The sequence below is a fragment of the Providencia sp. PROV076 genome, assembly GCF_028483405.1.
Lineage (GTDB): Bacteria > Pseudomonadota > Gammaproteobacteria > Enterobacterales > Enterobacteriaceae > Providencia > Providencia huaxiensis.
In genome coordinates this window covers 1-205,184 of sequence record NZ_JAMPRR010000006.1, presented here as the reverse complement: position 1 = coordinate 205,184, position 205,184 = coordinate 1, and the positions used below count along the sequence as shown (strand labels likewise).

Annotated in this window: 172 protein-coding genes, 4 tRNA genes and 3 pseudogenes; 112 read left to right on the top strand and 67 right to left on the bottom strand. The window is 40.2% G+C overall.

Annotation, left to right across the window (positions count from 1 at the left end; genetic code table 11):
• Window positions 1-261, bottom strand: a 261-nt coding sequence (locus tag PSF67_RS06120) for a hypothetical protein (protein WP_272676641.1), incomplete at its 3' end; no start/stop codon positions are given.
• A gap of 1,158 nt (window positions 262-1,419) precedes the next feature.
• Here PSF67_RS06120 and PSF67_RS06115 point away from each other — a divergent pair.
• Window positions 1,420-1,713, top strand: coding sequence for a helix-turn-helix domain-containing protein (locus tag PSF67_RS06115; RefSeq protein WP_102137798.1), 294 nt, complete (start codon window positions 1,420-1,422; stop codon window positions 1,711-1,713).
• Between the two features lie 236 nt (window positions 1,714-1,949).
• Here PSF67_RS06115 and PSF67_RS06110 read toward each other — a convergent pair whose 3' ends face one another.
• The 5 genes from PSF67_RS06110 to PSF67_RS06090 form a co-directional block, all read right to left on the bottom strand.
• Complete coding sequence (locus PSF67_RS06110; protein WP_229597465.1) at window positions 1,950-3,716, bottom strand: potassium/proton antiporter; 1,767 nt, start codon at window positions 3,714-3,716, stop codon at window positions 1,950-1,952.
• 372 nt (window positions 3,717-4,088) lie between these two features.
• The gene (locus tag PSF67_RS06105) at window positions 4,089-4,757 is read right to left on the bottom strand and encodes a methionine ABC transporter permease (RefSeq protein ID WP_125891381.1); all 669 of its coding nucleotides are present in this window, start codon (window positions 4,755-4,757) and stop codon (window positions 4,089-4,091) included.
• Window positions 4,754-5,767: a methionine ABC transporter ATP-binding protein gene (locus PSF67_RS06100; RefSeq protein ID WP_210842747.1), complete on the bottom strand. Its 1,014-nt coding sequence runs from the start codon at window positions 5,765-5,767 to the stop codon at window positions 4,754-4,756. The genes PSF67_RS06105 and PSF67_RS06100 overlap by 4 nt, the downstream gene beginning before the upstream one ends.
• Before the next feature lie 3 nt (window positions 5,768-5,770).
• The gene (locus tag PSF67_RS06095; RefSeq protein WP_272676640.1) at window positions 5,771-7,231 is read right to left on the bottom strand and encodes an FAD/NAD(P)-binding protein; all 1,461 of its coding nucleotides are present in this window, start codon (window positions 7,229-7,231) and stop codon (window positions 5,771-5,773) included.
• Window positions 7,232-7,235: 4 nt separating this feature from the next.
• The gene (locus PSF67_RS06090; RefSeq protein ID WP_272676639.1) at window positions 7,236-8,360 is read right to left on the bottom strand and encodes a CMD domain-containing protein; all 1,125 of its coding nucleotides are present in this window, start codon (window positions 8,358-8,360) and stop codon (window positions 7,236-7,238) included.
• A 213-nt stretch (window positions 8,361-8,573) separates the two neighbouring features.
• Here PSF67_RS06090 and PSF67_RS06085 point away from each other — a divergent pair, with 213 nt between their 5' ends.
• Both PSF67_RS06085 and PSF67_RS06080 read left to right on the top strand, forming a co-directional pair.
• Window positions 8,574-9,416 carry a MetQ/NlpA family ABC transporter substrate-binding protein gene (locus PSF67_RS06085; RefSeq protein ID WP_166264534.1) on the top strand — a complete coding sequence of 281 codons (843 nt, stop codon included), beginning with the start codon at window positions 8,574-8,576 and terminating at the stop codon, window positions 9,414-9,416.
• 226 nt (window positions 9,417-9,642) lie between these two features.
• Window positions 9,643-10,380, top strand: coding sequence for a cyclase family protein (locus tag PSF67_RS06080; protein ID WP_102137585.1), 738 nt, complete (start codon window positions 9,643-9,645; stop codon window positions 10,378-10,380).
• A gap of 52 nt (window positions 10,381-10,432) precedes the next feature.
• On the opposite strand, the gene PSF67_RS06075 is transcribed toward PSF67_RS06080, so the two are convergent.
• Window positions 10,433-11,668, bottom strand: coding sequence for an SLC13 family permease (locus PSF67_RS06075; protein ID WP_166264536.1), 1,236 nt, complete (start codon window positions 11,666-11,668; stop codon window positions 10,433-10,435).
• A 632-nt stretch (window positions 11,669-12,300) separates the two neighbouring features.
• Here PSF67_RS06075 and PSF67_RS06070 point away from each other — a divergent pair.
• The 4 genes from PSF67_RS06070 (at window position 12,301) to PSF67_RS06055 (ending at window position 16,571) form a co-directional block, all read left to right on the top strand.
• Complete coding sequence (locus PSF67_RS06070; protein WP_210842753.1) at window positions 12,301-14,250, top strand: PTS mannitol transporter subunit IICBA; 1,950 nt, start codon at window positions 12,301-12,303, stop codon at window positions 14,248-14,250.
• 11 nt (window positions 14,251-14,261) lie between these two features.
• A complete protein-coding gene (locus PSF67_RS06065) occupies window positions 14,262-15,422 on the top strand; it encodes a mannitol-1-phosphate 5-dehydrogenase (protein WP_206276403.1) in 1,161 nt (386 codons plus the stop codon).
• A gap of 101 nt (window positions 15,423-15,523) precedes the next feature.
• Window positions 15,524-16,054, top strand: coding sequence for an MltR family transcriptional regulator (locus PSF67_RS06060; protein WP_102137589.1), 531 nt, complete (start codon window positions 15,524-15,526; stop codon window positions 16,052-16,054).
• Between the two features lie 97 nt (window positions 16,055-16,151).
• A complete protein-coding gene (locus tag PSF67_RS06055) occupies window positions 16,152-16,571 on the top strand; it encodes a GNAT family N-acetyltransferase (protein WP_195697420.1) in 420 nt (139 codons plus the stop codon).
• Between the two features lie 14 nt (window positions 16,572-16,585).
• Here the strand turns inward: PSF67_RS06055 and PSF67_RS06050 are convergent, their stop codons facing one another.
• Window positions 16,586-17,917, bottom strand: a complete 1,332-nt coding sequence (locus tag PSF67_RS06050; protein ID WP_231068885.1) for a glycoside hydrolase family 55 protein — start codon at window positions 17,915-17,917, stop codon at window positions 16,586-16,588.
• 637 nt (window positions 17,918-18,554) lie between these two features.
• Between PSF67_RS06050 and PSF67_RS22075 the strand changes: the two are divergent.
• Window positions 18,555-18,746: pseudogene (locus PSF67_RS22075) on the top strand (hypothetical protein); the annotation flags it as partial.
• Between the two features lie 108 nt (window positions 18,747-18,854).
• On the opposite strand, the gene PSF67_RS06045 reads toward PSF67_RS22075, so the two are convergent.
• Entirely contained in the window at window positions 18,855-19,118 is a 264-nt protein-coding gene (locus tag PSF67_RS06045; RefSeq protein WP_272676638.1) for a hypothetical protein, read from the bottom strand.
• 62 nt (window positions 19,119-19,180) lie between these two features.
• On the opposite strand from PSF67_RS06045, the gene PSF67_RS06040 reads away from it, so the two are divergent.
• On the top strand, window positions 19,181-19,540 hold the full coding sequence (locus PSF67_RS06040) for a hypothetical protein (RefSeq protein WP_231068887.1): 360 nt from the start codon (window positions 19,181-19,183) through the stop codon (window positions 19,538-19,540).
• A gap of 83 nt (window positions 19,541-19,623) precedes the next feature.
• The gene (locus PSF67_RS06035) at window positions 19,624-19,971 is read left to right on the top strand and encodes a hypothetical protein (protein ID WP_231068888.1); all 348 of its coding nucleotides are present in this window, start codon (window positions 19,624-19,626) and stop codon (window positions 19,969-19,971) included.
• Between the two features lie 155 nt (window positions 19,972-20,126).
• Here the strand turns inward: PSF67_RS06035 and PSF67_RS22070 are convergent, their stop codons facing one another.
• The 3 genes and pseudogenes from PSF67_RS22070 to PSF67_RS06025 all read right to left on the bottom strand — a co-directional run bounded on the left by PSF67_RS22070 (window position 20,127) and on the right by PSF67_RS06025 (window position 20,733).
• Window positions 20,127-20,330, bottom strand: a complete 204-nt coding sequence (locus PSF67_RS22070) for a phage integrase central domain-containing protein (protein ID WP_442959144.1) — start codon at window positions 20,328-20,330, stop codon at window positions 20,127-20,129.
• Between the two features lie 18 nt (window positions 20,331-20,348).
• Window positions 20,349-20,558: pseudogene (locus PSF67_RS22065) on the bottom strand (Arm DNA-binding domain-containing protein); the annotation flags it as partial.
• Between the two features lie 100 nt (window positions 20,559-20,658).
• Window positions 20,659-20,733: transfer RNA gene (locus tag PSF67_RS06025), tRNA-Arg, on the bottom strand.
• Between the two features lie 353 nt (window positions 20,734-21,086).
• Between PSF67_RS06025 and mlaA the strand changes: the two genes are divergently transcribed.
• Window positions 21,087-21,839 carry a phospholipid-binding lipoprotein MlaA gene (gene mlaA, locus PSF67_RS06020; protein ID WP_272676637.1) on the top strand — a complete coding sequence of 251 codons (753 nt, stop codon included), beginning with the start codon at window positions 21,087-21,089 and terminating at the stop codon, window positions 21,837-21,839.
• Window positions 21,840-22,409: 570 nt separating this feature from the next.
• Here the strand turns inward: mlaA and fadL are convergent.
• Window positions 22,410-23,729 (bottom strand): long-chain fatty acid transporter FadL, encoded by a 1,320-nt coding sequence (fadL, locus tag PSF67_RS06015; RefSeq protein ID WP_206276407.1) that lies wholly within the window; start codon window positions 23,727-23,729, stop codon window positions 22,410-22,412.
• 353 nt (window positions 23,730-24,082) lie between these two features.
• Between fadL and PSF67_RS06010 the strand changes: the two genes are divergently transcribed.
• From PSF67_RS06010 to sixA, 4 genes are all read left to right on the top strand, one after another.
• Entirely contained in the window at window positions 24,083-24,379 is a 297-nt protein-coding gene (locus tag PSF67_RS06010) for a YfcZ/YiiS family protein (protein WP_166264544.1), read from the top strand.
• 273 nt (window positions 24,380-24,652) lie between these two features.
• Window positions 24,653-25,972 carry an acetyl-CoA C-acyltransferase FadI gene (gene fadI, locus PSF67_RS06005; RefSeq protein WP_272676636.1) on the top strand — a complete coding sequence of 440 codons (1,320 nt, stop codon included), beginning with the start codon at window positions 24,653-24,655 and terminating at the stop codon, window positions 25,970-25,972.
• Window positions 25,972-28,194, top strand: a complete 2,223-nt coding sequence (fadJ, locus tag PSF67_RS06000) for a fatty acid oxidation complex subunit alpha FadJ (RefSeq protein ID WP_272676635.1) — start codon at window positions 25,972-25,974, stop codon at window positions 28,192-28,194. Before fadI ends, fadJ begins: the two co-directional genes overlap by 1 nt.
• A 360-nt stretch (window positions 28,195-28,554) precedes the next feature.
• Window positions 28,555-29,037, top strand: a complete 483-nt coding sequence (gene sixA, locus PSF67_RS05995; protein ID WP_102137598.1) for a phosphohistidine phosphatase SixA — start codon at window positions 28,555-28,557, stop codon at window positions 29,035-29,037.
• An 18-nt stretch (window positions 29,038-29,055) separates the two neighbouring features.
• Here the strand turns inward: sixA and smrB are convergent, their stop codons facing one another.
• Entirely contained in the window at window positions 29,056-29,598 is a 543-nt protein-coding gene (smrB, locus tag PSF67_RS05990; RefSeq protein ID WP_102137599.1) for an endonuclease SmrB, read from the bottom strand.
• Window positions 29,599-29,838: 240 nt separating this feature from the next.
• Between smrB and hutI the strand changes: the two genes are divergently transcribed.
• The 11 genes from hutI to PSF67_RS05935 all read left to right on the top strand — a co-directional run bounded on the left by hutI (window position 29,839) and on the right by PSF67_RS05935 (window position 41,914).
• Window positions 29,839-31,077 carry an imidazolonepropionase gene (hutI, locus tag PSF67_RS05985; RefSeq protein WP_272676634.1) on the top strand — a complete coding sequence of 413 codons (1,239 nt, stop codon included), beginning with the start codon at window positions 29,839-29,841 and terminating at the stop codon, window positions 31,075-31,077.
• Window positions 31,078-31,347: 270 nt separating this feature from the next.
• On the top strand, window positions 31,348-32,085 hold the full coding sequence (hutC, locus tag PSF67_RS05980; RefSeq protein ID WP_181490110.1) for a histidine utilization repressor: 738 nt from the start codon (window positions 31,348-31,350) through the stop codon (window positions 32,083-32,085).
• A 322-nt stretch (window positions 32,086-32,407) separates the two neighbouring features.
• On the top strand, window positions 32,408-34,087 hold the full coding sequence (hutU, locus tag PSF67_RS05975) for a urocanate hydratase (RefSeq protein WP_102137602.1): 1,680 nt from the start codon (window positions 32,408-32,410) through the stop codon (window positions 34,085-34,087).
• A 12-nt stretch (window positions 34,088-34,099) separates the two neighbouring features.
• Window positions 34,100-35,632 carry a histidine ammonia-lyase gene (hutH, locus tag PSF67_RS05970; protein ID WP_210842770.1) on the top strand — a complete coding sequence of 511 codons (1,533 nt, stop codon included), beginning with the start codon at window positions 34,100-34,102 and terminating at the stop codon, window positions 35,630-35,632.
• An 89-nt stretch (window positions 35,633-35,721) separates the two neighbouring features.
• Window positions 35,722-37,113 carry an amino acid permease gene (locus tag PSF67_RS05965; protein ID WP_166264549.1) on the top strand — a complete coding sequence of 464 codons (1,392 nt, stop codon included), beginning with the start codon at window positions 35,722-35,724 and terminating at the stop codon, window positions 37,111-37,113.
• Window positions 37,114-37,324: 211 nt separating this feature from the next.
• Window positions 37,325-38,257 (top strand): 50S ribosomal protein L3 N(5)-glutamine methyltransferase, encoded by a 933-nt coding sequence (prmB, locus tag PSF67_RS05960; RefSeq protein WP_004257202.1) that lies wholly within the window; start codon window positions 37,325-37,327, stop codon window positions 38,255-38,257.
• Window positions 38,258-38,372: 115 nt separating this feature from the next.
• Window positions 38,373-39,461, top strand: a complete 1,089-nt coding sequence (gene aroC / locus PSF67_RS05955; protein WP_004257206.1) for a chorismate synthase — start codon at window positions 38,373-38,375, stop codon at window positions 39,459-39,461.
• A gap of 175 nt (window positions 39,462-39,636) precedes the next feature.
• On the top strand, window positions 39,637-40,440 hold the full coding sequence (locus PSF67_RS05950) for a TSUP family transporter (protein ID WP_004912371.1): 804 nt from the start codon (window positions 39,637-39,639) through the stop codon (window positions 40,438-40,440).
• Between the two features lie 17 nt (window positions 40,441-40,457).
• Window positions 40,458-41,006 carry an elongation factor P hydroxylase gene (locus tag PSF67_RS05945; protein ID WP_102137606.1) on the top strand — a complete coding sequence of 183 codons (549 nt, stop codon included), beginning with the start codon at window positions 40,458-40,460 and terminating at the stop codon, window positions 41,004-41,006.
• A gap of 28 nt (window positions 41,007-41,034) precedes the next feature.
• Window positions 41,035-41,307 carry a YfcL family protein gene (locus PSF67_RS05940; RefSeq protein ID WP_102137607.1) on the top strand — a complete coding sequence of 91 codons (273 nt, stop codon included), beginning with the start codon at window positions 41,035-41,037 and terminating at the stop codon, window positions 41,305-41,307.
• Window positions 41,308-41,398: 91 nt separating this feature from the next.
• Entirely contained in the window at window positions 41,399-41,914 is a 516-nt protein-coding gene (locus PSF67_RS05935) for a GNAT family N-acetyltransferase (protein ID WP_272676633.1), read from the top strand.
• A gap of 18 nt (window positions 41,915-41,932) precedes the next feature.
• On the opposite strand, the gene mnmC is transcribed toward PSF67_RS05935, so the two are convergent.
• On the bottom strand, window positions 41,933-43,972 hold the full coding sequence (gene mnmC, locus PSF67_RS05930; RefSeq protein ID WP_272676632.1) for a bifunctional tRNA (5-methylaminomethyl-2-thiouridine)(34)-methyltransferase MnmD/FAD-dependent 5-carboxymethylaminomethyl-2-thiouridine(34) oxidoreductase MnmC: 2,040 nt from the start codon (window positions 43,970-43,972) through the stop codon (window positions 41,933-41,935).
• Between the two features lie 201 nt (window positions 43,973-44,173).
• Between mnmC and fabB the strand changes: the two genes are divergently transcribed.
• From fabB to PSF67_RS05915, 3 genes are all read left to right on the top strand, one after another.
• Entirely contained in the window at window positions 44,174-45,388 is a 1,215-nt protein-coding gene (gene fabB / locus PSF67_RS05925) for a beta-ketoacyl-ACP synthase I (protein ID WP_102137610.1), read from the top strand.
• A 157-nt stretch (window positions 45,389-45,545) separates the two neighbouring features.
• Window positions 45,546-45,917: a hypothetical protein gene (locus PSF67_RS05920; protein WP_272676631.1), complete on the top strand. Its 372-nt coding sequence runs from the start codon at window positions 45,546-45,548 to the stop codon at window positions 45,915-45,917.
• A 14-nt stretch (window positions 45,918-45,931) separates the two neighbouring features.
• Entirely contained in the window at window positions 45,932-46,372 is a 441-nt protein-coding gene (locus tag PSF67_RS05915) for a hypothetical protein (RefSeq protein ID WP_272676630.1), read from the top strand.
• A gap of 60 nt (window positions 46,373-46,432) precedes the next feature.
• Here the strand turns inward: PSF67_RS05915 and PSF67_RS05910 are convergent, their stop codons facing one another.
• Genes PSF67_RS05910 through PSF67_RS05900 form a run of 3 tightly spaced genes read right to left on the bottom strand, consistent with a single transcriptional unit; the run spans window position 46,433 to window position 49,370 of the window.
• Complete coding sequence (locus PSF67_RS05910) at window positions 46,433-47,941, bottom strand: tripartite tricarboxylate transporter permease (RefSeq protein ID WP_272676629.1); 1,509 nt, start codon at window positions 47,939-47,941, stop codon at window positions 46,433-46,435.
• A gap of 11 nt (window positions 47,942-47,952) precedes the next feature.
• Entirely contained in the window at window positions 47,953-48,384 is a 432-nt protein-coding gene (locus PSF67_RS05905; protein WP_102137613.1) for a tripartite tricarboxylate transporter TctB family protein, read from the bottom strand.
• Between the two features lie 11 nt (window positions 48,385-48,395).
• Window positions 48,396-49,370, bottom strand: a complete 975-nt coding sequence (locus tag PSF67_RS05900; RefSeq protein ID WP_094962690.1) for a Bug family tripartite tricarboxylate transporter substrate binding protein — start codon at window positions 49,368-49,370, stop codon at window positions 48,396-48,398.
• A 311-nt stretch (window positions 49,371-49,681) separates the two neighbouring features.
• On the opposite strand from PSF67_RS05900, the gene tctD reads away from it, so the two are divergent.
• Both tctD and PSF67_RS05890 read left to right on the top strand, forming a co-directional pair.
• Complete coding sequence (gene tctD / locus PSF67_RS05895) at window positions 49,682-50,350, top strand: transcriptional regulator TctD (RefSeq protein WP_094962689.1); 669 nt, start codon at window positions 49,682-49,684, stop codon at window positions 50,348-50,350.
• Window positions 50,347-51,774 (top strand): sensor histidine kinase, encoded by a 1,428-nt coding sequence (locus PSF67_RS05890; protein WP_272676628.1) that lies wholly within the window; start codon window positions 50,347-50,349, stop codon window positions 51,772-51,774. Before tctD ends, PSF67_RS05890 begins: the two co-directional genes overlap by 4 nt.
• A gap of 70 nt (window positions 51,775-51,844) precedes the next feature.
• Here the strand turns inward: PSF67_RS05890 and PSF67_RS05885 are convergent, their stop codons facing one another.
• The 3 genes from PSF67_RS05885 to PSF67_RS05875 all read right to left on the bottom strand — a co-directional run bounded on the left by PSF67_RS05885 (window position 51,845) and on the right by PSF67_RS05875 (window position 60,081).
• The gene (locus PSF67_RS05885; RefSeq protein WP_272676627.1) at window positions 51,845-53,887 is read right to left on the bottom strand and encodes a hypothetical protein; all 2,043 of its coding nucleotides are present in this window, start codon (window positions 53,885-53,887) and stop codon (window positions 51,845-51,847) included.
• A 253-nt stretch (window positions 53,888-54,140) separates the two neighbouring features.
• Entirely contained in the window at window positions 54,141-58,805 is a 4,665-nt protein-coding gene (locus tag PSF67_RS05880) for a tetratricopeptide repeat protein (RefSeq protein ID WP_272676626.1), read from the bottom strand.
• 355 nt (window positions 58,806-59,160) lie between these two features.
• On the bottom strand, window positions 59,161-60,081 hold the full coding sequence (locus tag PSF67_RS05875; protein WP_102137616.1) for a DMT family transporter: 921 nt from the start codon (window positions 60,079-60,081) through the stop codon (window positions 59,161-59,163).
• Between the two features lie 100 nt (window positions 60,082-60,181).
• Between PSF67_RS05875 and PSF67_RS05870 the strand changes: the two genes are divergently transcribed.
• From PSF67_RS05870 to PSF67_RS05815, 12 genes are all read left to right on the top strand, one after another.
• On the top strand, window positions 60,182-60,991 hold the full coding sequence (locus PSF67_RS05870) for an AraC family transcriptional regulator (RefSeq protein ID WP_195697404.1): 810 nt from the start codon (window positions 60,182-60,184) through the stop codon (window positions 60,989-60,991).
• 93 nt (window positions 60,992-61,084) lie between these two features.
• Window positions 61,085-62,218 (top strand): 4-phosphoerythronate dehydrogenase PdxB, encoded by a 1,134-nt coding sequence (gene pdxB / locus PSF67_RS05865; protein ID WP_102137618.1) that lies wholly within the window; start codon window positions 61,085-61,087, stop codon window positions 62,216-62,218.
• 86 nt (window positions 62,219-62,304) lie between these two features.
• On the top strand, window positions 62,305-63,315 hold the full coding sequence (locus PSF67_RS05860; RefSeq protein WP_102137619.1) for an aspartate-semialdehyde dehydrogenase: 1,011 nt from the start codon (window positions 62,305-62,307) through the stop codon (window positions 63,313-63,315).
• Entirely contained in the window at window positions 63,315-64,130 is an 816-nt protein-coding gene (gene truA, locus PSF67_RS05855; RefSeq protein ID WP_166264557.1) for a tRNA pseudouridine(38-40) synthase TruA, read from the top strand. The genes PSF67_RS05860 and truA overlap by 1 nt, the downstream gene beginning before the upstream one ends.
• Before the next feature lie 65 nt (window positions 64,131-64,195).
• Window positions 64,196-64,882: a DedA family protein gene (locus PSF67_RS05850; RefSeq protein ID WP_272676625.1), complete on the top strand. Its 687-nt coding sequence runs from the start codon at window positions 64,196-64,198 to the stop codon at window positions 64,880-64,882.
• Window positions 64,883-64,999: 117 nt separating this feature from the next.
• Window positions 65,000-65,971 carry an acetyl-CoA carboxylase, carboxyltransferase subunit beta gene (gene accD, locus PSF67_RS05845; RefSeq protein WP_102137621.1) on the top strand — a complete coding sequence of 324 codons (972 nt, stop codon included), beginning with the start codon at window positions 65,000-65,002 and terminating at the stop codon, window positions 65,969-65,971.
• Window positions 65,961-67,250, top strand: coding sequence for a bifunctional tetrahydrofolate synthase/dihydrofolate synthase (gene folC, locus PSF67_RS05840; RefSeq protein WP_272676624.1), 1,290 nt, complete (start codon window positions 65,961-65,963; stop codon window positions 67,248-67,250). The genes accD and folC overlap by 11 nt, the downstream gene beginning before the upstream one ends.
• 5 nt (window positions 67,251-67,255) lie before the next feature.
• The gene (gene dedD, locus PSF67_RS05835) at window positions 67,256-67,897 is read left to right on the top strand and encodes a cell division protein DedD (RefSeq protein ID WP_102137623.1); all 642 of its coding nucleotides are present in this window, start codon (window positions 67,256-67,258) and stop codon (window positions 67,895-67,897) included.
• Window positions 67,898-68,076: 179 nt separating this feature from the next.
• Complete coding sequence (gene cvpA / locus PSF67_RS05830; protein ID WP_004912301.1) at window positions 68,077-68,580, top strand: colicin V production protein; 504 nt, start codon at window positions 68,077-68,079, stop codon at window positions 68,578-68,580.
• 14 nt (window positions 68,581-68,594) lie between these two features.
• Window positions 68,595-70,112: an amidophosphoribosyltransferase gene (gene purF / locus PSF67_RS05825; protein WP_102137624.1), complete on the top strand. Its 1,518-nt coding sequence runs from the start codon at window positions 68,595-68,597 to the stop codon at window positions 70,110-70,112.
• Between the two features lie 262 nt (window positions 70,113-70,374).
• Complete coding sequence (locus tag PSF67_RS05820; RefSeq protein ID WP_272676623.1) at window positions 70,375-71,199, top strand: YwqG family protein; 825 nt, start codon at window positions 70,375-70,377, stop codon at window positions 71,197-71,199.
• 104 nt (window positions 71,200-71,303) lie between these two features.
• The gene (locus PSF67_RS05815) at window positions 71,304-71,876 is read left to right on the top strand and encodes a UbiX family flavin prenyltransferase (protein WP_102137626.1); all 573 of its coding nucleotides are present in this window, start codon (window positions 71,304-71,306) and stop codon (window positions 71,874-71,876) included.
• A 3-nt stretch (window positions 71,877-71,879) separates the two neighbouring features.
• Here PSF67_RS05815 and PSF67_RS05810 read toward each other — a convergent pair whose 3' ends face one another.
• Entirely contained in the window at window positions 71,880-72,791 is a 912-nt protein-coding gene (locus tag PSF67_RS05810) for a TIGR01777 family oxidoreductase (RefSeq protein ID WP_102137627.1), read from the bottom strand.
• 482 nt (window positions 72,792-73,273) lie between these two features.
• Here PSF67_RS05810 and yfcD point away from each other — a divergent pair, with 482 nt between their 5' ends.
• From yfcD to PSF67_RS05790, 4 genes are all read left to right on the top strand, one after another.
• Complete coding sequence (gene yfcD / locus PSF67_RS05805) at window positions 73,274-73,816, top strand: NUDIX hydrolase YfcD (protein ID WP_272676622.1); 543 nt, start codon at window positions 73,274-73,276, stop codon at window positions 73,814-73,816.
• A gap of 244 nt (window positions 73,817-74,060) precedes the next feature.
• Window positions 74,061-75,290: a M24 family metallopeptidase gene (locus tag PSF67_RS05800; protein WP_181490111.1), complete on the top strand. Its 1,230-nt coding sequence runs from the start codon at window positions 74,061-74,063 to the stop codon at window positions 75,288-75,290.
• Window positions 75,291-75,308: 18 nt separating this feature from the next.
• Window positions 75,309-75,506 (top strand): DUF3311 domain-containing protein, encoded by a 198-nt coding sequence (locus tag PSF67_RS05795; protein WP_102137630.1) that lies wholly within the window; start codon window positions 75,309-75,311, stop codon window positions 75,504-75,506.
• Complete coding sequence (locus PSF67_RS05790; RefSeq protein WP_166264561.1) at window positions 75,503-76,945, top strand: sodium:solute symporter family protein; 1,443 nt, start codon at window positions 75,503-75,505, stop codon at window positions 76,943-76,945. The genes PSF67_RS05795 and PSF67_RS05790 overlap by 4 nt, the downstream gene beginning before the upstream one ends.
• A gap of 48 nt (window positions 76,946-76,993) precedes the next feature.
• On the opposite strand, the gene PSF67_RS05785 is transcribed toward PSF67_RS05790, so the two are convergent.
• The 3 genes from PSF67_RS05785 to ackA all read right to left on the bottom strand — a co-directional run bounded on the left by PSF67_RS05785 (window position 76,994) and on the right by ackA (window position 81,424).
• Window positions 76,994-77,644, bottom strand: a complete 651-nt coding sequence (locus PSF67_RS05785) for a DUF3313 domain-containing protein (protein WP_272676621.1) — start codon at window positions 77,642-77,644, stop codon at window positions 76,994-76,996.
• A gap of 360 nt (window positions 77,645-78,004) precedes the next feature.
• The gene (pta, locus tag PSF67_RS05780) at window positions 78,005-80,134 is read right to left on the bottom strand and encodes a phosphate acetyltransferase (protein ID WP_272676642.1); all 2,130 of its coding nucleotides are present in this window, start codon (window positions 80,132-80,134) and stop codon (window positions 78,005-78,007) included.
• A gap of 87 nt (window positions 80,135-80,221) precedes the next feature.
• A complete protein-coding gene (gene ackA, locus PSF67_RS05775; protein WP_102137634.1) occupies window positions 80,222-81,424 on the bottom strand; it encodes an acetate kinase in 1,203 nt (400 codons plus the stop codon).
• A 594-nt stretch (window positions 81,425-82,018) separates the two neighbouring features.
• On the opposite strand from ackA, the gene yfbV reads away from it, so the two are divergent.
• From yfbV to PSF67_RS05750, 5 genes are all read left to right on the top strand, one after another.
• Window positions 82,019-82,474: a terminus macrodomain insulation protein YfbV gene (yfbV, locus tag PSF67_RS05770; RefSeq protein ID WP_102137635.1), complete on the top strand. Its 456-nt coding sequence runs from the start codon at window positions 82,019-82,021 to the stop codon at window positions 82,472-82,474.
• A 139-nt stretch (window positions 82,475-82,613) separates the two neighbouring features.
• Window positions 82,614-83,108, top strand: coding sequence for a YfbU family protein (locus PSF67_RS05765; protein WP_102137636.1), 495 nt, complete (start codon window positions 82,614-82,616; stop codon window positions 83,106-83,108).
• Window positions 83,109-83,500: 392 nt separating this feature from the next.
• The gene (locus PSF67_RS05760) at window positions 83,501-84,175 is read left to right on the top strand and encodes a sugar phosphatase (protein ID WP_166264563.1); all 675 of its coding nucleotides are present in this window, start codon (window positions 83,501-83,503) and stop codon (window positions 84,173-84,175) included.
• 88 nt (window positions 84,176-84,263) lie between these two features.
• Window positions 84,264-86,096, top strand: coding sequence for an SLC13 family permease (locus tag PSF67_RS05755; protein ID WP_102137638.1), 1,833 nt, complete (start codon window positions 84,264-84,266; stop codon window positions 86,094-86,096).
• Between the two features lie 166 nt (window positions 86,097-86,262).
• Window positions 86,263-86,679, top strand: a complete 417-nt coding sequence (locus tag PSF67_RS05750; RefSeq protein ID WP_229597463.1) for a hypothetical protein — start codon at window positions 86,263-86,265, stop codon at window positions 86,677-86,679.
• A gap of 50 nt (window positions 86,680-86,729) precedes the next feature.
• On the opposite strand, the gene yfbR is transcribed toward PSF67_RS05750, so the two are convergent.
• Both yfbR and PSF67_RS05740 read right to left on the bottom strand, forming a co-directional pair.
• A complete protein-coding gene (gene yfbR / locus PSF67_RS05745; RefSeq protein WP_102137639.1) occupies window positions 86,730-87,311 on the bottom strand; it encodes a 5'-deoxynucleotidase in 582 nt (193 codons plus the stop codon).
• 406 nt (window positions 87,312-87,717) lie between these two features.
• Window positions 87,718-88,932: a pyridoxal phosphate-dependent aminotransferase gene (locus PSF67_RS05740; RefSeq protein ID WP_004259802.1), complete on the bottom strand. Its 1,215-nt coding sequence runs from the start codon at window positions 88,930-88,932 to the stop codon at window positions 87,718-87,720.
• Window positions 88,933-89,722: 790 nt separating this feature from the next.
• Here PSF67_RS05740 and PSF67_RS05735 point away from each other — a divergent pair.
• The 14 genes from PSF67_RS05735 (at window position 89,723) to nuoN (ending at window position 106,736) form a co-directional block, all read left to right on the top strand.
• Window positions 89,723-90,646 (top strand): LysR family transcriptional regulator, encoded by a 924-nt coding sequence (locus PSF67_RS05735; protein ID WP_102137640.1) that lies wholly within the window; start codon window positions 89,723-89,725, stop codon window positions 90,644-90,646.
• 1,115 nt (window positions 90,647-91,761) lie between these two features.
• Window positions 91,762-92,205 carry an NADH-quinone oxidoreductase subunit A gene (locus tag PSF67_RS05730; RefSeq protein ID WP_004259806.1) on the top strand — a complete coding sequence of 148 codons (444 nt, stop codon included), beginning with the start codon at window positions 91,762-91,764 and terminating at the stop codon, window positions 92,203-92,205.
• 18 nt (window positions 92,206-92,223) lie between these two features.
• The gene (locus tag PSF67_RS05725) at window positions 92,224-92,898 is read left to right on the top strand and encodes a NuoB/complex I 20 kDa subunit family protein (RefSeq protein ID WP_004912254.1); all 675 of its coding nucleotides are present in this window, start codon (window positions 92,224-92,226) and stop codon (window positions 92,896-92,898) included.
• A gap of 74 nt (window positions 92,899-92,972) precedes the next feature.
• Window positions 92,973-94,775 carry an NADH-quinone oxidoreductase subunit C/D gene (gene nuoC / locus PSF67_RS05720; protein ID WP_407072562.1) on the top strand — a complete coding sequence of 601 codons (1,803 nt, stop codon included), beginning with the start codon at window positions 92,973-92,975 and terminating at the stop codon, window positions 94,773-94,775.
• A gap of 2 nt (window positions 94,776-94,777) precedes the next feature.
• Window positions 94,778-95,326: an NADH-quinone oxidoreductase subunit NuoE gene (gene nuoE / locus PSF67_RS05715; protein WP_036958085.1), complete on the top strand. Its 549-nt coding sequence runs from the start codon at window positions 94,778-94,780 to the stop codon at window positions 95,324-95,326.
• Entirely contained in the window at window positions 95,323-96,681 is a 1,359-nt protein-coding gene (nuoF, locus tag PSF67_RS05710) for an NADH-quinone oxidoreductase subunit NuoF (RefSeq protein ID WP_004259820.1), read from the top strand. The genes nuoE and nuoF overlap by 4 nt, the downstream gene beginning before the upstream one ends.
• 98 nt (window positions 96,682-96,779) lie before the next feature.
• Window positions 96,780-99,503: an NADH-quinone oxidoreductase subunit NuoG gene (nuoG, locus tag PSF67_RS05705; protein WP_272676620.1), complete on the top strand. Its 2,724-nt coding sequence runs from the start codon at window positions 96,780-96,782 to the stop codon at window positions 99,501-99,503.
• On the top strand, window positions 99,503-100,480 hold the full coding sequence (gene nuoH / locus PSF67_RS05700) for an NADH-quinone oxidoreductase subunit NuoH (RefSeq protein ID WP_004912244.1): 978 nt from the start codon (window positions 99,503-99,505) through the stop codon (window positions 100,478-100,480). The genes nuoG and nuoH overlap by 1 nt, the downstream gene beginning before the upstream one ends.
• 14 nt (window positions 100,481-100,494) lie before the next feature.
• Entirely contained in the window at window positions 100,495-101,037 is a 543-nt protein-coding gene (nuoI, locus tag PSF67_RS05695; RefSeq protein ID WP_004259834.1) for an NADH-quinone oxidoreductase subunit NuoI, read from the top strand.
• A gap of 12 nt (window positions 101,038-101,049) precedes the next feature.
• On the top strand, window positions 101,050-101,592 hold the full coding sequence (nuoJ, locus tag PSF67_RS05690; RefSeq protein ID WP_166264568.1) for an NADH-quinone oxidoreductase subunit J: 543 nt from the start codon (window positions 101,050-101,052) through the stop codon (window positions 101,590-101,592).
• Window positions 101,589-101,891 carry an NADH-quinone oxidoreductase subunit NuoK gene (nuoK, locus tag PSF67_RS05685; protein ID WP_004912233.1) on the top strand — a complete coding sequence of 101 codons (303 nt, stop codon included), beginning with the start codon at window positions 101,589-101,591 and terminating at the stop codon, window positions 101,889-101,891. The genes nuoJ and nuoK overlap by 4 nt, the downstream gene beginning before the upstream one ends.
• Window positions 101,888-103,729 carry an NADH-quinone oxidoreductase subunit L gene (gene nuoL, locus PSF67_RS05680; protein WP_004259845.1) on the top strand — a complete coding sequence of 614 codons (1,842 nt, stop codon included), beginning with the start codon at window positions 101,888-101,890 and terminating at the stop codon, window positions 103,727-103,729. Before nuoK ends, nuoL begins: the two co-directional genes overlap by 4 nt.
• 19 nt (window positions 103,730-103,748) lie before the next feature.
• On the top strand, window positions 103,749-105,269 hold the full coding sequence (gene nuoM, locus PSF67_RS05675; RefSeq protein WP_102137643.1) for an NADH-quinone oxidoreductase subunit M: 1,521 nt from the start codon (window positions 103,749-103,751) through the stop codon (window positions 105,267-105,269).
• Window positions 105,270-105,275: 6 nt separating this feature from the next.
• A complete protein-coding gene (gene nuoN / locus PSF67_RS05670) occupies window positions 105,276-106,736 on the top strand; it encodes an NADH-quinone oxidoreductase subunit NuoN (RefSeq protein WP_102137644.1) in 1,461 nt (486 codons plus the stop codon).
• A gap of 57 nt (window positions 106,737-106,793) precedes the next feature.
• Here the strand turns inward: nuoN and PSF67_RS05665 are convergent, their stop codons facing one another.
• Entirely contained in the window at window positions 106,794-107,777 is a 984-nt protein-coding gene (locus PSF67_RS05665) for an alpha-xenorhabdolysin family binary toxin subunit B (RefSeq protein ID WP_272676619.1), read from the bottom strand.
• 11 nt (window positions 107,778-107,788) lie between these two features.
• Window positions 107,789-108,997, bottom strand: coding sequence for an alpha-xenorhabdolysin family binary toxin subunit A (locus tag PSF67_RS05660; RefSeq protein WP_272676618.1), 1,209 nt, complete (start codon window positions 108,995-108,997; stop codon window positions 107,789-107,791).
• A 747-nt stretch (window positions 108,998-109,744) separates the two neighbouring features.
• Between PSF67_RS05660 and PSF67_RS05655 the strand changes: the two genes are divergently transcribed.
• From PSF67_RS05655 to menE, 6 genes are all read left to right on the top strand, one after another.
• The gene (locus PSF67_RS05655; protein WP_272676617.1) at window positions 109,745-111,079 is read left to right on the top strand and encodes an isochorismate synthase; all 1,335 of its coding nucleotides are present in this window, start codon (window positions 109,745-109,747) and stop codon (window positions 111,077-111,079) included.
• A gap of 118 nt (window positions 111,080-111,197) precedes the next feature.
• Window positions 111,198-112,871: a 2-succinyl-5-enolpyruvyl-6-hydroxy-3-cyclohexene-1-carboxylic-acid synthase gene (menD, locus tag PSF67_RS05650; RefSeq protein ID WP_195697394.1), complete on the top strand. Its 1,674-nt coding sequence runs from the start codon at window positions 111,198-111,200 to the stop codon at window positions 112,869-112,871.
• Window positions 112,871-113,635, top strand: coding sequence for a 2-succinyl-6-hydroxy-2,4-cyclohexadiene-1-carboxylate synthase (gene menH / locus PSF67_RS05645; RefSeq protein ID WP_166264574.1), 765 nt, complete (start codon window positions 112,871-112,873; stop codon window positions 113,633-113,635). The genes menD and menH overlap by 1 nt, the downstream gene beginning before the upstream one ends.
• A gap of 12 nt (window positions 113,636-113,647) precedes the next feature.
• Complete coding sequence (gene menB, locus PSF67_RS05640) at window positions 113,648-114,505, top strand: 1,4-dihydroxy-2-naphthoyl-CoA synthase (protein ID WP_004912212.1); 858 nt, start codon at window positions 113,648-113,650, stop codon at window positions 114,503-114,505.
• Window positions 114,505-115,476 carry an o-succinylbenzoate synthase gene (gene menC / locus PSF67_RS05635; protein ID WP_102137650.1) on the top strand — a complete coding sequence of 324 codons (972 nt, stop codon included), beginning with the start codon at window positions 114,505-114,507 and terminating at the stop codon, window positions 115,474-115,476. Before menB ends, menC begins: the two co-directional genes overlap by 1 nt.
• On the top strand, window positions 115,464-116,873 hold the full coding sequence (menE, locus tag PSF67_RS05630) for an o-succinylbenzoate--CoA ligase (protein WP_272676616.1): 1,410 nt from the start codon (window positions 115,464-115,466) through the stop codon (window positions 116,871-116,873). The genes menC and menE overlap by 13 nt, the downstream gene beginning before the upstream one ends.
• 44 nt (window positions 116,874-116,917) lie before the next feature.
• On the opposite strand, the gene PSF67_RS05625 is transcribed toward menE, so the two are convergent.
• Window positions 116,918-118,357 (bottom strand): catalase, encoded by a 1,440-nt coding sequence (locus PSF67_RS05625; RefSeq protein WP_166264580.1) that lies wholly within the window; start codon window positions 118,355-118,357, stop codon window positions 116,918-116,920.
• A gap of 335 nt (window positions 118,358-118,692) precedes the next feature.
• Between PSF67_RS05625 and PSF67_RS05620 the strand changes: the two genes are divergently transcribed.
• The gene (locus PSF67_RS05620; RefSeq protein ID WP_272676615.1) at window positions 118,693-119,235 is read left to right on the top strand and encodes a YfaZ family outer membrane protein; all 543 of its coding nucleotides are present in this window, start codon (window positions 118,693-118,695) and stop codon (window positions 119,233-119,235) included.
• Window positions 119,236-119,338: 103 nt separating this feature from the next.
• On the opposite strand, the gene PSF67_RS05615 is transcribed toward PSF67_RS05620, so the two are convergent.
• Window positions 119,339-120,256, bottom strand: coding sequence for an Rpn family recombination-promoting nuclease/putative transposase (locus PSF67_RS05615; RefSeq protein ID WP_272676614.1), 918 nt, complete (start codon window positions 120,254-120,256; stop codon window positions 119,339-119,341).
• 227 nt (window positions 120,257-120,483) lie between these two features.
• Window positions 120,484-121,692: a tyrosine transporter TyrP gene (gene tyrP / locus PSF67_RS05610; protein ID WP_195697391.1), complete on the bottom strand. Its 1,209-nt coding sequence runs from the start codon at window positions 121,690-121,692 to the stop codon at window positions 120,484-120,486.
• 417 nt (window positions 121,693-122,109) lie between these two features.
• On the opposite strand from tyrP, the gene PSF67_RS05605 reads away from it, so the two are divergent.
• Window positions 122,110-123,450: an anaerobic C4-dicarboxylate transporter gene (locus PSF67_RS05605; RefSeq protein WP_102137656.1), complete on the top strand. Its 1,341-nt coding sequence runs from the start codon at window positions 122,110-122,112 to the stop codon at window positions 123,448-123,450.
• 405 nt (window positions 123,451-123,855) lie between these two features.
• Entirely contained in the window at window positions 123,856-124,377 is a 522-nt protein-coding gene (locus PSF67_RS05600) for a hypothetical protein (RefSeq protein ID WP_166264589.1), read from the top strand.
• A 149-nt stretch (window positions 124,378-124,526) separates the two neighbouring features.
• Here the strand turns inward: PSF67_RS05600 and yfaE are convergent, their stop codons facing one another.
• The 4 genes from yfaE to ubiG form a co-directional block, all read right to left on the bottom strand.
• Window positions 124,527-124,790 carry a class I ribonucleotide reductase maintenance protein YfaE gene (gene yfaE / locus PSF67_RS05595; RefSeq protein WP_102137658.1) on the bottom strand — a complete coding sequence of 88 codons (264 nt, stop codon included), beginning with the start codon at window positions 124,788-124,790 and terminating at the stop codon, window positions 124,527-124,529.
• Window positions 124,791-124,792: 2 nt separating this feature from the next.
• The gene (gene nrdB, locus PSF67_RS05590) at window positions 124,793-125,929 is read right to left on the bottom strand and encodes a class Ia ribonucleoside-diphosphate reductase subunit beta (protein ID WP_102137659.1); all 1,137 of its coding nucleotides are present in this window, start codon (window positions 125,927-125,929) and stop codon (window positions 124,793-124,795) included.
• Between the two features lie 11 nt (window positions 125,930-125,940).
• Window positions 125,941-128,232, bottom strand: a complete 2,292-nt coding sequence (gene nrdA / locus PSF67_RS05585) for a class 1a ribonucleoside-diphosphate reductase subunit alpha (protein ID WP_166264591.1) — start codon at window positions 128,230-128,232, stop codon at window positions 125,941-125,943.
• A 358-nt stretch (window positions 128,233-128,590) separates the two neighbouring features.
• A complete protein-coding gene (gene ubiG, locus PSF67_RS05580; RefSeq protein ID WP_102137661.1) occupies window positions 128,591-129,313 on the bottom strand; it encodes a bifunctional 2-polyprenyl-6-hydroxyphenol methylase/3-demethylubiquinol 3-O-methyltransferase UbiG in 723 nt (240 codons plus the stop codon).
• A 299-nt stretch (window positions 129,314-129,612) separates the two neighbouring features.
• On the opposite strand from ubiG, the gene gyrA reads away from it, so the two are divergent.
• Complete coding sequence (gene gyrA / locus PSF67_RS05575) at window positions 129,613-132,228, top strand: DNA topoisomerase (ATP-hydrolyzing) subunit A (RefSeq protein ID WP_102137662.1); 2,616 nt, start codon at window positions 129,613-129,615, stop codon at window positions 132,226-132,228.
• 157 nt (window positions 132,229-132,385) lie between these two features.
• Window positions 132,386-135,229 carry a two-component system sensor histidine kinase RcsC gene (gene rcsC / locus PSF67_RS05570; protein WP_272676613.1) on the top strand — a complete coding sequence of 948 codons (2,844 nt, stop codon included), beginning with the start codon at window positions 132,386-132,388 and terminating at the stop codon, window positions 135,227-135,229.
• Between the two features lie 78 nt (window positions 135,230-135,307).
• Here rcsC and rcsB read toward each other — a convergent pair whose 3' ends face one another.
• Complete coding sequence (gene rcsB / locus PSF67_RS05565; protein ID WP_004259923.1) at window positions 135,308-135,958, bottom strand: response regulator transcription factor RcsB; 651 nt, start codon at window positions 135,956-135,958, stop codon at window positions 135,308-135,310.
• Between the two features lies 1 nt (window position 135,959).
• The gene (rcsD, locus tag PSF67_RS05560) at window positions 135,960-138,659 is read right to left on the bottom strand and encodes a phosphotransferase RcsD (protein WP_239978451.1); all 2,700 of its coding nucleotides are present in this window, start codon (window positions 138,657-138,659) and stop codon (window positions 135,960-135,962) included.
• A gap of 213 nt (window positions 138,660-138,872) precedes the next feature.
• Between rcsD and PSF67_RS05555 the strand changes: the two genes are divergently transcribed.
• Together PSF67_RS05555 and PSF67_RS05550 are read left to right on the top strand one after the other, a co-directional pair.
• Window positions 138,873-138,960: transfer RNA gene (locus PSF67_RS05555), tRNA-Ser, on the top strand.
• 5 nt (window positions 138,961-138,965) lie between these two features.
• Window positions 138,966-139,041: transfer RNA gene (locus PSF67_RS05550), tRNA-Thr, on the top strand.
• A gap of 160 nt (window positions 139,042-139,201) precedes the next feature.
• Here the strand turns inward: PSF67_RS05550 and PSF67_RS05545 are convergent.
• A pseudogene (locus PSF67_RS05545) lies at window positions 139,202-139,330 on the bottom strand (integrase); the annotation flags it as partial.
• 792 nt (window positions 139,331-140,122) lie between these two features.
• On the opposite strand from PSF67_RS05545, the gene lpxL reads away from it, so the two are divergent.
• Complete coding sequence (gene lpxL / locus PSF67_RS05540) at window positions 140,123-141,046, top strand: LpxL/LpxP family Kdo(2)-lipid IV(A) lauroyl/palmitoleoyl acyltransferase (RefSeq protein WP_166264599.1); 924 nt, start codon at window positions 140,123-140,125, stop codon at window positions 141,044-141,046.
• 542 nt (window positions 141,047-141,588) lie between these two features.
• Here lpxL and gltP read toward each other — a convergent pair.
• From gltP to PSF67_RS05525, 3 genes are all read right to left on the bottom strand, one after another.
• Window positions 141,589-142,896, bottom strand: coding sequence for a glutamate/aspartate:proton symporter GltP (gene gltP / locus PSF67_RS05535; protein ID WP_102137666.1), 1,308 nt, complete (start codon window positions 142,894-142,896; stop codon window positions 141,589-141,591).
• 550 nt (window positions 142,897-143,446) lie between these two features.
• Window positions 143,447-144,109 carry a GntR family transcriptional regulator gene (locus tag PSF67_RS05530; protein ID WP_102137667.1) on the bottom strand — a complete coding sequence of 221 codons (663 nt, stop codon included), beginning with the start codon at window positions 144,107-144,109 and terminating at the stop codon, window positions 143,447-143,449.
• 281 nt (window positions 144,110-144,390) lie between these two features.
• Window positions 144,391-144,522: a hypothetical protein gene (locus PSF67_RS05525; protein WP_256372923.1), complete on the bottom strand. Its 132-nt coding sequence runs from the start codon at window positions 144,520-144,522 to the stop codon at window positions 144,391-144,393.
• Between PSF67_RS05525 and PSF67_RS05520 the strand changes: the two genes are divergently transcribed.
• From PSF67_RS05520 to PSF67_RS05500, 5 genes are read left to right on the top strand one after another with little or no spacing between them, the layout of a single operon-like run.
• Window positions 144,523-145,764, top strand: a complete 1,242-nt coding sequence (locus PSF67_RS05520; protein WP_102137668.1) for an NRAMP family divalent metal transporter — start codon at window positions 144,523-144,525, stop codon at window positions 145,762-145,764.
• Window positions 145,765-145,778: 14 nt separating this feature from the next.
• Window positions 145,779-146,558 carry a LamB/YcsF family protein gene (locus PSF67_RS05515; RefSeq protein WP_272676612.1) on the top strand — a complete coding sequence of 260 codons (780 nt, stop codon included), beginning with the start codon at window positions 145,779-145,781 and terminating at the stop codon, window positions 146,556-146,558.
• Window positions 146,555-147,361 (top strand): putative hydro-lyase, encoded by an 807-nt coding sequence (locus tag PSF67_RS05510; protein WP_102137670.1) that lies wholly within the window; start codon window positions 146,555-146,557, stop codon window positions 147,359-147,361. The genes PSF67_RS05515 and PSF67_RS05510 overlap by 4 nt, the downstream gene beginning before the upstream one ends.
• A 9-nt stretch (window positions 147,362-147,370) precedes the next feature.
• Window positions 147,371-148,975: a 5-oxoprolinase/urea amidolyase family protein gene (locus PSF67_RS05505; RefSeq protein WP_195697385.1), complete on the top strand. Its 1,605-nt coding sequence runs from the start codon at window positions 147,371-147,373 to the stop codon at window positions 148,973-148,975.
• Window positions 148,962-150,701 carry an acetyl/propionyl/methylcrotonyl-CoA carboxylase subunit alpha gene (locus PSF67_RS05500; protein ID WP_210847985.1) on the top strand — a complete coding sequence of 580 codons (1,740 nt, stop codon included), beginning with the start codon at window positions 148,962-148,964 and terminating at the stop codon, window positions 150,699-150,701. Before PSF67_RS05505 ends, PSF67_RS05500 begins: the two co-directional genes overlap by 14 nt.
• Before the next feature lie 40 nt (window positions 150,702-150,741).
• Here the strand turns inward: PSF67_RS05500 and PSF67_RS05495 are convergent, their stop codons facing one another.
• Window positions 150,742-151,011: a hypothetical protein gene (locus PSF67_RS05495; protein ID WP_102137672.1), complete on the bottom strand. Its 270-nt coding sequence runs from the start codon at window positions 151,009-151,011 to the stop codon at window positions 150,742-150,744.
• Window positions 151,012-151,412: 401 nt separating this feature from the next.
• On the opposite strand from PSF67_RS05495, the gene PSF67_RS05490 reads away from it, so the two are divergent.
• Complete coding sequence (locus tag PSF67_RS05490) at window positions 151,413-151,955, top strand: DUF924 family protein (RefSeq protein ID WP_231068723.1); 543 nt, start codon at window positions 151,413-151,415, stop codon at window positions 151,953-151,955.
• Between the two features lie 58 nt (window positions 151,956-152,013).
• On the opposite strand, the gene PSF67_RS05485 is transcribed toward PSF67_RS05490, so the two are convergent.
• The 5 genes from PSF67_RS05485 to PSF67_RS05465 form a co-directional block, all read right to left on the bottom strand.
• Complete coding sequence (locus tag PSF67_RS05485) at window positions 152,014-152,607, bottom strand: TorD/DmsD family molecular chaperone (protein ID WP_102137674.1); 594 nt, start codon at window positions 152,605-152,607, stop codon at window positions 152,014-152,016.
• Window positions 152,608-152,758: 151 nt separating this feature from the next.
• Window positions 152,759-153,535: a dimethyl sulfoxide reductase anchor subunit family protein gene (locus PSF67_RS05480; protein ID WP_102137675.1), complete on the bottom strand. Its 777-nt coding sequence runs from the start codon at window positions 153,533-153,535 to the stop codon at window positions 152,759-152,761.
• A gap of 1 nt (window position 153,536) precedes the next feature.
• A complete protein-coding gene (locus PSF67_RS05475; protein WP_125891252.1) occupies window positions 153,537-154,154 on the bottom strand; it encodes a DMSO/selenate family reductase complex B subunit in 618 nt (205 codons plus the stop codon).
• A gap of 11 nt (window positions 154,155-154,165) precedes the next feature.
• Window positions 154,166-156,595: a DMSO/selenate family reductase complex A subunit gene (locus PSF67_RS05470; RefSeq protein WP_102137677.1), complete on the bottom strand. Its 2,430-nt coding sequence runs from the start codon at window positions 156,593-156,595 to the stop codon at window positions 154,166-154,168.
• Window positions 156,596-156,894: 299 nt separating this feature from the next.
• Entirely contained in the window at window positions 156,895-158,145 is a 1,251-nt protein-coding gene (locus tag PSF67_RS05465; RefSeq protein WP_166264607.1) for a mechanosensitive ion channel family protein, read from the bottom strand.
• Between the two features lie 331 nt (window positions 158,146-158,476).
• Here PSF67_RS05465 and PSF67_RS05460 point away from each other — a divergent pair, with 331 nt between their 5' ends.
• Window positions 158,477-159,001 carry an anti-virulence regulator CigR family protein gene (locus PSF67_RS05460; RefSeq protein WP_210847988.1) on the top strand — a complete coding sequence of 175 codons (525 nt, stop codon included), beginning with the start codon at window positions 158,477-158,479 and terminating at the stop codon, window positions 158,999-159,001.
• 451 nt (window positions 159,002-159,452) lie between these two features.
• On the top strand, window positions 159,453-160,295 hold the full coding sequence (locus tag PSF67_RS05455; protein ID WP_210847989.1) for a D-amino-acid transaminase: 843 nt from the start codon (window positions 159,453-159,455) through the stop codon (window positions 160,293-160,295).
• Between the two features lie 20 nt (window positions 160,296-160,315).
• Here PSF67_RS05455 and PSF67_RS05450 read toward each other — a convergent pair whose 3' ends face one another.
• The 3 genes from PSF67_RS05450 to PSF67_RS05440 all read right to left on the bottom strand — a co-directional run bounded on the left by PSF67_RS05450 (window position 160,316) and on the right by PSF67_RS05440 (window position 163,012).
• Complete coding sequence (locus PSF67_RS05450; protein WP_102137681.1) at window positions 160,316-160,891, bottom strand: cysteine hydrolase family protein; 576 nt, start codon at window positions 160,889-160,891, stop codon at window positions 160,316-160,318.
• A 155-nt stretch (window positions 160,892-161,046) separates the two neighbouring features.
• Window positions 161,047-162,348, bottom strand: coding sequence for a sensor histidine kinase (locus tag PSF67_RS05445; RefSeq protein WP_442959143.1), 1,302 nt, complete (start codon window positions 162,346-162,348; stop codon window positions 161,047-161,049).
• The gene (locus tag PSF67_RS05440) at window positions 162,338-163,012 is read right to left on the bottom strand and encodes a response regulator (protein WP_166264615.1); all 675 of its coding nucleotides are present in this window, start codon (window positions 163,010-163,012) and stop codon (window positions 162,338-162,340) included. Before PSF67_RS05440 ends, PSF67_RS05445 begins: the two co-directional genes overlap by 11 nt.
• A gap of 172 nt (window positions 163,013-163,184) precedes the next feature.
• Here PSF67_RS05440 and PSF67_RS05435 point away from each other — a divergent pair, with 172 nt between their 5' ends.
• A complete protein-coding gene (locus tag PSF67_RS05435; protein WP_102137684.1) occupies window positions 163,185-163,427 on the top strand; it encodes a hypothetical protein in 243 nt (80 codons plus the stop codon).
• A 118-nt stretch (window positions 163,428-163,545) separates the two neighbouring features.
• Here PSF67_RS05435 and PSF67_RS05430 read toward each other — a convergent pair whose 3' ends face one another.
• The gene (locus tag PSF67_RS05430; RefSeq protein ID WP_102137685.1) at window positions 163,546-163,806 is read right to left on the bottom strand and encodes a DinI-like family protein; all 261 of its coding nucleotides are present in this window, start codon (window positions 163,804-163,806) and stop codon (window positions 163,546-163,548) included.
• Window positions 163,807-164,028: 222 nt separating this feature from the next.
• Between PSF67_RS05430 and PSF67_RS05425 the strand changes: the two genes are divergently transcribed.
• On the top strand, window positions 164,029-164,562 hold the full coding sequence (locus PSF67_RS05425) for a GNAT family N-acetyltransferase (RefSeq protein WP_272676611.1): 534 nt from the start codon (window positions 164,029-164,031) through the stop codon (window positions 164,560-164,562).
• 18 nt (window positions 164,563-164,580) lie between these two features.
• Here the strand turns inward: PSF67_RS05425 and PSF67_RS05420 are convergent, their stop codons facing one another.
• Window positions 164,581-164,994 carry a GNAT family N-acetyltransferase gene (locus tag PSF67_RS05420; RefSeq protein WP_231068725.1) on the bottom strand — a complete coding sequence of 138 codons (414 nt, stop codon included), beginning with the start codon at window positions 164,992-164,994 and terminating at the stop codon, window positions 164,581-164,583.
• A gap of 203 nt (window positions 164,995-165,197) precedes the next feature.
• Here PSF67_RS05420 and PSF67_RS05415 point away from each other — a divergent pair, with 203 nt between their 5' ends.
• Window positions 165,198-165,794: a pentapeptide repeat-containing protein gene (locus tag PSF67_RS05415; protein WP_272676610.1), complete on the top strand. Its 597-nt coding sequence runs from the start codon at window positions 165,198-165,200 to the stop codon at window positions 165,792-165,794.
• 830 nt (window positions 165,795-166,624) lie between these two features.
• Window positions 166,625-166,789 (top strand): hypothetical protein, encoded by a 165-nt coding sequence (locus PSF67_RS05410; protein WP_272676609.1) that lies wholly within the window; start codon window positions 166,625-166,627, stop codon window positions 166,787-166,789.
• A 126-nt stretch (window positions 166,790-166,915) separates the two neighbouring features.
• Here PSF67_RS05410 and PSF67_RS05405 read toward each other — a convergent pair.
• The 3 genes from PSF67_RS05405 to PSF67_RS05395 form a co-directional block, all read right to left on the bottom strand.
• Window positions 166,916-166,992, bottom strand: a tRNA-Pro gene (locus tag PSF67_RS05405).
• 74 nt (window positions 166,993-167,066) lie between these two features.
• Entirely contained in the window at window positions 167,067-168,782 is a 1,716-nt protein-coding gene (gene yejM / locus PSF67_RS05400; protein ID WP_239979402.1) for an LPS biosynthesis-modulating metalloenzyme YejM, read from the bottom strand.
• A gap of 21 nt (window positions 168,783-168,803) precedes the next feature.
• The gene (locus PSF67_RS05395) at window positions 168,804-169,031 is read right to left on the bottom strand and encodes a YejL family protein (RefSeq protein WP_047755730.1); all 228 of its coding nucleotides are present in this window, start codon (window positions 169,029-169,031) and stop codon (window positions 168,804-168,806) included.
• A 242-nt stretch (window positions 169,032-169,273) separates the two neighbouring features.
• On the opposite strand from PSF67_RS05395, the gene yejK reads away from it, so the two are divergent.
• Window positions 169,274-170,275, top strand: coding sequence for a nucleoid-associated protein YejK (yejK, locus tag PSF67_RS05390; protein WP_125891240.1), 1,002 nt, complete (start codon window positions 169,274-169,276; stop codon window positions 170,273-170,275).
• Between the two features lie 96 nt (window positions 170,276-170,371).
• Here the strand turns inward: yejK and rplY are convergent, their stop codons facing one another.
• Window positions 170,372-170,653 (bottom strand): 50S ribosomal protein L25, encoded by a 282-nt coding sequence (rplY, locus tag PSF67_RS05385; RefSeq protein WP_004260060.1) that lies wholly within the window; start codon window positions 170,651-170,653, stop codon window positions 170,372-170,374.
• Between the two features lie 166 nt (window positions 170,654-170,819).
• Complete coding sequence (locus PSF67_RS05380; protein ID WP_166264623.1) at window positions 170,820-172,577, bottom strand: DEAD/DEAH box helicase; 1,758 nt, start codon at window positions 172,575-172,577, stop codon at window positions 170,820-170,822.
• 223 nt (window positions 172,578-172,800) lie between these two features.
• Between PSF67_RS05380 and rsuA the strand changes: the two genes are divergently transcribed.
• The 3 genes from rsuA to PSF67_RS05365 all read left to right on the top strand — a co-directional run bounded on the left by rsuA (window position 172,801) and on the right by PSF67_RS05365 (window position 175,681).
• Complete coding sequence (gene rsuA / locus PSF67_RS05375) at window positions 172,801-173,523, top strand: 16S rRNA pseudouridine(516) synthase RsuA (protein WP_140172551.1); 723 nt, start codon at window positions 172,801-172,803, stop codon at window positions 173,521-173,523.
• Between the two features lie 3 nt (window positions 173,524-173,526).
• A complete protein-coding gene (locus PSF67_RS05370) occupies window positions 173,527-174,711 on the top strand; it encodes a Bcr/CflA family multidrug efflux MFS transporter (RefSeq protein ID WP_102137692.1) in 1,185 nt (394 codons plus the stop codon).
• 628 nt (window positions 174,712-175,339) lie between these two features.
• The gene (locus tag PSF67_RS05365) at window positions 175,340-175,681 is read left to right on the top strand and encodes a hypothetical protein (RefSeq protein ID WP_102137693.1); all 342 of its coding nucleotides are present in this window, start codon (window positions 175,340-175,342) and stop codon (window positions 175,679-175,681) included.
• 291 nt (window positions 175,682-175,972) lie between these two features.
• On the opposite strand, the gene mepS is transcribed toward PSF67_RS05365, so the two are convergent.
• Entirely contained in the window at window positions 175,973-176,557 is a 585-nt protein-coding gene (gene mepS / locus PSF67_RS05360; protein WP_102137694.1) for a bifunctional murein DD-endopeptidase/murein LD-carboxypeptidase, read from the bottom strand.
• A 757-nt stretch (window positions 176,558-177,314) separates the two neighbouring features.
• Entirely contained in the window at window positions 177,315-177,914 is a 600-nt protein-coding gene (locus PSF67_RS05355; RefSeq protein ID WP_102137695.1) for a YrbL family protein, read from the bottom strand.
• A 324-nt stretch (window positions 177,915-178,238) separates the two neighbouring features.
• Here PSF67_RS05355 and PSF67_RS05350 point away from each other — a divergent pair, with 324 nt between their 5' ends.
• The gene (locus PSF67_RS05350) at window positions 178,239-178,583 is read left to right on the top strand and encodes a hypothetical protein (protein WP_102137696.1); all 345 of its coding nucleotides are present in this window, start codon (window positions 178,239-178,241) and stop codon (window positions 178,581-178,583) included.
• A 137-nt stretch (window positions 178,584-178,720) separates the two neighbouring features.
• Here the strand turns inward: PSF67_RS05350 and yeiP are convergent, their stop codons facing one another.
• The 3 genes from yeiP to PSF67_RS05335 form a co-directional block, all read right to left on the bottom strand.
• On the bottom strand, window positions 178,721-179,293 hold the full coding sequence (gene yeiP, locus PSF67_RS05345) for an elongation factor P-like protein YeiP (protein WP_102137697.1): 573 nt from the start codon (window positions 179,291-179,293) through the stop codon (window positions 178,721-178,723).
• A gap of 185 nt (window positions 179,294-179,478) precedes the next feature.
• Window positions 179,479-180,723: a tryptophan permease gene (mtr, locus tag PSF67_RS05340; RefSeq protein ID WP_102137698.1), complete on the bottom strand. Its 1,245-nt coding sequence runs from the start codon at window positions 180,721-180,723 to the stop codon at window positions 179,479-179,481.
• Between the two features lie 161 nt (window positions 180,724-180,884).
• Complete coding sequence (locus PSF67_RS05335; RefSeq protein WP_102137699.1) at window positions 180,885-181,322, bottom strand: nucleotide triphosphate diphosphatase NUDT15; 438 nt, start codon at window positions 181,320-181,322, stop codon at window positions 180,885-180,887.
• Window positions 181,323-181,486: 164 nt separating this feature from the next.
• Here PSF67_RS05335 and fruK point away from each other — a divergent pair, with 164 nt between their 5' ends.
• Window positions 181,487-182,422, top strand: coding sequence for a 1-phosphofructokinase (gene fruK / locus PSF67_RS05330; protein ID WP_272676608.1), 936 nt, complete (start codon window positions 181,487-181,489; stop codon window positions 182,420-182,422).
• 68 nt (window positions 182,423-182,490) lie between these two features.
• Here fruK and nfo read toward each other — a convergent pair whose 3' ends face one another.
• Both nfo and PSF67_RS05320 read right to left on the bottom strand, forming a co-directional pair.
• Window positions 182,491-183,336, bottom strand: coding sequence for a deoxyribonuclease IV (nfo, locus tag PSF67_RS05325; protein WP_272676607.1), 846 nt, complete (start codon window positions 183,334-183,336; stop codon window positions 182,491-182,493).
• Between the two features lie 100 nt (window positions 183,337-183,436).
• The gene (locus PSF67_RS05320; RefSeq protein WP_102137701.1) at window positions 183,437-184,516 is read right to left on the bottom strand and encodes a YeiH family protein; all 1,080 of its coding nucleotides are present in this window, start codon (window positions 184,514-184,516) and stop codon (window positions 183,437-183,439) included.
• 193 nt (window positions 184,517-184,709) lie between these two features.
• On the opposite strand from PSF67_RS05320, the gene yieE reads away from it, so the two are divergent.
• The 9 genes from yieE to dld all read left to right on the top strand — a co-directional run bounded on the left by yieE (window position 184,710) and on the right by dld (window position 196,860).
• Window positions 184,710-185,573 (top strand): DNA-binding transcriptional regulator YeiE, encoded by an 864-nt coding sequence (yieE, locus tag PSF67_RS05315; RefSeq protein ID WP_102137702.1) that lies wholly within the window; start codon window positions 184,710-184,712, stop codon window positions 185,571-185,573.
• Between the two features lie 294 nt (window positions 185,574-185,867).
• On the top strand, window positions 185,868-187,358 hold the full coding sequence (locus PSF67_RS05310) for an amino acid permease (protein ID WP_102137703.1): 1,491 nt from the start codon (window positions 185,868-185,870) through the stop codon (window positions 187,356-187,358).
• Window positions 187,359-187,610: 252 nt separating this feature from the next.
• Entirely contained in the window at window positions 187,611-188,747 is a 1,137-nt protein-coding gene (locus PSF67_RS05305; protein WP_168222847.1) for an ABC transporter substrate-binding protein, read from the top strand.
• Window positions 188,748-188,766: 19 nt separating this feature from the next.
• Window positions 188,767-189,861, top strand: a complete 1,095-nt coding sequence (locus PSF67_RS05300; RefSeq protein WP_272531044.1) for a FecCD family ABC transporter permease — start codon at window positions 188,767-188,769, stop codon at window positions 189,859-189,861.
• Window positions 189,855-190,643, top strand: a complete 789-nt coding sequence (locus tag PSF67_RS05295; protein WP_102137706.1) for an ABC transporter ATP-binding protein — start codon at window positions 189,855-189,857, stop codon at window positions 190,641-190,643. The genes PSF67_RS05300 and PSF67_RS05295 overlap by 7 nt, the downstream gene beginning before the upstream one ends.
• Before the next feature lie 268 nt (window positions 190,644-190,911).
• Window positions 190,912-192,894, top strand: a complete 1,983-nt coding sequence (locus PSF67_RS05290) for a ligand-gated channel protein (RefSeq protein WP_272531042.1) — start codon at window positions 190,912-190,914, stop codon at window positions 192,892-192,894.
• A 360-nt stretch (window positions 192,895-193,254) separates the two neighbouring features.
• Window positions 193,255-193,467: a hypothetical protein gene (locus tag PSF67_RS05285; RefSeq protein WP_004253162.1), complete on the top strand. Its 213-nt coding sequence runs from the start codon at window positions 193,255-193,257 to the stop codon at window positions 193,465-193,467.
• Window positions 193,457-194,842, top strand: a complete 1,386-nt coding sequence (locus PSF67_RS05280; RefSeq protein ID WP_102137708.1) for an APC family permease — start codon at window positions 193,457-193,459, stop codon at window positions 194,840-194,842. Before PSF67_RS05285 ends, PSF67_RS05280 begins: the two co-directional genes overlap by 11 nt.
• A gap of 275 nt (window positions 194,843-195,117) precedes the next feature.
• Complete coding sequence (gene dld / locus PSF67_RS05275; RefSeq protein WP_166264633.1) at window positions 195,118-196,860, top strand: D-lactate dehydrogenase; 1,743 nt, start codon at window positions 195,118-195,120, stop codon at window positions 196,858-196,860.
• Between the two features lie 68 nt (window positions 196,861-196,928).
• Here the strand turns inward: dld and sbcB are convergent, their stop codons facing one another.
• Entirely contained in the window at window positions 196,929-198,368 is a 1,440-nt protein-coding gene (sbcB, locus tag PSF67_RS05270; RefSeq protein ID WP_407072563.1) for an exodeoxyribonuclease I, read from the bottom strand.
• Window positions 198,369-198,535: 167 nt separating this feature from the next.
• Here sbcB and PSF67_RS05265 point away from each other — a divergent pair, with 167 nt between their 5' ends.
• On the top strand, window positions 198,536-199,819 hold the full coding sequence (locus PSF67_RS05265; protein ID WP_272676606.1) for an MFS transporter: 1,284 nt from the start codon (window positions 198,536-198,538) through the stop codon (window positions 199,817-199,819).
• Between the two features lie 124 nt (window positions 199,820-199,943).
• A complete protein-coding gene (gene tmaR / locus PSF67_RS05260) occupies window positions 199,944-200,276 on the top strand; it encodes a PTS system regulator TmaR (RefSeq protein WP_004253179.1) in 333 nt (110 codons plus the stop codon).
• Between the two features lie 111 nt (window positions 200,277-200,387).
• Here the strand turns inward: tmaR and PSF67_RS05255 are convergent, their stop codons facing one another.
• On the bottom strand, window positions 200,388-201,077 hold the full coding sequence (locus PSF67_RS05255; RefSeq protein ID WP_166264637.1) for a helix-turn-helix domain-containing protein: 690 nt from the start codon (window positions 201,075-201,077) through the stop codon (window positions 200,388-200,390).
• 208 nt (window positions 201,078-201,285) lie between these two features.
• On the opposite strand from PSF67_RS05255, the gene PSF67_RS05250 reads away from it, so the two are divergent.
• The 3 genes from PSF67_RS05250 to PSF67_RS05240 are packed head-to-tail and all read left to right on the top strand — an operon-like array spanning window position 201,286 to window position 204,985.
• Entirely contained in the window at window positions 201,286-203,616 is a 2,331-nt protein-coding gene (locus tag PSF67_RS05250) for a molybdopterin-containing oxidoreductase family protein (RefSeq protein ID WP_272676605.1), read from the top strand.
• A gap of 2 nt (window positions 203,617-203,618) precedes the next feature.
• Entirely contained in the window at window positions 203,619-204,167 is a 549-nt protein-coding gene (locus PSF67_RS05245) for a 4Fe-4S dicluster domain-containing protein (RefSeq protein WP_272676604.1), read from the top strand.
• 2 nt (window positions 204,168-204,169) lie between these two features.
• Window positions 204,170-204,985, top strand: coding sequence for a dimethyl sulfoxide reductase anchor subunit family protein (locus PSF67_RS05240; RefSeq protein WP_272676603.1), 816 nt, complete (start codon window positions 204,170-204,172; stop codon window positions 204,983-204,985).
• Window positions 204,986-205,184 lie beyond the last annotated feature (199 nt).

Here is a 205,184-nt window from a genome sequence, read left to right as displayed (position 1 = left end):
AAAGTCGTAAATTCGAATACATCCCCAATCAAGTAAATACTCTGTCGCTAAGCCATACCTCGACAAGCTGGTTGCAAGTTCAGGCCGAAGGCTAAATTCGCAGAATTTAAATCCTGCACGACCCACCATCTCAAAGTCGTAAATTCGAATACATCCCCAATCAAGTAAACACTCAGTCGCTAAGACATACCTCGACAAGCTGGTTGCAGGTTCAGGCCGAAGGCTAAATTCGCAGAATTTAAATCCTGCACGACCCACCATCTCAAGTCATTAGAAATCAAACATAACTTTATTACAGATTAAATCTAACGAATATACACATGTTTTGTAAGTTACATTCTCTAAGTAGCATGATAAAGGGGCAAAAATTAATGATCGCGTCACTCGCTTTATATGCAGAATAATTCAGAATGTATCTTATAAAAGTCCTTTAGTACTTACATCTAAGTTTCAATATGGTACTAGCAGGATATATTTGGTGCGTTATAGAATATAATGATTTCACTATGTATAAATGAGAGAATAAAGCTGCGAGGATAAATATCGAGTGTGGGATAGAAAAAGTAAATATAATTTTTTATAAACGAATATTATTATATAGTAAATGTAAGATACTATAATATAGCAATAAATCCTGTAATTTTGTTTGTTTTTGAAGTTTTACGTCAGTTTGCACACAGTAAAAAACAAAAAAACAGTTAAATCAAAAGCGCATTGTCGATGAAAATTATTTTTCATAATTTTGTGATATTCATCTAGTAAAATGAATAATAAGCTTTCTTAACGTTATGGTTTTGTTATGTTTGGTACTTGAATATAATAAATCCATATTTTGCTACTTTAAAAATTTAGTATTTTACTAATTGTAACAGACTGGCTGGTTTTTTAATGTACTGATATTTTGTCAAATTAGAGAGTTTTAGAGATAAAATTGACTGTTTTTACTATTTTTTACATAAAAGTATCATGAATACAGGTTTTATCATTTCAGACCATGTTAAATTGTATCAATAACATTAATATTGTTACAGTGTTAAATAATTCTATTTATTTCCTTTATTTTCAGGTTATACATCGGTCATGCGGGTCTTTTTTAGATGAATATTCCGAGGGAGGAGGGGTGTCTTTTGGATTACTATCAAATGAAATTACACATATTTGGTGTAACTGAGTGATTTTAAAGTGTTATTTTGCTTTTAAATGCATAATGTATAGCATGAAATACTTTGTTACATAGTTGCAATGTCAATTTAGGACTAGTTGAAACTAATTATAAGGGTAGTATATCATTCTTTCCGATATATGCTGAATCGTCTATAGCATTATCACTGTTATACACATAAATATAAAAAATAAAATATGCAGGTAATTATCTGTTAATTTTTATTTCCTTAATAATAAATTGAAGCGAGAATGTTTATGAACACGAAATATCCTGTCGCTTGTGCAGTTGGACAAAAAATAAAAGCCCTTAGAAGAGCTCAAGGCTTTACTGTTTTTCAGTTAGCTAAAGAGATAGATATAAGTGAACAGCAGCTATTTCGTTACGAGCGTGGTGTTAATCGTATTGATATAGACTGTCTTGTTCGAGTGCTAAAAGTTTTAGACGTTAACATGGGTGAGTTTTTTAGTGAAGTCCTACAAGAGGATACTCAAGTAGATGAGGACACAGCTAATAAAGGGTTTGAAAGTTCTGCATACACCCTTATATAGCCGAATAAACCATATTGTCCCAGAATGAAACGTAATTAGCTCTCATTCTTACCTGTTTAAATTAGGAACGTAAATTAAATACATTTGCTGTTTATAGTTTAAATAAGACAATATCTATTATTATCCTAGGTTTCATAAAAGAACAAATAAAAGCCCGAAAGGGCTTTTATTTTTGTATCTTTGAACTAATTATTACTTAACATTAGAGTCATTATCTCTAGCACATTTATGTGTAATTAACCTTCCTGCGCTTTAATAGGTTCTAATATTACGGTTATGATGCGTGTGCCTATCATTTCTCCAATTTTTAATTGCAGTTGTTCTAATTTCATGACGGTATCTTGTAAAGGTTCCGATATAGAAGCATAAATAAATTGGTTAAGGGTTCTTTCATCACCATTATCAATTTGGATACCATAAGATGAGTGGATCTCATTTAACCGAGTCGTTCCTTTTAAACTTAACCCGGTATCGGGTAGTTCAATAGGCGTGTTTTCAGAGATGTTTTTTTCTGAAAATAGATGTTCAAGAAAAATACGATTTTCAGGTTTAAGAACAACAAATAAATGATCATCAGCATGAAGCGTAGTTGACCCCCTTGGCGGTAAAACACTTTTTTCTCGCGTGATCATAGCAATGACAGTTTGGTCAGGTAATGCAAGTTGTGATAATCGACGACCTACTACAGCGCAATCCTCACCTAATGTATATTCCACTAAATCTGCATCTATTTGGTCTACCGCGGTAATATCTAACGTTGCCGCAGGGATCAATGGCGGTGGCTGCATTAAATTTAATTTACGTGCAACATAAGGTAAGGTTGAACCTTGTAATGTTGCTGAAATTAATACCACAAAGAAAACCACGTCAAAAATCAGATGGGCATTAGGTAAACCATAGATAAATGGGAAAATGGCGAGAATAATAGGGACAGAGCCACGTAATCCTACCCAAGAAATTAATGTAATTTCAGGTTTAGGGAAACCAAATAATTTTAGAACCGGTATTACAGCTAATGGCCTTGCGATAAACGTTAAGACAAGGGCAATAATTAAACCCTCAAGCCAGACTTCAATTAGAGAACTTGGGTTGACAAGTAGCCCTAACATAACAAACATGATAATTTGGCTTAGCCATGCTAATCCATCATGAAACAAAAATGTATTGCGTTGAAAAACAAACCGATGGTTACCAATCACCACACCAGTAACAAAAATAGATAAGAAGCCACTACCTTCTAAATTACTCGCGAGTCCAAAAGAAAGCAACCCACAAGCAGCGACAAGCACAGGATATAACCCAGTTGCGATTAGTTTAATCTTATTGATAATTTTGACTGAAACCCAGCCAACACTTAAGCCAACAACTGTACCTATCCCCATTTGACTAAAAAATAACAGAATTAATTCACTACCTGAAGCTTGTGGATTCATTAAGAGTTGTAATAAGCCAACAGTTAAGAATATGGCTGTCGGGTCATTGGTTGCGCTTTCTATTTCTAACGTCGATTGCAGGCGTTCATTTAAATAGATCCCCGCGTTGCGCAGTAAGGAAAAGACGGCGGCAGCATCGGTAGAACCGACGATAGCGCCTAGTAATAGCCCTTCCAGAAGAGGGACGTCGAGGATATAAGCAGCCGCGAGACCAGTCACCCCAGCGGTTACAAGAACGCCTAGCGTTGCTAGTGTAAAAGACGGTTTCCAAACTAGACGAATAGATTTTACTGATGTTTGTAGACCCCCATCAAATAAAATTAAAGCAAGCGCGAGAGAGCCAACGGCATACGAAACATTAACGTTATCAAACGTAATCTTACCTATCCCATCTTCACCCGCTAGCATGCCAACAAATAAAAACATGACAAGCATGGGTAAACCGAGCCTAGCGGACAGTTTGCTAGAGAAAATTCCCAAAAGAATGAGTATAGAAATCAATAAAATGAGCTGTTCAATAGTTGGCATAATCAGTTTAATCTGTAAGTGAATAAAACGCTGACGATGCATCGTAAAGCGCGCGTAGAAAGCAAAAACAACAAAATAGCAAGACGACTAAATATACATTGAGAATAGATTATTTTAGCGAAAAGCGGATAACATCCATTAAAATATATATCTACATGATTATAATATAAATAAATTTAAATAATTTGATTATTTATCGCATTTCTCACTATAAAAAAGCGTTAAAACACGTAAAAAATTGATAGATATGAATAAGTAAGCACTAGAGTGAGTTTTATTGTTAATTTTTTCTATTAACGATAATTATGGTGTTGGGGCTCGCCACAAGTCTTAAGGGGGATAATCGACACTTATAAAGTAAGGTAAAAGAGAGAAGGCCGAATATATTTTCGACCTTTTCCACGAAACTAATGACTAATGGAAGCGCGCTTTTTTCGCTAAATAGTCACCAATAAATTGCATGCCTTGTACGATAATTACTAATGTAACAACGGTGATAGCCATTGCAACATTATCAAAACGCTGGTAGCCGTAGTTTAGTGCTAAGTCACCGACACCTCCACCACCAACGGCTCCTGCCATTGCGGTTGCACCAACTAAAGTAATGCTGGCAGCGGTTAAACTTAGAATTAATGATGATTTCGCTTCAGGTAAAATAAAGTGCCAAACAATTTGCCAATTTGTTGCTCCCATAGAATCAGCCGCTTCAATAATACCTGAATGTACACTGAGTAATGAGTTTTCAACTAAACGTGCAGTATAGGGGGCAATAAAAATCACTAATGGCACAATTGCTGCAGTTGTTCCTATTGAGGTTCCTACCATAAAGCGTGTAAGGGGGATCATCGCAACTAATAAGATGATAAAAGGCAATGAACGAATAATATTAATTATCGGGTTCACAATGCGATAAATACATTTATTTTCCCAAATACCCTCTGGCCTCGTTACAACAAGTACGATACCTAATAGGATCCCAAATATAGAACCTAATACGAGCGCAATGCTGACCATCGTAAAGGTTTCTGACATCGCTAATAAAAACTGTTTCGTCGTTAAAGCGGTTTCGAATAATTGTGTCATAGTGCCCCCTGATTGACTGCAACTCCGCGTTGGCGAAGAAAAGAGACGGCTTCATCAATTTTTTCTTTATCACCAATAAATTGGACAAACATACTGCCCAGCACGACACCACTGATCTCTTTCATATTGGCAAATAAGATATTTATTTTGACAATTTCTTTGAGTATTAACTCATTAACGACAGGTTGTTGTGCGGAAGCCCCTAAAAATTCAAGACGATAAACATCTTGTTGATGTTCTAAGTTATGCAGAACGCGTTCTGGAATTTCTTCGTTTAATACGGTTCCTACAAATTTCTTGGTTGTGTCTTGGCGTGGGTTGGCAAAAATATCAAGTACAGTTCCTTCTTCGACAATTTTGCCAGACCCCATAACAGCAACACGGTTACAAATTTGTTCAATAACTTCCATTTCGTGAGTAACTAATAAGATAGTAATATGTTGCTCTTGGTTGATCTTTTTTAATAATTGCAAAATTGAGCGCGTCGTTTGCGGGTCGAGCGCGGAAGTGGCTTCATCACATAATAAAATTTGTGGGTTGTTGATCAAAGCACGCGCAATACCCACACGCTGCTTTTGCCCACCAGATAACTGCCCAGGGTATTGGTTTTTTTTATCACTAAGCTCGACATATTCAAGAATGCTATCAACTCGCTGATTGATTTCTTGTTTATTGACACCTGAGAGTAATAAGGGCATCGCAATATTTTGAGCAACAGTTTTCGTTTCTAGCAAATTGAAATGCTGAAAAATCATACCGATGCTTTTTTTATGTGAGCGCGTTTCTGCTGGGGTATGCTCAGCAATATTTTGGCCATTGATAATAACGGCACCACTGGTTGGCTTTTCTAATTGATTAACCAAACGGATCAGTGAGCTTTTACCAGCCCCGCTATAACCAATGAACCCAAAGATATCACCTTTATTGATATGCAAATTAATGTCTTGCAATGCAACTAAAGACTGCCCATCTTTTTCATAAACTTTTTGAATGTTTTGAAAGGTAATCATAATCTACTCTACACTATCAGCTAATTGCACACGTTCTGAAGGCGGTACAGCGGGTTGCCACTCATCCCCCAATAATTCAGCTTCTTGGCTAGTTTTAACTTGCTCAAGGTGTTGCTCTTGGTAGCTTAGGTACAATTGAGCTGCAATATGGTCAGCCAATCGTTCTGCCCCAATATTCGTTCCAGGGATTAACCCTATGACCGGGCCCATACTGAGCGATGCACTTAAGTTAAAACAATATAACTGATTGATTTTTAATGTGTCTGACTTGTTTTTAGCTTGAAATTCAAAATGATCACCTAAATAAGGGTGTGAAGCTAACTCTGCATTTTCTTCATGAATGGATGGCGTGTATGCATCCCCCCATGTTTTAACTAGCGGAGATAATTGATGAAAAGCGCTGTGTTTGGCCCAATTAATCCGATAGCCAGTTGCTAAGATTAAATAATTTAATACGAATTTGTCTGTTGTTGTTGTGACATGCAATTTTTTATTTTTCAATTCAATAAATTTAACTTGGGTATTGAAATTGAAATAAGCATTTTTATGGCGAGAAACTCTCAACGTGCTGCCATGAGGAGCTGGCGTTTTGGCTTTGGCAACATAATCAGTGTAATGCCACTTCTGAGCATCTGTAAAATAGGTATACGCATTGGTAAATCCTGCACTTCCAGCAACTTTTCCTCGATTTACTCGGGGCATGTCGCTAGCGCGGATCAAAATCTCAACTGAATTAGCACCATTTTCTAATGCCGTTGCTGAACTATCCATCGCACCGGCACTATAACCAACAACACCAATGTCTAAGCCTTTAAAACGACGATAGTCAGTACCTGCATATGAATGTTCCCAATAGGTCGTTGGGATATCATTCATAAAACTAGGGATATTAGCTTCACTAAAAGACTCCATACCCGTCGATAAAATAACATGTTGCGCTTGATACCTGACGGTACCGTTAGGAGTGTCAAAAATTAATTCACGGTAGTTATCGTTTAATTGCACATCGACTAATTGGTATTGATTAAGTACATAGGGTTCTGTCATGGTTTTATACCATTGCAGATATTCTCCCCACTGCAAACGTGGAATTTTATCGAGTTCATCCCATTTTTGAATGCCAAACTGGGCTTTAAACCAAGCTTGAAAAGTTAAAGAGGGGGATGCAAGCGCAGGGCCAATCACATGTTTTGGGGAACGCAATGTTTCCATTAATGCAGGGCTTTGCCATGGGCCTTCTTTGCCAGCAGGGGCTTGGTCGAAAACAATTGCATTGATACCTCGTAATTTCAGAGCGAATGCGGCTGTAATTCCTGACATACCCGCACCAATGATAGCGACATCAATAATTTGGTTTTCAGGGTTATTTTTTGATAATGACCAAGACGTTATTGGTAAATTTAAATACTGCAAATCTTGTTTTATTTGCGCTTCTAATGCCTCTAAACCCATAATCAGTTCCATTGAATTACTCCTTATCCTCTACTATTTCAAAGGGCTCACCCAGCGATAACATTAAGCGGTTCGCCCATGAAAAGAAGGCCGTTGATTGAACTAAGTCAAGTAATTCAAGTTCAGATAAACCCAAGTTTTGTAACTCTTTAATTTGTGATGGTGTGGCTTGGATGGGGGTTGCAGATAAAGAGGCGACTAAATCTGTGATGGCTAGGAGTCTGTCATCAAAACCTTCAGCAAGTACTGAACCCGTCGCAGTTGCTAGTAATTTATCAACATCAGCACGTCGTTCTTTTGCATACTGACTGGCTTTTCTAGCATGTACAGAAGCGCAGTATATGCAGCCATTAACTTTGCTAGTTACGGCCGCAGCAAATTCACGTTCCCAGCGAGGTAACCCTTCTGAGGTATAAAACACGCCTCGGTCAACTAAAGTTCGTAACTCTAAAATTTTACTTTGATGGGCGAGCAGTAAAAAATATTCAGAGTTTAATTGACCAAATTTTTTCATGACTTGGGCTTCTTCAACGGATAGCGTTTTTGCATCCCTTGCTGAAATCCAAGCTTCCCATCCTAAATTATCTTGTGTAAAAGCCGTTGGTGAAGGTTTTCCTTTGCGGGTTAATGGTTGGTGGTTCCATTTACCAGCCACAACTTTAGGTGAGTTATGTGTAAGATGACTACTATTCGTCAGTAACAGAACCCCTTCGATTAGCCGAGCTTGATAGGTGACATAAGTTATTAATTGAGCAAGTAAAATGATGTCACTTTCTTGCCAACCTTGTTCAGCTAACGCAGCAATTAATTGGTAATGGGTATCTTTAGGTGATTGTGTTAAAACTTGCAGATATTCTTTTGCTGTAGCCAGTGGTTTGCTAAGAGGTTCATCAGGCATTGAGTTTATTAATTGAAAATAAAATTCAGCTAGGCGGGGACTTCCTGTCATTTTTGCAACTTCATAAGCAAAATAATATTTCACATTATTTGTGAGAAGTGTCGATGGTGCAGAAAAAATGGCTTCAAATACGGCTTGAGTATTTTCAGTCGCCTCCGCGCGTTCATGGCGAATTTTAGCTAGGCTGGAATCTGGTGTTAAATTAGTTAAAGAATTAATTACATCATTATAGGAAATAGTCATAAAGCAACTCACTTTTTTTAAATGTTTTTTATCTCCTTCATTACATATCAATCACATTACTAATCGAACGATCTGTTTGTTATATGCTTATAACCAAAAGGAATCAAATGCCACTCTTATATTACTTTAGTATTAAGTTATAACGATATAGTCTAAGTTGTACTCTCTAATTATGATTATACTGCCTAAAATATCTTTACAGGGCTGTTATCTATGTTAAAACAAAAATTAATAAATTTATCTTTAATTACTACTGCTTTAGCGGTGCTGGCTGGGTGTGGCGATAATAGTGAAAAAGATAATCCTAATAAAAAACAAATTACAATAGGTTTTGGTGTTGGCAATTATATTGATCAAGTAGACAAAGGTATCGTACCGATTTTAGAGAAAAAAGGTTATACCGTTAATTTGCGCCAATTTTCACAGAATAGACAAATAAATCCTGCTTTTGAAGAAGGCTCTATTGATGCTTCTGTAAATCAAAGCCGTGCCTATATGGAGGCTTATAACAAAAAAAATAATATTAATATGGTGGCATTAACAGACTCACCGAGTGCGCCTCAAAGTCTGCGGTCAAATAAACATAAAACACTGGATGAAGTGAAAGACGGTATGATTGTTGCGTTATCTAATGACCCCGTTAATGCAGAGCGTGGTGCTAGGATCTTGGAAAAGTTAGGTTGGATTAAAATTAAGCCAGATGTGAGTACATTAAGTTTTAGTGTTAATGATATCTCCCCAAATGAATATAACTTAGATATTCGAGAAACCGATGCGGCACAAGGGTTGCGATTATTAGATGATGTTGATTTTGTTGTTGTGAATGGTAACTATGTGGCAAGTGCCGGCCAACGTATTGCTGATGGTTTAGTTGTAGAAAATTCACCGCTAGAGCATCGCGTTATTGTGACTGTTATGCAAAAAGATTTAGATGCTCAGTGGGCAAAAGATTTGAAAGAAGCTTTTGAGTCTAAAGAGTACGCAGATTATATTCGTTCGCAGCGTATTTATGATGGTTTTATTGAACCTGACAGCTGGAACAAATATCCTAAATAAAATCCTAGTCTATTTTTTATTTTGATTATTACGTTGACCACTAATTTTTATTAATTAGTGGTTTTTTCTATATAAATTAAATATCTTACTGATTTAATATGAAAAAGATTCGTGTTGAATTTGTAGACAACAGAATGTTTTTTCGTTATTTAATAGGTTAGGAAGGGCATTATAAAAATAGTCTGTAGATAAGCTTATTTAGACAATAGAACTGACAGGGGAAAATATGAGCAATGAATTAATTGATGCATTTAATGTAATAAAATCTAAAAAATGGGTTGATTTGACACATAGCTTCGATAAAGACTCACCACATTTTTTTATGTTTGACTCTGCCGAATTTAAAACATTATTTGGCTATCCAGAAGGTTTCTTTGCACAGCAATTTACATTTCCAGGACAATATGGCACCCATATTGATGCTCCTTGTCATTTCGTTGAAGGGAAACGTTATTTACATGAGCTCGAATTAAAAGAACTTGTTCTGCCACTGATTGTTATTGACCAGTCAGAAAGGGCCAAAGAAGATCCTAACTTTGCATTTTCTCTCGATGATATCCTTAATTTTGAAGCGAAAAATGGTCGAATTGAATCAGGGAGTTTTGTTGCATTACGTACGGATTGGAGTAAGCGTTGGCCATCACAAGAGCTTATGGATAATAAAGATGATGAGGGCAATAACCAAATACCGGGTTGGGGAATGGACGCACTCAAATTTTTATTTGAAGAACGCGGTATAAAAGCGATTGGACATGAAACATTTGATACTGATGCTGCAAAAGATTTTCGAAAAAATAATGCATTACTCGGTGAGTATTACGTATTAGAACAAGATACATACCAAGTTGAATTACTCGCTAATTTAGACCAAGTGCCCACACGTGGCGCGGTAATTTTTAATATCGTCGCTAAACCAAATAATGCCAGTGGTTTTCCTGTTCGTTCTTTTGCGATATTGCCATAGGAAATATAATGATAACCAATCTGCCAGTGTGATAGCAGATTGGTTAAAACGACTATAACGCAAGTAAAATCCAAGCAGCGGCTAATAGCATACACAATAGCGCGACAATTCCCCCTGATTTAGAGAACTCACCGAAAGAAATTTTTACGCCATATGCCGCTGATTGCTCAACGACGATAATGCCAGCAAGGCTACCGAAGACCAGTAAGTTACTTGAAAAACCAGAACCCAATACGAGAGCAGCGCCTAACGAATCGGCATTGCCTTCAGGTGTTAAGAAGGGGACGAGTAGCATGACTGAAGGGTTGTTTCCAACGATAGTACTTAGGACACCGGTCACTAAAAATAGGGCTAATGGGTTATTGAGTTCCACACCGTAGTTTCGCAAATCAGTTAATAATTGCTGAGGTAGTCCTGTGGCGGCAAAAGCGGCATTGACAACAAATAGCCCCATGATGAGTAATAAAAGATTACCATCAACGAGTTTAAGCATATCACTCGAGGCAATAGATCGATTTAATAATAAAAATCCAGCAGCCGTTAATGCAATAAGTTCTTTAGGAATATCAGTCACAATAAAGGTAATGATGACTGCGAAAGTAATGACACCCGCTTTTGCTGTCTCCCAGACATCTAATGTTTCTTGGGTTGATTTAGGGGGAGTTGAGAGCGTATTTTCTTTAGTCAAATACCAACGATGACGATATAACCAAACGAGTACTAACCATGTTAATGGTAAGGAAAGCAGGGCTGGTATTGCTGATGCCTGTAATAAGCCAACAAACGAGATATCAAGCCCTTGTGCTGCGATCATATTTTGTGGGCTACCAATTAATGAACCTGCGGCCCCGTTATTCGCTGCGAAACAAAAGCCAAGTAAAAAAGGAATTGGGTTTAAACCGCGAGATAAACTAATTGATACTAATAATGGAGTCATCGCGACAACAACAACATCATTAGTGAGCAATGCGGAAAGAAAGCCACCAACAAGAATTAAAACAGCGAGTAATATAGGGGGCGAAACTTTTAGCATTGCGACTTTATTTGCGGTCCAGCTATAAAAACCAGACACAACAAAAGAAGCAGAAACGACCATAAGCCCGAATAACATCCCAATCGTTCGGTAATCGATAGCATTCCATGCATGGGGAGGGGTAATACTACCAATAGCCATCATAGCTAGGGCACCAATAACTGCAGCGCCAGTTCTATCAACTTTGAATCCAGGTAGCTTACCAAAGCCCATCGCAATATAAACCAAAAGAAAAACAATAACGGTTGACGTCATGATATTCACATTTTAATTAAGAAAATTAGAGGTAATTTATCGGTGAAGACCAGACGAAGCAAGGTTAAATAATGTATTGATAATAATACGTTGTCGTAAATTCAATTTAAGATTATCGCAAAAAGATGATGGTAATAATGAAGTAGAAAATGAAGTTTTCAAATAGCAATAACAGGCATTGACTACGAAAGACGATAATGTGATTTATTGCAGCATGCAAAGAAAAATGAAGAAAGTACGTTTAGTAATTTTATTACAAAATATAAAAAGTGACTTGTACAGTTGGATAATTGACATCAGTCCACAGGATAAAAAAGATAAATAGAAAATAAATTGTGATGCTCATCACTAATCCAAGATAAATAACGAGTTTTAAACTGTGACTAATATCACTAAAAATGGTTTTTTTGTGTAAAAAAAGAGCAATGTAATTTAGTGACATGAATTTTATGTGATCTTCATCAATATAAAGGTGGGGTAAGTCGGGGGGTAATAGTGATCTTGTTCACATAAAGGCCCACGTGGTGCGGATCTGATAAAGCTCATGCTAGAGTGAAAGAGTTGAAAAAATCACAGACGTTATTTGGCGATAACGTTACAACTTTATCATTCTCGTACCACGGGGTTCTATCATGGTAACATCAAATATCAAATTAAAGGTACAGAATTTTGGGCGTTTCCTCAGTAATATGGTTATGCCTAATATCGGTGCTTTCATCGCTTGGGGATTAATTACCGCGTTATTTATCCCAACGGGCTGGTGGCCTAATGAGACATTAGCTCAACTTGTTGGTCCTATGATCACCTATTTACTCCCTCTATTAATCGGTTATACCGGTGGCCGTTTGGTCGGTGGAGAGCGGGGTGGAATAGTTGGTGCAATAACAACAATGGGGGTCATTGTTGGTGCTGACATGCCGATGTTTATGGGGGCAATGATTGCTGGCCCATTAGGCGGATATGCAATAAAACGTTTTGATTTGTGGATCGAAGGCAAAGTTAAAACGGGTTTTGAAATGTTAGTGAATAATTTTTCATCCGGCATTATCGGCATGTTATTAGCTATTTTGGCTTATTTAGCGATAGGTCCTCTTGTTGCAGGGTTATCCAAAATATTAGCGGCTGGTGTGAACGTGATGGTGGAGAATAACTTACTTCCACTCACGTCTATTTTTGTTGAACCTGCAAAAATCTTATTTCTCAATAATGCTATTAATCACGGTATTTTTTCACCGTTAGGTATTCAGCAAGCATCTGAAACAGGTTCCTCCATTTTTTTCTTAATTGAAGCAAACCCTGGACCAGGTTTAGGCGTTTTACTCGCTTATATGTTTTTTGGTAAAGGTAATGCCAAGCAATCTGCACCAGGGGCAGCAATTATTCACTTTTTTGGCGGTATCCATGAAATTTATTTCCCGTATGTTTTAATGAATCCTCGATTAATTCTTGCTGTAATTCTTGGAGGGATGACAGGGGTATTTGTGATGAACCTTTTTCATGCGGGCTTAGTCTCTCCTGCATCACCAGGTTCAATATTTGCAGTTCTACTGATGACCCCTAAATCATCACTTATTGGCGTTATTTTATCAGTCACAAGTGCTACAGCTGTTTCTTTTATCGTTTCAGTGCTTTTATTAAAACGAACACGAATTGGCGATGATGATGAGCTCGAAAGTGCGACGAAAAAAATGCGCAATATGAAAACGCAATCAAAGTCATCAGCAACAAGCTCAACCAATAAAGATACCTCTATCAATTTAGCTCAAGTGCGCAACATTATTGTTGCTTGCGATGCAGGCATGGGGTCAAGTGCAATGGGGGCCGGGGTATTAGCCAAAAAAGTACGAGATGCAGGTTTAATCGATATTACCGTCACTAATATGGCAATTAACGACCTGCCAGATAACGTTGATATTGTTATTACTCATAGAGATCTAACACAAAGGGCACAGTCATTTGCGCCAAATGCAATGCATATTTCTTTAACAAACTTCTTAGATAGCCAAACGTATAATGATCTAGTCACCAATTTAATAGCTAAAAAAAATCCTAAAGCTGCGAATGATGGACGACTGATTAAGCAAACGATTATTGCAGCAAATGATGAATCCTATGAAATAGAAAATCATGATGATGCGATATTTACATTGAGTGCAAAGCATATTCATTTAAACCTATCTGCACAGAATAAAACGCAAGCCATCCAATTTGCGGGGCAAAAATTAGTTGAGGGTGGCTATGTTGAGCCTGACTATATTGAGGCGATGTTAGCTCGCGAAAAACTAACTCCCACATATCTTGGCGAGTCTATTGCGGTACCTCACGGAACGATAGAAGCCAAAGACCGCGTATTAAAAACCGGCATTGTTATTTGCCAATACCCCGAAGGCGTACAATTTGGTGAAGAACCCGATGAAATTGCCCGCCTAGTTATTGGTATTGCCGCACAAAATAATGAGCACATTGAAGTTATCACACGAATTACTTCCGCTTTAGATGAAGATGGGGTTATTGAGCGTTTATGTGAAACCCAAGATGTTCAGGAAGTACTCGAAATTTTAGCGTCTCAAAGTGCAGCATAAGGAGAATAATAATGAAAGTCATTCACTTTGGTGCAGGAAATATAGGCCGTGGGTTTATTGGTAAATTATTAGCAGACGCAAATTCACAAGTGACTTTTACGGATGTTAATCAGCCATTAATTGACCAACTCGCGCATCAGCAATCTTATAATGTTCACGTGGTTGGTCAGGAAAATCGTATTGAGAAAGTCCAACACATTCACGCTGTTAATAGTAATGACCCTAAAACGATAGAGTTTATTGCAACAGCGGATATGCTTACAACTGCTGTCGGGCCACAAGTACTTGAAAAAATAGCGTCAACCATAGCTAAAGGCATAGTTTATAGAAAATCGCAGGGAAATAACCAGCCACTCAATATAATTGCATGTGAAAATATGGTAAGGGGAACTAGCCAATTAAAACAACATGTGTTGGTTCATTTGCCGGAAGAATTACATCAATGGGTTGACCAACATATTGGTTTTGTAGACTCCGCAGTTGACCGGATCGTTCCTCCGATGGATGCAGCGAATGATGACCCACTTGATGTTACTGTCGAATCCTTTAGCGAGTGGATTGTTGACCGAACACAATTTGTTGGTGATATTCCTATTATCGATGGAATGGAATTGACGAACAATCTAATGGCATTTGTTGAACGTAAACTATTTACATTAAATACAGGTCATGCAATGACAGCGTATTTAGGGCAGCGATATGGATACCAGACAATTAGCGAGGCAATTGGAGATTTGAGGATCTATACTGTTGTTAAATCGGCTATGCAAGAAAGTGGACAAGTTTTAATTCAACGTTATGGTTTTGATTCACAAATACATAATCAATACATAGATAAAATACTAAGTCGCTTTGCAAACCCATATTTAAAAGATGATGTTAGTCGAGTTGGGCGACAGCCTATAAGAAAGTTAAGTTCTAATGATCGCTTAATTAAGCCTTTGCTAGGCACATTAGAATATCAGTTACCAAATGAAAATCTGATCATAGGAATTGCTGCCGCATTGCATTTCAGATGTGAAGCCGATCCTCAAGCAAATGAAATGGCAAAGTTAATAGCTGATAAAGGTATATATCAAGCGGTTGTTGAGCTTTGTGGGTTAGAGAAATATCCCGAGGTTGTTGATAGAATTAGTTCCCAATACCAGTTATTGATATTGAGTAACAAGTGATATTACGGATAATAGATTGATTAACTGAGGTTCAGTCACTTTATGGCTATCTACTGTATGATAGTAAGCAGTATAGCTGTAAAGTGATAAAAGAAGCTAATATGGAAAATAAACAAAACATTGAAAATCAGATCCTTGAGCGGTTAAATCAACGGCCAGAAGTATATTTGTTTGTTCAAGAAGTCGTTGTTTTAATTTCACAAGCTATTGATAAATTAATGTTAAAAGTTTTTAGAAAGGATGATTATGCGGTAAAGTATGCCGTTGAACCACTTTTAACTGGAAATGGGCCATTAGGGGAGTTATCAGTTCGTTTGAAACTCCTATTTGCATTAGGGGCTATTTCTCGCGAAACCTATGAAGATATAGAATTATTTCTTGCTTTAAACGAATCGTTATCGGCAGAGGATTTAAATATAAATTTTACGGATGATGAAATTTTAGGCAGTATTAAAATGCTCCATTGTATGGAACCTTTACCAGAAATGATGAGATTCAATCAACCAGAGGATCTTGTCGATAACCAATTAATTGAATTACAAAAACACCGTTTTCAGCAAATGATCAAATCTTCATTGGTATTGTCTGTAACGGCTTTAATTACCCAAATTATAGAAACTGATGTATTTTAAAATAGCATATTCAATCCTCTCCTATTTTACTGTTTTCTTATCAAAGTAAATATGTTTGAAACAACACGTTATTAGCAGAGTATCAGCAGAGCATCGAATGAATATTATTGTTGCACATGAAATCACCACTGAAGATAAAGAAGAACTCCTTGCAGGGTTACGTAGTTTTAATATCCAATATTTGAGTGCAGAACGTTTTGGTGAGCTAGGCGTTTATTTTAAAAATGATTCTGGTGTTATGCTTGGAGGATTACTGGCTTCTGTCAAGGCGAATTGGCTCTGTATCGATTTTTTATGGGTAAGTGAGGACGCCAGAAAAATGGGATTAGGCAGTAAATTGATGAAGGCTGCTGAACGGGAAGCAATTAAACTAGGTTGTATTCATAGCTTAGTTGACACCTTCAGTTTTCAAGCCTTGCCATTTTATGAAAAATTAGGATATGTGAAACAAATGTCATTGCCTGATTTCCCAGAGAAAGGCATGCAACGACATTATTTAACAAAACGTAATATATAAAAGGTTGCTATAAGTTATGGCATGATCGGTTTAGTCGATAAATATTTTTTTGCGTAATCGGGTAGCCGATCTTGTATCTTATCAATTGGAATTTCAGTGATAACACCGCTAGTTGGTACTAATTTACCTGTTTCAACGAAAATATTCTCTGAACAAAAAAATTGATTAGAAGAGAGTGATTTTTCTGGCGAGGTAACTAGTGGTTTGCTCTCAGTACGGTTGATAAAGTGATTAGAGAAAACTAGATAATCTTTAATATTAATGGCTTTATTTTCTGTATCTACAAAATTTTGCCAGTAGCTAATTAAAGCGTCAGATAAATAATTATTAAAAATAAAGGTATCTTGCATGATCAGCCATTGATCATCGACATTATCATAAGGGCGCGCATTAAAAGAAATGTGATTAAGATAGTTACCTGCAAATACCAGTCCTTTAGCATTACGAAATTTTAGTTGGCCGGAGGGTTTATCATCTTTTGGCCAGCCAGAAAAATAATTTTGAATAACTTCAACTTGTTCATATTGTTTAATATAAACGCCATGATCACGTTGTATATCATCTTCACCTGTTTCAGGATTATAGAGAAAGGGTTGGTCACTGCCAGAAATAAAGTTTTTACGAAATATTCCTTTTTTGAGATTACTCGTTGAATACCAACCAGAAACAAATTCACCTTGAGCATCATCAAAAGATATTAATTGTTTATCTCTTAAACTTAAAAGTGTTGTCAGCAGTGTCTGTGTTTTTTTACCAAGCCATGGTGTTGCTAGGTTAATATCATTGACGGAGCCTAAAAAATTTTGCTCAATCAACAAACCAGAACTATTACCATAGGTACTAAGAGCAACTCCCGGATAGTTACGCCCACGCATAAAAACATTGCCACTAATTGTATAGAAACTACTAGAGCATGTAAGTTGTGCGGTGCTATGTTCGGTTATTGTATTAATAAATACATTATAGCTAATACTAATTTCAGATTTTCGTCCATAAAAATGTACTCGGATATTATCAAAGATAATATTCTCAATATTTACATTTGACACTTTAGTTCCGTAAGTGCTATCGCCAAACATAATTGATTTTTTTTGGGGATTTAGACAGCGAAAAATTGTACCTTCAGCTGAGCCCAATAAGGAATTATAAGATGTTAGCAATACATCGCTGGCAAATAGGTAAGTACCAGCAGGGAAATAGATACCTTTATGAGAAGTGTTGCTCTCTTTAAGTAAATTTAATATCGCTTGACTCAAGTCTTTATCTGTATTTGGTAATATACCTGCATCTTGCGCGTTAATATAACCATCTGGAACGTCGTTGATTATGGAACCTTGATTTACCATAATATGTTTCCTATTGAAGGTCTTGGAGAGAATGTAGTTAATGTACAGCATGTCTAATGGTTATAACGCACAAAGCGATATAACTAGTTTTAATATAGATTAGAATGCGATTTTTAGCTAATAAATATGTGAAATGGTCTAAGGTTAAGTTTAATTTTCTGGTGATGGTTGTTGTTATTTATGTGATAATCAAATCCGAATTGTAATTTAGAACATTGCCTTTATTACCTTGCAAGAATATTTATGTTCAGACTAAAGTTTTTATTGTATTTAGATTATCGTGAGTTGATATTCTTATTATGTAAATTTGCTATTCGAGATTTGATTATTGATAAAGAAAAGTGAAACATGAAAATCTGTATTATAGGAGCATCAGAAGTAGGGGGTAATATGGCGGGTATGGCTATGAAGAAATATTCTGGAACTAAGAGGGAAATAGCTGATTACACAACTAAAAAAATAATTTTAGGTGACTATTCCTTTACTGGCTAATTCATGGACGAAATAGAAGTAACTGTAAACGAGCAAACAAGAAATCAATTTTTTGCGACTTATTCCAAAAAAATTTAGATCTCGAAGCCAAGCCACTCAAAGACTTTAAAAAATATAAGTCAGATGAGGGGGGCCCAGTTATTTCGGAAGAGATGTTTCATACGTTAAGCCATATTCAGTTGAAAAAGCTTGTTTGATGCACATTCATTTTAAAATACCGCCAGATAAATTTCCAGATGATAGGGTTCAATATTACAGAACTCACAAAAAAGGAAATCCTGAAAAAGATATCTGCTTGGTGTATGTGTACCACTCCGGTGGGTTTTTTATTGCCTGAGTATAGGGGAGACTTCACCCACAGACCTTATTTCTTTGGGCATGGCCATGAGCTAATAAATGAATCCACTACCAGATGACTTGCTTGTTACAGCTTCAGGTAAATTCTTTAGGCGTTTAGCCGCAACATCCATAGCTTGGTTGAACGTAACATTACGGGCGGGCAAAAAAGAATACCTGAACCAAGGTCAAATGTTCCCGCAATATAACCCGAGTACATACCCGATTTAACAACATCATTAGCGTCTAACAGGGTGTCATTCATTAGACGCTCTCTTGCTTGGCTATATTCATGCACAGAATTCCCATTCCAAAGGTAATTTTGAGCAACAAGTGGCATAGGGATTAGTAGGAAAAGTAAAAGTTTTTTCATTAGATGTCCCAGAGAATAATTAATATTTTAGTGTTTTGGTAGGGCGCAAAATATGGTGATGTATGAAAAAGGGATCAGTGGTTTTGCTTTTAGGCTTAGCTTCATTTGGCTCGCTTGCTAGCACTACAAACATTGGTGCTAATGAGCGACCTGAAATTACAGAAGATGATGTAGTACCAGATATGGCGGCAAGTATTAATCGACAGAAAGCGCTTCTATGTGGTGAGTTAGAAAAACAGAGTAACAGTCGTACTTGCAAACGTTTAGTTGATAACATGGTATCTATGGCGTATTTCCAAGGGCAGATTAGTGTGAAGTGTGTGCAAAAAGCTAATGACCCTGAATTTAAAAATGTGCCTAAAATGGATGAGTTCTGTGATAACGCCAAGAATCTAATAGGTAACTTGAGCTCCAATGAATAACCTGGTTCGGCAGGCTTTTTGTTTGCTTCAATTTGCACTCCCGCTAAGTTAACATGACTGAAATTAATTGATGGGATGGTGAGATGAAAAGAGCCTTAGCGGTTATATTATTTACGTGTTTTCAGTCGCCTTTAATGGCGACGACATATAGCTTGGATGAACTACAGGCGATGTCAGTTAACAATAAAAAGCCAGAAATAGTACGTCCTTATAAGCAGCTTATAAAAGTGAAAGAGTTAGGTGATTTCAACGCTTGCAAAGAGTGGCAAAAAGAACAGTTGACACCATACGCTGCATATCCTCAGAAAATAGGGGCTTCAATGGAGAAGTTATATTCTATTAGGGTGTGGATGGAGGATAGAACACTGACATTCAATTGTATTGATCTAGATAATGTGTCTGGAACTATAAATGAAGCAATGTACAAATAATGTAGCAGGGTAGTGAGGCTAATAGTTTAGTTTTTCAGTTTTTATGCGACTCATACTCTTAAGTAAAAATCTCACATAAAATAAAAAAACTATTTATATTCAAATAATTATAAATTTATTCACTAAATGTACTTCACTTTGAAACTGAAATAATTTTATGATCCAAATTGTGCAGGCGGGTGCGGTGTAGTGAATTTTACGTGGTTGAGAACTTTATTTCGTGTGAAAGGAAAAACATCATTTTCAAAACAACGCAATATTTCGCTCGCATAGCCTTTTGACCATGTAGAGTATTTTGATGAGTGCCATTCCATTGCAACCGCTTTAAACGTATTTCCAGCAGCGTATTTTTGTGTGATCTTTTCCGATTTGCGCGCATCACTTGGGTCTATACCATCTGAAAACTGCCTTTTTGCTTCATCTCTTTTTCTTCTGGCATCGGCTAAAGAAATTTGTCCATACACACCAAATGAAATCATTTTAGACTTAGCTTTACGAATTTGGATATCAGTGAGCAGCATAATGTGTATAGTTTTTTTATCGAACCTAGACCTATACACAGTACTATTCACAGTACTATACACATGAGTACTTAGACCCCACTAGAAGTTACTAGATCTTCTTGGAAGTCAAAATAATTAATTTGTTGTTTTTATTTGAAAAATTGGAAGTATTTAGACGTGGTAATGGTGTCCCCTGCAGGAATCGAACCTGCAACTAGCCCTTAGGAGGGGCTCGTTATATCCATTTAACTAAGGGGACTTTTGGAGTCATAATTATGACAGCGAAGGCATTTTACTGTTCAGGTCTAATTGAATCAAGTTGTTACGGACAAATAATCGAATTTATCTTCCATAAATATTTATTTGACTGTTTTTCATTCGAAAATAGGGTGATTATCATCTTTATGGTTGAGTGGGCGCATTTCTATTTTGTACTAACTGTTCAATTTTCTTATAATAAGAATATTATTAAATGGCGTATAATTAGCCTTTAAGATAATCGAATAACTCAAAAGGATTAACATAATTCTTTTTTTCGCCTTACTATAAGCAAAGCAGTTATTACAGTGGAAAAGTACCGCAGTAGGACGGTACAGGGAATGGAGAAGTGTTATGAAGTTTCGCATGACGGGCGTTTTTCTGGCAGGGGTGTTAATTGCAGGTTGTGCAAGTAGCATTGATCCAGAAACACATGAACGTTCGGACCCATTAGAAGGGTTCAACCGAGCAATGTTTAATTTCAACTATAACGTCCTTGACCCTTATGTCTTGAGGCCAGTTGCTGTTGCTTGGAATGATTATGTCCCGATGCCTGCCCGTAATGGATTAACCAATTTTTTTGTTAACCTTGAAGAACCTGCAAGTATGCTAAATAGCTTTCTGCGTGGGGAAGTGACTCAAGGTTTCAAACATTTTAACCGCTTCTTCCTTAATACTGTCTTCGGCATGGGGGGGCTCATTGATGTGGCGACAATGGCAAACCCTCAATTAGCGAAAGAAGAGCCGAAACGTTTTGGTAATACCTTAGGCTATTACGATGTGGGCTATGGTCCTTATGTGGTGTTACCGGGGTATGGCAGTGCAACACCGAGGGAACAAGGGGGGGACTTAGTTGATGATTTATATCCAATGCTAAGCTATCTCACATTCTGGATGTCCGCGGGTAAATGGGCACTGGAAGGAATTGAAACCCGAGCAAGGCTATTAGATTCAGATGGATTATTGAAGAACTCTTCAGACCCGTACTTAATGATGCGAGAAGCCTATTTCCAACGTAATGACTTTTTATCAAGTGGTGGCGCGTTAAAAGCAACAGAAAACCCAAATGCAGCAGCGATTGAAGGCCAGCTTGATTCGATAGATTAGTAAATTGAATTGTTTTAGAAGGTTTATCACTCTCTTGTATACGAATGATACTAGAGAGTGATAAATAAAAAGCTAATCATTGTCTCGCTTTCCTCGTTGAGAGACGGTGTCAATTAAGGCTATTACCCCTAATACACCAATAAAACCGACAGTAAACAGTGTTCCCATACAGCCTCCTAAGTTTTAGTCATTGTTGCCTCTTTTACATGCCTTCGCGGCCGTAGCCAATAATAGAATATAGCGTGATTAATACAGTTTGATGAAAAGCCATATATATTAGTGGATATCATCAGTATAAAATATGCTATTGGGTTGTGCTTGCAAATAAGAACATTCAGAGAACGAATGATAATCTAATGAAATCTAAAGCGATTTATCTTAAAAATGCGATAGTGTGTATTTTATAAAGAAATGATGAGGTGAACTCATGCTCTTAACATTTAATTTACATATGATGCAGGTGAGGGTCAAGAAAATTTATGTTAAGTTTTGAAAATTAGTGGGATGGGGCAATTGACATTGATAATAGTACCAGGGAGAGAACTCCCTGATACTTAAAAATTCGATTAATTAGAACGTATAGTTGAAGTTTACACCGTATAACCAAGCAGAACCTTCAGATTTGAAATGATATGCTGGAAGGATACTTTCAGGAACATCTTCACTTAATCTTTCTTTAATATTTACTTTTTTACCGTGCATATAAGAAATACCCACATCAACAGATGCATTTTCATTAAATGCATACGTTGTACCTGCACTTAACCAGTAACGGTCTTGGTCAGGGATAGAAATAGAACGGTAATCTGAACGTACAGGCGTTTGGTCGTAGGCAATACCGGTACGGAATGTCCAGTTATCATCATAAAAATAGGTGGTACCGAGTGCTAAACGCCAAGCATCTTTAAAGTGCTCAGGTTTATGGAATAACTGTTCGCCATCACTTTTTCTATAGGCGGTTAGTTCTTTAAATTCACTCCAGCCAGTATAGGCAACGCTATAGTGTAAAGCCCACTTAGGAGCAACTTTATGGTACCCAGAGAACTCCCAAATATCTGGTAAATTAAGGTCTAACTTACCTTTGACTTTTTCACCCCCAGTACCATGTAACTGAGTTATTGATTTAGGTATGTCATTGGAATATTTGCCATCTTCAAACTTAACTTTAACTTTAGAACGATAGCTTAAACTTAAACGGTTATCATCATTGATTTCATACAAAATACCCGCATTCCAACCATAACCCCAGTCATCCCCTGTTAATTTAGCCATGGTAGTGCTGGCAGGGAACGAAGGTAAGCCTAATTTAGGTGCTAGGGCGCCAAGGTCACCTGCATGACGAGTAATTTCTGCATCGGCATATACCGCGTTCACGCCCAAGCCAAAACTGAAATTATTATTTACGCGGTATGCACCACTTAGGTTCAGGTTAACAGTTTTTAGGTCTGTTTTACCACCGATAGGGCCTGCAGCATAATTTTTATTAAAATCAGTGGCTAAACCAAAGTTGGTGGTCATTGAAGTACCAACAGCCCACTTGTCATTAACTGGGAAGATAAAGTGAGCATTGGGTACTACAGCACTTGGCGCAATATCATTTGCTGTTGTATTACTACCAAGTAAAGAGCCTCCTTTACCTTTGATATCAACGCTTGGGTCAATATAAACGGCACCAACAGAAAGAGAAGGGCGATCAAACAACATCATGGCAGCAGGGTTTCGGCTTCCCTCACTTGCGTTGTCGCCCATTGCACCCGCTCCCGAAAACGCGCGTCCCAGTGCGGATGTAGAATATTCATTAAGCAAAAAACCAGCCGCGCCTGCGTTGGATGATACAATTGCCACTGCTATTGCTAAAGCTGATCTAGAAAACAGGTTTTTCTGGCTCATGACCAAAACCCTCTTATGTTTTATTTTGAATAAAGCGACTTCTATCGCAAGAAGCGCAGAATTGTAGGGTCCCTTGCCGTTATGACAAATCAGACCAGTTACTAGAGTATAGGTCTGACCACCTGATATGTTGCAAGCTTGTTTTGCAGTTATTGTGACTTTGTTTTCAAAAATGCGACATATTTAACAAAATGGCAACATTGACTGACGAATTGGGAGCAAAAATTATACGAATACGGGGTAAGATCAAACTTATGTTTAATTATTAGCGATATATTTTGATACACACTAGTTTTTAGCACTTTTTCAGCGTTATGATAGAGACTTAACAGTTTGTTTATTTGGAGAGTAAAATGACTGATGCGATTAACCGTTGTAGCGCGGATGAAACCGCAGCCTGCTGCTGTGTAGATGTGGGAACAGTATTAGATAATAAAGACTGCACTGCCTCGTATCAGCATGTATTCGCTACACAAAATGAAGCGGAAACTATGTTGAAAACACTCACAGAGAAAGCAAAATCTGTTGAGTCAGACCCTTGTGCGATAACCCATTCTATTAAGCCTGTAGAGGGTGGCGTTGAGCTTACGGCAGAGTTTAGTTTTAGCTGTGAAGCAGAAAGTTTGATTTTTCAATTAGGCCTTCGTTAATCAAACGATTGAATTTGCTCTGATTTGCCTTTTATCACTAAAACGATGGCGTGATTAACGCTCAGTGATAAAAGGCTTCCTTATTTCCCTCCTGTTTTCCTCTGCTGCAATTTGTTGGGTTTTTACTCTAAGTTGCGTACCTGCTCGCATTTTTTATCAATACCCATTGATAATTGTGAATTTTATGTTAATAATTGTTACAGGTCAGACCTCTTTGTCCGCTTAGAGAGCTAATTAACTATAATTTTCATTTTTGCTTTAGCAGGAGCGACCATGAATCAACATCTCAACCATGGTGAAAATACAGATAAAACAAATGAAAGGATCGCCATTGTCAGTGGTCTACGCTTACCTTTTGCAAAGCAATCTACGGCATACGCAGGAATTCCAGCAGTCGATCTAGGTAAAGCCGTAGTTGCTGAATTATTAGCCCGTAATGATTTAGATAGAAACCTGATTGAGCAACTGGTATTTGGGCAAGTGGTGCAAATGCCAGAAGCACCGAATATTGCGCGGGAAATTGTTCTTGGTACAGGGATGAGTGTCTCAACAGATGCCTATAGTGTATCAAGAGCCTGTGCGACAAGTTTTCAAGCAATTGTTAACATTGCTCAAAGTATGAGGGTAGGCGATATTTCTATCGGTATTGCTGGCGGGGCAGATTCATCTTCTGTGCTTCCTATTGGCGTATCAAAAAAATTGGCCGAGACGTTATTAGCATTAAGCAAAGCAAAGTCTGTTGGGCAAAAATTATCATTGTTAGCGAAATTACGTTTGAGGGATTTAGCGCCAGTTGCACCCGGTGTTGCGGAATATTCTACAGGGCTGCGTATGGGAGATACCGCGGAGCAAATGGCGAAAAGTTATCAAATTAGCCGAGCCCAGCAAGATGAGCTTGCTCATCGCTCGCATATGTTAGCGACAAAAGCGTGGGAAAATGGCGCTTTAAATGATGAAGTTATGACCGCATATATGCCGCCCTTTAAGCAAGCTTTTTCCCAAGATAACAATGTGCGTACAAACTCAGTACTATCATCCTATGCGAAATTAAAACCCGCCTTTGACCGTAAGCACGGTAGTGTTACCGCTGCGAACAGCACACCGTTGACCGATGGTGCCGCTGCGGTGTTGATGATGACAGAATCTCGAGCGAAATCGCTGGGTTATACACCGTTAGGCTATATTCGAAGTTATGCGTTTTCAGCGATAGACGTATGGGAAGATATGCTTTTGGGGCCTTCTTATGCCACTCCGCTTGCTTTGAAACGAGCGGGGTTATCGCTGCAAGATTTATCCCTGATTGATATGCATGAAGCCTTTGCTGCGCAAACACTCGCTAATTTACAAATGTTTGGTAGCCGTAAATTCGCTCAAGAAAAATTAGGAATAGATAACGCAATTGGCGAAGTGGATATGGATAAATTTAATGTCTTAGGGGGCTCTATCGCTTATGGGCACCCATTTGCAGCCACAGGCGCACGAATGGTGACTCAAACCCTAAATGAATTGCGCAGACGGGGTGGTGGTTTTGGTTTAACAACAGCTTGTGCTGCGGGTGGTTTAGGTGCAGCTATGATCTTAGAGGTGGAATAATGGCTCAAAATTCTGCTATAGAAGTTGCAAGAGAAAAAACACAACAGGCTTTTCGCTTAGAAATTCATGATGAAAACGTCGGGGTCATCTTCATTGATGTACCGAATGAAAAAGTGAATACATTAAAAGCGGAATTTGCGGAGCAATTCCTTGCAGTTTTACAGCAAGCGCAGTCTACCTCTGGTTTGAAAGGCTTAGTTATCACCTCAGGGAAAAAAGACAGTTTTATTGCAGGCGCAGACATTAGCATGATAGCTGGCTGTGAAAATAAAGCTCAAGCCAGTGAGTTGTCAAAAGCAGGTCATGCACTATTTGATAAAATCGATAATTACCCATTGCCTATTATTGCCGCAATACATGGTGCGTGTTTAGGCGGCGGGCTAGAGCTTGCCTTGGCATGTCATGCGAGGGTTTGTTCCAATGATGATAAAACGAAGTTAGGCTTGCCTGAAGTACAATTGGGGTTATTACCTGGCTCTGGAGGATCGCAGCGTTTACCTCGGTTGATTGGTATTCCACATGCATTGGATTTAATGCTGACAGGCCGCCAGCTAAAAGCGAAACAGGCGCTGAAAATAGGGTTAGTTGATGATGTAGTTCCTGAGTCTATTTTACTCGACGTTGCAGTTAAAATGGTGAAAAAAGGGGGCGTTCAGCGTCCTGCTATCCATTGGCAACAGCGCTTATTAAGCAGCAAATTATTACGCAATAAAGTGTTCGATAGCGCCAAACAAAAAGCACTCAGCAAAACCAAAGGCCATTACCCAGCCCCTGAAAAAATTATTCATGTTGTGAAAACAGGAATGAATAAAGGGTTGCAAGCCGGTTATGCAGAAGAAGCGAAAGCCTTCGGTGAGCTTGTGATGACACCAGAGTCTGCTGCATTACGTAATTTATTTTTTGCGGTTACCGCGTTAAAAAATGAAACGGGGGCGCAAGCTGCACCCTTGAAAATTAACCAAGTTGGTGTGCTTGGCGGTGGGTTGATGGGCGGCGGAATTGCTTATGTCACCGCTTTTCAAGGTAAATTACCCGTTCGTATTAAAGATATTTCAGACAAAGGTGTCACCCAAGCCCTGCGTTATAGCTGGGACCTACTGACTCAGCGAGTTATCAAACGGCGGTTACTAGCCCGGGAACGAGCAGCCGTTATGGCTAAGGTATCAGGCACATTAAGTTATCAAGGACTGGAAAACGCTAATGTTATCATTGAAGCGGTATTTGAAGATTTAGCATTAAAACAAAAAATGGTTGCTGAAGTTGAAAAGATGTCGAAACAACAAGCTATTTTTGCTTCTAATACATCATCCTTACCTATTCACCAAATTGCACAGAATGCGACGCATCCTGAAAAAGTCATCGGCTTACACTACTTTAGCCCAGTCGATAAAATGCCGTTGGTTGAAGTAATCCCTCATCAACACACAGACGAAACAACGATTGCAACCGTTGTTGCTCTAGCAAAACGCCAAGGCAAAACAGCAATTGTCGTGGGGGATGATGCCGGTTTCTATGTAAATCGCATTTTAGCCCCATTCTTATGTGAAGCTGCCCAATGCCTTGTTGAAGGTGAATCAATAGAGCATATTGACCGTGCTTTAGTCGAATTTGGCTTCCCTGTCGGACCTTTTAATCTATTAGACGAAGTCGGTATTGATGTAGGAACTAAAATTTTACCGATTTTAGTTGAGCGTTTTGGTGAGCGTTTCAAAGCCCCTGATTTACTTGATAAAGTCATTAAAGATGACCGTAAAGGTAAGAAAAATGGTAAAGGTTTTTATGAATATGGTCACCACATTAATAAGTTGTGGTTTTGGAAAAAAGCCAGTAAGCGCCAAGTCGATAAAACCATTTATTCACTGATTGGTGTAGTTCCCAACGATACATTGACTAAAGCGGATATTGCACAGCGGTGCGTTATGATGATGCTTAACGAGGCTGCCCGTTGCCTTGATGAAAAGATTATTAAAAGTGCACGTGATGGGGATGTCGGGGCGGTATTTGGTATCGGTTTCCCACCTTTCTTTGGTGGCCCATTCAGGTATATGGATAGCCTGGGGATTGCAAAAACCGTGGAAACCCTGAATAACCTCGCTATGAAATATGGTGATAAATTCCAGCCTTGTGAATTGCTATGTAACATGGCAGAAAATAATCGAACCTTTTTTTCTGCAAATGCAGAAGATGGGGTTAATGCAACAAAATCAAGTAACGAACAGTAATAGCATCAACAATCATGGCATAGCAGGGTAGCTTGTTAGCCAATGGTTGTTTGATTCAATAAAACCAGTCAAGGCCTGATACCAAATATATCCTTGGTTATCAGGCTTTTTTAAGCCAAGTTCGTACAGTTAGAATAACTAATTATATTATCTTTAACTGATTGATAATAAATACCAAAATTTAGCTCGCAATATAGCCTGCTAAAGAAACATGCATAAAAATTTACTCAAATCATTTTCTTTGTTGGTCATTTCATGCAGAATCACATTTCACCCCAACTGATGGTTACTTTTACAACAATTATCTTAACAACAAAAGAATAGCCACCTTAATAAGGTAGGTTACTCAGATGGTGGATTATGCAAGTTTACATTATGCGTCACGGTGATGCAGCGATACAAGCGCCTAGCGATGCTGAGCGCCCATTGACTCAAAAGGGAAAAGACGACTCAGTATTAATGGCTCAATGGTTACAGAACCAAGGTATTAAGATTGATTCGGTGTTAGTGAGTCCCTATCTAAGAGCCGAACAAACTAGGCAGGTTGTGAGTCAGCACCTCGATTTACCCGTAAAGGCGGAGGTTTTAGGGCAATTAACGCCAGGAGGGAATGCCGCATTTGTGGCTGACCATATTCGAGATCTTGCTGTGCTAGGCGCTAATGCGATATTAGTTGTATCTCATTTACCGCTGGTGGGGTATTTAGTGTCGGAGCTATGTCCACATAAAGAACCTCCGATGTTCACCACATCAACAGTTGCATGTGTTGATATTGATGTGGCCCATCAGAAAAGTCATTTAGAATGGATGTTGAGTCCATCACAACTATTATTTGCGAAATAATACAGAACGGATGAGCGCTTAACGGCGAGCGCTCTCCGCGGTTTCAATGAGTAGTAATAATGCTGCATTACCCCCCCATTCTTTAGGTGCTTGGTGAAAAGCAATAATATCAGGGTGTTGGGCAAGCCATAGCGGTGTTTGCTGCTTTAAAACATGCTTACCATGGCCGTGCATAATACAGGCACAATAGACATTTTCACGCTTACAGGCCGCAATAAGCGCGCCAATTTCTTGCTTTGCTTCCATTTGTGTTAAGCCATGTAAATCCAAAAACAACTCAGGAACGTAGTCACCCCGACGAAGTTTTTTTAATTCATAAGGGTTAGCGTCGGGCCTTAAATAACGCGTTGGGCCTTCATTTTCAAGTTGCGGTTGAAATTCATCTGAAAAATAAAAAGAGGCGTCAACCTGTTCTTGCATGACTTTTTTATTTGATGGTTGTGTCACCTTGGCACGAACAGGTGCGTGCAGGACTTGGTCCTGATGGATTTTCTTTGCTCCATTAATGGCTTCTTTGAAAAGACGGATCTCTTCATCTTCTAGACCAAATTTTTTCTTCATAATTTTAATAATATATTTTTTGTGATTAATTTTTCTGATTGCTAGTGTAACTCATTTTTAATGAATGGTGATAATCGTAGATTGTTCGCGCTAAGTAACATATTTATAACCTTTTTACAGGTAAGCATTGACAAAAGGGGACTTGCTAGTCTAATTGTATATACATATCTATACTATTTATTAATACAATGATTAAAACTGAATTCAATAACAATGAATTCAATAACAATAGGAAAAACGATGGTATTCAAAACACACTCTCAAGATATCGTTTGGCGTAATGGCCGTATTGCCACTATGGATCCAGAACTATCAGTCCCTTATGGGCTTGTTGAACACCATGATTTAGTTGTCCGTGATAATAAAATAGTTGCAATTGTTCCTACTCAGGAAATTGAATTAAATGACTGCCAGGTTATTGATGTAAAGGGTAAATTAATAACCCCAGGATTAATCGATTGCCATACACATTTAGTTTTTGGTGGTGACCGAGCTTCTGAATGGGAACAGCGAATGAATGGGGTCTCTTATGAAACCATTAGTTCTCAAGGTGGTGGAATTAATTCTACTGTGCGTGAAACCCGTAAGATGAGCGAGAACGAATTATTTGAACGCGCTAAGCCAAGGCTCGAAGCATTAATTCGAGAAGGTGTGACAAGTATAGAAATGAAATCAGGTTATGGGCTTGATTATGAAAATGAAGAAAAACAGTTACAAGTCGCAAAACGGTTATCTGCACAATATCCTATTTCAGTCAGTTCAACCTTGCTTTCCGCTCACACCGTTCCCGTTGAATATAAAGATAAACCTGATGAATACATTGATTTGATTTGCCAAAAAATCATGCCTAGACTATGGGAAAAAGGCTTGTTTGAGGCAGTCGATGTTTTCTGTGAAAGCGTGGGTTTTTCCCTTGCTCAAAGCGAAAAGTTATTTGCAGCGGCTCAAACATTAGGCATTCCTGTGAAAGGGCATATGGAGCAGTTATCAAATCTAGGTGGGAGCGAATTAGTTGCCCGATACAAAGGGTTATCGGTTGACCACATTGAATATTTAGATTTAGAAGGGGTTAAAGCACTTAAAGCGAGCGGAACAGTCGCGGTCTTGCTACCGGGGGCATTTTATTTTCTGAGGGAAACCAAATTACCGCCAATTGAGCTGTTGAGGGAACACAACGTTCCTATGGCGGTTTCAACGGATTTTAACCCGGGCACCAGTCCTTTTGCCTCGTTACGTATTATTATGAATATGGCGGCCGTCTTATTTAAGCTGACACCGGAGGAGATATGGGCAGGTGTGACACGTCACGCTGCGAAGGCGTTAGGCCGTGAAAGTAGCCATGGGCAATTAAAAACAGGCTTTGTTGCTGATTTTGTTGTGTGGAACGCGCAAGAGCCAGTCGAAATGATTTATGAGCAGGGGAGTAACCCATTGTTCATTAGAGTCCATGAAGGCAAAATTACCCATCGAAACGGGTGATATATGTGACTCGCAGTTCTAGCTACGAAAATAATAATAATTAATAGCGGTAAATAATGTTGTTTGCCGCAATTTGCCCTAAATATTTTCTGTTTTTTGTTTGTTTCTATTAAAATTACATCGTTTAATTATGTGAATGCTTAATAATTAAGCATGATGTTTTTATTCGCGACTGTCAGGATAAAAAATGTCCGATAGCACTAAGGTCGTGTTGTATGCTATTCAATGAATAGCATATTAATACTTAAGATTTTAATCATTAAATTGGAAATGACTGTGACAGCCGATAAAAAGGATAAGCAGGGGGTACCGCTCCCGCTATATTTGCAAGTAAAACAATCGATTATTGAAAAAATCCACACTGCAGAGTGGCAGGCAAATGACCGTATTCCATCTGAGGCTGAGTTAGTTACACAGTTTCAATGTAGTCGAATGACGGCAAACCGAGCACTACGTGAATTAACCGCAGAAGGGTTATTGGTTCGCTTGCAAGGTGTGGGAACGTTCGTGGCTGAGCCAAAGGGGCAATCTGCGCTATTTGAAATCCACAGTATTGAAGCGGAAATACTGGCGAGAAACCATAAGTACAGCTGCAGGATAATTAAACTCGAAGAAATACAAGCGTCACCCGCGCTCGCAAATGAGTTAAATATTAGCCCAGATACCGTGATATTTCATTCTATTATTGTACATTTAGAAAATGATGTCCCTGTACAAATTGAAGACAGATATGTCAATGCGTTAGCAGCGCCTGATTATTTACAGCAAAACTTTTTATCGATTACCCCCCATGATTATTTGTCCCAAGTCGCCCCTTTAACACAAGGGGAGCATATTGTTGAGGCCGTAGAAGCTGATGAGCGCTCAGCGAGGTTATTGCAAATTACCACAGGCGCATCTTGTTTGTTAATTACAAGGCGTACTTGGTCCCAGTCTTTCACTGTGACAAGTACCAAACTATTGTTTCCTGGTCACCGCTATAAGCTTAAAGGTAGTTTCACGTCATAAGTTCTTTCACCACGTAAAAATATGGGCGGAATGATATACAACCTATTTTCCGCTTATCGTATCGAGTTATTCTCTTCCATACCTATTTTGTGTGAATTTATTGTAAATCAAATGTGATCTGGTAGGCATATTTAGAATAAAGAAAACACACCAAAATATCAGCCTTGTTTTTTATCTAATTGTTTTATTTGTATAAAAATATTTTCATATCACATTTTTTTAATCTTTATGTTAAAAAATTAATTGATCGTACATGTATATACAACTATATCTATAAGAACAATAAAAGTTAGCTAATGGACAGATAAAAGAGGGTATACAAGTGACAGCACTGAATAATAAATATCGAAATATCGAAATTAGGGCACCGCGGGGGAATACCTTAAGTGCCAAAAGTTGGCTCACTGAAGCTCCATTACGTATGTTAATGAATAACCTTGACCCAGATGTTGCAGAAAACCCTCATGAATTAGTGGTTTATGGTGGTATTGGGCGCGCGGCACGGAATTGGCAATGCTATGACCAAATTGTTGAGTCCCTGAAACAACTCGAGAGCGATGAAACACTGCTGGTTCAGTCAGGTAAGCCTGTCGGTGTTTTTAAAACCCATGCAAATGCCCCACGTGTTTTAATCGCTAACTCAAATCTCGTGCCACATTGGGCCAACTGGGAACATTTCAATGAGTTGGATGCGAAAGGCCTCGCCATGTATGGCCAAATGACGGCAGGTAGCTGGATTTATATCGGCAGCCAAGGCATTGTTCAAGGAACCTATGAAACCTTTGTGGAAGCCGCTCGTCAGCACTTTAACGGTGATTTAACTGGGCGCTGGGTACTTACCGCGGGTTTAGGTGGCATGGGGGGCGCACAACCTCTAGCCGCGACACTGGCAGGTGCTTGCTCATTGAATATTGAGTGCCAACAAAGCCGTATCGATTTCCGTTTAAGAACCCATTATGTGGATGAACAAGCGGTCGATCTTGATGATGCTCTAGCGCGTCTCAAAAAATACACATCGGAAGGCAAAGCCATTTCTATCGCACTGTGTGCTAATGCCGCTGAAGTTCTTCCTGAGCTCGTCAAACGCGGTGTTAAACCGGATATGGTGACCGACCAGACAAGTGCCCATGACCCGCTAAATGGTTATTTGCCAATTGGGATGAGCTGGGAAGAGTACCGTGAACGCAGTGTTCAAGACCCGCAAGCGACTGCATTGGCTGCAAAAAAATCCATGGCGGAACACGTTAAAGCGATGCTGGCGTTCAAACAGCAAGGCATTCCAACGTTTGATTATGGGAACAATATCCGCCAAATGGCGTTGGAAATGGGCGTAGAAAATGCGTTTGATTTCCCTGGTTTTGTGCCTGCTTATATTCGCCCACTATTTTGCCGCGGTGTTGGCCCATTCCGTTGGGTCGCGTTATCAGGGGATCCTGAAGATATCTATAAAACCGATGCGAAAGTGAAAGAACTTCTACCGGATGATAAGCACTTGCATCGCTGGTTGGATATGGCGCGTGAACGTATCAGCTTTCAAGGTTTGCCAGCGCGTATCTGTTGGGTAGGGCTTGGGGACCGCGCTAAATTAGGTTTAGCATTCAATGAGATGGTCAGAAACGGTGAGGTTTCGGCTCCAATTGTTATCGGCCGCGACCACCTAGATTCAGGCTCAGTGGCCAGCCCAAATCGGGAAACAGAATCCATGAAAGATGGCTCTGATGCCGTTTCAGACTGGCCGTTACTCAATGCGTTATTAAATACAGCCAGTGGTGCAACGTGGGTGTCTTTACATCACGGTGGTGGCGTCGGTATGGGCTTCTCTCAGCACTCTGGGGTTGTGATTGTCTGTGATGGAACGGATGAAGCCGCAGAGCGTATTGCTCGAGTGCTACACAATGACCCGGCTACAGGCGTCATGCGCCACGCAGATGCAGGGTATGACATCGCGATTGCTTGTGCGCAAGAAAAAAATCTTAATTTACCAATGATTAAAACACGTTAAGGAGTGCCATTAATGACTAAGTTAACTATTCACCCAGGAAAAATGACACTCGAAGACCTGCGTATTGTTTTCCAACAAGCGGTAACAGTGACATTGGATAAACGCGCTCATGCGGCTATTGAAAAAAGTGTTGCAACGGTCAATAAAATTATTGAAGAAGATAGAACCGCTTACGGTATCAATACGGGGTTTGGTTTACTTGCCAATACCCGCATCGCGACTAAAGATTTGCAATCATTACAACGCTCTATTGTGATGTCTCATGCTGCGGGTGTTGGCGAGCCGTTAGATGATGACCTCGTGCGTTTAATCATGGTGCTCAAAATTAATAGTTTAGCTCGCGGTTTCTCTGGTATCCGTCTCGAAGTCATTAATGCTTTAATTGCATTAGTGAATGCGCAAGTTTATCCATTTATTCCTGCGAAGGGCTCTGTAGGGGCTTCTGGTGACTTAGCACCATTGGCGCATATGAGTTTAATTCTGCTAGGAGAAGGAAAGGCGCGTTATGAAGGCAAGTGGATCTCAGCGAAAAAAGCGTTAGAAAAAGCTGGGTTAGCGCCACTAAAATTGGAAGCTAAAGAGGGGCTAGCGTTATTAAACGGCACGCAAACATCCACGGCCTTTGCATTGAAAGGGTTATTTGAAGCAGAAAAATTGCTGCTATCTGGCATTGTTTGTGGTGCGCTTAGTGTTGAAGCCACATTGGGCTCCCGTAAACCGTTCGATGCACGAGTGCAAGAAGTTCGAGGGCAAAAAGGGCAAATCGATGTAGCGGCGATGTTCCGTGATATTTTATCACCGACGAGTGAATTGGCGAAGTCCCATGAAAACTGCGTGAAAGTGCAAGACCCTTATTCACTACGTTGTCAGCCACAAGTCATGGGGGCTTGTTTAACCCAAATTCGCCAAGCAGCCGAAGTGATATTAATTGAATCCAATGCGGTGTCAGATAACCCGTTAGTCTTTACCGATAATGGCGATATTATTTCGGGCGGTAACTTCCATGCCGAACCTGTTGCGATGGCAGCCGATAATATTGCACTTGCATTAGCAGAAATTGGCGCGTTATCCGAACGTCGCATTGCATTATTGATGGATACCCACATGTCGCAGTTGCCACCTTTCTTAGTGAATAACGGCGGCGTCAATTCAGGCTTTATGATAGCCCAAGTGACCGCGGCTGCATTAGCCAGTGAAAACAAAGCATTAGCACACCCTTCGAGTGTTGATAGCCTACCTACATCCGCTAACCAAGAAGACCACGTATCGATGGCGCCTGCAGCAGGTCGTCGATTATGGGAAATGGCAAAGAATGTCACAGGTATTTTAGCCATTGAATGGCTTTCTGCGTGTCAGGGAATGGATTTCCGTGAAGGTTTGACGTCGAGCGAAACCTTGGAAAAAGCACGTAAAACGTTGCGTGACCAAGTGACTTACTATGATAAAGACCGTTATTTTGCCCCTGATATTGAAGCGGCAATTGATTTAATTAACCAATATAAACTGTCTGCGCTCTTCAAGGCTGGCGCAGTCTTCCCTAACTAACATATCAAGCAAATAAAAGGTGGCCGGCAAAGTATCGGCTACCTGAAGTATTTATCTGCACGACAATAAAATAATACGAAGGATAAATCATGCAAAGCACATCACAACTTGCGCGAGGGCTTTCTGCGCGCCACATTCGATTTATGGCTTTAGGTTCTGCGATTGGTACAGGTTTATTTTATGGTTCAGCGAAAGCAATAGAAACCGCTGGGCCTGCGGTATTACTCGCCTATATTATCGGCGGCGCCGCAGTATTTATGGTTATGAGAGCGCTGGGTGAAATGGCGGTTCATCGGCCACTTGCGGGGTCGTTCTCACAGTATGCCAGCCATTATTTAGGGGCTAGAGCGGGTTTTTTTGCGGGATGGACCTATGTTTTTGAAATGCTCATCGTTTGTTTGGCGGACGTGACGGCATTTGGTGTTTATATGAAACTGTGGTTTCCAGAGGTTGCACAGTGGATTTGGGTGTTAAGCATTATTTTCTTTATTGGCGCGATAAACCTATGTCACGTGAAAACCTTCGGTGAAATGGAGTTTTGGCTGTCAATCATTAAAGTTATTGCGATTATTGCGATGATTGTCGGTGGTGCAGCCATCATGATGTTTGGTTTTGGCCAAGCAGCAGACCATGCGGTTGGGGTATCAAACTTATTTATTCACGATGGGTTTATGCCAAATGGTATTGGTGGGGTGATTGCATCCTTTGCTGTCGTGATGTTTGCTTTCGGGGGAATTGAAGTTATTGGTATTACCGCGAGTGAAGCGAAAAACCCTGAAACGACTATCCCAAGAGCGATTAATGCAGTACCAATTCGCATCTTACTGTTTTATGTCCTAACGTTATTTGTCTTGATGTGCATTTACCCGTGGAACCAAATTGGGCAGCAAGGTAGCCCATTTGTGCAAATTTTCGATAGCTTAGGTATTCAATCTGCGGCGAATATCTTAAATGTTGTAGTGATCACGGCGGCAATTTCGGCGATTAACAGCGATATCTTTGGTGCAGGGCGTATGATGTATGGCATGGCACATGAAGGGCAAGCGCCAAGAGCCTTTACCAAGCTGACAAAAAATGGTGTGCCTTGGATGACGGTATTAGTGATGGTCGCTGTGTTGTTAGTCGGTGTGGTATTGAACTATGTCATCCCTGATGATGTATTTGTGGTAATTGCGTCAATTGCGACATTTGCCACCATTTGGGTATGGTTAATGATTTTGCTGTCACAGTTTGCAATGCGTAAAAAAATGTCGCCAGAAGAAATTAGCCAATTAAAATTCCCTGTGCCTATGTGGCCTGTGGCACCTATTTTAGCCATCGCATTTATGGTATTTGTTTTTGGTGTCTTGGGGTATTTTGAATCAACACGAATTGCACTCTATGTAGGCATTGTTTGGTTAGTATTACTGACTATCGCCTACGCACTTTGGGTAAAAAAACCTGAGAAAGAGGCGGAAATCGTACTGCAAAACGAAAGCTAATATCGTTGCTTCCTTGCTGAACTTGTTATTTTCTTCACGCCCTTTAGCTAAATAAAGGGCGTTTTTACGTCAAAACATGCATTAATAAGCGCGATGAGCAGATCCCCTTGGCAAATTTTATTGCATTAATCTGCTGATTTGTCTTTCACTTCGTGGCAAACTTTAACTATTCATATATTCCCTTTCAAAATACAGGCTGGAGAACCCCTTCTTGGAAAAGATTTTCGTTGATGAAGCCGTTGCAGAACTTCATACCATTCAAGATATTTTACGTTGGACGATGAGCCGCTTTAATGCAGCCAATGTGTACTATGGTCACGGTACAGATAACCCATGGGATGAGGCACTACAATTGGTGTTACCAACACTTTACCTGCCTCTAGACCTGCCCGATGAGCTGTTAACCTCACGCCTAACACCAACAGAACGCCACCGCATTATTGAGCGTGTTTTACGCCGCATTAATGAGCGTATTCCGGTTGCATACCTGACTAATCGTTCATGGTTTTGTGGCCATGAGTTTTATGTTGATGAGCGAGTGCTTATCCCACGCTCGCCAATTGGTGAATTAATCAATAACCATTTTGTTGGTTTAGTGGCGGATGAACCACAAACTATTCTTGATTTATGTACCGGAAGTGGTTGTATTGCGATTGCTTGTGCGTATGAATTCCCTGATGCAGAAGTCGATGCGGTTGATATTTCAAGTGATGTGCTGGCGGTGGCTGAGCAAAATATTGCCAATCATGGTTTAGAACACCGGGTGATACCGATCCGCTCTGACTTATTCCGCGATATGCCAGAGGTTAAATATGACCTGATCGTGACGAACCCACCGTATGTTGATGCGGAAGATATGGATGACTTACCGGAAGAGTTTCGTGTCGAGCCTGAATTAGCGCTAGCCGCTGGAAGTGATGGGTTGAAATTGGTGCGCCGTATTTTAGCCAATGCACCGCGTTTTCTGACAGAAGAAGGCGTGTTAGTGTGCGAAGTGGGCAACAGCATGGTTCATCTGATTGAACAATATCCTGAAATTCCATTTATTTGGTTAGACTTTGAATATGGTGGTGACGGTGTGTTTATGTTAACGCGTGAACAACTTGTTGAGCACCACGCACATTTTGAGCTTTATATCGATTAATCAACAGTTGCGTGATGTTCCAAGATCATGTAATCAATAATAACGACACAACGATATAATAATTAACAACCAAAATTCTTAGTAAAACAAGAATGGCTTAGAATAGGATACTCCGATGGCAGGAAATTCAATTGGGCAACTTTTCCGCGTAACCACATTTGGTGAGTCACACGGGGTTGCATTAGGTTGCATCGTCGATGGGGTTCCCCCTGGCTTAGCACTGACAGAAGCAGATTTACAAAAAGATTTAGACCGTCGTCGTCCGGGGACATCTCGTTATACGACAGCGCGTCGGGAGCCTGACCAAGTCAAAATCTTATCTGGTGTGTTTAATGGTGTGACAACGGGCACGAGTATTGGTTTACTGATTGAAAATACCGACCAACGCTCGCAAGATTATGGCGCGATTAAAGATGTTTTTAGGCCCGGTCATGCAGACTACACTTACGAACAAAAATATGGCCAGCGAGATTACCGTGGTGGTGGTCGCTCATCAGCACGTGAAACAGCTATGCGTGTTGCGGCAGGTGCGATTGCGAAAAAGTATTTACAAGAAAAGCTTGGTGTGCAAATTCATGGTTGTTTAACGCAAATGGGGTCAGTCGCTTGTGAAATTAAAGACTGGTCAATTGTCGAAGAAAACCCGTTTTTCTGTCCTGATCCAAGCAAGTTAGAAGCACTTGACGAATTATTGCGTGGTTTAAAGAAAGAAGGTGATTCGATTGGTGCTAAAATTACCGTCATTGCAGAGCATGTGCCTGCGGGCTTAGGTGAGCCGGTATTTGACCGTTTAGATGCCGACCTCGCTCATGCGTTGATGAGTATTAACGCGGTAAAAGGCGTGGAAATTGGTGATGGTTTCGGTGTTATTGCACTGAAAGGTAGTGAAAACCGTGATGAAATTACCCGTAATGGTTTCACCTCAAACCATGCAGGCGGCATTTTAGGCGGTATTAGCAGCAGCCAGCCTATTATTGCGCATATTGCGTTAAAACCGACATCCAGTATTACCGTTTCAGGTAAAACACTAAACCGTGATGGTGAAGAAGTTGAAATGATCACCAAAGGGCGTCATGACCCTTGTGTAGGCATTCGCGCGGTACCAATTGCGGAAGCGATGATGGCGATTGTTCTAATGGACCACTATTTACGTCATCGTGGCCAATGTGCGGATGTAACGCCAGCAATGGAACCGTTTGAGTAACCGTTTTACTGTGTTTATGTAGTGACAACTGAGCGGCCTATAAGGTCGCTTTGTTGATGATGAAGGTTCGGATGAAGCCTCCTAAAAATACCTCATCTAGGTTGTGATATCACCAAACCTGATTGGCGATATATTCACATCAACATCATGATATTTCTTCTCTTTGGATAGTAAAATGGATTGGCTAACTGCCGTTGCACCTGAAGTTTATGCTTTACTCTTCTTTGTTGCGCTGTTTGCAGGGTTTATTGACTCCATCGCGGGTGGTGGTGGGCTATTAACAATCCCAGCCCTGTTATCTGTGGGAATAACTCCAGTTGAAGCTTTAGCAACCAATAAGTTGCAAGCGGTTGGCGGTTCGTTTTCTTCAACGCTCTATTTTGTCAGGCGAAAAGCCATAGATTTACGAGAACAATTGTTTCCATTCATTATGACAATGATTGGTGCCATGTTAGGTGCGATTGTTATTCAAATGATTGACACTGCGTTCTTAAAACAACTGTTGCCCATTTTGGTGATTTGTGTCGGTTTATACTTTTTATTAACGCCGTCAATTGGTGTGCAAGACCGTCAACAACGTATCAGTATGCCATTTTTCGGGGTGGCAATTGGGATGACACTGGGTTTTTATGATGGTGCATTTGGTCCCGGAACTGGTTCATTTTTGGCATTGGGTTATGTTTTGTTGCTTGGCTATAACCTTGCTAAAGCCACTGCTCATGCGAAGTTACTTAATTTCGCCTCTAATTTTGGCTCTTTAGTGTTTTTTATTATCGGGGGTCATGTTCTTTGGGCATTAGGTTTTGTTATGCTAATTGGCCAAATGGTTGGCGCTCGTTTAGGTGCGCGCTTGGTATTAACCAAAGGACAGAAACTGATCAGGCCGATGATCGTGGTGATTTCGTTGCTGATGAGTATTAAATTACTCCATGATAGCCATGGTGACGTGATTAAAGCTTGGTTCCTCTCATTATTTTAAGATGATTTAAATTATTCATGAGTACACATAATTATCAGGATCTAATCAATATCTTTGATGAATGCTTTGGTGTGACATATAACACTAGACTGGTAAAAGGGGATGATGAACCCATTTATTTACCTGCAGATGAGGAAGTGCCTTATCACCGAATAGTGTTCGCACACGGCTTTTTCACCAGTGGATTACACGAAATCTCACATTGGTGTATCGCAGGGGAAGCAAGGCGCCAGCAAGTTGATTACGGCTATTGGTATTGCCCTGATGGGCGAGATGAAAAAACACAGTGTGAGTTTGAAGTGGTGGAAATCAAACCTCAAGCGCTAGACTGGCTGTTTTGTGTTGCTGTTGGCATTCCATTTAATGTCAGCTGTGACAACTTAGAAGGGGATTTTGAGCCTGATCGCATTGCGTTTATGCGCAAAGTTCATGCCCAAGTGATGCTTTATTTAGAAAATGGTATCCCTGAGCGCCCATTACGCTTTATTAATGCGTTACAATTGTTTTACAATACGCCACCTCTTTGTGCAGAAGCTTTTCCTTACCCGGAAGATATTTTTGCCTAATGAACACACAATATAGTAAGGATTAAGCATGCTTGCGGATTTAGAAACACGCATACTAACGAAAATTGATGATATGGTTGAACACGCGAGTGATGATGAACTCTTCGCTGGCGGCTATTTGCGTGGTCACTTAACCCTTGCTGTGGCTGAGCTGGAAGAAGAAAACGAAACCAGTTCTGAAGCATTATACCAACGTGTTGAAGTCAGTATTCAAAATGCCATCAAAGCTGGTGAATTGACACCACCAGATCAAGTACTGGTATTAGATATGTGGAAAAGCTTATTAAATAACGCAATTTAATTTATTGTGTTATGCATTATCTGTTGAGTTCTGCATGAAAAGCGGGGAAACCCGCTTTTTTGTTAGCTAAATTTTGTTGTGAGTACACATTATGGCGAATGTTCGTTTAGCAACCCCCCTTGATGCTAAATCCCTTCCTACGGTGGAAGCTTCCGCAGGGCAGGCGTTCACGAGTATCGAAAAATATCAATGGCTTGCTGAAGGTGATGGGCAAACAGAGCAAGACCACCTCGGTTTTATTTCTGAGCAATTAGAGTGGGTGTCTGTGAATGATTGTGATGAACCAATTGGTTTTATCAATGCTGAAAATCACCATACTAGCCTGCATATTTGTGAAGTTTCTGTTTGCCAGCAATGGCAAGGACAGGGGCTGGGTAAGAAGCTGATTAAGCAGGTTCTTGATGCCGCTTTGGCACGCAAAATCACGGTAGTGACATTGACCACTTGCCGCGATGTGCCTTGGAATGCACCTTATTACCAACGCTTGGGTTTTAAAATTCTTGAAATTAATGAGCTAACCACCGAGTTACAGGCTATTTTACAGTCTGAGGTCGATGCAGGGTTTGCTGCTGAAGACCGCTGTGCAATGGCTATCTCATTAACTTAGTGTATTAATATTAGTGTATTAATAAGGGAGTTTAATAGGGCGACCTAATAATAATTTCCTTACCCAAAAACGGTTTGGATTGAGTTCTGCAAGGGTTTCATCATCGAGCGGGAGTACTTGCCCAAAAATTTGAGCAGCCAGCAATTCCGCACAAAGTGGTGCAGTTGATAACCCTCTTGACCCCAACGCCCCAAAAATAAATAAATTTGGGTGCACAGGAGCGAGTCCAATAGGCTGTTTGTTGGCGATTTGAGTGGGTAAATCATGATAGAGTGCCAAATGTTTTTCGAAATCAGGCACATTGCCTAATAAAGGAAAATGGTCGCGAATAACACAACGAATACCTTGGCGTGAATGTTGCTGTGAAATATCGATATCCCTAGGCCAAGTTACATCGGGTAGGTTATCAACCAGTTTCTGGCGGTTTCCTTGCTGTTCCTCTTCACTATAATCGAAGTCAAGTCGTTCACGTTGGTAGCTAGCGCCTAAGCAATGTTGTGTACCAGTGGCATCGGCTGGTGTTAAATACCCTTCAAAACACAAAACATTTTTCAGTTGTTGTAGGGTGTGATTGGTTGGAATATGGCTGACTTGCCCACGTACAGGCGAAATGGGTAAATTAACGGTTTGAGCAAATTGGCGCAGCTTGTGCCCATTAGCAATGATGACAGTTGAGTGAACACGTGTTAGCTGTTTGTGTTGTGCAGTTTCAATTAATAACTGCCAATTTTGTTCTGTTTGTTTTAATTCAACGACATTATGTTCAAAACAGAAAGTGACACCCTGCTGTTGCAAGTATTGTTGTAAACTCTCGCACAGTTGGGCAGGGCACAACCATCCTCCAGACGCGTAGTGAATACCATCATGGTTGACATCAACGCCGCAAATATCACTCAGTTGCTGACGATTTTTACCAATCGCAAAATCAGCAGGCCACTCGGTTTCTAACATTCCTGCTATTTTGTGAGCAATTTTGTCGTTATAAGCGAGTTGGCTTACGCCACACCACTGGCCTTCAAATGTGAGCCCTTGTTTTGCTAATTGGTGATAAAAGCGAGAGGCAAAGGGGAAAGCACTGACAAAAAAACGCTCAAGTGGGTCGTTATTACCGGTGAGTAAGGGGTAAATAGCCCCTTGGCGATTGCCGGAAGCGTTCTGTGCAACTTTGGCATCTTGGCAGTATAAGGTGACTTTAGCACCGCGGTTATGAAGGGCGTAGGCCACCGTTAAACTGGCAAGCCCGCCGCCAATGATAGCAACGTCAGTTGGGTTATCTGCTTTTCGTCTTGCAAACCAAGGCGTTGGGATATCAATTTCTTTTTCGGCTAATACGCCAGTTAACATTTCTCGCTTGTTGCCAAAGCCTTTGACTTTTTTAAGGGTGAAGCCAGCTTGCTGTAGGCCTCTTTTAACTGAACCTGCCACAGTAAATGTCGCAAAAGTCCCATTGAGGCGGGCTAACTTTGCCATGTTAGTGTACAGCTGTTCACTCCACATTTCGGGGTTTTTTGAGGGGGCGAAACCATCTAAAAACCATGCGTCTATCTTGTTGTTTAAGTTGTTTTTCAGTAAAGATATTTGCTCATTAACATCGCCAAACCATAAATCTAATATGATATGGCCATTTTCTAATATGATCCTCTGGTTGCCTGGTAGAGCTTGTGGCCAACTTTCACAAAGGGTTTGCGATAAGCCAGCAAGTTCAGGCCAGCAGCGATGTGCAGCGATTAAATCTGTTTTTGTTAAAGGGTATTTTTCGAAGCTGATGAAATGTAATTGCTGTAATGCTGCATTGGGGTTTTCGGCTTTAAACTGATTAAAAGATTGCCACAATGCTAGGAAATTCAAACCCGTACCAAACCCAGTTTCAGCAATGACACAGGTTGCAAAAGGGTGCGTCGCAAAGCGGCCAGGAAAATGATTCCCTTGCAAAAACACATGTCGAGCTTCTTCTAAGCCATCTTGGTTAGAAAAATAGATATCTGCAAACTGTTCAGACATGGGAGTGCCTTCGTCATTCCAACTCAGGCGTGCGGTTTGTACAGCGTTCTTTTTCACGATATGCCTACACTTTTTATATAATCCCTAAATTTTACCGCTGATATCACTGTAAGGCTACCGCAATAAAAAAGTCTTATCCGTGTCATAAAGAAAAAAATACAAATATTTACCCTGATCGGACTTGTTCAGCGTACAAGTGTAAGCTAAAGTGACATCCTGTAATCCCGCAATCATATAATTATAGTCATGAGGTAACGAATGAAGCGTGCAGTCATCACTGGTCTAGGTATTGTTTCCAGCCTTGGTAATAACCAGGAAGAAGTACTGGCTTCTCTGAAGGAAGGTCGTTCCGGGATCACTTTCTCAGAAGAATTCAAAGAGGCAGGGCTACGTAGCCATGTCTGGGGTAATGTCAAAAATTTAGACCCAAAAGACTTAATCGACCGTAAAATTTTCCGTTTTATGAGTGATTGCTCCGCCTATGCTTATTTATCGATGGAACAAGCGATTGCGGATTCAGGTTTAGCTGAAGAACAAGTTTCAAATTTACGCACAGGTATCGTTGTTGGCTCTGGTGGTGGTTCTCCACGTAACCAAGTAGCGGGTTCTGACGGTATGCGTGCTAAAGGTTTACGTGGTGTGGGCCCATATATGGTGACCCGTGCAATGGCATCGGGTATTTCTGCCTGTTTAGCGACTCCATTTAAAATCAAAGGTGTAAACTACTCAATCAGTTCTGCGTGTTCAACATCAGCGCACTGTATCGGCCATGCAGTTGAATTAATTCAATTAGGCAAACAAGATGTGGTTTTCGCGGGTGGCGGTGAAGAGCTGAGCTGGGAAATGACCTGTGAGTTTGATGCGATGGGCGCATTGTCGACTAAATACAATGAAACGCCAGACAAAGCATCAAGAACTTACGATAAAGACCGTGATGGTTTCGTTATCGCAGGTGGTGGTGGTATCGTTGTTGTCGAGGAATTAGAACATGCGTTAGCGCGTGGTGCACATATCTACGCTGAAATTGTCGGCTATGGTGCGACCTCTGACGGTGCAGACATGGTTGCCCCTTCAGGTGAAGGTGCGGTGCGTTGTATGCAAATGGCTATGCAGGGTGTTGATAAAATTGATTATATCAACACACACGGTACGTCAACACCAGTGGGTGACACCAAAGAGTTAGAAGCTATCCAAGAAGTGTTTGGTAGCCATTCTCCTGCAATTTCTGCAACGAAAGCGATGAGTGGCCACTCATTAGGTGCAGCGGGTGTACACGAAGCGATTTACAGCTTACTGATGTTAGAGCACGGCTTTATTGCACCAAGCATTAACGTCGAAAATTTAGACGAGAAAGCTGCTGGCTTGAATATCGTGACTAAACCAACGGAACAAGAGTTGGAAACCGTCATGTCTAACAGCTTTGGTTTCGGTGGAACTAACGCCACATTAGTGATGAGCAAATACAAAGCGTAATTTGTATTAGGCTAACGTATTAAATAAGCGAGAACTTCGGTTCTCGTTTTTTTTCAATAAGTTATTGTTGGAGTATCACTTTATTAAATTATAGAAGTGATTAGCATGAGATACTCAATTCAACTTCTAAGAATAAATTGAATTGAGGCGTGTTAATATGAATATCAAACATTATTTCGTAATACTAAGCAATAGCTCGACGAAGATGATTAAAGAGTATGAGAAAAATAATAGCACTGAAATTAAAGAAAAGCTATTAAAGAAATCTCTTTTAAAGGTGATGAATGTTTATAATACACGTGGTTGGAATATTAAAGAAAAAGATAAAAATAAGATAGATAAGGCAATTAATATATTAGATAATGTAATTCATAGTGAGTTTCTTAAATCTAATTTAAATAAAAATGGTATTGCTAGTTCAGTGGAAATTAAATCTCATCATCTTCTTGACCGCATTTCACTACATTATGACTCTTCATGTCGTCAGTTAGGAAGAAAAGATATAGATTCTATTTTTTTGATGGGGTAGATCGAAATAATTTAATGTCTACTAATGTTAATATTGATTTTTCTAACTCAACATTATCTGGCGCGATAATAAAATATGATGGAAATAAAGCACTAGTTAGAGCTGATTTCTCTAATGCAAATCTGAATGATGTAAAGATTAAATTGCCCATTAAATTAGGTGTTGATTATAATTTCACGGGAGCTAAATTAAATAATACAGACATTGAAATAGGTATCCCTAGTGGAAATTTAAGTGAGGTAAACTTAGTGTCTTTATTTGGTGAGGACGGTAATTATATTGACAGTAGTGCTTTCAAATCAATACTAACAATTAATGATAAAAATATAAAATTAGGGTTGTTGAATGAACTAAAGAAAGCTTATGAGTCAAATCGTAAATATTTTGAAAAGCATAGAAATGTGGAAGCTGAGTTTTTAAAGCAATATAACTATTTTAAACAAATGGTTGATTAAATAAAGCTTTACCCCAAATTCACTGGGGCAAAGTTTTACAGAGATTGTATGAACACTTAATTACGATGAGACAGTGGATTGTTTACGTTTACGAATACGCTTTATAATCGGTGGTAGAATTAGCACTAATACCGCAAGTGTTAATAAGCTTTGAGAAATCGTACTGCTCCAAAGAATATCGAAATTACCATTACTAATGGACAGTGAACGGCGTAAGTTTTGTTCTAACATTTCACCGAGTACAAACCCTAAAATTAATGGTGAAAGTGGGAAGTTCATTTTTCGTAGAATAAACCCAAATACACCTAGCCCCATCATGAGTAACAAATCAAACGTTGTACTATGAACGGCATATACACCTACAGCAGAAATGCAAGCAATAGCAGGGACTAAAAACCATAATGGAACTGTTAGCATTCGTGTGAATAGGCCAATTAATGGAATATTCATGATGAGCAGAACCACGTTAGCAATCAACAGAGCCGCAATTAACCCCCAAACAATATCAGGTTGCTCAGTAAACATCCCTGGGCCTGGGGTGATATTATAGAGCGTTAGCGCCCCCATCATTACTGCTGTGGTTCCTGAACCCGGCACACCAAGGGTTAACATTGGGATAAATGAGCCACATGCAGAGGCATTATTGGCCGCTTCTGGTGCGGCAACACCACGCACATCGCCATTACCAAAGTCGCCTTTTTCACCACTGATTTTTTTTTCAGTCATGTAGGTGATAGCACTGGCGATGGTGGCACCGGCTCCCGGTAGAACGCCAACAAAGAAACCGATAAAAGAGGAGCGTAAAGCAGGACCTGCACACGCTTTAGCTTCTTTGCGATTGAATAGCATTCGGCCTGTTTTGCGGATCAGCCCTTGGCCTGTCGCGGTACCTTCGAGCATCAATAAAATTTCGCTGACAGAGAACAAACCAATAACCACGACGATAAACTGTACGCCATCTGATAAATGTACGCTATCAAACGTAAAACGATATTCCCCAGAGTTGGCATCCACCCCCACAGTGGCAAGTGATAGACCAATTAATGCAGCCAGTAGTGATTTAATTGGGTTTTGGCTCATCATGCTACCTAAGCAGGTAATGGCAAAAACCATTAAGGCGAAATATTCGGCAGGACCAAAGGCGAGTGACCATTGAGCAAGCAAAGGAGCGAATAGAATTATCCCTACAATTGCAATCGTTGAACCAATAAATGAACTGACCGCGGAAATAGAGAGCGCAACGCCACCTTTTCCCTGTTTTGCCATAGGATAACCATCTAGCGTGGTCATGATTGCTGCGGCATCGCCGGGGACATTAAGTAAGATTGATGATATGCGTCCTCCATATTCACAGCCTAAATAAACCGTGGCGAGTAAGATTAATGCAGACTCAGCCGGTAATTTAAGCGCAAAAGCCAACGGCAGTAAAATTGCCACGCCATTGATAGGGCCGAGGCCGGGAAGCATGCCCACGATTGTTCCGATAAAACAGCCAATTAAGGCGATCAAGATATTTTGAGGAACAAGAGCGACCTCAAAACCTTGCGATAGGTACATCCAAGTTTCCATGACTTCGCTCCTTAACTTAGCAGGCTGCCAATAGGCAAGGTGACATCTAGCCATTTATCAAAGGCATAGAACAAAAAGATACCTAAGACCGGGCCCGAAATAATCGCGGCGATAGGTGTCGCACCAAATAGCAGGGCGATACTGATGGTGACTAAACTGGTTGCAATTGGAAACCCTAACCATTCAAAAGCCCATGCATAGATAACAAGTGCAATGACTAATAAAACTAGACGACGTAATACATAGGGTTTTGGCCACTCAACGGCTTCTTGCTTGCCAAATAATAAGGCAAGAGCACAAAGGGCCATTAAGGAGAGTATGACAACCGGAAAAGGGCGGGGGCCCAGTGGTTCATAGGTAAACTCACTTTGGATCCCCCAACCAATATAAATTCCGATAGCACACAGTATTAGCCAAACTATGGCAAATATGCGTTGGCTCATCGTTCGCTCCGTTATTTAGCTAAACCGAAAGCGCGGGCTTGTTCACGATACTGCTCAATTTCTTTTTTGACATAGCTATCGAGTTCTTGCCCGGTTAAGTTGTATTCAAATAAACCACGGAGTTCGCGTTGTTTTTTGAATTCGTCGGTTTGTTGTAGTTTCTGGAAGGCTTCAACCCATTGGTTATAATCGGCATCAGACACTTTTGGGCCCATATAGAAACCGCGAATGATTGGCCAGACAATGTCATACCCTTGTTCTTTTGCTGTAGGGATATCGGATAACCCATCACCAAGGCGTTTGTCTGCATAGACGGCAAGAATACGAATTTTACCTTCATTGATATATGGGGTCATTTCGCTGATATCCCCTGAAAGTACTTGAATATGGTTGCCCAGTAGCGCGGTTAAGGTTTCACCACCGCCCTCAAAAGCCACATAACGCATTTTGCGAGGGTCAATGTCTATCGCTTTTGCGAGTAAAGCGGTTTTCATCCAATCTTGGCTACCAATAGATCCTCCCGCACCAAACACGATGCTGTTAGGGTCTTTCTTGAAGGTATCCATTAAATCTTTAAGGTCTTTATAAGGGGAGTCTGCACGAACCGCAATCATGCCGTAGTCACTGCCAACGCTGGCAAGCCAACGCACGTCATTTTCGTTATAGCGGCCAAATTTACCTTGTGCAAGGTTGAGTAATGAGCCTCCTGAGAACGCGACGATGGTGCCGGGTTCTGCAGGGCGCTGAGCAACAATAGCGTTATAAGCAACCGCGCCAATACCGCCAGGCATATAGGTCACTCGCATCGGTTTTTCAATTTCTTTGGTTTCAAGAAGAGACACTTGTACTAACTTACAAGTTAAATCAAAACCACCTCCAGGTTTGGCGGGGGCAATACATTCTGTACGTTCAGGTAGGGCGTTTGCAGGGTTGATGCCAACTAAAAATATTGCTGTTGCTAAGGCCTTCAGTGTGAATTTTTTCATTCTTTTTTCCTTACTAAGACAATAATTAGAGGTAAAAATTGTTTACTTCTTGTTGTATTCGTATGACATCATTGCCCTATGAAGCTTTCATTTACCTTTCATTAACAAATATTATTATTTTTATGTGATATATATCAGATTGTTTTGTATTTTTGCTTTTTTGTTATGTTAACTTAATGTTAATTTAATCACGTTAATGGTGTTTACTGATAATAGTTGTGATGGATACAGTAAAAATGGTCACATTTGCTTTCCATTCATCCAATGGAATGCCAACGTATACTGATAAATAATTATAATGAGTATGCGGAATGAGAATTTTATTGGTTGAAGACCATGACGAATTGTCATTATGGTTACAAAAAGCGTTATCGTCATCCGGGTTTGCGGTTGATGTTGCCAGTGATGGCGCGATAGCAGACCAACTATTACAAACCGAACACTATGAATTAGTCGTGTTAGATGTATCACTTCCGAGAATGAGTGGGCTTGAGGTATTGGCACAAATGCGCAAGCGTCATCAAGAAACCCCTGTCTTGTTATTAACGGCGAATTCAGACGTAGCCGACCGAGTGCAAGGGCTAAATGCAGGGGCTGATGACTACTTGACAAAACCTTTTGATATTGCGGAATTAGAAGCACGCCTTCGCGCTTTATTACGACGTAGCCAAGGCAAAGTCAATGAGTCACAACAGTTTGGGTTACTGAGTTACCATGAGGATGGCTATTTTCTATTAGGCGAAGAGCCTCTAGGCTTAACACCAAGAGAATATGCGGTGTTAAACACCTTATTTCATCGACGAGGACGTCCTGTTTCTAAAATGCAATTATTTGAACAGGTTTTTTCGTTGTCAGATGAAGCCAATTTACAAAGTATTGAGTTATATGTTCATCGTGTAAGAAAAAAGCTTGCCGGTTCAGACGTTAACATCAATACCTTACGCGGATTGGGATACCGATTAGAGCAGTGTAGTGTATGAAATTAGTCTCTCATCCACGCTCTCTCTTTCATCAGTTGCTGCTCTTTTTCGGTATCCCGCTCATTTTGTTGGGAAGTTTTTCGGTTTATACCCACTATTACAGTGCAAAAAATGCCGCAAACTTAGCCTATGACCGAACCTTATTAGCTTCAGCACGAACCGTCGCGGAACGCTTGCAAGTCGTTGATGGTCATCTCTCTGTGAGCGTGCCTTATGTCGTGCTTGATAGTTTCGAATTAAATAATAATGACCGAATTTTTTATCAAGTGATCTCCCCTGATGGTGAAACCATCTCTGGTTATGATGATTTACCACCAATTCCCCCTTATTGGATGCGTTCACAACACTATACTGCGCTAGTTTATTTTTATGATGCGCAGTATAAGGGGCTTCCTATTCGTATTGCTGCGTTTTATCAACCGATTAACGAAGGTGGGATAACAGGAATGGTTGAAATCCGAGTGGCGGAAACGGTCTATTCACGGCAAGATCTCGCTAACCAATTGTTAATCTCTGCCCTGATGAGCCAAGGTACGGTGGTATTATTAACCTTGGCCCTTGCCTATATCCTACTGAGTAAGCTACTGGCACCGTTGAAAAAATTGTCCCATTTAATGCTAGGCCGTTCTGCTAATGATTTAACCCCATTGCCAGATTTACTGCCGTGGTCTGATTTATCACCACTCATTGATGCATTAAATCGTTATATTTCCCGCCTAAAGCGGATGGTTAGACGACAAGAGCGATTCAGTGCAGATGCTTCTCATCAACTTAAAACGCCACTAACTGTTCTCAAAACTCAAGTTTCCGTAGCGATTAATAGTACGGACGAAACCCAACGGCAACAGAGTTTGCAAGCCATTGAAAAAACGCTCGATAATACGATTATCCTGACGGATAGGCTCTTGCAGCTATCGCGATTAAAAGCTCATGAAAAAGAGGCGATTACACAGTATCGAGCCATAAATTTGGTAGAAATTGTTCATCAAGTTTGTTTTACTCGGCTGCCCCAAGCTGAAAGCCAAAATATTGATTTAGGTTATGAAGGCGCGGAAACAGCATGGATCAAAGGCGAGCCGATTTTATTAGCAGAGATGTGTGCAAATCTAATTGATAATGCCATCAAATATACACCCGAAAATGGGGTGGTCACCGTCCGTGTGGTTAGCAGTGACGACCATCTTCATTGGGTCTTGGAGGTGGAGGACTCGGGGCCTGGGATCCCTGATGCTAAAATTAACCGTTCTATGGAAGCCTTTACGCGTTTAAATAATGCGCTAGGGAAGGAAGGGGCAGGGCTTGGGTTGGCGCTCGTGAAAGATATTGCAAGCTATCATGGTTCTGAGCCTCAATTATTAAAAAGTAAATTACTCAATGGATTGTTGGTCAGAATCGCATTTAAAGCCAGCCAAGCGCCGTTATAAGAGAAACCACCTAGTAAAATAGGTGGTTTAAATAACAGTAAACTGCAACTGGTGATAATAAAAATGCGTGTTAGTCGCGTAATGGGGCAAATATAGGCGTTGATTTACTATGTAATGGTTGGTGGTTTACATTACTCGTTATCGTGTCTTGTGGAAACTCTGCGATGATTGACGATAATAGAGATTCTAGGTCTTTATCATTTCCATCGCTATCAGCGAAGTTGAGATTGATTTTATCTGATCCCTTGTTAATCGTGGTTTCAATTGACATTACTTTTGTTTTTTTGTTAATTAATTCAATAAGTAGTGGTGTGATCTCTGAAGAAATTGATTTCTTATCTTTATTTTCCGAATGGGTATAAATGTATTGAGATATCTCTTTTTCTGTCTGAGCAATTTGTTTCTCTAAAGAATGTATATCATTAATGTATTCTACTATTTCTGCATGCCCTTTTGAGTTATATAGTTTTGTTAACGACCCTAATTGGTCAGTTAAGCCTAATAATGTATACATTTTATCTTGAACCGTTTGGTAATATGTATTTTCATCAATCGTAGACGACGCTGATTTTAAGGGGATCTTTATACGAATGTTAGAAATTAAACTATTTATTTCATTTTTCAATAGCTTCTTTTCCACGGCTAGCATGTAGATATTATCTTTATTTTCACCAAAGTTATTAATGTAAGAACCTACCTTATTTGGCTGAGAAAATTGTTGTAGATGATTATTAAACTCTAAGTTAATAAATTTTTGGAGAGTTTTCGCCCTAAGTAATTCATCAGAAAACTGCGTCGCTAACTCGTCAATGCTATCATGGGTCTTTTTCTCCTGAACTAACATCCTATTTTTAATGATATAACTTGCTAAATCTTCTTTTATATTCAGTATGTTTTTTTCTAACTGAGCCCTGTGGATCAAGTATGTGGATTGGTCGTAATATAGACCCGCCTCTTTTTTTATTTCTATGTTGATACGTAATTCAATCTTATTGAATAATTTTTCTAATTTATTTTCTATATCTTGCTGGTATTCTTTTTGTCTATCAGAGTGATGTGTGAATAGTTTATCAACGGGTAATATATGATTTTCCAGTTTTTTTTGAGCGTCAATTTTAAAATTTTTTAAATTATCAGCGGATTTGGATAACTCAGTTAGTAATTTAAACTCTTTATTTTTTTGAAAATGGCTTTCAAGATAGTTACTGTCGAAACCTTTGTCTTGTTCAATGTAATTATGAACATCATCTAAGTATTCAAAATTTTTGATTTTATCAAAACTATGGTGTAAATATTGAATTTTTGCATATTGAGTATTTAGTTTTGTCGTGTGTTTTATTAATTTATTGATGGTATTATTGCTAGAGGAGTGCATTGCTCCTTCATTATTAAGTTTTTTTAGCAGTTTTTCTATGTTATTTTTACTTTCTTTAGCGTTTGCGTATAAATTATGTATATCTTCTTCTGCATAAAATGTTTTTTGCATAAGTCTAAGCTTAGACTGCATGTTTTCAGTGGTTTTATGCAGATATTTTTGGGATAAATTGTAACTATTATTTAGGTTGGTGTTAATTTGGTTAAGCTCTGAACTTATGGCGTTTAGAATAATAGGATTTTCTTGATGTGAAATTTCATTAGGAAAAATAAAATGACCGTTAATATCATTCAGTAAACTCGATAAATCAGCTCCATATCGGTCAATTAAATTGGATTTATTGAGACTCATAGACTCTGAAGTTTCTGAAATCGTATAATGGCCTTGCTTATTTGTATGTTTACTGTGTAAAAACTGTAGCGTTTCGAAATTTTTCTCTTGGTTTTCGGCTTGTTTGTGAAGTTTATACTCTATGTTTTTTAATTCATTCAATTCATCAGAACCCGTCGTCTTAAATTTATGTTTTAAATTATCAATTTTATTAAGTAAATGACGAATGTTTGTACTATTCTGCTCTGTGTTTTCTCTAACACTTTGATATGTTTTTTCTAGGTAAATGATATTTTGGGGTGGTTTTTTACTAATTGATAAAATTGTTGAATAGTCTATCTCCTTATATATATCTTGTATTTTTATACTTCCCAATGATTTATGGTCTTTATTAAATATTGAAATCATAGTAAACACTCCTTGTTAATAGATTATTTAAATCTGCAGATGTGCAGACGCAAATAAAATATAATCTAACGATAGGAGGAAGACTAATTTTTATTTAGTATGGAAATCTCATTAATATAATCAAAAATCATTAGCTAATAATTTTTTAGTTATATTATAAGTGGGTGTTATAAAAGATATTTTGCGTGGATGTAAAATGATAATTGTAGACGGATGAAGGCGCTAAAGTTAATTAGCGCCTTAGAGTCATGACTTATTGATTTAACATACTAAAGTCCCACTCTTTTAGGGCTTTGATTGAGTCATCATCTAAGTATTTAGCACCAAGTTCAAGGTAATCATGGGCTTTTTGGATATCTTCTTTACTCTTGTTACCGACCCAGCCGTTATAATACATATAAGCAAGCTTGTATTTTGCCATTGCATGGTGGGTGCCTTGTTCTAGGCTTGTAATGTCATAATATTTCGCTGCTCGGACATAATCTTTTGGTATGCCTTGGCCAAAATAGAGCATGTCACCAGCGAGGTGAGCCGTATTACTGTCATTTTGTTGCGCACCTAAATCAAAATAATAAAGTGCTTTAGGGAAGTCTTTTTCAATGCCGCGTTCGTTATCTTTACGATACAGATTGCCTAAAATATTATAAGCACGAGGATAGCCATTTTTCCCTGCTAATTCATAATAATAGATCATCTTTTGCGTATCTTCAGGCACACGTTCACCACGCGCATAGGCGACACCTAAGGAGAAGGCTGACATTTTGTCACCGGCCTCAGCTTCGACGCGCTGTTTTTCAATTTGCTCGGCAAAGCGGCCATATTTCTCATAGGCTTTTTCATCGGCAACTTGTTTCTCAATCGCTTGTTTGTCTTGGGCTGAAAGTGTATCCAGTAGCTCGATGGAACTTGGTTTTTTATCAAGTAGCAATGCATAGTAATAGGCCTGCTTGGCATCACCTTTTTCTACATAAGCCTGATAAATCGAACCAAGTGCATGAGTTGGATGGTAATTTAGCGAAATTTGGTACCATTCGATGGCTTTGTCGATATTTTGATCAACATTACAATCGCCTTTTAAATAGATGGTTCCCATCTCTTCGGAAAGGCTCTCAGGATAATGGATATAATGTTTGTCGGTATTTTTCTGGAAATTGCTTTTCTCAATCCACTCCTTCAAATATCGGCTCGCTTTATCCATGTCGACATTATCGCTGTTACTACAGTATTGGCCAGGATAATAGATTTGATAGAGTTTTTTCGTTGCCGCTAAATCACCCTTATCATAAGCCCGTTGTAAATAGGCTAAGGCTTTAGCGTTATCACTATTTACATAATAGTAATACAAGTTCACCAATGCTACGGTACGATTGTTTTCTTCACTGAGTAGCAATGCTAAATACTTTTGTTCATCTTTGGGGCGATTAAGCTCCCTTTTTGTATTTTTGATCCCATCTCGATATAAATTCACCAATGCATTGAAGGCGTTATTAGAAAGCGCCTCATCGGTTGATTTTATCCCTTCTTGAAGATATTGAATCGCTAAATCATATTCAGGAGAGTTCGTGAGAATTTTGTTATCATATAAATACGTTTCGGCTAATTGAACTTTAGAGAAAAGGTCACCTTTCGCTGTGCCATCAATATAATTTTGGCGTTTTGCTTGGTTATCTTCAGTCACGGAATCAAGAGGTTGATAAGCGGCTAAATTGCCAGCGTCGATACTTTTCTTATACCAACCTTGCGCTGCTAGGCTTCGGCCGCGTGTACTATACCAATCCCCGAGTTTAATATAAGTGGTGGTATCACCTTTTTGGGCAGGAACCACGAGGGTTTCATAGGCTTCAATATAATCATCAACCCGTTTTGGATTAGAATGTTTTCTTAGATAAACAATGGCTTCGTCCCAATCAGGTTCCATTACCCAAGCATTTTTTTCTTCATTCAGTACGCCCATATATCGCATTTCACTATAGAGCGCGATGGCGTAGTCATTGCCTTCATCACTCGCTTGTTTTAGGTATTTAGCCGCTTCTAAAAGGTCTTCTTTGACACCTTGCCCATAGAAATAAGCTCGACCCACTTTGTATTTCGCAGAAGGGCTATCATTGAGCATTTTCATGCCAATATCATAATCATCCATATATTTGATGAATTCATTGCCCCAACTTCCTGCTTTTAGGTAATACTCACGTGCTTTTTGTCGGTTAAGCTCAACAAGCTGGCTGCCTTTTAAATACTGGTGTGCCAGTTTACGGGTATAGTCTTTACTGCCAATGGCGGCTAATTGGTCGTAATAACCTAAGATTTTTGTTTTATTTGCATTGATAAATTGATCTTGTTGGTAATAATCAATAAGCTCTTCAAGCGCACTTTCTTGATTGAATTTTGCACTTTTCTCTAAATATTCAAGCCACTTTTTCTGATCGATTTTCTGCCCATAGTTACCATATTTATAAGCATTGGCGAGCGTGCGTAACGCATCTGGGTCATTCTGTTTCACTTTTTCTTGAATATTGGCAAACGAAGCTTTGGATTTTTCAATTTCTCTTTTACGTGATTTTAAGAAGCTAAAGTCAGGATCAGAAATCTGATTGTAATAGGAGAGGGCGGTGTCATAATTGGCATCTTCCCCGTAGTTACCTTCTTGGTATATTTCCCCTAATTCATATAAGCAGCGGTTGTTTTTGAGTGCAGCACATTTTTTATATTGAGAAATTAAATCTTTTGCGCTAAGCCCAGTAATTTTTTGGAAGCGAGATTTATAATATGCCTTATCATTGTGGTAAGTGACGCCATCAAGGTTCTGTGCGATATATAAATAAGCCGATGAACTACCTAATTCTCCTGCTTTTAAAATATAATCGTACAATGGTTTTATTTCAGCATCACTTAAAGAGTCAACATTCGTTAATTGAGTAAGCTTGTTTATCCCATATAAATAGGTGATATCAGCATCATTATTAATAAGCGGTTCAATTAATTTTTGAGCCTCAACATTGTTATCATATAAGGCAAGTTGCACTAATATTTTTTTTGTGTCAGCTCGGTTTAAGCCTGTTTTTAATAAAATATCTTTAGCGATTTGTAACTGGCTTGGAAGTAATTCGGCTCGTGCTTGGGATGAATGGAGCACATTGACTATCAAGTTAGCTATTTTATTGGTTTCTGTTGGGCGATATTTTAATAATGCAGCAGCATAATAAACCTGGCTATTATAATTTTGCTTGATTGATTTTTCATATAAATCAAAAGCCTGATCACTATTTTTCTCAGCATCTTCCTTTAGTAAATAGTCAGCATACAAATAAGCTAAGGAATAATTTTCGCGTTTAATCACATCCTCTTTGAGGATATCGATAATCGTTTTTTCATCGATAAGTGCTTTAATATCATAGCGATAATATATTTGAACCAATAAGCGCTCAGCGGTTGATGGGTAACCGTTTTCATTAAGGTTGTCGATGAGTAATTTAGCGGCTTTCTGCACATCCTGCTTAGTACCAAAAGCATTAATATAATAACGCGCTAATTGCATCTGAGCATCATAAGTGGGGTCAATGCGATTTGCTTTTTCTAAAGCGGTGAAGGCTTTTTCTGGCGAAAATAATGGGCTACCTTTAACACTATAAACATCACTTGCCGCCACTAACGCTTCCGCGGAGTTCGGGTACTTTTCCATTAAAATAGGGGTATATTTGGCGACAATATCACTCAGTTTTTTGTTTGGAAAATCGTAACTTGAAATTGCTCTCTGGTTGATGATAACAAGTGCGTTTAAATCACCAAGGTCTGCGGCAGCGGTGAGATATTTTTCAGCTAAAGCGTCATTTCGCTTAACATCGCTAAATGTACGGCCAGAATACACGTTATAGGCTTGATACATCGCGGGAGGGTATTGACCATCAGCGGCATCAGTTAAATCCTGAATACGGTCGGTATCAGCTTTGTAATTTAAATATAAGGCTTTAGGTTTTTTTGCGTCTACAAGGGGGCGGATATAAGCCATTGCACGGTTTTTATTTCTCCGAACACCATCGCCAGTCATGTATTTTTGGTACAACACATAGATGGCGTTCTCATCACCACGGCTTGCCCGCTCTTCTAAATTAGAAATGACCTTTTGTTTTTCTTCTTCTGTTTGTGAACCATACAATGATAAAGCTCCAGGTTCTAATTCATCCGCGTCAGAAATGTATTCTAATGCAGAGGAGAAAGAGAGGCGCTCGTACTTTTTAGCGAGTGATGGGTTCGGTGGCACACCGTTACCGCCATCCTTATAAATCGAGGCAAGCAGCATAGCGGGTAAGGGAAAATCGTTGCTGACAAGTGGCGTTAATATATCAACGGCTTTCTTACTGTCATTGTCAAAGTCATGGGCGATATAACCTAAAGCAAATTTGGCCAGTTTTGAGCCTTGGTCAGAAGCTAAAGTGAAATATTGGCGAGAAAGTTCAATATTTTGTGGAACTTCTTCGTATTTATCAGCTAAATAAATACCACCAACCATTTCTTGTGCTTCTTTTACACCGAGATCAGCCGCTTTCGTTAAAGAAGCTAACCCGTTTTCATCTGTAGAAGTGTCTTCTATCATGTGCTTATAGCGGAAAAAACCAAGGTTATATAACGCATTTTTATTGTTAGCTTCTGCTGCCTTAATTAACCAGTTTTGAGCTGCCACATCATCGACATTTGTACCAATACCGTCTTTATACATCATGGCTAATGCAAAAGCGGATTGTGAGTCTTGCTCTGCTGTTTTTTGGAACTGTTCAAATGCAGCTTGAGACTCACCTTGTTGATATAAATCATAGCCTAATTGGGAGGGAGAGGATGGGTTGGTGTTATTGATAAAATAAATGCCAGTGGCTACAGCAATTATTATCAATATGAACAACCCAACTTTAAACGGCTTAGTCATTGTTATTCCTTATTATAGTGGTTACTTGCCACGCTCCATTTAGATTTATCGCGTTATCACGGCTTATTGAGTGGAGTTACTACTCCTAAAGGGGTATTTAATTTTGTTTAAGTCTAATTGTAATTCCAGAAGATTCAATCGGATTTTCCCTTATCTGGAAAATGGTAATCCGATAAATCATATCAATGATGAGCGAATTAAAGGTGAATTGAAGGTATTTTAAATGTCACAAAGTATGAATGGTGAAGAAAATTAAGGAGAAATTGAAGAGGAAATAGAGGGGATTTCAAACATAGCCCCACAGAGTGGGGCATATGAGTGACGACATTGCATTTATTGCTTTTATAATTCTATTCTACTGGCAAGAATCCTCTTGAACCACCTTTTTTTCACGGCGGAATAATTCTGTCAGTGGAGTACGTAGTTGTTGCGCTAACATTACCCCGAGTAAGACCACTCCACCACCGATTAAATGGTAGCTTTTTAATTCTTCACCCAAGGCGAAAATGGCAATAATGGCGGTAAATACAGGGGCAAGGTTCATAAATATGGAGGTTGTATTTGCGCCGAGTTTTATAACCCCTTTGATCCATAAAGCTGGGGCGATGATAGAAGCTGCAATACCTGCAAATACCACTAAACCAATATTTTGGCTATTCAGAGAGACATCTTCAGCTAATAAGAAATTAGGGAGCAGCATGATCACGCCAAAGAAAATTTGAACGTAAAGGGCATCCCAACTCGATAACTGAATTGACCAACGCTTAGTCAGAACACCGTACAGGGCGTATGCCGCAGACGCAACCAACATCATGGCTTCCCCTTGGCCTAAGCCTTGAGAGAACAACGCACTTGGGCTTCCTTGGCTCACTAGCCACACTAATCCACATAATGAGAGGATTGAACCTAGCACAATCCCCACGGTAGGAATAACGCGTAGCACAAAGATACTAATAATGACTGTCAATAATGGGATCAACGAGTTCATAATTCCCATAAAGGTGGCACTCACGCTATGTGCGGCATAATAAGCCAAGCTTTGGTATAACATCATCCCTAAAGCGCCTAAAATGGCGAGTTGCCACCAATGTTTCATGACCATTTTAAAATTTCGAAGCACAGAACGTAATACAAAAGGGGTCATGACAAGAAATGCCAGTGCCCAACGGTAAAATGAGATTGCCGCAGGGTCAATGGCAGTTGATGCCGCTTTGTTAACAATGGCGTTAATTGACCATAATAAAACCGCGATTAGCGGAAAAAGAAGATTTTTCATTAAAACACTCTCCCATATTGAATGGGCGCTAGTATACATCTGTCCGATTTTTTATATATACTGATAACCAGACAATCGATAACGCTTTTCAGACAGGACTATGGAAAACTTAAAATCAGACATTTGGCAAATCAGTGAATGTAATATTGCAGAACCCGAATTGGTGGCTTTTCGGCACGAGCAAACGGCAGCTCTCACTGAGTATAAATCCCATTCGCACCCCTTTGGACAAATGCTGTATGTGGTTTGTGGCATCATGGAAATGGAGGTGGCAGGTCAACATTATTTAGCACCACCAGAATTTTGCATTTGGATCCCAGCTAACATCCCCCATGCTAGCTTTAATAAAGAAAGTGTCAAATTTCGGATCATAGATTTTGCACATGAATACAACCAAGTGCTCGCCCAGCGGCCTTGTGTGATTAAGCTTAGCCCTATATTTCAATCAATTATGACGGATATGTATCAACGCGGTATTGTTCAACCTGAAACCGCGCAAGACTTGCGTTTGGCGCATGTGTTGATTGACCAATTTCCATTGTCTTCCTGCCAAGACACCTATTTGCCTGTTTCAAAAGACAAATTTCTTGCCCCCATTTTATTAGAGTTACAAAGCGACCCAGCCGATAACACGACATTAGCACAATGGGCAAAACGCTATTACACATCGGAACGCACGTTATCAAGACGTTGCCAGCAGGAGCTAGGCATGTCATTTAGTGAATGGCGCCAACGCTTGCGATATCTACATGCGGTTGCAGGGCTAGAAAAAGGGAAGAGTGTACATGAAGTCGCACTGGATGTGGGATATAGCTCCGCATCCGCTTTTATTGCAATGTTCCAGCAAATATCTGGCGTGACACCAGACCGTTTTCGAGTGAAAGAATTTGCCGTAGAAGGCAACCTCTAATAGGCATCTGGCTTAAACCGTGGCAAAATATTATTCCACTTATCTATATAAATAACGACACAAAACAAAAAAGTGATTGATTAGGACAACAGCGTGAAAATTTTAGTCGATGAGAATATGCCCTATGCTCAAACTTTATTTAGTGAGCTTGGTGAGGTAAAAGCGGTACCAGGACGCCCTATACCAGAACAAGAATTAATTGATGCAGATGCACTAATGGTGCGTTCTATCACTAAGGTTAATGAATCACTACTCAATAATACCCCGGTTAAATTTGTTGGAACCGCGACTGCTGGTTTTGATCATATTGATACCGAGTGGTTATCAACGGCAAATATCGGTTTTTCATCAGCGCCGGGTTGTAATGCGATAGCGGTTGTTGAATATGTTATTTCCTCACTATTATTGCTAGCGGAACGCGATAACTTTGATTTGCGTGATAAAACAGTAGGAATTATTGGTGTTGGCAATGTCGGAGGGCGCTTAGCCGCTAGGTTATCGGCTTGGGGCGTCAAAACATTACTCTGTGATCCACCGCGAGCAGCTAAGGGGGACGACGAGCCATTTGTTTCTTTTGAAGATGTCCTCGAGCGCGCTGACGTCATTACTTTCCATACTCCGCTGAATATGTCAGGGGAATATCAAACTTTCCATTTAATGGATGAAGCGCGTTTAGCAAAATTACAGGCTGGCACCATTTTGATTAACGCAAGCCGGGGTGAGGTAGTTGATAATAAAGCACTATTATCTGTACTTAACCGCGGGAAAAAACTCAGTGTTATCTTAGATGTGTGGGAGCCAGAGCCTGATTTAGACACCGCACTTTTAGCATTAGTGGATATCGGCACGCCGCATATTGCAGGTTATACGCTAGAAGGCAAAGCGCGAGGAACCACGCAAGTTTATGAAGCTTACTGTCAGTTTCTCGGCAAATCGTCACAAGTTTGCCTTTCATCCTTACTGCCTAAGCCAGATATCAATCAATTGACTTTCAATGGTAAATTAACGCAAAACCAGCTCAAAAGGTTAGTGCATCTCGTGTATGATGTGCGCCGAGATGACGCAGCGTTAAGAGCGGTTGCAGGGGTAAAAGGCGAATTTGATAAACTGCGCAAAAATTACCAAGAACGCCGTGAATGGTCATCCCTTGAAATTATTTGTGATAATGAACAAACGGCATCGAAACTGAATGCGCTGGGTTTTAAGGCACGTTTAACCCACGCATAATAAATGTAGTTAAAATGAACATCTAATTAAATAGCCCCTAATTATTGGGGGTTGTTTGATTTTTTTTATTTTTTAGAGGAATAGCCATGACTGAAGGTTGGAATATTGCAGTATTAGGCGCAACCGGTGCTGTAGGTGAAGCTATTATTTCACTGTTACAAGAAAGAGAATTCCCAGTCGGCGAATTGTATTTACTTGCCAGCGAGCGTAGTGCAGGGGAGAGCGTACGCTTTAATGGTAAAAGTATTCAAGTTGAAAATGTGGCCGATTTTGATTGGTCACAGGCACAAATAGCTTTTTTTGCCGCCAATGAAGGTGTGAGCCGAGAATATGCCGATTTAGCAGCGCAAGAAGGGTGTATTGTCATCGATACTAGCGGTGTATTTGCCCAAGAACCGGACGTGCCATTGATTGTTCCAAATGTGAATCCGCAAGTGTTAGCTGATTATCGCAACCGTAATATTATTTCATTGGCAGATAGCTCTGTGAGTCAATTATTAACAGCGATTAAACCGCTGGTGGATGCCGCAGGGTTAGGCCGTATTACCTTGACAAACATGCTGTCGGTTTCCAGCTATGGTAAAGCCGCAGTCGACGAACTGGCCGGGCAAAGTGCGCGTTTATTAAATGGTATTCCTGCCGAAGAGGGCCGTTTTAGTAAGCAACTCGCGTTCAATATGTTGCCATTATTGGCTGACATAGAAGGCAGTGTGGTTCACGAACGTCGTTTGGTTGAGCAAGTGCGTAAGGTATTGCAAGATGATGGCTTGCCAGTGGCGGTGAGCTTTATTCAATCCCCTGTTTTTTATGGTAATGCTCAAGTCGTTCATTTAGAAACATTGCGTCCAATGAGTGCAGAAGAAGCTAACGACGAACTTGAACGTTTTGAGGATATTCAGGTCTCAGAAGAGGGTGATTATCCCACACAGGTGACAGAAGCGTCAGGTCATGACCAATTAAGCATTGGTTGTGTACGTAATGACTATGGCATACCTGAAATTTTACAGTTTTGGTCAGTGGCAGATAACGTGCGTTTCGGTGGGGCATTGATGGCAGTAGAAACAGCAGAAAAACTGGCTCAGGAGCTGTTTTACTAATGTCTGAGTCTACACAGTTGTATCGAATCGCCTTAGGTATTGAATACAACGGCAGTCGTTATTTTGGTTGGCAACGTCAGCAAGAAGTTAAAAGTGTTCAAGGCTGCTTAGAAGAAGCTTTATCAAAAATTGCTGCGGAGCCAATTAGCGTGTTTTGCGCAGGGCGTACCGATGCGGGTGTGCATGCCACAGGGCAAGTGGTGCATTTTGAAACTTCGGCCATCCGTAAAGAGGCGGCTTGGACGATGGGGACGAATACCCATTTACCTGCGGATATCGCTGTCCGCTGGTGTAAACCAGTGGCCGAGGAATTTCATGCACGCTTTAGTGCAACAGCACGCCGATATCGCTATGTGATTTTTAATCACCGTTATCGGCCTGCAATTTTGTCGAATGGCGTAACACATTTTCATTACCCGCTCGATGAAAAAAGAATGCATGAAGCGGCACAGGCGCTATTGGGTGAGCGTGATTTTACCTCATTCAGAGCAGTCCAGTGTCAGTCGAAGTCGCCATGGCGTAATGTGATGCATGTGAATGTCAGCCGCCACGGTAATTATGTGGTGGTAGACATCAAAGCCAATGCGTTTGTTCACCATATGGTAAGAAATATTGTCGGAAGTCTGTTGGAGATTGGCTGTGGCAATCAAAATATTGATTGGATGGCACATCTTCTTGAGTTAAAAGATCGCACGAAGGCAGCTGCAACCGCCAAAGCGGAAGGGTTGTATTTAGTGAGTGTCGATTACCCAGAGAAATTTGAGTTACCTCAGAATGTGATGGGGCCTCTTTTTCTGGCAGATGAACTGATGTAAAGCGAATTTTTATCTATCTCATAATTATTGCAAATAGCATGGATGCTATTATTAATGAGGATTATATGGAATTTATCACTTTTATTATCGACTTTATTTTACATATCGATGTACACCTTGCTGAACTGGTCAGAGATTATGGTACATGGGTCTATGGTATCCTGTTTCTGATCCTATTTTGTGAAACAGGGTTAGTGGTCACACCATTTTTACCTGGAGATTCGTTATTATTTGTTGCTGGCGCGATTTCGTCATTAGACAGCAATGACTTGAATGTCCATTTAATGGTCGCTTTAATGATCACCGCGGCAATTATTGGTGATGCAGTGAACTACACAATCGGGCGTATTTTTGGTGAGAAACTATTCAAAAATCCAGATTCGAAGATTTTTCGTCGTGTTTATTTAGATAAAACCCATGCTTTTTATGAAAAACATGGCGGTAAAGCGATTATACTGGCACGCTTTGTGCCGATAGTCAGAACTTTTGCGCCATTCGTTGCAGGAATGGGTAAAATGTCTTATCGTCACTTTGCGTTTTATAATGTGACGGGCGCGTTTATTTGGGTATTATTATTCACCTATGCAGGTTATTTCTTTGGTGAATTACCGTTCGTACAAAAGAATTTGAAATTACTGATAGTCGCGATTATCTTTGTTTCAATTTTGCCGGGTGTGGTTGAAATTATTCGTCATCGCCGGAACGCTGCAAAAGAAAAGCGTGCGGCAGCGCAAAAAATCGATAACCACTAAGCCGTTTAGCAAGGTGGTTTAACAAGTTTTTATCTACAGTGAGATATCATTGTGGTTTAATGGCAAAAAATTACATACTGGTGATAACCAGAGTGAATCAGACAAAAAGGTCCATTAATGAGCTGGATTGAAAAAATTTTAAAGAAAGGTAACTTGACCCAATCACATAAAGCCAATATCCCAGAAGGGGTTTGGACTAAATGCGATAGCTGTGGGCAAGTATTATATGGTGCTGAATTAGAGCGTAATTTATCCGTGTGTCCAAAATGTGACCACCATATGCGAATTCACGCACGTCAGCGTTTAGAAACCTTCCTTGATGAAAACTCAACAACGGAATTAGGTAGCGAACTTGAGCCAAAAGATATCCTTAAGTTCAAAGATTCAAAAAAATATAAAGACCGTATTGCTGCTGCGCAAAAAGAAACAGGTGAAAAAGATGCGATCATCGTGCTAAAAGGCACATTGAAAGGCATGCCTGTTGTGGCTGCAGCGTTTGAATTCGCCTTTATGGGCGGTTCAATGGCCTCTGTTGTCGGTGCGCGTTTTGTGCGTGCGGTTGAACAAGCTCTGGAAGATAACTGCCCATTGGTTTGTTTCTCTTCAAGTGGCGGTGCGCGTATGCAAGAAGCACTGTTATCATTGATGCAGATGGCAAAAACCAGTGCCGCATTAGCAAAAATGCAAGAACGTGGTTTACCTTATATTTCAGTATTGACCGACCCAACCATGGGTGGGGTATCTGCAAGTTTAGCTATGTTAGGTGATATTAACGTGGCTGAGCCGAAAGCATTAATCGGTTTTGCGGGGCCGCGTGTTATCGAACAGACGGTTCGCGAAAAATTACCACAAGGCTTCCAACGCAGTGAATTCTTACTTGAGAAAGGCGCGATTGATATGATAGTTCGCCGCCCTGAGATGCGTGACCGTTTAGCTGAAATATTGGCAATGTTAACCAATAAACCAAGCTTTAATGAGACACCTATCATCGTAGCGGAAACGGTTGAAATCGACATTAACGCCGTTGATGAACTTGATGCCCAAGAGCCAAAAAAGGATTCTGAAAAGCATAAAAAAGATGATGAGTAATCTAATCATTCCTAACGCCAAGTCTCCTTTGGAGGCTTGGCTTTCTTATCTCACCGACCTACATAGCCAAAATATTGATATGGGGTTGGAGCGAGTCGGTCAAGTTGCTAGGAAAATGAACCTAACGCAACCTGCCCCCAAAGTTATCACTGTCACTGGAACCAACGGCAAAGGAACAACCTGTCATATGCTAGAGTCCATTTTTATGGCTTCTGGGCTAAACGTTGGGGTTTACAGTTCACCACATCTTATCCGTTATACCGAGCGCGTTCGTATTCAAGGGCAAGAACTTCCCGAATCTGATTTCTGTGAGGCATTTGCCACAATTGAAGCCCAGCGTGCAGATATTTCGCTAACCTATTTTGAATATGGCACCTTGGCTGCGTTACAGTTATTTAAACAAGCTAAACTCGATATTGTGATTTTAGAAGTCGGTTTAGGCGGGCGGTTAGATGCGACAAATATCGTTGATGCTGACATTGCAGCGATCACCAGTATTGCTTTAGACCATATTGATTGGTTAGGAGCAGACCGTGAGCACATTGGTTATGAAAAAGCCGGCATTTTTCGCAAAGATCACTATGGTGTCGTTGGTGAGCCAGACATGCCAGCTTCAATTGCTCAAGTGGCTGGGCAGTTAGGTACGCCGTTATTTCGTCGTGGTGTGGATTGGCAATACAGTGAGCAAGAAAATAGTTGGTCATGGAAAAGTTCACAGCGTGAATGGCATAATTTGCCGTTACCCAATGTCCCTTTAGCGAATGCCGCGACGGCACTGGGTGTGGTAAGTTGCTTACTGGAAATTGACACTGATATTGCCCAGAAAGTGACTGAATCCGCTATTCATCAAGGTTTGAAATCGGCTCAATTACCGGGTCGATTCCAAATTATCGGTGAAAAACCGTTAATGATATTGGATGTCGCTCATAACCCACATGCAGCTGGGTACTTAGTCAGTAAATTAGCCACCTTACCGGAAACTAAAAACCGTCGCATTCGCGCGGTGGTTGGGATGCTAGGCGATAAAGATATCAAAGGGACGCTTGAGTGCTTATCACAACAAGTCACCGACTGGTACCTTGCGCCATTAACTGAGTTTAGGGGAGCCGATGTGGCCCAACTTAGTCAATATTTACCAGCAGCTAACCAGTTTGGCAGTGTAGAAAAAGCGTGGCAACAAGCTTGCATCGATGCAAACGAGCAAGATGTGATTGTGGTGTGCGGGTCATTTCATACCGTCGCTCACGTCATGATGTTATTGGAAAATCAAGAAGGATAGTGCCGGTGGCTAGTAAATTTCAGAATCGACTTGCTGGCGCCATTGTGCTCGTAGCAGTAGGTGTCATTGTGCTTCCTGCTCTGCTTGATGGCGATAAAAAATACAATGAAAATGAATTTGCGGCCATTCCTATTATCCCTAAACCGGGTGATGAAGAAGATATTGAGGCAATAGCGCCTATTGTGAGTACGACAACCACCGCTTCTTCAGAAGGGGCTTCTGAAGCCATGTTGTCAGAAGCCATTACGCAGCAGCAAAACGAACAGGTTGAAACACGGCCATCGACAACAAGCCCTGCACCGAGCGTAGTTGAACCAGTCAAGCCGGATCCTAAGCCTGAACCTAAAGTTGAACCGAAGCCACAACCGAAGCCTGAACCTAAGCCCGAGCCAAAACCTCAGCCACAGGGCAAAGCATTTGTGGTGCAAGTGATTGCATTGAACAATGCAAGTAAAGTTGAGGAGATTGTCGCTAAACTAAGGTTATCTGGTTACCAGGTGTATACGGTTCCTGCAAAACCGGTGAATAATAAACTCACACGTATTTACGTAGGGCCAGAGGCCTCAAGGCAGCGCTTAGAAGCAGCTTTACCTGAATTGAACAAGATTACGGGAACAAAAGGAATAATTCAAAGCTATAAACCTTAAAATAGAATTTCAATAATCCCTAAAAGGTAAGGGGATTTAGTAACTTACTGCGGCGATTATGATTTTTTCTTTTCGCCGCTATTTTTTTAAAATTGATAGAAAAATGGTTACGCAAACGTTTTCGTTTTCTGTTAGAATGCACTTCGCTGATGTCGTGAGTGCGAATTTTGGAATAAAATATGGTCTGGATAGATTACACAATTATCGCCATTATTGGCTTCTCGGCACTAGTTAGCTTGATCCGTGGGTTTGTACGAGAGGCGCTCTCATTGGTTACATGGGGCTGTGCTTTTTTTGTTGCGAGTACGTTTTATCCTTATTTAGCGGGCTATTTTACTCGCTTTGAGGATGTGCTGGTTAGAAATGGCATTGCTATCGCTGCTCTGTTTATTGCCACATTAATTGTTGGCGCGGTGGTGAACTATGTGATTAGCTCGTTGGTACAAAAAACCGGGTTATCAGGCACAGATCGGGTTCTGGGGATCTGCTTCGGCGCGTTGCGTGGTGTACTGATTGTTTCGGCATTGCTGTTTTTTCTCGATACATTTACACCATTACCTCAAAGTGAGGACTGGCAGCGTTCGGAACTTATTCCGCAGTTCAGTCATATAATCAGGTGGTTTTTTGACTACCTGCAAAATGCGTCAAGTTTCCTACCGGAGAACATTTCTCCGTCTGGCTGATGAGGAAAGACTAAATGTGCGGTATTGTCGGTATCGCCGGTGTTACACCGGTAAACCAATCAATTTATGATGCTCTCACGGTGCTTCAGCATCGTGGGCAAGATGCAGCAGGTATTGCCACAATTGATGGCAAAAATAATATTCGTTTACGTAAAGCGAATGGCCTTGTAAAAGACGTCTTTGAAACCCGACATATGCTCAGACTACAAGGTTGTATGGGGTTGGGTCATGTTCGTTATCCTACAGCAGGCAGTTCGAGTGCATCAGAAGCACAGCCTTTCTATGTAAACTCACCTTTTGGTATTACCCTTGCACATAATGGTAATCTGACAAACGCTCACGAACTAACGCGAAGCTTATTTGAAACTGCTCGCCGCCATGTTAACACCACCTCTGATTCTGAAATACTACTGAACGTATTAGCGCATGAGCTGGATAGGTTTGACCATTTTCCTCTCGAGCCAGACAATGTTTTCAGTGCAGTGGCAGCCATGCATAAGAAAATACGCGGTGCATATGCATGCGTGGCATTAATTATTGGGCATGGCATGTTAGCCTTCCGTGACCCTCATGGTATCCGTCCGTTAGTATTAGGGCGCCGCATTACTGAAAGCGGTGAGCATGAATATATGGTCGCTTCAGAGAGTGTCGCGCTTGATACTTTAGGCTTCGAATTTTTACGCGATGTCGCTCCGGGTGAAGCGGTATATGTGACAGAAAGAGGGCAATTATTTACACGCCAATGCTCTGATAACCCACAATTAACCCCATGTATCTTTGAATATGTCTATTTTGCTCGCCAAGACTCTTTTATTGATAAAGTGTCGGTATATAACGCAAGATTACGTATGGGACAAAAACTGGGCGCCAAAATTGCCCGTGAATGGGAAGATTTAAATATCGATGTGGTGATCCCTATCCCAGAAACATCGTGTGATATTGCGCTAGAAATTGCACATATTCTTGATAAACCCTATCGCCAAGGTTTCGTGAAAAATCGCTATGTAGGCCGTACATTTATCATGCCGGGTCAGCAAGAACGTCGTAAATCCGTGCGTCGTAAACTTAATGCGAACCGTGCGGAGTTTCGTGATAAAAACGTCTTACTCATCGATGACTCAATTGTGCGCGGAACAACATCTGAGCAAATTGTTGAGCTAGCACGCGAAGCTGGAGCAAAAAATGTTTATTTTGCCTCAGCGGCACCCGAAGTGCGTTTCCCGAACGTGTATGGTATTGATATGCCAAATGCAAATGAATTGATTGCACACGGTCGTGAAGTGGATGAAATTCGTAAGCTTATCGGTGCAGATGGCCTGATATTCCAAGATTTAAGTGATTTGGTGGATGCTGTTAAAGAAGAAAACCCGGAAATCACGGAGTTTGAATGCTCGGTATTTGATGGTATTTATGTGACAAAGGATATCGACCAAAGTTATTTAGACTACTTAGAAAACTTACGGAAAGACGATGAGTTAAAGTTGAAGGATCAGAGTGAGGTTGAGGATCTGGAAATTTACAACGAAGGCTAAATTTTCGTCATAGTGTAGGCTACAGCGTTGTTGGCTTCATTCAGCTACCCAAGTCACATACTTTTGTATGCTCCTTGGGATAGCTTCATTCGCCGCCTAGCTGTAACCGAAACTATTTAGAAAATTAGTTATAGTTTTATAACTATAACTATAACTATAACTATGATTTGAAATGAAAGGATAAGTTACAGTTATATCTGATTTTAAATACGTAAAAATCAAGTAGTCTAGAGGGACATTAACTGTCTATTTGGAATGCTATATGGTCGACTTCAATTCCCTTCCTGATGTAATTAAACCTTTCGCAGATAAAATCAAAGCCACTAAAAAGCCGCTTGTTACAATGGCCTTAACCCCAATTGAAAACACTGTGTTATGGGAGAGTCGAGTCGGTGGTATGCCATATTTGCCACTGAATGAAAAATACCCGACGAATAGTGAAGGAACTCCTTTAAAGTTGTTGGCACAAATTAATTTTGCACAAATGCCTAAACTCGAAAATTATCCAGAAAAGGGTATTTTGCAATTTTTTATTGGCGGTGATGATTTATATGGTGCCGATTTCAATGACAGACAAAACCAAGAAGATTTCAGGGTTATCTATTGGGAAGATATTATTGAAGACCAAGAGCAATTAACCCAAGATTTCTCTGAGGTTATTGCGGCACACAGCAATGATTATTATACACCGATAGACTGCCAATGCCGTATTGAATATGCGCTCGCGGAGCAGTACATCAGTATCGATGATTTCCAATTTGGTCAGAAAATTTTAGGGGTCGACAACCTCTACGATTATGAAGACCAATTTGAAGGTGAAGACTTTTACGACGAATGGGTTGAACCTTATAGTGATGCATTCGAGTCAGGCGCTCACTGCATTGGGGGTTATCCATTTTTTACCCAAAGTGACCCAAGGGAATATGAAGAAAAAATTCAACAATATGAATTACTTCTGCAAATCAATAGTGATTATGAAATTGGGATCCTTTGGGGGGATATCGGTGTGGGTAATTTCTTCATTCACCCTGATGATTTGAAAAAACGTGATTTTAGTCGAGTCGTGTATAATTGGGATTGCGGCTGATAGCCAAAAAATTCGTCATAGCTAGAGCTACAGCGTCGTTGATATCTGCCATTCTAGTGAGATTTGTATATAATACGGTGAGTTATCGTGAATAGGGCAGCGAAATGAAAAAACTGATCATTGGGTTAACCGGGGCAAGTGGGGCTATTTATGGTGTCCGCTTGCTTGAAGTGTTGAAACCTGTCAAAGAGGTAGAAACCCATTTGGTGATGAGTGCGGCTGCCCGCCAAACATTAGCATTAGAAACAGATTACAGTGTCAAAGAGGTTCAACAGCTCGCTGACCATAACTATGATAGCCGCGATATCGCAGCTGCGATCTCTTCGGGGTCGTTCCGTACTGCTGGCATGGTGATCATGCCTTGTACCATGAAGACGTTATCAGGTATTGTTCATAGTTATACAGATACGTTGGTCACTAGAGCGGCGGACGTGGTACTGAAAGAAGGTAAAAAATTACTTTTAGGTGTCCGTGAAACGCCATTGCATGTTGGGCATTTGAAATTAATGGTTCAAGCAGCAGAAATGGGAGCCGTGATCATGCCCCCAATGCCTGCGTTTTATCACCAACCTGAAACAATCCAAGATATTATTGACCAAACAGTTAACCGCATTCTTGATCAGTTTGATATCGAACTAGAACAAGACCTATTTCACCGCTGGCAGGGGGCGAAATAATATTTACTGATCAGCATGTGGAATAAGCAAGTCAGTAAGCGCTTCTTTTAATTCGATATGTTCAAATTGAAAGCCAGCCTCTTCTAATCGTTTGGGGATCGCCTGTTGGCCACCCAAGACCAGCGCTGCAGATTCACCCATAATGGTCTTAATCACAAAAGCGGGTGTTCGCACAAATGAAGGGCGATTGAGAACATCACCTAATGTGGCAGAAAATAAGTCATTATGAACTGGATAAGGTGAGGTCATATTAAAGGGGCCAGAGAGCGTTGGGGTATCTAATAGAAAACAAATCGCACGAACCATATCATTGATATGTATCCATGGCATGTATTGTTTCCCGTCACCAATTGGACCTCCCGCACCCATTTTAAAAATGGGGAGAATTTTGGCAAGTAAACCGCCATTCGCTGATAACACTAAGCCGGTGCGTAATAAACAAACACGCGTTTTTTCTGATTGTGCATTAGCGGCTAAAGCTTCCCAATGCTGTGTGAGTTGGTGAGTAAATTCATCGTGGGGCTGTTCGTCTTCTGTGACGACTGATTGGCCTTGGTTACCATAATAACCAACGGCTGAACCCGATAAAAATACGCGAGGTGGTGTTTCGCTGGCCGTAATTAATTCACTAAGCTGTTGAGTTAATTTCCAGCGGCTGTCACACAATAATTTTTTTTGTTCCTCTGTCCAGCGCTTGTCCGCGATGGGTTCGCCAGCAAGGTTAATGACAGCATCAAAGTCATTTAAGTGAGTTTGATCATTGAGCGTCGTCCAGCACTCAACAGCCTTGCAAAAATGGCTATAAACTTTTTGTGGAGAGCGGCTTAATACAGTAACCTGATGCTCTAGAGAGATCAGTTTTTGGATAAGTGGTGTTCCGATTAGCCCGGTGCCGCCTGTTATGAGTATCTTCATCGCCATCCCCGTCATATTTCAAACCGCAGCGTTGTTGCCTACGTTCTGTCACCTTAGTCACATACTTGTGTATGCTCCTAAGGATGCCATCTCTTAGCGCCTAGCTGCAATTTGAACTATTTAGGGGATACCCCCTGTCAATATACTCAAACCGCAGCGTTGTTGCCTACGTTCTGTCACCTTAGTCACAATACACCAACTTTGCGTATTAACTTTTCATTAGTGTCACAAACTACAGCGTTATGATTTAACTATAGCATTTGTGAACACAATTTGTATGATTTGCTTGGGCTACCTTAAAGAAACAGGATTTCATTATCATTGTAATAAAGAAGTGTTTTTTTATGATGGCAACCCATCACAAATTCAGCTAGGATCGTTTCTATAGTTGTGGATCAATGCAGATTAGTATTGTTTGGCACACAATAATAATCAGTCTAATGATATAAGCAGTTTTAGCTTAAAAATAAAAGGTTTACAGGATGGAACAACCAACCGAAGTCGTTGAGTGGGTCGATATTGTTGATGAAGACAATACGGTGATTGCTCAGGCAACACGTAGCCAAATGCGAGCAGAAAACCTACGCCATCGTGCAACTTACATCGTTGTCCATGATGGAATGGGAAAAATACTGGTTCAACGACGCACAGACATTAAAGATTTTCACCCCGGCTTCCTTGATGCAACAGCAGGAGGAGTCGTTACAAAAGGTGAAAACATCCTTGGTTCTGCAAAGCGCGAAGCGGAAGAAGAGCTGGGTATTGCAGGTGTTCCTTTTGCTGAACATGGCCATTTTTATTTTGAAGATGCGCATTGTCGTGTATGGGGCGGGTTGTTTAGTTGTGTAAGCCATGGCCCATTCGCTTTACAAGAGTCTGAAGTGGCTGAGGTCAGTTGGTTGACCCCGAAAGAGATCAGTGCACGCTGTGACGAATTTACGCCAGATTCACTCAAAGCGCTTTCTTTATGGTTAACGCGTAATAATGAGTTAGAAAAAACCATCACTTGTGCTGAAAACTTATAACTACTCAGACTTAAATGATTAAAGGGCTAATTTATTTAGTCCTTTTCTTTATTTTCCCTAAAATCAAATCTCTAGCAAAGTTAATTTCTGGCTAATATATAACTATTAGTTATAAAAAACTTGTATGTTAAACGATGTATTCATTTCCACACTAGATATAATGTGGCAGATCTTAACATTTATCGTTTGCGATATGATGCACTGCGTGATGTAGATATGACGCTTCGAGAGAATAAAAATGATAATGAATAAACAGAATACTTTTTTGAAACAACAACACCTTGAGAACGTAACCCACAAAGCTCGTGAGATTATGGAGCGTGAAGGGATTGAAGCATTAATCGCAACAGTGGGTGATAATTTCTATCACTTAACCGGTTTTGCGAGCTTCTTTATGTATACTTTCAGGCAAACAGGCTCTGCGATCGCGGTTATTTTTCGTGATCCGTCTATTGAATCATTGGTTATTATGAATGAATTTGAAGCGGCAAATTTGTCACTTCAAATGCCTAATGCAAAGATTAAAACATTTCCAATTTGGGTGGATGTAGACGACCCTTACAATCCTGAAAATGGCAAAGTAATGAAGGCAAGGCCAATTAATAGCCCAATAGAAACGATTTTTAATATACTTAAAGAGGCGTTGTCAGATGCAGGCGTTTATGGAAAACCGGTTGCGATTGAATTAAACCAAATTACACATACTGGAAAAGTATGGCTGGATAAGGTTATCCCTGGGCTAAATTTGGTTGACTCTTCACCGTTATTTAATGAATTACGCATGATTAAAAGTGAGTGGGAAATCGCTCACCTCAGAAAGTCTGCACAAATTACAGAAGCTGGTATTGCTGCTGCGAGTAAATTAATTAGAGTTGGCTGTACTTCAGCAGAATTAACCGCAGCTTTTAAAGCGAAAGTGATGGAATTCCCTGAAACGAACTATAGCCGCTTCAATTTAATTTCAGTTGGCAGTGATTTTTCACCCAAAATGATCCCAGATGACCAGCCAGCAAAAGAAGGTGATTTAATTAAATTTGACTGTGGTGTTGATGTAGCAGGCTATGGCGCTGATATTGCACGCACATTTGTGGTTGGTAAACCGAATGAAAAAGTCGCTGCTATTTATCAAACCATCTTAAAAGGTCATCAATATATGTTAAGCCGAGTTGCACCCGGTGTCGCATTGAGTGATGTTTTTAATGAAACAATGGCACTGATCCGTTCCTCGGGATTGCCTTATTATAACCGTGGGCACTTAGGCCATGGGGATGGCGTGTTTGTCGGGTTAGAAGAAGCCCCTTTTGTGAGTGCTGCGACGACAGAAGTCTTTCGAGCTGGGATGGTCATGAGTTTAGAAACGCCATATTACGGGATTGGTGTGGGCGGCATTATGATTGAAGATATGCTACTCATCACTGAAGATGGTGTTGAAATGCTAAGTCATCTGCCCCGTGAATTGGTCTCTTTAGGGTAATGGAATAAGGAATTTTCTATGAAGTGGTATCATTATTTAGTTATTTTCCCAATCCTAGCATTAACCGTGGGCATTTATTTCGTTAACCAAGTAGAGCCTTTTGTGATGGGCTTGCCATTTTTAATGTTTTGGATTGTGGCATGGGTGATTATTACAGCTTTAGTGATGTTACTAATCAATGTATTAGATAATAAAAATACTAAGGAAACATCATGAGTTCCTCATTAATTATCATCACTGCATTTTTCTTTTTTAGTATTTATTTAGCTATCCGCGCTAAAAAAGGAAAAACGATGGATCACGAAGGATGGTCTGTCGGTGGGCGTAGTTACGGCGCACTGCTGGTTTTCTTATTAAGTGCAGGGGAAATATATACCACATTTACCTTCCTCGGTGGGAGCGGCTGGGCTTACGGAAAAGGCCCTGCAATCCTATATACCTTAGCAGTCAATGCGTTTATGGGGATCTTTTTATATTGGGTACACCCAAGAGTATGGCGCTTCGCAAAAGATAATGATGTCAGAACGATTTCTGAGTTATTTACCAAGAAATATCAAAGCCCGGGGTTAGGGTTATTAATTAGCTTAATTTCTATTGCTGCGATGGTGCCTTTATTTGTTTTGCAGCTCAAAGGATTAGGCATTATTGTTTCTCAAGCGTCTTATGGTGCAATTCCAGCTGATATTGCCATTTGGATTGGAATTATCGCAGTGACGTTGTTTGTGATGATTTCAGGTATTCATGGCTCAGCTTGGACATCAGCTCTGAAAGATCTAATGATTTTAATTGTGGTGGTGTTTATCGGTATTTATATCCCACTTCATTATTACGGTAGCTTTGGGGAGATGTTTAAAGCGATAGATACGGCAATGCCAAGCTTTTTAACCTTCTCCGAAACAGGGCTTAATATTCCTTGGTATATTTCGACTATATTCTTATCTGTGGTTGCCTATTTCTGTTGGCCACACTATATGGCCGCAGTGTTTACCGCAAAAGATGAGAAATCTCTGAAACGTAATAGTATTCTGATCCCAGCTTACAGCTTGATTATGCTATTTGCTTTTTTTGTCGGCTATGCGTCTATATTGCAAATTCCGCATCTTGAAGGGGCCGCGGTGGATTTATCGCTGTTTGAGATATCTAAAAGCACCTTCTCACCTATTGTTGTCGGTTTTATTGGCGCTGCGGGTATGCTAACGGCATTAGTTCCAGGATCGATGTTGTTGTTAACCACCTCCAATATGCTAGCAGGCGTTGTGCAAAAAGCGATGGGTGTGAGTGAAGAAAAACGCCAGTCAGGTGTTTATGCACGCTTTATGGTGCCTGTTGTTGCGTTAGTCAGCTTGTATTTTATTTTCCACAGTAACGATACTCTCGTAGCGATTATGTTACTCGGCGTGAATATTGTTGCACAGTTTTTCCCTGCTTTATTGATGAGCTTTAAACAACAAAACCCAATGACACCAGCAGGTGCTATTTGTGGGATTTCTACGGGAGTTTTATTCCTTGCGGTAACCTATATCGAGAAAATTTCGTTAGCACAATTGTTCCCTTGGTTAGGGGAAAGTTTAAGTTTCATGAATATCGGTATTGCGGCATTTATTCTGAATATTATTGTTGCAGTGGTGGTTTCATTATTTACGCGTAAAAGATAGTCTATTAAATTACGGATGGTAATTTTATTTACCATCCGTAATGACATATTATGCGTTTGGAACAACTTCATCCGCGATAATATCAACAGCATCCTTTAAGTCTTCTAAGGTTATCACCTGTTCAGTATTACTTAATTGGTTCCCACTGTTTTTCCTAATGGCTTCATATAAAGGCAACCCAGTTTGTGAGTCAGTGACTTTCCATTCAAAATAAATATTCGTGTCAGCATCTCGGCTTCCTACTGCAAGTTGGGTTCCTGCTATCACTAACATAACAGGTAAAACTTCATAGGGTTTGAGTTCTTCAGCAGTTGCGCTAACAGAGGTAATGACACCTGTAAATTGTAATGTATTAGGCCCTGGTGTTTGGGTTAATTCAAAGTGCTTTTCTAGCTCTTTTTTGACCTGTTGATTCGTGTAATTAAGTAGAACCGTTGCGAATTTTTCATTTATTTTATTGTGTTCATTAAGCGGTTTAAATTTTATAGGGGTAAAAATAAGCTTATTTTTTTGAGTTGTATTTAGTTGGTCTGAATGCCATGCTTTGATTATATTGCCAGACGGTGTTTTAACTTCAGATAAACGGTCATAGTTACTCAAAAAATTTGATTGTTCTGTTGAGGAAGGAAGGTGACTAGAACAAGATGCTAGGAATAAAGTACCGATTATGATTATAAGATTTTTAGTTAGGTGATTCATATTATTACCATTGCTATGATGCGATACAAAAAATTAGTGCGAATGCTATCATCTGTAAATTTGATATAGTTAATAAAAAATGCGACTAATAAACTAGATGATAGTTTTTATGGTAATTAATTTGTTTATTTGTGCTTATTGGTTTCAAATATAAAAAAAGCGCTCAACTGAGCGCTTTCAGACTGCTGACAAACATATTATGTTTGGCTGCAAGTCGAATAGGTTTTGAAAATAAATTAGGAAAATCAATTTCTTGATTTTCGGCTGATAACACAAAGCGGGAAAAACCACGCTTTTATCCCGCTTTGTCAACAACCAAAAAGCGCTCAACTGAGCGCTTTTTTACATCATAGAGATGAATTATGCGTTTTCGTTTTGTACGGCTTGGATTGCAGTTAATGCAACCGTATAAACGATGTCATCAACTAATGCACCACGAGACAAGTCATTGACAGGCTTACGCATACCTTGCAGCATTGGACCAATAGACACTAAGTCAGCAGAACGTTGTACTGCTTTATAAGTGGTATTACCGGTATTCAAGTCAGGGAAGATAAATACGGTCGCTTTACCTGCAACTGGCGAATTAGGAGCTTTAGATTTAGCAACGTCAGCCATCACTGCCGCATCATATTGTAATGGGCCATCGATGATTAAGTCTGGGCGTTTCTCTTTCGCTAAACGTGTTGCTTCACGCACTTTCTCAACGTCACTACCTGCACCTGAATCACCAGTAGAATAAGAGATCATCGCAACGCGTGGGTCAATACCGAACGCTTTTGCGGAATCAGCAGATTGGATAGCGATTTCTGATAATTGCTCTGCAGTTGGATCTGGATTGATAGCGCAGTCACCATAAACAAACACTTGCTCAGGTAATAGCATAAAGAAAACAGAAGAAACTAATGAGCTGCCCGGTGCTGTTTTAATTAATTGTAGCGGTGGACGAATAGTATTTGCCGTCGTATGAACTGCACCAGAAACTAGGCCATCAACTTCGCCTTTTTCCAGCATTAATGTCCCTAATACGACGTTATCTTCTAATTGCTCGCGAGCAACAACCTCAGTCATTCCTTTGCTCTTACGTAATTCAACGAGGCGAGCAACGTACTCTTCACGTACTTTAACTGGGTCGACAATTTCAATGCCAGTGCCGAGCTCAATACCTTGCGCTGCCGCAACGCGACGAATGTCTTCTGGGTTACCTAACAGTACACAAGTTGCGATGCCGCGTTCTGCACAGATAGATGCAGCTTTAACGGTACGTGGCTCGTCGCCTTCAGGAAGAACGATACGTTTGCCAGCTTTACGCGCTAATTCAGTTAACTGATAACGGAAAGCCGGTGGTGAGAGGCGGTTAGGGCGCTCAGAGTCTGCAACCAGTGATTCGATCCAATCGCTACTAATATGACGAGCCACGTAGTTTTGAATTTTTTCAATACGTTCGTGGTCATCTGCAGGGACTTCTAAGCTAAAGCTTTGCAGATTCAGTGATGTTTGCCATGTATTGCTTTTCACCATAAACACCGGCAGGCCTGTTTCGAACGCTTGTTCACACAGTTGGCGAATAGGCGGGTCAATGTTGTAGCCACCCGTTAGTAGAACCGCACCGATTTCAACACCATTCATTGCCGCTAGTGATGCAGAAACTAACACATCAGGGCGATCTGCGGAGGTCACTAATAGTGAGCCAGGGCGGAAGTGCTCAAGCATGTGAGGGATGCTACGTGCGCAGAAAGTCACAGATTTAACGCGACGGGTTTTGATTTCACCTTCGTTAACAACTTCTGCACCTAAGTGCCTTGCCATGTCCATAGCACGAGTGGCAATTAAATCAAAGTTCCATGGAATGGATGCAAGTACAGGTAAATTCAGCGCCGAAAGTTGCTTAGTATCGAGGTTAGCCACTGTCGCTTTAGTTGAATCATCAAAGATTTCAGACAGATCAGGGCGAGTACGGCCTTGCTCATCAACAGGCGCATTCACCTTGTTAATAATAACACCGATAATATTTTTATTACGTTGGCCGCCGAATTCGTTGCGTACTAACTCTAAACGTTCTTGCATTTGCGTAATGGAGCTATTGCCTGGTGCAGTGACAAAAACAATCTCTGCGCCTAATGTTTTGGCAATTTCATAGTTTAATGATTGAGCAAATGAATATTTACGTGTTGGCACTAAACCTTCAATTAAAATCACTTCCGCATTTTTTGTGTGGTCATGATAGCGAGCGACGATTTCTTCCATTAACACATCTTTTTTGGAAGAGGTCAGTAGCGATTCAACGTATTCCATTGTTAAGGGTTCAACAATGGTAGTAATACTTGAATGAGAGCGCAGGACTTCAGTGGTTTGGTCTTTGTTGCCAGAGACGCGTGGCTGTGCGATAGGTTTGAAAACGCTTAATTGAACACCTTTTTGTTCCATTGAGCGAACGACACCTAGGCTAACGCTAGTTAAGCCAACGCTGGTGCCAGTAGGTATTAACATAATTGTACGGGACACGGGAACCTCTTTATTTCGGTTACTCTAATGACAAAACGATACCGCCAGCATGTTGCTGGCGGTAGAAGTTGCTTATGCGGTTAAACGCGCAGTATCTTGGGCGATAACCAACTCTTCATTGGTTGCGATAACCAGAGCAGGGCGGCTGTTATCGGTAGTGATTAAACCTTCTTTACCGAAGCGTGCTGCTAAGTTACGCTCATGGTCATATTCGAAACCAAGGATAGCCAGTTTCTTCAAAGTAATTTCACGAACTTGCGCTGAGTTTTCACCAATACCACCTGTGAAGATGATAGCGTCAAGACGGCCTTCCATCAGTGCACTGTATGCACCAACGTATTTAGCTAAACGATGGCAGAAAACATCCATTGCGCGAGTGGCATCTTCTTTAGTGCCGTAGTTGTCTTCAACGTAGCGGCAGTCGCTAGTTACGCCAGTTAAACCTAATAAACCAGACTCTTTGGTCAGCATTTTGTTGATTTGATCAACGCTCATGCCTAAAGAATCATGTAAATGGAAAATAATTGCAGGGTCGATATCACCACTACGAGTTCCCATTACCAGACCTTCTAATGGCGTTAAGCCCATTGACGTATCTACACATTTACCATTAACAATAGCAGTAACAGAACCACCGTTGCCTAAGTGGCAAGTGATAACGTTTAGATCATCAACAGATTTGTTGAGTTTTTTCGCGGCTTCACGGGAAACATAGTAATGGCTTGTACCGTGCGCACCATAACGGCGGATACTATGCTCTGAATATAATTCGTATGGCAATGCATACAGATAAGCTTCCTGCGGCATGGTCTGATGGAATGCGGTATCAAAGACAGCGACATTCTTGTTGATCAGATGCGGGAAAGATTTTCTTGCTTCTTCAATACCGATAAGGTGAGCAGGGTTATGTAATGGCGCGAATGGAATAGCCGCTTCGATGCCTTCAATCACTTCGTCTGTAATTAATACAGAAGAGGTGAATTTCTCACCACCATGAACAATACGGTGGCCAATGGAGGTGATTTGCTCTGATAGCTCAGGTTTTTCAGCAAGAATAGTGTTAACAATGAAATCCAATGCTTCGCTATGCGCTGCACCAGCACCTAAAGGCGCTTCTTTCTTAGCACCATCCATTTTCCACTTAATACGGGCTTCCGGGAGGTTAAAGCACTCAGCTAATCCAGATAAAAATTCATCGCCATTAGTTGGGTCGATGATGGCGAATTTCAGTGAGGAGCTACCGCAGTTTAGAACCAGTACCAGCTTACTTGACATGGAAATACCTATCGTTAATTGTTGTTGTGAAGCCTTTTAAACAACATGAAAAGACTCAGATTAAAAATATACTGCTAAAGCCTAGCGTATTTATGACCTGAAACATCATGATTGATATCATGTTAAAGGCGAAAAAGTTAAAGATCGTGAGACCTTTATGGGGTTGATAAAACAGGCGCTATTCTTTCCAGCAAAGGGTTATAAAAGTAAACCTTTGCATCTAGTGTTGAAATAACGACCAATAACCCCAATATATAACTGTTGTCTATCTTCCGTTTTGAAGATGGATAAAGCTAAAAAGTAACAAATGCAACAGCAATTCTAAATGCGGTAGATTCTACTAAAATTATTTTATATTTTATACGTTTTTTTTAAAAATAGGGGCTTTGATTGATTAAAATCATAAGTGACGTATAAAGTGGTGTTATAGCACAGGGTTACATTGCTATTAGAATAGCTGATATTTAGTAAAATGACTTAACTTAAGGTAAATGTAATGAAATAATTTCGTTATCTTAAATGTGCTATCATTTTACCATCGTGCAATCTATAAATTATTGCCTCAGTTTTTAAGAAGTCGATAGGAAACGTTTCATGAGTACATTACAAAGTACACCGCCCGGTTTTTTTAAACGCTTTAGATTAGGTAACCACTATCTGAAGACTTTTCCTATGGAGAAAAAACTGTCGCCAATCTTCCCCGAAATTCGCATTAACAAGGCTGTTCGCTTTGGTATTCGTTTTATGCCACCCATTGCAATTTTCACATTAGCATGGCAAATCGCATTAGGTGGGCAACTTGGTCCCGCCATTGCAACGGCACTGTTTGCCTGTAGTTTGCCAATGCAAGGTTTATGGTGGTTAGGAAAACGTGCTGCGACGCCTCTGCCATCGAGCTTGTTGAGCTGGTTTCACGAGATCCGTGATAAATTTACCGAAGCGGGTATTGTCATGGCACCGATTGAACAGCAACCCGATTATATGGCGTTAGCTGATTTACTAAAACGTGCGTTTAAGCAGCTGGATCGTTCCTTTTTGGAAGATATCTAAGAGATGATTTCCATTAAAAGGTAGATTTAACAATAAGTAATGCAAAAAACGTGTTTAGATCAATAAAAGCGATGTTTTCACTGTCTATGATTGATGTTGAATGCGAAGATAAGCCATACTTTTTAGTGGGAGAACCATGATGGAAATGACTAACGCACAACGCTTGATCTTATCTAATCAATATAAAATGATGACCATGCTTGACCCCGATAATGCAGAACGTTATCGCCGCTTACAAACCATTATTGAACGTGGTTTCGGTTTACAAATGCGTGAGTTAGACAGAGACTTTGGCCATTTAAGTGAAGACACCTGCCGTACTGTTATTGATATCATGGAAATGTACCATGCACTGCAAGTCTCTTATAGCAACATGGCTAATAAAGAAGACATTGATGGCCGCCGTGTGCAATTTTTGGGCTTTGATGCAGCAACAGAAGCACGTTATCTGAGCTATGTCCGTTTTATGGTCAATACAGAAGGGCGTTATACCCACTTTGACAGTGGAACGCATGGGTTTAACTCACAAACACCAATGTGGGAAAAATATAATCGTATGTTAGCGATTTGGCATGCGTGTCCAAGGCAGTATCATTTATCAGCAGTAGAGATATCCCAAATCTTCAACGCTTAGTACTCATCATTCTTCGCGCTGTAGTGTTGTTGACTACATTCGGCTACTCGGGTCACATACTTTTGTATGTTCCCCGAGATATCTTCTCTAGTCGCCTAGCTACAGCGTGAATATTTAGAGCAATCTCGTCATACTTCACTTTATCGCATAGAGACAAGGCAAATTATTTAGAGTAAATGGGATTAATAGGTATAAAATTTCAACTTCAAATTAACATTTCTTTCCTGTTTTAACTCTCTAGTGCATTCAAATCTAAGTCTTAGGCTCAATTCTTAATTATTTTTAATATTGAGGTTGCGTATATATGCCTATTTAGCGTTAACTAGTGGGCTAGAATCGATTCAACTTTTTATGTTATGCGAATTGCACAATTAAAGGGTAAAGGGGTAGATGTGAAATTAAAGGCAAAAGGGTTTCTATTTGATTTAGATGGCACATTGGCGGATTCGCTGGCAGTTGTTGAGCGTTGCTGGTGTAAATTTGGTGAGCGAATAGGGAAAAGCCCTGAAGAAATTATTAACTTTATTCATGGAAAGCCAGCATTAACCAGTTTGCGTCACTTTTTACCTGAGGCGAGTGATGAAGAAATTATGGGTTATTTTCGCTGGTTAGAAAAAATGGAAAGTGAAGATACTGAAGGCGTTATTGCTTTACCCGGCGCTATTGCTTTGCTATCGCGTTTAAATGAAATTGGCGCGCCGTGGGCGATTGTCACCTCTGGTACTGTACCAATTGCCCATGGCCGTCAACAAGCGGCAGGGTTACCAGAGCCTAAACATTGGATAACATTTGAAAAAGTGTCCAAAGGTAAGCCAGATCCAGAACCGTTTTTACTTGGGGCACAAGCACTTTCTCTTCCTACAAAATCCTGCATTGCCTTTGAAGATGCGCAGGCAGGCATCCATTCTGCATTAACAGCAGGCTGCCAAGTGGTCGCAGTCCATGCGCCAGAAGGCATGCCGCGTCGTGATGAAATTCAAGTAATTGTGAGTTCACTGGCACAAATTTCCGTTACGGGGCCTGACAATAATGGTGATTATGAACTTTTCGTGTCTAATTTGACTTAATGGTGATTTAATCAAAGAAATTCTCCGTAAAACATGCTTAACTGAATAAAATTCTTAGCAATGTTTTTTTTCGTCGAAAGGGGATATTTTGAACGGAGAATTGCTGTGGGTCTTGACCCTCCTATTAATTGCGATAGTTTTATTTACCACAAATAAGATCCGTATGGATGTGGTAGCGTTACTTGTCATTGTCGCGTTTGTATTGAGCGATACTTTAACGCTAGAACAAGCTACAGCCGGTTTTGCTGACCCTAACGTCTTGCTAATCGCTGCATTATTTGTCATCGGTGATGGCCTTGTTCGCACAGGGATAGCCTATCAAATGGGAGACTGGCTTGTTCGCGTTGCAGGAAGCAGCGAAAGCAAAATGCTGGTTTTCTTAATGCTCACCGTCGCTGGGTTAGGGGCTTTTATGAGCTCCACTGGGGTGGTAGCTATTTTTATCCCCGTCGTTTTAAGTGTCGCATCACGCATGAAAACGTCCCCTAGCCGGTTAATGATGCCATTAGGCTTCGCTGGGCTAATCAGTGGGATGATGACACTGGTGGCCACGCCACCTAATATGGTGGTGAACAGTGAATTGGTACGAGAAGGGATCAAAGGCTTTCAATTTTTCTCTATTACCCCGATTGGTATTTTAATTTTATTCGCGGGTATCGCCTACATGTGGCTGACAAGGCGCTGGCTAGGCAGTAACGAACCTGATAAACAACCAGTTAAATATCAGCGTACTTTCCGTGATTTAATTCGAGATTACAAGCTGACAGGCAGAGCTCGCCGTCTTGCTATCCGCAAAGGTTCCCCGCTTATTGGCCATACCCTTGATGAACTGCATCTTCGCTCTCGTTACGAAGCTAACGTAGTAGGGATTGAGCGTTGGCGTAAATTCCGTCGTGTGATGGTGAGCGCTACGGGGGGAACGGAGTTACGCGAGCGAGATGTCTTATTAATTGATATTTCTGTGAGTGATGACGACTTACGTCAGTTTTGTAGCGAACAACTCCTTGAACCCATGATTTTACGAGGTGATTATTTTTCAGAGCAATCACGAGACGTAGGCATGGCTGAAGTATCGATGAACCCAGATTCCGAACTATTGGGTAAATCGTTAAAGGATATTAAATTTCGTACTCGCTATGGTTTGAACGTTGTTGGTATTCGTCGTGATGGCAAGGCATTGGATGGAAAACTAGTTGATGAACCGCTTAGATTAGGGGATATTTTATTAGTCATTGGTGATTGGAAATTAATCCGGGTTTTATCGACTAAGCCACGGAACTTTATTGTCCTGAATCTAGCTGCTGAAGTCGAAGCGGTTGCCCCTGCCGCCTCTCAAGCTCCTCATGCTTTATTTTGCTTGGCACTAATGGTCGCGATGATGGTGACCAATGAAATTCCTAATTTTATTGCGGCGCTGATTGCCTGTTTATTAATGGGAAAATTTCGCTGTATCGACATGGAAAGTGCGTATAAGTCAATTCACTGGCCGAGTATCATATTAATTGTTGGGATGATGCCTTTTGCGCTCGCATTGCAAGAAACGGGCGGGATAGCACTTGCAGTTGATGCCTTGATGAAGATAGCGGGTGGGTTAGGTCCGCACGTCATGCTGCTGTGTTTATTTATCCTTTGCGCTACGATTGGTTTGTTTATTTCTAACACTGCAACAGCGGTGTTGATGGCGCCAATAGCCATTGCTGCAGCACGTCAAATGGAGGTTTCTCCGCTGCCATTTGCTATGGTTGTTGGTATTGCTGCATCAGCTGCGTTTATGACCCCTGTTTCATCACCTGTTAACACCTTGGTATTAGGGCCAGGGGGTTATAAATTTTCTGACTTTTTGAAAGTGGGTGTGCCATTCACTATTATTGTGATGTTTATTAGTATTTTGGTCGTACCGGTATTATTTCCCTTTAATTAATTCTTGTTATTTATAATCTCAAAATTACCATCAATAACGAATGAAAAGTAAATCGTTATTGATGGTTTCTATTAAAAAAACGTAAGCGTTAATATTTATTCGTTTTTTCATTTGATAAACTAAATGCTAGCTTATTTCTGACAAATTAATGTGAGGAATATCTAATATGAATAAAGAAACTGCTACACCAGAAAGATATTATTTGGGCTTGGCAACATTTGAAAATTTTTGGGGGGAAGATTTAAGTTCTGTTGTCATTGAACACTATATTAATAACCTTAGTAATAGCAGTGCGAAAAAATACCCTAGGTCACAAACGTTGTCTAATATTGCAAATAAAGCTGTTATGAAAGATATTTTTGCATTTAAATATGAGCTCGGTGTTAATGATTCATATGATTATTGGGTTGTTGAAATAACAACTAAAAGTGGCAAAAAATATCGTACAAAATCGAGTTTTTATTGTTCTATTACCTTCGAAGATAAAGGAAAAATGGTATTGGGGGTTAATGGGGACTCCAAGCGGCTGTATGTGCATTTCCCGTCATCGTCTGACTGTTCTACCGCATTTAACGAAATATAATTAATAACTGCTTATGCAGAGTAGGAATATTTATTATTCCTACTAAAAAATTAATTACTGATTTCATCAAGGGAAAGTTTAAAGCCTGGGACAAATTTTTCCATAAAATAGTTCATTTCAGGGCTTTTTCTTTCTTCTAATATTTTCTCTAGGCGTTTTTTTGCAAGTTTAAATTCACTATTACCTGCGGAAAGTTCCTCTAAACATTTCAAATAAGCACATAGTGAATCAGCTTGTTTAACCAATGAATGTTCTTCAGCAGTTTGTAAATCTTCAATAATTAGCTCACGGAAGTCATCTCGCAGTTCTTCTGGTAGCATTTCGAGTAATTTTTGCTGGGCGAACTTCTCTATTTTTTTATATTCATGAGCAATTTGCTGATTATGATATTTAATCGGAGTTGGTAAATCCCCAGTGATAACTTCGCTCGCATCATGGTACATGGCTAACATAGCTATTCGTTCTGCATTAACCTGACCACCGAATCGACGATTCTTGATGATAGCAAGAGCATGGGCAACCATAGCCACTTGCAAGCTATGTTCCGAAACGTTTTCAGTTCGGACATTACGCATTAACGGCCAACGATGGATTAACTTCATTCTAGCAAGGTGGGCGAAAAAGTAGCTCATAAGTCCTCTTTTATGGTGTCTACAAACAACAAAAATTATAACGGAAATAAAGTGACAGTGATATAAATTTATTGTTTTTTAATTGGTTACTACTCAGTGACATTATTTTAATGTTTTTTGTCAAATTAAGAGTGTCTTAATAATACCATCTAATTTAGATTATAAATTAACTGATATTTTAATTGTGTTGAATTATGTAATCAAAAAAATATAATGAATATTCAATCCATAAATAAAGAGGCAGTATGAAATATTTTCCATTTATATTATTGGGCTTTTTCCTTGTGGCAATTTATTTTATTTCCATTCTTTGATTATCAGAATAATACAGTCTATTAGTGATGGCTAGATTTATAATAAAAAAGCCTCCAGAGCTGGAGGCTTTTATTCTATATTTTACCCAATTCTATTGGCGATAACCTTCCAGGAAACGGCCAAATTTATTAATCGCCATTTCAAGGTCGTCAGCATAAGGTAATGTAACAATTCTAAAGTGGTCGGGTTCAGGCCAGTTGAATGCGGTACCCTGAACTAATAGTACTTTTTCTTGTAGTAACAGGTCTAAAATCATTTTCTGGTCGTCATAGATATTAAATCGTTTAATATCTATTTTCGGGAACATGTAAAGAGCGCCTTGCGGTTTGACACATGAAACCCCCGGTATTTGGTTGATCAATTCCCATGCACGATTACGTTGCTCATATAAGCGGCCACCCGGCTGAATGAATTCGCTAATACTTTGATAGCCGCCCAATGCAGTTTGAATAGCATGTTGCATTGGCACGTTGGCACATAGGCGCATAGAGGCTAGCATTTCTAAGCCTTCAATGTAGCTTTTAGCATGTTTTTTCGGGCCGTTTAATACCATCCAACCTTGGCGGAAGCCAGCGACGCGATACGTTTTCGATAAACCATTAAAGGTGATGGTTAATAAATCAGGGGCGAGGGCGGCAATCGAGTGATGCACAGCATCATCATAAAGAATTTTGTCGTAAATTTCATCAGCATAGATAATAAGATTGTGCTGACGAGCCAACTCGACAATTTCCATTAATAGATCTTTGCTGTAGACAGCACCGGTTGGGTTATTTGGGTTGATAACCACAATCCCACGCGTTCTTGGGGTGATCTTTTTGCGAATATCTTCAATATCAGGCATCCAACCTTGCTGCTCATCACACATGTAATGAACGGCTTTCCCACCAGAAAGGGAAACTGCAGCAGTCCATAGTGGGTAATCAGGGGCAGGGACTAACATTTCATCGCCATTATTAAGCAGTGCTTGCATCGCTTGGACGATAAGCTCAGATACACCATTACCAATGTAAACATCTTCTACCGTCATTTCGTGAATACCACGAGCTTGGTAGTGCTGGACGATAGCTTTACGTGCAGAATAGAGCCCTTTGGAATCACAATAACCTTGAGAGCTCGGCAGATTACGTAAGACATCGACTAGGATTTCATCTGGGGCTTCAAAGCCAAACGGGGCCGGGTTACCAATATTGAGTTTGAGGACTTTGTTGCCTTCTTCTTCTAGGCGCTTAGCTTCTTTTAATACGGGCCCACGAATGTCATAGCAAACATTATCGAGCTTACTGGATTTAGTTAGATTATTCATAGTTCTCTCATTACCCTAAGGGTTACATTGGTCGAGCCGGCGTTATTCCTTTACTGTACTCTTCCCTCAGAAGCTTTTGAAGATGCAAGGTTATTTTTGGTGTAAAAGGTTGGTTTACGCGTAAATGTAATGTTTGGTATCTTATTATCTTACTTAGGTTAGCTGTCTATTCCGAAAATATGGTATTAGTTGGATTATAATTTTAACATTCTTTGATGTTTTGGAGTATAAATAGTAAAAAAGCATAAAAATAGTGAAAAAGGAAAAATTGTATCAAAATGTAATATTAAGCATTGAATGGTTAAATCAGACATGTTTTTTTTGCGGTAATGGCCTTTTTTCATAATAATTAGTGTGATTTTGTTAGTAATATTGATTGTTTCGAGGTGTTTTTTTTAACGAAAAGTGCGCCTTAAATTCATAACTCATTGATATTTTTGGCTATAACCAAATAGTGAAATGAGTTTTATAATGTGCTTACATTAAAATAATTGCGATTACATTAAATATGTTACTATTTAGGCGTTTCCAAGAAAGCATGTTTTAGCTTGTTTTTTAAGAAAACATTGCCTTTTTATTAAGATTATTTGATTTTTGGAAGTATGCTATTTGTACACATGCCTTATCGTCAATGAATAATGGACAAGGTGCAAAAAAGTAAAGTAATGAGAAGTTATTACAGATCTATGGATTAGAAATGCACTCGCTTAGTAGTCGCTATAAACTCGCTGATTCTCATGGAGGAGAGCAGAAACACCAGGTAACATAAAATTATATAAGAGAATGAACGATGATAAATTCCAATCGTCCCATCATGAACCTAGATCTTGATTTGCTACGTACTTTCGTCGCTGTCGCAGATCTTAACACGTTCGCAGCTGCAGCTGCAGCCGTTTGTCGAACACAATCTGCTGTGAGCCAGCAAATGCAGCGCCTAGAGCAATTAGTCGGTCGTGAGCTTTTTGCTCGTCATGGGCGAAATAAACTGCTCACTGCGCATGGATTACAATTGCTTGGCTACGCAAGGCAAATACTTCGCGCCAATGATGATGCAACGGCATCGTTAACCTATAATGACGCGGATGGTGAATTGCGTATTGGTGCATCTGATGACACCGTCGATATCTTATTACCTTTCTTGCTTAATCGTATCGCATCTGTCTATCCAAGAATTGCCGTTGAAGTGCGTATTAAACGGGCACAGTTTATTGAGTCAATGCTCGATAACCATGAGATAGACCTTGCTTTAACAACGGCAAGAATTAGCCACCATCCCAAAACGGCTTTAAGAACTGTGCCTGTTTTGTGGCATAGTGCACCGGATTTTCAATTGCGTTCTAATGAGCCCATTCCATTAGTGGTTATGGACGAAACTAACCCATATCGTAAACTTTGTACTAGTGCTCTTGATGATGCAGGTTTGTCATGGCATGTGGCGTATGAAGCGGCTTCTTTACCTGCTGTCCGTGCAGCCGTAAATGCAGAAGTTGGGGTAACAGCAAGGCCAATGGAAATGCAAAATGCAGATTTACGCATTTTGAGTGAAGCTGATGGGTTGCCTCGTTTACCTGATATTCAGTATTGGTTGTATAAGAATGCAGATGAGCAAAAAGATTTTGTTCTGACTGTATTCGATGCGATTGAAAACAAAAAAATCCCTTATGTTGCAACTCCAGCAAGTGAATTGGTGGATATCAACGAAGAAGGTAATTAATTTAATCGATTCAACTGGTTATCTTAAGCATAATATTTAATCGATTTATTGTACTGACGGCAATTCCAATTATCTTGGGATTGCCGTTTTTTTATATCTTTTTTGTCCGTTTATTACTGAATCACTTGTTTGTGATCAATGTGTTATTGGTCATGTACAAATAAAATCAATGTGTTAATCACAGTCTAAATAACATTCGGGCTGTGGTTGTGATGGCATTCATTGGTTGAATGGCTTACGTACGCGTAGGTTAAGCTGTTTGGTGGTAGATGAAAGTGGATCGCTGCTGATGACTGAAACGATTATCTCATACCGTGGAACAAAATTTTCAATATTGGGAAATGGCATCGAGAAATTTGTTCTTGTGGGTGTTTAAATAATCCTCAGTGATATTTTTAATAGGTTATCAAATTCAAGTTTATCAATTTTTTATCAATATCCGCTCATAAAAAAAACAATTAACCACTTAATAAGTATGGTTAAATAGGAAAGACCATGAAATAATTGTGATGTAGCTGGCATAACCTGAATTTCATTGTTTAGTTAACAATTTGTTATGTTGTTAACAATATTTTTTTATTGAATAGATAAAATAGCGCTGGAATGTCAGGTAGTTACTTGAAGTCATGCGTTAAAAAGAGTTACAAAGACTTAAAGTTAAATTGAATGCTATGTAAACAAATTGAGTACTTTTTCAATAAAAGTGTGCGTTAGATCAAATAAAAAGCGCAATTTTTCATCTGTTAAGACAGGTTTTTCCTGAGATAATGGTGTAGTAAAAACGAATAATCAGTTAAACTAGTTTGCGTGTTTACTTGAGTATCATTACACTGACACGTTTTAGCAGATTATGAGTACTTTTTGTTGTTCCGTTGTTTTTGTAGTGTGAAGTTTTTGTAACAAATACGGGTTATTTTACTTAATTTAAGTAAGGTAAATTGTAATGAGAGAGGACAAACCAAACGCAGTCAACAGACTGATTTAAGTTTGGTGATATTTTAGTTTGTGATCAATTTTGGTCTTTCTTCTCGATTAACTGGGCAATTGTGGTGCAATACTGCCGTGATGTAAAAAAGAGCAGTTAACACACCATAAGTAATGAGTAAGCAACGAGTATGTCTACATCAATCCTAGCGTTAGCCCATAACTGGGCGTTTGCGATATTCCTTATCGGCACTATCGGTCTTTGTGCTTTCATGTTGGTCGCGGGTCACTTTTTAGGTAGCCGCGCCAAAGCCAGAACAAAACACGTTCCTTATGAGTCCGGTATCGACTCGGTCGGTAGTGCACGTCTCCGCATGTCCGCTAAGTTTTACTTAGTCGCCATGTTTTTCGTTATCTTCGATGTTGAAGCCATGTTCTTATTTGCATGGTCAGTTGCCATCCGCGAAGCCGGTTGGGTAGGTTTCATCGAAGCCGCGATCTTTATTTTGGTATTGTTGGCGGGACTGTTTTATCTCGTCCGCGTTGGGGCATTGGATTGGACTCCAGTCCGTTCCCGCGGAAAAGTAAAGCATCCTAGTGAAGTTATTAAAATCAGCAATCGTCATCCGCAGTAAAAAGCGAGGCATTATACAATGGATTATACGCTCACCCGCATAGATCCGAACGGTGAGAACGACCGTTACCCACTGCAAACCCAGGAAATCGTAACAGATCCACTGGAGCAGCAAGTTGAAAACAGTGTTTACATGGGGAAACTTTCTCATGCACTTCACGATGTGGTTAACTGGGGGCGCAAAAACTCTCTCTGGCCATATAACTTTGGTCTTTCATGTTGCTATGTAGAAATGGTGACTTCGTTCACGGCTGTTCATGACGTCGCCCGCTTTGGTGCAGAAGTACTGCGTGCTTCACCTCGTCAAGCCGATTTCATGGTAGTTGCAGGTACTTGTTTCACAAAAATGGCACCTGTTATTCAACGTCTGTATGACCAAATGCTTGAACCAAAATGGGTTATTTCCATGGGTTCATGTGCCAACTCTGGTGGCATGTATGACATTTATTCTGTTGTACAAGGCGTCGATAAATTTATTCCTGTGGATGTATATATCCCAGGTTGCCCACCACGCCCAGAAGCCTATATGCAGGCTCTGCTTCTATTGCAAGAATCTATCGGTAAAGAGCGTCGTCCGCTGTCTTGGGTCGTTGGAGACCAAGGGGTTTACCGTGCCAATATGCAATCAGAAAGAGAAAGAAAGCATGGTGAACGTATTGCAGTGACAAACCTGCGTACACCAGACGAAATTTAAGGCTTAAAGCCATACAGCGTAACAGAGCAATGTTGTTGCGAAATAATAAACCTGATCAAGCGTTATGGTGAAGAATGATGACAGATCAGATAGCGCAAGCGAGTAGTAACCAGCCAGGATGGCAGACACAGGATCACTTAAACGACCCTGTGCTTCTGGAACTGCGCAATCAATTTGGGCCGGATGCCTTTTCTGTTCAAGCAACTCGCACTGGCATGCCAGTGGTTTGGGTGCGTCGCGAACAGTTACTGGAAGTGGTCGATTTCCTAAAGAAATTACCAAAACCGTATGTCATGTTATTTGACTTACATGGGGTAGATGAACGTCAACGAATTCACCGTCAAGGTCTGCCAGAAGCAGATTTTAGTGTTTTCTATCATATCATCTCCATCGATCGTAACCGCGATATCATGTTAAAAGTCGCTCTTAATGAGAAAGACTTAAACGTGCCTTCTATTGTTTCACTGTTCCCGAATGCGAATTGGCATGAGCGTGAAGTGTGGGACATGTTCGGTATAACGTTCCAAGGTCACCCGAATCTACGCCGCCTTTTAATGTCACCAAGCTGGGAAGGCCACCCACTGCGTAAGGATTACCCTGCGCGTGCGACCGAGTTCGACCCTTTTGTGCTGACTAAGCAGAAACAAGATCTGGAAATGGAAGCTTTGACTTTCAAACCAGAAGAGTGGGGCATGGCACGCGGAAATGAAAACGAAGATTTCATGTTCCTGAACTTGGGGCCAAACCACCCATCCTCACACGGTGCGTTCCGTATCGTACTGCAATTGGATGGCGAAGAAATTATCGACTGCGTACCTGATATCGGCTACCACCACCGTGGCGCTGAAAAAATGGGTGAACGCCAGTCATGGCACAGTTACATTCCTTACACCGACCGTATCGAGTACCTCGGTGGTTGTGTGAATGAAATGCCATATGTGTTAGCCGTTGAAAAATTGGCAGGCATTGAAGTGCCAGATCGCGTCAAAACGATCCGTGTCATGTTGTCTGAGTTATTCCGTATCAACAGCCACTTACTGTACATCAGTACCTATATCCAAGACGTTGGTGCGATGACCCCAGTCTTCTTTGCGTTTACTGACCGTCAAAAAGTCTACAACGTCATTGAAGCGATTACCGGTTTCCGTATGCACCCTGCATGGTTCCGTATCGGTGGTGTCGCTCACGACTTACCACGTGGCTGGGAAAAACTGCTGCGTGAATTATTAGACTGGCTGCCAAAACGTTTAGAGTCTTATGTCACTTCCGCACTGAAGAACTCCATCTTAAAAGGCCGTTCTATTGGTACCGCAATGTACTCAAAAGAAGAGGCGTTGGCATGGGGTGTGACAGGGGCTGGATTACGTGCAACAGGCGTTGATTTTGACGTGCGTAAATGGCGTCCATATTCAGGCTATGAAAACTTCGAATTTGATATCCCTATCGCGCATAACGGTGACTGTTATGACCGTGTGATGATCAAAGTGGAAGAGATGCGTCAGAGTATCCGTATTCTTGAGCAATGCTATAAGAATATGCCAGAAGGTCCTTTCAAAGCTGACCATCCACTGACAACTCCGCCACCAAAAGAGCGTACGTTGCAGCACATCGAAACCCTGATCAACCACTTCTTACAAGTGTCTTGGGGGCCGGTGATGCCAGCAAATGAGTCATTCCAGATGGTTGAAGCGACGAAGGGGATCAACAGCTACTACTTAACCAGTGATGGCAGCACAATGAGCTACCGCACGCGTATTCGTACGCCGAGCTACGCTCACTTGCAGCAAATTCCTGCGGTTATCAGAGGCAGCTTAGTTTCAGACTTAATCGTCTATCTGGGTAGTATCGATTTTGTAATGTCGGATGTGGATCGCTAACCATGCATAATGAACATAACGAAAATGAGAAGCACAACGAGCTCAATGTCGTGAACGTGTTTGAACCGCAAGTCAATCATGGCTTTGTCTTAACCGAGAAAGAGCGCGAAGAGATTGAAGGTGAGAAACACCATTACGAAGACGCACGTGCTGCCTCAATTGAAGCACTGAAAATTGTGCAAAAAAACCGCGGTTGGGTTGAAGATGGTGCGATCCATGCTATCGCTGACGTCTTAGGTATCCCAGCTAGTGATGTTGAAGGGGTGGCGACATTCTATAGCCAAATCTTCCGCCAACCAGTGGGTCGCCACATTATTCGCTATTGCGACAGTGTTGTTTGCCATATTACAGGTTATCAGGGCTTAGAAGCTGAAATCATTAAACAGCTTAATATTCGCCCGGGCCAAACAACAGCTGATGGCCGTTTTACATTGCTGCCGACCTGTTGCTTAGGTAACTGTGACAAGGGTCCAACGATGATGATCGATGATGACACTCACAGCTACGTGCAGCCTGAAAATATTCAAAAATTACTGGAGCAGTATCCATGACAAATTCTGTTAATCCAGTGATCCGTACTGCTGAAACTCATCCCCTAACATGGCGTTTGCGTGATGACAATCAGCCTGTTTGGTTAGATGAGTATCGCAGTAAAAACGGATACAAAGGTCTTGAGCGTGCGCTCAAAGGCATGGCACCGGATGAAGTTGTGAATCTCGTGAAAGACGCTGGCCTGAAAGGGCGAGGCGGTGCGGGCTTCTCAACGGGTCTGAAATGGAGCCTGATGCCAAAAGACGAAAACATGAAACTGCGTTACTTTTTATGTAATGCGGATGAAATGGAACCGGGCACTTATAAAGACCGTCTATTGATGGAACAACTTCCTCACTTGTTAGTTGAGGGGATGATCACGGGCGCTTATGCACTAAAAGCTTACCGTGGTTATATCTTCTTACGGGGTGAATACGTTGAAGCCGCGCAAAACCTGCGTCGTGCCATCGAAGAAGCTAAAGCGGCAGGTCTATTAGGCAAAAATATCCTCGGTTCAGGTTTCGATTTTGAACTATTTGTCCACACCGGCGCTGGGCGTTATATCTGCGGTGAAGAAACCGCACTGATTAACTCTTTAGAAGGCCGCCGTGCTAACCCGCGTTCTAAGCCACCATTCCCTGCCACATCAGGTGCTTGGGGTAAACCAACTTGCGTTAATAACGTTGAAACCATCTGTAACGTGCCTGCCATTTTAGAGCACGGAGACCAATGGTATATCGATTTAAGCGCAGGTAAGAGTAAAGATGCGGGTACTAAACTGATGGGGTTCTCTGGCCGTGTGAAAAACCCGGGTCTGTGGGAACTGCCATTTGGTACGACGGCACGTGAAGTGCTGGAAGATTACGCAGGTGGTATGCGTGATGGACTAAAATTAAAAGCATGGCAGCCGGGTGGCGCAGGGACAGACTTCCTGACCAACGACCATCTCGACTTACCGATGGATTTCGAAAATATTGCCAAAGCGGGAAGCCGTCTTGGTACTGCATTGGCGATGGCGGTTGATCATGAGATCAACATGGTTTCGTTAGTGCGTAACCTAGAAACCTTCTTTGCCCGTGAATCCTGTGGTTGGTGTACACCGTGCCGCGATGGTTTGCCATGGAGTGTGAAAATTTTACAAGCGCTGGAAAAAGGTGAAGGGCAGCCGGGGGATATTGAAACCCTAGAGCAACTTTGCCGTTTCTTAGGGCCGGGTAAAACTTTCTGCGCTCACGCACCGGGTGCGGTCGAACCGCTACAAAGTGCCATCAAATATTTCCGTGATGAATTCGAAGCGGGTATTTCGCAAAAAGATCTGCGTAACATTGTGCAGATTGCGGGTATCCAGCCCAACCTGCTGAAGCAGCGCTGGTAATTATTTAGCGATTGAGCAACCGCTAAAGAGATTTTTCACGAAGAACGTATTTTTGATTAACGCCTGCTTTATGCGGGCCTTTGGGAAGCATGCTGACTATGGCTACAATATATGTAGACGGCAAAGAATATGACGTAAACGGGTCTGAAAACCTGTTACAAGCCTGTCTTTCTCTCGGGCTAGATATTCCTTATTTTTGCTGGCATCCGGCGCTGGGAAGCGTTGGCGCTTGCCGCCAGTGTGCGGTTAAGCAGTATCAGAACGCAGATGACACTCGCGGTCGCCTAGTAATGTCTTGTATGACACCCGCAACGGAAGGGACTTACATCTCAATTGATGATGAAGAAGCCAAACAATTCCGTGAAAGTGTCGTGGAATGGCTGATGACCAACCACCCTCATGACTGCCCAGTCTGTGAGGAAGGTGGGAACTGTCACCTACAAGATATGACGGTAATGACCGGTCATAATATGCGTAAATATCGTTTTACGAAACGTACTCACATTAACCAAGACCTCGGTCCATTTATTAGTCATGAGATGAACCGTTGTATCGCGTGTTATCGTTGTGTTCGTTACTACAAAGATTACGCAGATGGCACCGATTTAGGGGTTTATGGCGCACATAACTATGTGTATTTCGGTCGTACTGAAGACGGTACGCTGGAAAGCGAGTTCTCCGGTAACTTAGTTGAAGTTTGCCCTACTGGGGTATTCACCGACAAAACTCACTCTGAGCGCTATAACCGTAAATGGGATATGCAATTTGCACCGGGTATCTGCCAGCAGTGCAGTATCGGTTGTAATACTAGCCCCGGTGAGCGTTATGGTGAAATCCGCCGCATCGAAAACCGTTATAACGGCTCGGTAAACCACTATTTCCTGTGTGACCGTGGTCGCTTTGGTTATGGTTACGTCAACCGTAAAGACCGTCCTCGCCAAGCCGTACTCAATAAAAATGGCGTTAAGAACGTGATTTCGGCTATCGAAGCGATGCAAAGCGGTGCGCAAATTATCAATCAATCGAAAAAAGTGATTGGTATCGGCTCGCCGCGTGCTAGCGTTGAAAGCAACTATGCATTGCGCGCTTTAGTCGGTGCAGAAAACTTCTACTCAGGTATCTCTGCGGGTGAGCAAAGTCGCTTAGCGCTGATGCAAAACATTTTGCAAAATGGTGGTATCTATACCCCAACATTGCGTGAAGTGGAAGGCTATGATGCGGTACTGGTACTGGGTGAAGATTTAACTCAGACAGGCGCACGTATGGCGTTATCTGTTCGTCAAGCTGTGAAAGGTAAAGCGCGTGAAATGGCCGCAGCGCAGAAAGTCGCTGACTGGCAAATCGCCGCTATCCAAAACATTGGCCAACACGCGAAATATCCGCTGTTTATTACCAATGTTGATGATACTCGCTTAGACGATGTGGCCGCCTTTAATTACCGTGCTCCAGTCGCTGACCAAGCGCGTTTTGGTTTTGCTATCGCCAATATGATTAATGGCGAAGCCCCTGCGGTGAATGATTTACCGGCAGACTTAAAAGCCAAAGTGGAAACCATTGCTCAGGCCTTAGTGGGTGCGAAAAAACCATTAATTATCAGTGGTAGCCATAGTGCCAGCGAGGCAATGATCCAAGCGGCCGCTAACGTGGCATTTGCACTGAAAGCGAAAGGCGCGAATGTTGGGTTATCTTACTTAGCGTCTCATGCAAATAGTTTCGGTCTGGCAATGATGAACGCACAGCCACTAGACAGCGCTTTAGCTCGCATTGAAGCGAAAGAAGCGGATGTGGCTGTTGTCATCGAAAACGACTTGTACCGTCACAGCAGCGTGGATGCGGTCAATAGCGCACTCGCAAAATTGAGCCACTTGATTGTTGCAGACCATCAGCAAACGGACATCATGGATAAAGCAACATTAGTTCTGCCTGCAGCGAGTTTTGCTGAAGCAGACGGCACGTTGATTAACCAAGAAGGTCGTGCACAACGTTTCTTCCAAGTCTTCGACCCAACGTATTACGACAAAGCTATCGTGATGAACGAAAGCTGGCGCTGGATGCATTCACTGCAAACTGAAGCGCAAGAGCGTGATGCAGATTGGTCTCAACTGGATCACGTTATCGCTGATTGTGTTGCCGCAATGCCACAATTCTCAGGTATGGTTGATGCGGCTCCGAAAGCGTCTTTCCGTATTCGTGGTCAAAAACTGGCGCGTGAACCACATCGTTACAGTGGTCGTACAGCGATGCTAGCAAATCAATCTGTCCATGAGCCTCGTCAACCGCAAGATATTGACTCTCCATTTGCTTTCTCAATGGAAGGGAACAACAGCCCAACCGCGCCGCGCCAGCAAATTCCATTTGCATGGGCACCGGGTTGGAACTCACCGCAAGCCTGGAACAAATTCCAAGCCGAAGTGGGGGGACACCTGTTATTTGGTGACCCGGGTATCCGTTTGTTCAATTCAACAGAAGGTAAATTGGCTTACTTCACTGAAATTCCAGCGGCTTATCAAGCCAGCGAAGCTCAGTGGGTTGTCGCACCTTATTACCACCTGTTCGGTAGTGATGAAATGTCACAGCGTTCAGAAGTGATCCAAGAGCGTATGCCAGAGCCATATATCATGCTGAACACGCAAGATGCTGCGTCACTTGGATTGGTAGCAGGAACAAAAGCTGAATTTAGCCATGCAGGTCAAGCGTTTAACTTGACTGTTCGTCTCAGCAATCACTTATCTACAGGTCAAATTGGCTTACCGTTAGGCATGCCAGGTATCGCACCTTCAATGGCTGGCGTGTCAGTCAATAATCTGCGGAGGGGAGCATGATGGATTGGATTTCTCCTGAAGTGATGGAAGTGTTAATTTCCATCCTTAAATCTGTCGTCATTTTATTGGTTGTTGTGACTTGTGGGGCCTACATGAGTCTGGGAGAGCGCCGTATTCTCGGTCTATTCCAGAACCGTTATGGTCCAAACCGCGTTGGTCCGTTTGGGATGGGCCAGTTAATCGCCGACATGTTCAAAATGCTGTTTAAAGAAGACTGGATCCCACAGTTCGCGGACAAGAAAATCTTTACGCTTGCGCCAGTGATTGCGTTTTGTTCACTGTTCTTAGCATTTGCTATCGTCCCTGTTAGCCCAACATGGCACGTTGCAGACCTGAATATTGGGATTTTATTCTTCCTGATGATGGCGGGTCTCGCGGTCTATGCGGTGTTATTTGCGGGTTGGTCAAGTAATAACAAATACTCATTATTAGGTGCGATGCGTGCGTCAGCACAAACCGTGAGTTACGAAGTGTTCTTAGGCCTTTCTTTAATGGGCGTGGTTGCACAAGCAGGTTCATTCAACCTGATTGATATTGTGAACTCCCAAGAAGGCATGTGGAACATCATTCCTCAGTTCTTTGGTTTTGTGACTTTTGCGATAGCGGGCGTTGCGGTATGTCACCGTCATCCGTTTGACCAACCAGAAGCAGAACAAGAGATTGCGGATGGTTACCACGTTGAATACTCAGGCATGAAGTTCGGTCTGTTCTTCGTCGGTGAGTATATCGGTATCGTAACGGTTTCTGCCCTGATTGTGACGCTGTTCTTTGGTGGCTGGCATGGTCCATTCCTGCCGTCATTCTTGTGGTTTGCTATCAAAACTGGCTTCTTCATGATGATGTTTATCTTGATCCGTGCCTCTTTACCGCGTCCACGTTATGACCAAGTGATGTCTTTCGGTTGGAAAATTTGCCTGCCGTTGACACTGCTTAATCTGCTGGGTACTGCAGCAGTGATTTTATACAACGCTCAGTAAGGGGTGATTGAACCATGACATTGAAAGAGTTATTGGTCGGTTTCGCCACCCAAGTACGTAGTATTTGGATGGTCGGCCTACATGCGTTCGATAAACGCGAAACGCAAATGTATCCAGAAGAGCCGGTTTATCTGCCACCCCGTTACCGTGGGCGTATCGTGCTAACGCGCGACCCTGACGGTGAAGAGCGTTGTGTTGCATGTAACTTGTGTGCGGTTGCTTGCCCAGTGGGGTGTATTTCACTGCAAAAAGCCGAGCACGAAGATGGCCGCTGGTACCCTGAATTTTTCCGCGTTAACTTTTCGCGCTGTATTTTCTGTGGTCTGTGTGAAGAGGCTTGCCCAACGACGGCAATCCAATTAACACCTGATTTTGAAATGGCCGATTGGAGACGTCAGGATCTGGTTTACGAGAAAAATGACCTGTTAATTTCAGGCCCAGGTAAATATCCTGATTATAACTTTTACCGTAAATCGGGTATGGCGATTGCAGGTAAAGACAAAGGTGAAGCGGATAACGAAGCGAAACCTATCAACGTCAAAGACCTGTTGCCATAAGGAGCGATATTCATGGAATTTACATTTTATATCGCCGGTCTAGTTGCCATTTTAGCAACTTTAAGGGTGATAACGAATACAAATCCGGTGCATGCACTGTTGTATCTGGTTGTTTCTCTGCTGGCTCTGTCAATGGTGTTTTTCTCCCTCGGTGCGTATTTTGCTGGGGCATTGGAAATCATCGTGTATGCAGGTGCCATTATGGTCCTGTTCGTGTTCGTCGTGATGATGCTCAACTTGGGGCGTTCTGTTCAAGAACAAGAGCGCGCTTGGTTGACACCGAAAAACTGGATTGGCCCTGCGGCGTTATCCGCAGTTTTATTGGCTATCTTAGTTTACGGCATCACCTCGTTGTCATATCAAAATGGCATTGAGGGCACCATCATTGGGGCGAAAGAAGTGGGTATTAGCTTGTTCGGGCCGTATGTTCTGGCTGTCGAATTGGCGTCATTGCTACTACTAGCGGGTTTAGTCGTCGCATTCCACGTTGGACGTGACCGTAAAGAAAACGGTGCTGATCTTGTGAGCATCGCGAAGGCGGAGGAGCAAAAATGATACCTCTAGAGCATGGTCTGATTTTAGCGGCAATTCTATTTGTGATGGGGCTTAGCTGCCTTGTTATCCGCCGCAACTTGCTTTTCATGTTGATCGGACTGGAAATCATGATTAACTCAACTGCACTGGCATTTGTGGTTGCAGGGAGTTTTTGGGGGCAACCAGACGGCCAGATTATGTATATCTTGGCAATCGCGCTGGCTGCAGCGGAGGCGAGTATTGGATTGGCGTTGTTACTGCAACTCCATCGTCATCGTCAGAACCTGAATATTGATAAAGTCAGTGAGATGCGCGGATGAACCTACTCTATTTAACCATTCTGTTGCCTTTACTGGGGTCGGTACTGTTAGCCTTCTCCCGTGGACGCTGGTCAGAAAACGTTTCGGCCATTATTGGTGCGGGGTCGGTCGGCTTAGCGGCCATCGTCGCATTCTATGCTGGCAATGAATTTTTAGCTCAAGACGCAGGTAGCGTATTCATCCAGCCACTTTGGACTTGGATGTCTGTCGGTACCTTTAATATCCCATTCACCCTAATGTTAGATGGTTTATCTCTGACCATGTTAGGTGTGGTAACGGGTGTGGGCTTCCTTATTCACGTATACGCTTCTTGGTATATGCGTGGCGAGGAAGGTTACTCACGTTTCTTCGCTTACACTAACCTGTTTATCGCGAGCATGGTGGTTTTAGTTCTCGCTGATAACATGATGCTGATGTATCTCGGCTGGGAAGGGGTAGGGCTGTGCAGTTATCTGTTGATTGGTTTCTATTATACCAATCCAGAAAACGGTAAAGCCGCCATGAAAGCGTTCTTTGTCACGCGTATCGGTGACGTGTTCCTCGCCATTGGTATGTTTATCCTGTGGAATGAGCTCGGTACATTGAATTTCAGCGAAATGGCGGTGTTAGCACCTCAGAAATTTGCTGAAGGTTCAAGTGCGATCAATTGGGCAACCTTGATGTTATTAGGTGGCGCAGTCGGTAAATCAGCACAATTACCATTGCAAACGTGGTTGGCAGATGCGATGGCAGGCCCTACACCTGTTTCAGCATTGATCCACGCCGCAACCATGGTAACGGCCGGTGTGTACTTAGTGGCTCGTACCCACGTTCTGTTCTTATTAGCGCCAGAAGTTTTACATTTAGTTGGCGTTGTGGGCGCGGTGACATTGGTACTGGCTGGGTTTGCTGCACTGGTTCAAACGGATATCAAACGTGTACTTGCATACTCCACCATGAGCCAAATCGGTTATATGTTCTTGGCTCTGGGTGTGCAAGCTTGGGATGCTGCGATTTTCCACCTGATGACGCATGCTTTCTTTAAAGCGCTGTTATTCCTGTCAGCAGGTTCGGTCATCTTGGCATGCCACCACGAGCAAAATATCTTCAAAATGGGTGGGTTGCGTAAGCAAATTCCATTTATCTACGCTGTGATGTTGATTGGCGGAAGCGCACTGGCAGCATTGCCACTGTTTACTGCTGGTTTCTACAGTAAAGATGCCATTTTGTGGGGTGCGCAGCTTGATGGACAAACTGTATTGTTGTGGGCCGGTATCCTCGGTGCATTAATGACCGCAATTTATACCTTCCGTATGATTTTCATCGTGTTCCACGGTGAAGCAAAAATCAAAGCGCATAAGGTTAAAGGCATCACTCACACATTACCACTGGGTATTTTGGCTATCCTTGCAACGTTTGTTGGTGCATTAATCCACCAACCACTCGAAGGGGTATTCCCTGCGGAAGCGGCTGGCAGTGAAGACGGTAAAGTCTTACTCGAAGCGATTTCTGGCGGGTTTGCTATCGCTGGTCTATTAATTGCGGTATTCCTCTACCTGTTTAGACGTTCAATAGTCGATGCTATCGCGAAAACTGCAGTGGGTCGTTTCTTCAGCGCATGGTGGTACCAAGCGTGGGGCTTCGATTGGCTGTATGACGTAGTCTTTGTAAAACCGTTTAAAGGTATTGCATGGCTACTGGAAAGCGATCCGATTAACTCTCTGATGAATATCCCTGCACATCTTTCACGTTGGGCAAATAAAGGGCTTGCAGTGAGTGAAAACGGCCAAATCCGTTGGTATGTTGCCTCGTTGGGGCTGGGTGCAGTGCTGATTCTTGCTCTGCTGCTTTTGGTTTAATTAAGGGACACATTGCGCCATGCTATTACCCTGGCTAATACTCATTCCCTTCATCGGAGGCCTGCTAAGCTGGCAGGCTGACCGGTTCAGTCATCGCGCACCGCGTTGGATTGCACTGGCGACGATGGGAATAACATTGATACTTTCCGTGCAATTGTGGTTACAAGGGAACTACTCGCTTGTTAATCCACAAGGTATTCCACAGTGGCAATCTGTTTTCTTTATGCCGTGGATCCCGTCACTGGGAATTGACTTTCATTTAGCAATTGACGGTTTATCACTGCTGATGGTCGTATTAACGGCTATCATGGGGGCTTTTTCGATTCTGAGCTCTTGGAGTGAAAACCAAAAGAACCAAGGTGCGTACCACTTTAACCTGCTGTGGATTATCACAGGGGTGATGGGGATTTTTACCGCGGTTGACCTGTTCTTATTCTTCTTCTTCTGGGAGATGATGCTGATCCCAATGTACTTCCTGATTGCCAATTGGGGACACAAAGGGTCAGAAAACAGACAACATATCAAAGCTGCGACTAAGTTCTTCATTTATACGCAAGCGAGTGGTTTGATCATGCTGGTCTCCATCATTGGATTGGCACTAGCAAACTTCAATACTTCAGGTGTATTAACATTCGACTATAACCAACTGCTGGGAGCAGAGCTCTCTAGCAACGTTGCGTTTATGTTGATGTTAGGCTTCTTTATCGCCTTTGCCGTTAAAATGCCTCTGGTTCCATTCCATGGTTGGATGGCAGATACTCAAGAACAATCGCCAACAGCGGGTTCTGTAGATATCTCCGGTATCATGTTAAAAACCGCAGCATACGGTCTGTTACGCTTTACTTTGCCTCTATTCCCAGAAGCCTCTATCCAGTTCACGCCAGTGGCGATGACGCTGGGTGTGATCAGTATCTTCTATGGTGCATGGTTGGCGTTCAAACAAACGGATATCAAACGTCTGGCGGCGTACAGTAGCTTATCCCACATGGGGTTTGTGACAGTCGCTATTTACGCGGGTTCAACCTTGGCTTACCAAGGTGCGGTGATCCAAATGATCACCAACGGTTTATCTGGTGCGGCACTGATTATCATTAGTGGCCAACTGTATGAACGTACGCAAACTCGTGATATGCGCATGATGGGTGGATTGTGGAAACGCATTAAATGGTTACCAGGAATGTCCCTGTTCTTTGCTGCGGCAACGCTAGGAATGCCAGGTACAGGTAACTTCATTGGTGAGTTTATGATCCTGTTTGGCAGCTTCAGCCAATTCACGTTAGTGACTTGCATTATGGTTTTTGGTGTGGTGTTTGCGTCTATCTACTCACTGTGGATGATGCAACAGACTTACTACGGCACACCAAAATCAGAAAAAGAAATGAAAGGGTTAACGGCGCGTGAGTTTGGTGTGCTGCTGGCTCTGGCTGCTTTACTGGTTATTATTGGCTTCTATCCGCAACCGATTTTAGATACATCAATTGGTTCGATGGAAACATTGCATAACCTGTATTCTGCTTCACTTACAACATTAGGGCTGTAATTCGCCATGACAATAACTCCTCAAGAACTGATCGCAATACTGCCACTGATGATCGTCGGGTTGACGGCGGTGGTTGTGATGCTGTCCATTGCGTGGCGACGCGATCACCTTACCAGTGCCGCGCTGACAGTATCTGGCTTTATTATTGCGTTGCTTTCACTCATTTGGGTAGCCGACGGCTACCTAATGGATGTGACTTCGCTTATCCGTGTTGATGGCTTTGCGCTGTTCTATAGTGCATTAGTCCTGATTGCAGGTATCGGAACGACTATCTTTGCTTATCACTGGTTAGAAGGTTTTGGTGATAATAGAGATGAGTTCCACTTACTCGTTGCTATCGCAGTGGCGGGTGGGGTGCTGTTATCTATGTCAAATCATATGGCGTCAATGTTTATCGGTATTGAGCTGATTTCATTGCCATTGTTTGGCTTAGTTGCCTATACCTTTGAGCGCAGTCGCACATTAGAAGCTGGGATCAAGTACATGCTGTTATCTGCAGCAGCGTCTTCATTCCTGTTATTCGGAATTGCATTACTGTATGCAGAATCGGGTAGCTTAAGCTTTGCTGCGGTTGGTCAAAGCCTTTCTGATAGCCAGATCCACGCACCATTGGTGATGATTGGCTTCGGTATGCTCATTGTAGGCTTTGGTTTTAAACTGTCACTGTTTCCATTCCAACTGTGGACACCAGACGTTTACCAAGGCGCTCCTGCGCCAGTGTCAGCCTTCTTAGCAACGGGCAGTAAAATCGCTATCTTTGCCGTATTAGTGCGTATCTTTCTGGAAGCACCAATCACCAATAGCAATACATTGTCGATTGTCATTTCAGTAATTGCGATAGCCTCTATTCTGTTTGGTAACTTACTGGCTATCACGCAAAAAAGTGCAAAACGCTTGCTGGGTTACTCATCCATCTCGCATATGGGATATTTATTGGTTGCTCTGGTTGCGCTTCGTATCGATCCAGTCGCTTCACAAGTCACTATCGCAATCTACTTAGTGGGTTACTTGTTTGCAAGCCTAGGGGCATTTGGTGTTGTGAGTATCGTTTCAAGCCCTTACCGTGGTGATGACCAAGATGATTTCAGTGCATTCCGTGGTCTGTTCTGGCATAAACCTGTTCTCGCAACGGTAATGACGGTGATGATGCTGTCACTGGCGGGTATTCCAATTACATTAGGATTTATTGGTAAATTCTATGTGATTGCATCCGCGGTGAACGCAGAGTTATGGTGGTTAACAGGTGCTGTCGTTGTCGGTAGTGCAATTGGTTTATATTACTACCTGCGCTTTATGGCTAGCCTATATAGTCGTGATGCGGAACATGCAGAACGTTATACAGGCCCTGAAAAAGCAACGTTAGGAACGGTTGTTGCTGTTATATGCGCCATTGCAGTTATCGTCTTTGGGGTATGGCCACAACCCCTTATTGATATGACATCAACAGCGCTTGCTGTGCTTAATTAGTAGGCAGAAAATTTCCTATTGTTGATAAACCGGTTACTTCAGAGTAGCCGGTTTTTTTTAGTCAGGTAACTGGCGTTGATATTGATACTCCATGTCGTCTAGGAATGACATGAGTACCTGGCTTGCCATATTGATCTCTTGAATATTCAATGTTTTTTCAGACGATTTTTCATTAATGAAATGACACCATTCCGACCAATAATCTTTAATTAAACCTATCTGAGTAATAATTGACAGCTTATGTGAGCCTATGATTGTTATTTGGTCAGCTAATAACATGAGTTGAGCTAGTTTAAATATTGTTTTATCAATGTGATTAACCTCTTCTTTTAATTCTAAAATTTGGTTTCCTAAATCTAATCTGACCTCGACAAGCTGCGCAAACTCTAAACCATCATCAATGACTGATAATAAATTTTTAATAAAGGCAATGGCTGATTTTAATATTTGTTTTTTATTTGTTGGCATATCAATTGAGTCAATTAACTCATCATTTAACAAATGTTTTTTTAAGAAATCAGTGATTTTAGATTTTAAGATGATATCTTCTGCTGCGGTAATAACGGAGTGCTGCTGATTGATTTCATTTATTTTTAGCATTTTGCTATTTTTGGATGTGACTAGGAGCTCTTTTTGCTCTGCGTATTGCTGTAGTTTATGTTGATTGCTTTCTTCCACGTGAATGAGAGACAGAGAGTCTGTGGTATAACTGAATTTAGTAATTATTCTTTCTAGCTCTAATTTAAAATCGATTAAATCCTCAATAAAACTCGTGACTAAAATTCCGTCAGGTGTATTTGTGTTTTCACTATTTAATTCACTTTTTAGAATGTAATTTAATTTTATTTTTAGCTTCGGTATCGAGTTTCTGATTGTTTCATTTATATTGAAACTCTTACTTGCAATTTTTTGTATTTTTCCGTGTATGATAAAGTCATAATGTATTATATTTTTATTGAATGCGGAGATTTCATTTGACATATGCCTTAACTGATAAATATCAATGGAGGGCAATATCGGTAAATCAAGCTTATCTTGCATATGAGTACCTTTTATTGAGGGGGAGTGTTATTTGGTTGAATTTGGTCAAATAACGTTATTAAATGTGTAGAATATTCTTGAATGGTATACCAAGATGTAATAATTCGTTTGAAATAAGTAATGAATTTAATAAGTTTATCAGCATTGTTGATATGTTTAAAAATCTCGATTGATTGGGTTATTTCGGTTAAGAGGACAAGCCACATATAATCTAAATGGTCAACGGCTAGCCGTGCATCTTTAAATAAACCATCGATTTTATGGAGGTTTATTTGAATATCAAAGATAACTTTTTTGATGATTTCTTCTTTGTTAATTTGGTCGTTAATTAATTTTATTTCTGCTAATGTCTCATTCTTTCTTGCTCGGATTTTTTCAGCTATCGAGCCAAAAATACTGCCCGTAATAATGAGACCGATGACACCACCCGCTAAGCCTGTGAAACTTAGTTTCACAAAGTGTGAATACTCTAGGTCGAGTTGCTTTAGCTCCTGTTTTTTCATTTTAAGTGATTCTTGTAAATGGGCATCTGTATTTTCACTATTAGTAGGCTCAAGTTGCTTATATAATCCTTTAATGTTAAACAATAAAGATTCAACGTGTTGATAATTAGATAGATACCCTCCTGTAATATGTACTCTAAAATCTGAAATGATATTCTTAATATTACTTGTCTTAAGCGATTGGTCCTTAATGTCATCTTTAATTAATTGCAATATATTAGTTAGCTCAGTCGCTATTTGTTGGTCAACACTTTGATAAAATATTTCATCTAGCTCACTTTCATCAATATCATTCAAACTGTCTGAGACTCTTTTTAATATAGGCATATGGTTAATATATTCAATAATTTGCCTACCTGTCTGTATAATGTTTCGACTAGCCAGAGATAGGTTGACAGACTGTTCTTTAACATGTTGCTCGACATTATCCCAGGTATTGGCATGGTCACGAATATTGATAATAGTATTAATTAATTCGTCTGTATCTATTGGTAAAGTGGTTGATGATGTAATACCAAACCATTTTAGAATATCATCTTTTTTCCAAGGCAAAGAAAGAGAGAAGTAAACATGGCGATGTATGCTAATTAAATCGTCTAATGTAAAAATACCGACTTCGCGGGTTGAAAGAGCATCTTGATTAGTTAATAAAGCTAAGGTTGTATGGCCTATATGCTCTTTTTCAATAATTCTGTCGTAATTTTCTTTTGTATTCATTTTAAAATCCATGTTGATTAAGTTAAGGATTGAACACTAATTTGTATTAGCACTATTGTATGGTTAAGCTACCTATTTATTGTAAATGAAAATATAAATCTCATATTTGTTAACCTACTAGAAATTGGCTGAAAGTTTTATACTAAAAAATGAAAAGCAGAGCTAAAAAATAGCATTTTGAACAAGCTAATATATGTTGAAAATATTATTTAGCGTTATATGTATTTAGAAATAATCTATAGCGGTACTAAATTAAATAATCCATAACAATATGATGATAATTAAAATTTACGGTAATTTTACTTTTTGAGGCTAAATAAATATGTAATGGAATATGGGTTTGCAGCTTAAATATAATTATGTTTCAAAATGGAATTTTTATTGGATGAAAATGAAGCAATTTCGAGGGAGAGGAAAGAAGAAAGGGGGATAAAATCACATTTTCCATTAATTAAATGAATAGAATGACATCTAATATATATAATAAGCTATACTATCAACAACCTGAAGCCTCTATTCATGTAAGCAGGTTTGTCTTGAGGTAATTTCTCTTGGTTATCGTTATTTGTGTCATAAGCGATAATTATAGTGATGTACTGAAAGTAACCTGTTTATTGCAGATAATCTGCTTTTAGTACTGAACGGGTGATATAGCATTTACTGTTAGTCATCAATGTATTAAAAAATGGTTTTGCGCTATATAATAACGCGTAGTAAATTTGTGTGATGTAGCAGTGGGAATCTAAAGTGAACTATAAAAAAATTGATCAACTGATAACTGAAATTTTGGACCATTTGTCTACATTGACACTAAAAACCAAAGCGTATACTCGTTTTGTCTGGCAGTTAGATGCGCAAACCGCTTTCCCTGGTCTTACATGGCTGTCGGTGCAAGAAAGCTACCCACAATTTTACTGGTATCAACGGACAGGAGCCGAAGAATGCAGTGCTCTTGGGATGGTGAAGTCCTTTGATTCGATAGATACAGCACAAGCTTTTTTATCACAATATCCTGATATGCCAGAGATGCGTCTATGGGGGCTTAATGGTTGGAATGCAGTTGGAGATGGCATCCCTGAAGAGATAAAACGCCAAGCAACTTTTTGTTTTTTGCCTCGCATTGAAATTCATCGGTTACGTTCGACGATTAGCGTTAGTGTCAATATAGAAGGTGAAGAAGATAGGTTAAATGCTATCCATTTTTTACAGCAATTAAAATCCGCTTCTCAAGTGACATTGACTCTGGACGCCGATATTACTGCACAGGAACATATTCCTACGCATGATGAATGGTGCCGTTTATTAAATTGCGCTATTGATGACATGAAGTCAGGAAAAATGGAAAAAGTGGTTATGGCAAGGGAAACAAAACTGACTCTGTCTAAGCCAATTGCGGTTGCTGAGTTTTTAGCACAAAGTCAGCAGGTGAATCACCATTGTTACCATTTTATGATGGCCTTCAGCGCGCATTCAGGTTTTATTTCGTCAACACCCGAACGTTTATACTTACGTCAAGACGAACAACTGAACTCAGAGGCCTTAGCGGGAACCGTCGCTAATGACCCTGATGATGTGGTCGCAGCGGAGTACGCTAAATGGTTGATGGAAGATAAAAAGAACCAACATGAAAACTTAGTGGTTGTTGATGATATTTGCCAACAATTACAAGGCGCAGTGACGGGGGTTGATGTATCGTCAGCAAAAGTGATCCGCTTGAGAAAAATTCAACACCTTTACCGTTCAATTGTTGCGACATTAGTTAGCCCTTCTGATAGCGATTGTTTGCAGCGTCTCCAACCCACAGCAGCGGTCTGCGGTTTGCCACGAAAGGTTGCACGGCAATTTTTAGCAAAAAATGAACCGTTCGCTCGCGGTTGGTATGCCGGAACAGGCGGGTTTATTAGCTTAGATAAAAGTGAATTCGCGGTCTCTCTACGTTGTGCACAGATAGAGGGTGCCCATGTCTCATTATATTCAGGCGCTGGCATTGTCAGTGGTTCAGACCCAGAGCAAGAGTGGATAGAAATTGAGAATAAAGCCGCTGGGCTAAAGTCTTTATTTGGAAATAACGAAAAACCATAAAATAAAAATGGTTATTTTCTTTTTATTTCAATTAGTTCACCAAAAATTGTTCTGAGATCAAGAAATTTATTTCAGCCAGTCTAAACTAATTGATAACTAATAATTTGCTGAGCATATTATGTCGAATTCTGCTTTTAATCTCCGTTGGGCTGAAGTGATTATCGAAGCGCTATCTCGCCACGGAATGAAACATATCTGTATTGCGCCCGGCTCGCGCTCGACACCGTTGACCCTTGCCGCTATTAGCCATGGGAAATTGCATTGTCATACCCATTTTGATGAGCGTGGTTTAGGGCATTTAGCTCTAGGTTTAGCAAAGGCCAGTCGTGAGCCTGTTGGGGTCATAGTGACCTCTGGTACGGCAGTCGCGAACCTTTATCCCTCATTGATTGAAGCGGGTTTAACCGGTGAGAAGGTTATTTTTCTTACAGCAGATAGACCCCCTGAATTAATTGATTGCGGTGCTAATCAAGCTATTCGACAAGCACATATTTTTGCTTCCCATCCAGCTCAATCATTAATGTTGCCAAGACCGACACAAGATATTTCAGCGAAGTGGTTGGTAACCGCGATTGATAATGGCATGAATCAACTACACCATGGCGCATTTCATATTAACTGCCCATTTGCTGAACCATTGTATGGTGATATGGATGGGGAATATGAGTGGCAAAAAACGCTGGGTGAATGGTGGAATTCTAATCATCCTTGGTTAAGTGAACCGCTGACGAATACGGTGGCATTAGTTGCTGATTGGTATTTCTGGCGTCAGAAAAAAGGCGTTGTGATTGCGGGTAGGATGAGTGCAAGTGAAGGAGAGTTCGTCGCTAAATGGGCTCAAGAGCTCGGATGGCCAGTACTCGGTGATGTGCTGTCACAAACCGGACAACCTTTTCCATGTGCAGACTTATGGCTGCAACATCCAGAAACCCAGTCTATTTTAGAAGACGCAGAATTAGTCGTCCAGTTTGGTTCAAGCTTAACGGGAAAGCGGCTTCTACAATGGCAAGCCAACTGTGAGCCACAAGAGTATTGGATTATCGACTCAATACCTCAGCGACTAGACCCAGCCAATCATATGGGTAGAAAGCTAACTTGCTCAATTAAAGGTTGGCTAGATAACCATCCTGCGCAGCCGAGAAGTTTGTGGTGTGAATCGCTGCTGACTTTAGCGCAAAAAACCCAAAATCACGTGCACCAACAGTTACATGACCAGTTTTCAGAAGCCGCGGTGGCACACCAATTACCTGAACTACTGCCTCTTCGAGGCCAACTGTTTGTTGGTAATAGCTTAATTGTCCGCTTGGTGGATGCGTTGGCACAACTTCCATTGGGTTATCCGGTGTATAGCAACCGGGGCGCGAGTGGTATTGATGGTTTGATTTCTACCATGGCGGGAGTTCAGCGGGCAACCGCACGGCCAACATTGGCTATCGTTGGGGATATTTCTGCACTCTACGATTTGAATAGTTTGGCGCTATTGAGAGAACCTTCAGCGCCAACAGTGCTTATCGTTGTGAATAATAATGGTGGGCAGATTTTTTCTATGCTACCCACACCAGACGAAGCAAGACAAAATTATTACTGTATGCCGCAAAATGTCAGTTTCGAGCCAGCGGCGAAAATGTTTGGCTTACAATATTGTGCTCCGACAGACTGGGGAACACTAAAAGAAACCGTACAACAATTTTGGCATCGTCCACAGGGCACCTTGCTGGTGGAATTACAGGTGCCAAGTGATGAAGGTGCGCGTACTTTAAAACAACTATTGAATGAAGTTGTGGAACTGTAATGTTATCTGCACAGATTCATCATTCTGCTTCATCCGCTCCTTGGATAATCTACTTACATGGTTTGTTAGGCAGTGCGGATGATTGGCTACCGGTGATTGAGCAAACATGCGCTTTTCCATCGTTAGCTGTCGATTTACCCGGTCATGGGGGTTCTCATTCAGAACCCTGCCTAGGTTTTTCACATTTTGATCAACAACTCAGCGCACTTTTACAGTATCATCAAATTAATGAATACTACTTGGTTGGTTATTCACTAGGCGCTCGGCTGGCGATGCATTTTGCTTGCTACTATCAACCTAACGGACTATTAGGTTTAGTGATTGAAGGTGGGAATGTGGGGTTAGTCAATGAAAAAGAACGAATTGCTCGAGCTGCTAATGATGCGGCTTGGGCGCAGCGTTTTCGTTCAGAGCCGATTGAAGAAGTGTTAGATGACTGGTATCAACAAACTGTATTTGCTGATTTGTCGGTGACCCAGCGCCAACGTTTAATTCAATTACGTCGACAAAATAACCCGCAAAGTATTGCTGCTATGCTAGAAAATACATCATTAGCAAAGCAACCTTTTTTAGCGGATAAATTGCGCAAATTGACCTGTCCTTATCGCTATTTTTGTGGCGAAAAAGACCAAAAGTTTCGAAGCGTTTCGCAACAATATGCTTTGCCGTTAACGCTGATTGAAAATGCAGGGCATAATGCACATCGGGAAAACCCTATGGGCTTTGCCACTGCACTACACCATTTTTTATCACACTGTGGTTAAAGGAATCTGATAATGATTTATCCAAGCGAAGAAAAATTATACGCACCAATTGAATGGCAAGATTGCTCTACAGGGTTTGAAGATATTCGCTATCATAAGTCTCCTGAAGGGATAGCTAAAATTACGATTAACCGTCCAGAAGTGCGCAATGCTTTTCGTCCACAAACCGTGAAAGAAATGATCCAAGCACTCTCCGACGCACGTTATGATGACCATATTGGAACCATTATCCTAACCGGTGAAGGTGAAAAAGCATTTTGTGCAGGCGGTGACCAAAAAATTCGTGGTGACTACGGCGGGTATCGTGATGAAAGCGGCACGCACCACTTAAACGTATTAGATTTCCAACGCCAAATTCGTACTTGTCCAAAACCTGTTGTCGCGATGGTCGCTGGTTTTTCTATCGGTGGTGGCCATGTGTTACATATGATGTGTGACCTTACGATAGCGGCAGATAACGCAATTTTTGGTCAAACGGGCCCAAAAGTCGGTTCATTTGATGGCGGCTGGGGCGCATCTTATATGGCTCGTATTGTTGGGCAGAAAAAGGCACGTGAAATCTGGTTTTTATGCCGTCAATACAATGCACAAGAAGCATTAGATATGGGCTTGGTTAACACGGTTGTCCCATATGCAGATCTTGAAAAAGAAACGGTGCGCTGGTGCCGTGAAATGCTAGAAAATAGCCCGATGGCACTGCGTTGCTTAAAAGCAGCGTTAAATGCGGACTGTGATGGACAAGCAGGTCTGCAAGAGTTGGCTGGTAATGCCACTATGTTGTTCTATATGACAGACGAAGGGCAAGAAGGCCGTAACGCCTTTAATGAAAAACGTGCGCCTGATTTCTCTAAATATAAGCGTAACCCATAATGCGTAAAGCCAAGATTTATTCGTTCAGCCTGCCGATGGAGGCAGGCGTTATCCTTCGTTATCAGCGGTTAAAAACGCGTGATGGGCTTTTGGTCTGTTTACAAGATGGGGATAACGAAGGTTGGGGAGAAATTTCGCCTCTACCTGAATTCAGCCGTGAAACATTAGAAGAGGCCACTGCCGAAACTATTGTACGACTGAATGAATGGGTGAAAGAAGGCAAAATTTCTAATAGTTTATTACCCTCAGTGGCTTTTGGCTGTAGTTGTGCTATCGCGGAGCTAACCGGGGAGCTTCCTGAACAAGCGGACTACCGCAAAGCGCCTTTATGTAGTGGTGATCCTGACGATTTAATCCTAAGCCTTGATGCAATGGAAGGTGAGAAAGTGGCTAAGGTTAAAGTCGGTTTATATGAAGCTGTTCGTGATGGAATGGTGGTTAACTTGTTGCTCGAGGCCGTTCCAGAACTGAAATTGCGTCTGGATGCAAATCGCAGTTGGACTCGAGCAAAAGCCGACGGTTTTGCAAAATATGTTAACCCTGACTACCGTGACCGAATCGCTTTTTTGGAAGAGCCGTGTAAAACCCGTGAAGAGTCACTGCAATTTGCAGCAGAAACTGGCATTAGCATTGCTTGGGATGAAAGTGTACGTGAAGAAGGCTTTATGGTAGAGGCACAAGAGGGGGTGTCTGCGATTGTGATTAAACCGACCCTGACAGGCAGTTTGTCTTATTGCCGCTATTTGGCGGAAGAGGCCCATCGCTTAGGGTTACAAGCAGTGATCAGCTCATCCATTGAAAGTAGCTTTGGTTTAACACAACTTGCTCGTATAGCACACTGGTTAACCCCAAATACCATTCCTGGTTTAGACACTGTATCGCTTATTCAATCTCAATTGGTACGGCCTTGGCCACAATGTGATATTCCGCTTCAGCAGTTAGATGATTTAACGCTTGTATGGCAGAACTAGATGACTTTAAAGATTGGCCTTGGCAGCATTGGGCCAATCTTCATCCTAACTCAATTGCCTTAGTGACCGACTCCGAACGCCTAACTTGGGAAAGTGTCAGCCAACAAATTACTGACCTCAGTACTTACTTTTCAATGAAAGGTGTAGAGCAGGGGCAGTGTATCGTTCTGCGTGGGAAAAATTCAGTTGAGTTATTACTGAGTCAGCTAGCTCTTATTGCGTGTGGTGCTCGTGTTTTACCGTTAAACCCCCGTCTCCCTGAACGGTTGTTAGCAGAATTATTGCCTCATCTGAATGTTAGTGCGGTCATCGATTTTACTGATGAATCAAATTCATTAGCAAATTATCGTAATTTAGATTATCAACTCTATTATCATTTTATTGGTGATGAAGAGGTTGCTCCGGCTGTTTTTCAAGAGGCTATTCAGCAGCCTGCCACATTGATTTTAACATCGGGGTCGACAGGCTTACCTAAAGCCGCTGTTCACAGTGTCGCTGCGCACTTAAATAGTGCAGCAGGTGTTGTTAATTTGATGAATTACCAGCAAGGAGATTGTTGGTTACTATCGCTGCCGTTATTTCATGTATCTGGGCAAGGTATTGTTTGGCGCTGGCTTCTTAAGGGTGGCTCACTTGCGGTCAAAAATCTTCCTTTGGCTCAAGCATTACATGAAGTTACTCATGCCTCTTTGGTACCGACCCAGTTATGGCGGTTATTAAATGATAAACGGGTGGCGGAGCTTACGCTAAAAGCTGTTTTATTGGGGGGAGCCAGTATTCCTTCAACGTTAACGGATCTTGCTCAACAACACGGTATTGCTTGTTGGAGCGGCTATGGCATGACAGAAATGGCTTCTACAGTTTGTGCTAAACGCGCAGATGGCAAGAAAGGTGTGGGTTTACCCTTAAAAGGTAAGCAAATTCGTATCTTGGATGATGAAATTCAGATCCAATCAAATAGTCAAGCGCTGGGGTATTGGTTTGATGGGAATATCAAACCTTTAAATTGTATTGATGGCTGGTTCAAAACGAATGATAAAGGGGTATTTATTGATGGTGAATATCAAATCATTGGTCGTCTAGACAATTTATTTATCAGTGGTGGGGAATGTGTTCAACCCGAAGATATCGAGTCAGTAATCAATTCATACCCTGATGTAAGCCAAAGTTTTATTATACCCATTGAGGATGTGCAGTTTGGGCAACGTCCTGTCGCGGTTGTTGAAGTAAGTAAGTCAGTGGATTTGAATCAGCTGGCGGATTGGTTAAAAGATAAACTCGCTCCATACCAATATCCTATAGCATTTTATTATTTAGACCCCGAACTGAAAGCGGGGGGAATAAAAGTCTCTAGGCAACAAGTGAAAAAGTGGTTGTTAGCGAAAATAAAAGTATAGGACAAAATAGTGGCGGGGTTACCCCCACCACTTAATGAATTACACTATTTTAGTGCTTTCAACGCTTTTTCAACACCCGCGCCATATTCAGGATGAACTTGTTTAAATAACTCGATTTGGCGCACTTGCGTGGCTTCTGTCGCGTCAATGAGTTCACCTGCAATACGTTTAAACATACGTTGGTGTTCTGCATCATCTAATAACTCATATAATGCACGTGGTTGGCTGAAATAGTCTTGGTCTTCACGGTGATCCCAATGGTCAGCTGCACCTTCAATAGATAATGGCGGTTCGCTAAAGTCAGGCTGTTCTTGGAATAGGCCTGCTTCATTTGGCTCATAGGTTACGTGGTTGCCACTATTACCGTCAACGCGCATTGCACCATCGCGGTGGTAATTATGGAATGGGCAACGTGGGGCATTCACTGGGATTTGATGATGGTTGACACCAAGGCGATAACGATGGGCATCCCCATATGAGAACAGGCGACCTTGTAACATTCTATCCGGTGAGAAACCAATACCCGGAACGACGTTAGCAGGGCTAAAAGCTGCTTGTTCTACATCTGCAAAATAGTTATCTGGATTACGATTAAGTTCAAAATAACCGACATCAATTAATGGATAATCTTTATGTGGCCAAACTTTAGTTAAGTCAAAAGGGTTATAAGGAACTTGAGAGGCTTCTTTCTCTGGCATAATTTGTACTTGCAAATTCCAGCGTGGGAAATCCCCTTTTTCAATTGATTCAAACAGATCGCGCTGTGAACTTTCTCTGTCTTTACCAACTAATTGCTCAGCTTGTTCATCAGACAAATTCTCAATGCCTTGTTGGCAACGGAAATGGAATTTGACCCAGAAACGTTCATTATTACTGTTAATGAAACTGTATGTATGACTACCAAATCCATGCATATGACGATAACTTTGTGGAATACCACGGTCACTCGCATCAATGGTTAATTGGTGTAAAGATTCAGGTAACTGAGAGAAAAAGGCCCATTTATGTTCCATTGTACGCAGGTTAGAGCGAGGGTCACGCTTCACTACGTGGTTTAAATCAGGGAATTTTAATGGGTCGCGGAAATAGAATACAGGGGTGTTGTTACCCACCATATCCCAGTTACCTTCTTCAGTATAAAATTTTAATGCGAAACCACGAATGTCACGCTCTGCGTCGGCAGCACCACGTTCACCTGCAACGGTAGAGAAGCGAGCAAACATTTCTGTTTTTTTGCCCACCTCAGAGAAAATTTTTGCACGAGTATAGCGGCTAATATCATGGGTTACGGTAAACGTACCGAAAGCACCAGAACCTTTTGCATGCATGCGTCTTTCAGGGATCACTTCACGGTCAAAATGGGCAAGCTTTTCTAAAAACCAAACATCCTGTAATAACATTGGGCCACGTTTACCTGCTGTCATCACATTATTATTATTGGCGACCGGGGCGCCTGAGGCGGTAGTAAGGCCTTTCTTTTTCATCACAATGCTCCTTTGTTTGGATTAAATGACTACACAAACCTAACTAATAAGTTAATATTTTGTAAAAAATAAAAAACACTACTACAATAAACTTGTAATTCAGTATAGTTATTATGGAATTGATTATCTAATTAATATAACCAATTACTGTGATTACAAGTAGAAAAATGCGTATTTATCGCACTTTTTTGCACTAAATTTTTTGATACGTGAAATTTTGTAATGAATAAAGTGGGCTTTTATCGAGGCTATAGCGTAAATCTAGGTAAGAATGGCTGAAAATAAGGTGAGATTCGCGTAATATTCATAGGTAATAATATCAAGAGGATAAAATAATGCGCAAATTATTATTATTGGCAGCAGCGATGTCACCATTATTCGTAGGTACTGCACATGCAGTTTCAGTCAGTGCACAAGCAGGTGAACATTTTACTGAGCTGTCTGCGGGGTTAGGTAACCAAAATGCAGGGTTAGCATTTAATGGTTCTTGGGCTCGTAGTGACCATGATGGACAAACGGGAAGTATTGGTGCCACATTTGGCTTACCTGTAGGGCCTTTCTCTGCATTCGTTGGTGGTAAGGGGTTATATTTATCTCCCGATCATAATAGTAGCGGTGCTGCATTAGCTGTTGGTGGTGGGTTAAATTGGCAGGCACTGCCTTCACTGAATATTTACGGTGAAGCTTACGGTGCTCCAGAACAACTGACTTCTGGCAGCAAATCGTATGTCGAAGCTAAAGCTGGTGCGCGCTATACGGTATTCAAGCCTTTATCTATTGATGCAGGATATCGCTTGATTGAAATGAAAGGGACGCATGGTAAGAGTAGCGATAAACTTGCCGATGGCTGGTATGTTGGTGCAGGGCTATCTTTCTAAGTTGTTGTGATATATCTACAGTTCCTAGTCGTTGCATGGCTAGGAGCTGGCTGTGATGCCTTTAGTCCAACAGAAAATAACTCAAAGAGGTATCCACCAGAAACTAACCTTGTTTAGTATTATTTAAAGACATGAGTATTTCGCGGCTTAGTCCAGTGCATTCAACGATAATATCCAAACTAATACCATTCTTAAGAAGGTGGCGTGCCATTGTTATTTGGGCTTCTTGGCGACCTTCCACTCTGCCTTCTTGGCGGCCTTTGTTCTGTAAACGCAGTGCGATATTCATAATAGCTCCCTTATGTTTTTCTGTTTTTTCGCTCAATGCCTGAATGATATGTTCGAAATTAGCAGAATCTAAAGCAATGAACAGATAATTGATAATAGTAATGATGTCATTATCGCTATTATAGTGTTTATTGAGTGCTTGCGCCAAGAGCGGGAGTACCTGTTGAAATTCATCCCGTAAGTGCTTATGTTTCATTGCTAATTCCATTACTGCAATCTTTCGATGATTAACTAATTCATTATCATCTATGATAGTTATATCGACTAAAGGAAATGGTTGAGTGTAAAGATTATTAGCGATATCAGGGAAAGGGAAACAGTCAGTCCAAAGTTGGGTATAAGGATAAGGCGAACGACCGCCATGGTAGAAAAGGATAGGGACGACAAGGGGCAATTTCTTATTTCCTTGTTCCATATGCTGATTCATGGCTAAAAAAGCATAATGCATCAGACGCCATGCCATCAGTCTATCGGGCGTTGATTGGTGTTCAACTAAAAGGTAAAGGTATCCTTTTCCTTGCGTTGTTTCTACTGAATATAGCACATCTGATAATCGCGAGCGGAGTTGCTCATCAATAAATGAGGAATTTGTAAGTGATAACGTATTGAAGTCACACAATGATTTTATTTGTGCAGGCAAATAGATATCAAAAAAATCTCGTGCATTTTCGATATTCGTCATGATGCCTTTAAAAGCCGCATCATGAATGTTGGATACTTGTTTTTTCTTCACCTAATTCACCTCATGAAGACCGCAATATGGCGAAGATACGGTAAAATGATTAGGTTGTCTGTTCGGAATTATTTTCTGACAAGTGTCGAAATAACAGAACGAAGTTTTTTAAATGTAATGAATAATAGATTAAATTTAGATAATTAATTTAGTTTTCAAGGGGGGAAGCCCCCAATCTTGATAAATCAATGCTTGGGGACTGGTCGTATACTTAATATGGCAGATATTTAGCCAACGTTTGGTAAAAAACCGGCAACAATCGAAAATTGGATAGCAATTACAGCGATACCACATACCAACACGAGGGCTAAAATAGGTGTACCGCCTTTAACTTGATACCCACCTTGAGTTTCTAATTTGCGAACACGGAATGTTAGTAGTGCAGGAATAATCAGCGCTAAGACCGAGAGTGCAACAGCGGCATACGTTAATGCTTGTACGAAACTACTGAAAAATAGGGCGGCCAATAATGGCGGAACAAAAGTCAGCAAGCTGGTTTGTACACGACCAATAAAATGATTGCTCCGTTTGAATAAATCAGCGAGGTAATCAAATAAACCCAATGCAACGCCTAAGAAGGATGTGGCTAACGCTAAATCCATAAACAAGCTAACGGCAATATTGACTCGAGGCGTAGCGACAACATCGCGAATGGCTGTGAGTAACCCATTAAGGCCTGATTCCTGAGCTAGGATCCCGATAAAAGTCTGTGATGGAATAGAACCTAATGTTGCGATTTGCCATAGAATATAAGCGACTAAAGGAATTGCACTTCCGGTAATGAAAATCATGCGTAACTTGCGCACATCCCCATTCATATAGTTAACTAAACTAGGCACGCTGCCATGGAAACCAAAAGAAGTAAAAATAACGGGAACGGCAGCAAGGATAAGGGCTTTTTCAATTGGCATAGTGCTTAAATTCACGGCTTCAGCATGCGGCATCATCACAACTAACATGATCACCAAAAAAATTGTTTTGGCCGTGAATAAAATTCGGTTAATAAAATCGACTGAATGCGTACCAATACAGACAATTGCACCACCAATAATGGTAAATGCAATAATGGCAGTATCGGTTGAAATTTTAATTCCCCACCATGAAGATAGGCTATCTGAAATTAATACGCCCGCTCCACCGATATAAGCAGTTGTTAGCGCGTACATTAATAGCAGCATACTCAGTCCGGTTACTATCTGTCCAACAGGCCCAAGATATTTCTTAGCAACAGAACCTAAACCCATATTCGCAGGGTTATGTTGATACACCTCGACTAATAGTAATGAGGTATAACTCATTAACATCCATAATCCAACAAGCAAGCAGACGATGCTTGTGAAACCGACTCCTGCAGCGGCAAGTGGCATTGCCAACATCCCTGCACCTATTGTTGTCCCTGCAACGATTAACACACTGCCAAGCGTACGATTCTTCACAAGTTCCTCTAATTGAATTTGAATAATTAACAAGTGATGCAGATTATGCGATCGCAAGTTCGCTGTCAAATGTAAATTACAGGAGGTGTAATCTTTTATTTACACCGCTAATCATGTAGGTAGGAAATGAAAGACAATAGCAGCGTTAATAAAGTAAAGAAAAAATGATGATTTAAAGTGACTAAAGGTAAATTTATATGGGGTAAGTTGTTAAAAACAGTGTGGTAATTGATTGATTTTTATGAAAGTGGTAGGTAACTGGGTAGTATGTCAGTTACTTAATATAAATTATGTGATGAGGTCAAAATAAAAGCATAAAAAATAAAAGTAAATTGATTTTGAAGTTATCATAAATCAAATTAATGCTTGAAAATCATCCCGATAATATATGTAAACATATATATAAAGGATGGAACTATGGACTTTATGATTCAACTCGCCATTATCCTTGTTTGCTTATTCTATGGGGCAAAAAAAGGGGGAATGGCACTCGGGCTATTAGGTGGTGTTGGCCTAGTTATCTTAGTTTTTGGCTTTGGTTTACCGCCTGGAAAACCGCCTGTTGATGTTATGCTTGTTATCATTGCTGTTGTTGCCGCATCAGCAACGTTGCAAGCGTCAGGCGGTTTGGATGTCATGCTACAAATTGCAGAACGACTACTGCGGAAAAACCCTAAGTACATTTCTATTGTGGCACCTTTTGTGACATGTATCTTAACCATTTTGTGTGGTACAGGGCATGTGGTGTATACAATTTTACCTATCATTTACGATGCAGCGATTAAAAATAATATTCGCCCTGAAAGGCCAATGGCTGCGAGTAGTATTGGCGCACAAATGGGGATTATCGCCAGTCCAGTTTCAGTGGCCGTTGTTTCATTAGTAGCAATGCTAAATGGTGTGACAATCAATGGCCAGTCACTTGAATTCCTTGATTTATTGGCAATTACTATCCCATCGACATTAATTGGTATTTTAGCGATTGGTATTTTTAGTTGGTTTAGAGGTAAAGATCTCGATAAAGACCCTGTATTCCAAGAGTTTATTTCAGTGCCTGAAAACCATGATTACGTCTATGGTGACAGTGTGACACTGTTGAATACCAAATTACCGAAAATTAACTGGGTTGCGATGTGGATTTTTTTAGCCTCTATCGCAGTTGTTGCATTACTTGGTGCATTCTCAGAGCTAAGACCTCTAGTTAATGGTAAGCCGTTATCTATGGTTTTAGTCATTCAGATGTTTATGTTATTAGCTGGTGCGCTAATAATCATTATCTGTAAGACCAACCCAGGGCAAATTTCAAAGAACGAAGTATTCCGTTCAGGGATGATAGCGATTGTCGCAGTGTATGGTATTGCGTGGATGGCAGAAACCATGTTCGGTGCTCACATGGATGAAATTAAAGGAACGTTAGGTTCTTTAGTAAAAGATTTCCCTTGGGCTTATGCCGTCATCTTATTATTAGTCTCTAAGTTTGTTAATTCACAGGCAGCCGCATTGGCCGCTGTCGTCCCCATTGCGTTAGGGATTGGTGTTGACCCTGCTTATATTATCGCTTCCGCACCTGCGTGTTATGGGTATTACATTTTACCAACTTACCCAAGTGACCTTGCGGCAATTCAGTTTGACCGTTCAGGTACTACACGAATTGGTAAGTTTGTTATTAACCACAGCTTCATTCTTCCTGGATTAATCGGGGTGGGTGTATCCTGTGTGTTTGGCTGGATATTTGCAGCGATGTACGGTTATTTATAAGGTTTAACCCTCGGTTTATCACAACGATTGTAAGACAGTTTTATCGGTAGTCTTACAATCGTTCATCATAAGACCTATTACCTTGTAATAGCGTTAGTGGCCACAATGATTGCCATGTTTTATCAATAAATGTCTTATAAAAGCATACTAAATAAGTACGCTAAATTCACAGTGAGTTCAGGGTTCAATATATCGCTTAAATAGCCTATACAATAAGAAAGTTATATTACGATTGGAACTACCATTGTGCTCGCTATTATTTCGTATCTGTTTGATTACTTGAATGATTAATTTTAACCAATACTCATTCATGACTATGAGCTAATCTCAGATTAAGACTAACTATTATTCGTTGTAATTAACTTAAACTATAAAAATAACGTAAGTAAACTTTTTGGGATAAACATGAAAAAATTTGCATATATGTTGCTGTTTACATCTGCTTGGGCATTTGCTAATACTGACGATTCAAGCACAATTAAAAGTAGCGTAAAATCAATAACATCTTCAATAACAAGCTCAAGTAAAGATGCGTTGTCAGGGTTAAAAGAAGGGATTGACGAGGGGAGGACATCTGGAAGTAGTGTTGATGGCGCAATTATAATTTACGATATAGAAAACCTAAATAAATATATTGATGTAAAGGTATTAACATCTGAAAAAGTGGCGGACAACGAGTATTTATTAACACTATCCGTTAAAAATAAGTCTGACTCAGCGGTTCGTTTAACAAACCTTGAAGATAAAAATAACCTTTATATCTTAGATAAAGATGGCTTTACATCCTATTTATCGGGCAAGCAAGAGGATATCAGTGTTCCCAAAAATGCAGCATCCAAGGTTAGGCTTAAATTTTTAGAGGTTGAAGATGAGCCTTCTATTTTAAGGCTTTATGATCTGGATATAAAAATACCAGCAATAAAATAATGTCTATGCATATTGTCGATTTTTCTATTATTAAAGTGACTTAGCCGCATTGTGGGGCTAAGTCAGATGCTTTGAAGTCAGGTTTTATACTTTTTGTTGCAGGGATTTGTTGCAGGGATCTTGAATTCCATCATTCATTAAGTTAATGATTAACCAATTTCAATATCAGAAAGCGGGTGGCAACAACAAGGCAGGATCTCTCCATCTTGCACAAATGCAATCGGCTTTTGCTTGTAGCCCACTTTCCCTTGCAATAATGTCACACGGCATGAACCACAGTAGCCTTCTCGGCATTGGTACTCTACAGGAATACGGCTGTCTTCTAAGGCTTCCAGCAAACACGAATGAACTTCGGTATGGTAGGGGACTTGAACACCCTGCGTTAACCGCAGGGTGATTTTATGGCTTGCCATGCTTATAGTTCAAAGCCGCTCAAATCGTCGGTATCGACTTGAGAGTCAATTTGCCCGACTAAATAAGAACTGACTTCAACCTCTTGAGGTGCAACTTGTACGTTATCAGACACCAACCATGCGTTGATCCATGGAATTGGGTTTGAACGTGCTTCAAATGGCAATTTTAGACCGACTGCTTGCATGCGGATATTCGTAATATATTCAACATATTGGCATAGAATATCTTTATTTAAACCAATCATCGAGCCTTCGCTGAATAGGTAGTCAGCCCACTCTTTTTCTTGCTCTGCTGCTTGAACGAACAAGTCATAACATTCTTGCTCGCACTCTGCTGCGATTTCGGCCATTTCTGGGTCATCTTGCCCTGAGCGTAACAGGTTCAACATGTGTTGCGTACCCGTTAAGTGCAACGCTTCATCACGTGCAATCAGTTTGATGATTTTTGCGTTTCCTTCCATCAGTTCGCGTTCAGCAAACGCAAACGAACAGGCAAAACTAACATAGAAACGAATGGCTTCAAGCGCATTAACGCTCATTAGGCACAGGTACAGTTGCTTCTTCAATTGACGTAGAGAAACAGTGACTTGTTTGCCATTGCAAGTATGTGTGCCTTCACCAAACATATGGTAGTAATTGGTCATTTCGATAAGATCATCGTAAAAGCCCGAAATATCTTTAGCACGTTTTAAAATTTCTTCATTTTCAACAATATCGTCAAAAATAATAGCAGGGTCATTCACGATATTACGAATAATATGTGTATACGAACGTGAGTGTATAGTTTCAGAAAACGCCCACGTTTCAACCCAAGTTTCCAGTTCAGGAATCGAAATCAGTGGCAATAACGCCACGTTAGGGCTGCGGCCCTGAATAGAATCCAGCAGCGTTTGGTATTTCAGATTACTGATAAAAATATGTTTTTCGTGATCTGGCAGCGCATTGTAGTCAATACGGTCGCGCGACACGTCAACTTCTTCAGGGCGCCAGAAAAACGACAATTGTTTTTCAATCAGCTTTTCAAAAATAGGGTACTTTTGCTGATCATAGCGCGCCACGTTAACGGGTTGGCCGAAAAACATCGGCTCCAACATTTGGTCATTCTTTTTCTGTGAAAACGTTGTATATGTATGTGACATAACAATTCCTATTAAATTTTACACGCGCCGCCTTCGCAATCGGAATCCGCTGACTCAACAACTTCTTCCAGATCGCCTTGAACATCTTCCGCCCCATCGCGGGTGTTATGGTAGTAAAGTGTTTTCACACCAAACTTATAGGCGAGCAATAAATCTTTTAGCAATTGGTTCATTGGTACTTTGCCGTTCTCAAAACGAGTCGGGTCATAGTTTGTGTTAGCAGAAATCGACTGGTCGATAAATTTCTGCATGATACCAACGAGTTGTAAATAGCCACTATTTGAAGGCATTTGCCATAGCAGCTCATAAGCGCCTTTCAGACTTTCGTAATCAGGCACTACTTGGCGCAAGATACCATCTTTAGAGGCTTTAATACTGATATAACCACGTGGTGGTTCAATACCATTGGTTGCGTTAGAAATCTGTGATGATGTTTCTGAAGGCATCAATGCAGACAGCGTCGAGTTACGCAGACCGTGTTGTTTAATTTCTTGGCGTAATGCTTCCCAATCATAATGCAACGGCTCATTCGTTAACTTATCGAGCTCTTTTTTATAGGTATCGATAGGTAAAACGCCTTGTGCATAGGTTGTTTCGTTAAACCATGGGCACGCACCTTGCTCTTTCGCTAACTCATTCGAGGCTTTCAATAGATAATATTGAATAGCTTCAAATGTTTTGTGCGTTAAGTTATTCGCGCTACCATCTGAATAACGAACACCGTGCTTCGCGAGATAATAAGCGTAGTTAATCACGCCAATACCGAGTGTACGACGTCCCATTGAGCCTTGTTTAGCTGCAATGATTGGGTAATCTTGGTAATCAAGCAGCGCATCGAGTGCACGAACAGCTAATATTGCCAGCTCTTCTAATTCATCGAGGCTATCAATCGCACCTAAGTTAAACGCTGATAACGTACACAGTGCAATTTCACCGTTTTCGTCATTAATGTTATTTAATGGTTTGGTTGGCAGCGCAATTTCTAAACATAAATTAGACTGACGAACAGGGGCAACCTGTGGGTCAAATGGGCTATGTGTATTACAGTGGTCAACGTTTTGAATATAAATACGGCCTGTAGACGCACGCTCTTGCATCATTAATGAAAATAGCTCAACCGCTTTAACACTTGATTTGCGAATATTTTCATCTTTTTCGTATTTCACATATAAACGTTCAAATTCGTCTTGATCTGCGAAAAAGGCGTCATAAAGACCTGGAACGTCGGATGGGCTGAATAATGTAATGTCTTGGTTTTTAATCAAACGTTCGTACATTAACTTGTTTAGTTGCACACCATAATCCATATGGCGAACACGGTTACCTTCAACCCCACGGTTATTTTTCAGTACCAATAAGCTTTCAACTTCAAGGTGCCAAATCGGGTAGAACAAGGTTGCTGCACCACCACGAACACCACCTTGCGAACAAGACTTAACCGCAGTTTGGAAGTGCTTATAGAACGGAATACAGCCAGTATGGAACGCTTCACCGCCACGAATTGGGCTGCCTAATGCACGAATGCGACCCGCATTTACCCCAATCCCTGCACGTTGTGAGACATATTTCACAATTGCGCTTGAAGTTGCATTGATAGAATCTAAGCTGTCGCCACACTCAATCAGTACACAGGAACTGAATTGACGTGTAGGGGTACGTACCCCCGCCATAATAGGCGTAGGTAATGAAATTTTGAATGTTGAAACTGCGTCATAGAAACGGCGAATATAATCAAGACGCGTCTCTCTTGGGTAGTGTGAAAACAGGCAAGCAGCGACTAAAATGTATAAAAACTGTGCGCTTTCATAGATTTCACCGGTAACGCGGTTTTGAACTAAATATTTCCCTTCAAGCTGTTTTACCGCAGCATAGGAAAAATTCATATCACGCCAATGGTCTATAAAGCTATCCATTTGCTCGAACTCTGCTTCAGAGTAGTCTTCCAGCAAATGCTTGTCATATTTCCCCATTTCAACGAGGTGTTTAACATGCTTATATAATGTAGGCGGCTCAAACTGACCATAGGCTTTCTTGCGTAAGTTAAAAATAGCAAGACGAGCAGCGAGGTATTGGTAATCAGGTGTATCACCCGTAATTAAATCGGCTGCTGCTTTGATCATCGTTTCGTGAATGTCAGAAGTTCTGATCCCATCATAAAACTGAATCTGTGAACGTAACTCCACTTGAGAAACGGATACGTTACTTAGGCCTTCGGCAGCCCAGGTGATTACCTTGTGGATTTTATCGAGATCAATGCGTTCTTTATGTCCATCACGCTTTGTGACTAACAGACTCTGGTTCATGAGCAAGTACACCTTGGTTGAACTACAAATAGTTTAAAATAAACATAAAAAAGCTCATGGTGTAATGCCATGAGACTAGTTGTGTTATGTTTTGTTGTACCACTATATGTAGTAGTTTGTTTAGAATACCATAACAAGATAATGTTAATATGTGATTTTATCAAGTGAACAAATTAGCGAGTTCTTGTGGATAACTGGTTGGATAAGAAAAATGATCATGTCGGTAAGCTGCATGGTAAAAGGCATTAATAAAAAAAACGCTTCCGACATGAGGATTAAAATAAATTTTGTAAAATGCGATCGTTTGCTGCTTTCTTAAACGTACTGCTTGTGATTTATTCTTTTCACGACTAGGTGATTATTCACTGACTGTATGCAACATATAATTTACATCAACATTTGGCCCAAGCCAGAACTTATCCGTTAATGGGTTATAGTGTAACCCTATGATATGTTTATCTTTCAATGGTGTTCCATCAATCCAGCTAATCAATTCAGAAGGGCGAATAAATTTATTCGCATCATGGGTGCCTTTTGGAACCATTTTCATCACATATTCAGCAGCAACCACTGCCATCAACCATGCCTTTTTGTTGCGATTAATGGTAGAAAAAATAACATGCCCGCCAGGTTTCACTAATTTAGCGCAAGCTCTAACGACAGATTGAGGATCAGGAACATGTTCAAGCATCTCCATGCAGGTCACAACATCATAGGCTTGTGGGTGCTTGTCTGCGTGTTGTTCAACGGTTTCTTGTACATATTCAACCGGAATGCCGGACTCAAGAGAATGCAAGCGAGCAACCATTAATGGATCTGCCCCCATATCAAGGCCAGTCACTTCCGCGCCTTCGCGCGCCATACTTTCGGACAAAATGCCACCACCACAGCCAACATCAAGAATTTTTTTACCAAAAACGCCGTCTACACGCTGCATAATATAACCTAAGCGTAATGGGTTGATGCGGTGTAGTGGGGCGAACTCCCCTTCTAAGTCCCACCAACGTGAAGCAATGGACTCAAATTTTTCAATTTCTTGCTTATCGACGTTGAGGTAAGTTGGGGTTTGGGTGTCATTCATACAAAGAAGCTCCTATTTTTAACCTATAACCCGAAGGCCTATTAACGATAGTGATATTTAAACTATGTTAAGTCGGGGGGAAATAGTGGCCCGATAAGAATTGATGGCTAAAATATAAACAATAATGTAATTATTGCCGTGATTAATTGATAAACCGTCAAGTTTCGGACACATAAACTTAATTTTCCGCTATTATACATAGCTTGGAAGACAAATACCCGTCTCTTATTTTTATTAAATTGGCGAATTGTGGTATAGTTCTACTCTTTGAATCCGAAGTTATGAGGGACAGTGGTTCCATGAGCGAGATTGCCAGAGAAATCACACCAGTTAATATCGAAGAAGAGCTTAAAAGTTCGTATTTGGATTATGCAATGTCCGTTATTGTCGGCCGTGCACTTCCAGATGTTCGAGATGGACTGAAGCCAGTACACCGCAGAGTATTGTATGCGATGAATGTATTGGGAAATGATTGGAATAAACCCTATAAAAAATCTGCCCGTATTGTTGGGGACGTCATCGGTAAATACCATCCACATGGTGATATCGCTGTTTACGAGACAATCGTTCGTCTTGCTCAGCCTTTCTCAATGCGTTACATGCTGGTTGATGGTCAGGGAAACTTCGGTTCTGTTGACGGAGACTCCGCAGCGGCAATGCGTTATACGGAAATCCGTATGGCGAAAATTGCCCATGAACTACTTGCTGACCTTGAAAAAGAAACCGTTGATTTCGTTCCTAACTATGACGGAACAGAGCACATTCCTGAAGTTATGCCAACGAAAATCCCAAACCTTTTGGTTAATGGGTCGTCAGGTATTGCTGTTGGGATGGCAACCAATATCCCACCTCACAATTTAGGGGAGGTGATTAATGGTTGTCTTGCCTATATAGAAGACGAAGACATCAGCATTGATGGTTTAATGGAACACATTCCAGGGCCTGATTTCCCAACCGCAGCTATTATTAATGGCCGTCGTGGGATTATTGATGCGTATCGCACAGGGCGTGGCAAGGTCTATATCCGTGCAAGCGCTGAAGTGGAAGTCGATGAGAAAAATGGTCGCGAAACCATTATTGTCAGCGAAATTCCTTATCAAGTGAATAAAGCTCGCTTGATTGAAAAAATTGCTGAGTTAGTTAAAGACAAGCGTGTTGAAGGTATCAGTGCACTGCGTGACGAGTCTGATAAAGACGGTATGCGTATTGTTATTGAAATCAAACGCGATGCGGTGGGTGAAGTTGTACTGAACAACTTATATTCCCTGACCCAATTGCAAGTTTCTTTTGGTATCAATATGGTAGCTCTACACCAAGGGCAGCCGAAAATACTGAATTTAAAAGATATCATTGCTGCTTTTGTGCGTCACCGCCGTGAAGTCGTCACTCGTCGTACGATTTTCGAATTACGCAAAGCGCGTGATCGTGCTCATATCCTTGAAGCACTGGCAATTGCTCTTGCCAATATTGACCCAATTATTGAACTGATCCGTAAAGCACCAACGCCAGCAGAAGCGAAAGCAGGGTTGATTGCACGTTCTTGGGATCTGGGCAATGTCGCTGCAATGTTAGAGCGTGCGGGTGATGATGCCGCTCGTCCTGAGTGGTTAGAGCCCCAGTTTGGTGTTCATGAAGGGCAATATTTCCTGACTGAGCAACAAGCTCAAGCTATTTTGGATTTACGTCTCCAAAAATTAACGGGTCTTGAGCATGAAAAATTACTGGAAGAGTACCGTGAGCTTCTAGTACAAATTGAAGCATTACTGTTTATTTTGCGTAGTCCTGAACGTTTGATGGAAGTGATCCGCGAAGAATTAGAAATTATTCGCGATACTTATAACGACCCTCGTCGTACAGAAATTACTGAAAATACTGCAGATATCAATATTGAAGACTTGATCAACCAAGAAGATGTGGTGGTGACATTATCGCATCAAGGTTATGTGAAATATCAGCCTCTGTCTGATTACGAAGCACAGCGCCGTGGTGGTAAAGGTAAATCTGCAGCACGAACTAAAGACGAAGACTTTATTGACCGCCTTTTGGTGGCCAATACGCATGACACCATTTTGTGCTTCTCAAGCCGTGGCCGCTTGTATTGGATGAAAGTTTACCAATTACCAGAGGCTAGCCGTGGTGCTCGTGGTCGCCCAATCGTTAACTTATTGCCACTTGAACAAGATGAGCGAATTACAGCTATCTTGCCAGTGCGTGAGTACGAAGAGGGTTACAATGTCTTTATGGCAACTGCGAGTGGTACCGTTAAGAAAACACCTTTACAAGAATTCAGCCGTCCAAGAAGCGCAGGTATCATCGCGGTTAATTTGAATGACGGTGATGAGCTGATTGGTGTTGATTTAACTGATGGTTCAAACGAAGTTATGCTGTTTTCAGCTCAAGGTAAAGTTGTGCGCTTCGCTGAAGATGCCGTTCGTCCAATGGGACGTACCGCTACAGGGGTGCGTGGTATTAAATTAATGGATAACGACAAAGTCGTTTCTTTGATTATTCCACGTGGTGAAGGGCATATCTTAACGGTGACAGAAAACGGATACGGTAAACGTACTGAAGAAGCTGAGTACCCAACTAAGTCTCGTGCAACTCAAGGGGTTATCTCCATTAAAGTGAGTGAGCGAAACGGGCATGTAATTGGCGCCATTCAGGTTGATGAAACTGACCAAATCATGATGATCACAGACGCAGGGACATTAGTGCGTACACGGGTGTCTGAAGTGAGCGTCGTTGGCCGTAATACTCAAGGTGTTACCTTGATTAGAACTGCTGAAGATGAAAAAGTTGTTGGTTTGCAGCGCGTTGCTGAAACGGATGATGATGAAAACATTGATGATGAAAATGCAAATGAAAACACTGAAGAAAATGGTGTTGATGATGCAAGTATCGACGATCAAGAGTAATCACGACGTTTAATTTAATGAACGGGCAGCATAATTAGCTGCCCGTTTTAGTTTCTAGCCTAAATGTCTTTGTTTTATTACTTTTCATGTTTGTCGCTTTTTTATCATATAATCGAGTATAATTAGCAGTCATAGTATCGAATGTACAGGAAAGCGCTTGAGATATTTACCCTCGTTTAAAACATCACTTAGACTTTCTCGGGATTTATTTCGTATCCTCGGCTTGATGTTGTGGGGCATGGGCGTTTTTATCACTCTATTTTTCCTTTACTCGCAGTTTAATGAATACAAATCTGATATCCGTCAACAGTTCTATTCCGGGCATGAAAATATACAAGCGTATATTCAACAAACGGGAGCGACGCTGAATTCGATTCAATCGATGACTGAGCTATATAGAGTAAAGTTGCAAGAATCGACAGATGAAAATAATCTTCCAAGTAAGTTTCTGGAATTACCGAACGCATCTAATTACTCTTTCTATAAATTAACATCGAATACAGATTGTGATTATTTTAGGGATAGAGCGGAAAATTATTTGCAGGCTTTTGAGCAATTAAATTATTTTTGGAAAGATAGTATTGCTGCCCCTCAAGCTTTAAATCATGTCTTTTTAGTTGGTTCGAAAAGTTATTGTCTGGTGGATTATCCTATTCGATCTACCATATCGGATATCGAAATACTAAAAAAAGTCAGCTACGAAAGCGTACGGACTTACCAAGGCTTAAGGCTACAAGGCAAAGAGCGTAAATTATTTACCATTATGCATGGCGTACAGCCAGATTATGGGCAGCTTTACTTAATTCAGGCAATCAAGCACGACAATATGCTGCCTGCATTTATTGGGTTAGAGCGTACAATTAATTTGAATCAATTTAACATACGCCGAAATAAAGCTATCGAAATATTGATAATTAACGATTATAACCAACCTGTTTTATATTCTCCTATAGATATCAATCCTAAAGGCTCAGCGCTGCTCAATATTTCTGAGTCTTCATTTTTTGGTTTTAACTCAGATTATTCAAAATTAATTTTCAAAAAACGGTTAGCACCTTCTCAAATTACCGTCATTTTTTCAATTGCGACGTCTGAAATATTAGCGAGTTTAGAAAATGCTATCTTTTACGGTATTGTCCTAAATATTTTTACAGGGGGATTGATTTTCTTTTTAATTTGGTTACTTGAACGGAAAATGCTTGAACCTGCAGAAAACACCGCGATACGGCTCGAGGAACATGAGCAATTCAACCATAAAATTGTAGCATCAGCACCTGTTGGTATCATTATTTTAAGATTGACTGATGGCGGTAATATTCTCAGTAATGAATTGGCCCATGACTATTTTCGGTTATTAAATGATGATGATAAACAGCGAATATTGACAATCATCCGCCAGAAAACGAGCAATTATATCGATGTAGTGACAACCAACGGCACACACTTGCAAATTAGCTTTGTAAACTCACGATATCAAAATGAAGATGTCGCTATTTGTGTATTAATTGACATCAGCATTCGTGTGCAAATGGAAAAATCACTGCAAGATGTAGCCGATGCAGCTGAACAAGCTAACCATGCTAAATCAATGTTTTTGGCGACTGTTAGCCATGAATTAAGAACACCATTATATGGAATTATTGGTAATATAGAGTTACTACAACGTTATGAATTATCAGAGAAAGCAACACGCTTAGTTTCAACTATGGATAATTCATCATCGCTTTTATTACAGATTATTAGTGATATTTTAGACTTTTCAAAAATTGAATCTAAACAATTGAAAATAGAAAGCAAATTGTTTCATTGTCGAGAAGTTTTTGCGTTTGTATTAGCGAACTACTTGCCATTAGTGACTAAGAAAAAAATATCATTATATTCCTATATTGAACCCAGCATCCCAGATCTCATTTTGAATGATCCAGTTCGTTTACAACAAGTGATTTCTAATATTGTAAATAATAGTATTAAGTTTACGGAATCAGGTTTTGTGTTGCTTTATGTTTGGAAAGATGAAAACTATTTAAAGATAGAAATCCGTGATTCAGGGATTGGAATGACCCAGGCAGTGGTTATGCAGTTATTTGATCCATTTTTTCAAGTTTATGGGCAAAATAATTTGGGTCATAAAGGAACAGGCCTAGGTTTAGCTATTTGTGAAAAACTGGTTAACCTCATGGATGGTGATATTGAAGTAACTTCACAGATTGGACTTGGTAGCTCATTTACTATTCGTATTCCTTTATATGGGCAAGAATATACAAAGAAAAATATTCCAGAATATCGTGCACATTATCGCATTGCTATTTCGTGTCGAAATGAATTTTTAATGAATTTTCTTTTGCGTCTGTTAGGTCATGAGCAATTTTCAGTTGTTAGCCATAGCACAATAGATAAAACACAAAGATATGATTTGCTAATAACCGATTATGAGCATGTTGAGGAGATAGCCTACGAACATCATATTCAGCTATCAAGTGGTTATGCAGGCGAGCTTCATGAAGTAAAACAGAATCAATGGATTTATAATACATATCAATTAGATAAATTACCCATGTTAATTGATAAAGCCATCATGAAAACAAGTGAACAATCACAAAAAAATAGTATGGCAAATCAACCATTAGTCGTTGACCATTCGTTAGGTGAATGTCATGTATTGATTGTTGATGATCATCCAATTAACCGAGTATTATTGAGTGAGCAATTAGCGACAATCGGCTTTACTACTGGCACGGCGATAGACGGGCTAGATGCATTGAAATATTTAGATAATCATCATGTTGATATTATTTTAACAGATGTAAATATGCCAAATATGGATGGTTACCAGCTGGCCAAAGAACTGCGACGTTTAGCGTTCAACTTACCGATTATCGCATTAACCGCTAATGCAATGGCAGAAGAAAAGCAACGTTGTATTAATGCAGGGATGAATGATTGTTTATCAAAACCGACAACAATTGCAATTTTACGTGAGACCTTGACTCGCTATTGTTAAGTGTAGCTAAAAAATAGATACAAAAATAAAAACCCATAGTTGGGTTTTTATTGGTGTAGTTTTGTAGTCGAAATGAAATTACTCTGAAGGCGAGTTATCAATGCTGACGGAAGAAAGGTAATTCAGTAGCGCTATATCATTTTCAACGCCTAATTTCAGCATGGCTGATTTTTTCTGGCTACTTATTGTTTTTATACTGCGGTTAAGTTTTTTCGCAATTTCAGTGACCAGAAAACCTTCAGCAAACAAACGTAGCACTTCACTTTCTTTTGGTGATAAACGTTTGTCGCCATAGCCGCTTGCATTGACTTTTTCCAGCAGCTTGCTCACGCTTTCGGGTGTGAATTTTTTACCTTTTTGTAAAGCCGCTAACGCTTTAGGTAAATCAGCAGGTGCACCTTGTTTGAGCACAATCCCTTCAATATCCAGCTCTAAAATTGCGCTAAGAATGGCCGGGTTATTGTTCATTGTGAGAACAATGATTGATAGGTCAGGATAATGCCGTTTGATGTATTTGATTAAAGTAATACCATCACCATATTTATCACCTGGCATTGATAAATCAGTAACTAGCACATCCGCATTTAAACGCGCTAAGTTATTAATCAAAGAAGTTGAGTCCTCAAATTCCCCTACGATATTCACCCATTCAATTTGTTCAAGTGATTTCCTGATGCCGAAAAGAACGATAGGGTGATCATCGGCAACAATGACATTTAGGTTATTCATATTATTGGTTACCTTCTGGCATTAGTTTTTTGACTGAATTATCCAGCATGCTAATGCAATTTTTTATTTCCAATCCGTTTTCATCTGCTATGTAACGCTCCAAATCTTCACAAAGCTTATGAAGATAAGTAAATTCGAGCATAGCAAAAACTCCTTTTAAACGATGTGCAGTGTTTTTCAATTCGGTCAAATCCTCAACACTTTCACTATTATACAGTTTATTAATATCTATCGGTACTGTTGTGATGAACAAATCTCGATATCCACTATTTGCTAGCGCTAATTGATAACTTAAAATTGCATTTTCTATTGATTCATTCGAGGTCTGTGAAAGCACTTGAGTATCAACATGGTGTGAAATCAAATTATCAGAATGGCCATGTTCATCGTCTGCGTTTTCGATCAGTAATGAGATAGCATCAATTAATTCATCAGCAAAATTATAGTTAGCTTCGATGTAATGAGGTTGTAATTGATTGATTCCAGATAGGAAACCATTTACTTTAACAATGTTTTCAAAACATTCCTCATTATTATCAGTTATTAAGAGATCCCAGTTGGTATGAGGGGAGCTCTCACTTAAATCCAAATATTCCGCGCCATAATTTGTTAATGTGCTCCTCACAATCCGTGAAATATCAGCATTATGTATATTTAAACGAATACAAATATCCTCCAATAATGCAGGGTACTCTTTGGCAAGCATCTCTTTGGCTGCTGGAAGCGTAACTTCATAATGAGTACCGATTGCATCACTTGAGCGAATAGAAAAAACACCATTCATTTTTTTTACCAGTAACTTACATAAATAAAACGTTATACCTGAACGTGTAAAGTTAGAGGCGTTCAAAATTTGCCCAGTAAAGGGGCTTTGCAAATTACTCAGTTCTTGGTTACTTACTCCAGTTCCACTGTCTTTAATATTTAATAAGATTGTATTTTTACTGGGGTTATAAGATAGCGTGAATGAAATTTTTCCAAAAGAGGTTGTTGCAATAGAATAATCCCAAATTAGTTGCATTAATTGCTTTAAATAATCAGGATTTGCCACGATAAGCGAATCTGGATTAACGTTATTATGAAAATAAAGCGCTAACCCTTTGTTATTACACTGGGATAGATTTTGCTTCAAAAATTGGCTAACCAGGTTACTGATAGAAACATTCTCAGTTTTTATAGGTTCAGCTTGGGATTCTAGCTGATTTAATAAGCTAATATTTTTAAACCAACGATTGATATAGAAAAGCTGACTTTCAATTTTTAAAATAAACTCACGGTTATTTATATTAGCCGTTTCGGATAATTTAGTTAGTTGCTTATCCACTTTAATAAGTGAAGGTAATATTTCACTGCACATATTCTCAAATACGACTTTACGCATGTGAATATTTTTTTTGTATTCGCGATTGGCTAATTCTTGGCGTTTTTGGGTCAACGCCTCTTTATCTTTGTCCATAATAATAAAGAGGGCAGTGTTAGATTTTGACATGTTATCGACAAGTATAACTTCATATACAATATTCTCGATAGAAACTTGAATCACATCATGGTTTTCAATCGCCATTTCTTTAATGTGAACAAGGTCCATAGAAGGTAATAATTGGTTAGCAATGTCATTGCTCAGGATCTTTTTGTTGGTGTTAAAGTCATAAACTAAAATACCGTATGAAATATGACTGATAATATCGCTAGTCAGTGAGGCATTAAAACTCAGCTCTTGCAACATATTGGTATTTGGTGAAATAAGGCGCTTACGAATAAAGAGCATGATCAGTAAAGCGAATAAGATCATAATAAGCATGCCTGTCATTAGCCATAAGTTATAACTAACCACATTAAAAATAATACTTTTTAATGAAACATGGTAATAAAGCTGATATCCAGTCCCATCAATAGGATGGGAGAAAATGAGGTTGGTTCCAGACCAAGTTGAATGAGATTCATTGCTGCCCGTGCTTGAAGGGCGTGCATTAATTGTAAAAAAATTCCCATTTAAACTTGGTGGAATAAGTGAATTAATAGAAATATCAAAGGATATGACACTAGTTAACTGCCCCGGCGAATTGAACATTAGCCGATAAGTATAGTAAAAAAGGTTATCGGGGGAGTATTTTTGAATATTTGAAATTATTTCCCGTCGGTCTAACAATGTTGATTGAGTCAACATATCAGCACGCTTTTCTTCAGCCGTTAATGTGAGATAACTTTCTTTAAAACGGAGCTCAGGTTTAAGGATTGAATGGGTGGTCACTAAGACTAAGGTATTGTCTAAGCCATTGAGATAATACATGGAGTTATATTCATTACGGGCTCCCCACACAATCTCCATATAATTTGCAAGTTTAGACGCTAAAGCATTATTACTTTGCTTATTATTACCAAATACAATGGCATCAATGGATTGGTTTGCACTACTTAGCCAAAAAATATCATGGCGGATCCCAGTCACTGCGAGGTTATCGGTGGGGGGCACTGAAGATTTGTCATTGGCAATTTTGTAGATATGGCTCGCTTGATAACGATAATCTTCGATTTGATACGCTAACCGACTTGCCATGCTGTTCAAGCTAGTTTGACGGCTTTGAACCAATGCTTGATAGTAATTAAAGAGTGATAAAAAAAGCATCACAATTAGCAACAGAATAAATGCTGCGAAAATACGAAAAAGCGTGTTTGGTTTTAATAATGATTGTTTGTACATACTGTAGCAAGTCGTCCCATCGGCAATAGTATTATTAGGTTAAAAATCATACGCCTAGAGAAAGGATAGACACCGATTTTGCACAGATACTACCATTTTTATTGGAAAATAGAGAACAATTGAGTGAAGATTAGCCAAACGAAGTAAAAAAATCAATTTTTTTACTTTCAGGGGTAGACAAGTTGGTGGGATTCCTCCATAATCGCGCCCCATGGAGAGATGGCCGAGCGGTCGAAGGCAGCGGTCTTGAAAACCGCCGATGGGTAACCATCCTAGAGTTCGAATCTCTATCTCTCCGCCATATTAGCCGGCTTAGCTCAGTTGGTAGAGCAACTGACTTGTAATCAGTAGGTCACCAGTTCGACTCCGGTAGCCGGCACCAAATAAGAACCCGTTACATTTAATAGATGTAGCGGGTTTTTTCTTTGTATTTATGTACATAATGACAATGCCTTAAGCAGTGGTTGTGCCATATTGGTGTCATCGTGTGAAATTAGCTCGTCGACCTTCATGGCATGTTCAGTGAGGCGATTCGCTGCTGCATGAACAAATACAAAGCGCTGGTGTTTTCCTATTTGGAGTTTCAATACCATGCATGTGGTATTATTTAGGGCAACACCTATCGCTTTTTCTCCTTTTGCATTTTCAGGGGCGATCCAGGCTACTTTCCTTCCTTAACTATTGGCTGGCACAATGAACTCAATAGCAAAGAGCAAGCTTGACAAGAAGGTCATTCGAAAAATCAAAGCAGTTAGAACCGCACTTTAATGTATAGCACTGCTATATAAACCAAATACCCTGCAATGCACATTGCAGCTACAGATATCAATGCAATAAGGCTTTTCATATACACCAAAAAATTGTGATTGTGCATCAATAGACATTTTGATTTTGAAATGATTCTTATAGCAAGAAAGCAATATGGGAAATTGAACAGCAACGACAGGCGAATAATGGATAGTAGGTTGATGAGTAGAAAGTAGCTTCACGGCTACTTCTTAATCCCTAACTCAATTTTCCTTTCCATCGTTGATTATGGCGGTCACTTGAATTGACTGCTAATAAACATAGCTACTAAATTGACAAAACTAGCAAAATAATCCGTAAAATGACAAAAATACACATTAATAATGAGATTAATTAAGCCATATATGTGATAATTTTGACCATTCATAACTGTTTAGGTGATTACGTTTTTAGCTTAACTGGCATATAGTTCTGATTAAAGGTAAATAAAGTTACAGAGCTATTCATTCATTGGCTACACTGAAAATTAAATATTACTTAACTGCTTGGAAAAGGTTATCCGACTGTTATCTACTCAAATGGAAGATACATTGTAAGGGTATTCAGATAGTTGTGGGCGAAAGCCCATCTTGTTGTAGTAATCATGTTGAATTTAAAAGACTAAATATTGTCTAAAATAGCGTGCATTCTGCAAAGGCGAAGTATTGGGAGATATAATGTACGCCAAAAACCCATTTTCACTGAAATTGGTCCATCCGAAGTACTTAGTAACATGGGTGGGGGTTTTTATCTTATTTTTATTGGTTCAATTACCTTATAAATGGCAAATGTGGCTTGGTGCTTTTCTAGGCAGTAATTCACGGTATTTTATTAAGAGAAGAGTGTCGATAATTAAGCGAAATTTAGAGTTGTGTTTTCCGAATAAAAACAAAAATGAAATAGATACTCTGGTAAATGACAACCTAAAATCTTTAGGCATCGCATTATTTGAAACGGGGATCGCCTGGTTCTGGAGTGATAAAAAAGTAAAAAAATTATTTCAAGTAAAAGGAATGTCTAATTATTTAGATGCTATTGGGAAAAATAAAGGTGTAATTATCGTTGGAGTCCATTTTATGTCACTTGAGCTAGGTGGTCGGATTATGGGCCTTTGTTTCCCTGTTAATGCGATGTATCGACCTCATAATAATAAAGCGATGGAATATATTCAGACAAAGGGGCGGTGCCGTTCTGGCAAAGGAATGATTGATCGTAAAAATTTAAAATTTATGGTTCAAGAATTGAAAAGTGGCAAGTCCATCTGGTTTGCACCTGACCAAGATTTTGGAAGAAAAGGCACGATATTTGCGCCATTTTTTTCTGTCAAAAATAGCTCTACATCAAAGGGGACATCAATACTTGCTCAATTATCTAAATCACCGACGCTCACAGTAACATTATTGAGAAATAAGAGTGGGGTTAACTATGATTTAGTATTGGGCAAAGAAATACTAGGATATCCAAGCTCTGATGAATTACAGGATGCAACAATGATTAACGCTGTTTTAGAGGCCGAAATAATGAAAGCCCCTGAGCAGTATCTTTGGGCTCATCGACGGTTTAAAACCCGGCCTGAAGGTGAAGTGTCACTTTATCGCTAGTTTTATCTTTAGTGTCAGATGCCATAGAGGGTTGAAAAGTAACTTGTAAGCTTTCTATTGATAACCATTTTTATCTTATAGTGTTTTCTAACTCATAATATAAAACGAGATAAACATATATTTATCTCGTTTTATCAAAGAATTATGTTGTTTTTAGTATAAGGCTTTTCGTTATAACCAGCTGTGTAGCATAAAATATGATAATGAAAATATAAAAATTACCATTAGGTGTTGGAGCACCTTTAAAAACAAAAGAAATCTTCTTATTTGATTCATTGTTTCCTGCTTGGCTAATAAAAACGGCTAATTAAACAGTCTTATATAGTGTAGTAACACTAACTATAAAATACCAAATTCCATTAAAAAAATTAAAAAAATGTGAAATAAATTACACTTAATAAGTAAAATTAACTAAGTTAATGAGTGGTTAATAAATAATAAAATATCTGGTCATTTATTAAGTAAAATACGTAAAAATAGAATAGCCTTCAATAACGATGTTAGTGGAAGGCTATTCTAATATAGAGTTACGTTAGAATAAACTAAAAGCTTTTTTCATATTCACGAGCTTTTTTATCGTCATAGTTATGTTCCCATTTGGCAATAACAAGAGCGGCTAGGGCGTTACCTACAACGTTAAGTGCGGTACGTGCCATATCTAGAATACGGTCTACACCTGCGATGAATGCAAGCCCTTCTAGTGGGATACCTACACTTCCTAGTGTGGCAAGAAGAACAACAAATGAAACGCCAGGGACACCCGCAATACCTTTAGACGTGATCATGAGCGTAAATACTAGGATAAGTTCTTGCCCAATAGAGAGCTCGATACCATAGAGTTGGGCAATAAAAATAGCGGCAATACTTTGGTATAATGTTGAGCCATCTAAGTTAAATGAATAACCTATTGGAATAACAAAGCTTGTTACTGATTTAGGCGCTCCATATTTCTCCATTTTATCCATAATACGAGGAAGTACGGTTTCAGAACTGGCTGTTGAATAAGCGAGTAATAACTCATCTTTCAATATTTTCATTAAAGTAAAAATATTTATTCGGCAATAACGGGCGACTAATCCTAATACTACTACTGCAAAAAATAGAATTGCACAATGGACGAGTATAACAAGTTTCAACAGAGGCACTAAGGATGAGAAACCAAAGTTAGCGACGGTAACAGATATTAATGCGAAAACCCCGATTGGAGCATACATCATAATCATGTTCGTTACACGGAACATGGTTTCAGAGAAAGTCTGTAATACATTGAGTAGAGGCTGTTTTTTCTCAGAAGGTAAAGAAGAAAGCCCCAAACCAAATAACACAGCAAAAAAGATGACTGGCAGCATGTCACCACTTGCCATAGCAGCAAAAATATTACTTGGCACTAAAGTTAGGATCGTATTAATGATCCCTGAAGGGTGGCTTTCAACTTCTTGAGTGGTTTTTTCATATTGTGAAATATCGACTTGTGTTAATTGCGACATGTCGATACCAACACCTGGTTGGAATATATTGGCAAAAGAAATACCGACGATAATGGCAATTGTAGTAATAATTTCAAAATAAAGGATAGTTTTGAAACCAAGAGAACCGAGTTGTTTGGTATTACCAACCCCTGCGATCCCAACAATTAACGTTGATATAACGATAGGAACAACAATCATTTTGATTAACTGAATAAATATTTTACCCGCCGGGGAAAGAATATTTAAAATCAACCAATCTTTGTACTCTGAATTATCATGTAAAAGCGCTCCAGCAATAACACCTAAAATAAGAGCAAGTAATATTTGCCATCCTAGGCCAAATTTAAACGGTTTTTTTTTAGTCACTTGGTTTAATGTCATAATTAAATCTCATTTATATTAATAATTTTTATGTATGTGTTTTTATTATCATAAATTTTATATCGAATATTCGGTAAAACTACAACTAATAACTCGATTAATTTGAGTAATTTCAATGAGTGATCTATATAAATGTGTTTATTTTGTTAATAAATAAGGTAATTATGGTTATTTATGTAAAATAAATGGTGGGAGTGTGAATGAATAAGTGATTTTTAATTGCAAGGTGTTTCTAAAAGTAAATCTGATAAATATTCCAAAATTGTTAATGGTATTGTTTTTGCACTGTTTGTTTTTTGCAAACAAAACTAGATTGAGCGAAAAATAGACTGCAACTCTTTATTTTTATCGAATATACGACTGAATGTGATTTTATATTTAAATTGTTAGATTTAATTAGTTAATTAAAGTTTAACTTAGATATAGCTAGATGAATGGATGATATTGAAATATTAAAGGATTTCTATAAATGGCTTCTCACTCAAATTTATATAATGAAATTAGTTAGAAGTGGGTGAGTTAAATAATGAAAAAGAAAACGTCAAGCAACTCAAACGGCAGATTGTTTCCGTTTAAATGCTGCGAGCAGTGTGCGTTCAGAGAGATCTAAGTAACCACGTAACATATTGGCTGCATCTATATTTTTGCCTGAATCTAATAAATTAAGAATAGAATGGTTTTTATCAATATAGGGGGCATATAAAATTTTAGGGTCATTGAGGTGACCAAAGGCCAGTCGTAACTCAGCAGACACATTACGGTATAATTTAATTAGGCGTTCGCTGTCAGATAGTTCGACAATGGCAGTGTGAAATTTCATATTTGCAGTGCCTACACCCACCCAGTTCTCTGTCTTTTCATGTTCTCTAGCTTCTTGAACTGCATCTTTCATTTTTTGAACTGATGGATGCATGGCATATGCATGAGTTAGTGCATCGCACTCAATAAGTCGGCGAACTTGATAAATATCGATAATGGCAGCCATATCTGGTACTGAGACAAATACGCCCTTATTTGGAGCATAAGTTAATAAACCTTCCTGCGTGAGTACACGAAATACTTCCCGTAATGTATTTCGAGAAATATCGAGTTCTTCACTTAATGCCGCTTCAGATAAGCGTTGACCTGGTGTGATCTCCCCAATTGTTATCTTATGACGTATAACTTCTGCAATAGAAACAGATAAAGTTTGGGCAACAGGTTGTTTTTTCATAATAAAGGATAATTTTAGTCTCAGAGGCAATGAGCCGTTATATTCACATATTCAAATTATAGCAGCAAGTTTCATTTCTCTTTACCACATTCCCCCTGTATTTGCACAAGAATAGTGAAATTAGAATTTATTGCACCAATTTGGTGCGATTTGCTTGGTAAGTGATATGGCTTGTGAGTCAAAATTGTTAAAAAAGTGATCTCGTCTTGATTTTTAAACGAACAATTACGATTTTTATTGATTGTTTATTCATCATTCAATACTAATTGTTCAACAATTTATTAAAAATGAATTAACAATACGGCTAACAAGTAGAACAATGGCACGATAATTGCCTTAGTGACTGTGACATCAACAACTAGATCAACAACCACATCAATAATTAAAACAATAACTATTAGAGGAGTATGCATATGGCAGCTCATGAAAGTGCACCAACTACTGCTGAATATGTGAAAAGTCGTCGTTCATCACTGATAAGCGCAATTTTTCTAATGGCAACTTCAGCCATTGGGCCTGGGTTTATCACACAAACTGCGACTTTTACCGTGACATTAGGGGCTGCTTTTGCCTTCGGAATTTTAGCGTCTATTGTGATTGACTTCATTGTTCAGCAAAACATATGGCGAGTTGTTACCCTGACTAAAATGCACTCATCAGAAATTGCGAATGCCACAATTCCTGGGAGTGGTTATTTATTAGCGGTATTAGTTATTTTCGGCGGACTAATTTTTAATATTGGTAATATTGCAGGCGCAGGGTTAGGGCTCAATGCCTTAGTCGGCTTAGACCCCAAATGGGGGGGCTTGATTAGCGCATTATTAGCAATTTATATATTTTCCTCCCGTAAGGCCAGTACGTTTATTGACCGGTTGATTATTGGATTAGGCGTAGTGATGATCGGCTTAACTTTATTTGTCGCTATCGCATCAAACCCACCTGTTGGGGAAGCATTACGTCAAAGCGTATTACCTGACACAGTTGATTTTGCCATGATAACCACCATTGTTGGGGGCACTGTCGGGGGATATATCTGTTATGCAGGTGCTCACCGTTTATTGGATAAAGGCGCTGTTGGTATTGAAAACATTAAAGTTGTCTCTAGCGCAGCCACAAAAGGTATCCTAGTTGTTGGGCTGATGCGTTATATTTTGTTTTTGGCTATCTTAGGTGTAGTCGCAAGTGGTGTGACTATTGATATTTCTGGTCATGCGGCCAACCCAGCATCTCAAGCATTTCAGGCTGCCGCAGGTAACTTTGGTTTACGTATCTTTGGTTTAATTCTATGGGCTGCGGCACTCACCAGTGTAATTGGTGCGGCTTATACCTCAATGAGCTTCTTAACGGCATTTAAGTCTTCTATCACAGAAAGGCAACGTAATGTCGCAACTATCATATTTATCGCAGTTTCTCTGGTTGTCTATTTATTCATGGGAACAGCCCCTGCGGCATTATTGGTTTTTGCTGGTGGTTTCAATGGGCTAATTTTACCTATTGGTTTAACTTTATTTGTTTATATCGGTTGGAAACGCTCAGATTTAATGTCGGGCTATCATTATCCGCGTTGGCTATTATGGTCTGGTGTCGTGACCTGTGCACTCACTTGGTATATGGGGGCAATGTCTGTCGGTACAATTTTTAATTATCTGAAATAACTCAAGGAGTGATCATGAAAAAGCAGATTGATTTAAACAGTGACCTTGGGGAAAGTTTTGGACAATGGGAAATGGGCAATGATACCGACATTCTGCCTGTTGTTAGCAGTGCGAATATTGCTTGTGGTTTCCATGCGGGTTCACCAGAAGGGATATTAAAAACCCTTAAAGCCGCAAAAGAAAATGGGGTTGCTGTTGGTGCTCATGTGGGATATCCCGATTTAGTGGGTTTTGGTCGACGTAATATGGATATTGCATCGAATGAATTAACCGCAGACGTGATTTACCAAATTGGTGCATTACAAGGGCTAGCAACCGCAGCAGGGACACAAGTTTTATATGTTAAACCTCATGGCGCATTGTATAACACGATTGCTCATGATAAACGCCAAGCAATGGCTGTGATTGATGCGATATTAGCGATTGATAAGCGATTGATATTAGTGGCGTTAGCAGGGTCACCATTAATTGGGTGGGCTAGAGAATGTGGCTTAAATGTGGTCGCAGAAGCTTTTGCTGATAGAGCTTATAACAGCGATGGCACATTAGTGTCCCGAAAATTAGCCGGTTCAGTATTACATGACCCACAGATAGTTGCAGACCGTATGTTGCAGTTGGTCATGGAAGGCGGTGTGATGTCGATTGATGGAAAATTTACACCTGTTGACGCTGGGTCGATTTGTGTTCATGGGGATAGCCCTGGCGCCCTTGAAATGGCGAAACAGGTGCGAGCCGTATTAGAAAAACAAGGTATTGAAATTTATGGTTTTTCCCACAAAGGAGGCCGTGAATGACACAGCTAATGAAAGCATCACTGCAGGCCATCGAAGCTGCTCGTCTTGCACGGCAAGCTATCCGCGAAGGATATGACAAACCAACAGCAGGCCTTGCCCCGGGTATGACTCAAGCCAACATGATTGCGTTGCCACGTGACTGGGCATTTGACTTCTTATTATATGCTCAGCGTAACCCAAAGAGCTGCCCTGTTTTAGACGTATGTGAAGCAGGGAGCTGGCAAACTGTCCTAGCTGAAGGTGCCGATTTACGCACGGATATCCCACGTTACCGTGTGTGGGAAAAAGGACAATTAATTGATGAAATTACGGATGCGACAGCAATCTATCAACAACATCCTGATTTAGTCACTTTTTTAATTGGTTGCAGTTTTACATTCGAAACGCCAATGATTGAAGCCGGTATTGATATACGGCATATCACGGATAAATCGAATGTTCCGATGTATAAGACCAATCGCCTTTGTCGCCCAGCAGGGCGTTTACAAGGCGAATTAGTAGTTTCAATGCGACCAATACCTGCAAATCGCGTGGCTGATGCAGTGAGTATCACGGGTAGGTTCCCTGCCGTGCATGGCACACCTGTTCATATTGGCGCACCAGAACAATTAGGTATTACGGATATTATGCAACCTGACTTCGGTGATGCGGTTCGCATTGAAGAGGGCGAAATTCCCGTTTTTTGGGCTTGTGGTGTCACACCTCAAGCTGCAGTAATGAAATCAGGGGTTCCATTCGCATTAAGCCATGCACCCGGTTACATGTTTATTACAGATGTACCTGATGCCGCATATCACATATAGAGGTGCCAATTGAGATTTTTACCCGTCAATTTAAGTGCCTTTATGGTGGAGTTGGAAAGTCTTGAACAAACAATGGCATTGACTGATTCCTTAACAGAAATGCCAATTTATGGGATTGACGAAATAACGCCAGCAGCGAGGACAATTTTAATTCACTATAACCCGATCAAGACAAATGTGAATGATTTGGTTGAAAAGATATCACTTAGAGATGTGTCGGCGGTCGTCGGCAAGGCTAGTAAATTGGTTACTATCCCTGTTCACTACAATGGCGAGGATTTACCCGATGTTGCAGCGCATTTAGGGATATCCACTGCGGAAGTAATACGTCGTCATACAGAAAATGAATTTCAGGTTGCATTTAGCGGTTTTGCCCCAGGTTTTGGTTACATGGTTTCGAAAGAAGCTAAGCTGAACGTCCCAAGACGTCAATCGCCAAGAGTACGCATCCCTGCGGGGTCGGTTGCCTTAGCTGGAGAGTTTAGCAGCGTTTACCCACAAGCTAGCCCAGGGGGATGGCAGCTAATTGGTGTGACTGAACTATTAATGTGGGATATCAATCGACCTGAACCTGCACTCGTTCAAGCAGGCATGCGGGTCAACTTTGTCGATGCCGCGAAAAGCCAAATTAGCTATAGCATGCCAGCGAAAGTAAGTATTGAAAAAAATGCTAAGAATGTCAGTGCTGATTTAACAGTTTTAGCGACGGGGTTACAGGTTTTATTTCAAGATTTAGGGCGTATAGGCCAATCGGCATTGGGGATCTCTGAATCAGGCGGTATGGATAAATCGGCATTACGTAGTGCAAACCGTATTGTGGGGAATAAATCAGATTCTGCCGTTTTAGAGATAACGCAAGGTGGGTTTAAGGCTCAAGTTCACAAAGACCTCATTGTTGCAGTGACTGGAGCGCCTTGTACTATTGACGTTATCACAGCAGAAGACCAGCAATATCAAGTTGACACTTATCAACCGATTCATTTAGCAAAGGGCGACACCATCAAACTGAGCCGCCCGAGCAAAGGAGTTCGTAGTTATTTCGCTGTCCGAGGTGGTTTCAATATAGAGCCTATTTTATCGAGCTGCTCGTTTGATACATTAGCGCAAGTTGGTCCAGCCCCAATCACGGCGGGCCAAACACTCACGGTTAACAGCAATTCATCTCCATTAGCCGTTTCATTATATGAGGCGCCTGCTTTTGATTACCCAACAGAAAACGATGTGGTGGTTTTGGATGTTGTATTAGGACCCCGAGCGGATTGGTTTACAAAACAAGCTGTTGAGCAACTAACGAGCCAATTATGGCAAGTAACAGCGTCATCAAACCGAATAGGTTTGCGGCTATTTAGTGAAAAACCGTTAGAGCGCGAACAATTACAGGAGCTACCGAGCGAAGGAACTTGCATTGGCGCTATTCAAGTCCCCGCAAATGGCCAGCCGGTTTTGTTTCTCAATGATCACCCTTTAACAGGCGGCTATCCCGTTATTGGCGCGGTATGTGAATATCATTTGGATTTAGCAGGGCAAATTCCTGTGAATGCCAAAATACGTTTTAATCCACTCGGTGAATTTAAAGTACTACAAGGGAGCCATTGTGCTTATGAAAATGAATAACAACAAAAAACATAAAGTATTGATTGCTAATCGAGGCGAAATTGCAGTTCGTATTATCCGTGCATGTCGTGATTATGGTTTCCAGTCTGTTGCGGTTTATGCGGACAGCGATATTGACGCTCTCCACGTCACAATGGCTGATGAAGCCTACGGGCTTGGGGGAAACTCGCCAGCAGAAAGTTATTTAAATATTGAAAAGTTGATTAGTATCGCTCAGCAGTCAGGTTCAACCATGGTGCATCCAGGGTATGGTTTTTTATCTGAACGGGCTGAGTTTGCGCGTGCAGTTGAAGCCGCAGGGTTAATCTGGATTGGGCCGAGCGCAAATAGCATTGATATACTAGGGGATAAGGTTCAAGCTCGCCATATTGCAATGCAAGTCGGTGCACCGCTAGTGGTTGGCACAAAAGATCCTGTGAATAGTGCACAGGAAGTCCTTGAATTTGCTCATCAACACGGCTTACCTATTGCTATTAAAGCGGCATTTGGTGGTGGTGGCCGAGGGCTAAAAGTAGCTTGGCAACTCCATGAAGTTGAAGAACTTTATCACTCAGCAGTACGCGAAGCGACCGCTGCATTTGGCCGGGGTGAATGTTTTATTGAACAATTTTTACATAACCCTCGGCACATTGAAGCCCAAGTTATTGCGGATACGCATGGTAACGTGCTGGTGGTGGGGACTCGTGACTGCTCACTACAACGGCGTAATCAAAAACTGGTTGAAGAGTCGCCAGCCCCTTTTTTATCTCAGAGTCAACAGCAGCAAATCATTCAAGCTTCAACGGATATTTGCCGCAAAGCGGGCTATGTGGGAGCCGGAACCGTTGAGTTTTTGCTAAGCCAAGATGGCACGTTGTCATTTCTAGAAGTGAATACGCGCTTACAAGTTGAGCACCCAGTCACAGAGGAAACCGCAGGTATTGACTTAGTGATTGAGCAATTGCGAATTGCAGAAGGTTTACCTTTAAGTATTAATGAGATGCCGACTCCTCGGGGGCATGCATTTGAATTTCGTATTAATGCAGAAGATGCTGGAAACGGTTTTTTACCGACACCTGGCACTATTACGGTTTTTGATGCACCAACGGGGCCGGGGGTTCGTGTCGATAGTGGTGTAACAGCGGGAACAACAATACCGGGTACCTTTGATTCGTTAATGGCGAAATTAATTGTCGTGGGTAGTACACGAGAGCAAGCCATTTTGCGTGCACGTCGTGCTTTGGCTGAATTTAATATTGAAGGCGTTGCATCCGTATTACCATTCCACCGAGCGGTAATGGAACAAGCTGATTTTTGTGATAATTTTAGCGTACATACGCGTTGGATAGAGACCGAATTTAATGTGGAAATTCCACCTGCAAAACGGCAAATTCCACTATCGCCTGCTGAAATGACACGCACTTTTATTGAAATCGATGGAAAGCGTTGCGAATTGGGTTTACCTACACAACTGTTTTCTGGCTTTTCAGTCAATAGTTCAGCTGCAACCCATTCAGCTCCTCAAATAATTCATAACCCAGATGCGGTCAATGCACCTATCTCTGGGCTATTATTTAACTGGCTGATCCCTCACGGAAATAATGTTTCTGAAGGGGATATAATCGGTGTCATGGAGGCGATGAAAATGGAAGTTCAAATTGTTGCACACCGAGCAGGAACGTTGAAACACTGTGCGATTAAAGGGGATTTTGTTGAAGCAGAGAGCCCAATAGCTGAAATTGTTTAGTTTGGTTGGCTTAAGTTTGAGCTAAAGGAATTAGCTCAAACTAACGAGAAAGTCGTTCAGGCAATGTTCTTAGAGGAAGATGAGGCGCAGGAATGGCATGTTTTTCTTCAGCGGTCATTTCATTGCTATCGCGGTAGACTTCACCACATAGAAAATAGAGATTTGGCCGTTTTGATTCTAGGTAGTCTTTTCGGCTAATACATTGTTCTTGTGTGAAAATAGTTTCAGTCACAGGTAACGCATCACATGAATCTGAGCCACAAGGACTCACCCATAATGCCCACCCAATGAGTACCATATGTCCTGCCATTTACATTGCCTTCCTTAATAAGAACCAATATGAACCGCTGAAAAGTGATGACTGTAAGTAGCTCTCTAATTCACACACATTATAAGTTAAATTCTAACATTGAGTTAACCAAATGTATGTATTTAGACATAATGAATTCTCTTATTCACACTAAAAAGCAAATCTTTTTGAATTAAAAAGTTGCGAATTATTATAAGTAGAAATTAAATGATTTAATAATAAATAACGCTGTATATTATTAAAATAACCCTGTCGATATCGAGTGTTTTTTGGTGTCAGATCGCAAAAAAATAAAATAATTATCTACAAATAACCGATGTTAGAGCTCAAGCCTGTCAATTAAGACTATTTTTAACTAGGATTATGACAACCTCTAATAAGAAAACTGATAGGAATAAATCATGACTTCCATGGAAGAAGTACTTTCATTTTGGTTTGAGGAATCGACACCAAAACAATGGTTTGAAAAAAATGCTAAATTTGATTTGACGATAGCACAACGATTTGCTCATGTTTGTGAACGCGCAGCTAAGGGTGAATTAGCGTATTGGCGGGCATCTATTCGAGGCCGTTTAGCGGAAATTATTGTTCTAGACCAGTTTTCACGTAACCTATGGCGTGATACGCCAAAGTCTTTTGCTCAAGATGGGATGGCTTTAGCACTAGCGCAAGAGGCGATTAAGCAACATGATTATAACCTCCTGACGTTATCACAGCGCAAGTTTGTTTTAATGCCATTTATGCATTCTGAATCCAGTTTTATTCATTTACAGGCCGTTGAACTCTTTCGCATGCTGGGTGATGACAGCACATTAGATTATGAAATGCGACATAAAGCGATTATTGACAAATTTGGTCGCTATCCGCACCGTAATGAAATTTTAGGTCGGCCATCTACACAAGAAGAAATTGCATTTTTACAAGAGCCAAATTCTTCTTTTTAGGTTAAAACCAAATGAGCCCATATCTTACTTAATAAGCTCATTTGGTTTCGCTTTTCATTTAACGAAATAACTCAGCATGGATTGGCGATAATGCTAATTCTAACTGTAGTGATTTGAGGTAAATTTCAGTGATCTGCGCAAGGTTAGGGTAAAAGGCTGTCTCAGTTTTACTTTCCTGCACCAGTTCTAAATAACGATATGCCCAAGGTAATAAATGTTGTTCAAATAGCGTTATAATGGCGCTGTCGTCCTCTTGTTCCGCTAAAGCAGAAACAGCCATCATCATTAAGCCAAATTGGTCTTCAGGCTCACGAAGTCCGGTGTCAGTCACTAACCCTTTGGTTTGCAAAAAATGGCGATAAGCCGCTGTTGATTCTCCCATAACAGAATTGTCATGTTCCAGATATACAGACCCCCATGGAGGCGCTGGCATACTACCTTGTCCTTCGAATAAGATAGAATAATCATACGAGATATCATCAGGTTGTGTTTGTGACAACGAAGTACAAATCGCCTGAATTTGCTCTGGATTTTCCCATGAGTGTAACTGTGGGATTTCACCCAAAACAGGGTAGACGTTTCGTAACGTGTCCGATTGCGGAGGGTAGTAGAAAAACGCACCAAGGATGCGGATCATTGTCGTATCAATCATATTATTTTATCCGTCTTATTTCGCGTTAAAGCATGACATCATTATCTGATTTCCTGTCACTGTATCGATGCAGGATGATGTGGGATTACTAAACAAAGAACCCCAAACGGGGTTCTTTAATAATAAATTATAACATAGTAAGAACAATGCCTTACATGGTTATCTGCCACAAGTTATAGAATGCGATACGGCCTGCAAGTTCAGCTAATAAAACAGCTGCCGCACACGTTGCTAATGTTGCTCTTGGTACGCGTTGCTTTAACGTCATACCAACAAATGCAGCTAAAGCAATGGCTAAGACGACAACTTGGAAGCCCCAGAAGCCTGTTTGCTCACCGCTAAGAGCGGGGCCGGTTTCGGCTAAAAACGCTTGGTAACCAGCACGGCTTGCAAAAATAGCGAAAGTACCAATTAAGAACGAAGCAATACCTAAGCCACGCGCACCAATTGCAATCGCGAGCGCACCGCCACCGACTAACATCGTCATCCACATTTGCAGTGTGGTATAACCGGTATCCCAGTTAGCAATAGTGGCGATGTTGTACACTTGAGGTATTGACCAAACAAATGCAAGCCCTGACACTACTGCGGCAATATTTGCCAGTTCACGCAATAACGTATGCTTGAAAAATAGAGTGAAAAATAACGTTGCCGCAGCGCATCCAACAAATACGCCACTTAAGAACGCTTCATTACTCATTGGCGAACGGCCTACACCCAGTAGCATATTGAAGAAGCGTAGTGGTTGACCAACGTGTAACCCACCGATACCCAAACCAATTATCATAATAATAAAGGCAACGATATTGGCAGTTTTTAGCTGTTTATCGTCAATAGACCCCATTTTACGGCTGATATAAGCGAGTAAAAAAAGCCCAGCAGCTGACTGTCCTAAGACGGTGAAAAAAACGAGTGGTAATTCATGCATCTTACACCTCCGCAGGGTTTTTTAATTCGCCACTTTTATCGCCAAATGGCTTCGCATCTTTATGTGGTTTGATGACAATATTTGGGTTTGTCAGGCTTGGGTCTGGCATTGGCGCAATACCACACTCTGTCCCGTGTAACTCACGAAGAACATTAATATCATCAAAATCTAAAGCACGCTGCGGGCAAGATTCAACACAAACTGGTTTCATTCCTTTTGCGACGCGTTCATAACAGCCGTCACATTTAGTCATGAGTTTTTTCTTCTCATCAAACTGTGGTGCGCCATATGGGCAACGTAGTTCACAGTAACGGCAACCCACACAAATAGATTGGTCAACTACGACTAAACCATCCTCTTCACGTTTGTGCATTGCACCGGTTGGGCAACCTGCGACACAAGTCGGGTTTGAGCAATGGTTACATGAAATCGAAAGATAGTAATTAAAGACGTTTTGCTGCCAAATACCATCTTGCTTCTGCCAACTTCCGCCACCAAACTCGTAGACACGACGGAATTTTGGACCTAAATCTAAATCTTTTTCATCCTTACAACTGACTTGACACGTTTTACAGCCAGTGCATTTTGTGGAGTCAAAGTAAAAGCCATATTGTTTCATCATTTAACTCCTTAAGCGCGTTTAACTTCAACAAGGTTAGTATGTTGTGGGGTACCTTTAGCCAATGGCGAAGGAACATGAGAGGTCAGTGTGTTGATACAACCACCAATATCCAGCCCATCTTCATTGAGAGTACGCCATGCACCTTGTGGAACAGCGATAACACCAGGTAATACACGCTCTGTCACTTTCACTTTAATTTGAATACGGCCACGATCATTAAATATTTCAGCCATGTCACCATTGTTCAAGCCGCGTTGCTGGGCATCAATTGGGTTGAGCCAAAATTGATGCGGAATGGCTTCACGGAGCATGGCAACATTGTAATAAGATGAATGCACATGGCCTTTATCATGAAAGCCCGTCATTAATAGCGGATGCTTCTGTTGGCTTGCTTGGGCTTCAACGCCTTCTTTATTGACGCAATATTCAGGAAGAGCAGGGATACGTTGGCCTTCTGGTAACTCCCAATTTTTAACACGCTCAGCCAGTTGTTCCGAATAGATTTCCACTTTACCTGACGGCGTTTTCAATGGGTTATTGATTGGGTCATCACGGAATTTCTTCAATGCAATATTTTCTGAACTGTTCAAGAACTTACGGTCGATAATACCCGCACCGTCAGTTTCGCTGAATTCAGGTAAATGAGGCATTTTTTCACGTGTTTTGTTATAACAGAACTCAATCCATTCGGCGTAGGTACGGCCTTCTGTGAATTGTTCTTTTACCCCCATTTTCTCAGCAACTTCTGCTAATACATCATAGTTAGGGCGGTTTTCCCACAGTGGCTCAATGGCATTTTGTAGGCGAACTAAATAGTGGTATGCACCACTTGCATAGGAGTTATTGATTAAATCATTGGTTTCAACGGTAGTGACATCCGGTAACAATAAATCTGCATATTTTGCGGATGGAGTATCATGGTTATCCCACACCAAAATGAACTCACATTTTGACTCATCAGCAAGTATTTCATGGGTTTTGTTTAAATCACCATGTTGGTTACCAATGACATTACTGGAGTAACACCACATAAATTTGATGTCGTTATTGAGTTTATCGACACCTTTAATACCACCGTTCTCTGCGGTTAATTCTTTCCCACGAACAATAGCTTCTGACCACATATAAGTTGGGATCAGGGCTTTGACTGGGTTAGGTAAAGCAAATCCCGCAACAGGATAAGCATAGCTATTACCCCACAGGCCGGTGTTCGTTCCTGCACGACCAATGTTCCCAGACATTAACGGTAGCATCATGATTGAACGACAAGCTTGCTCACCATTTTCGGTACGTTGCAAGCCCCAGCCTTGTGAGATCCATGCTCTATTGGCATTACCAATTTCACGTGCAAGTTGCTTAATGCGTGCGACGGAGATCCCCGTTAATTTACTCGCCCACTCTGGGGTTTTTGCGATGCCATCAGGCCCATTACCTAAAATATAATCTTTATATGATGCATTGCGTGGTGCAGAAGCAGGTAAGGTAGACTCATCCCAACCAACACAATAGTTGTTCAGGAATTCTTCGTCAGTCAGGCCTTCTTCGATCATGACATAACCGAGAGCAGCAACTAATGCAGCGTCAGTACCGGGGTAAATTGGTATCCATTCAGCGCCAAGCGTTGTGACGCTATCAGTGCGACGCGGGTCAATGATAATCACTTTTGCCTTGCTTTTATCTAACGCATTGAGGGTCTCGTAGAATTGACCGCCGCCAGACATGCGCGTTTCTGCAAGGTTGTGGCCAAACATGACAACTAAGTCAGAGTTTTGGATTTCAGATAAATAGGATTCTTCTACACTACCATAGACATAAGGTGTGATTTCCATTAATTGAGCATATGAATATGTACCATAGTCACCCAAGAAACCACCAGTTAAGCTTAATAAACGTTTACAAGCTGCACGGCCGTGTAAGTTAGCACCCGTTGACCCAGAGCCATACTGATAATAAATGGCATCACTTCCATATTTATCAATCGTATACTTTAATTTTTCAGCGATAATGGTTGTTGCTTCATCCCATGAAATCTTTTTAAACTTACCTTCACCACGTTTACCAACACGAACCATTGGGTATTTTAAACGGTCTGGATTGTAGGTTTTCCAACGCACTGAACGGCCACGTAAACATGGACGAATTTGGTGTTCGCCTAACGTTGAGTCGTCATACATCGTTTCATTGGAAATACGGCTGATAACACCATCTTTCACATGAACTTTCAATGGGCAGCGGCTACCACAGTTTACTAAGCATGCGCTATAGCTAATTTTTTCGCTGACTTCGTCAGGCATGATTGCTGGTGTTTTTGCTTGTACAGCAAAAGGTAGAGTGATTGAGCCAGCAACAGCAGCGACACCCGCAACGGTTGCAGAGGTTTGTATAAACTCCCTCCTGCTCAGTTTTCCAAATTGAGTATTTATTTTATTTTTATGCATTGACATTGCCTATATGTAAATAACAACATTACTATCTTGTTTTATATGTTAAAAAAAGATCCTGTAGAGTTACATGACTTACATCAATGTTATCCACGATAAAGGAAATGTATTTATTTAATTTATAAGGGTTTTTTGTTTGTTAGAGCATCGATCAGTTTTGTTTTTGTTAACTATCGAAATGTTATTCTTTATATAACGCTGGGTGGAAAAGTAAGCGTAAAGAGGGATATCTCCCTCTTTCGATACTACTTTAGATGTAGATGGATAAGGAAATTTAACTAATCACTTAGTATTAGTTATTTTTCTGGGAAATGGCCTATCATTCTAACATCATTTCCGGTAGGTGATTGATGTACCATCAGATTAAATTGCGGAAGGATGGAAAAGATATGGTCAAAAATGTCAGATTGTATTCTTTCATACTCCACCCATACGGTTGTATTCGTAAATGCATATATTTCGATTGGAATACCATTTGAGTCAGATTCTAGCTGTCTGACCATAATCGTCATATTTTTGTGAATATTAGGGTGTGATTTTAAATAAGCTTCAATATAAGCTCGGAAGGTCCCTATATTTGTCAAACGACGCTGATTCAAAGGAACTGCTTTGTCATCCGGTAGGCTAGAATTAAAGACTTGGATCTCAGATATTTTCTGTTCGATGTAGGGCTCAAGTAAATTTGCCTTAATACATTGTGCGATTTCTTCAGAAGTTAAAAAATGCACACTGCTGGCATCTAAGCGGACACTACGCTTTATTCTGCGTCCACCTGATTCTGTCATTCCTTTCCAGTTTTTGAATGAATCAGAAATAAGCGCATAAGTCGGAATGGTCGTAACGGTGTTGTCCCAGTTACGCACTTTTACCGTAGTTAAACCAATATCAACCACAGCGCCATCAGCACCGTATTTAGGCATTTCTAACCAATCGCCAATGTTAACCATGTTGTTGGCTGAAAGTTGTATCCCAGCAACTAACCCCATAATAGGGTCTTTGAACACTAGCATCATGACCGCTGTCATTGCACCAAGACCGCTGAGAATAATCAGAGGCGATTTACCTATTAATAGTGCAATAATCATGATGCCAATTAGAATTGTGGCAATCAGTTTAAGACTTTGAAATATTCCTCTAAGAGGTAAATGCGCGGTTTTGGCCGCACGTTGAAGTACACCAAGTATAATATCAAGAACGGAATAAAGGGTGAGTAAGCCAAATAATAGGCACCATGCCTGTGAGCCAACCTTTAAAACGGCTTGGGCAGTCGAGCCTGAATGTAACCATAGCGTTGCTTGGATATTGACTACAACACCTTGGATCACGAATGCGAAGCGATTAAAAAGATTATGTTGAGTGATTAAATGCACCCAAGTTCCTGCACTTTTTTGCCCACGTTTTTCGAGTTGTGGAAGGAATATTTTATGTAGAATTAAGTGTAATACGCAGGCGACGATAAGGATTAAACCGAGCACCATAAGTAAAGAGGCAAGGTCAGCGTAATCTTGGTTGAATTGACGTACCCAGTCTAGCAGTTGCTGCTGCATGGTTTCTCCTTCTTTAGAGTGTTAGGAACAATTGTTTATAAAAATATCATAGGCTGAATGACCTTATCATATTTACAACGAAAATTCATGGGGAGCAACATTAAACTCCGTCTTAATTCTTATTACTAGTTCTAAGTATTGTCTAATATATGAAAATAATATTAATGGCAATAAGAGCTATTATAAAGGAGCGCGCTCACTAATTTGAGTGATTAAGTAACATTTACATAACATTACGTGTGATAAGTATTTTCTGATTGTGAGTCTTTATAACTAAGCATAATGTTCTACAAAATGTCCTAATGTTATATTAACTTTGCAGGAATTTATTATGAACCGATTTAAAAGGCCGATTTGTTCTGTTCTTTTGCAGTACATCTTATTGCCCATTATTGCTTTTACCCCATTACTCGCCAATTCATCCCCCAATGGTAATCAAGGCCAAGGAAATGGCAAAGGACATCAACAAGTTCATGGAAACAAAGGGAAACAGAACAAAGATAACTCAAATAAAGGAAATAATAATCAAGAGGCAAAGCATGTCAAATCAAGTAAGTATTACGATAAGCATCGGGAAGCAAATGTTAGTTTTAATGTGAGCTTTGGCAATGTAAGGCCTTTGGCCATTGAATATGGATTGACAGGATATCGTGGCTTGCCTCCAGGTATTGCAAAACAAATTAGCAGGGGAAAACCACTTCCTCCAGGTATTGCAAAAAAAACGTTACCCTCTGCGTTTTTAGCACAATTACCTGTTTATGTCGGTTATGAATGGAAAATGAGTGGCCGAGACCTTATCTTGGTTGCGTTAGGTACAGCTGTTGTCGCTGAAATTATTGAGAATGTTTTTGAATAAAAAAAACGACCTTGATTTCAAGGTCGTTGTGCAAAATAAATGCAATTAACGCTAATGATGAGGTAACTAAAGGTTTGATTAACTAAAAGATAATTAACTTGCTTACATAAAACGTTTAGATAGTAATTCAACAACTTCTTGCACACTGCTGATAAATTCTTTGATGCTGTTCATCGAGAACTCCAAATTAAAATGTGATCCAGATCACGTGAGAGCATTCTAGCTATTCACATGTTAATGTCAAGTTAATATTAAAAATAATTTTAAATTTTAAACTATATTTTAGTCGCTGTGCTACAGCTTGTTTTTTTGTTAGTCGCGGTTCTTACAAGAGGGCCTGAATCTGCAAATAGAGATAAAAAATGTGAAGAATTGAAAGGTAATTTTTGTAATATGGTGTATGGTTAATAAGAGATTAGGTAATGATTTGATTGATAAAGGAATATAGCTCATGATTGCTTATGTAAACGGCCAGTTTTTACCTGAAGAAGAAGCGTCAGTATCTGTTTTTGACCGTGGGTTTTTATTTGCGGATGCTGTGTATGAAGTGACTGCAATAATTAACGGTAAGTTAGTTGACTTTGAACATCATATGGCTCGTTTGCAGCGTTCTTGTGCTGAATTACAGTTATCATTTTCCTACGATTTAGCAGAATTAAAACAAATTCATCTTCAATTAGTTCAGCAGAATAATATAGAAGAAGGGCTTGTATATCTACAATTGACACGTGGCAATGCGAAACAACGCAGTTTTTTATATCCTGATAAACAAACGAAGCCAACATTAGTCTTATTTGCACAAAAGACGAAGATTGTTGAAAATGAGAATTCAAAATATGGAATAAAAGTCGTAACTGTAGATGATATTCGTTGGCAGCGTTGTGATATTAAAACAGTTGCTTTATTAGCAGCTTCCATGGCAAAAGAATACGCTAAACAGCAAGGTGCAGACGACGCTATATTTGTTAAAAATGGCTATGTCACTGAGGGAAGTTCCAGTAATTGTTTTATTATTAACCATCAGAACCAAATACAAACACGAGGGTTAAATAATGAAATATTACCAGGCATTACTCGTCAAGCAATTTTACAACTTGCTCGGGAACAAGGAATAGACATTGTTGAAAAGCCATTTAGTATTGATGAAATGTTAGAAGCAAAAGAAGTCTTTATTACTTCTGCAACAACATTAGTTTGGCCAGTTATTATGGCGAATAACCAATTAATTGGGGAAGGTAAGCCGGGGAAACTAGCTATCCGGCTACGGGAGATATACTTGCAAAAATTGAAATAATCACATGAGAAATATAAATGTTATTTTAATTGCATAAATTCTGTAACTGAAGAAATCGTTACCATGCCTTCTAGTGCCTGAAGACTTTGCTGATGGAGTTCTAGCGTTGGGGCCGCACATAAATCCTCGAGTACTGTGACAGTATATCCTAAATCATGGGCTTGTCGTGCAGTACTTTGAATTGCTTTTACGGTACTAACTCCGCCAATAAATAACTCGGTAATATCATTATCGGTAAGCCATTTATGGAAATGGTTTCCTGCAAATGCAGAAACCCCTTTTTTAATCATTACCGGATCACGAAATGCTACCTCAAGGTCATGGGCCCAATTACACCCAGTGCCACTTAGTTTTAAGGCTCCAAGTTTTTTAGCTTGCTGAAACATAGGGGAGCCAGCAGGAACATCGTGATAATTGTCTGAAAAGCCAACCTTAACCCAAATCACTGGAATATGATGGTTTCTTGCATATTGTGCTGCTCGATTAGCTTTCTCAACGATTTTACGTGAGCAAGTTTGCTGGTAACTCGAATTAGATAAGCCATTTTTACCAATTATCTCTTCAATGAGATCAATAATTACTAATGCCTTGGACATTATTGCCTCTTTTAGGTGTAAGTATATTAACGTATAAAAGGCGTATTCTATCTAGAAAAAATAGCAAATGCTGTTAACTCAATAACATAATTAGATTTAGGGTAAGTCAATAATAAAGCCGATACCTTGATTGTCTAATCCATCAGTAACTCTAATTACAGCACCAATTTCTGGGCTAAATTTTGAGCGATAGATAAACCTAAACCACTTCCGGTTTCCATCGATCCTGGAACGCGATAAAAACGAGAAAATATAAGTTGGCGGCTCTCTTCTGGAATTCCTCGGCCATTATCTTGAACAGAAATAGTCCCACCAAATGGGGTAAGATCTTTTAAAACGACTTTTATTTTCCCTTCTTCTTGGCAGTATTTAATCGCATTTTCAATCAAATTAGTAAAAATATTACTCAATGCGAGTTTATCGGTGAGGATATAAAAAGATTTTGGGCTTTGTAGTTCAACATCAATATTTTTATTAATAGCGTAAGGTATGTGTGAGGATATTAAATGGCTGATTAATACGGGCAGGTCAATTAGCTCTTTATTTAATAAAAAGTCTTCAGTTTCTAAGCGGGCTAGGTCAATTAATTGATGCGATAAAGAGGCTGCGCGATTTAAAGTCTCTTGCATATCATTAATAATTTCTTCTTTCTCTTTCGGATTATCAATTTGCATCAATAAATGTAATTGAGCAATAACAGCCGCTATGGGGGTCCTTAATTCATGTGCGGCATCTGCCATAAAGCGCTTTTCACGTTGATTTGCAGCATCAACACGAGACATGAGGCTATTTATTGCATCAATAATAGGGCGAATTTCTTTATATTGTTCCTTCGTTTCTATTGGAGTTAAATTACCTGGCTGACGGCTAGAGATGAGTTTTGCAGATTGTCTTAAAGGCCGCAGACTAAAATAAGCGGTAATTAATATTGCTAACAACATAATACCCAAAATAAACGCGAGAGGAATGGCTGTGCCTTCGGCAGGGTTACCTAATAAGGATTTACGGTCACTATAAGACTCTGCAATAACAACTTCGAAAGTTTCTTGATCATTCCATGCAGAAGTAAAATGCCAGTCTTTATGTAATGTTGCGAGTTCAGAGACAGATTTAAGCGATGGAACATGTAATTTGTCACTGTTTCGGTAATAGACATTCCCTTGTTTATCTCTAACAACCATAAAAGGCCGATAACTAATGTCATCGCCACTTTCCATCGCAGTAGAATAAAGTTCTTGTAGGTTATCAGCTATTTTATTGAAATATTCTGGCTTATCAGCAACCACATCAAGTGTCTTAGCAAACCCTTGAGTGATGACACTTTGTTGTTCATTTAGCTCATCATGAATTGAGGGCCAATAAAAAAACTGTAGCCAGCCAACTAATAATAACCAAAGGAAAATAACTGAGCTGATTTGTAGCCCAAAGGTATAAATAAAAAATGATTTAACTTTCACTTAGCGGTACTTCTTTTTTTAATAAATAACCAATACCGCGGATAGTAATTATGCGGTCTTTACCTATCTTTCGGCGTAAATTATGGATGTGAACCTCTAAAGAGTTACTTTCCACATCATCTAATCCGAATAGGCGCTGCTCTAAATCCGTTTTTCTGACAACATTATCTGCATTTTTTATTAGTTCGTAGAGCAATAGATATTCTTTCCCAGAGAGCAGCAACAATTGCGCATTAAGGGTGACTTGGTGATTAAGAGGATTTAATTGTAGGTTACCCAATTGCCATATTTCAGATGAGAAACCCGCCATACGGCGACTAACGGCTTTTACTCGAGAAATAAGCTCAGGCATAGCAAATGGTTTTGTTAAAAAGTCATCAGCACCTGAATCTAAGCTAGAAACTAAGTTATCCATTTGATTTCTTGCCGTGAGAATTATTATTGGGATCGTTTCTCCCATATTACGCCAAGTAATCAGTTCATCATGACCATCGCCATCAGGTAAGCCTAAATCTAAAAGCATTAAATCAAAATTGCGAGATGCGAGTTGTAATTTTGCATCAGCAAGTAGCCTGACCCAACAAGGGTTAAAACCTGCAAGTTCTAACCCACGGCATAGCGCTTTTCCCAATTGAAGATCATCTTCGACTAATAGGATATTCATATTATCACCTCTACTAACAAGTATAAGCAGGCAATGAGCGTCAGACAATACGAACAATTCAAGTTTGAAGCGGATTTAAGCATATCTTAAGGTTGGTTTAACCCTTTTTTAAGGTACAAAAAAATAGACTGTTTATTATGAGTCCATCACTCAAACAATAAGAGCATTGATAATGAAACAAGCATTCTATGAGGTGCCATTATTTATAGTAGCAATCGCACTTGCTTTGATTTTTATTGGAAAAGATTTCAATAATAGGCCGGTAGTTAGTTTATCAACAATAACGTTGAATGAAATCCCTACTTGTGTGGATGTTAATAACTGTATTTCTCAGGTTAGAGCAACTAATGCAAAAAATAAAAAGTTGAATCCAGTGAAAGAGATTAAAGCCTTTCTTCGACATAAAATTGGCTGATTAACAGGGAGTAAAATTTAGATATGAGGTGGTGAGTCAAGTGTCTGTTTTAATTTCTAATTTTAGGTGCAGAAAAAGGAATGTTACACTATAAGGAAACATTCCTTTAAGTATTTGGTTAATCCACTGTTGTTTCTTCTGGGATCCAACCATCATCCATCCATATTTCTTCCAGTATTTCTTCAATACGAGTTTTATCCTCCGCTATTTTTGTTCCTGAGATATTAACGCGTTGTTGTGAGCTAAACCCAACCCGCGTTACCATATCTGGATATTGGTTTTGAAGTTTGCGTAAAATCTCAGTTTCAAGTGCTTGCAAAACAACTGAACTCGGTTTTTGTGGAGCGTTCTTATCAAATAAAACTTCGATACGTAACATGATAGCCTCTAATAAAGACTGTATTAATATACAGTATTTTTAGAACTATTAGGCAAAAAAGTCAATATAGAGGCATAAATATTTTTAGCAGTGAATAGAGTGAAAAAATAATATCAAGTTAAAACAGTAGGTTAATATTATAGATGCTTGATAAAATAATTGTCAGAAAAATTAAAATAGGTATCCTAGAAAGTATATTCTATGAAGGTGAGTTACGATTAAATGTTATATGCTTTAAGAGTTTCAAGTGAAGATAGCCAAGCGATAGCAATGATTAACCAGTTGTATGACACAGCTTTTCCATTGTATGAACAAAGAAGCTATCAAGGAAGAGATGTAATATTAAATCATGGTGACTATTATTTACTCAATTTCAAAGAAAATGATATTTTCATTGGTTTTATTGGGTGTTGGAAAATCGAAGATTATTATTACATTGAACACTTTGCTATTTCCCCTGTATTAAGAGGGCAAGGTTATGGGCAAAGGGTATTAAAGCAGTTTTGTCATGACGTAGGCAAAGTGATCCTAGAAATCGATCCTATTATTGATGATGTGAGTCAAAAACGTTGGTCTTTTTATCAACATTGCGGTTTTCAGCAAAACGAATATGCTCACGCACACCCAAGTTATTACCCAAAAAATAAGCCACATAAGCTTAGCGTATTAAGCTATCCAGAAGTGATAGCTCAAGAAGTGTATCAGCAATTTAATCATATATTACAAACGGTTGTGATGAATAAAATGCTATTATAGTTCATTATGTAGATGGTTTTACTCAGGTATATAGCAATAGATAAGTTCGGGATCATTATCATCTAAATTTTCAATGTAGCCACTAGGAATAAAGCCAGCTTTTATTAAGAGGTGTTGAGTGGCTGTATTCGATTGATTTGTAGAAGTAAAAATCTTTTGGGATTTACTCTGCATTTTTAGTTTATTAATTAAAGTGAGGCCAAGGCCTTGCCGACGATACTGGCGATTTACCATAAGCAGTTCAATGAAGCTATGAGCAAAAAAACGTTGGTTTATTACGCCATACGCCAATATATCGTTGCTATCTTGTAGAATAAAACAAACGCCTTGTTTAACCCACTGGGTAATTTCATTAAACCGATGGGTAGAGGCTACGCTATCTATTTGATAAATAGCATTTATATCAATAATTTTAGCTGGGCGGAAAATCATGAATAGGTATCTTTAGTTTACTCACATGCCTCAGTATAGAACAAAATTATTTTAATTTTCAATGTAATATAAAATACAGAATAGCTGGCTTATTGAAATATTGTTTTTGTGCTACGTATAGAAGGATGGATCAAGATATATGATATTATATACAGGATTATTTGCTCTAGAAGGTACATAAGAACAGACATTTGAGGTGATAAGTGTTAATAGAAAGTCATGGTGAATATTTAGACCAGAGGTTTTGCGATTTAAACCTAGAAGATGAAAAATTTGAATCTGTACTTTTTGAACGGTGTGAGTTCATTAATTGTAATTTTACAAATAGCCATTTTGCGAGTTGTCGATTTGTTGAAAGTACACTCACAAAATGTAATTTAAGCTTAATTAACATACCTAACTCCCGTTTTTCGAATTGTGAGTTTATAGGATGTAAATTAGTTGGAATTGATTGGACAAAAGGGTATTGGCCACGTTTTGATTTTTATTCTCAGTTGAGTTTTAAAAGTTGTATATTAAATAGCAGTAATTTTTTTGCACTTAAACTCCATGAAACATACATTGATGATTGTCGTTTACACGATGTTGATTTTAGAAATGCGGAATTAAATAAATCAGTAATAACGGATTCTGATTTATCTAACAGTTTATTTATGCAGACAAACTTAACATCAGTCGATTTCACCGGGACACACTCTTTTACGATTGATGTTCGACAAAATAAATTAAGTCAAGCGAAGTTTTCCCGCCTCGATGCTCTAGATTTATTGCGTAGCTTAGATATTAAACTTGTGGACTAGAGAATAGCAATTGATATATAAGAACGACCTTTGCAGGCATAGCTATAGAGATAAAAAAGCAATGACAATGATGGAATATACGAGAAAAATACAAACCTCCCGTAATGCTTAGTATTGACTGTACTACATTCTTTAAGCGTGGCGTTGTCTCACTTGTTAGCCGTGACTTAAGGAGAAACATGATTTTATTTAATTCTACAAATGCTACTCATTGAGTAATATTTGTGGAATTCTATATCTATATATTTTGAATGCTGGTGGTTATTCGGTACCACGTAGCTATATAAATTCATCTAGAAGAATATTCTAAATAGCTATTCGTTTTCCGCTAGGGTAGCTATTGCGAAACGTACGATATTATGAATGAAAGAAATACAATTGCGGCAATAAAACTTAAAGACAGAATGACCCTACAGAACGCCCAGAATGTATTTGACTTACCGATATTCCAAAAGCATAGGACCACTGAAATAATCAGTACAAATTGAATAAAATATAGGCCAGCAATTGAGTTCATTTCTATCCTTTGGGTATTGATAACTCGATATGTATTAATATACATAAGTTAAATCATCATAGCCATCAGCTCATCACTGGTGGCTTTATTCTTTGCGGTGAAGTTATGCAGCATGCATCAAAAGATAGAAATCCAATAAGTTTTGATGTTGTCAAAAGAGTCGCTTAAGTTTTCATCGATGTAACAAAAAGTGCATCGGTAAAAGAAACTTTAATTCAACGAAACAAATTAATTTTGTGGATAATTCAAAAGATACTCCCGAGGGAAACCCGGTGATATTTCTACGGGGCGCTGGGTTGATGTTCGTGTAAACATGCCATCCAACTCACTCTACAATCAAAAGCAAGCTGGAGCAGAGGGACTCGCTAAGCTAGAAGCAGAGCGATTAGCGGAAGAAGAAGCTAAACGTGCAGCAGAGGAAGCGAAAAGGGTGGAGCAGGAAGCTGTTGAAGGTGATCTGCAGGATGATAAATCCTAAAAAAGGAAGGGTAAAAGCTAATGTAACCATGTCGGACTTTTACCTGACTTTTACCCGACTTTTACCCACCTAAAATTTCAGGCACAAAAAAACCAACCTTAAGTGGTTGGTTTCTCTATGAAAAGTTGGTCGGCATGATAGGATTTGAACCTACGACCCCCGACACCCCATGACGGTGCGCTACCAAGCTGCGCTACATGCCGAACTCTGATTTATACTACTCAATTTGCTTCTAAAAGCAATAGACTCATGATGCGACTGGTTGATATTTAAGCACTTAATTTTCATTAAAACGCTTTAATTCAGTAAAGATCTTCAACAACTCAGCCAAATCAGGTTTTTCATTCTTCTCAATAGCACCTTGTTTATCATAGATATTAAACTGACCATTTTGATCCATATAAAGGGTGGCATTGTCAGTGGTAATCACAACATCGTCGTTATCACCGGTGATCACCCATGGATAAGTACGTTTAACACTAAATAAGTCTTCACCTTGACTATAATCATCAGGTGGGTTTGTGACATGTAATAAACGCTGCATTAGCGTGGTCATTATATCTTGATGACTAGTCAGTTTATCTATTTGCTGCGCAGGGGTATTCGGCCAGTAAATAAATAGAGGCACCTGCATGTTATCTCGATTAAAGTGTTTGCCGTCTAACCAATCGTTTTCTGATTTACCTTGATTATTGTAATTGGCAGTCACAATAACAATGGTATTTTCTAACCGGTTATCACGTTGCAATGCCGCCATTACACGTTTGATCTGCTCGTTGGTTTTTGCACTACCCGGTGTGCCAGTAATGTTAAGGAACGAGAACCAAGGCGACCCATTTTTAAGGTTATCTAACCAATTATTCCATTGAGAAACGGTCAAGCTATCATTATCTGCAGTTTTGGCAGGCAAAGAGTAATCGGCTAAAATAGCTTGCCTGAATAATGGAGAGTTAAAGCCATCCGTTGAGAATAAACCAAACTGATACCCTTGATGTTGAAGGGCTTCAATCAGGCTAGATGGATGGCGGCCATTAAGAATATTATCAAAGTAAGTCGATGAAATCCCATAGAATAAACCAAACAAGGCGGTATCGTTACGTAACCCAGTTGTATAATGGTTGGTAAACTGTGTGCTGATTGATTTAAACTCATTCAGGGCATTTATCGAATCTTGTTGTGACTTATCACCGAGGTCATCAACCACTAATAATAATAAATTATAGCCTGAACCTTGGTCATAATAGCTTAATGGTTTTAATGGGTAATTCAACTTAAGGGCGGTCGGACTACCTTGCTGGAAGACACGATTTTGATGTTCTGTTAAATCCAATAAGCCATATCTATCAAGAAGTTTCCGTGCGGTCATCGGTTGTGATAATGGGTAATTATAACGCTGCATAGTGATAGGGCGGTAAAAATTCGCATCGGCCCACGCATACATCAGGTGTGACATAATAAAAGTCACAATAAAAATACCTGCAAGCGGTTTACCAAAGGTTTGCCGGCTTAAGCTGCGCAGTTTTTGCCAACTCCAAGTTGCAAATAACATTTCAACGAGAAAGATAATTGGGATACTGATAAACATCAGCTGCCATTCACGAGCCATTTCGCCTTTTGTGGGGTTAATGACTAAATCCCAAACCTGTGGTGTTAGATGCAAACCAAACTGGCTAAAAACACGGATATCAAAAATTAAAAGGGTTATCCCTGCAGTCGCGAGGGCAACAGAAAGTAGCCTCAGCAACCGCTGAGACATGACAATAAAGGTCAGTGGAAAAATAATTAGTAAGTAGGCCGCAAAGACCACGAAGCTAAAGTGACCTAACCAACTGACGAAGGCATAAACTCGACCAGTTAGGGTGTCTGGCCAATCAAAAATAAACAGGTAGCTGCTACTTAACGCGAGGCTAAGCAGTATATTGAATAGTGCAAACCAGTGCCCCCAACCAATCATGTTAGAGACTTTGTCACGGTAGCGCAGGTGGGTGACCATACTGTTTATTTTATTAATCAATTAGTGTGATTTATCTTCTTTAACAGAAGAAAGTAATGCATTTGCGAATGATTCTGCAATCATTTTACGTTGTGCAGGTGCAACCGACGTATTTAGCAGATTCGTGACCATGTTACCTAACACCATAAGGGAAAGGTCAACAGGGGTGTGGTTTTTTTCTAACACACTAACAAGGTCAGAAAGTAAACCTTCAACTTTTTCATCACTATAGCGAGATGATTGTGGCATAAATTGAGACATCCTAAATTAATGAAAGCTACATATCATAGCGTATCACAGTTGGTTTTTCTTCTTTCTTCGCAACAAATTTTTGTTTAAGTGATAATAATGCTAATTCAGATTCGTAAAGTGTGCATAAGTTCAGCAGGGTGGGGTTAAAATTTGCACAAATGATAGTTTCTATTGCAGAGGAATAATATCAGTGTTTGAATACGCGCAACATTATTTCTGCTATTTCGAAGGAGCCAACAATGAGTCTGGAAATTAACCAGATAGCTTTACACCAGTTAATTAAAAGAGATGAACAAACCCTCGAGGTGATGTTGCGGGATTCTTTATTAACAGCAGATGGTGTCGTACAAGACATGATGGCAGAGTTACACCGCGTCTATAGTGCAAAAAGTAAAGCATTTGGTGAGTTTAACGAAGAAAGTGAACTTGCTGATGCATTAAAACTATTGCGCAAAGGTGAGGAAGAATTTTTAGGTTTTAGTCGTGCGATGACCGTTCGCTTGAAAGATGAATTAGCTAAATATCCTTTTGCTGAAGGGGGTGTCGTTCTTTTCTGTCAATACCGTTACCTTGCAGTCGAATACTTATTAATTGCAGTGCTCAATAGTTGTGACAGCATGTTTGTCACGGAATCATTAGATTTAGGCACAACACATTATTTAGATATTCCTCATGCGGATATTGTCGCTCGTATTGATTTAACCGAATGGGAAACCAATCCGGAGTCAAAACGCTATTTAACCTTTTTAAAAGGTAGAGTAGGGCGAAAAGTCTCTGACTTCTTTATGGATTTTTTAGCTGCGTCTGAAGGGCTAAATGCAAAAGTTCAAAATAAAGGCTTAGTTCAAGCACTTGATGATTTTTGTGACAATGCTCAGATGGATAAAAATACTCGTCAAGCATATCGCCAGCAAGTGCATAGCTATTGCACGGAGCAATTACAATCAGGTGAAGAAATTGAGTTAGAAGCATTGGCAAAAGAGTTACCAATGGTGGAAGAACAAAGCTTCGATGATTTCGCTCGCCAAAATGATTATCAACTCGAAGAAAGTTTCCCTGCCGATAGAGGAACGTTAAAACAATTAACGAAGTTTTCGGGGAGTGGGGGAGGGATCACGATTAGCTTTGATGCGATGCTCATGGGGGAGCGTATCTTTTGGGATCCTGTCACTGATACGTTAACCATTCGCGGCACACCACCTAATTTGCGGGACCAATTACAACGCCGTGGTACTAAATAAGTTATGGTGTTGAATCGCTAGAAATAAATAACGCCGCAATTGCGGCGTTATTTACTCGGCGTCCCGAAAATTCTAAAGCTCGGCTGTGGGCTTTAATTAAGCGCGCAGGAAGTCAATGTGCGTCACTTTTGGCTTAAATGGGTGACGTTGAACAGCCTGAACTTTTACTTTTGTTTCTTTACCATCGATAACCAGATTCAGAACTTCGTAAAATTCTGCTTTGCTTTCTTGGTTGATGATTTCATCGTGGTTAAGAGTTACAGAGATTGCTTCTTGGTTGCCACCGTAAACGATAGCTGGAAGCTGGTTATCTCTGCGCAGGCGGCGGCTCGCACCCTTACCCTGCTCTTTACGTTCAATTGCATTGATAGTTAACATTACTATTTCTCTATAAAAAGAAAATATAAATTCCTGCTACAGGCGACCCAGCAGCAGGTTCGAGATTTGGCCTAGGGATACTTCATTCAGAGAACAAGATATCGGAAGGCGGGCGGCATTTTAACGAAAAATCCGTCATCCAGCAATCATTATGATCATTTTCGCTTTACGATAGGGGATCTGCAACGCGAAAACGCCCTTGATAATCGAAGATTTTCTCTCGAATTTCCCAGAAACGTTCTTTTTTGCGAGCGACAATAAATTGGGGATATCGTAATAAAGATTGCTGCAATAATATATCATTTGCATTATTCCACTTAAATGGAACACCTGGGGCACGTTGATGCTCCCGTAAAAAACGGTATTCAAACACGCGTTTTTGCGCAGGAGTTGCTAGGCGAAAACGTTCTGAAACACAGGTTCCATCTTCATCATAATAATTGATTTTAATCCATTCGCCTTTGGCATCATTCCCTGTGATAAATTGCATTCCCCCGCAACGAATGATCAATGCATCTTTAAGTTTTAATGCGGCTTTTAACATATCGTCAGGGTCGGTAAGCACCTCTTGGCATTTTTGGCAGCGACGAGCGGCTATATCGTTTTCAGCGCCACAGTGTGGGCATTGCTTAAAGCGAAAACGGAATTCACATTGCTGTTTCTGCCCATTTTCGTCTTCTTCCCAGCCTTGGCAGCGCCGGCCAAAGTGTTCAATAATTTGGCCATCAGAGGTGCATTTTCCCCAAAAAATATTCGCAAATTGGCACAATGGGCAGAAAACTTGTACCGGCACACTGGTTGAATTCGGTTTACTTGAGCCCACCTCTGGTCGAAATAGGTCATGTGGATTCCCTGCATAATCTAAGATTAAACAGCGTGTTTTTCCCTCAGAAAGGCGTAATCCTCGACCAACAATTTGTTGGTATAAACTCACTGACTCTGTTGGCCGCAAAATAGCAATCACATCCACATGAGGAGCATCAAACCCGGTTGTTAACACTGAAACGTTAACGAGATAATGTAGTTCTTTGTTTTTAAATTGCTTAATAATTGATTGCCTATCAGCAGCCGGGGTTTCAGCTGTCACTAATGCAGCACGACCCTGAGGTAAATAGCCCAAAATTTCTTTTGCATGTTCGACCGTTGCAGCAAAGATCATGCAGCCTTGCAAAGGTGCTGCATATTCAATAACTTGCTCAATAATTTTAGGTGTAATGCGTTGTTGTTTTTTTAACGACAAATTAAGTTCTTGTTCGTTAAAAATACCCGATGATGTAAGTGAAACCTGGCTAAAATCATATTGTAAAACAGGCATATCAAGCCGTTCAGGTGGGACTAAGAACTTGTTTTTAATCATATAGTGTAGTGGTAACTCATAGATGCACTCACGGAAAAAACAATTTTCATCACCGCGTACCATGCCATGGTAATGGTATTGGTAAATCCAGCCACTATTGAGGCGGTAGGGGGTGGCTGTTAAGCCTAAAATACGTAATGAAGGGTTATTTACTTGTAAAACTTGAATAATCTGTTGGTATTGGCTCTTATCATTCAAACTTATACGGTGGCACTCATCAATAATTACTAGGGAAAAATGTGCGTCAAATGCTTTAAGATTGCGAGCAACGGATTGCACACTGCCGAAAACGACTTTGCTTTGAGACTCTTTGCGATTCAATCCTGCAGCAAAAATATCTGCTTGCAGGCCATATGCGAGGTACTTAGCATGGTTCTGTTCAACTAATTCTTTTACATGCGCTAATACCAGTACTCGTCCTCGAGCGAGTCGGGCCAATTCGGCAATCACTAAGCTTTTACCTGCGCCAGTTGGCAAGACAATCACGGCAGGGTGAGTCTGCTTACGGAAATAACTCACTGTCGCATCGACAGCTTCTTGTTGGTAAGGGCGTAAAATAAAAGACATATTATTCAGTATTATGTGATTCAGTCAGGTGAATGACGTTAAATTTAATTTAAAACGATGAGTCTGTCTAAAGATGCCTGTTGCTTCAGTGAAACTATCACTTCACAGGGGTTATTGTTATAATGAATAATGTGATAACAATCACAACAACCTTTCACTCTATATTCTGACAGTTGAGCGTTATTGTACGCTTCACTGGCATTCCATCAAGTTAAGAGAATCTATGCGACTGGATAAATTTTTGTCCCAGCAATTAGGGATAAGCCGAAGTTTGGTAGCGCGAGAATTGCGCGCAGGGCTTGTAACAGTTGACGATGAAATCGTTAAATCAGGTGCCTTTCAAGTTACGATTGACCATGAAGTCGCTTATGATGGTAATGTCCTCGTACAAGTTACTGGGCCGCGTTATTTTATGTTACATAAACCGCAAGGCTATATTTGCTCAACAGATGACCCAACACATCCAACAATTCTTTTTTTTATTGATGAGCCTCTTGCACAAAAACTGCATTCAGCAGGGCGTTTAGATATCGATACAACGGGTCTTGTGTTATTGACTGATGATGGTCAATGGTCACATCGCATTACTTCACCGAAGCATCATTGTGAAAAAACATACCGAGTTCAATTGAGTGACGACATCGCCAATGATGTTGCCGAGCAGTTTGCTCAGGGCGTTATGCTTAACGGGGAAAAACACCCAACTAAACCGGCGAAACTAGAAATTATTAGCCCTAGAGATGTCCGATTGACGATTAGTGAAGGGCGCTATCATCAAGTAAAACGCATGTTTGCTGCAGTAGGAAACCATGTTTGTGGGCTACATCGTGAGCGCGTTGGCGAAATTTGGCTAGATGAGACGCTTGAACCAGGAGAATACCGCCCACTGACGGAAGAAGAGATCAACAGTATTAATGTACCACGTAAAAAAACAGCAGGAGTTTAAAGAGTGCAACAGCAGCGTTCATCCTATTTGGGGCTGATATTAATTCTAGGTTTATTATCGATGCTAATGCCATTGGCTATCGACATGTACCTACCAAGCTTTCCGACGATGATGCATTATTTTAATGTAGATGAAGGGCGCATTCAGATGACGCTCAATAGCTACATTTTTGGTTTTGCTATAGGACAATTATTTTATGGTCCGATGGCAGATAGCATTGGGCGTAAACCCGTTATTTTAGGTGGGGTCGTCGTTTTTGCAATCGCTTCAGCGGCCTGTGCTATCACTGAATCGATTGATTCACTGATTTGGTTGCGTTTCTTACATGGTTTTGCCGCTGCCGCTGCAAGTGTTGTGATTAACGCGCTTATGCGGGATATGTTTACCCGTGATGAATTTTCAAGAAGTATGTCTTTTGTTGTATTAGTGATGACAATAGCACCGTTGCTGGCCCCTATTTTAGGGGGAGAGTTAATGCGCTGGTTTTCATGGCATGCAATTTTTTGGAGTATCGCCATTGCAGCGGTTATCGCTGTCGTTTTAGTGAGCTGTTTTGTGCGGGAAACATTGCCCGTAGCTAAAAGGCAGAAGTTTCATATTGGTACAACATTAAGGCAGTTTGCCACTTTATTTAGGGCAAGACAGGTACTGTTCTACATATTAGCGAGTTCATTTTCCTTTGCAGGGATGTTTTCATTCTTAAATGCAGGCGCTTTTGTGTATATCGATTTGAACGGGGTGTCTCCACAGAATTTTGGCTACTATTTTGGTATCAATATTATCTTCCTATTTATTATGACGACAATAAATAGCCGCTATGTTAGGCATTTTGGTGCAGAAAAAATGCTTTACTTTGGTATTATTATTCAATTCGTGATGGGATTGTGGTTGCTAATGACAACAGCCTTTGCGCTAGATTTTTGGACACTGGTAATCGGTGTTGCCATTTATGTCAGTGGCATAGCGATGATCACTTCGAATGCAATGGCCGTGATCTTAGATAATTATCCACATATTGCAGGAACGGTTTCTTCATTGGCAGGCACAATCAGGTTTTCGATTGGTGCGCTCGTTGGAACGTTATTATCACTAATACCTGCGCAGAGCGCATGGCCAATGGTCGGTTCAATGGTCGCTTGCGTTGCATTTTCAATGTTGTTTGTATTATTGGCCAAAAAAACAAAGTAAGTCATGTCATATGTTTTCAAGTTTCAAGGATGAAGCTGAGAACATGTAATTCTCTTCTTTAATATCTAATCAAATAAAGCATGTTCTAGTTACTTCTCCATATCATTCATTTTATCTATAAGAGATAGAGGATTATTGCTCGATAAAATCGAGTAGTAACGCAGGGTATTTAAAATTTTTGCTAAAAAATGATCTAAATCAATTATCATCAGGGCTGGATTTGTTAAATTTATGTTTTATGATTTAATGTGCATTGCAACATTATTCATTAATAAAAATTTGGTTTAACTTCAAGAATAAACTCTTTTTTACTATTTTCATTTCAGAAATGTAAAAAAAAGTTAAGTATTTTGAGCTGGATGTTGAGCTTGAAGATCAAAATTAGTTTAAATTTTAATATATTTACTATTAAAATGAATATGCAATGATTTGTGTCACAAAAATTTAACGACATTTTGTTTTTTTAATGTTATATTTAAGGTTCGATATTTAACATTAATGTTACTTTTTAGATAACTAAAAGTTCGGTTTGAACGATGAATGATTGGCTTAAGCCGGTGTTAGGTCAAGTAAGAAAGTAAATATCAATACTTGGCAAAATACTAAAATGTTTCAATAGGATATGTTTGTGGAAAAATTAGGTCTTTCGGTGGTGCACAGGCTACCGCAAAGCTACCGCTGGTTATCAGGCAAAAAAGGTACAGATGTTGAAGTTGTACCTATGAATGATGTCGATAGCGATAAGCTTGTGGGGCTAAAATTACTTAGCCATGACTGTGCGACAGACTGTATTGCAATGCAGCAATTATCTGAATCATTATCAGACATGCAAATTGCTAATGCGATCTTAGAGTGGCAGAAAGAAATTTGCCTATTCATTCATGCTAATGATGAGTTAGCCGCTATGTGCCGTTTAAAAGCTTCAGGTGTTGCTATTGCAGAACTTTCTTCTGGTTTTTATAGTGCTTAGTTTAAGAGCTATAGTTTATAGAACTTAGCTTTGAGTATGTTTTAATATTTTTTTAGTAATGATGGCTCGGTTGTTTATTACTGTTTTTGCTTACTGATTTTATTTGGCTCTATATTTAAAACTGTTTTTTTGGATGAGTATCATCATGAGGTGGAATTTGGTGACTGAGTTATTCTTGATTTAAAATCGGATGACTACCACTAAATTTAGTCAGTAGAGATTTCCAATAAAAAAGCTTCCATCATATGGAAGCTTTTTTATTGGAAAGGGGATATAGGGTACTACAAAAATTTATGAGCCGTTGATAATGCGTCTACTTGCATAATATCTTTTGCTCCAGTAAGAGTTAGTCATTTCAGAAACGATAACACCACTACTGGTTGATGCATGAACAAATTTTTCATCACCAATATAGATACCAACATGCTTCATCGTGCGGCCTGTTTTGAATAAAACAATATCACCGACTTTTAGGTTATTACGTTTTACGCTTTTCCCGGAGGATTCTTGCTCAGATGTTGTACGAGGAAGCTCAACACCAAATTGTTCAAAGAATGTGCGCTGAACGAAACTTGAGCAATCGACACCTTTCTTTGTTGTGCCGCCAAGGCGATAAGCTACACCTTTCCAGCTTGCGTATTGGTCCATTATTTTAGACTTAGTATCAACGCTTTGTACTAACTCTTCGAATTCATCTTGAGATGCCATCGTCAACGAATCGCCAGCAGAGCCATTTAGCATACGTGTATCTGATTTGGCAGTATATTGTGTATTCTTAGCTGACTTTGGGGTGGTACATGCTGTGAGCGTTACGGCAATGGCAATTGCCGGAACAATGCGCCAAGCATAGCGCTTAAGTTTTTCAGACGTTAGCATTCTTATATATATCCCTTACCATTTTTCTAGTACTTTATTGTGTAAAAAGACACAAAAAAACTAAACCTATCCCTGTGAAAAACGCATTATAAATCATAGAAGTGTGTTTTTCGCAGAAAGTGTTTATTGCAGCACTACCAAACTTCGAATGTGTTAATCATATTTAATGACTTATTGAGTATAGGATATATATCAATATTTACTAAATTTACTAAGACATTCTTTACATTTTTTGCTTGGAAGATTTGGTTTCGCATTAGTACCAAATCAAACCTTTAAGAGCATACATAAACAAAAGCAAAATGGCGAGTTAATAGGGGTGAAATTTACAAAACATTAGATAAAAGAGCCTATTTGCCATTGGGTTATGTGATGGTCGTCTACAATGAGGTATATTCACTTATAAAACGGGTGTTTATCACTAATAAAATATGATCTGAATCACGTTTTATTGTGTGCTATTTCAGTGTAATTACATAATTAAGTCCTTTTTAAGCTCAAAATGTAAAGAAGTTTAAATTTATATTTAACGAAGGTTTGTTTGTGGGGAAAACGAATAGTTTAATTTGTCTTAAAAACCACCATTAGAATGAAAAATACTCAAAAAACAAATATACTGTATGTATATCAGTATTTTTGTTAATCATATTCTTTGTGTGATATTGATATCGGATAATGTGAAATAATCTACGCTTACAATAAATCAATATAACCAGATACTAATGGTGAGGATAAAGTGTAAGTCAGAGTATGTGTGCTATACCTTAATATTATAGTCACGATAAAGCCGTTGTTCGAAATCGGTAAACCGACGATTTAGTGTAGAACGGGCTATTTTAGTTGAAAAATAATCAATGGGGATTAAGTTAGCAGACCCTAGGTTATCAATAATAAGAAATTGGCCACAAGGTTTATAACCTAGTTGGTAAACGATATTATAAGTTTTTAGCGCCATCGTGGTGATAGCCTCTTTATATATATTTTTTTTAAATTGCTCGTAAGCAACTTTCATATTTTTTTTATGTTTTAAAAAAAGTTGTTTGTTTTTTAGGTAATAATCTAAAGTGTGTGAAACATTTCCTGTTTTATCTTTGATTAATTGGAATACATAACCCAGCCCTTGATCAGTTTGTTGGGTGCCATAGTAATGAGAAATTGTTTTTGTAGTGAAGTTTTTTCTATATAAACGCTTGTAATAGCGAATCTCTCTTAAGGTTTCTTTGTCGTCTCTCCCATTTAGATGAACTTTTATACATAGGTCATGATGCTCAGGATGCTGATAACAAGCACGTTGTCGGCCTGATGCGATCAAGTTGGTAGAGGGTAATGAAATTTTTTTATCTAAATTTTTATTCATGATGATAAACACTATTTTTAATGATTTATTGGATAAGCCTCAAGTGATATTGCGACGGTTTTTATAAATTATACAACCAATGCTAATAGATACTATTTATAAAGTGTTGCATTTTGTGTGGTTAATTAAGAGTGATGTAAGTCGTTTATTTTATTTGGATAAATAATTAAAAGGAAAAATAAAAAACTACGACTATAAATGAAATTTTTAATTTCTTTTTGGAATTAGTATGTCGTTCTCAGGCAATTTAGCCAAATTAAATACTCTAACTGTAAATAAATGACAGAAAGTGACGATAACATAATTTTAGGAGGAGATTTCTTCATGAATAGCTCAGTAAAAAAAATAGTAATGACTTTTCTAGCGGTAGCGACATTAAGTACAAATTTTTCAATGTTTGCCTCTGAAAACAGTGATGTGAGAAGGAGTAATACTGCCGTTATTCGATTTACTGGTGCTATTGTTGCGTCGCCTTGTGTAGTCGAAGCGAATGTTCACAGGGTTGAAACTAAATGCTGGAATGATAATGGCAAATTGGAAACCGCATCTGCAGATATTCAAAAATTAAAAAATCAAGAAACGTTGCTTCCGAACCAAAAAGGTACTCAACAATTTACCTGGATTAATAAAGATAAAACCTTAGGTATTTATACGATAAAATACGATTAATCTTGAGATAAGCAAGAATTGAATATAGCAAACTAAAATGAGATGAGGGTGCAATGTTTAATTTTAATGGCATATGCCTATGAACAATAAACTCATAGGCATATAAAGCATTATTTCTGCGAAACTAAAAGCAAAAATTAATCACAACGGCCCATATAACGACGCTCAGCGATATGAATACGAATTTTCTCACCACTGGTTAAATACTCAGGAACTTGGACAGTTAACCCTGTAGCCATCGTTGCAGGTTTAGTTCGTGCGCTGGCAGACGCCCCTTTAATTGCAGGTGTTGTCTCAATAATGGCCATATCAACCGTTTGTGGTAACTCTAAAGCAAGAACTTGCCCATCCATCGTTAACACTTGCATTCCTGGTAACCCTTCTTCAGGAATAAAAAGTAATTCTTCTTCAATATCTGCTTTTTTGAAAATGTAGGGAGTGTAGTCTTCATTATCCATAAAGACATACTCGTCACCATCAATATAAGAAAAACTGACTCCACGGCGCGTAAGCGAAATTGTGTCTAAAATATCATCGCCTTTGAAACGTTCTTCAACTTTTTGGCCAGTTTTGATATCAGTAAAACGCATTTTATATAATGTACTCGCACCACGAGCGCTAGGTGCTTGAATATCAATGTCTTTTACAAGTAATAATTTGCCGTTGTAGTTGATTGCTAAACCACGTTTGATTTCATTGGCCTTGGCCATAAATAACCTTCTTTGGGGTTGTCAAAAAGAGTGCGACAAAATTACTCGCAGATAAGGAATTAGGCAAGATGCTGAAGTCAATTTTCAGTGAAAAATTTTTGGATAATATAATTCTAGATAATGCAGTTATTGGATAATGCAATAAGTATGAATATAACCGGTGGGCTATATTCATACTGGAATGATTAATAGATAGGAAGTAAGCCAGACAATGACAATAAATGAGCAACAGCATTAACTAAACCAAAGAGGATCACGAAGCCAATGATAAAGCTTCCCCCCGGTGCTCTATAGCTGTTGTTTGGATAACGTTTACGACTTGCTTTCGCCATTAGTGCAGGGACAATAACGGCCCAAATAGTGGCTGCTAACCCGGCAAAACCAATCGCATAAATAAACCCATTAGGGAAAATTAACGCGAGAATTGTTGGTGGTAAAAATGTGACTGCGACAGATTTAAGACGGCCAAACTTATTATCTTCAAATTTGAAAAAGTCAGCAATAAAATCAAATAACCCTAAAGATACGCCTAAGAAGGAACTCGCTAGAGCCATATATGAAAACAGGTTCAAAAATTGAGAGATAAAACTACTTTTGGTGGAAATATTCATTTGAGCCAGTAATGCATCAATATTATTACCGTTTTCTCTTATTTCAATAAATGACGTTCTTGGAATATTTCCTTGAATAGCATACTGCCATAAAATATAGATAACCACGGTAATGGTGGCACCATAGACTAGGCTTTTAACAACACTACGGCTATCTTTATTATAATATTTTACTAATCCTGGAACATTACCGTGATAACCAAAAGAGGTTAATAAATAAGGTAATGCGGCTAAGGCATAGGGAAGGTATTGGCTTTCACTTTGCTCAGTCTGGTTAAATAAAATTGCGGGCGATGCAGTGGAAATCATTCCACCGATTGACATAATAAAGGTGAGCACCATCCCGCCAATTAAAATGGTACTTAACCTGTCGACAGCACGCGTAGAAAGCCATACAAAAAAAGCCACAATAAAGGCAAAAATAAAGCCTGCACCCGCTTGTGGTAACTGTATTTTTTCTGACAAGTTTGCTGCGATGATAGAGCTGCCTGCAGAAATATAGGCATAAGTGAGTATATAAAGCACAAAAGTGACGGATAAGCCGTTAATTGAATTCCAAGTCGAACCTAATAAATCTTTTACCATCGTATGGAAACTAGCACCCGCTGGATAATTCATATTAGCTTCTAAAATCATTAGCCCAGAAAGTAACATGCAAACAAAGGTATAAATTAACAGTATGACGGAACCTGTGAACCAAACGCCAGAAGTCACCATAGGAATAGAAAACATACCAGCACCGACTGCAGTACCGGCGATGATCATAGCACCTCCCAATATAGAAGGATTTTTTTGTTGTGTTGTTCCATCAATAGCCATGGTGGCTCCTAAATATAATGTTTCACTGTACTAGCTAAATGATACGGCAAGCGTGAAGTATTGTAAATATGGCAAATAGAATAAAATAGGGAAAAATGAGTAATTAGAACGAGATGGATAATAAACGTACAACGCGAAGATATTTGTACGCTTATGATTAATTAGGCGCTTTGGTGATAGAAGCGTTGTGTTAGCCAGAGGTCAACGGCATTGCGGCTAGCTTCAAAATGCGGTTCTGGGAGGTTATCAGGTGAAACCCACATTAGGTTTTCACATTTGTCTGCTTCCATAATTCGAGGCTCCACATCACCGCTATATTCAACATGCATACAAATAGAAACGGTATGTTTACCTTCTTGTTGATAAGTCTGTAAATTGTTGCTGATGCCAAAAACGGTGGGAGTTTGAATATCAATGCCAATCTCTTCTTTTATTTCGCGGATGGCACAGGTTTCAAATGATTCACCTGGGTCAACATGCCCTCCGAAAATAGACCAATAGGGCGCATGTTTACTGCTGCGTTTGCCCATCAAAATTTGCCCACATTTGTTAGTGATTATAACACCGACACCCACGACGACGTTGGTAGGCTCAGACATATATTCTCCTTATTGTTTTCTTTTTTAGCGCGTTGATCCTGACATAATCTAGTAGAAAAACAAGCAGGAAAAAGTACAAATATCACTGAAAACAATATGCTTTAATGTTATAACTATAATTAAATTTAAAGACACGATAATCATGATAAGGGAGATTAGTGGTTATGACTCGCCGGGTTGCTACAATTACATTAAATCCTGCTTACGACCTTGTGGGCTTATGCTCTACTATCGAAGTTGGTGAAGTCAATTTAGTCAAAACCGCTAGCCTCAATGCGGGTGGTAAAGGTGTCAATGTCGCAAAAGTGCTCCGTGACTTAGGTATTGATATCACTGTTAGTGGTTTTATGGGAAAGGATAACCAAGAAGAATTCCAACATTTTTTCAGTGAAAATGGTATGGCTAATCGCTTTAGTATGGTGCCAGGGCGTACACGAATTAACGTGAAACTCACTGAAAATAACGGGGAATCAACTGATTTCAATTTTTCAGGTTTTGAGGTTAGTAAAGAAGATTGGAACCGCTTCTCGACAGAGTCGCTCAATTGGTTAGGCCATTTCGATATGGTTGTGGTGAGCGGAAGTTTACCGAGTGGTATTGACCCAGAAGAATTTACTCGCTGGATGACTCGCCTTCGCCAATTATGTCCATGTATTATTTTTGATAGTAGCCGAGAAGCTTTGAAGGCAGGTTTAAAAGCATCTCCATGGTTAGTAAAACCTAATCGTCATGAGTTAGAAAGCTGGGTTGGCCGAAAACTTCCTGATTTACAAGAGGTCGTGGCCGCAGCGCATGAATTAAGAGACAAAGGGATTTCCCATGTGGTCATATCGTTAGGGGAAGAAGGGGCGCTTTGGGTTAATGCTTCGGGCTCTTGGCTTGCAAAACCACCCCATTGTGAAGTGATAAGCACTGTTGGTGCCGGTGATTCCATGGTGGCAGGGTTAGCTTATGGGTTACTTAACGGTGAATCCAGTGAGCACACGTTACGTATGGCGACAGCGATTTCCGCGCTATCCGTTTCTCAGCCAGATGTCGGTTTAAAAAATAGAAAAAAATTAGCGGATATGATGGCTAAAATTGAAATGAAGTCGTTATAGTACATTAGTTTCAACCAAAACCCCCGCACGATAAATGCAGGGGTTTTTGGTTATTAGAAAGCAAATAATTAGCTATTTTGTTGTGCTTTTAGCCATGCAATTTCTTGCGGCCAAATATCGGGGTTAACAGTTTCTAAAATCAATGGGATACCATCAAAGCGGTCATCTTGCATAATGTAAGTAAATGGAGCAAAGCCAATGTTCCCTTCACCTAAACTATGGTGGCGGTCAACGCGGCTGGCAAATTCACTTTTAGCATCATTCAGGTGCATTCCTTTTAGAAATTCAAACCCAACAATCTCTGCAAATTGGCCGAATGTTTTGTCACAATCTTCGGCTGTGCGTAAGTCATAACCTGCGGCAAATGCGTGACAAGTATCAATACAAACGCCTACACGGCTTTTATCTTTCACTCCATCAATAATTTTTGCAAGATGTGTAAAGTCAAAGCCCAAGTTAGTCCCTTGGCCGGCCGTATTTTCAATAACTGCAATCACCCCTTCGGTCTCAGCAAGGGCAATATTAATAGATTCAGCAATCCGCGCTAAACAATCGTCAATTTCAATTTTCTTTAAATGACTACCTGGGTGAAAGTTAAGTAAATCAATACCTAATTGTTCGCAGCGTTGCATCTCATCGATAAAAGCGGCACGAGATTTCTCTAAAGCTTCAAATTCGGGGTGACCTAGATTGATCAAATAGCTGTCATGAGGAAGGATCTGGTGTTTACCGTACCCATATTTTTTGCAGTTATCTTTAAATTTTTTAATCACGTCTTCGCTTAGTGGCGCAGCTTTCCATTGGCGCTGATTTTTTGTGAATAAAGCAAAAGCGGTTGCATTGATTTCATGTGCGCGAATAACGGCTTGGTCAACGCCACCTGAGGCGCTGACATGTGCTCCAATATATTTCATTTTTGACTCCTTTTTCTTGGAGTATGCCATTAATGAGCAAATAAATGAAATCAACAAAAAAGCCACCAAGTAAGGTGGCTAAAAATGAGGAGAATATATGCTAAAAAATACTTTGAATCAGTACGTTAATTAGAAGCCCGCCAACAATCAACCAAACAAATAGAATCAGCGCCATTAACAAGGGTTTAATACCCGCTTGGCGAATAGCACTCACATGGGTCGTTAGTCCTAAAGCCACCATTGCCATAGCGAGTAAAATTGTATCTAACGCAATGATTTGTTGCACTAACACTTGAGGCAGTAAGTTGAGTGAATTAAAACCTGCAACAACAATAAAAAATACAGCGAACCAAGGAATAGTGATTTTGCTTTTTTGGCTATTGGCTGTTTGGTTAGCCGCTGTTTTACGGCTTAAGAAAGCCGATAAAATAATTAGAAAAGGCGCAAGCATCATGACACGGATCATTTTGGCAATGACAGAGGCATTTTCTGCGTCAGTACCAATGGTGTGGCCTGCTGCAACAACCTGTGCAACTTCATGCACGGTTGAACCAATATAAATCCCAAAAGTTTCTTCTGTTGCTGGAAACCAGCCGAAGTGCGCATTTAATTGGTAAATCCAAGGGTAAACAAAGATACAAATCGTACCAAAGATAACAACGGTTGAAACGGCAACAGCGACTTTACTCGCAGAAGCTTTAACGACAGGTTCGGTTGCCATGACGGCAGCTGCACCACAAATACTACTGCCTGCGCCAATTAACAATGTTGTTTCTTCATCAAGACCGAACACTTTTTTACCTAGCCAATATGCTAATAAAAATGTCGATGTTAATGTTAAAGCATCAATAATTACCCCAGTTGCTCCTACGTCAGTGATCTGCTGGAAAGTAAGGCGAAAGCCATACAAGATAATACCAGCGCGTAGGAAATAGTGTTTGGCAAATTTAGTACCAGCATCACAAGATCGACTGGCTACGGGGTAAAAAGTATTCCCTACAATAATTCCTAATAATATTGCGAGGGTTAATGCACCTAAACCGATATCCATAAACCAGGGTTGGTCACCTAGGTAAATTGCAATAGCAGTTAGAATACCCGCTAAAATAATGCCTGGTATGAGTTTGAATATAGGGCTTAGGCTATTTTGCTCAAGGGTGTTGGTGTCACTTTTATTCATGATAATACTCTTTATTACCGCTTATAAGATTTAGTAATAAGGATATAACAAAAGCAATAATAATTTAAATTGATTATTTTTATATAATCTACCACCAAAATAGATTATAAGTTTCTTCTGGAATATTGCGAATAAATCGTTAATATTAACATTATTATTACAAATACTAAAAATCACGTTGGGGCTTACCTTTATGCGAATTACTCTTAGGCAACTTGAGGTTTTTACGGAAGTATTAAAAAGTGGCTCCACGACGCAAGCATCTCAGCTATTAGCGCTTTCACAGTCGGCTGTCAGTGCGTCGCTAACGGATTTAGAAGGTCAACTAGGTGTTCAATTATTTGACCGTGTGGGTAAACGACTTGTTACGAATGAGCACGGAAGGCTGCTTTATCCCAAAGCTTTAGCATTATTAGAGCAAGGGCTAGAGGTCGAGCAATTATTTAAAAAAGAGATGGGAGCTGTGCGTCTTGCTGCCAGTACGACGATTGGTAATTATATTTTACCGGAAGTCTTAGCGGGTTATCGTCATGACCACCCAGATATTCCTTTAGAGCTTTTTATCAGTAACACAGAAGAGATCATTAAATCCGTTATGGAGTTTAGAGCGGACGTTGGGTTAATTGAAGGCGTTTGCCATAGCCCTGAGTTAATTTCTAAAGCATGGTTAAAAGATGAACTCGTTATTTTTGTTTCACCTCAAAACCCATTAGCGAATAAAAGCGTCTCTTTAAAAGATTTACGTGACGCTCCTTGGATCTTGCGTGAAAGGGGCTCTGGTACGCGGGATGTCCTTGACCAACTATTATTTGCACATCTTCCCGGCTTTCATATTTTGATGGAGCTTGGAAATTCAGAAGCTATCAAACATGCCGTCCGATATGGAATAGGTATAAGCTGTTTATCACGCCGAGTGATCGAAGAGCAATTAGAGAATGGGACTTTAGTTGAGTTAAAAATAGACGAACTTCATTTAGAAAGAACGCTATATTTGATTTATCACCGCCAAAAGCATATTTCGAGTGCGATTACTAATTTGTTGTCATATTGTCACTAAAAAACTCTCGTTACCTTTTAGTCCGTTGCGTTGTTGGCTGCATTCGATTACCCAAGCCACATGCCAATCATTTGCCGCCTCGCAACGGGCTAAAGCCTTCAGAGGAATAACAACGTTAAGTTTTTTCTAAGATTTTAAAGAAACAATATTCGGTCTTGGGTAATAACGCGTTTTACTTATAATTTTATGTGAATTATGAAGGTATCTTATAACAGTGAAGAGTTGCTTAGTTCTCACAGCCTATTTTGCTAGAATCCATGCGATATTAGCTGAATAATAAAATGCAGGGAACAAATGTCAGAACAACATACCAATACTATCTCGCAGGGCGGCCCACAAAAACTACGCCGTGAGTTAAAGGCACGCCATCTTGCGATGATTGCTATCGGTGGGTCCATCGGTACCGGTTTATTCGTTGCATCCGGTGCAACGGTTGCACAAGCAGGCCCCGGTGGAGCACTCCTTTCTTATGCTATCATTGGCTTAATGGTCTATTTTTTGATGACCAGTTTGGGCGAGTTAGCCGCTTATATGCCTGTCTCAGGCTCATTTGCAACCTATGGTGCAAAATATGTCGATGAAGGTTTTGGTTTCGCACTAGGGTGGAACTACTGGTACAACTGGGCTGTGACTATTGCCGTTGACTTAGTTGCTGCTCAGTTGGTGATGACCTACTGGTTCCCAGATACTCCCGGTTGGATTTGGAGCGCGATCTTCCTTGCCATTATTTTCTTACTGAATTTCATCTCTGTTAAAGGGTTTGGTGAAGCGGAATACTGGTTCTCATTAATAAAAGTCACCACGGTCGTTATTTTTATTATCGTCGGGGTATTAATGATTTTTGGCATCATGAATGGTGCAGAGAATGCAGGATGGCATAATTGGGAAATTGGTGATGCACCTTTTGCTGGTGGTTTCTCAGCGATGATTGGTGTGGCAATGATCGTTGGTTTCTCATTCCAAGGTACTGAATTAATTGGTATTGCTGCGGGTGAGTCGAAAGATCCTGCCAAAAATATTCCAAAAGCAGTGCGCAAAGTATTTTGGCGTATACTGTTATTCTATATCTTCGCAATCTTAATTATTAGTTTGATCATTCCTTATACTGACCCAAGTTTACTGCGTAATGATGTCAAAGATATTAGTGTCAGTCCATTTACCTTAGTATTTGAAAATGCAGGCCTATTATCCGCAGCAGCAGTGATGAATGCTGTTATCTTAACGGCAGTATTATCGGCAGGTAACTCGGGTATGTACGCATCAACGCGTATGTTGTATACCTTAGCGCGTGAAGGCAAAGCGCCGCGCATTTTCGCCCGTTTATCTAAAGGTGGCGTACCGCGTTATGCATTGTTAGCAACGACAGTTGTTGCGGGATTGTGTTTCTTAAGTTCTATGTTTGGAAACCAGACGGTGTACCTGTGGCTATTAAATACATCCGGGATGACAGGGTTTATTGCTTGGTTAGGTATTGCAATTAGCCATTATCGTTTCCGTAGAGGCTATATTGCACAAGGGAAAGATCTTAATGACTTACCTTATCGTTCAGGTTTCTTCCCAATTGGCCCTATTTTTGCCTTTATTTTGTGTTTAACAATTACATTAGGCCAAAATTACCAAGCCTTTTTAGAAGATAAAATTGATTGGGTAGGGGTTACTGCAACTTATATTGGTCTCCCATTATTTTTAGCGATTTGGTTTGGCTATAAGATAGCGAAGAAAACTACGTTTATTCGCTATAAAGACATGAGCTTTCCAAGTTACCGCGAAAATTTAGATAAATAATTTTTTAAAATACTTATCATGAAAACAGCACTCTTTATAGGGTGCTGTTTTTTTATATATAGCGCTGGCAATAAAGTGGTATTTTGGCGGTAAAATATGCTGAATGCTTGGCTTTACGATGGTGGTCACAGAATTCCATTGATGAAAGTCATGATTAAACTAATAATCGTATTGATAAGTATTCTTATTTGCTTTATTGTTACCGCATAAAAAAAAGGTAAGTCAATGAGGTTAATAGTGGAGCTTAATACTATGTCGTCGGTAGCCAAGAAGTCTGTAGCTAGGTCGGTAGTAAAAGGGATAAGTTTAGCGTTATTAGCAAGTGCCAGTATGAGTGCTTGGGCTGCAACAGTCACTGATATTGCAGGTCGTACAGTTGAAGTTCCTGATAATGTTAATCGCATTTTATTAGGTGAGGGACGCCTATTTAGTGCAATAGCTCTGCTGGAAGGTGATAAACCTATTGACCGAATTGTGGGTTGGCAAGGTGACCTTCGAAAACTAGACCCACAAACCTACGCTGCTTATAAAGCTAAATTTCCTGAAATTGATAATATTCCACTGATTGGTAATACCAGCGCAGATAGCGTCAGTTCAGAAAAAGTATTAACCCTAAATCCAGATATCGCGATTTTTGGTTTGTCAGGCCATGGGCCGGGTAAAAATAGCGAATTAGTTAACCAGCTTGAAAAAGCGGGAGTGCCTGTCGTATTCGTGGATTTCCGTGATAAGCCACTGGAAAATACATTGCCAAGTATGCGTTTACTCGGCAAAGCGTTAAATCGTGAACAGGCAGCAAATAAGTATGTCGATTTTTATGAAAGAAACCAAAAATTAGTCACTGATATTACCTCTAAAATACCAGACGATAAAAAACCCAGTGTTTTTATCGAATTACGCGCGGGAGCCTTTGAAGACTGCTGTGGTACCGCTGGTGATGGGAACATGGGGAACTTTATTGATTTAGCTGGTGGTAAAAATATTGCTAAAGGTGTTTTACCGGGTGCACTTGGTACGATGAATTTAGAGAAAATCATTGCTGCAGACCCAAGTATTTACATTGCATCTGGTGCAAAAGCACCGGGAAGTAAAGATGCAGGCGTTCAATTAGGGGCACAAAGCACATTAACTGATGCAAAAGAAAGCCTGAAAAAAATTACTGAACGTAAAGGAATTAGCGCGTTATCAGCCATAAAAGATAAGCAAGATTATGCTATCTGGCACAATTACTATAACTCTCCGTATAATGTGATTGCGACGCAAGTTTTCGCTAAGTGGTTCTATCCAGAACAATTTACCGACCTTGAGCCGCAAAAAACGCTGGAGCAATTACATAGAGAGTTTCTCGCCATTGAGCCAACAGGTGTATATTGGGTCAGCGAAAAGTAATGAAAACGGGTAAGAATTGATGAGTATTACGAGCGAGCCAATAGTTGCGGCTGAAAAAGCAGCGATTCAGGCTGACGATAATGTAAAAATACATTATCAAAATATGTTACGTCGTCGGTTGACATGGCTAGCGGTCATCGTTGCGGCAATTTTATTATCACTGGTTATTGATTTTACTTTAGGGCCATCAGGTTTATCTCTTGAGCGTTTATGGCAAACGTTGGTGATCCCAGAGGCCGTTGATGCAGGGACACGCGTCATCGTATGGGATATTCGCCTGCCATATGCGTTGATGGCAGTGGTGATTGGCATGTCATTAGGGCTTGCTGGCGCAGAGATGCAAACGATCCTCAATAACCCGTTAGCGAGCCCATTTACGTTAGGGGTCTCTAATGCAGCGGCTTTTGGTGCCGCATTAGCGATTGTCTCTGGCATTGCAATTCCAGGTGTGCCTGACCAATGGGTGATATCAGCGAATGCCTTTATTTTTGCGTTGTTAGCCGCTTTGATGTTAGACGCAGTAACCCGTTGGACGCGCGTAGCAACTTCAGGTGTCGTATTGTTTGGTATTGCTCTCGTGTTCACCTTTAATGCATTGGTTTCTATGATGCAATTCATCGCGACGGAAGATACCTTGCAAGGTTTAGTCTTTTGGACGATGGGGAGTTTATCAAAAGCAACTTGGGTAAAACTGGGTGTGATGGCGCTAGTGTTCGCACTTATTTTCCCGATTGCCATGATGAGCTCATGGAAACTGACGGCTTTAAGGTTGGGCGAGGACAGGGCAATCAGTTTTGGTATTGATGTGCGTCGTTTAAGGCTAACAACGTTATTGCGTATTAGTATTTTATCGGCTTTAGCGGTGGCATTTGTTGGCCCTATTGCTTTTATTGGTTTAGTCGCACCGCATATTGCAAGGTTGATTTTTGGTGAAGATCACCGTTTTTATCTACCAGCAAGTGCATTAATTGGGGCGTTAATTTTATCAATGGCGTCAATTGCGTCGAAGAATATTATTCCTGGTGTGATTATTCCTGTTGGGATTGTGACATCATTAGTGGGGGTACCGTTCTTTTTAAGCATTATTTTACGTCATAGAGGGAACGTATCATGAGTGGCCTGATTATTAATCAATTTAATGCAGGCTACCCAAAACGCCCGGTGATTGAGAATTTATCGACGGATATTTTGCCTCGCGGCAAGATCACGGTATTACTTGGGCCTAATGGCAGTGGTAAATCCACGTTGTTGCGTTCGCTGGCGGGTCTAAATAAGGCAACAGGGCAGTTGTTGCTTGATGGTTTGGATTTAACCCAACAGAGTTTTGCCCAGCGGGCACAAAATGTGGTGTATTTACCGCAAACGTTACCTGCTGGTGTGCACCTGTATGTTCTCGAGTCTGTTATTGTTGCTCAACGTGCTTCAGGCGGTTTAAGCAATGAAAACAGTAAAGACGAAGTGATGGGGTTATTACGCCAATTGGGTATTGAACATTTGGCGTTAAGTTATTTAGACCAACTTTCAGGTGGGCAAAAACAATTAGTCGGTTTGGCTCAATCTTTAATTCGTCAACCCAACTTATTGTTATTAGATGAACCGTTAAGTGCATTGGATTTGAATTACCAATATCATGTAATGGATTTAGTGGCGAAAGAAACCAAACGCCGAAATATAATCACGGTTGTGGTTGTTCATGATATTAATATTGCGCTTAAACATGCAGAACACATATTAATGTTGAAACAGGGTAATTTAATTGCACAAGGTGAACCCGCAGAGGTCATTACACCCGAAAGCCTTGCTGAGGTTTATGGTGTACGCGGTCGCATCGAACGTTGTTCGCAAGGTGTTCCACAAGTCCTGATTGATGGGCTGGTTGATAAACTGGCGAGTTAATATCACTAAGCAAATGATGTGCTTGCAGTACACAGCAAGCACATCAAATAAAATAATAGGAAACAATATTCAAAAATAAACAAATTAAATATTAATTAATAGTAATTACCCACAGGAAATTTAATTGAATTATATAATGGTTTTTTACCATGAATTTCTTATGGGTATTTAAATGCCTAAATAATAAAAATGATATTTTTGATTCAATGAAATCAATGTGAGCAAATCAATTCATATATAAAACAAAATATCTCTTGGAGAGTTGGGAATGGTTGTTTTTAATAAAAGAAAAGTGGCAATTAGCATAATTGCGGCTATCGCTGCGGCACCTGCATTTGCTGATGACAGTAAAGATAAAATCTATGTTACAACCGCATCAGGTTATCAACAGAAAATTGAAGATGCACCTGCGTCTATTTCTGTAGTAACTCGCGAACAACTCGAAACTAAAGCTTATCGTGATGTAACTGACGCATTAAAAGATGTACCGGGTGTTTTGGTCACCGGTGGCGGCAGTAGCTCTGATATTAGCATCCGTGGTATGGATGCAAAATACACCATGATTTTAATCGATGGTAAACGTGTAGATACACGCAGCACTCGTCCAAATAGTGACGGTTCTGGTATTGAGCAAGGTTGGTTACCGCCATTACCTGCGATTGAGCGTATTGAAGTGGTACGCGGCCCAATGTCATCGCTGTACGGTTCAGATGCGATGGGTGGGGTTATCAATATTATCACTCGTCGTGTGCAACAAGAGTGGACGACCAGTTTACGAGCAGATGCCACAATTACAGAACGCAAAAATTCAGGTAATACAGGGCAAGGCAGTTTCTATACATCTGGTCCATTAATTGATGGTTTGTTAGGTGTAAAACTACAAGGCCAGTATTCACATCGTGGTGAAGATAAAATCATTAATGGTTTTAACCGCCAAATCATGGCAAGTGGTGGAGCAACGGTATCGTTAACTCCAGATGACAAAAATACCTTCGATGCAGAGTTCAAACGTGATAACCAACACCGTGATGACCGTGAAGGTTATACCAGCAAAAGAGGTGACGGTAGCGGTTTTAGCAAATATGAATTGACTCATATGGCATTAACCCATACGGGTATTTATGATATTGCATCAACAGATACCTATGTTCAATACGATGAGACAAAAAACCCAGGCCGTAAAATGACGGCTGAAGACCTTGTTTTCCGTAATCAAAGTGTCTTTTTACTGGGTGATCATAGTTTAAGTATCGGCGGCCAATATCGTAAAGAGAAGTTGAAAGACGAAGGTAATAAATTTAAACAGTATAATCAGCTTGAACGATATAGCTGGGCGTTATTTGCAGAAGATGAATGGTTAATGACTAATGATTTTGCATTAACGGGTGGCCTTCGTATGGATAAAGACGAAAACTATGGTTCACACTGGACTCCGCGTCTGTATGGTGTATGGCATGCTGATGAACAATGGACGATTAAAGGTGGGGTAACTACAGGTTATAAAGCACCAAGCTTGCGCGAATCGTCCGCAAACTGGGGACAAGCAACAGGCGGTGGTGCAGGAAATGCCGTTATTTATGGTAATCCTGATTTGAAACCAGAGAAAAGTATTACTGAAGAAATTGGTGTTATTTGGAATAACCAAGATAATATTACCGCAGGGATAACTATCTATAACACTGACTTTAAAGATAAAATTACTGAAGTTAGGCGTTGTGAAGAAAATAGTAGCACAGTAAGAGCATGTACAGTAGCTCAAGATGGTGAAGGTGATAAACCTGGAAAACCATATCGTTTTATTAGTGACAAAGCAAACGTTGATAAAGCAAGAATGCGCGGTGTTGAACTAACTTTCAACTGGCGTATTGTGGATGACTTAAGCTTCGCAGCTAACTACACCTATACCGATACTGAACAAAAAAGTGGTGTAAATAAAGGTAAGCCATTAAATAAACAGCCTAAACATATGGCTAATTCCACACTGACATGGCAAACCACTGAAGATTTAGAAACGTGGACGCGTATGAATTTCCGTGGTAAAACCTCTGAGTACCAAGGCCGTGGACAAAAAATGTCAAGTGGTACAGCATCTTATGCTTTATTTGATTTAGGTGCGAGTTATCAGCTTAACAAGAATGCGAACATTGTTGGTGGTGTCTATAACGTCTTAGATCGCCGTATCGATAATGCGACTTACGGTGCTGAATTAGAAGGCCGTCGTTACAATATCGGTATCAACTACAACTTCTAATCGAAAATACTATCTCGATTAACCCAAACCCTTTGGCTCTCACCAGAGGGTTTTTTGTTGATTAAAACCTGATAAAAATCATAAGAAAAAGAACTTATAAGCAGATATGGCAAAAAGTCAGAAATAATCAAAATTTCTCATGGGAAATAGGGTGATTTGTTAACAATTTAGCTTGCTATTTCGAGTTATGGCGTGCAAAATGCGCGAACTAAAAAATAACTGATGCTTAATTAAATAAAGCATCGGTTTTTTTGTTTTTAGGAACGTTCATTCTAGCGGGGCCGGACATAGAGCCGGAGAGATAATTTTAATATTTACGTGTAGCAAACATTTTTCGCTACCGATTTGAGGAATGCTTTTATGGCTTACTTTTTCGCATTCGCAGCAGGGCCAGGCGCTGGCGGCTGCCGTATCGATGACTACGGGGCTCTCGGTGGCTTCGCTCACACGCCTTTCTCCCTTTCTTCGTTTTTCTCTGCCTATAGGCAGATGCAAAGTCTTCCCAGTAACTGTCGATTAAGCCGAAGTAGTATGCAATCGAAAGTTATGGGAGGGCTTAGACGTGCAAAATAATACGCCAATTCCATTAGACATCGGTCACAATCAAACGGGTGCGAATAACCGCGTACAACTTGCAAAAACCTTAACATTGGTGCAAGTGGTAATGATTGGTATTGCATATATCCAGCCAATGACGATATTTGATACCTTCGGAATGGTATCAGATAAAACCGGTGGACATGTTCCAACTTCATACATTATTGCACTTGCTGCGATACTGTTTACTGCACTGAGCTACGGTAAATTGGTGAAACGTTTCCCATCAGCCGGTTCAGCGTATACTTATGCCCAAAAATCCATGAGCCCACACATTGGCTTCTTGGTGGGCTGGACATCATTGTTGTCCTATATTTTTATGCCAATGATCAACATCTTATTGGCTAAAATCTATTTACAAGATATTTTCCCTAATGTAGAACCTGCAATCTTCGTTGTTGGGCTGGTTATTTTAATGACTGCAGCCAACTTACGTGGGATTAACGTGATTGCAAACTTAAGTACCGTCATTGCTATTATTCAAGTGGGTGTCATGGTGGTGTTTACAGGGCTTGTGATCCACGGTGTTTCTAACGGTGAAGGAACGGGAGAAATTTGGACTTTTAACCCATTTGCTAATGAAAAAACGGAAATGATCCCACTCATTGCTGGGGCAACAATTCTCTGTTTCTCATTCTTAGGTTTTGACGGGTTAAGTTCACTCTCAGAAGAAACACCGAATGCCGGTAAAGTTATTCCTCGTGCTATTTTCTTAACTGCGTTAATCGGTGGGGTTATCTTTATTACTGTTTCGTTCTTCTTACAGCAATACTTCCCTGATGTATCACGCTTTAAGAATATAAACGAAACACAACCAGATATTATGCGTTTTGTCGCTGGTACATTCTTCCAGTCAATCATTCTGGTGTTCTCATGTGTTACCGTATTAGCATCAGGCATGGCCGCTCATGCAGGTAGTGCGCGTTTAATGTATGTGATGGGACGTGATGGGGTATTCCCAGAAAAAGTCTTTGGCTACGTAAGCCCAACATGGCGCACCCCGGCATACAACGTATTACTGGTTGGTTTCTTGGCATTAGGCGCTATCTGGTTTGAAATGGATTTTGCGACAGCATTAATTAACTTTGGTGCGCTAATTGCGTTCACCTTCGTGAATATTTCTGTCATTAGCCAATTCTTTATTCGTGAACGTCGAATGACAGGCTTCAAAAATATCCTAAACTACTTGATCCTGCCTGTTATTGGTACGCTAACAGTGTGTGTGTTATGGCTGAATATTGAAGAAGACTCAATGGTTTATGGGTTGATCTGGACAGCAGTTGGTTTGGTCTATATGGCGGTGCTGACTCGCATGTTTAAGCGGCCTATGCCGCAGATGAGCGACGTATAGTTCTTCATAATTCTTCCTATTTCGCGCCGTAGCTGCGTTTTGCTCGGCGCCTTGCTACAACACGAACTATTTTGAATACACTGAAGAATTCGACTTTGAATATGTTCAGAATTAGATTTAAAAATAGCGCCCTTGAGGCGCTATTTTTTTACCCGTTAAGAATTATTTAAGATAAAGCGTGTAGCCTATTAACATCATAATATTATGTGATATTGTTGTTACAACACATAATGTATAACTATGATAATTACGTATTCGATTAATAAGGCACGCAAATGAATGATGCAAAGAAACCTGAGAATCAACGGTTATTACTGACGCTTAGGAATATTGTTGGCAAAAAAAATATTTTAACAGAGCCGCATAAAACAGAACGTTATCGTAAAGGCTTTCGCTCTGGTATGGGCGATGCAATCGCAGTTGTATTTCCAACAACATTGCTCGAACAGTGGTATGTCTTCAAGGCGTGTGTTGAAGCAGACAAAATTGTGCTGATGCAAGCGGCTAATACAGGGTTAACCGAAGGGTCAACTCCGAGTGGTTATGATTATGATCGCGATATCGTCATCATTAGCACCTTGAAACTAAACCAAATTCAAGTTTTACCGGAGTTTAATCAAGTTGTTGCGATGCCGGGAAGTACTTTGTACGATCTGGAAAAAATTCTAAAACCATTAGGGCGCGAGCCGCACTCTTTGATTGGCTCTTCATGTATTGGTGCCTCAGTTGTTGGTGGTATTTGTAACAGTTCTGGTGGTTCATTGGTGCGCAGAGGCCCTGCCTATACTGAACTTGCTCTCTATGGCCGAGTGAATGATGATGGCAAAGTAGAGCTTGTCAATCACCTCGGTATTGATTTGGGGAATACGCCAGAAGAGATACTGACGAATTTACAAAATCGTGGTTATAGCAGCGAAGACGTGCAAGTGAGCGATAAACTAGCGTCTGACCATGAATATGCAGAACGTGTTCGTGATGTTGATGCAGACACACCGTCACGTTTCAATGCGGATGAACGGCGCCTATTTGAAGCGTCAGGGTGCGCTGGCAAATTAGCGGTATTTGCTGTTCGCTTAGATACCTTCCCTGCAGATAAAAAAACACAAGTATTTTATATTGGTTCTAACAATCCAGATGTTTTGGAAGATATACGTCGCTATATTCTGAGTGAGTTTAAAAACCTGCCAGTAGCGGGGGAATATATGCATCGTGGTTGCTTCGATATTGCAGAGGTTTATGGTAAAGACACCTTTTTAATGATTGATAAATTCGGCACTGACAAAATGCCAATGTTTTTCACTATTAAAGGGCGTATTGATGCAGTATTAAATAAAGTCCCATTCCTACCATCAAATCTGATTGACCGTACCATGCAGGTTCTCAGTAAATTATGGCCTTCCCACTTACCGCCTCGTATGAAAGAGTTCCGTGATCGTTATGAACACCATTTAATGTTGAAAATGGCTGGAGACGGCATTGATGAAGCTAAAGTTTGGCTAAAATCTTATTTTTCAAACGCAGATGGTGGCTATTTTGAATGTACGCCAGAAGAGGGTGCGAAAGCATTTTTACACCGTTTTGCTGCTGCGGGTTCTGCGGTTCGTTATCATGCTGTTCACAACAAAGATGTGGAAGATGTTTTACCCCTTGATATCGCATTACGTCGTAATGATAGAAACTGGTTTGAAACATTACCACCAGAAATTGAAAAGCTATTAGTTCATAAATTATATTGTGGTCACTTTATGTGCCATGTTATGCATCAGGATTATGTATTGAAGAAAGGTGTAGATCCGAAAGAGCTAAAAGAAAAAATGTTAGCGTTATTAGATGAAAGAGGCGCTCAATACCCTGCAGAGCATAACGTAGGGCATTTGTATAAAGCCCCTGAACAACTGAAATCGTTCTATAAGCAATCTGACCCAACAAACACAATGAACCCAGGTTTAGGTAAAACAACTAAACGGAAAAATTGGGAAGGAGATTGTGGCTGTGGTCATACTCATGACCAGCAATAAACTCGCTATATAAATGAAGTAAGGCAGATATTGGGAATAGTACAATATCTGCCTTTTTTATTGATAAATTAACTGGCGAGATCTCTCGCATAATTAATCAATGCTTTTAATTGCTGACAACGCTTTTCATCATGTTGATGTTCTACAAGTAGTTGCTGTATTTGTTGCATATAGTCTGTTAAACGTTCTTCATTAAAGTAATCCCTACGGTGCTGTAACCAGCGTTGCTGCTCATCATAAGATAGCGTCGCAGGGTAATTACGTGCTTTATAGCGAAAGAACAGTTCTTTCATACGCTTATCTTCAAAACTTAATTCCAATGCAGGCAAGTTTTGTGGGGATGTCTCACGAATAATATCCATAGTTGAGCGGTCAGAAGGACTGAAAAAGCCATTATAAATTTGTGTATCGACATCATCTGACTCTGCGAATACTTGAGGCTCGCTAAATAACTCAATTAATTTGTTACGAATGTCAGGAGCCTTGCGTAAGGTTTCCAAATTGCGCATACACAAGTCACGGTCAACACCGGTTCGCTGCGCATCTTCTGGCCGCAGAGTTTTCTCTGGCGCTAAAATAGGGCACTTATTAATATGCACTAATTTTACAGGAACAGGGGACTCGCCAGCCAGTTCGGCTTTAGGTGTATATAAACGAGTACGTAACTGTTGAACATCTAACTCAATTAATGGTGAGATATCGGCAGATAAATCACACATAATGACGGCATTTTTGTTGTCAGGGTGCCAAGCAAGAGGCGCAACTAAACTAACATAAGAACGCAATGCGCCAAACATACCAGACACATGAACTAATGGCGTTATTTCTACAATATCAATAAGTTGGCTTATTTTGTTTTTATTTCTTAACTGATAGAAATAGTCGAACATCCGCGGTTGAGCAGCTTTCAACAGTTTTGCCATGTTAATAGTGGCTAAAACGTCAGACATTGCATCGTGAGCATTTTCATGAGCAACCCCATTTGCTTTGGTCAAATGTTCTAAGCGCATACTTGGTAGGCCATCTTCATTTTCTGGCCATTGCATACCTTCAGGGCGAAGTGCAAAACAGGCACGCAGAGTGTCGAGTAAATCCCAACGTGAATTTCCTTGTTGCCAGCTATAAGCATATGGGTCGTAAAAATTTCGATAAAAAATATTACGGGTAACTTCATCATCGAAACGGATATTGTTGTAACCCATAATACAGGTATTAGGGACACTAAAAGCTGCATGAATTCGTTTAGCAAACTCGGCTTCATTAACGCCTTGAGATAATGCCACCTGTGGGGTGATCCCTGTGATCATGACGGCTTCAGGCTGTGGTAAATAATCATCAGCCGGGGCGCAATAAAAAACCTCAGGTTCTTCAATGATATTAAAATCAAGGTCGGTACGAACGCCGGCAAATTGTGCAGGCCTATCGAGAGCAGGGCGTTTACCAAAGGTTTCATAGTCATGAATAAAGAATGAAGGTTGTTTTTTATTATCTTGCAACGTTTTCACCATTTTGATGGTTATATAATAGGTTGATAGTGGTTAATTTATTGGTATCACTATACATTGTTGATTAATGATACCTTATCTACTGTGAAAGCTAAACCAACGCTATCTGATATTGAGCGAGTGAGATTGATAGCTGCTTAATCAGGATAATTTTTGGCAGGTGATGAAATATGGAGCGTGGAGTAAAACAGTATTATGCCTCTTTGAGTGCATTATTGTTTTTTTTCTTTTTCACGTGGTCATCAATATTTTCTGTCGTCGCAATTTGGCTGCGTAAATATGTTGGCTTAGATGGCGCAGATACGGGGTTTATTTTCTCTTGTATTTCAATTGTGGCGCTTTGCGCACAGCCACTTTATGGATTTATACAGGACAAATTAGGATTACGAAAAAATTTACTGCTATTTATTGCCGTACTGCTGATTTTATCTGGGCCATTTTTTATGGTTTTCGGTACGTTGCTAAAATGGAATGTATTTTTAGGCAGTGTTATTGGCGGTTTGTTTATTGGTATGACATTTCACGCAGGGATAGGTGTTCTTGAGTCTTATACTGAGCGGGTCAGCCGATTATGCAATTTTGAATATGGTAAAGCGAGGATGTGGGGCTCATTGGGTTGGGCGACTGCAACGTTTTTTGCTGGACGTAATATTAACGTAAACCCCGACTACAATTTTATTATGGCAACCGTTTCAGGCTTATTATTTTTAGTTATTTTATTGAAATTAAAAACAGTAAATACGGATGCTTATAATAGTCTTGAACACGGTAAGCCTTCCGTCATAACGGTGAAAGATGCTTTACAATTATTTGTGCAGCCTCAATTTTGGGCTTTAATATTATTTGTATTTGGAACCTGCATATACAGCGTCTATGACCAGCAATTTATGGTGTATTTTGTTCATCAGTTCCAAAGTGAACAATTAGGTAATGAGATGTACGGTTATCTAAATTCATTGCAGGTTTTCTTAGAGGCGGGAGGCATGTTCATAGCGCCATTTATCGTCAACCGCATCGGTGCTAAAAATGGGTTATTATTTGCGAGTTCAGTCATGGCGTTACGGATTATTGGTTCAGGCTTAGCTGATGGCGCAATTATGATATCGATAATGAAATTACTGCATGCCGTTGAACTCCCAATTCTTTTAGTCGCAATTTTTAAATATAACAGTCTTCATTTTGATAAGCGTTTGTCATCGACACTTTATTTAGTTGGCTTTAGTTGCATGAGTTCTGTCGTTGCAAGTCTTTTTTCCCCATTAGCAGGCTGGGGGTATGATAAAATTGGTTTTGCTCATACCTATCTCGTTATGGGTACATTTGTGATTATTACGACAATATTATCTGCATTTTGTCTCAGAGGTGATGGCGCTGGTGATCCAGAAATCAAAGGGCAAGATCAGATAAATAAATTTTATGAAGGTCACTCCGAAAATTTGGACGTAAAAGTATAAAGTGAAATCAATTTTCAGCGGAATAATTTGATAAATATGCGAAACGGGCTTGTAACACGATAGGATTAGAATGTATTGTGTTAATAGATAATGCGTTTTGAATATTGACTAGAGGGTTTTAAACATGGACAACGCTAACAAGCCGTCTTTCCAAAATGTTCTGGAATTTGTGCGTATGTTTCGTCGCAAAAATAAAATTCGTCGTGAAATTACCGACAATGAGAAAAAAATTCGTGATAACCAGAAGCGTGTTTTACTGCTGGATAACTTGAGTGAATATATAAAACCAGGCATGTCGATTGAAGATATTCAGGCAATTATTGCGAACATGCGTAGCGATTATGATGATCGCGTCGATGATTATATTATTAAGAACGCAGAGCTTTCTAAAGAGCGTCGTGAAATATCTAAAAAACTCAAAGAAATGGGCGAATTGCCTCGTATCGATGTGAAGTAATGAATTCATAAAGCCGAGATAACCTCGGCTTTATTTGTTTGGTTTATTTGGAACCGTTGATTTGAACTATAGTTTATAGCTTGAGTCGATAGTATCGGCCAGGTGTAGTTATTATAAATTTAGCCGGCTAACTTGTTTGATTAATAAAGTTGCCAACCTTTCCATTTCATTTTCTGCAATAAATCCCATCGTCACTGCAGCTGCAACAAGCTGGCCTTCGCTGTTAAATACAGGGCAAGCAATAGATTGTGCGCCGGGAATACCTTCTGTCGGTTGGTAACGGATAGCATAGCCTTGTTGGATAACTTTATTAATCTCGTCTTGTGAATATGAGTTCGAGCCAAATTGGCTATCAAATGCGGAATACACTAGCCCAGCCGCACTTTTCACGACAGGTAATGGAGTGTTAGGCAAAAAGTCAATTTCAATATTTTTGAAGCTACGATTATATTTAATTAAAGAAAGTGCTTTCCCTAGGCGGGTAGCAATGCCCGTTGAGACGTTTTGTTCATCGCGAAATTGAATCAAACCATTGTTAATGGTGTCGATATAAGAGTCCTCAGATTCAACAAAGTTGGCTAGGAAGGCTAAATTTCGACCTAATCCATAACGACTAGTTTGAATATCTTGGTACAGCATTTGTGTACGACATAGTGAAACGAGATATTTATGTAGACGACTTTTCGATATATCACAACCTTTTGAAATATCCGCTGCGCGCGCAATGCCCCCATTTTGAGCAATATAATTTAAAATGCTTACAGCTATATCAACAGAATTAACACCTTGCAAAGTAGACATACATAAACCTCAGTTTAACAAGTCGTTATATTTTACCATGAGTTGCCTTGTGCTGCTAACGACCCGATAAAGCAAAAAAGATAACCCTAAAGCGGTAGCACATTATTACCTATAAATAGATAGAATTATTGATGCTACTCAAGTTCATCTTTGGTGAATGGAGTATATATATAGTGTACTTATAGAGGCAATGTCGAGGTTTACTATAATGAAAACTATAAATTCACTACGTTTAAAACGCCGAACCCTGCTCAAAGGGCTTGGTGTTGTTGGGCTGGCAAGTATTGCACCCTGTTCATATGCACAGGGTAACAGTAATCAACCCTTACCCAAAGTGCGGCTAAAACTGTCGGACTACAAAACATTTCGTTCAACTTGTGCAATGGAGTGTTTGCATTGCAACCTAACCGCATATACCTACCAAGGTAAGCTGATGAAAATTCAAGCAACGGAAGGGTTTAATGTTAAATGCTGCTTGAGAGGTATGAGCCGAACTAAATGGGTCTATCATGATCAACGCGTCAAAACACCATTACTGAGAGTAGGTGAAAAAGGTAAAGCAGAATTCAAACCAATAAGTTGGAATGAGGCGCTGGATCTTATTGAAAAAAATATTAGAGAGACCATCGATAAATATGGAAATGAAGGGTTGTTCATTTCTACTCATGCCGGAAATATGGATTCGATTAAAAATGACATGGGGAAGGCGTTTTTCGATTATTTAGGTGGGGCAACGAAACAAGCAGGCTCACTGTGTTGTTCTGCTGTAACAGCCGCAATGATCCCGATGCTCGGCCTGAGGTATGCTGATACCCGCGATACGATAGCAGATAGCCGTTATATCCTGTGTTGGGGTAATAACCCAGCGGTTACGATGCAAGCCTATTTTAAAAATTATAACCAAGCAAGAAAAAATGGCGCTCGGTTAGTGGTTATTGACCCGCGCTTTAATGAAACCGCAGCAAAAGCCGATGAGTGGATCCCGATTATTCCAGGGACAGATACCGCACTTGCTCTAGGCATGATTAAAATTATTATTGAAGAAAACCGGATAGATGAAAATTTTCTCAGGGTTCATACCGGTGCTGTCTATTTGGTTGATACAGACCAAAAACAAGTTAGGCAAAATGAAGATGATAAAGACAGCTATTTAGTTTTCGATATATTAAGCAAACAATTAGTTCGTCATGATTCACCGGGTATTAAACCAGCACTTTTCCAACATGAACTTCCTGATAACTTGGGTTACACCACAGTATTTGAGCAAATTTATCAGCAAGCTAAAGGTTGGGATGTAGCTCGCGTCAGTGAAGAAACAGACGTACCAGTGGAAACGATTGTTCGCCTTGCTCGTGATTACTCATCCATTACGCCTTCCATGATTGTACAAAACATGTCCGGTGCTCAGCGTACCGAGCATGGGGCTTATGTTGCCGCTAGCCAGTTCTACCTCGCTTTACTCACTGGAAATATTGGTAAGCGTGGCGCAGGCGTTTGTGATGCAGGTGGTGCTCGGCAAATGGCTAAATTTAGTCCAATCGTTCCCCCCGCACCGAATGTGAAAAATATTCCGCCTATTCCTGTCGCGAAAGTTGGTGATTTTATCGTCAATGAAAAACCGCATCCAATTAATTTCTGGTGGATTATGACGATGGGAGTTATGACCCAATTACCGAACACGAATAAGGTTCGGGAGGCTCTGAAGAAAGTGCCATTTGTGGTTGTGGCTGATAACTTAATGAGTTCGACGGCGTTATATGCAGATTTAGTCTTACCGGTGACCACTATTTTTGAAGATACCAGTTTGATGGCGGGTGTCCGTAGCCAATATGTTCAATTAATGGAAAAAGCGGTTGAGCCAGCTGGTGAAGCAAAACCCGATTATTGGATTTTTGCCCAATTAGCGGAACGTTTTGGTTTTGGTGAGGTATTCAATAAACCAATAGAGCACTATATTGACGCCTGTTTAGTCGGCTCTGGTATTACGCGCCAAATGTTAGAAAAAGGCCCTGTGCGTCCAGTCGAGGGGGATTGGATACCATTCAAAGACGGTATTTTTAGGACATCAACCCAAAAAGCTCACCTGTTTATTGAAGATTGGCAAAAGAAAAACTTTTCACCTGTTGTCGCTTACTACCAAGTGACGGAGTCTGTTAAAGGTTCACCTGAACTAGCCAAAAAGTACCCGCTGATGGCGGTTCAGCGCAAGTTAGCGCGTAGCGTGCATTCAAGTCATGGAATGAATGAATGGATCCTTGAAGTACAACGAAACCAGCCGAATGTTTTAATTCACCCAGAAGATGCTAAGTCTAGAGGCATTAAGAATGGAGAATGGGCGGTTACATTTAATGACCGAGGGGAACACAGAGCCATTGCGGTGGTAACTACGCATATTAAAAAAGGCGTAATTTCGTTAGATAACGGCTGGTGGGAACAGCAGGGGGGAAGTAGCAGCCATGTCACGAATGACCAAGTTGAACATTTAGGCACTGGGCATTGCTGTAATAGCACGCTAGTTGATGTCAGAAGGGAGGCTTAATCATGGTCAAACAATATGGTTTTTTGATCAACACAAAAGATTGTTATGGTTGCCGCACTTGTTCAATGGCCTGCAAATCTGAAAATGTCACTCCACCGGGAGTGTTGTGGCGCCGAGTTCGCGAATTTAATGATGACTCACCGAATACCCAAGCATTCATTACGATGTCTTGTAATCATTGTGATGACCCACAATGTTTAAAAGTTTGCCCTGCAGACACCTATACCAAACGGGCAGATGGCATCGTCGTTCAAGACCATGAAAAATGTATTGGTTGCCAGATGTGTATCATGGCTTGCCCATATCATGCCCCTGTCTTTGACCCAGCAGAAGGAAAAACCAGTAAGTGTAATATGTGCGCAGAGCGGTTAGATGAAGGCCTACTGCCAAGGTGTGTGGAGTCTTGTCCGACAGGCGCGATTGAGTTTGGTGATATTTCTGAACTACGTAAAAAGCATACGACAAACTGGGCGGTGCTGGAGCGACGTTATAACATGCCCGATCACACAATTAGTCATCCAAATATTGTGATTATTGGGATGGAGGACTGATCATGGATATTAAACATATGGAGCTCCCTCTGGTATTTTTCACGGTAATGAGCCAATGGGGAGTCGGTGCTGTTCTCGCATTAACCATTTACCAAATGAAAGCCAGTCAAGAATACCTATTATCAGGTTATGTATTACGTCGTGCAGTGTTATTGATATGGCTGATTGAAGTTGTCGGGTCAACGATGTCAATGGGGCACTTGGGTGTGCCTCTCGAAGCCTATCGTTCCGTTCTGGGGCTAGGCCATTCATGGCTAAGTCGCGAGGCAGTGACATTTGTACTATTAAATGGAATTGTTACGTTGTGGGCGCTATCTTGCTGGTTACAACCCACGGTAAACACACGCAATACGATTTTAGGTTGGCTAAGTGGGGGCGGTGGGTTAGCCGCTATACTTGTCACCGCACAAGTCTATTACCAGATGGTCGCTCACCCATTATGGCATACACCAGCAACACAAATCGCGTTTCTAGGTAGTGCAATTGTCCTTGGTTTTAGTCTAGTGGCCTTATTTGTTATCAGTCAAGGCAAACCATTACCATCGACAATTAAAGTAGGTGTGCTGATAGGTGTTGCATTGGTATTAATCGCGCAGGTTATTCGCTTACAGTTACCCGCAAGCCAAGGTGGAAGTTATTTTCTGTGGTGGCAAGTTGTGATGAGTATGCTATTGCCATGTATTATGGTGATGAAAGCATATAAGGAGCGACCGTCCGTAGTCTTAATTGTATTGATAATGTTGGCGATGTTTAGCGGAGAGTTAGCCGGCCGAGCCTTGTTTTATGGAGCGGTTATGATCCAAGCTCCTTGGTTCTAAAAATCCTCGTCATATTTCGGCCTGTCGCGTTGTTGGCGTCGCACACTCGCCCTAGTCACATACTTATGTATGCTCCTAGGGTCTCGTTTAGCTCGCCGCCTAGCGACAGGGCGAACTATTTAGAGGATTGATATGATTGTATTTATTTAGGGCTATCGCGTTGTTGGCGTCGCACACTCGCCCTAGTCACATACTTATA

Excerpts from the sequence above, each read along its gene's own strand:
- PSF67_RS05905 (WP_102137613.1), bottom strand. The coding sequence starts at position 48,384 with ATGAGCCAACGCATATTTGCCATAGTTTGGCTAATACTGTGTGCTATC.
- mtr (WP_102137698.1), bottom strand. The coding sequence starts at position 180,723 with ATGGCTATTGATGGAACAACACAACAAAAAAATCCTTCTATATTGGGA.
- PSF67_RS05945 (WP_102137606.1), top strand. The coding sequence starts at position 40,458 with ATGAGTACACATAATTATCAGGATCTAATCAATATCTTTGATGAATGC.
- PSF67_RS05880 (WP_272676626.1), bottom strand. The coding sequence starts at position 58,805 with ATGACTAAGCCGTTTAAAGTTGGGTTGTTCATATTGATAATAATTGCT.
- PSF67_RS05305 (WP_168222847.1), top strand. The coding sequence starts at position 187,611 with ATGTCGTCGGTAGCCAAGAAGTCTGTAGCTAGGTCGGTAGTAAAAGGG.
- nuoC (WP_407072562.1), top strand. The coding sequence starts at position 92,973 with ATGATGACAGATCAGATAGCGCAAGCGAGTAGTAACCAGCCAGGATGG.
- menC (WP_102137650.1), top strand. The coding sequence starts at position 114,505 with ATGCGTAAAGCCAAGATTTATTCGTTCAGCCTGCCGATGGAGGCAGGC.
- PSF67_RS05410 (WP_272676609.1), top strand. The coding sequence starts at position 166,625 with ATGCCATCCAACTCACTCTACAATCAAAAGCAAGCTGGAGCAGAGGGA.
- rcsD (WP_239978451.1), bottom strand. The coding sequence starts at position 138,659 with ATGTACAAACAATCATTATTAAAACCAAACACGCTTTTTCGTATTTTC.
- rcsB (WP_004259923.1), bottom strand. The coding sequence starts at position 135,958 with ATGAATAACCTAAATGTCATTGTTGCCGATGATCACCCTATCGTTCTT.
- PSF67_RS05395 (WP_047755730.1), bottom strand. The coding sequence starts at position 169,031 with ATGCCACAATCATCTCGCTATAGTGATGAAAAAGTTGAAGGTTTACTT.
- PSF67_RS05605 (WP_102137656.1), top strand. The coding sequence starts at position 122,110 with ATGGACTTTATGATTCAACTCGCCATTATCCTTGTTTGCTTATTCTAT.
- PSF67_RS05735 (WP_102137640.1), top strand. The coding sequence starts at position 89,723 with ATGATAAATTCCAATCGTCCCATCATGAACCTAGATCTTGATTTGCTA.
- yeiP (WP_102137697.1), bottom strand. The coding sequence starts at position 179,293 with ATGGCCAAGGCCAATGAAATCAAACGTGGTTTAGCAATCAACTACAAC.
- menB (WP_004912212.1), top strand. The coding sequence starts at position 113,648 with ATGATTTATCCAAGCGAAGAAAAATTATACGCACCAATTGAATGGCAA.
- PSF67_RS06060 (WP_102137589.1), top strand. The coding sequence starts at position 15,524 with ATGGAAAATAAACAAAACATTGAAAATCAGATCCTTGAGCGGTTAAAT.
- yfcD (WP_272676622.1), top strand. The coding sequence starts at position 73,274 with ATGGAACAACCAACCGAAGTCGTTGAGTGGGTCGATATTGTTGATGAA.
- PSF67_RS06055 (WP_195697420.1), top strand. The coding sequence starts at position 16,152 with ATGAATATTATTGTTGCACATGAAATCACCACTGAAGATAAAGAAGAA.
- truA (WP_166264557.1), top strand. The coding sequence starts at position 63,315 with ATGTCTGAGTCTACACAGTTGTATCGAATCGCCTTAGGTATTGAATAC.
- hutI (WP_272676634.1), top strand. The coding sequence starts at position 29,839 with ATGGTATTCAAAACACACTCTCAAGATATCGTTTGGCGTAATGGCCGT.
- PSF67_RS06095 (WP_272676640.1), bottom strand. The coding sequence starts at position 7,231 with ATGGAACTGATTATGGGTTTAGAGGCATTAGAAGCGCAAATAAAACAA.
- PSF67_RS05255 (WP_166264637.1), bottom strand. The coding sequence starts at position 201,077 with ATGTCTACTTTGCAAGGTGTTAATTCTGTTGATATAGCTGTAAGCATT.
- PSF67_RS05430 (WP_102137685.1), bottom strand. The coding sequence starts at position 163,806 with ATGTTACGTATCGAAGTTTTATTTGATAAGAACGCTCCACAAAAACCG.
- PSF67_RS05490 (WP_231068723.1), top strand. The coding sequence starts at position 151,413 with ATGACTTCCATGGAAGAAGTACTTTCATTTTGGTTTGAGGAATCGACA.
- nuoJ (WP_166264568.1), top strand. The coding sequence starts at position 101,050 with ATGGAATTTACATTTTATATCGCCGGTCTAGTTGCCATTTTAGCAACT.
- PSF67_RS05495 (WP_102137672.1), bottom strand. The coding sequence starts at position 151,011 with ATGGCAGGACATATGGTACTCATTGGGTGGGCATTATGGGTGAGTCCT.
- PSF67_RS05470 (WP_102137677.1), bottom strand. The coding sequence starts at position 156,595 with ATGCATAAAAATAAAATAAATACTCAATTTGGAAAACTGAGCAGGAGG.
- PSF67_RS05920 (WP_272676631.1), top strand. The coding sequence starts at position 45,546 with ATGAATATCAAACATTATTTCGTAATACTAAGCAATAGCTCGACGAAG.
- ubiG (WP_102137661.1), bottom strand. The coding sequence starts at position 129,313 with ATGAATGACACCCAAACCCCAACTTACCTCAACGTCGATAAGCAAGAA.
- PSF67_RS06090 (WP_272676639.1), bottom strand. The coding sequence starts at position 8,360 with ATGACTATTTCCTATAATGATGTAATTAATTCTTTAACTAATTTAACA.
- fabB (WP_102137610.1), top strand. The coding sequence starts at position 44,174 with ATGAAGCGTGCAGTCATCACTGGTCTAGGTATTGTTTCCAGCCTTGGT.
- yfbV (WP_102137635.1), top strand. The coding sequence starts at position 82,019 with ATGAGTACATTACAAAGTACACCGCCCGGTTTTTTTAAACGCTTTAGA.
- PSF67_RS05265 (WP_272676606.1), top strand. The coding sequence starts at position 198,536 with ATGGAGCGTGGAGTAAAACAGTATTATGCCTCTTTGAGTGCATTATTG.
- PSF67_RS05335 (WP_102137699.1), bottom strand. The coding sequence starts at position 181,322 with ATGTCTGAGCCTACCAACGTCGTCGTGGGTGTCGGTGTTATAATCACT.
- PSF67_RS05625 (WP_166264580.1), bottom strand. The coding sequence starts at position 118,357 with ATGAAAAAGAAAGGCCTTACTACCGCCTCAGGCGCCCCGGTCGCCAAT.
- fadJ (WP_272676635.1), top strand. The coding sequence starts at position 25,972 with ATGGCTCAAAATTCTGCTATAGAAGTTGCAAGAGAAAAAACACAACAG.
- nrdA (WP_166264591.1), bottom strand. The coding sequence starts at position 128,232 with ATGAACCAGAGTCTGTTAGTCACAAAGCGTGATGGACATAAAGAACGC.
- PSF67_RS06105 (WP_125891381.1), bottom strand. The coding sequence starts at position 4,757 with ATGACACAATTATTCGAAACCGCTTTAACGACGAAACAGTTTTTATTA.
- PSF67_RS05525 (WP_256372923.1), bottom strand. The coding sequence starts at position 144,522 with ATGCATACTCCTCTAATAGTTATTGTTTTAATTATTGATGTGGTTGTT.
- PSF67_RS05890 (WP_272676628.1), top strand. The coding sequence starts at position 50,347 with ATGAAATTAGTCTCTCATCCACGCTCTCTCTTTCATCAGTTGCTGCTC.
- yieE (WP_102137702.1), top strand. The coding sequence starts at position 184,710 with ATGCGAATTACTCTTAGGCAACTTGAGGTTTTTACGGAAGTATTAAAA.
- PSF67_RS05870 (WP_195697404.1), top strand. The coding sequence starts at position 60,182 with ATGGAAAACTTAAAATCAGACATTTGGCAAATCAGTGAATGTAATATT.
- PSF67_RS06070 (WP_210842753.1), top strand. The coding sequence starts at position 12,301 with ATGGTAACATCAAATATCAAATTAAAGGTACAGAATTTTGGGCGTTTC.
- PSF67_RS06035 (WP_231068888.1), top strand. The coding sequence starts at position 19,624 with ATGAAAAGAGCCTTAGCGGTTATATTATTTACGTGTTTTCAGTCGCCT.
- PSF67_RS05520 (WP_102137668.1), top strand. The coding sequence starts at position 144,523 with ATGGCAGCTCATGAAAGTGCACCAACTACTGCTGAATATGTGAAAAGT.
- PSF67_RS05485 (WP_102137674.1), bottom strand. The coding sequence starts at position 152,607 with ATGATTGATACGACAATGATCCGCATCCTTGGTGCGTTTTTCTACTAC.
- rplY (WP_004260060.1), bottom strand. The coding sequence starts at position 170,653 with ATGTTAACTATCAATGCAATTGAACGTAAAGAGCAGGGTAAGGGTGCG.
- nuoK (WP_004912233.1), top strand. The coding sequence starts at position 101,589 with ATGATACCTCTAGAGCATGGTCTGATTTTAGCGGCAATTCTATTTGTG.
- PSF67_RS05875 (WP_102137616.1), bottom strand. The coding sequence starts at position 60,081 with ATGAAAAATCTTCTTTTTCCGCTAATCGCGGTTTTATTATGGTCAATT.
- PSF67_RS05380 (WP_166264623.1), bottom strand. The coding sequence starts at position 172,577 with ATGTCTTTTATTTTACGCCCTTACCAACAAGAAGCTGTCGATGCGACA.
- nuoI (WP_004259834.1), top strand. The coding sequence starts at position 100,495 with ATGACATTGAAAGAGTTATTGGTCGGTTTCGCCACCCAAGTACGTAGT.
- PSF67_RS05480 (WP_102137675.1), bottom strand. The coding sequence starts at position 153,535 with ATGCATGAATTACCACTCGTTTTTTTCACCGTCTTAGGACAGTCAGCT.
- aroC (WP_004257206.1), top strand. The coding sequence starts at position 38,373 with ATGGCAGGAAATTCAATTGGGCAACTTTTCCGCGTAACCACATTTGGT.
- PSF67_RS05425 (WP_272676611.1), top strand. The coding sequence starts at position 164,029 with ATGTTATATGCTTTAAGAGTTTCAAGTGAAGATAGCCAAGCGATAGCA.
- PSF67_RS05795 (WP_102137630.1), top strand. The coding sequence starts at position 75,309 with ATGAAGTGGTATCATTATTTAGTTATTTTCCCAATCCTAGCATTAACC.
- PSF67_RS06085 (WP_166264534.1), top strand. The coding sequence starts at position 8,574 with ATGTTAAAACAAAAATTAATAAATTTATCTTTAATTACTACTGCTTTA.
- smrB (WP_102137599.1), bottom strand. The coding sequence starts at position 29,598 with ATGAAGAAAAAATTTGGTCTAGAAGATGAAGAGATCCGTCTTTTCAAA.
- PSF67_RS06065 (WP_206276403.1), top strand. The coding sequence starts at position 14,262 with ATGAAAGTCATTCACTTTGGTGCAGGAAATATAGGCCGTGGGTTTATT.
- menH (WP_166264574.1), top strand. The coding sequence starts at position 112,871 with ATGTTATCTGCACAGATTCATCATTCTGCTTCATCCGCTCCTTGGATA.
- tctD (WP_094962689.1), top strand. The coding sequence starts at position 49,682 with ATGAGAATTTTATTGGTTGAAGACCATGACGAATTGTCATTATGGTTA.
- PSF67_RS05240 (WP_272676603.1), top strand. The coding sequence starts at position 204,170 with ATGGATATTAAACATATGGAGCTCCCTCTGGTATTTTTCACGGTAATG.
- gltP (WP_102137666.1), bottom strand. The coding sequence starts at position 142,896 with ATGACATTAAACCAAGTGACTAAAAAAAAACCGTTTAAATTTGGCCTA.
- lpxL (WP_166264599.1), top strand. The coding sequence starts at position 140,123 with ATGTACGCCAAAAACCCATTTTCACTGAAATTGGTCCATCCGAAGTAC.
- PSF67_RS05600 (WP_166264589.1), top strand. The coding sequence starts at position 123,856 with ATGAAAAAATTTGCATATATGTTGCTGTTTACATCTGCTTGGGCATTT.
- fadI (WP_272676636.1), top strand. The coding sequence starts at position 24,653 with ATGAATCAACATCTCAACCATGGTGAAAATACAGATAAAACAAATGAA.
- PSF67_RS05420 (WP_231068725.1), bottom strand. The coding sequence starts at position 164,994 with ATGATTTTCCGCCCAGCTAAAATTATTGATATAAATGCTATTTATCAA.
- PSF67_RS05850 (WP_272676625.1), top strand. The coding sequence starts at position 64,196 with ATGGAATTTATCACTTTTATTATCGACTTTATTTTACATATCGATGTA.
- yejK (WP_125891240.1), top strand. The coding sequence starts at position 169,274 with ATGAGTCTGGAAATTAACCAGATAGCTTTACACCAGTTAATTAAAAGA.
- PSF67_RS05440 (WP_166264615.1), bottom strand. The coding sequence starts at position 163,012 with ATGAATATCCTATTAGTCGAAGATGATCTTCAATTGGGAAAAGCGCTA.
- hutH (WP_210842770.1), top strand. The coding sequence starts at position 34,100 with ATGACTAAGTTAACTATTCACCCAGGAAAAATGACACTCGAAGACCTG.
- PSF67_RS05660 (WP_272676618.1), bottom strand. The coding sequence starts at position 108,997 with ATGAATACAAAAGAAAATTACGACAGAATTATTGAAAAAGAGCATATA.
- PSF67_RS05915 (WP_272676630.1), top strand. The coding sequence starts at position 45,932 with ATGTCTACTAATGTTAATATTGATTTTTCTAACTCAACATTATCTGGC.
- ackA (WP_102137634.1), bottom strand. The coding sequence starts at position 81,424 with ATGTCAAGTAAGCTGGTACTGGTTCTAAACTGCGGTAGCTCCTCACTG.
- PSF67_RS05965 (WP_166264549.1), top strand. The coding sequence starts at position 35,722 with ATGCAAAGCACATCACAACTTGCGCGAGGGCTTTCTGCGCGCCACATT.
- PSF67_RS05860 (WP_102137619.1), top strand. The coding sequence starts at position 62,305 with ATGACTGAAGGTTGGAATATTGCAGTATTAGGCGCAACCGGTGCTGTA.
- PSF67_RS05950 (WP_004912371.1), top strand. The coding sequence starts at position 39,637 with ATGGATTGGCTAACTGCCGTTGCACCTGAAGTTTATGCTTTACTCTTC.
- PSF67_RS05530 (WP_102137667.1), bottom strand. The coding sequence starts at position 144,109 with ATGAAAAAACAACCTGTTGCCCAAACTTTATCTGTTTCTATTGCAGAA.
- PSF67_RS05750 (WP_229597463.1), top strand. The coding sequence starts at position 86,263 with ATGAATAAAGAAACTGCTACACCAGAAAGATATTATTTGGGCTTGGCA.
- PSF67_RS05740 (WP_004259802.1), bottom strand. The coding sequence starts at position 88,932 with ATGAATAATCTAACTAAATCCAGTAAGCTCGATAATGTTTGCTATGAC.
- PSF67_RS05790 (WP_166264561.1), top strand. The coding sequence starts at position 75,503 with ATGAGTTCCTCATTAATTATCATCACTGCATTTTTCTTTTTTAGTATT.
- PSF67_RS05620 (WP_272676615.1), top strand. The coding sequence starts at position 118,693 with ATGCGCAAATTATTATTATTGGCAGCAGCGATGTCACCATTATTCGTA.
- fruK (WP_272676608.1), top strand. The coding sequence starts at position 181,487 with ATGACTCGCCGGGTTGCTACAATTACATTAAATCCTGCTTACGACCTT.
- PSF67_RS05455 (WP_210847989.1), top strand. The coding sequence starts at position 159,453 with ATGATTGCTTATGTAAACGGCCAGTTTTTACCTGAAGAAGAAGCGTCA.
- PSF67_RS06010 (WP_166264544.1), top strand. The coding sequence starts at position 24,083 with ATGACTGATGCGATTAACCGTTGTAGCGCGGATGAAACCGCAGCCTGC.
- PSF67_RS05730 (WP_004259806.1), top strand. The coding sequence starts at position 91,762 with ATGTCTACATCAATCCTAGCGTTAGCCCATAACTGGGCGTTTGCGATA.
- nuoM (WP_102137643.1), top strand. The coding sequence starts at position 103,749 with ATGCTATTACCCTGGCTAATACTCATTCCCTTCATCGGAGGCCTGCTA.
- PSF67_RS05725 (WP_004912254.1), top strand. The coding sequence starts at position 92,224 with ATGGATTATACGCTCACCCGCATAGATCCGAACGGTGAGAACGACCGT.
- PSF67_RS05465 (WP_166264607.1), bottom strand. The coding sequence starts at position 158,145 with ATGCAGCAGCAACTGCTAGACTGGGTACGTCAATTCAACCAAGATTAC.
- mlaA (WP_272676637.1), top strand. The coding sequence starts at position 21,087 with ATGAAGTTTCGCATGACGGGCGTTTTTCTGGCAGGGGTGTTAATTGCA.
- sixA (WP_102137598.1), top strand. The coding sequence starts at position 28,555 with ATGCAAGTTTACATTATGCGTCACGGTGATGCAGCGATACAAGCGCCT.
- PSF67_RS05460 (WP_210847988.1), top strand. The coding sequence starts at position 158,477 with ATGAACCGATTTAAAAGGCCGATTTGTTCTGTTCTTTTGCAGTACATC.
- PSF67_RS05320 (WP_102137701.1), bottom strand. The coding sequence starts at position 184,516 with ATGAATAAAAGTGACACCAACACCCTTGAGCAAAATAGCCTAAGCCCT.
- cvpA (WP_004912301.1), top strand. The coding sequence starts at position 68,077 with ATGGTCTGGATAGATTACACAATTATCGCCATTATTGGCTTCTCGGCA.
- PSF67_RS06050 (WP_231068885.1), bottom strand. The coding sequence starts at position 17,917 with ATGGTAAATCAAGGTTCCATAATCAACGACGTTCCAGATGGTTATATT.
- PSF67_RS06115 (WP_102137798.1), top strand. The coding sequence starts at position 1,420 with ATGAACACGAAATATCCTGTCGCTTGTGCAGTTGGACAAAAAATAAAA.
- PSF67_RS05290 (WP_272531042.1), top strand. The coding sequence starts at position 190,912 with ATGGTTGTTTTTAATAAAAGAAAAGTGGCAATTAGCATAATTGCGGCT.
- PSF67_RS05800 (WP_181490111.1), top strand. The coding sequence starts at position 74,061 with ATGAATAAACAGAATACTTTTTTGAAACAACAACACCTTGAGAACGTA.
- PSF67_RS05665 (WP_272676619.1), bottom strand. The coding sequence starts at position 107,777 with ATGCAAGATAAGCTTGATTTACCGATATTGCCCTCCATTGATATTTAT.
- menE (WP_272676616.1), top strand. The coding sequence starts at position 115,464 with ATGGCAGAACTAGATGACTTTAAAGATTGGCCTTGGCAGCATTGGGCC.
- pta (WP_272676642.1), bottom strand. The coding sequence starts at position 80,134 with ATGTTAATACCTACTGGCACCAGCGTTGGCTTAACTAGCGTTAGCCTA.
- PSF67_RS05820 (WP_272676623.1), top strand. The coding sequence starts at position 70,375 with ATGGTCGACTTCAATTCCCTTCCTGATGTAATTAAACCTTTCGCAGAT.
- nuoG (WP_272676620.1), top strand. The coding sequence starts at position 96,780 with ATGGCTACAATATATGTAGACGGCAAAGAATATGACGTAAACGGGTCT.
- PSF67_RS05815 (WP_102137626.1), top strand. The coding sequence starts at position 71,304 with ATGAAAAAACTGATCATTGGGTTAACCGGGGCAAGTGGGGCTATTTAT.
- nfo (WP_272676607.1), bottom strand. The coding sequence starts at position 183,336 with ATGAAATATATTGGAGCACATGTCAGCGCCTCAGGTGGCGTTGACCAA.
- PSF67_RS06040 (WP_231068887.1), top strand. The coding sequence starts at position 19,181 with ATGAAAAAGGGATCAGTGGTTTTGCTTTTAGGCTTAGCTTCATTTGGC.
- nuoF (WP_004259820.1), top strand. The coding sequence starts at position 95,323 with ATGACAAATTCTGTTAATCCAGTGATCCGTACTGCTGAAACTCATCCC.
- PSF67_RS05810 (WP_102137627.1), bottom strand. The coding sequence starts at position 72,791 with ATGAAGATACTCATAACAGGCGGCACCGGGCTAATCGGAACACCACTT.
- PSF67_RS05435 (WP_102137684.1), top strand. The coding sequence starts at position 163,185 with ATGAAACAAGCATTCTATGAGGTGCCATTATTTATAGTAGCAATCGCA.
- nuoH (WP_004912244.1), top strand. The coding sequence starts at position 99,503 with ATGGATTGGATTTCTCCTGAAGTGATGGAAGTGTTAATTTCCATCCTT.
- PSF67_RS05785 (WP_272676621.1), bottom strand. The coding sequence starts at position 77,644 with ATGAATCACCTAACTAAAAATCTTATAATCATAATCGGTACTTTATTC.
- PSF67_RS05450 (WP_102137681.1), bottom strand. The coding sequence starts at position 160,891 with ATGTCCAAGGCATTAGTAATTATTGATCTCATTGAAGAGATAATTGGT.
- purF (WP_102137624.1), top strand. The coding sequence starts at position 68,595 with ATGTGCGGTATTGTCGGTATCGCCGGTGTTACACCGGTAAACCAATCA.
- PSF67_RS05510 (WP_102137670.1), top strand. The coding sequence starts at position 146,555 with ATGACACAGCTAATGAAAGCATCACTGCAGGCCATCGAAGCTGCTCGT.
- menD (WP_195697394.1), top strand. The coding sequence starts at position 111,198 with ATGTCGAATTCTGCTTTTAATCTCCGTTGGGCTGAAGTGATTATCGAA.
- PSF67_RS06100 (WP_210842747.1), bottom strand. The coding sequence starts at position 5,767 with ATGATTACCTTTCAAAACATTCAAAAAGTTTATGAAAAAGATGGGCAG.
- PSF67_RS05885 (WP_272676627.1), bottom strand. The coding sequence starts at position 53,887 with ATGATTTCAATATTTAATAAAGACCATAAATCATTGGGAAGTATAAAA.
- PSF67_RS05245 (WP_272676604.1), top strand. The coding sequence starts at position 203,619 with ATGGTCAAACAATATGGTTTTTTGATCAACACAAAAGATTGTTATGGT.
- PSF67_RS05940 (WP_102137607.1), top strand. The coding sequence starts at position 41,035 with ATGCTTGCGGATTTAGAAACACGCATACTAACGAAAATTGATGATATG.
- PSF67_RS06075 (WP_166264536.1), bottom strand. The coding sequence starts at position 11,668 with ATGACGTCAACCGTTATTGTTTTTCTTTTGGTTTATATTGCGATGGGC.
- rsuA (WP_140172551.1), top strand. The coding sequence starts at position 172,801 with ATGCGACTGGATAAATTTTTGTCCCAGCAATTAGGGATAAGCCGAAGT.
- accD (WP_102137621.1), top strand. The coding sequence starts at position 65,000 with ATGAGCTGGATTGAAAAAATTTTAAAGAAAGGTAACTTGACCCAATCA.
- gyrA (WP_102137662.1), top strand. The coding sequence starts at position 129,613 with ATGAGCGAGATTGCCAGAGAAATCACACCAGTTAATATCGAAGAAGAG.
- PSF67_RS05310 (WP_102137703.1), top strand. The coding sequence starts at position 185,868 with ATGTCAGAACAACATACCAATACTATCTCGCAGGGCGGCCCACAAAAA.
- yejM (WP_239979402.1), bottom strand. The coding sequence starts at position 168,782 with ATGGTCACCCACCTGCGCTACCGTGACAAAGTCTCTAACATGATTGGT.
- PSF67_RS05935 (WP_272676633.1), top strand. The coding sequence starts at position 41,399 with ATGGCGAATGTTCGTTTAGCAACCCCCCTTGATGCTAAATCCCTTCCT.
- PSF67_RS05250 (WP_272676605.1), top strand. The coding sequence starts at position 201,286 with ATGAAAACTATAAATTCACTACGTTTAAAACGCCGAACCCTGCTCAAA.
- PSF67_RS05910 (WP_272676629.1), bottom strand. The coding sequence starts at position 47,941 with ATGGAAACTTGGATGTACCTATCGCAAGGTTTTGAGGTCGCTCTTGTT.
- PSF67_RS05765 (WP_102137636.1), top strand. The coding sequence starts at position 82,614 with ATGGAAATGACTAACGCACAACGCTTGATCTTATCTAATCAATATAAA.
- nrdB (WP_102137659.1), bottom strand. The coding sequence starts at position 125,929 with ATGTCACATACATATACAACGTTTTCACAGAAAAAGAATGACCAAATG.
- PSF67_RS06080 (WP_102137585.1), top strand. The coding sequence starts at position 9,643 with ATGAGCAATGAATTAATTGATGCATTTAATGTAATAAAATCTAAAAAA.
- mepS (WP_102137694.1), bottom strand. The coding sequence starts at position 176,557 with ATGCTAACGTCTGAAAAACTTAAGCGCTATGCTTGGCGCATTGTTCCG.
- folC (WP_272676624.1), top strand. The coding sequence starts at position 65,961 with ATGATGAGTAATCTAATCATTCCTAACGCCAAGTCTCCTTTGGAGGCT.
- PSF67_RS05350 (WP_102137696.1), top strand. The coding sequence starts at position 178,239 with ATGAATAGCTCAGTAAAAAAAATAGTAATGACTTTTCTAGCGGTAGCG.
- PSF67_RS05500 (WP_210847985.1), top strand. The coding sequence starts at position 148,962 with ATGAAAATGAATAACAACAAAAAACATAAAGTATTGATTGCTAATCGA.
- yfbR (WP_102137639.1), bottom strand. The coding sequence starts at position 87,311 with ATGAGCTACTTTTTCGCCCACCTTGCTAGAATGAAGTTAATCCATCGT.
- PSF67_RS05475 (WP_125891252.1), bottom strand. The coding sequence starts at position 154,154 with ATGAAACAATATGGCTTTTACTTTGACTCCACAAAATGCACTGGCTGT.
- nuoN (WP_102137644.1), top strand. The coding sequence starts at position 105,276 with ATGACAATAACTCCTCAAGAACTGATCGCAATACTGCCACTGATGATC.
- PSF67_RS05285 (WP_004253162.1), top strand. The coding sequence starts at position 193,255 with ATGGCTTACTTTTTCGCATTCGCAGCAGGGCCAGGCGCTGGCGGCTGC.
- PSF67_RS05355 (WP_102137695.1), bottom strand. The coding sequence starts at position 177,914 with ATGAATAAAAATTTAGATAAAAAAATTTCATTACCCTCTACCAACTTG.
- yfaE (WP_102137658.1), bottom strand. The coding sequence starts at position 124,790 with ATGGCAAGCCATAAAATCACCCTGCGGTTAACGCAGGGTGTTCAAGTC.
- hutC (WP_181490110.1), top strand. The coding sequence starts at position 31,348 with ATGACTGTGACAGCCGATAAAAAGGATAAGCAGGGGGTACCGCTCCCG.
- PSF67_RS05300 (WP_272531044.1), top strand. The coding sequence starts at position 188,767 with ATGAGTATTACGAGCGAGCCAATAGTTGCGGCTGAAAAAGCAGCGATT.
- sbcB (WP_407072563.1), bottom strand. The coding sequence starts at position 198,368 with ATGGTGAAAACGTTGCAAGATAATAAAAAACAACCTTCATTCTTTATT.
- PSF67_RS05900 (WP_094962690.1), bottom strand. The coding sequence starts at position 49,370 with ATGAAAAAATTCACACTGAAGGCCTTAGCAACAGCAATATTTTTAGTT.
- nuoE (WP_036958085.1), top strand. The coding sequence starts at position 94,778 with ATGCATAATGAACATAACGAAAATGAGAAGCACAACGAGCTCAATGTC.
- PSF67_RS06110 (WP_229597465.1), bottom strand. The coding sequence starts at position 3,716 with ATGCATCGTCAGCGTTTTATTCACTTACAGATTAAACTGATTATGCCA.
- PSF67_RS06045 (WP_272676638.1), bottom strand. The coding sequence starts at position 19,118 with ATGAAAAAACTTTTACTTTTCCTACTAATCCCTATGCCACTTGTTGCT.
- tmaR (WP_004253179.1), top strand. The coding sequence starts at position 199,944 with ATGGACAACGCTAACAAGCCGTCTTTCCAAAATGTTCTGGAATTTGTG.
- dld (WP_166264633.1), top strand. The coding sequence starts at position 195,118 with ATGAATGATGCAAAGAAACCTGAGAATCAACGGTTATTACTGACGCTT.
- nuoL (WP_004259845.1), top strand. The coding sequence starts at position 101,888 with ATGAACCTACTCTATTTAACCATTCTGTTGCCTTTACTGGGGTCGGTA.
- PSF67_RS05515 (WP_272676612.1), top strand. The coding sequence starts at position 145,779 with ATGAAAAAGCAGATTGATTTAAACAGTGACCTTGGGGAAAGTTTTGGA.
- fadL (WP_206276407.1), bottom strand. The coding sequence starts at position 23,729 with ATGAGCCAGAAAAACCTGTTTTCTAGATCAGCTTTAGCAATAGCAGTG.